The following is a 208,791-nucleotide window of genomic DNA, read 5'->3' on the forward strand; positions in this document are numbered from 1 at the left end:
ACGGCGCCTGCCCGGCCGCGCGGACCGCCTCGGCGTAGACCCGCCGCACCCCGGCCGCGACCAGCTCGGCGATCGGGTACGCCCGCGCGCCGAGCAGCAGTTCACCCGCGTCGACCATCCGCTTCGGATTCGGTTCGTAGCGGGCCGGGTCGACCCGCGCGCTGCGCTCGGCGTCCCGCCCGACGAGTATCCGGCCGTCGGGTGTGGCGAAGACGGCGGAGGAGAGCAGCGGCGAGCCGTCGAACACCAACGGCCGGACCCGGCCGTCCGGCCACCGCAGCATCCCGACCGTGTGTGAGGTCCCGTAGTCGACCGAAAGCGCGAAGCGGAGGCCCGTCACGGCACCGGAGTCTACGAGACGCGGCAGGCTCAGGGCCGGCGCAGCACGCCACCGTACTCGTAGAACCGGGTCTCCTCCGCGCCCCTGCCCAGGTACGGCCGGAGCGCCTCGTCGACCGGCGCGAGCGGCGGCTGGGTCGGGTCGGGACGCCAGGTCTTGACGTCGACCAGCCCCGGCTCGACCGGCTCGAAGTCGCGGACGAACTCCGCCACCTCCTCGACCATGCGGTTCTTCCAGGTGATGCCCATCTTCTTCACCATCGCGTTGCCGGCGTCCACTCCGGCCCGGTCGGTGCCGGCGAGCTGCGAGTAGCCCAGGTAGCTGTCCGGGGCCATCGCCTCGCGCATCACCGCGAGCAGATGGCGGACCTTGTCGTCATCGACGATGGAGTGGGTGACCGAGAGCAGCAGCACCGCGACCGGCCGGGAAAAGTCGATCATCTTGCGGACGTCGGAGTCGGCGAGGATCCGCTCCGGCTCGGTGACGTCGGCGGCGATCACCCGGGTCGTCTCGTCGTCGGCCAGCAGGGCGCGCCCGTGCGCCAGCACGATCGGGTCGACGTCGACGTAGACCACCCGGGCCCCGGGCTGGAACTGCTGCGCCACCTGGTGCACGTTCGCCTGGGTCGGCAGCCCGCTGCCCAGGTCGAGGAACTGCCTGATGCCCAGGTCCCGGACGAGGAACCGGACCGCCCGGTAGAGGAAGAGCCGGTTCTCCCGGGTCACGTCCAGGCTGGACGGGTACTGCGAGTTGACGAACTGCACGGCTGCCCGGTCCGCCGGGAAGTTGTCCTTGCCGCCGAGGGAATAGTCGTACATCCGGGCCGAGGTCGGGACGTCGATCGGAAAGGCGGGGTAGCCTCCGTCGTTTGGCGCGGTCACGAGATCAGCTCCGTACGGATCGAGGGGGACGGATTACCAGCGTAGCGGCTCCGTCGACCCTCCCTTTGCGAGCGTTGGCCCGAGCGCGTGTCGCGCTCAGCGGCCGCAGCCCACCCGGTGCCCGGCGAGGGCGATGTCGTCGATCCAGAGGTCGAAGTGGTCCGGGGTGGGGCCGCCCTGGTAGAGCTGCCAGCCGATCTTCACCGTGTCGGCGCGGGGCAGGACGAAGTCGACCGGGTTGCCGCCGTGCTCGGTGGTGCTGACCGTCATCTCGGGCTGGGCGACGCCGTCGATCCAGACCGCGACCCGGTTGTCGGTGGCGTCCCACTGCCACTCGAAGCACTGCCACCGGTCCTCCACGGTGGGCGCGGACTCCCGCCAGTTCGTCCAGTCACCGGTCGGGCCGCCGTCGGCGCCGACGCCCCAGTACGACCCGCCCAGCGGTGGCGCCCACTGGCCACCGATCGGCCGGACCACCTCGGCGCTGCCCGGGCCGGTCGCCTCGACCAGGGTGAAGTGGGCCCAGTCGGGGGCGGTCGGGAAGGCGTCCACCTTCAACCGGATCCGGCCGTAGAAGCTGTTGCCCGGCGCGGCGAAGTCGTCCACCTTGAGGAAGGCCCGGCCGTTGCCCTCGGTGTGCACCCGCAGCACCTTGTCGTGCCGCTGCCGCTCGACCGTCAGGATCCCGTCCTTGGTGTCGATGCCCCAGGCCAGCGAGGCGGCACCGCCGGTGGGCAGCCGTTCGAAGTCCTCGCAGAACAGCAGCGTGCGGGGACCGCAGCCACCGGGCCGGCCACCGGGTCCGGCCTGCCCGCCGCCGGCCTGTGCGGCGCCGCCGCTGGCGAGTACCGCGGCGGCGGTGAGGAGGATGAGGGGAAACCGTTTCGTCAGCCCGACCATGGCGCAAGAGCATGACAGATATCGATGGATGGCGCCACCCGGGTACACCCGGCGTCCTGCCGACTCCATCGACATTGACGATCATCTTTGGTTTACTGGAGGGCCCCGGCCGTGGTCCGGTGCCCCACCGCACCGCGCGTACGCGTACGTGTACGCGCCCCGCACCGGCCGGCGGCACGTCCGGAGGTGTGTTATGAGCAGTGGGTCCGGATCGGACTCGCCCCCCGTCGACGTCCTATCCTCCGGGGTGTCCCGGCGCGGTGTGCTGCACCGGACGGCGGTCGCCTCGGCCGGGCTGGCCGTCGGCGCGGCAGCCGGGCCGGCGGTCGACACCGGGCTGGCGGAGCCGGCCGGCGCGGCACCGGCACCGGAGACGGGCGGCGCGGCGACCGTCGAGATAACGGTGGCGGTCAACGGCCGCACCGAGCGGCTGCGGATCGACTCCCGGGTCACCCTGCTGGACGCGCTGCGCGAGCGGCTCGGGCTGACCGGTTCCAAGAAGGGCTGTGACCGGGGCCAGTGCGGCGCCTGCACGGTGCACGTCGACGGTCGACGGGTGCTCTCCTGCCTGACCCTGGCGGCGGCCACCGCCGGGCGCCGGGTCACCACCGTGGAAGGACTGGCCGACGGCGACCGGCTGCACCCGGTGCAGCAGGCGTTCATCGACTGCGACGCCTTCCAGTGCGGGTTCTGCACCTCCGGGCAGATCATGTCGGCGGTGGCCCTGCTCGACGAGGGGCACACCGGCTCGGACGACGAGATCCGCGAGCAGATGTCCGGCAACATCTGCCGCTGCGGGGCGTACGAGAACATCGTGGCCGCCGTCCGGACGGCCCGGCGGAGCGGGGCGGACCGATGAGGCCCTTCGACTACCGCACCGCGCAGAGCGTGTCGCAGGCCGTCGCCGGCGGCGGAGCCGGCACGGCCTACCTGGCCGGCGGGACCACGCTGGTGGACCTGATGAAGCTGGAGGTGATGACCCCCCGCCAGGTGGTGGACATCAACCGGCTGCCGCTGCGCGGCGTCTCGGCCGACCACGAGGGGCTGCACGTCGGTGCGTTGGAACGGATGGGCGACGTCGCCGGGCACCCACTGGTGGCCGGCGGATATCCGGTGATCGCCCAGGCCCTGCTGCACAGCGCCTCGCCGCAGTTGCGCAACATGGCGAGCATCGGCGGCAACCTGTTGCAACGGGTCCGCTGCGGCTACTTCCGGGACACCACCACCGGCTGCAACAAGCGCCGGCCCGGCTCCGGCTGCCCGGCGGTCGACGGCGAGAACCGCGGCCACGCCATCCTCGGCACCAGCGACTCCTGCGTCGCCACCCACCCCAGCGACCTGGCCGTCGCCCTGGTCGCGCTGGACGCGCGGATCCGGCTGGTCGGCCGGGGCGGGACCCGGGACGTCCGGCTCGCCGACTTCTACCTGCTGCCCGGGGACACCCCGGACCGGGAGCACGACCTGCGCCCGGGCGAACTGGTCACCCGGGTCACCGTGCCGCCGCTGCCCTGGGCCACCCGGTCGGCGTACCTGAAGATCCGGGACCGGCAGTCGTACGAGTTCGCCCTCGCCTCGGCGGCGGTGGCGCTGGACCTGCGCGGTGGCCTGATCCGGGACGCACGGGTGGCGGTGGGCGGGGTCGGTACCCGGCCCTGGCGGCTGCCGGCGGTGGAGGACGCGCTGCGCGGCAAGGCTCCCCGGCCGGAGGTGTTCGAGGCAGCCGCCGCCCTGGCGGTCGAGGCGGCCCGACCGCTGGCGCACAACCGGTTCAAGACAACGCTGGTCCGGCGCACCATCGTGCGCGCCCTGACGAACCTGGTGGGTTGAGATGAGCGGCGCTGCACGAACGGTCTCGGTCAACCGGGTCGACGGCCGGCTCAAGGTCACCGGTGCGGCCCGGTACGCCGCCGACCAGCCCGTCGAGCGGCTCGCGCACGGCTACCTGCTGCTCAGTACGGTCGCCCGGGGCACCATCCGGGCGATGGACGTCGCCGCCGCCGAAGCCTCCCCCGGCGTACTGGCGGTCTACACGCCGTTCCGCTCGCTGGCGCTGCTCGGCAGCGGCACGCCGTTCAGCGTCGGACACAGTTGGCTGCCGTTGCAGGACACCGAGGTGCGCTATCACGGCCAGGCGATCGGGCTGGTGCTGGCGGAGACGTTCGAACAGGCCCGGGACGCCGCCGCGCTGGTCCGGGCCGACTACGAGGTCCGGCCGGCGGCGGTCTCCTTCACCGACGGCATCCCGGGGGCCACCGATCCCGGCCCGATGATGGGCGAGCCCGCCCGGCTGGAGTTCCTGGCCGACGGGGTCGGCTCGATCGACGACGCGCTGGCGGCCAGCGAGGTGACCGTCTCCGGCACCTACCAGCAGCCGGGCAAGCACCACAGCGCGATGGAGCCGCATGCCTGCGTCGCCGCCTGGCAGGACGGGGCGCTGACCCTCTACACCGGCACCCAGAGCGCCTCGCTGACCGTCGGCGCGATGGCGGCGGCGCTCGGCGTCGAGGCGGCGAAGGTGCGGGTGGTCAGCCCGCACGTCGGGGGCGGCTTCGGCAACAAGATCGCCACCTGGGCGCATCCGCTGCTCGCCGCCGCTGCCGCGCGTACGCTGGGCCGGCCGGTCAAGGTGGTGCTGACCCGGGAGCAGACCTTCACCATCACCGGAAACCGTTCCGCCGTACGCCAGACGGTGCGGCTGGGCGCCCGCCGGGACGGCACCCTGGTCGCGGTCAAGCACCAGGTCTGGGCCAGCCAGTCCGCCTCGGGCGGCATCTTCGAGAGTTCGGCGCACACCACCTCGCGCTACCTCTACAAGACCGAGAACCTGCACCTGGAGCAGAAGATCGTCACGCTGGACGTGCCGCCGCCGACCTGGATGCGGGCGCCCGGCCAGGAGTCCGGCTCGTTCGCCCTGGAGAGCGCGCTGGACGAACTCGCCGCCGAACTGCGGCTGGACCCGGTCGAGCTGCGGCTGCGCAACTACGCCACGGTCTATCCGGGGCGGAACGTACCGTGGTCCAGCAAGCACCTGGACGAGTGCTACCGGGTCGGCGCCCAGCGGTTCGGCTGGGCCCGCCGCAACCCGACCCCCGGTGCCGTGGTGCAGGGCGACTGGCTGGTCGGGATGGGGATGGCCACCGCCAACTATCCCGGCGAGCGGTTCCCGGCCTCGGTGAAGGTGCGCTTCCTGCCGGACGGCGACGTGTCGGTCTCCAGCGCCACCGCCGACCTCGGCACCGGGATGTGGACGGTGCTGGCCGTACTCGGCGCGGAGGCGCTCGGCCTGCCGGTCGCCCGGATCCGCAGCGACCTCGGCGACTCCACCCTGGCCGCCAACATCGGCGCGTTCGGCTCGGGCGCCACCGCGAGTACCGGTCCGGCGGTGGCCGCCGCAGCCGAGGCCGCGATCACCGCCCTGATCACACTGGCGGTGACCGACGAGCGGTCGCCGCTTGCCGGGGTGCCCGCCGCCGACGTCCGGTACGACCGGGGCGACCTCGTGTCCCCGGACCGGCGGATCGGCTTTCCGGAGCTGCTGCGGGCGGTCTCCTCGGCCGGCGTCGAGGCGACCGGCACCGCGGCACCCGGCCCGGAGCACGGGCAGCACGCCTTCACCTCGTTCGGCGCGCACTTCTGTGAGGTCCGGGTCAACCGCTGGACCGGCGAGCCCCGGCTGAGCCGGATGACCACGGTGATCGACGGCGGGGCGATCATCAACGCCAAGACCGCCCGCAGCCAGATCATCGGCGGTGTCGTCTTCGGCATCGGCCAGGCGCTGCTGGAGGGCGCCGCCGTCGAGCCGGAGACCGGCCGGATCGCCAACGGCAACTTCGCCGACTACCTGCTGCCGGTGAACGCCGACATCCCCCCGATCGACGTGCACTTTCTCGACCACCCGGACCTGCTGTTCAACCCGCTGGGCGCGCGCGGCATCGGCGAACTCGGCACGGTCGGGGTCGCCGCCGCGATCGGCAACGCCGTCCACAACGCCACCGGGCGGCGGATCCGCGAGCTACCGATCACCCTGGACAAGCTGCTCGACTGAGGACGGCGCCTCGACCGAGGGCGGCCTGCCGTCCGGCGACGGTGCCGGTCGGCGCCGCCGCCGGACGAGCAGCACCGGCAGCCAGGGAGCGGCGCCGAGCAGCACCAGCAGGGTGAGCAGCGGCAGCCGCCACCAGCCGGAGGTCTGCGCCGGCAGCCCGGCGGGCGGCTCCGCCACCCACGGCCGGGCCGTCTTGGACCAGGCCAGGAAGGCGTCGCCGATCGGCATCGCGCCGAAGGCGTACCGCTTGGACCACGGGGTCTCCAGGGGTACCCCGGCCAGCTCGCCGTAGTTCGCCAGCGCGCCGGCCAGCGCGGTGTCGCCCTGGACCTGCGCCGCGCCCAGCGCCACCACGGTCGCCGAGAGGCTGACCCCGAGCAGCAGCGGGCCGGAGTCGACGTCACCCGGGCCGGAGGTGCCGGCCGGATATTCCCGGACGGCCGGGCCGAGCCCGAGCGGCGTGGCCACGAACCGGTCCCGGAAGCCGAGGTACTGCTCGCGGGCGAAGCCCGGGTCCACGTCGACCAGGAAGCGCAGGATCATGCTCTGCGAGGTGGCCCGGGCACCCTCGGCCGGTGTCCCGGTCGCCGGGTCGACCCGGTGCGGCAGCAGCCCGGTGGCCGGGTCGAGCCGTTGGCGTGCCCCGGCCAGCCACCGGTCGACGGTACCGCCGAACCGGGCGGGCAGCAGGGTGTCGTGCAGCCGCAGCGAGGCGACCGCCACGGTGGAGTCGACCGGCCAGGCCTGCTCCGGGTACGCCGGCAGGTAGGGCGACGCCGACGCGTCGAAGGCCGCACCGAGCGCGACGGAGTCGTCGGTGAACCGGGCCAGCTCGGCCGCATCCCGTGACGTGCCGGGTTGCAGGCTCAGCACCCCGCCGCGCAGCCAGTTGGACCAGCCCCGGTAGAAGACGCCGTACGACGGGGTGAGGTCGGGGCTGAACGGCGCGCGGCCGGCCGGTGAGTCGAGGCGGTCCAGTGCCCAGCGGGCCTCCCGCAGGGCGGTGCCCCGCTCGGCCTCGGGCTGGCGCAGGCCGAGTTCGACCCAGCTCAGCCCGTAGAGGGTGTGCAGGAAGAAGTAGCCCTCGGGGAAGAGTTGCTGTGCCGCCTCCCCGGCGCCGCCGGTCAGCTCGGCGCGGAGGAAGGCGAGCTGGTGGCGTACTCCGGGCGGGTCGGCGGTGGGACCGGCGGTGGCCGGCACGACCAGCCGGGCCGCCCCGGTCGCCGCGCCGGCCGTGACCACGACGGCGAGCAGGAGGTACGACCAGCGCAGCACCCGGCGCGCTGTCGTCGATCTTCCGAACACCCCGCCGAGGGTAGGTCGTCTGTCAAGATGGGACGACCGATCCGCAGGGAGGACGCTGGTGACCTGGGCCGAGATGCTCGCCTACTGCCTGGCCAAGCCGGGCGCCTGGCAGGACGAGCCATGGGAGGGCGACGTGGTGGTCAAGGTGGGGCCGAAGATCTTCGCCTTCCTCGGCCAGGAGTCGCGGTCCAGCGTCGGCGTGAAATGCGGCCCGAACCGGGACGTGGCCGACGAGTGGCTGCACCGGTTTCCGGAGGACGCCTCGGTGATGGCCTACATCGGACGGTCCGGCTGGAACACCCTGCGGCTCGGCGCCGGAATCCCCGACGACGAGCTGCGGGAGGCGGTCGACGCCTCCTATTCCGCGGTCGTCGCCAAGCTGCCGAAACGCGACCGCCCGACGTCCTGACGACCCGACGACCCGACGTCCTGATGTCCTGATGTCCGTCCCACGGACCTGACGACCGTCCCACGGGCCTGACGACCGCCCGACGGCCCCGACCGCCAGCGGGAGACCGTCGGGCGGGCCGATCCGGGTCAGCCGGTGGCGGGCGCGGGCAGTGCCGGCCCGGCGACCCCGGCGGGCACCGGGTCAGCCGTTCGCGGGCGCCGGCAGCGCCGGCCCGGCTATCCCAGCGGGGACCGAGCTGTCGGCCCGGACCGGCTGGTCGGGTTCGGGCCGACGGAGTTCGCGCACCGCCCGGCGCCCCGAGGGCACCAGCAGCGCCGCCACCATCGCGGCCAGGGAGAGCACGGTCAGCATCGCGAAGCCGTGCGTGAAGCCGGCCTCCCGGGGCAGCCCGCTCGGCTGCGGGTTGGCGGTGACGACGCTGCTCATCACCGCCGCACCGATCGCGCCGCCGATGGTGCGGATGTTGGCGTTCATCCCGGTCGCGGCCCCGGTCTGGCTGGCCGGGACGTTCCGGACCACCAGGTTGGTCATCGAGGAGAAGGCCAGGCCGATGCCGAGGCCGAAGAGCCCGGCGGCGAACCCGATCTGCCAGCGCGCGTCGTGGGCGAACACCAGGCAGGCGCCGGAGAGCGTACTGAGCGCGGTGCCGGTGGCGAGCTGGGCCCTGGCACTGAACCTCGGCTCCAGCCGCCCGCTGACCAGCCCGGCCACGAACATGGTGACCAGCATCGGCAGCATCAGCAGGCCGGCGGTGGTGATGCTGGCGCCGAAGCCGTAGCCGGCGCTCGTCGGCGCCTGCACGAACTGCGGCAGGAAGGCGTAGATGGCGAACATGGCCGCGCCGTAGAGCAGCGCCACGAGGTTGGTCGTCCAGACGCCGGGGTGGCGCATCATCCGCATGTCGATCAGCGGGTTGGCCGAGCGGCTCTCCACCACGATCCAGCCGACCAGGCCGGCGAGGCCCAGGGCCAGCAGGCCGAGTACCCGGCCGGAGCCCCAGCCCCAGGCAGGGGCCTTGCTCACCCCGAGCAGCAGCGCGACCAGCCAGCCTGCCAGGAGTACGGTGCCGGGCCAGTTGATCTGCCCGGCGGTCCGGACCGGAGACCGGGGCACGAACAGGTACGCCGCCAGCGCGGTCGCCGAGACGACGATCAGCGGAATCCAGAACAGCCAGCGGTAGTCGAGCGCGCTGACGATCGGTCCGGCCGTCACCACGCCGAGTCCGCCGCCGACGGCGATGATCGCCGACATCGCGCCGATCGCCGAGGACATCCGGCTGGCCGGGAACTCGTCCCGGATGATCCCGAACGAGAGCGGGAAGACGGCGCCGCCGACGCCCTGCACGACCCGGGCCAGCAGCAGTACGCCGATGTTCGGGGCGAGCGCGGCCACCAGCGAGCCGGCGGCGATGGCGACCAGCGAGGCGACCAGCATGCGTTCCTTGCCGACCATGTCGCCGATCCGGCCCAGGATCGGCGTGAAGATCGACGCCGACAGCAGGTACGCGGTCAGTACCCAGGTGACAGTGTTCGGCGAGGTGTGCAGGTCGTGCTGGATCGTCGGCAGTACCGGACTGATCAGCGACTGCAACATCGCGAAGGAGCCGGCACCGGCGGCGAGGACGGCGAAGGTCGCCCGCCGGGAGGTGGGACGGATGAACCGGGTCACGGATGGATCTCCAAAGTGTTGGTGCTGCGGGGTCCGGGCGGGGCCTCGCCGGCCGGGCTTGGCCGATCGGGGGCACTCCGGCCGGTACTCGTTGCGGTCGGCCCGGATGGTCCGGTCCCGGCCGTCCGCGTCGGGCGAACGGGCCGGAGGAGTGTCCACGGCGGTCACTGTTGCCTCGGTTCGGCCCGGGCTGCGCACGTCGTTCCGGTCGATCGCGCTGCTGGGCCCACCCGAGGTACGGTATGCGGAGGCACGACTCCGGTATTCCGAGTTCCGGAGGGGTGCCTCCGCATAAACGTAGCGGAGGGATGCCTCCGCTTGCAACCGGAACGGGGTGACGCGTGCCATGACCAGCTCCGGTTCGGCGTCCGCAAACCTCGCCCGCCGTCCCAAGCGCGCGGATGCGCGGCGGAACTACGAGGCTCTGGTCTCGGCCGCCCAGGAGGTGTTCGCCGAGCACGGCGCGGCCGGCTCGCTGGAGGAGGTGGCCCGGCGGGCGGGAGTCGGCATCGGCACCCTCTACCGGCACTTCCCCACCCGGCGCGACCTCTTCGAGAGCCTCTACCTGGACGAGGTCGAAGCACTCGGCCGCACCGCCGCCGAACTGGCCGACCAGCCTCCCTGGGAGGCACTCGCCGGCTGGCTGCGCCGGTTCGTCGAATACACGGTGACAAAACGGGCGCTCGCCGAGGAACTGTCCCACGACTCGGAGTTCTTCCGGAACTGCCGGGTCGAGATCTACACCGCCGGCGAGCCGCTACTGGCCCGGGCCCAAGCCGCCGGGGTCGCCCGGGCGGACGTGAGCTTCGACGACACGGTGCGGCTGCTCAGCGGAATCACCAAGGTCCAGTACGCCGACCCGGGGCAGTTGGACCGGGTACTCGGGATCGCCCTCGACGGCCTGCGCGCCCCCGGACCCAGCACCCCGGGCCAATAGCCGGCTGCCGGGCCGTCCCGGACTGCGTGCGCGGGCCGCCCAAGATCCTTGGCAAGTTAAGGTGCGCAGCGAACAGTGCGCAGCGAACCACAGTTCGCCAAGAATCTTGACAGGCCGGGTGCCGGGGCGGGGCCGGGGGACGGCGTCCGCACAGCCGGGCGGGTGTGAACGAATCGGAGGCAGCCTGCGACCGCCGGTCGCAGGCGGTCCGGCCGACAGCCGGCCGACCGGCTCTGGACAACAGGTCAGGATCGCGAGTTGGCGAGGCGGCGGATCGCGGTGGTCAGGGCCGGGCTGTCGAGGTCGATGCCGGTGACCAGGGCCTGGAGCATCGCCCCGTCGAGCAGCGCGACGACCGCCCGAGCCGCCTCCGGGCCGAGCCTCGGTTCGAGCAGGTCACGGAAGCCGTGCAGCCATGCCTCGGCGAGCGGGCGAAGCGTGGGATCGCGGGCGGCCGCGAGGTAGAGGTCGTACTCCAGCCGGACCCGCCGCCGGTCGGTCAGGTACTCCTCGACCAGCCGGACCAGTGCGCTCGGAAGATCCTCGGCGGTGTCGAGCCGGCCGGCCCAGGAGCGCAGCTCCGCGCGGAGCGCCTCGGTGGCCAGGGCCAGACCGGCCGCGACCAGGTCGTCCAGGGTCGGGAAGTAGTAGGTGGTGGCGCCCAGCGGCAAGCCGGCCCGGGCCGCGACGGCCCGATGGGTGGTCCGCGCGATGCCCAGCTCGGCGATCACCTCGATAGCGGCGGCGGCCAGCGCCGCCCGGCGCGCCTCCGGGTCGCGGCTGCGCTGAGGGCGACGGCCGGGCGATGCGCCACTCCCACCCACGCCGGACCCGGAAGTGGCCGTCGGGTCCTGCGACCTCGACCGCCGGCCGGTCAATGTGCCACTCCGACCCACGCCCGACCCGGAAGTGGCCTCGGGTCCGGCGACCTCGACCGCCGGCCGGTCAATGTGCCACTCCCCCACCCACGTTGAGCACCACGACTCCGGCGACGATGAGGCCGATCCCGGCGATCTTGGTCAGAGTGACCGGCTCGCCGAGGAAGGTGGCGCCGATCGCGACGATCGCCGCCGTGCCCAGCCCGGACCAGATGGCGTAGGCGACGCCGACCGGCACCTGCCAGACCGCCTGGGAGAGCGCCGCGAACGAGACGAGGTAGCCGGCGAGGCAGGCAACCGTCGGCCAGAGCCGGGTGAACCCATGGGTGGCCTTGAGCGTACTGGTGGCGAAGACCTCGGCACCGATCGCCGCGAACAGGAACAGGTACGCCACCACGACACCCTCCGATCGGTCTTGTACAGAAGTACTAGTACGACTGTACAAGACCGATCGGAGGCGTGCGGATCAGCCCGGCTCCTCCTCGGCGTAGAGCCGGGTGACGGTCTCGGCGACGCAGCACGGCTTGCCGCCCCTCTCCGGCTCGACGGTGACCCGGGTGACCACCTGCACCCCACCACCGGGCACCGGATCGACCTGGAGCAGCTCGGCGCTGACCCGGACCGCCTCACCGGTACGCAGCGGCGCGGGGAAGCGCACCCGGTTCAGCCCGTAGTTGATCCCCATCCGGATCCCCTCGACCCGGTAGAGGTCGCGTACCAGCACCGGCAGCAGGGAGAGGGTGAGGAAGCCGTGCGCGACCGTGCTGCCGTACGGGCCGGCGGCCGCGCGCTCCGGGTCGACGTGGATCCACTGGTGGTCGCCGGTCGCGTCGGCGAACGCGTTCACCCGGTCCTGCTCGATCCGGTGCCACGGGCCGGGTCCGAGCTGCTCACCGACCGCTCCGGCGAGTTCCGTCAGCGAGGCGAAAGTCCTCATCCCAGGTGCCCTCCGAGCTTGGTGTAACCGCGGAGCAGGTCCCGCGAGATGATCAGTCGTTGCATCTCGTCCGTGCCCTCGAAGATGCGCAGCAGCCGGACCTGCCGGTACCAGCGCTCGATCGGCAGCTCCCGGGTGTAGCCCATGCCGCCGTGGATCTGCATCACCCGGTCGACCACCCGGTTGACCATGCCCGCGCCGTAGAGCTTCGCCATCGAGGCGGCGTGCCGGGGATCGCGTCCGGTGTCGACCGTCCAGGCGGCCCGGAGCACCAGCCAGCGGGCCGCCTCCAGCTCGGTCTCCGAGTCCGCGATCATCCACTGGATCGCCTGGTTGGCGCCGATCGGCCTGCCGAAGGTCTGCCGGGTGTTGGCGTACTCGATCGCCATCCCCAGCGCGCGTTCGGCGATGCCCAGCGCGTGCGACGGGATGATGTAGCGCCCCTTGCCGATCCACCGCATGCCGAGGGTGAAGCCCTGGCCCAGTTCGCCGAGGATGTTGCGGTGCGGCACGCGTACGTCGTCGAAGACCAGCGACGCCGGCCCGCCCTCCCCCATCGTCTGGATGGGTTCGGACCTCCAGCCCATCGCCCGGTCCACCAGGAACGCGGTCGCACCGCCGTCGTGCACCCCGCGGTCCGGGTCGGTCACCGCGACGACGATGGCGAAGTCCGCATCGTTGCCGTTGGTGATGAAGGTCTTCTCCCCGTTCAGCACCCAGTCGTCGCCGTCGCGCCGGGCCCGCAGCCGGATGTTGGCCACGTCCGAACCGGCGCCCGGTTCGGTAATGGCGAAGCAGGAGATCCGGTCACCCTCGATGGTCGGGATCAGGAACTCCTCGCGCTGCGCCGCGTCGGCCTCGAAGAGGATGTTGTCCGCCTCGCCACCGAACCGGAACGGTACGAAGCTGCGCCCGATCTCGGTCCAGATCAGCGACTGGGTGACGGCGGGCAGGGCCATCCCGCCGTACTCCTGGAGGGTGTCCAGCCCCCAGAAGCCGAACGCCTTCGCCTTGAGCTGGAGTTCCCGCAACTCGTCACGGCGCAGCCCGGGCTGGTGGGCCCGTTCCCGGCGCAGCACCTCCGGCTCCAGCGGCGTCACCTCGTTGCGGATGAAGGCCCGGGCGGTGTCCCGGATCGCCCGCTCCTCGTCACCGAGCGAGAAGTCCATGGTGTCGTCCTCCCCTCGGGTTAGCGCGCACCACCGTTGACGTAGAGCGTCTGGCCGCTGACATAGGAGGCGTCGTCGCTGGCCAGGAACGCGATCACCGCCGCGACCTCCTCGGGCTGGCCGACCCGGCGCAGCGGCGTCTGCTCCGCCGCGTACTTCTGGTGCTCGGCCGGGGTGGCACCGACCCGCTCCGCGGTGGCCGCGGTCATCGCGGTGGCGATGTACCCCGGCGCGACGGCGTTGACGTTGATGTTGAAAGGGCCGAGTTCGATCGCGAGGGTGGCGGTGAGCCCCTGCACCCCGGCCTTGGCCGCCGCGTAGTTGACCTGGCCCCGGTTGCCGAGCGCGGAGCGGCTGCTGAGGTTGACGATCCTGCCGTACGACGCCTTCACCATGTGCCGCTGTGCCGCCTGACAGCAGTGGAACATGCTGGTCAGGTTGGTGGTGATCACCGCGTCCCACTCGTCGACCGGCATCTTGAACAGCAGGTTGTCCCGGGTGATCCCGGCGTTGTTCACCAGCACGTCGAGCCGGCCGTACGCCGCGACGACCTCGTCGAAGGTGGCCGACACCGCCGCGCCGTCGGTGACGTCACAGCCGTACCCGGTGGCCTTTCCGCCGGCCTGGACGATCTCGTCGGCGGTCTGCCGCGCCCGCTCGACGGCCAGGTCGACGACGGCCACGGTGGCTCCCTCGGCGGCCAACCGCCGCGCGGTGGCCGCCCCGATCCCCTGGGCGGCACCGGTGACGACGGCGACCCGGTCGGCGAATCTGCCCACGTTGCACTCCTCGCTGGTGGATTCGGGTGACCTGGAGGGGCGTCTTCGCGCGAAGCGCCGCCCTTCCGGCACCGGGCCGGCGGTGTCCCGGCCGTTGCCCGCTAAACTAGCGCTGGAAGTTTTTCCGCGCCAGTCCCCGACCGTCCGGGCCGGACCGCGCCAGTCCCCGACCGTCCACGCCAGTCCCGACCGGCCCGGACGCCGGGCCGGACCAGTCCGGCCCGCCAGCAGACCGGAGACACCGGCCGGTCCGGCCCGCCAGCAGACCAGAGACACCGACCCGGCCCGGCAGCAGACCAGAAACACCGGACGGGTCCGGCCCGCGAAACGGATCCGGGCATCGAGAAGGAGGGCGAACCGAGGATGCCGCGACCCCGCCAGGCCCTGTTGAGCCGGCAGCGGATCGTCGACGCCGCCGCCGCGCTCATCGACGCCGAGGGGCTGGAGGCACTCTCCACCCGCCGCCTGGCGACCGAACTCGGCGTACGCGGACCCTCGCTCTACAACCACTTCGCCACCAAGGACGAGATCCTCGACGCGGTAGCCGATTCGATCACGGCGAAGGTGGACGTCTCCTACTTCGCCACGCACGACTGGCGGGACGCACTGCGGCTGTGGGGGCACTCCTACCGGCAGGCGCTGGCCGCGCACAGCAACATCGTGCCTTACCTCGCCCAGGGGCCGGGGCGGCGTCCGGCGGCGCTGGCCATGGCGGACGCGGTCTACGGCGGGCTGGTCAGGGCGGGCTGGCCGCCGGCCCGGGCCACCCACGTCGGCGCGCTGATGCGCTATTTCGTCGCCGGTTCGGCGCTCGGCTCGTTCGCCCGGGGCTTCGTCGAGGACCCGCAGCTCTACGCCGCGCGCTATCCGCATCTCGGCCAGGCACACCGGCTCGCGGAGCACCAGCAGAGCGTGGACGAGGGCGCCTTCGCGCTCGGCCTGGACGCGCTGATCGACGGGCTGGCCCGGACCTACGAGCGGATCGTCGGCCCGCTGCCACCACTGCCGGAGAGCTGACCGGTGCCCCGCCGCCGCAGAGCTGACCGGTGGTCCCCGGCGCGGCCGGGGGTGTGCCGCGCCGGGGACACCGATCCGGTACGCCTCAGGCGGTGTTGTTGGCCAGAGCCAGCAGCCGGTCCCGGGCGCCGTTGAACCAGTCCCGGTCCACCGCGCCGGAGATCCCCGGCACGCTGCCGGTCGAGGTGTACTGCCACATGGTGTAGAAGCCCCAGCCGGCCGGCAGGGCGCCCGGCGCGCTCGCCCAGCGGGCGATCCACAGCGGACTGGTGCTGGCGAAGCCGGAGTAGTTGCCGGTGCAGCTGCTCCACCAGCTCGTGGTGGTGTAGATGACGGCGTGCCGGCCGGTACGCGCCCGGTAGGTGTTCAGGAAGTCGCGGATCCAGGCCACCATCCCGCTCTGGGACAGGCCGTGGCAGCCCGCCTCCAGGTCGAGTGCCCCGGGCAGGGTGAGGTTGTCGCGCGACCAGGCTCCGCCGTTGCTGGCGAAGTAGTTCGCCTGGGCGGCGCCGCTGGACGCGGCCGGGCGGGCGAAGTGGTAGGCCCCCCGGATCACTCCGGCGCCGTGCGCGGCCGGGTAGTTGGTGTTGAACCGCGAGTCCTTGAAGGTCGTGCCCTCGGTGGCCTTGATGTAGGCCCACTGGATGCCGGCGTTGCGCACGCTGGTCCAGTTGATCGCACCCTGGTAGTGCGACACGTCGATGCCGGGCGTGGTCGCCGCCTGGGCGGGGGCGGCGGTGACCGCGAGCGTGGCGGCGACCAGCGCGGCCACGGTGAACACGGAGCTGAGCAGGTGTCTCGGGCGGGTGGCCCGGCTTCCGGAGTTGCTCATCGATCCTCCCGATGGGGGTGTGGAGGGTATCGACGCCCATGTTTGGAGATATCTGTCTATGATCACAAGTGGTTACGAAGTTAATTTTCGCCATCAGTCCGGAGACTCTTCGGCACAGCGTCCGTCGTGGCCGGCCCGCAGCGCGCAGCGCCGGCCACCGGGCACCAGGAGGTCGCAGCAGACCCGATGGCGTACGTGCGGCGCGTCCTCCGCGCAGACCGTGGCCTCCCCCGCGTCGATCTGCGGCAGGAAGCCGAGCGACCGGGCGAGCGCGTACGCCAGGTCGACCGCCCCGGCCAGGTCGGCGCTGGTCGCGGGGAGGTGGATGAGATAGCGGGGTGCGGTTGCGTCCGGCCCGCCGGGCGCCGGTACCCCGTCCCGGGACAGCGACTCGAAGACCCGGTCGGCGATCTGGTTCGGTGGCCTCCGGCGCTTCCCCGGAACCGGGCCGCCGATCGTTCTCAATAGGCGTACTGGACTCACGCTGATTCCTCTCCGGAGAACTGTTCGGGCATTGGAAGGGGCGACCCGGTCCGATTGCCGAGCGGGCCGGGTCGCCCCACCCTGACACCGCAGCCTTTCCGGCGGGTACGGCACCAGGGCTGCCGAGGCGTGGGACGGTCGATTGAGTAATGCACGGGGTCGCGCCCCGCCACCTTTCCGTGATAGGTATTCGACAAGTCGGTTCGGAGCCGGGATCGAGACCCGATCCCGACGCTCTAGTGGAGACCCGACGAGGTCCGGTAGTGCGGCTGCCACCCGCGACGCCCGCCCTCGTCACCTTCTCGGCTGTTGGCCCAGCCGCGGTTGCCGTGCTTGCACCGGGTTTCCCGGGGGTCGGTGATCACCCTTCACCCGGAGACCACGTTTCCAGCGGCTCCGGGCTTGGTGCAAGAGACACCAATTCCCTGGCTGCGGCCAATCGCGTCCGAAAGGTGGATCATGCCGGCGAGAAACGAATCCTTCGTGCAGACGTTGCGCGCCCAGTGGCTCGGGCAGCAGATGCGCCAGTTGCGGGAGCAGCGCGGTTACACGTTGAAACGGGCCGCCGAGTTCCTGGAGCGCGAGTTCTCTTCGGTCGCCCGCTGGGAACGGGCCGAGTGGCCCTTCCGGCGCGGCGTCGTCGTCTCACTGCTCGACCTCTACGGTGAGCACGATCCGCGTACCCGGGCGCACTTCATCCAGCTCGCCGAGGATGCCTGGCGGACCGACCGGTGGGACGACGACTACGACGAGATCGTCGACTCGTCCTTCATCGACTTCCCCTGGCTGGAGACCCGGGCGGAGCAGATCTGCTCGTTCGACGCGATGCTGATGCCGGGACTGATGCAGACCCCGGAGTACGCCGAGGCGGTGATCCGCAACGCCGAGGGGAAGCGGGCGACGCCGTTCTCGGTGGCCAAGTGGATGCAGTTGCGGCTGGACCGGCAGCGGGTGCTGGAGCCCGACTTCGGGGTCACCGTCTCGGCGGTACTCGACGAGAGCGTGCTACGCCGCCCGGTCGGCGGCCCGGCGCTGATGCGCGGCCAACTGAAGCACCTCGGCGAGTTGTTGCGCCGGCCCAATGTGGACGTCCGGGTCCTCCGCGCCACCGTCGGCCTACACCCCGGCCTCGACGGCTCGTTCGTCCTGTTCAGAATGCCGAAGCCCTACCCCGAGGTGGCCTACGCCGAGACGCTCGGTGGCCGGCTCTTCATGGAAGCGCCGAAGTCCAAGCGCTACGCGGAGGCGTACGCTCAATTGCAGCAGATGGCGCTCGACCCGAGCGGGTCGGCGAGGCTGATCGCGACGATCGCGGAGGAGTTGTGATGAGCGAGTCCCTGCCGGCGGTTGCCTGGCACATCAGCACGAAGAGCAACAGCAACGGCGGAAGCTGTGTCGAGGCCGGCCCGCTGCTGGACGGCTCCGGCCGGGTCGCCGTACGGCACAGCAAGGCACCGGACGCGGCCGTGATCGTCTACACCCGCGAGGAATGGGACGCCTTCCTGGCCGGCGCCAAGGACGGCGAATTCGACTTCCCACCCGGCTGATCCCGATCCCGCACGGGCATGCAGCGGTCAAGCCCGGGATCGCGACTGCGCTGAGCCGGTGCCCGCGCTCGGCGCCACGGCACCGGCCAGGTGTGGGTTCCGTGAAGATATGTTGTGGGCGTGACCCAGGAGCGGCTGGAGCGGTTCGAGGCCAACCGCCGGCGCCTGTTCGGGGTGGCCTACCGGCTGCTCGGTGAGGCGTCCGAGGCCGAGGACGTGGTGCAGGACGCCTACCTGCGCTGGGAGCGTAGCGACGCCGTGGTCTCGCCCGAGGCGTGGCTGACCAAGGTGGTCACCAACCTGTGTCTGGACCGGCTCACCTCGGCGCGGGCGCAGCGGGAGCGTTACGTCGGGCCGTGGCTGCCCGAGCCGGTCGGCACCGGCGGCGCGCTCGACCCGCTGGAGACTGTCGAGCAGCGGGAGTCGCTGTCGCTGGGCATGCTGGTGCTGCTGGAGCGGCTCACCCCGCCGGAGCGGGCGGTGTTCGTACTGCGTGAGGCGTTCGGTCACAGCCACCGCGAAATCGCGGAGATCCTGGAGGCGAACGAGCCGCACGTACGGCAGTTGTACCGGCGGGCACAGCAGCATGTCGCCGAAGCGCGCAAGCGGTTCACCGTCCCGCCCGCGCAGGCCCGGAAGCTCCTGGAGCAGTTCCTCGCGGCCGCCCTGGGCGGCGACGTGCCGGCGTTGGAGCGGATGCTGGCCGAGGACGTGGTCGCCTGGGCCGACGGCGGCGGCAAGGCGCCGGCGATGCGGCGCCCGCTGGCCGGCCGGGCGGAGGTCCTGCGCTACCTGCTGATCCTGGGCGGTTACGCGCAGCGGATCCGCATGACGCCGGACGTGGTGAACGGGGAACCCGCCCTCGTGCTGTACCTGGACGGCCAACTGGCCGGGGTCACCGTCCCCGAGTTCGACGGCGACCGCATCGTCGCCCTCCGCACCATCACCAACCCGGACAAGCTGGCCTTCTTCGCGAGGCAGAACATCTGATCGTCCCTCTGGGCGCGTTGTCACGGATCGCCACCGTCTCCCGTTCAACCCGTGTCGAACGACCGAGGGAGAACGTTTCATGACAACGACACCGCGCATCGCGGTCCTGGGTGCCGGCTACACCGGCGTGATGGCCGCCAAGCTGCTCGCCAAGCGCACCGGCGCGACCGTCACGGTGGTCAACAACCGCGACCGGTTCGTGGAGCGGATGCGCAACCACCAGCTCGCCACGGGCCAGCAGGTGCGCCACATACCACTGCACGAGCTGTTCAAGGGCACCGGCATCCGGCTGATCGTCGACCGGGTCACCCGCATCGACACCGAGGGGCGGCAGGTGGAGCTGGCCGGCGGCACCGAACCGGTCGGCTACGACCTGCTGGTGTACGCGCTGGGCAGCCACGCCGACCTGGACGCCGTACCCGGCGCGGCCGAGCACGCCGTCGCGGTCGCCGTCGCCGAGCAGGCCGAGCGGCTGCGCGACCAGATGCGTACCGCCGGCACGGTCGCCGTGGTCGGCGCCGGGCCGACCGGTCTGGAGACGGCCACCGAGCTTTCCGAGACCTACCCGGACCGGACGGTGCGGCTGGTCACCGGCGGAGCGCTCGGCGAGGCGCTGTCCGCGCGCGGCCGGGAGTACCTGCACCGCGCCCTCGACCGGCTCGGCATCCAGGTGTCGGAGCACGCCAGTGTCGCCAAGGTCGGCGCGGAGGGCCTGCTGCTGGAGGACGGCCGGCAGGTCGCCGCCGACACGGTGGCGTGGACCGCCGGCTTCACGGTGCCGGAGCTGGCCCGCAAGGCCGGATTGGCCGTGGACGACCACGGACGCATGCTGGTGGACGGTACCCTGCGCTCGCAGTCGCACCCGGAGGTCTACGGCATCGGGGACGCCGCCGCCGCGCACACCCGGGACGGGCAGGTGCTGCGGATGGGCTGCGGGCCCGGTGGGCTGGCGGCGGCCTGCGCGGTCCACGCGATCACCGGCCGCCTGGCCGGGCGTACTCCCGAGCCGCTGCGGGTCAAGGCCGACGCCCTGTGCATCAGCCTCGGCCGGCGGGACGGCCTCCTCCAGCCCACCGACCTCGACGGCAGTCCGCGCGGGAAGGTGCGCACCGGCCGCCCGGTGGCGCTGCTCAAGAGGGCCGTCCTGCACACCACCGGGTCCTACAACCTCCGCTACCCTTCCCTGGCCCTGGCCGCTGCCAGGCAGGGCTGACGCTCCCGCCCCGGATCCGTCGACCGCTCGACGGATCCGGGGCAGGACGTGATTCCCGCAGCCGCGTAGGGAGCCGCCGCAGCAAATGCGTCAGGCGCCGGGCCCCTGTCGGAAGGCCGTGCGGGATTGCGCGTATGGCTCCGGACACGGAGAAAGGCGTCCTACGCTCTGGACAGATGAGGCCGGGTACCCCCGGCTGGCCTAGCACAAGCCCGGGCGGCGCCTCACCGAAGATGGCCCTCGGACGGCAGGAACCGGGGCGTGCCATTTGTCTGCGGTAGGCGGGCACAGACCACCCGCTCGCCCTCAAGGGCGTGCAAGGCAGAAGGGAGGCCCGCATGGCCGTCAAGACGGACGCGCGAACGGGCGTCGCAGAAGTGCGGCCATTCAAGATCGAGGTCTCCGAGGCGGACCTTGAGGATCTGCGCGCGCGCATCAGAGCCACGCGCTGGCCGAACAGGGAGACCGTCGACGATGACTCACAGGGCGTGCCGCTCGCGCTCATGCAGGACCTCGCTCGCTACTGGGCGAACGACTACGACTGGCGAAAATGCGAGGCGCGGCTGAAGGCCCTCCCCCACTTCGTCACCGAGATCGACGGTCTGGGCATCCACTTCATCCACGTTCGCTCGAAGCACGAGGACGCGCTCCCGCTGGTCGTCTGCCACGGCTGGCCCGGGTCGATTGTCGAACAGCTGAAGATCATCGGCCCGCTCACGGATCCGACGGCGCACGGCGCGAGCGCGTCGGATGCCTTCCACGTCGTGATCCCGTCGATGCCCGGATACGGGTTCTCCGGCCAGCCGACCACGACCGGCTGGGATCCAGTGCACATCGGGAAGGCCTACGTCGAGCTGATGAGGCGTCTCGGGTACACACGGTTCGTCGCGCAGGGCGGCGACTGGGGAGCGATCGTCGTCGACGCGATGGCCGGCGGCCGAGCCGACCCGGCGGCCGCCGAGCCGGCGCCACCGGAGCTGATCGGCATTCACACCAACATGCCCGGCGCGGTTCCGCCGGACCTCTTCCTTTCGGCCTTTGCCGGCAGCCCGGCACCGGACGGTCTCTCCGACGAGGAGCGGAGCACGTACGAGCAACTGCTCACGTTCTTCGGGGCGCACGTGGCGTACGGGCTGATCATGGGGACGCGTCCGCAGACGCTCTACGGCCTGGCGGACTCACCCATCGATCTCGCAGCGTTCATGCTCGACCACGGCGACGGGAGCAGTCAGCCCGGCCTGGTTCAGCAGGTACTCGAAGGACGTCTGCAGAAGCCGAGCGACCTCACGCGCGACGACATCCTGGACAACATCACGCTCTTCTGGCTGACCAACACCGGGGTGTCCTCGGCGCGGCTGTACTGGGAGAACAAACTCCCCTTCTTCGCTACCAAGGGCGTGACGATCCCGGTCGGCGTGAGCATCTTCCCCGACGAGATCTACCGGGTTCCGCGAAGCTGGGCGGAGCGGGCCTACCCCAACCTCGTCCACTACCAGCGGCACGACCGGGGAGGGCACTTCGCGGCCTGGGAGCAGCCGCAGCTGCTCTCGGAAGACATCCGCGCGACGTTCCGATCGCTGCGCTAGTCTAGGCTGGGTCGCGGTCGGCGTAACCCTGTCCGGGCCGGCCGGCACGGTAGATTTCGCAGGTCAGGTTGACCAGTTCGGTGAGGTGTGCCGGCGGGTCGTCCTTCCACCAGGCGAGCCAGACCGGGATCGGTTGCGCGTCGCGTACGGCACGGTAGGCCACCCCGGGCCTGGGGTTCTGGTTGGCGGTGGCCTCCGAGGTGATGCCGACGGCCTGCCCAGCGGCGATCAGGGTGAGCCATTCGTCCACGCCGTGCGTGGTACGGATGGTCGGCGGCGCCGCGCCCGGCTGCCACAGCGCAGGCGTGGTCGTGCCGGTACGGCTGTCGATCGCCACGGTGTACCTGACGATGTCGGCTATCCGCACTGATCGCCGCCGCGCCAGTGGGTTGTCGGTGGCCACGGCGGCGTACCGGGCCTCCACCCCGACCAGGGCGGTGTCGAAGCGGGGGTCGGTCAGGGGCCGGCGGATCACGGTGACGTCGGCGGTCCCCTCGCTGAGCCCGCCGGTCGGGGTGTTGGACTGCACGAACACCAGCGGCATCCCGGGGTGGGCGGCAAGCCAGGTCTTCTGTAGCCGCCGGGTGTGCTTGCCCAGCGCCGCCCAGGCGTAGCCGACGCGCAGCTCGGTACGGGACTCCTCGACGATGCGTTGCAGGTGGGCGACCTCGTCGAGCACCCGGCGCGCCCCGGCCAGGACGCGGCTGCCGGTGACGGTGAGTGAGACGCTGCGGGTGGTCCGTTGCAGCAGGCGGGTACCGAGCGCGGCCTCCAGCGCGGTGACGGAGCGGGAGACGGCCGCCTGGGAGACCCCCAGGGCGGCCGCCGCGTCGGTGAAGGTACCGGTGTCGACCACCGCGACGAGGGCGCGAAGTTGACGCACCTGGACATCCATACGCCAAGCGTATAGGTGCGACGGCTGATGCATTTCTCGTATCGATCCGACCCGTCGACACTGAAGCCATGACGACCGAGAGCACGGACCGACCTGCCGACCGCTCCGGCTCCGCACCGGCCGGCGAGGGCCGCTCGATGCTGCGCGGGATCGCCACGATGATCGGCAGCGGTACCAGCAACCAGGTCGGGGCCGCCGTTGGTGCGCACGCGTTCGGCACGCTCGGCCCGGCCGGTGTCGTCGCGGTGCGGCAGTTCGTCGCGGCGGCGGTGCTGTGGCCGGCGGCCCGCCCGGACCTGCGCCGCTTCACCTGGGCGCAGTGGTGGCCGACGCTGCTGCTCGGGCTGGTCTTCGCCACCATGAACCTCAGCCTCTACACCGCGATCGACCGGATCGGGCTCGGCCTGGCCGTCACCCTGGAGTTCCTCGGGCCGCTCGCCGTCGCGCTGGCCGGCTCGCGGACCCGGCTCGACCTGCTCTGCGCGGCGGGCGCCTGCGTCGGCGTGTACGTGCTGGTCCTGCCCGGCCCGGCCAGCGACTACCCGGGGGTGGCGCTCGGCCTGCTCGCGGCGGCATGCTGGGCGGCGTACATCTTGCTCAACCGGCTGCTCGGCACCCGCCTGCCGGGTCTGGAGGCACCGGCGGCGGCGACCCTGGTGTCGGCGACGCTCTACCTGCCGGTCGCGGCGACCCTGCTCGTCCGGGGACACCTGCACGGCACCGCGCTCCTCTACGCGGTCGCGGCGGGCGTACTCAGCTCGGTCGTGCCGTACGCCGCCGACCTGGTCGCCCTGCGTACCGTTCCGGCCCGCCTCTTCGGGGTGTTCATGAGCGTGCACCCGGTGCTCGCCGCGCTGGCCGGCACCGTGATCCTCGGACAGCTCCTCGACCTGCACGAGTGGGCGGGAATCGCCGTCATCGTGACGGTCAACGCCGTGGCGGTGTACTCGGCGTCGGCGAGCCGGGACCCCGTGACGAGCCGGGGCGCCAGGCTCGGGAAGCGGTCGACGGTGCGGCGTCGGCTACGGTCAACGCCGCCGCATGGCGTACCAGGCCGCGCCGGCCACCACGACGGCCAGCGGCACGAGGCAGCAGACGAGGGTCAGGAGATGCCACGGCTTGATAGCGCCCATGCCGGGTGACCCTAGTCGACAGCGCCGCGTCGGGCCCGGCCGGCCACCGCCGACCGGACCCGATGTGCACAGTGGACGACCGAGTCAGCGGGCGCCGGCCGCCGAGTCCTGGTGTGCGGTGCGCAGCGCGGAGAGGAACGCCTCGGTCGGCTGCGCGCCGGAGATGCCGTACCTGCGGTCCAGCACGAAGAACGGCACGCCGTTCGCGCCGAACGCCCGAGCCTGCGCGATGTCGGCCTCGACGTCGGTGGCGTACTCGTCGCCGGCCAGTACCCGGCGGGCCGCCTCGGCTGGTACGCCGACCTCGGTGGCGAGCCGGACCAGGGTCTCGGGGTCGTCGACGTTCTCCGCCTCGATCAGGTTGGCCCGCATCAGCCGCTCGTGCAGCTCGGCGCCGAGCCCGTACTCCCGGGCCAGGTGGGTCAGCCGGTGCGCGTCGAAGGTGTTGGCCATGATCGACTGGTCGAGGTGGTAGTCCAACCCCTCCTCGGCGGCGAGCGAGGTCACGTGCCCCTGCATCGCGGCGACCTGGGCGGCCGAGGCGCCGAGCTTGGACCGCAGGGCCTCCGGCACCGGCCGGGGCTCCCCCTTCGGGTACGACGGGTCGAGCTGGAAGCTGCGCCAGACGACCTCGACCTCGTCGGCGTACTCGAACTGCCCGAGTGCCGTCTCCAGCCGCCGCTTCCCGAGGTAGCACCACGGGCAGACGATGTCGGACCACACTTCGAGTTGCACTGATCTTCTCCTCGTTCTACCGGCAGATTCCGTCCGAGCACACCGGGGCGTCCTCGTCGGCGGCGAGCATCACCAGACCCGGGACCGCCGGAAGCGGTGCGGGCTTTGTCGGCTCGTCACCTGGTACGTCCGGTTCGGCGGCCGGTCGGGCAGCCGGCCCGGCTGCCGCCAATTCCGCCTCCGACCTGGTCAGACTCATCCGGGCTCCCTAGTTACTCCTTGTTAGTAACCTAATTGTGCGTCAGTATCATGCCAGCGGTAAGGAGGCACTTCCATGTCGGCTACGCACACCCGTGTGCCCTTCACCCCCGACGCCGACGGCGACTGCCCGGTCCGGGAGGTGCTGGACCGGGTGGGCGACAAGTGGAGCGTGCTGATCGTGGTGCTGCTCGGCCGGGGTACCCACCGGTTCACCGAGCTGCACCGGGCCGTCGACGGCATCAGCCAGCGCATGCTCACCCTGACCCTGCGCGCGCTGGTCCGGGACGGCCTGGTCAGCCGTACGGTGTACGCCAGCGTCCCGCCCCGGGTCGACTACGCGCTGACCGAACTCGGCCGTACCCTGCTGGTGCCGCTGGTCGCGCTCGACGAGTGGGCCAGCGCACACCGCGACGACATCCGCGCCGCCCGGCGGCGCCACGACGAGGCCGCCGGCACGCCGGCCTGAGCGCCCCGGGCGGTCACCCCGACGCGGCCGGCACTTCACGCCGAGCCCGCCGAGCGGCTTTCGCGGCACCTGGTCCGGCCGGCGCTTCAGCGCACGGACGCGCCCGTGGTCCCGGTCGGGAACTCCTCGATGCCGAGTACCCGCAGCAGCTCCAGCCGTTCGCGGGCCTCGGCGTCGGCCGGGGTGAGCACCAGCAACTGCTGGCCCTGGTCGGGAGTGACCAGGGTCTCGCAGTCCATCAGCAGCCGGCCCACCCGGGGATGCACGATGGTCTTGCGGTCGACGCGCCGGACCGCCACCTCGTGCTCGGCCCAGAGCCGGCCGAAGTCGGCGCTCGCGGCCTGGAGCCGCTCGACGAGCCCGGTGACCGTGGGGTCACCGGAGCGGCGGCCGGCGGCCGCACGCAGGTCGGCCACGATCTGACGGCCGTGGTATTCGCGCTCCTCCGGCGGGTGGACGGTGCGGGTCGCCGGGTCGGTGAACCAGCGGTACACGGCGTAGCGCCGGTCGCCGGAGAAGCTGGTGTGGTCTCCGGTCAGCAGGACGGCGGCCGGGTTCTGGGCCAGCACCTCCCCCAGGTCGGAGAGGACCAGGGCCGGGGTGTCGCCGAGCAGGTCGAGCATGCGCAGCAGGCCGGCACGGGCCAGCCGGGCCACCCCGTCGCCGGGCGGGGGTCGGTGACCGGCCAGGTGGAACAGGTGGTCGCGCTCGTCGTCGGAGAAACGCAGGGCCCGGGCCAGCGCGCCGAGCAGTTGGGGCGAGGGCTGGCTGCTGCGGCCCTGCTCCAGGCGTACGACGTAGTCGACCGACATGCCGGCGAGCATCGCCACCTCTTCCCGGCGCAGCCCGGCGGTGCGGCGGCGGGGGCCGTCGGCGAGGCCGACCTCGGCCGGGCGGATGGCCTCGCGGCGGCGGCGCAGGAAGTCGGCGAGCTGGTCACGCTGCATCACCCCATGCTCCCTCGCGGCCGGCGATCCGATCCAGGGAGCCGCGCTCCCACGATGAACGCTCCGCTCCCGCGCGGCCGGCTCCGGGCGCAGGGTGGGTGAGGACATCGACGACGAAGGAGAACGCGATGCAGACACGAACCCTGGGCAGCACCGGACCGGCCGTCTCCGCGCTGGGTCTGGGCGCGATGGGCATGTCGGGCGGGGCATACGGTCCGGCCGACCGCGCGGAGAGCATCGCCACGGTGCACGCCGCGCTGGAGGCGGGCGTCACGTTGATCGACACCGGCGACTTCTACGCCATGGGCCACAACGAGTTGCTGCTCGCCGAGGCGCTGCGCGGCCGGGACCGGGACAGCTACCGGCTGAGCGTCAAGTTCGGCCAGTTGCGGGGGCCGGGCCACGTGTTCGGCGGGCAGGACAACCGGCCCGAGGCGGTGAAGAACTTCCTGGCCTACTCGCTGACCCGGCTGGGCACGGACCACGTCGACATCTACCGCCCGGCCCGGCTGGACCCGGCGGTGCCGATCGAGGAGACGGTCGGCGCGATCAAGGAGATGATCGACGCCGGTTACGTGCGGCACGTCGGGCTCTCCGAGGTGGACGCCGCGACGATCCGCCGGGCGCACGCCGTGCACCCGATCGCCGACCTCCAGATCGAGTACTCGCTGCTGTCCCGCGCGGTGGAGGCGGACGTACTACCGACGCTGCGGGAACTGGGCATCGGCCTGACCGCGTATGGCGTCCTCGGCCGCGGCCTCCTCTCCGGGCACTGGAGCCCCGGCCACGTCGCCGGTCCCGGTGACCTGCGCGGCCTCGGCCCGCGCTTCTCCAGCGGGAACGTGGAACACAACCTCGCCCTGGTCGAGGCGCTGCGGCGGGTCGCCGAGGCGTTGGGCTGCACCGTCGCCCAGTTGGCCATCGCCTGGGTGGCCGCACAGGGCGAGGACATCGTGCCGCTGGCCGGTGCCCGTACCCGCGAACGGCTGGCCGAGGCGCTGCCCGGGATGGAGCTGAGCCTCAGCGCGGACGACCTGGCCGAGATCGAGAAGGCGGTGCCGCCGGGCGCGGCACGCGGCGACCGGTACCCGCCCGCGTTCATGTCCAGCCTCGGCGTGGGTAACTGAGCCGGGCTCCGGCGGGCCCGCTCCGGTGCGGGTCCGCCGGGCGGCCGGCGGCCTCGGCCGCTCTCGCAGCGCAGCGGACCGGCCTGAGTCACCGGTCAGCTCCGCCGGACTCGGAGCCGGTCGTCGTGATGTCGAGTTCGCACAACTGCTCCGGGTCGGCTACCACGTCGATGCCGATGATCCGGCCCTCGCGGACGATGAAGCTGAGCGCGAGCCGGAGCTGGCCGTGCAGCACCACCACGGCGCCCGGGGCGCCGTCGACGACAGCCGTCCGCGCGCCCCCGGCCCGGCCGGCGAAGAAGTCGGCAACGCTCTGCGCGCCGCGCAGTTGCGCGCGACCGGCGAGCCGGGCGGCGACGCCGTCGGGCCGGATCACCACGTCCGGGTCGAGCAGGGTGAGCAGTGTGCTGACCTCACCGCCGCGCGCGGCGGTGAGGAAGGCGTCGACGATCCCCCGCTGGCGCGGCAGATCCGCCTCCGGGGTGGCGGCATCCGCCTGGACCCGTCGGCGGGCCCGGCTGGCGAGCTGCCGGGACGCGGCAGGACTGCGCCCGACGATCGGGGCGATCTCGTCGTAGGAGACCGCGAACAGGTCGTGCAGGACGAAGGCGAGCCGTTCGGCCGGGGTGAGGGTTTCCAGCACGACCAGCAGCGCGAGGCCGACCGAGTCGGCCAGCATCGCCTCCCGCTCCGGGTCGGCCTGGTCGGAGGTGGCGACCGGTTCGACGGTACGGGCGTCGAACGGCTCCTCGCGGCGGGAGCCACGGGACCGGAGCATGTCCAGGCAGATCCGGCCGACCACGGTGGTCAGCCAGGCGCCGAGGTTGTCGACCTCGGTGGTGTCGGTCCGGCTCAGCCGCAGCCACGCCTCCTGGACCGCGTCGTCCGCCTCGGCCGACGACCCGAGCATCCGGTACGCCACGGCGCGCAACTGCGGCCGGTTCGCCTCGAACCGCTCGGCCAGCAGGTCCTTCTCAGTCACGGTAGAGCCCTCACTTCGCCGTTCCCTGCCCGCATTGTGAGCTATGCCATGTTTGTCACAGCTCGCTCCCCGGGTTCGTCAACACAGCGACGGATCGGAACGGGTCGGTGTGACAGCAGCACCGGCCAGCATCGGGATCGTAGGGAGACAGTCATGCAGGCACGGATCAACAACCCCGCCGCGCTCCTGCCGGAGGCGGTCAAGGCGGTCAACCTGCTCTACAAGGAGAGCCACTCGGTCGGCCTGCCGGCGTCGACGCTGGAGTTGGTACACCTGCGGGCCAGCCAGATCAACGGGTGCGGGCCATGCGTGGACGGCGGCGCCCGGGCGGCGAAGAAGAACGGCGAGACCGACGAACGGCTCTTCGCGGTGGCGGCCTGGCGGGAGACGCCGTACTTCACCGACGCCGAACGCGCGGCGTTGGCCCTCGCCGAGGCGGCCACCCGGATGGCCGACCGGGCCGACGCCGTGCCGGACGAGATCTGGGACGAGGCGGCCAAGCACTTCGACGAGCGGGAACTCGCCGCCCTCGTGCTCTGGATCGCCACCACCAACTTCTTCAACCGGATCAACGTCACCACCCGGCAGCCGGCACCGCAGAACTGGGGCTGAGCGCGCACGTCGTCCGATCAGGACCAGCACTCGCGGGTGGCGGCCGGGCCGCCACCCGCGAGTTCCTTCCCCGAGTCCGCTCCCGGCCTCATCCGACCGCGACATGGTCCGGAAGTTCTCCGTAACTTTCGGTCACGCCCCTCCGGATCTCGGGTACCCGACTGTCATTCCGGCCGACGAGCCGCTGCCCCGACCGGTCAGCCGGCACACTGACCTGCTGAAACAACCTCGGAGCGAATCGCTACCAGCAGAGGGTTTCCGCAATATTTCCGGGAAGCGTTGACATGTGACCGGAACCCGACCAATACTGTCGCCATCGGCAGACCTCCATAACTGTCGATGGCTTACCACCACGTACCGCTCCTCCGGTTGTCGACCGCGCGACGACCGGTCCACCACCACCGCGCCGTACGACGCTGGCGCCCGGTGCCCGTTGCCGGGGGCTGACAGCCCTGCCGGGTCGTACCGCGCCGCTGGCCCCCGCCAGCCACCACGAGGAGGAAGCAGCTAGATGAACGACACGCACCACACCCCCACCAGACCGAGAAGGCGCCGCATCCGGCTGCTCTTCGGTGCCGCCTGCGCCCTGGCGCTGGCGGTCAGCGGCACGGCGCTGGCCCCCAGCGCGCACGCCGAGGCCGACCGGCAGGTCTGCTCGAACAGCACCGGCACGCACAACGGGTTCTACTTCTCGTTCTGGAAGGACAGCGGCGACGCCTGCATGGTGCTGCGCGAGAACGGCCGGTACTCCAGCTCGTGGAGCAGGAGCACCAACAACTGGGTCGGCGGCAAGGGCTGGTCCAGCGGCAGCCGGCGGACTGTCAGCTACTCGGGCACCTACAACCCGGGCAACAACAACACCTACCTCGCCCTGTACGGATGGACGCGGAACCCGCTCATCGAGTACTACGTGGTGGAGAACTTCGGCAGCTACAACCCGAGCAGCGGCGCCACCCGGATGGGCACGGTAACCACCGATGGTGGCACCTACGACATCCTCCGCAGCCAGCGGGTCAACCAGCCGTCGATCGACGGCACCGCCACGTTCTACCAGTTCTGGAGCGTCCGGCAGCAGAAGCGCAGCAGCGGTACGATCACCTTCGGCAACCACATGGACGCCTGGGCCCGCGCCGGCCTGAACCTCGGCACCAGCTGGGCCTACCAGGTCATGGCCACCGAGGGCTACCAGAGCCAGGGAAGCTCCGACATCACCGTCCGGGAAGGCGGTGGAGGCAACCCGGGTCCCAACCCCACCACCCCGCCGCCGGGCGGCGGTAACTGCTCGGTCAGCGTGAGCCGGGCCGACGAGTGGAGCGACCGGTTCAACACGACCTTCTCGGTCAGTGGCGCCAGCAACTGGGTCGTCAGCATCCGCACGAACGGCAGCCAGAGCTTGCAGAACAGCTGGAACGCCTCGATCAGCGGCACCAGCGGCACCCTCACGGCGCGTCCGAACGGCAACGGCAACAACTTCGGTATCACGCTCTACAAGAACGGCAACAACACCACACCAACCGCGAGCTGCTCGACCGGCTGACCCTGGGTGTGGGTTGGGTACGGTGCCGCCGGTGTTCGGGAGCGCGGACTGACCCGAACACCGGAGCACCGCCCCTGTGGCGGGGGGGGCGGCCCGCCCCCCCCCCCCCCCCGGGCGCCCCCCCCCCCGCCCCCCCCGCCGCCCCCCGGGGGCCGCCCCCCCCCCCCCCCCCCCCCCCCCCCACACTGCTGTCTCCGGTTAGGCTCCCCGGCATGACGAGGATCAGCCAGATCTCGCTGGGGGTGATCGGCGGGTCGACTGGCCGTACTACCCCACCGACGATGGCCCGGAGCCACCGGGGACCCGCCTCCGGTACGTCGTACTTGCCGACACCGAGGGAAACGTCTTCTGCGTCGAAGAGCGCGCCGGCTGACCCCCGCGGCACCGCCTCAGCTCGTCGACCTGGCGGTCCCGGCGGACATCCGTACGGCGGCGACCACCAGCAGCACCAGGCTGGGCAGGTAGAAGAGCCCAAGCGAGGCGAGGCTCACCAGGACACCCAGCCCGAGCAGCAGCACGGCGGCGACCGTCAGCGGGAACCTGGCAGCCCCGGTGCCGAGCAGCGGCATCGCGCAGAGCAGCACCGGGACCAGCAACAGCAGCACCACACCCCACCCCTCGGCCTGCACGAGGGGCTGCCGCACCTCGCGAACCCCGATCATCGGATGGGCGGCCCCGCTGTCGCGGGTGGCCTCCAGGACGGTCGTGACCGGCAGGAACAGCAGTAGGACGCCGGCCGCCACCGCCAGCAGGAACGCGGCCAGCAACCATCGGATGCCGGGCCGGGCCGGCGAGGGCAGCGACGTTGCCTGGTCCATCGTCATCCTCCGGGCTAGGTCGGACGGATGCGTCGGGCGGCGTTCCCGGCACTGTCCGTCAGACTACCGCCGGCCATCGATCCCTCCTGCCGCGAGTGGCCGCTCGGCGAGCTTCTCCGGGCAGGGCGTGGTCACCCCGGGGGCCGGGTCAGTCGGGTGGGCAGAGCAGCACGCAGCCGCCGCTGGGCAGCAGCGGCAGCCCGGACGGCAGCAGCGACGGCAGCACGGGTACCGGCAGCGGCAGTACCTCCCGGCGCGACGGGCTCGCCGGTGGCGGCGGCGCCGGAGCGGACCGCACCGTCGGCGGTGCCCCATCTCCAGGGGAACGCGCCGGAGCCGGGGTACGCCCGGCACCCGGTGTCGGTGGCACCGGTCGGACCGGAGGAGCCTCACCGGTAGGCGCCTCCGACCGGTCCGCCGACCCGGGCAGTCCGAGCCGGACCCGCTCGATCTCGGTACGCAGTCGCCCGGCCTCCGCCGAGTCGCGGATCTCGGTCACCTGCACGGCCGCGCGGTCCAGTTCCGCACGCGCCTCGGCGTAGCGGCGCTCCGCCACCGCCTCCCGGGCGAGTTGGATGGTGTGCTCGGCAGCGCGGACCGCGGACCGGTCCGGATAGACCGCCGACGCGACCGGCCAGAGCGGGCTGGTCGGCCCCGCGTGGTTGACGCCGAGCCCGAGCAGGGCGGTCACGACGACACCGACCACGCTGGACAGGACGAGTCGGCGGACGAGCAAGCCGGGGCGCACCGGTGGGCGGGACGGACCCGGTCGCCCGGCGGCTTTCCGTGCGGAGCCCGCCGGACCGGCGCCGGGGCGACGTCCGGCCGGCAGCCGGCTCGCGGAAGCACCGGGGCGGGGTCGGCGGACGGGGACCGCGGTACGGGGCGGGCGGATGCCGTCCGGGCCCTGTCCGACCTGCTGAGGCCTGGTCAGGACGAACGCGGCGTCGAGGTCGAACGCCGGCAGATCGGTGTCGAGTTCCGCGCGCCAGGCGGTGAGCAGCCCGGCCAGCGGGTCGTCGCCGACCGCCGACGCTCCCCGTCCCCACGTGTCGAGCAGCAGGTCGTCCGCCGCGACCACCGCCGGATCGGGAACGGTCGTCGGATCGGAATCCGCCGCCGGATCGGGAACGGCCGACGGATGGAGGTGAAGATCGAGGTCCGGGCCGGTGGGCTGGTGCGGCTGGGCCGAGGACCGGCGCGCCGCTGCCCGCTCGGCACTCCATCCAGACTCGCCGTCCCGGCCGGTCAACGTCCCATCCCGCCCCGGCACGGCGCCGCCGCGCTCGTCCGTACCGTCGTCTCGCTCTGCACCGCTTCGTAGCGTACTCATGCGGCGACCTCGTCCAGGGCGGTGCCGGCCAGCGCGCGGAGCCGGGCCAGGGCGCGGGACTGGGTCACCCGGACGGCGGCGGCCGACATTCCCACGATGAGGCCGACCTCGTCGGCGGTGAGACCGACCGCCACTCGAAGCAGGACGATCTCCCGGTGCAGCTCGGGCAGCCGAGCGAGCAGTGCGGAGAGCCGCCGGGCGAGGTCGGTGGCGACGGCCCGCTGTTCGGGGCCGGGTTCGGCGTCCGGCTCGTCCGGCAACGGACCGTCCGTGGTGACGGCCGAGTCGCGGATGGCGGCCCGCTGCGCGTCGGCGACCTTGTGCGCGGCGATGGTGTAGAGGAAGGCGGAGAACGGCCTGCCCTGGTCCCGGTAGCGGGGCAGCGCCCGGAGTACCGCCAGGCAGACCTCCTGGGCCACGTCGTCGGCGGTGGCGTACGCGCCGCCGATCCGGCCGAGCCGGGCCCGGCAGTACCGGACCAGGCCGGGGCGGACCTCGGTGAGCAGTGCCGCCGTCGCCTCGGGGTCGCGTCGAGCCGCGCGCGCGACAAGATCTGTCTCGGGTGCTGCGGTCATGTATGCGGTCGCACCTTCGTCGGGGCCACACCTTCGTCCGGTACCACGCCTGGAGTTACCGGCGGGTTAACCGCACCGTAGCGGGAGCCGCCCGATAGCACCACCGGCGGGGGCGGTTCTCCGACGTCGAGCCGGCGGCTCACCGGCGTACCCACGGAAAGTGGTCGAAGAATTACCGGCCACCGCTGTTACGCACGGCGCGCCCCGCGCGATGTCCACCAGAGACGGCGGTGGACGGACGGTCCGCCGGAAGCTGCGGCGGGCGGGTGTGCGGATGGGCGTCGAGGTACGGGTCGAGGGGCTGACGAAGTCCTTCGGCGGGCAACCGGTCTGGTCCGACGTCAGTCTGACCCTGCCGGCGGGCGAGATCTCGGTGCTGCTCGGCCCCTCCGGCACCGGCAAGTCCGTCTTCCTCAAGACGCTGGTCGGGCTGCTGAAGCCGGACCGTGGGGCGATCTGGATCGAGGGTCAGGACCTCCCCCGGCTCTCCGAACGCGCCCTCTGCGAGGTCCGCAAGCTCTTCGGCGTGCTGTTCCAGGACGGCGCGCTGTTCGGCTCGATGAACATCTACGACAACGTCGCCTTTCCGCTGCGCGAGCACACCCGCAAGTCGGAGTCGCAGATCCGGGCGGTGGTGCACGAGAAGCTGGAGATGGTCGGGCTGCTCGGCGCGGAGCGGAAGCTGCCGGGCGAGATCTCCGGCGGCATGCGCAAGCGCGCCGGGCTGGCCCGGGCGCTGGTGCTCGACCCGCAGATCATCCTCTTCGACGAGCCGGACTCCGGGCTCGACCCGGTCCGCACCGCGTACCTGAACCAGCTCATCATCGACCTCAACCAGCAGACCGGTGCGACGTTCCTGATCGTCACGCACGACATCAACACCGCCCGCACGGTGCCGGACAACATCGGGCTGATCTACCACGGTCACCTGGCCATGTTCGGGCCGCGCGAGATGCTGCTCTCCAGCACCGAGCCGGTGGTCCGGCAGTTCCTCAACGCGCAGCGGATCGGCCCGATCGGGATGGCCGAGGAGAAGGACTCCGACGAGCTGCGTGCCGAGGCCGAGGCCGGGGTGGAGCTGCCGCCGCTGCCGCCGATCCCGCTGCAACTCGCCCCCTCGGACGGGCGGCCCCGGGCCGCCGAGCAGCCGCCGGGCCGATGGTGCGAGGAGCACGGCGTCACACCCCCGGCCGGCTCGTTCCGGGGCGTACAGGGCAGCGTGTGGCAGCCGACCGAGGCGCTGCGATGAGCCAGCCGACCCGGGTGGCGGCCGGGCTGCGCGGCCCCGGCTACTTCTTCGCGTTCTGTCTCGACGCGCTGCGCGGGCTGTTCCGGCGGCCGTTCCAGGTCCGCGAGTTCGTGCAGCAGGCCTGGTTCATCAGCTCGGTGTCGATCCTGCCGGCCGCGCTGGTGGCGATCCCGTTCGGTGCGGTGATCGCACTACAGCTCGGTTCCCTGGTACGCCAGCTCGGCGCCCAGTCGTTCACCGGCGCCACCTCGGTACTGGCCGTGGTACGCGAGGCGAGCCCCATCGTGACCGCGTTGATCATCGCCGGGGCGGGCGGCTCGGCGATCTGCGCCGACCTCGGTGCCCGGAAGATCCGCGAGGAGCTGGACGCGATGGAGGTGCTCGGGATCGACCCGGTGCACCGGCTCGTGGCGCCCCGGATCGTCGCCGCCGCACTCGTCGCGGCGCTGCTCAACGGGCTGGTCAGCGTCGTCGGGGTGGCCGGCGGCTACTTCTTCAACGTGGTGATGCAGGGCGGCACCCCGGGGGCGTACCTGGCGAGTTTCCAGGCGCTGGGGCAACTCTCCGACCTGGCCGTCGGCGAGGTGAAGGCGGTGCTGTTCGGCGCGGTGGCCGCGCTGGTGGCGTCGTACCACGGGATGACGGCGAGAGGCGGGCCCAAGGGGGTCGGCGACGCGGTCAACCAGAGCGTCGTACTCACCTTCATGCTGCTCTTCGCGCTGAACTTCGTGATCACCGCGGTCTACTTCCAGCTCGTGCCGCAGCGGGGGATGTGAGATGCCGATGCTGCGTACCCTGGACAACCTCGGCGGCCAGCTCGCGTTCTACCTGCGGGCGTTCGCCTGGACCCCCCGGGCCCTGCACCGCTACCGCCGGGAGGTGGTGCGGCTGCTCGCCGAGATCAGCTTCGGTCGCGGCGCGCTCGCGGTCGCCGGTGGCACCGTCGGGGTGATCTGCTTCCTGACCTTCTTCACCGGCACCGAGGTGGGGCTCCAGGGCTACCAGGCGCTGGACCAGCTCGGCAGCAGCGCGTTCACCGGCTTCATCTCGGCCTACTTCAACACCCGGGAGATCGCCCCGCTGGTCGCCGGGTTGGCGCTGTCGGCGACGGTCGGCTCCGGCTTCACCGCCCAGCTCGGCGCGATGCGGATCTCCGAGGAGGTCGACGCCCTCGAGGTGATGGGCGTGTCCTCGCTGCCGTTCCTGGTCACCACCCGGATGATCGCCGGCTTCGTCGCCGTCATCCCGCTGTACGTGATCGGCCTGCTCTCCAGCTACCTGGCCACCAGAGGCATCGCGGTCTTCTACTTCGGACAGTCGGCGGGCACCTACGACTACTACTTCCACCTCTTCCTGCCTCCGGTGGACGTGCTCTGGTCGTTCGGCAAGGTGCTGGTGTTCAGCGTGATCGTCGTGCTGGTGCACTGCCACTACGGCTACCACGCCAGCGGCGGGCCGGCCGGGGTCGGGATGGCGGTCGGCCGCGCCGTGCGTACCGCCATCGTGGCGATCAACATCGTCGACTTCTTCCTGTCGCTGGCCATCTGGGGCGCGACCACGACCGTACGGATCGCGGGGTGAACAGGTGAGCATGGAGCATCGCGGGTCGCCGCTGGGCCGGCGCGTCCTCGGTCTCGTCTTCGTCGTGCTGCTCGGCGCGGCGCTGTCGCTGGCCGTCCTGCAATACCGCAAGGTCTTCACCCCGGTCGCCTGGGTGACCCTCTACACCGCCCAGACCGGGATGCAGCTCAACCCCGGTGCAGAGGTGAAGCTGCGCGGCGTACCGATCGGCGAGGTACGCGAGGTCGGCAGCGACGGGGCACAGGCCCGGCTGCGGCTCGCGCTCGACCCGGACCGGATCGGGCAGGTACCGGCCGACGTCACCGCCCGGCTGCTGCCGAAGACCCTCTTCGGCGAGCGGTACGTGGCGCTGGTCGCCCCGGCCGGCTCCACCGCCGCTCCGCTGCGGGCCGGTGCGGTGATCAGCCAGGACCGCAGCCGCAACGGGGTCGAGCTGGAACGGGTACTCGACGAGGCGCTGCCGCTGCTCCAGTCGATCCGGCCGGACAAGCTGGCCAGCACGCTCGCCGCGCTGGCCACCGCGCTGGACGGTCGCGGCGAGCAGCTCGGGCGGACCCTGGAGACCCTCGACACCTACCTCAGCGAACTCAACCGCGAGCTGCCGGCGCTCACCGAGGACGTCCGGCGGCTCGCGGTGGTGCTGGACTCCTACGACGCGGCCCTGCCGGACCTGCTGGCCATCCTCCGGGACGTCACCCCGACCGCGCGGACCGTCGCCGACCAGCGGACCCAGCTCGCGGCCTTCCTCGCCGAGTCCACCGACGCCGCCGACGTGGGCCGGCTTTTCCTGGACCGGCACGGTGACCAGGTGATCCGGCTCGGCGAGCTGGGCCGGCCGGTGCTGGAACTGCTGGCCGCGTACGCCCCGGAATATCCGTGCCTGATGGAGGGGCTGGTAGGGGCGCAGCCGCTGGCCGAGGAGGTGTTCCGGAACGGCCGGATGCACGTGACCCTCGAGGTCACCCGGGACAACGGCGCCTACCAGCCCGGTCGGGACGCCCCGGCGTACGGCGCCTCGACCGGCCCGCAGTGCCGGGAACTGCCGAACCCGACGCCACCGGCCCCGGAGGTGCGGGTCGAGGACGGCTACGACCACGGCGGCTCCCGCCCCGGCCCGGTCAAGCTGCCGGTCGGCAAACCGCAGCCCGGCACGGCCACCGCCACCGGTGGCAACCCGTCGGCCGGCAACCCACCGGCGATGGGATCCGCCGGCACCGAGGAGGAACAGAACCTGCTCAAGCCGATCATCGGAGCCGCCACCGACACCCTGCCGGTGCAGGTACCCGACATCGCCGTGCTGCTCTGGGGTCCGCTGCTGCGCGGAGCGGTGGTGAACGTCAGATGAGACGGATACCGGTCGGACCGCTGATCAAGCTGGTCGCGTTCGCCACGGTGACGCTGCTGCTCACCGGGCTGCTCGGGCAGGCGCTCGGCTCCTTCTCCTTCGGCGGCACCAGCTACCGGGCCCGGTTCACCGACGTCACCGGCCTGCTCCCCGGCGACGACGTCCGGATCGCCGGGGTCCGGGTGGGCCAGGTCGACGGGATCCGGGTGGTGGACAACAGCGTCGCCGAGGTGACCCTGACGCTGACCGAGGAGGTGCCGCTCCGCACCACCGTGCGAGCGAAGATCCGGTACCGCAACCTGATCGGCCAGCGGTACGTCGCGCTCGCCGAGGGCCCGGGCGGCGGAGCGCCGCTGCGCCCGGACGGGCTGATCCCGATCGGCCAGACCACTCCGGCCCTCGACCTGACCACGCTCTTCAACGGGTTCCGGCCGCTGTTCACCGCGCTGACCCCGGAGGACGTCAACAAGCTGGCGTACGAGATCATCCAGGTGCTACAGGGCGAGGGCGGGACCGTCTCCAGCCTGCTCGCGCACACCGCCTCGCTGACCAACACCCTCGCCGACCGGGACGCGGTGATCGGCCGGGTGGTCACCAACCTCAACTCGGTGCTGGCGACCCTGGAGGACCGGGACGCCGAACTCGATCAGACGATCCGCTCGTTGCAGCAGTTCGTCACCGGACTGGCCGGCGACCGGGAGGCGATCGGCGCGGCGCTGGTCAACCTCGGCAAGCTCACCGGCAGCACCGCCGCGCTGCTCGCCGACGCCCGGCCGGCGCTCGCCGCCGACGTGACCGAACTCGGCGAACTGGCCGGCACCCTCAACCGGAACGCGGCGGTCATCGACGGCACCCTCGGCCGGCTGCCCGACCGGTACGAGGCGCTGACCCGGGTCGCCTCGCACGGCTCCTGGCTCAACCTCTTCGTCTGCGACTTCGACGGCCGGCTGACGCTCGGCGGGCAGGGCGTCAACCCGGCCACGTTCAGTTCCCAGGCCGCCCGCTGCGCCGGATCAGGAGGTGCCCGGTGAAACCGTTCCGGGAGCGCAATCTCGTCGCCGTCGGCGCGGTCGGGCTGGTGGTGCTGACCGGCCTGCTGCTGACGGCGTTCCGGCTGGACGACCTCTCCTCGCTCGGCAACCCGGCGTACGCGGCGGCGTTCCGGGACGCCAGCGGGCTGGCCGAGGGGAACGAGGTCCGGGTCGCCGGGGTACGCGTCGGCGAGGTGACCGAGGTCGACCTGGCCCGGAACGGCACCGGCCCGTACGTCCGGGTGCGGTTCCGGATAGACGACGGTGAGCTGCGGCTCGGCCGGGACACCGGCGCGACCATCCGGATCAAGACGGTGCTCGGCCAGAAGTATCTGGCGCTGACCCCGGCCGGGCCGGGCCGGCTGGCCGAGGACGCGGAGATCCCGCTTTCCCGCACGGCGTCGCCGTTCGACGTGATGCAGGCGGTCACCGGGCTGGCCGGCACGCTCGACGAGATCGACGCCGCCCAGTTGGCGACCGCGTTCACCACCCTCGCGGAGACCTTCGCCGACACGCCGGGCAGTGTGCGCGCCTCGCTGGACGGGCTCTCCCGGCTCTCCCGCACGGTCGCCAGCCGGGACGCCGAGCTGCGCGAGCTGCTGGAGCGGGCCCGTGGCGTCACCGACGTACTGGCGAACCGGGACGAGGAGTTCCGCCGGCTGGTCGCCGACGGGACGCTGCTGCTCGACGAGGTGCACCGACGGCGGGACGCGATCCACGAGCTGCTGGTCGGCACCCGGGACCTCTCGACCCAGCTCTCCGGGCTGGTCGCTGACAACCGCGCCACGCTGGAGCCGACGCTGCGCCAGTTGCGCGGGGTGGTGGCCACCCTGCAACGCAACCGCGACGACCTGGAGCGGACGTTGCAGACGATGGGACCGTTCCTCGACGCGTTCACCAACGTGCTGGGCAACGGCCGGTGGTTCGACTCGTACCTTCGCGGGCTGCTCCAGCCGTACGTGCCGACGGGAGGTCGCTGATGCGCCGGTTCCTCGCTCCACCGAACCGTCGGCGGGCGCTGCTCGCCGCCGGGGTGACCGTGGTGGTGGCCGCCGCGACCGCGTTCGTGGTGCTGCACCAGGGCACCCCGCAGCGTCGCCTCGTCGCGCACTTCGCCCGGGCGGTCGGCATCCACCCCGGCTCCGACGTACGGGTGCTCGGGGTGCGGATCGGTGAGGTCGTCTCGATCTCCCCGGCCGGTCGTACCGTCCGGCTGGAGCTGCGCTACGACGCCCGGCACGACATCCCGGCCGACGCGTCGGCGGTGATCGTGCCGCCGAGCCTGGTCAGCGACAGGTACGTCCAGCTCACCCCGGCCTTCTCCGGCGGCGCCCGGCTGCCCGACGGCGCGGAGCTGCCGGTGGACCGGACGATGGCGCCGATGGAGATCGACGACATCTACCGGGCGCTCGACGAGTTCAACCGGGCGCTCGGGCCGGACGGTGCCAACGCCGACGGCGCGCTGGACGACCTGCTCGGCACCGCCCGGGCCAACCTGGCCGGCAACGGCGACAACCTGCACGACACCCTGGACGGGCTCTCCCGGGCCCTGGACACCCTCGCCGACGGGCGGCAGGACCTGTTCGGCACGGTGGCGAACCTGCAACGGTTCACCACCGCGCTGGCCCGCAGCGACCAGCAGGTGCGGGCGTTCAACTCCCGGCTCGCCGACGTGGCCACCCAGCTCGCCGCCGAACGGGGCGACCTGGCCGCCGCGCTGCGCAACCTGGCTACCGCGCTCGGCGAGGTCACCCGGTTCGTCCGGGACAACCGGGCGGTCCTGAAATCCAACGTGGACGCGCTGGCGGACGTGACGAACGTGCTGGTCCGGCAGCAGAAGGCGCTCATCAAGATCCTGGACGTGGCACCGCTGACGCTCTCCAACCTGAACCTGGCCTACAACGCCCGGTCCGGCACCCTGGACACCCGGGACAACCTGCTCGGCCCGTACGACCCGGCCGCGTACGTCTGCGCCACCCTGGCCGACGCGCTGCCGGCGCCGAAGGTGCCCAAGCGCTGCTTCGAGCTGGCCGAGACCCTCAACCTGAAGCGACTCCCGCTGCCGGAGGAGCTGCGCAAGCTGCTCAACCTGCCGCCCTCCGGCAAGCCCGCACCGGCGGTGCCGCAGCCGCCGGCCACCGGCGACGGTACGGCGGCGCCCGCACCGGGAGCGCCGGGGCCGGAGGTGTCGCTCGACCGCACGCTGGGCGGCATCCTGCGAGGTCTCCGATGAGCCGGCCGGTCTTTTCCGAGGCTCGTCCGACGCCCCGGCTCGGGGGCGGGCGGACGGTGACGCGGCTCGGAAGCGGGCGGACGGTGACCCGCTTCCGGGGCGGGCGGACGGTGACGCGGGCGGTCGCGGCGCTGCTGGCGGCGACCGTCGGGGCGACCGGCTGCACCACCCCGGACCTGGCCGACCTGCCGCTGCCCGGCGGGGCGCCGGACGGGCCGGCGTACCAGGTGACGGCCGAGTTCACCGACGTGCTCGACCTGGTGCCGCAGGCGTCCGTCAAGGTCAACGACGTCACCGTCGGCAGCGTGCGGGAGATATCGCTGCGCGGCTGGACCGCCCTGGTCCGGCTCGACATCGACCGCACCGTGACGCTGCCCGGCAACGCCACCGCCGCGGTCCGGCAGACCAGCCTGCTCGGCGAGAAGTACGTCGCGCTGGCCGCCCCGGTCACCGAGCCACCCGCCGGGCAGCTCGCCGATGACGCGGTGATCCCGCTGGCCCGGACGAAGCGGTCGGCCGAGGTCGAGGAGGTGCTCGCCGCGCTCGGGCTGCTGCTCAACGGCGGCGGGCTCGCCCAGGTCAAGACGATCAACCAGGAACTCGCCGCCGCGTTGCAGGGTCGGGAGCCGGCTGCCCGGGACGCGCTGCGCCAGTTGGACACCTTCGTGACCGGGCTGGACCGGCAGAAGGCGGATCTGGTCCGCGCGGTGGACGCGCTGGACCGGTTGACGGATCGGCTGGCCCGGCAGCGGGTCGTGATCGGTGACGCGCTCTTTGCGCTCGACCCCGGCCTGACGGTGCTGGCCGAGCAGCGGGAGCAGCTCAGCGAGGCGGTGACCGCCCTCGGCGAACTGGGTCGGGTGGGCGCCCGGGTGGTCACCGAGAGCCGGGAGGACCTGGTGGCGAGCGTGCGGGCCCTGCAACCGACGCTCGAACAACTCGTCCGGGCCGGCGACGCGCTGCCGAAGTCGCTCGACTTCATGCTGTCGTACCCGTTCCCGCCGAACGTCACCGGGGCGATCGTCGGCGACTACATCAACCTGTCGCTCACCGCCGACCTGGACGCCGCGACCATCCTGTCGAACCTCTTCTCGGCCAAGCCGGTGGCGAAGCCGCCGTCGAAGGGCGGGACCCGGCCCGGTGGCACCACCAGCGGCAACCGCCCCGGTGCGACCGGCGGCGGGCAGCGCCCCGGCGGCAGCGGCGACGGGCGGCCGGGCGGGGTCGGTCCGCTGCTGCCCGGCGTACTGCCACCGATCTGTCTGCCGGTCGGCGGGCTGCTGCCGATCGACTGGCTGCCGCCGCTGCTGCCCGAGTGCGAGCTGCCGCCCGGCTGTGAACTGCTCCGTCCCGGGTCGCTGCTGCCGCCGGGCGGGCTGCTGCCACCTGGTGGTGTGGTGCCGCCGGGCACCATCTTCCCGCCCGGCACCAAACTGCCGCTGGGCGCCGTCCTCTCCCCCGGCTGCCTACTGCCGCCGCCGGACGGGGCGACGAACGGGCGGACCGGCGGGCTGCTCGACGTACTCGGCGGGGGGTTGCTGCGGTGATCGGACGTACCGCCCGGCTCCAGGTACTGGCGTTCCTGGTGGTCAGCGTGCTCGGGATCAGCTACGTCGCGGTCCGCTACGTCGGGCTCGGCGACCGGCTGCTCGGCCACGGCTATCTGGTGCACGCCGACTTCGCCGACTCCGGGGGCATCTTCCCGAACGCGTCGGTCAGCTACCGGGGTTTCCCGGTCGGCCGGGTCGAGGCGGTCGACCTGCACGACGGGGCGGTCCGGGTCACCCTCCGGCTGGACGAGGAAATCCGGGTACCCGACGCGCTGCGCGCGGTGGTCTCGCAACGTTCCGCCGTCGGCGAGCAGTACGTCGACCTGCGCCCCGAACGCGACACCGGCCCCTACCTGCGGGACGGTTCGGTGATCCCCCGGGACCGCACCGGCACCCCGCTGGCCCCGGAGACCCTGCTGGCCAACCTGGACGCGCTGGTCCGCTCCATCGACCCTGACGACCTGGCGGTGGTGATCGACGAGCTGGGCGTCGCCTTCGAGGGCAACGAGGCGGCACTGCGCCGGATCCTCGACGCGAGCGGCGCGCTGCTGGCCGAGGCGACCGTACGGCTGCCGGAGACCGTGACGTTGATCCGGGACGGGCGCACGGTGCTGCGTACCCAGCAGGAGTCCGCGGCCGCGCTGCGTCGCTGGGCGGACGGGCTGGCCCGGCTCGCCGAGACGGTCAGGGCGGCGGACCCGGACCTGCGGCGGATCCTCGCCGACGGGCCGGCCGCCGCCACCGAACTGGTCGGCCTGCTGCGCGACCTGGACCCGTCGATCGGCACCCTGCTCGGCAACCTGGTCGCGGTGAACGGGGTGGCCGCCCGGCGGCTGCCCGGCATCGAGCAACTGCTGGTGGTCTATCCGCTGGTGGTCGACGGCGCGTTCACCGTCACCCCCGGCGACGGCACCGTGCACTTCGGGCTCGTGCTGAACGTCGCCGACCCGCCCGCCTGCGTCTACGACGGGTCCACCCGCTGCACCTCGGCCGAGGCGGCCCGCGGCTCCAGCGTCCGAGGCAGCGCGGCGGCCCCCCGCCCGGGCGGCACGGACCCGCCGCCGCCCCGGCCCGGCGGGCCGGCGCTGCCGGAGTCGGACGAACCGGCCGGGGACGCCCCGCCGGTCTCCCCCGCCACGGTCGCCGGCTACGACCCCGCGACCGGGGTCGCGCTGGGCCCGGCCGGCAGCCCACTCTCCTTCGGCTCGACCGGCGGGCAGTACCAGCTCGCTGGCGACCAGTCCTGGAAGCAACTCCTACTCGCCGGCCTCGCGCCGTGACCGATCCGAGGAGCCGACCGATGCGCAGCGGTGAGGAACGCAGGTTGAAACTGGTCAAGGGCACAGCAGCGGCCGATCCGGCGACTCCGGCCGTACCCGCGCAGGCACCCGCCGAGGGGCGGGGCCCGGCCGGCGGGGCACGCCGGTCGGGCGAGGGGACGAAACAGCCGGCCCGGGGCGGGCGGCCGGCGACCCGGCGTACGGTGACCCGGCGGCTGCCGGCCGCCAAGGACCCCGTGCGGGAGATCCTGGAACGGCTCGACCAGGAACCGGTCGACAGGCCGGGCACCGGGGAGCCGGCCGCGACGGGCGGGACGGCCACGACCGACGAGCCGATCTCCACGGACGAGCCGGACCCGACCGACGAGCCGACCGCGACGAACGGGGCGACCCCGACCGACGGGCCGGACACGACCGACCAGCCGGACACGACCGATGGGGCGGACACGACCGGCACGACGACGAGCACCAGCAGGGCGGTCCGCATCGGCAGGGTAACCAGGACCCGCAGGGCGGTCCGCATCGGCAGGGCGACCAGGACCGGCAGGGCGACCAGGACTGACGAGGCGGGCTCGACCGGCGAGACGGCGGCGGGACGGAACGGGCCCGGGCGGCGGCTCGGGACGACGGTCGCGCTCGTCGCCGCGCTCTCTGCGGCACTCGCCCTGGCCGGTGTCTTCGGCTACCAGTGGTGGCAGGACCGGGCGGTCGAGCGGGCCCACGCGCAGGCCCTGGCCGCCGCGCGGCAGACCACCGTCAACTTCGTCTCGGTCAGCGCATCCAGTGTGGACAGCGACCTCCAGCGGATCACGGCCGGTGCCACCGGCGAGTTCAAGGAGGAGTTCGTCCGGGGCCAGGCCAAGGTGCGGGAAGCGGTGCTGGAGAACAAGGTCGAGTCGAAGGGTACGGTGCTGCGCGCCGGCCTGCTCTCCGGTGACCGCCGCCACGCGGTGGTACTGGTGGCGATGGACGCGACCGTCAAGAACGTGAACGCCCCGGACGGGCGGCCCGCGCACTACCGGATCCAGGTCGACCTGACCAGGGAAGGCGACTCCGACACCTGGCTGGTCGCCCGGCTCCAGTTCGTCGGCTGAGAGGAGTTCTCCGATGCGATCGTCCATCGCCACGCTCGCCCGGCGGCTGCGCCCCGGGCGTCGTACCGGCGAAGAGCCGGCGGCCGACGGCGCGCAACGCGGCCCCGAGCCTGCCCCGGCACGGCGCCGCCGGTACGCCGGCAGCCGCCTGCACCTCGCCCTCGCGGTCGCCACCGTGCTCGCCGCCGCCACGGCCGGCACCGCCTGGTACGCCCACCACCGGGCCGAAGAACGCGACTCCGCGGTACGCCAGGCGCTGGCCACCGCCGGTCCCGCCGCGAAAGCGATCTTCTCCTACGACTACCGCAGCTTCGACGCCAGCGTGGCGAACGGACGCGCCTTCGTGACCGGCGCGTTCGCCGACGAGTACGCCGAGACGACCTCGGCGCTGAAGTCGACGGCCGTCTCCGAGCAGGCGGTGGTGCTCGCGGAGGTCTCCGCCAGCGGGGTGATCCGGGCCGAGTCGGCCGAGGTGGAGCTGCTGGTCTACCTGAACCAGTACCGGCGCAACGCCAACACCGACGGCGAGAAGGTCGACCAGAACCGCGTGGTCCTCGAACTGCGCCGCGTCGGCGGGGAGTGGAAGGTGGCCCGGGCCACCGCCATCTGATCCGCGCCGGGGACACCGCAAAGGCGTGCCTCCGGCAGCGCGAGTCGGGGCGAGCAGAATGTCGGTGCGGTGGTGCACCATCTCGGGCGTGTATTTCGTCTACCGCTCCCACTACGAGGGGCCGCTGAGCAAGCACGTCCACCATCTGCCGGGGGTGTCGGTCCTGGACTGGTTCCGCCGGGGCTGGACCGTCGACGATCCGGCGCGGTGGATCGAGGACCAGCTCGGCGTCCACGTCTACGGGCTGGACTCGATCTTTGAGAAGGCGGTAGAGCGGCAGCTCGCTCCGCCCCGCGACTGGCAGGAGCTCCGCGACCTGCTGCGCGAGCACCTCTATCTCGAAGGTGACCCGGAGACCCACCTGCGGGTCACCGAGCACTCCGTGCGGGCGTACACCGACGACGACGAGGTCGAGTTGGCGTACTTCTTCTTCGACGACGAGGTGCCGGCCGCCGCGCCGGACCGGCTGGCCTACCTGTTCCAGTCGTGGCCGCTGCCCGCCGAGGTCACCGGGGCGGACGGGCCCGCCACGGCCTTCGTACCGGCGGTGCCGACCCGGCCGGCGATGCCGCCCACCGGAGGAGCCGGCGCCAGCTACGCGGTGCTGCTGACCTTCTACGACGGCGCGTCGATCGCGACCACTCCAGCACAGGTGTTTCCCGGGGTACGGCTGCCGGGGCTCGCCGCCCGGCTCCGGGACGGGTTCGTCGCACCGGGGCAGCCCGAACCGGACTGGCCGCCGGAGTTGAAGGTGCTGGCGGCCCTGCTCGAACCGGCGGACGAGTCGATCGAGCCGGCGCTGCGCCGGGCCAACGAGTGGCCGGGCTTCTACCGGACGATCTGGCAGCCCTGGCCCGAGCTGCCCGACGGCGCCGATGACGCGGACCCGGTGGCTGCCCGTCGGGCGGCGCTGCCGCCGATCCCCGCCGACCGGCACCCGGACCGGTCGCTGCTGGCCGTCTCGGCGCACCTCGCCCAACTGGCGATGTACACCGACGAGGCGTTCGGCTTCCAGCAGTGGTTCTTCTTCGACGACCTGTGGGCCGCCAGCCATCACGACCTCGCCCAGTCCCTGCTCCGCTACGCGAGCCACTGGGACCCGTTCGCCTGAGTCCACCGGTTCCGGCGGGCCCGGGTGGCGGGCCGGCGCCGGTTCGGCCGGACCGGGCGGGGTCACCTCGTCGTCTCGTCGCCGGGCGGGCCCGGCCGGAGGCGGACCTTCACCGGCCGGGGAACGGATGGTTGACTGTCCGGCGATGACGGAAGATCACGCGTGATGACGGAATACTCGGCACCGCTGCTCTGCGAGCCGTACCTGCTCGATCCGGGCCCGGACGGTGTCTGGGTCGCCTGGCACACCGAGGAGCCCGGCACCGGCGGGTTCGTGCTGATCGGCCCGGGGGCGGCCGGGATGTCGCCCCGGCATGCCCAGGACGCCGCATCCGGTGACCAGCCGTCCGGCCCGGGGTGGCGGCGGTTCGTGGCGGAGACCCGCCCGCTGTCGCGTACCCGCGAGGACGCCGAGTCCCGGGTGCCGGGCCGGAGCTATCCGACGGTGACCCGCCGACCGGTGTACCGGCACCTGGCCCGGGTCACCGGGCTGCCGCCCGGCCGCACGCCGTACCGGGTGGTGGCGCTGCACGGTCCGGGGCGGGTCAGTGTCACGGCGACGTACTCGCTCGCTCCGGCGGCGCCGGCCGGTGCCGGGGTACGGCTGCTGCTGACCAGTGACCACCAGCTCAAGGCGATGACGGCGGCCAACCTGGAGAAGGTGGCCGAGACCGTCGGCGTACGGCTGGACGGGGTGCTGATGGCCGGCGACATGGTCAACGTCGGTGACCGGGCCAGCGACTGGTTCGACGCGGCCACCGGTCCGGCCTTCTTCGCCAGCATGACCGGGCGGGCGGAGGCACCGATCGCCGGCCGAACCTACCGGGGTGCGCCACTGTTGCAGCACACCCCGATCTTCCCGGCGATCGGCAACCACGAGGTGATGGGCCGGTGGTCCGAGATCGCCAGCCTGGACAGCCAGTTCAACGACCCGCAGCCCAGGGACGTGGCCCGGGAGCGGTACCGGACGGACGGGTCAGGCGGCTCGGACGGGTCGGAGAGGTCGAACGGGTCGGAGAGGTCAGACGGCTCGAACGGCTCCGACGAGGACGAGGCGGAGGGCGGCAAGGCGGAGGGCGGCAAGGCGGAGGGCGGCAAGGCGGAGGGCGGCAAGGCGGAGGGCGGCAAGGCGGAACTTGGCCGGCGGTCCTGGGACGTCACGACGTACGAGGAACTCTTCCCCTACCCGCGCAGTGCGGCGGGTGGTCCGCGCTGGTGGTCGCGGACGATCGGCGACGTGCACCTGGTGACGCTCTTCGTCACGTCGATCTGGCGACCGCACGTGCCGGTCGGGCGGGGCAAGTTCCAGGAGGACGTGGCCGACCTGGCCCACCCCGAGCGGTGGGGGCACGGCCAGTTCATCTTCGAGCCGGTGCACCGGGGCTCCGCGCAGTACCGCTGGCTGGAGCAGGAATTGACCTCGGCCGAGGCCCGTGCGGCACGTTTCCGGGTGGTGATGTTTCACCATCCCAGCCACGGGCTCGGCGGCAACTCGGCACCGCCGTACACCGATCCGGTGCGGACCGTCGAGCGCGCCCCGGCCACCGGGGCGGTCACCGCGGTCCGGTACGCGTATCCGCTGGCCGAGGACCACATCCTGCGCGACCTCGAACCGCTCTTCTCCGCCACCGGAGTGCACCTGGTGCACAACGGTCACGCGCACCTGTGGAACCGGTTCCGGAATCCGGCCGGGGTCAACTGGCTGGAGACCTCGAACGTCGGCAACAACTACGGTGCGTACGACGTGTCGTCCGGTGCCGCCCGGCACCTGCCGGCGGGGCCGGACTACGTCCGGCAGGGCGATCCGGGCGGGCTGGCGCCGGTCGTCCCGACGATCGCGCCGCTGACCGGGCCGACCGGTACTCCGCTGCCGTACGTGGCGAGCGACGACATCACGGTCTTCTCGGTCCTCGACTCGGCCGCCGGAGTGGTCCGGTCCTACCGGTTCGACACCCGGGACCCGGACGCCCCGGTACTGCTCTTCGACGAGTTTCCGCTGGCCTGATCCGGCAACAGCGTCTCGGCCAGGACATCGACGGCGGACCGCCGTCAGTCCGGCGGCTCCGGGGTCGCCGCCTGCCCTGAACCGGCCGTCTGCTCCGGGGCCACCGTCTGCTCCGACGTGCGCCGTTCCAGGAACGAGTCCGGCGCAGCAGCCGCCTCGGCGATCCGGCGATCCGACTCCGTCGTCCGCGGGTCGGACTCGGCCAGCGCCGCCGCGCCCGCCTCGCGCCCATCGGACTCGGCCAGCACCGCTGCGGCCTGCGCCTCCGGGTCGTCGCTGCCCACGGACTCTTCCTCCGGGAGCAGGTGGGCGCGGTTCTCGACCCGGTCACTCGTCTCTTCACTCATGTCGCGCTCCATACCCGGACCGTTCCACCGCTACTCGCCGGGACAGTCCCGGGTCACCGGCCGGGCCTCACCGGAACCAGGCCCTGCCGCGTTTAACCCCATATGTCACAAATAATCGGCTCCGGGTGTGCTGTGACTACTGTGCTTGCTGTCGGGCTCGGACAAAGACCGTGGTTATGATCGCCCCGGCATTCTCCGGAGGGGCAGGAGCGCGGATGAGGGTCGGGATCTCCGGGACACACGGGACCGGGAAGACGACGCTGGTCGAGGCACTGTGTGCGCACCTGCCGGGCCACGTGGCGGCGGACGAGCCGTACTACCTGCTCGAAGAGGAGGGGTACGAATTCCAGTTTCCGCCGTCGGTGGAGGACTATCGGGCGCTGCTGGCCTGCTCGGTACGGAGCCTGTGCTCGCCGCCGTCGCCGTCGGGGACCATCTTCGACCGGACGCCGTTGGACTACCTCGCGTACATGGCCGCGACCGGCGCGGACCCGTCCGAGGAGGCCCGCGGCGCAGCACTCCGCCCGGCCTTCGACAGCCTCGATCTGCTGGTCATCACGGTGGTCACGCCTGAGACGGAGCGGGTTCTGCCGGCAGCGGAGTTGCCTGGGCTTCGTTCCCGGATGAATGACGCACTGCTGGAGTTGGCCTACGACGACCCGCTGGACGCCTGGGAGGACATCCCGGTGCTGGAGCTGAGCGGACCGCTCGACGATCGGCTGGGCACGGTGCTCGCCGCCCTGACGCAGACCGGTGACGGAGCCCAGACCGGGTTTGCCGAACGGGTGAGGCGAGCGTGACGGTGGATACCTCGGCGGAGGATCGGCTCGGGGCCGAGTGGCGGGCCGAATGCGACGCCTGGATCGCGGACCGGCTGGCCGAGCGCGGCATCGCCGCGGCCGGTCCGGTGCACACCGTCCGGGTTCGTGCCTGGTCGATCGTGCGGCGGCTGGAGACCAGCGCCGGCCGGATGTGGTTCAAGGCGAACGTACCGACCAACGGCTTCGAGGTAGCGGTGGTCGAGGCCCTGGCGGACTGGGTGCCGGACCTCGTCGTACCGCCGCTGGCGGTGGACCGGGACCGGGGTTGGCTGCTCGGACCGGACGGCGGGCCGATCCTCCGGGAGCTGACGGCCGAGCGGCCCGATCCGGTCCGCTGGGCGGAGCTGCTGCGGACGTACGCCGGTCTCCAGCGTGCGGTGGCCCGGCACGCCGACCGGGTGGTCGGGCTCGGCGTGCCGGATCTGCGCCCGGCGCGGATGCCGGCTGTGCTGGCCGGGCTGCTGGCCGATCCGACGGTCCGACTCGCGGACCCGCACCGGTCCGCCCTGGTCACGCTCCTGCCGGAGTACGACCGCTGGTGCGCCGACCTGGCCGCCGACGGGCTGCCGGCGTCGATCCAGCACGACGACCTGCACGACGGAAACGTCTTCGTCGGCCCCGCCGGGATGCGCTTCTTCGACTGGGGCGACGCCTGCCTGGCCCACCCGTTCGGCAGCCTGCTCGTCGCGCTGAACGTCGCCGCCGACCAGCTCGGCGTCGACCCGGCCGGTCCGGAGCTGTCCCGGCTCCGGGACGCGTACCTGGAACCCTGGACCGACCTGCGGGACCGCGCCGACCTGCGCCACTCGGTCCGGCTGGCGCTCCGGGTGGCGAGGGTCGGCCGGGCGGTCTCCTGGCAGCGGGCGCTACGAGGCGCGGCCGCGCCCGACTGGCAGCGGGCCCTCGGCGGGCCGGCGCTGATCGCCCCCGAGCACACCACGGCACCGGCCGCCTGGCTCGAGACTCTCACCGAACCCGACCCGGATCAGCCGGCGAACTGAACGATCCGGGTCACTGCCGGAAGAGGCGGGTCGGGACGGCGTCGGCGAGCATCCGGTAGCCGACCGGGTTGAGATGCAGGTGGTCGCCGGTGTCGGCGACCGGCAGCAGTCGACGGGGGTCGGCCGGATCCCGGACGGCGCGGTCGAAGTCGATCACCGAGTCGAACCGGCCGCTGCCGCGGATCCACCAGTTGACCGCCTGGCGGGTGGCTTCCCGGATGCGGGCCGGGTCGTCGTATTCGGGGTTGCCGCCGAACGGGGTCAGGGTCGCGCCGTACACCCGGATGCCCTGCGCGTGCGCCCGGGTGACGATCTGGTCGTACGCGGTGATCAGGTCGTCGGTGACCGCCCGCTGGGCCGCCTCGGTGGCATCGGCGGTGCCGATGTCGTTGACCCCCTCGAACACCACCAGCCAGGTGACGCCGCTCTGCGCCAGTACGTCCCGGTCCAGCCGGGCCAGCGCGTTCGGCCCGAGCCCGTCGTTGAGTACCCGGTTGCCCCCGGCCGCCTGGTTCGCCAGCGCGACGTCCCGGGTCGGCCGGTACGCGTGCAGCCGGTCCACGAGTCGGTCCGGCCAGCGGTCGTTTCCGTTGGTGGTGGAGCCGCGCCCGTCGGTCAACGAGTCACCGAGCAGCACCGCGACCCTGGTGCCGGGCCCGGCCGGCACCTCCAGCCCGCTGAGGAGGTACCAGTGGTCGACCGGGGTGGCGCCGGGCAGCGTCGGTTCCGCGACGTGGTTGCCGCGCAGCAGGTAGGAGGTGGTCCGGGAGCCGGGGTGCGAGGTGATCCGGTCCGATGCCTGCCCGTGCGCGAGATAGAGCGTCACGGTGAGGTTGGCGCGGGCCGGCACGGGGATGTCGACCGGGTCGGAGACGATCTGCGCGCCAACCGGGACGGTCACCGACGCGCGCCCGCTGAAGGTGACCGGCCGCGCGCTGCCCGGCCGGATCGCGCTGACCCCGGCCCGGCCGCCCTCCGGCAGCGCCACGGTGGCGGCGGTGACCGGTAGCGGCGCCCCGCCGAAGGCGTTGGAGAGGCGCAACCGGATCCGTGACCCGGCCGCCGACACCCGGATGGTCTGCCGGAGCGTGCTGTCGGCCAGCACCCGGTCGTGCTCGGTGAACGGTGCCGGCGGCATGTTGTCCGGCTCGGCGAGCTGCGGCATGGACGCCCAGCTCGTCGCCCAGCGCTGCACGGCCGGGCCGGAGTGGGAATGGCCGGTCGGCTGCGGCGTGACGTCCTCGCCGGGACCGGCCGGCTCCGGCTGGTCGGCACCGTCGGAGGAGTCGCTCGCCGGCCGGGGTGTGGCCACGGCCGCGCTCCGGGACGGGCCGGCGACGACCAGGGCGGTGCGGATTCCCACCGTCACCAGGCTGAGCAAGGCCACCTCCGGCTCGTGTCGGGTCCTCCCGGCGCCCGCCGCCGAAGGCCGGGAATGGGCGGGTTCGACTGCGGACCAATATAGGGTCCGGCCGGGCGCGTGCCCTCGGGTGCCGGCAGGGCAACTCCGTCGGCGCCTATCTCTGCACCGACCTGGCCTGCTCGCTCTACTGTGCGGAAAGAAGGACGCCGGACGGCGCCTCGACGAGACCATCACACTGGCGGAGAAGATCGAACGCACCACCGCCAGCCTCGCCGCCTTCCTGGACCGGGTCGCCGGCTGTCCCCGGCCGGCGGCCGGTCGGCCGACCCGCCGCGATCAGGAGCCGCGGGCCGCCCGGGACCGCTGGGAGATGCCCTTGAGGTGCCGCCCCAACTCCCGGGCGATCTCCCGGTTGGCGTCCCGTTCGGCCAGGGCCTGGCGCTTGTCGTACGACCGCTTGCCGCGCGCGACGCCCAACTCGACCTTGGCCCAGCCGTTCGAGAAGTACAGCGACAGCGGCACCAGGGTCAGGCCGGGATCGTGGATCCGGTCCAGGATCTTGTTGATCTCCACTCGGCGCAGCAGCAGCTTCCGCATCCGCTTGGGCTGGTGGTTCGTCCAGGTCCCGTAGGCGTATTCCGCGATGTGCAGCCCGTAGAGCCACAGCTCGCCGTCGCGCTCCTGGGCGAACGCGTCGACCAGCGAAGCCTGCCCAGCCCGCAGCGACTTGACCTCGGTGCCCCGCAACACGATCCCCGCCTCGTACGTCTTCAGGACCGCGTACTCGTGCCGGGCCTTCTTGTTCGAGGCGATGAGCCTGCGCTCGCCTTCCCTGGACGCGACGACCTCCCCAGCGTCTCGACCCGGCATCCCGGGCGCCCGGCCCACCGAGCAGCCAGACTATACGCAGAGGTCAGTACCGGATCGACCGATTTTCCCCGCCGCCGCCCAGGACCGGCGCCCGGAACCGGATGGGACAATGGCGCGATGCCAGCCGCCGGCCGTACCCACATCCTCTTCGACTTCTTCGGCACCCTGGTCGACTACTCGGCCAGCCGCACCGAACAGGGCTACCCGGGCTCACACGCACTGCTCCGGCGACTCGGCGCCGACCTGGGCTACTCCGACTTCCTGACCGCCTGTTCGCGCACCTTCGCGGAGTTCGACCGGCGCAGCGACGAGGACGAGTCCGAGTTCTCGATGACCGAGGTCGGCACGGCGTTCCTGACCGACCTCCTCGACCGGCCACCGGCACCGGACGACGTCGACGCGTTCGTCCGCGAGTACGTCCGCGAGTGGAACACCGGCGTGCACTACTCCGCCGCCGTCTCCGACCTGGTGCGCGACCTGCACCGCGACCACCGGCTCGCGGTCGTCTCCAACACGCACCAGCCGGGTCTGGTCCCCGGCCACCTCGCGGCGATGGGGCTGGCGCAGTACTTCGACGCCGTCGTCACCTCGGTCGAGCTGGGCTGGCGCAAACCCCACCCCCTGATCTACGCCATCGCGCTCGACACCCTCGGCATCGACGCCGGCTCGGCGGTCTTCGTCGGCGACAGCTACGGGCCCGATTTCGTCGGACCCGAGCGGGCCGGGATTCCGGCGTACCTGATCGACCCGGACCGCCGGGCACCGGTGCCGGAGGCACGCCGGCTCGGCTCGATCCTCGACCTGCCCGGCCGGCTGCGGACCCGGCAGGCCGACGACGACCGGCTCGCCGGCTCCGCCCGCTGACCACGCGGGCACCGGCCCCGGGTCAGGGCCCGTCCTCTGGTACGCAGACGGTCAGCGCGCCGGGCGCGACCCGGGCCTTCAACCGGGTGACCTCGTCGCGGGCGCCGCCGTCCAGCTCGTAGGTCATCGGCTCGGCGAACCGGACGTTGATCTTCCGACCCCGGGTGATCCGGACGAACGGCGAGGAGTCGGACCGGCCGACCGCCATCCGGCCGAGCGTGCGGGCCCAGTCCAGCACGCCGCTGGCGGTCGCCACCCCCACCTCCAGGCAGCCGTCGTCGGGACGGGCGTCGTCGAAGGCCGGGATGCCGCCGGTGATCGTGCCGACGTTGCCGAAGAGTACGCAGCTCGCCTCCCCCTCGAACCAGTCCGCGCCGTCCACCCGGATCCGCATCCCGGTGGTCTCGCTCCGGACGTGCCGCAGCCCGGTCCAGACGTACGCCAGCCGGCCGAGCCGGTCCTTGAGGTCGCGGTCGGCGTCCCGGATCAGCTCCCCGTCGAAACCCGCGCCGGCCATCACCGCGAAGTGCTCACCGCCGAGCCGCCCGAGGTCGATCCGCCGGCGCGGCCCGGTCAGCCCGATCCGGACCGCCTCGGCGAGATCCTGCGGGATGCCGAGGTTGGTGGCGAGCAGGTTCGCGGTGCCGGCGGGCAGGATCGCCAGGGCGGCGTCCGAGCCGGCCAGCGCGTCGGAGCAGCGCTGCACCATGCCGTCCCCACCCCAGACGAAGATCAGCTCGGCTCCCTTGCCGAGCGCCTTGCGTACCTTCTTCGGCGCCCTGCGGCTTTTCGGCACCTCGTACCAGAGCAGGTCCTCGATCCCGGCGCCGCGCAGCCGGGAGCGGAGTTCGTCGAGCCCGCCGTCGAGGGACTTCTTCCGGTGCGCGACGACCGCGACCCGGGCCACCTGAGCCGGGGTCACGGCCGGTCCGGGCGTCGGGGCGGCGGCCGGCTCGGCAGTTGTCGTGCTCATGGCGCTGCTCTTACCCAGCGGCCCGGGCCGCCAAGCGGTGCATGGCGTCCCGGGCCGTCCGTGCCGCGGCCGGGATCAGAGGGTACGGGCGAGCCGCTCGGCGAGCAGCCGGGTGAACCGGGCCGGGTCGCCCAGTTCGCCGCCCTCGGCGAGCAGCGCCATCCCGTACAGCAGCTCGGCGGTCTCGGCGACCGTCGGGTCCTCCTTGCGCTGCCCGTACGCCTCCCGCAACCCGGTCACCAGCGGGTGCGTCGGGTTGAGTTCCAGGATCCGCTTCACCGCCGGCATGTCCTGGCCCATCGCCCGGTACATCTTCTCCAGGGTCGGGGTCATGTCCTGGGCGTCACCGACGATGCAGGCCGGTGAGGTGGTCAGCCGGGACGACAGCCGCACCTCCTTGACGTTCTCCGCGAGTTGGGTGGTCAGCCAGCCCAGCAGGTCGGCGAAGTCCTTCTCCTGCTGCTCGCGCTCCGCGCCGGTGCTCTCCTTCTCCTCGTCGGTGTCGAGGTCGACCTGCCCCTTGGCGATCGACTGGAACTTCTTGCCGTCGAACTCCGGCACCGAGGAGACCCACATCTCGTCGATCGGGTCGGTCAGCAGCAGCACCTCGTAGCCCTTGGCCCGGAACGCCTCCATGTGCGGCGAGTTCTCGATCATGGTTCGGGACTCGCCGGTGGAATAGTAGATGTCGGTCTGCCCCTCCTTCATCCGCTCGACGTACCCGGCGAGGGTGGTGAGTTTCTCCGGGTCGTGGGTGGAGGCGAACGAGGAGATCTCCAGGATCGTCTTCTGGTTGTCGAAGTCGTCGAGCAGGCCCTCCTTGACCGCCTTGCCGAACTCCGACCAGAAGGTCTGGTAGCGCTCGGCGTCGCCTGCCTGCATCTCCTTGACCGTGGAGAGCACCTTCTTGACCAGCCGGCGGCGCATCAACTGGATGTGCCGGTCCTTCTGGAGGATCTCCCGGGAGATGTTCAGCGACAGGTCCTGCGCGTCCACCACACCCTTGACGAAGCGCAGGTATTCGGGCATGAGTTCCTGGCAGTCGTCCATGATGAAGACCCGCTTGACGTACAACTGCACGCCGCGCTTGGCGCCCCGCATGTAGAGGTCGAACGGTGCGCGGGACGGGATGAAGAGCAGCGTCTCGTACTCGAAGGTCCCCTCGGCCCGCATGTGGATCGTCTCCAGCGGGTCGGTCCAGTCGTGGCTGAGGTGCCGGTAGAACTCCTTGTACTCGTCGTCCTTGACGTCGTCCTTCGAGCGCGCCCAGAGCGCCTTCATCGAGTTGAGCGTCTCGATCTCGGTGGTCGTCTTGCCGTCGTTGTCGGTCCGCTCGACCGAAATCCGGATCGGCCAGGCGATGAAGTCCGAGTAACGCTTGACGATTTCCCGGATCTTCCACTCGGCGGTGTAGTCGAAGAGCTGGTCCTCGGCGTCCTCCGGCCGGAGGTGGAGGGTCACCGAGGTGCCCTGCGGGGCGTCGTCGACCGTCTCGACCGCGTAGCTGGCCCCGCCGTCGGATTCCCAGCGGGTCGCGGTGGACTCGCCCGCGCGTCGGGTCAGCAGGGTGACCTTGTCGGCGACCATGAAGCTGGAGTAGAAACCGACCCCGAACTGTCCGATGAGATCCTGCGAGCCGGCCGCGTCCTTGGACTCCTTGATCTTTTCCAGGAGTTCCGCCGTGCCGGACTTGGCGATGGTGCCGATGAGGATGATGACCTCGTCCCGGGACATCCCGACGCCGTTGTCCCGGACGGTGAGCGTACGCGCCCCCCGGTCGACCTCGAGCCAGATGTGCAGGTCGGACGTGTCGACCGCCAGCTCCTTGTCGGCGAAGGCCGCCAGCCGCAGTTTGTCGAGCGCGTCGGAGGCGTTGGAGATGAGTTCCCGCAGGAAGATGTCCTTGTTCGAATAGATCGAATGAACCATCAGCTGGAGTAGCTGACGCGCCTCGGCCTGGAACTCGAAGGTCTCGGTTCCGGTGCTCATGTGACCCTCCACGAAAATGCCCAGTGCGCCGACAGGGAGCGACGCCGGTGATCCTGGCCCACACCGGGGATACGTTCCGGATAGCCGGCGCCATACTAAATGACCCCGGCCCGGCGACAACCTGGACCCGGTGCTACCTGCCGGTCGGGTTCTGCTCGTCGCGCCCGCCGCCGCCGTCGGTTCCACTGCGATGTGGGACACCCGGGCCGTCGAATCCACGACCGCAGGCCGCTGTGTGATCCTTGAACCGGTCGTCCAACCCGACCACCGGGCAGGGTTGCCCCGACCAGGCGGAGGTTCGCGGACGGTGCTGGAGTTTCGGCTGCTCGGCGACATCGACGTCCGCGTCGACGGGCACCGGACCGAGGTGGGCCCGGCACGACAGCGTTGCGTCCTGGTCGCGCTCCTGGTCGAGGCGAACGAAGTGGTCTCCGTCGACCAACTCCTGGACCGGGTCTGGGGCGACCGCCGCCCGCAGCGGGCCCGCGAAACGCTCTACAGCTACCTCTCCCGGCTTCGCAACCACCTCTCCCCCGCCGGAGACGTCACGGTGCTGCGCCGGTCGGCCGGCTACCAGTTGACCGTCGAGCCGAACGCCGTCGATCTGCACCGGTTCCGGGGGCTGGTCCGGCAGGCCCGGAGCACCCTGGACGACGCCCGGGCGCTCGGGCTGTTCGACGAGGCGCTCGGGCTGTGGCGGGGCGAGGCGTTCGCCCACCTGGAGACGCCGTGGCTCAGCGCCCTGCGTACGACGCTGGGGCAGGAGCGGTTCGCGGCCGAACTCGACCGCTGCGACATCGCGCTGCGCCAGGGCCGGCACGCGGCGCTGCTGCCGGAGCTGAGCCGGCGGGCCGGTGAGCATCCGCTGGACGAGCGCCTCGCCGGGCAGCTCATGCTCGCGCTGTACCGCAGTGGACGGCAGGCGGACGCCCTGGAGCACTACAGCCGGCTCCGGCACCGGCTGGCCGACACCCTGGGCGTCGACCCCGGCCCGGAGCTGCGCCAGCTGCATCTGCGGATGCTGCACACGGACCCGGAGTTGGCCAGCCCGTCCGGCGGCGTCATCGAGGCCGCCCCGCCGGTGTCGAGTCCGCCCCGCCCGCACCAACTGCCGCCGACCGTCGCCGACTTCACCGGTCGCGGCGACGCCGTCGGCTGGCTGGAGACCAGCCTCACCGGTCCGGCCGACCGGCTGCGGGTCGTCGCGCTCTCCGGGCCGGCCGGCGTCGGCAAGTCCAGCCTGGCCTGGTACGTGGCGCACCGGCTGCGCCGGGAGTACCCGGACGGGCAGCTCTACGCGGACCTGCGGGGAAGCTGGCCGGACGCGGCCGACGCGTTCGCGGTACTCAGGCGCTTCCTTCGGGTACTCGGCATCCCCGACAGCCTGCACAGCGACAGCCTGGAGGAACGCGCCGGCCAGTTCCGGGACGCGGTGCACGAGCGGCGGCTGCTGGTCGTACTCGACGACGCCCGGTCCGCCGCGCAGGTCCGGCCGCTGCTGCCCGGTGGCGCCCCGGGCGCGGTCATCGTCACCAGCCGGGCCCGGCTGACCGGGCTGGAGGGGGCCGCCCACCTGGGGCTGGCGACCTTCGCGCCGGACGAGGCGATCCAGTTGCTGGAGCGGATCGTCGGGCCGGACCGGGCCCGGACCGAACCCGCGGCAGTCGCGGAGATCGTCCGGCTCTGCGGGTACCTGCCGCTGGCGGTACGCATCGCCGCAGCCCGGCTCGCGGCCCGGCCGCACTGGCGGCTCGGGCAGCTCGCCGAGCGTCTCCGCGACGAACTCGGCCGGCTCGACGAACTCGCCACCGACGATCTGGAGGTGCGGGCGAGCCTCGGACTCAGCTACCGGGCCCTGGCCGAACCAGCCCGCCGGATGCTCCGGCTGCTGAGCCTTCTCGACGCGCCCGACGTGCCGGCCTGGATCGGTGCCGCGATGCTCGACGTGCCGCCGGCCCAGGCGGAGAGCCTGCTGGAGTCGCTGGTCGACGCCTGCCTGCTGGAGCTGCTCGACCCGTCCGGCGGTGAGCCTCGGTACGGAATGCACGACCTAGTCCGGCTCTTCGCCCGGGAGCGGGCCGCCACCGAGGAGTCCGACGGGGTCCGGCGGGCCGCGCTGGAGCGGGCGTTCGGCGCCTGGCTGACCCGGGCGGAGGCGGCGGACGAGCGGCTGCCGGCCCGGACGCTGGCTCGGATCTCCGGTCCGGCCCGACGCTGGCCGTCGGCCGCCCCGGCGGAACCGGTGGAGGACCCGGTCGGCTGGTTCGACCGCGAGCGTCCGGCGCTGGTCGCCTCGATCCGGCAGGCGGCCGGGCTCGACCTGGCCGAGCTGGCCTGGAACCTCGCCGCGACGACGCAGCCCTGCTACGAGTTGCGCGGCATGCACGACGAGGCGCGGCAGCTGCACCAGGCGGCACTGCGGGCCTGCCGGCGGGCGGGGGAACGACGCGGCGAGGCGGTGCTGCTGCGCAACCTCGCCGACCTGTGGACCTCGCGGCCCGGCGCCGAACTGCGGGACAAGCTCGACGCGGCCGAGGCGGCGCTGCGGATCTTCCGGCTGGTGGACGAGCCGCGCGGGGTGGCGGACGCGCTCTGGCTCTGCGCGGACGTCTACCGGGTGACCGGCCGGCACCAGGAGGCCGCGCCGCTGCTCGCCGAGGCGCTGTCGATCTCGGCCGCCGCCGGTTACCAACTCGGCGAGTGCCACGCGCTGGCGCAGCGCGCCATCATCAGCCGGGAGCAGGGGCACGACGAGGCCGCCCGGGGACTCGGTCACCGATACCTGGACCTCGCCCGGCGGATGGGAGCGAGCCGGGACGAGAGCACCGCGCTGACCCTGCTCGGCCTGACGTACGGGGACCTGGACCGGCCCGAGCCGGGCCAGGAGTACCTACGGCAGGCCGTGGCGGTCGCCCGGGAGACCGGCGACCAGGTGCAGGAGACGTACGCGCTGGCCCGGCTGGGTCAGCTCTACGCCGTGATCGGTCACAGGTCCGCCCGGCACACCCTGGCGGTGGCGTTGGCCCGCAGTCAGGCCGACGGGCTGGCGTTCGGCGAGGCGATCTCGTTGATCGGGCTCGGCGAACTGGAGCTGATCGACGGCCGGCCGCGCCGGGCGGTGGCGTTGCTGCGCCGGGTGCTCCAACTGCTCGGGGAGGCGCGGTTCCACTTCATCCGGGCACGGACGCTGACCGTGCTCGGACACGCGTACGCCAGTGTCGACGACAACCCTGCCGCCGCGTCGGCATGGTCCGCCGCGTACACGCTGTTCCAGCAGATCGACAACGAGCCGGCGGCGAGTCGGGTGGCCGCGCTGCTACCCGGGATACCGGTCCAGCGGACCCTGCGCTGACCGGCGGCCGGCCGGACCGCTCCCGGCCGGCCGCTACCAGGTCGACGGGGCGGGCGCGAATCAGCCGGGGCGGGTGGCCGTGGCGGCGGCATGCGCGAATCAGCCGGGGCGTCCTGCTGCCAGGTCGACGGGGCGGGCGCGGATCAACTGGGGCGGGCGGCCGTGGCGGCGGCGTGCGCGGCGAGGCCCGCCGCGACCTGGCCGATGAACCGGCCGAGTGCCCGGCGGTAGAGCCAGCCGGTGCCCGGCACCTTGGCGGCGAAGGTGGAGTGCCAGCGGATCGCGGTGCCGCCGCCCTCCGGAGTGAGGTCGACGTCGGCCCGGTAGTCGCGCAGCGGCAGACCGGAGAGGAGTTCGTAGCTGAACCGGCGGTCCGGCACCCGCTCGACCACCCGTTCCCGGCTGGTCATCCGACCGGTCCGGAAGACCCGGATCGCGCCGACCCCCTCCGGCTCGTCCCCGCCGGGACGTTCCAGCGCGAAGGAGCCCAGTGGTGACCAGCCGGGCCAACCAGCTCCGTCGACGAGCAACGCGTAGACCACCGCCGGGCTGGCCGTGGTGTGCACCCGTACGTCGATCTCTTTCCGCACCACGTCGTACCCTCCTCCACCCCATGTACCAAGTGGTACATGTACCGTACGGTACATGCCTGGTGAAGTCCGAGGGGAACTGCTGTCCCGGGTCGTGGACCGGATGGCCGAACAGGGCGTCAGCGCGCTGAGCCTGCGCCGGTTGGCGGCGGACCTCGGCACCAGCCACCGGATGCTGATCTACCACTTCGGATCCAAGGAGGGGCTGCTCGTCGAGGTGGTCCGAGAGATCGAGAGCCGGCAGAGGGCCGCGCTGGCCAGTCTGGACTTCGACCCGGCCGACTCACCGGCCGACGTCATCCGGAGCATGTGGCGCCGGGTCTCCGATCCGGCACTGTGGCCGTACGAACGGCTCTTCTTTGAGCTGTACGGCCAAGCGGTGCAGGACCGTCCGGGCACCGGCACCCTGCTCGAAGGGATCGTGCAGAGCTGGCTGGACCTCAACGTCGAGCTGGCCGCCCGGCGCGGCGTACCGGCCGAGCTGGCTCGCACGCACGCCCGGCTCGGCTTGGCAGTGATCCGGGGACTGCTGCTCGACCTGCTCGCCACCGGCGACCGGGCCGGCACCGACGCGGCGTTGGATGCCTTCGCCGCGGGATACCAGGCGGGACTGCCGGTGCCATCGGCGACGGCGCCTGGTTCGCCGTAACGCTGATCGTCTGATCCGTTTGTTCTCGGTGCCCTTCGAGCGGGCCGGATGCCGGACCAGCCACTGGCGAGGTACCCGTGGAAATCGACGACGACCCGGCGGAACTGGTGGTGCCGGCCGCGTTGCGCGGCACCTGGACAGGCACCGCCTACCACGCGGACAAGAGGACCGACCGGTACGCCCCGAAGATCACGCGCTGTAGCGTGGGATGTCTGGTATGGGAAGAGATTCTGTCTAGATTCGCTGCGAACCTGTGACGTGCTGAAATGCGTCGCTGGGAAGGACATTAAGCTGCGTCCTTCCGCACATATTCGAGATCTTGATAGTTCGTGGTTAGCTGTCGAGGTGTACGGGCACCGGAGCCTGCCTGTTCGTCAGCTCATGCCGTTAGGGAGGCGATGTGTAATGAGTTGTCCGAGGTGAACCCAACCGAGCGGGTACGCAACTTCTACCAGCAGTACGCGCCGCGCTACGACCACGAGACCGGCTACTACGACCGGTTCCTGCTGGGCGACGGCCGGACCTGGGTGTGCTCTCAGGCCCGTGGCGCGGTGTTGGAGGTAGCCGTCGGCACGGGCCGGAACCTGGGGTTCTACCCGCGCGGGATCCGGCATGTCGGGGTCGACCTCACTCCCGCCATGCTCGCTATCGCCCACGACCGAGCTCACGACCTCGGCATAGACGTGGATCTGCTGGTAGGTGACGCACAGGCGCTGCCATTCGTCGACGCGAGCTTCGACACCGCCGTGTGCACCCTGGCGCTGAACGCCATCCCCGACCACCGGGCGGCGATCGCCGAGATGTACCGGATTCTGCGGCCGGGTGGCAGGTTGCTGTTGCTGGGCCACGTTGCCAGCCACCATCGCGTCGTGCGGGCAGTGCAGCGGCTCCTGGAGAAGAAGTCGGTACCGATCGCTGGGGATTATCAGACCCGCCAGCCGCTGCCAATCCTCGTCGCCGTCGGGTTCACGGTCGAACGGCAGGCGCGGTCGAAGGCGGGCATCATTCAACGCATCGCCGCGGTCAAACCGGCCAAGCGGTAGCCGGGATCGAAACAATCAAGCTGCATCTACCAATGTCGGAACCTGCTGGTTTCCGCTGCCTGGTAAGCATGCCGGAGATGGCCACCTACGACCGCAGCGCAGCCAGGATCGACTGCGACGCGTACGGCTACCAGGCATGCCTGGTACCAGCGGTCGGCGCTGCTGACCGACTGCGCCGATTGCGCGCGTCAGTCCGACCGCGGCGATCGAGTCGATCATCGCATGGCTCGACGCCGGGCAACCCGACCCCGACCTGGCTGCCGACCGGATACGGCAGGTCATCGCCGGAGTCATCACCGCCGCAGCCGCCGACAACACCTTCGACTGCCGCCCACTCACCACCTAACCAGCGCCCACCACTCACTGGCTGGAGGACACCATGACCTCTCCACCCGACCAGACCGCCAAGGTCCGACGCGTGTGGGAGAAGGCCGCGTCGACCTACGACAAGCAGATCGCCTTCTTCGAGAAGATCCAGTTCGGCGGCGGACGGGAATGGCTCGGCGCTCGCGCACGCGGTCGGATCCTCGAAGTGGCGATCGGTACCGGCCTCAATCTGCCGCACTACCCGGCCGATGCGACCGTGACGGGGATCGAGTTGAGCCCTGCGATGCTCGCGATCGCCCGGCAACGGGCCGCCGACCTCGGACGTGCTGTCAACCTTCGGGAAGGCGACGCGCAACAGCTGCCCTTCGACAACGAGTTGTTCGATACGGCAATCTGCGCGCTGTCGCTGTGTACGATCCCCGACCCCGCTGCGGCCCTCGGCGAGATGAAGCGCGTCCTCGTGCCCGGCGGAAGGCTGTTGCTACTCGACCACGTCGGCAGCACCTGGGCACCGTTCTACGCCGCCCAGTGGCTACTGGAGCGCCTCACCATCCGTGCCGCCGGAGAGCACTTCACCCGCCGCCAGCTACCACTGGTGAAAGCCGCCGGATTCGACATCATCGAGACGGAGCGTCTTAAGGCGGGCAGCGTCGAGCGTATCCACGCGATCAAACCCTCATGAACCACCGCCAGACCCCCTCAGCTGTCTGACCCCAAAGAAGAGTCGAGGCCGGAAGCTGGAAAGGAACCCGTCGAAGGCCACGACCCCGTCCCGAGCGGTAGGTAAGTGCGCCCGCAGGCACCAGATGGTCACCTATCTGTCCAACGGCGGCCACTGGCCTCGCGGACATCGGCCGGTCCACCCGGCGGGGCAAGCGCGGCGCCCCACAGCCGATCCGAAGAGCGGTAGTCGCGTCGAGGACGATGATGTAACTCCGGAACAGCCTGGCTGTTCCCCGGCAAGCTCGCAAGAGAGTCCATCTCCTACACCACCATCTACCGCGACTACGCACCTCGGGCTCGCCACGAGGGACTGCCCGGTCACCCGGCTGCACCGGGCGGTCGCCAATCGGTACGTCGCCGGCCCGGCCGCCGCGCTCGCCGATGTCGACACCCTCGCCGAGGTCCTGGGCGGCTACCACCCGTTCCACGCCACCCGTGCCGAACTCCTCCGCGACCTGCACCGCCTCGACGAAGCTCGTGCCGCCGATGAGAAGGCGCTCGCCTTGACCGCCGACCCGGCCGAACAATCTCTGCTACGCCAGCGCCTGAACTGGACTTACGCGGGCCAGGTCTCATAAGACATTGACAGTCTGGAGAACGACGGGATCCAATCGAAGGACCTCGAACTCGAGCTGGAAAGGACCGGCGGCACCGCACGAGGGCTCGGCGGGCCCTCCTGTGCGGTGCACACCGAGGTACATCTGCGGATGCTGCCGGACGGGAAGGCCGCCCACACCTACGGCACCCACCTCGGCGTCGATTTCACGGCCACGCTCTCCAAGACGTAGGAGGCTAGGGGCGCACGAAGGTGATGTCGGGGTGCCGGGGCGACGGGTTCCACAGCAGCGGCTGCGGCTGCCCGCGCAGGTGCTGGTCGAAGAAGGCGGTGAGGTAAGCCTGAGGGCGTCGTTCGACCCGGTCGGGTCGGGATTCAACGGTCTCCGGCTCAGCATGATCGCCTTGGTCGTCTTCGGTGTGCTGCTGACCAGCGGCGAGTACGCCACCGGGACGATCAGCTCCTCGCTGGCGGCGGTGCCCCGGCGCGGTGTGTTCTACACCGCGAAGGTCATCACCGGGACGTTGATCGCGTTCGTCGTCGCCGCCGTCGTCACCCTGGCCACGTTCTTCACCGCGCAGGCGGCCATCGGCGGTCCGCACAACGCGGCCGTCACCGACGACGGCGTACCCCGGGCGATCATCGGTGCCGTCCTCTACCTGACGTTGGCGTGCGCGTTCTCGATGGGGCTGGCGACCATGCTGCGCAGCTCAGCCCTGACGCTGGGTATCCTGGTGCCGATCTTCTTCATGGGTTCGGAGATCCTGAACAACCTGCCGAAGGTGCGTACCGTGGCCCAGTTCCTGCCCGACGCGGCCGGCAGCATCATCCTGCGCCGGGAACCGCCCGACGACACCGTCCTCGGCCCGTGGACCGGGATCGGCGTGCTGCTGCTGTGGACGCTCGCGGCCGTACTGGGCGGCTATCTGAGCATGCGGCGCCGGGACCTGTGAACTCGGTCGCCCGGCCGGGTCACCGACGACTGGTCGCGCTGGACTGCCTCGGCGCGGCGGGTTACGTCGGGGTGCTCCTGCTGCTGCGGCACACCCAGGGGTCCGCACCGGCGGAACTGCCCGGCTGGGCGGCCGACGCGCTCACCGCCGCGATCGGGCTGCCGCTGGCCGTACGACGGCTGTGGCCGTTGCCGGTGCTGGCCGTGGTCCTGAGCGCGTCGGTGCTGGCGCTGCCGCTCGGGGTGCTGACGGACCCCGTTCCTCGGCACGGCGGTGGCGCTCTACACCGTCGCGGTCGCCGCAACGGGGCGGCGGTGGGCGCTGGCCGCCGCCCTGACGGCGCTCGGGATCGCCGGAACGGTACCGTCACGCCCGGCCGGCGGCGTGCACGCGTACTGGTGGCAGGAGGGGCCGGGCCTGATCATCATCGGTTGGCTGCTCGTCGGCGGCTCGTGGCTGCTGGGCAGCGCCGTCCAGCAGCAGCGGACCACCGCGGCACGGGCGGCCGAGCAGTTGGCCCGGTCGGCGGTGACCACGGAACGGTTGCGGATCGCCCGGGAGTTGCACGACATCGTCGCGCACAGCGTCGGCATCATCGCGGTCAAGGCCGCGGTCGCCAACCACGTGGTCCGGACCCGACCTGCCGAGGTGGCCGACGCGCTGCGGGTCATCGAGGAGACCAGTCGGAACGCCCTCGTCGAGATGCGGCAGACGCTCGGGGTGCTGCGCTCGGAGGCGTACCACGACGGGTCGACGACGCAACAGCCGGCGGACGGGGCAGCGCCGGACCTGGCACCGGCGCCGGGGCCGACGGGACTCTCCGCGCTTGCCGAGCGGGCGGCGGCCTCCGGGGTACGGGTGGAGTTGACGATCGACGGTGTGGAGCAGGTCTCCGAGGCGATGGGGTTGACGATCTACCGGATCGTGCAGGAGTCGTTGACGAACGCCGCCAGGCATGCGGCGCCGACCCGGTGCCGGGTGGCGGTCGAGGCGGTCGGAGCCGAGGTACGGATCCAGGTCACCGACGACGGGTGCGATGGCGGTACGCGTGAGGCCGGTGGGCAGACCGATGCCGGGCTCACCGATGCCGGGCACGGTCTGACCGGTATGCGGGAGCGGGTCCTGATGTACGGCGGGCACTTCGCCGCCGGACCACGGCCGGAGGGTGGTTATCGGGTCACCGCCCGTGATCCCCTTTCGTCGGGTCGGCGATCGGTCCAGGGACGGCCATGAGTGAGCGCAGCGAGCGAATCAGCCAGCCCCGTCCCAGGACTCGTGCCGCCGACGAGCGAACCGAGGAGAGGGCATGGGTGCTGCCGTCCGGGTGCTGGTTGCCGACGATCAGGCACTGCTGAGGGGCAGCTTCCGGGTCCTGATCGAGGACGAGCCGGGCTTCGTGGTGGTCGGCGACGCGAACACCGGTCACCGGGCGGTGGAGCTTGCCCGGTTGACCGCTCCCGACGTCGTACTGATGGACGTCCGGATGCCCGAGCTGGACGGAATCGAAGCCACCCGAAGAATCTGCGGTTCGCCGGAGACGGCGAAGGTCCGGGTGTTGATGCTCACCATGTTCGATCTCGACTCGTACGTCTACGCCGCGTTGCGGGCCGGGGCGAGCGGCTTTCTGCTCAAGGACACCCCGCCGAGTGACCTGTTGTCAGCCATCCGGGTGGTCGCCGCCGGTGATGGTCTGCTGGCTCCGTCGGTCACCCGGCGGCTGATCGCGGAGTTCGCCCGCAGCCACGAGCCGGTCGGCCCGTTCGGTGGGCGGATGGCGGACGTCACCGGACGGGAACGGGAGGTCCTCGTCCTCGTCGCCCGGGGGCTCTCCAACGCCGAGATCGCGCAGCGGCTGCGGGTCAGCCTCGCCACCGTGAAGACCCATGTCAGCCACCTGCTGACCAAACTCGACGCCCGCGACCGTACCCAACTGGTGATCGCCGCGTACGAGTCGGGACTGGTCTCCCGACGGACAGGGTCGACAAGTTGATCTCACACTACCTTGCTGATCGAGCTGCCCGAGCCGTCGCATCGGGTGCTCTTGATCCACACAGCGCCGGTCACATCCACTTCTCTGCCACCTCCTTTATCAACTCGGCGGACTGCTGCCACGGAAGGGCCTCGCTCCGAACGGCCTCCCATGCCCGCTGTAGTACCGCCAGGTCCTCCGGGTCTTCGATCACCTGCCAACTCAACTGGTTGTCGAGGTAGCCAGTCTCGGTCCGGTCCCGCGCTGTGGCGATCGCGAATGGTCCGTTCAGCCCCGGATACGCGCCGGCCGACATCGGAACGACGTGTAGCCGCACATGCGGCAGGGCGCATGCGGCGAGCAGCGCGTCCAACTGTTCACGCGTGACAGCCGGCCCACCGACAGGGCGGTGTAACAGCTCCTCGTCGAGTACCGCCGTGAGATCCACCGGATTGTCCCGAGTCAGCAGCGCCTTGCGGGCGAGGCGCATGGCGAGCCGGCGCTCCGCCTCCTCAAGGTTGGTCAAGCCCGCCTCGGTCAGCACCGCTCGGGCGTAGGCCTCGGTCTGCAACAGGCCGGGCACGACCAGAGCCTGGAACGACCGCAGCGACACCGCCCCCTCCTCGACGGTCCACCAATCAACGAACCACGACGACGAGCCGAGGCGGGTGGCGAGGCGGTTGAGTGCACCGCCGGTCTGTAGGGCACCGTCTACGGCAACCCAGAAACCGGGCGGTGGTTTGCGACGGCCACTCTCGATCATTCCGATGGTGGAGGCGGCCCACGGAATATGCCGGGCCAGATCCTCCTGCGTCATTCCGCGCGCGTCCCGGGTCAGTCGCAGCTCGTCGAGCAGACAACGAATTCGATCATCCATAATCACACCGTCCTCACAGGTCCGACCGGCGCGCCACACACCGAACACGATGTGCCGTGACCAGACACAATGCGGCGCGATGCCTTCCGAGGATAGGGCCCGTCGGGCCACTGTGGAAGGGAAGCGCCCTCGCTCGAAACCAATTCCGGGAAGGTGACTGAAGGCCGGGCGGGGGCTGCCGCGGGGGTGGTGCCGGAAGGGAACAGGGGATCCTGGCACCGCCCCCGCTTCCATTTCCGAGAAGGGAGGCGACAATGATTCCGGTAGGTCGAACAAAGCCGCGCCATCGCCGAGACTGGCGGCGGCTCTGGCGGTACTGCCGATGTGGGTTTCGCTGGCGCTGCCCGGACTCCGTCGCACTCGTCCCGAGGCCGTATCCGCCGCCACCGCCGCCGCGCGTCCGTGCCGCGAACAGCCGGTTCCCGTTCCGGACCTCGCCGACCGGCTCGCCCGAGATCGGCCGCGTGGGTGCGACCCCGGCCCAGACCCGCCGGGCGGACCGGGGCGGCCGGGCGGGACGCCGGCTGCGATGAGCCGGTACGAGTCCGGCGGCACACCGTGACCCGGCCGATCTTCGCCCGCCGCCGCCCGCACACCCACACCCGCCCGCTCTTCCTCTGCCGCGCCTGTGGGGCGAAATGGCCCTGTCAGCCGGCCCGGCTCGTCCTGCTGCACATGTACCGGGACGACCGGCAAGGACTGCGGCTACATCTCGCCCGCACGATGCTGACCGCCCTGGCCGACCAGCCGGACAGCGACGCCCTCACGCTGGCCGTGCATTTCCTCGGCTGGCTACCCCCGAAGAACTGACGCCTCATCACCCGACCGGCCCCCCCGGGTCGCCGCCTTCCCCCATGGCGGCCCGGGGCGGGCCCGTCCCACTCGTCGTCGGGCGCCCGCCGAGGGCGAACCGACCTTCGGCTCCTTTTCGGTCCTGCCTGATGTCATGGCTCCCATCGGGCGCCCGGTTCTCCACTCTCCCCTGATCCGGGCGCCCGCCCTGAGCACCAACTTCGACGGAAGGAACAGGAACCATGCGGATCAAGCGGATCGCCGGGCTTACCCTCGCCGGTGCCGCGGCCGTCACGGCCGTCGGCATCGCCACGGCGGCGTACGCGAACGAACCGTCCGGCTCGGAGAAGACCGTACGGATTGTAACCGAGAACAACGGCAATGTCTTCGGCACCTCGACCGACGTGGCCGAGGACTGCCCCGAGAAGAACGGCGGCGCGGCCACGCCCGCCGAAGCCGGCCTGTGAGGTACCGCCGATGAGCATCACCGCTGCCGGGCCGGAGGCGGCACGCGTCCTGCCGGAGGCGCCGCACATCGCGCTCGAACAGGCGATGTTCGAGGTCAAGCGGGTGATCGTCGGGCAGGACAGGTTGGTGGAGCGGCTCTTCACCGCGTTGCTGGCCGACGGGCACTGCCTGCTGGAGGGCGTACCAGGGGTGGCGAAGACACTCGCCGCGCAGACCCTGGCCGTCGCGGTGGGCGGGAACTTCTCCCGGATCCAGTTCACTCCGGACCTGGTGCCGTCGGACATCGTCGGTACCCGGATCTACCGGGCCTCCTCGGAGAGCTTCGACGTGGAACTGGGTCCGGTGATGGCGAACCTGGTACTGGCCGACGAGATCAACCGGGCGCCGGCCAAGGTGCAGTCGGCGCTGCTGGAGGCGATGGCCGAACGACAGGTCTCGATCGGCGGCCGGAGTTACCCGGTGCCGGAGCCGTTCCTGGTGCTGGCGACCCAGAACCCGATCGAGTCGGAGGGGGTCTACCAGCTACCGGAGGCGCAACGCGACCGGTTCCTGCTGAAGATCCTCGTCGACTATCCCACCGACGACGAGGAGCTGGGCATCCTCTACCGGATGGGCACCACCCGGCCGGAGCCGCGCACCGTGCTGGACCCGGCTCGGCTGCGCGCCCTCCAGGAGCAGGCGCGTGGGGTGTTCGTGCACCACGCCATCGCCGAGTACGTGGTGCGGCTGGTGGTGGCCACCCGGCACCCGGACCGGTTCGGCGCGGGCGACCTCTCGGCCCGGCTGGCGTACGGGGCGAGTCCCCGGGCCACCCTCGGGCTGGTCGCGGGCGCCCGGGCACTGGCCCTGCTGCGGGGCCGGGAGTACGTGCTGCCGGCCGACGTGACCGAGCTGGCGGTCGACGTACTGGCGCACCGGCTGGTGCTGTCCTTCGACGCGGTCGCCGACGGGATCTCGGCGGAGTCCGTGGTACGCCGGCTGGTCGCCGCGGTACCGCCACCGCAGATCGCCCCGCAGCAGGCGGAGCAGCCGCATCAGGCGGAGCGGGCGGCGTGAGTCGCAGCCGACCGGGCGGGTGTGGCGGGCGACGGTGGTCCCGCCGCCCGCCCCGCCGGACGGACCGAAGGAACAGGAGACGCGCGCGATGAACGAGGGATACGCCACGGTGCACCAGCTCGCGCCGCACCGCCGGCTGCGCCGGCTGGAACTGGCGATCACCCGGCGGCTCGACGGGCTGCTGCACGGGCAGCACCTGGGCCTGCTGCCGGGGGCCGGAAGCGAGCTGACCGGCAGCCGGGAGTACCGGCCCGGCGAGGACGAGGTGCGCCGGATGGACTGGGCGGTGACCGCGCGTACCGGGGTGCCGCACGTCCGGGAGGTGGACGCCGACCGGGAACTGACCACCTGGCTGCTGGTCGACTCCACCCCGAGCATGGACTTCGGCACCGCCGAGCTGGAGAAGCGGGAGTTGGCGGTAGCCGCCACGGCGGCGATCGGCTACCTGACGGCCAACTTCGGCAACCGGCTCGGCGGGCACCTGCTCGGCGCGGACGGGATCCGGCGCTTTCCGGCGCGTACCGGTCGGGAGCACCTGCTCGGCCTGCTGCACACGCTGCTTGCCGCGCCGCGTGGCCCGGCCGGGTCCCGACCACCGGCGCTCGCGGAGGCGCTGGCCGGGCTGCACCGCGCGGCGCCGCGCCGGGGGCTGGTGGTGGTCGTCTCCGACTGGCTCGACGGGCTGCCGGACGGTGTGCCGGGTCGAGACCCGGCCGAGGAGCGGCCCGGGTGGGAGACGCAGCGGCCGGAGTGGGAGGCCGAGCTGCGCCGGCTCGCCGTCCGGCACCAGGTGCTGGCCGTCGAGGTGACCGACCCGCGCGAGCTGGAGTTGCCGGACGTCGGGCTGATCACGTTGGTCGACCCGGAGAGCGGGCGGCGCCGCGAGGTCTCCACCGGCAGCCGGCGGCTGCGCGAGCGGTACGCCGAGGCGGCGCGTCAGCAGCGCGCACTGGTCCGGGCGGCACTGCGCCGGGCCGGTGCGGCACACCTGGCACTGCGTACCGACCGGGACTGGGTGACCGACATCGTCCGGCACGTGTACGCGCAGCGCCGCCTCGCGGCGGCGGCCCGTACGCCCGGCCCGGCCGGCGGTCCGAGCGGCGGCGCGGCGTGAAGGAGGAGGAACGATGACGCTGGAGAGTCCGGGCCGGCTGTGGCTGCTGGCCGGGGTGGTGGCGCTGGCCGTGGCGTACCTGGTGATGCAGCGCCGCCGCAGCCGGTACGCCGTCCGCTTCACCAACCTGCGCCTGCTGGACCGGGTGGCGCCGAGCCGGCCCGGCTGGCGACGGCACGTGCCGGCGAGCCTCTTCCTGGCCATGCTGGGGCTGCTGGTGGTCGGCTTCGCCCGCCCCACCGACGAGGTACGGGTGCCGCGCGAGCGGGCCACCGTGGTGATCGCGGTGGACGTGTCGCTGTCGATGCTCGCCGAGGACGTACCGCCGGACCGGCTCAGCTCGGCCAAGGCGGCGGCCCGGGAGTTCGTCGACGGGCTGCCCGAGGAGTTCAACGTCGGGCTGGTCGCCTTCGCCGGCAACGCGTCGGTCTTCGTCGCGCCGGGTACCGACCGGCAGATGCTGGACGCCGGCATCGACCGGCTGGCCGAGGGCGGCACCGGGCAGCAGGGCACGGCGATCGGGGACGCGATCGCCACCGCGCTGGAGACGATCGCCACCCTGGACGGGCAGGCCGCCGAGGATCCGCCGCCGGCCCGGGTGGTGGTGCTCTCCGACGGCGCCAACACCTCCGGCAGCGATCCGGAGGATGCGGCGGCCGAGGCGGCGAGTGCCGGGGTGCCGGTGGACGCCATCGCGTTCGGCACCTCGGACGGGGTGATCGAGCAGGGCAACCGGCCGATGACCGTACCGGTGGACGGCGAGACGCTGCGGATGGTCGCCGAGCGGACCGGTGGCGGCTACCACGAGGCGGGCAGCAGCGACGAACTGCGGGCCGTGTACGCCGACATCGGCAGCTCGGTCGGCTACACCCTGGAGCGGCAGGACGTCTCCGCCCGGTTCATCGGGATCGGCCTGATCCTGGCGCTGCTCGCCGCCGCCGCGTCGATGTTCTGGTTCGCCCGGATCCCCTGACCGGGCAGTATTTCCACAGTGGAGGGAGTGGCGGAGAGATGGAGCACGCAGAGATGACGGCGGCGCCACCGGGACTGGGCCGCCCCCGGGGACCGGGCTTCGTCTCCCCGGCGCTGGACGCCTGGCCGGGGCCGGTCGCCCCGGTCGGCGTACCCGAGCGGGAGCCGGCGGCCGGCGCGGCGCGGTGGCGGCGGATGTTGCTGGCCGGGCTCGCCGTGGTGGCGCTCTCGGCGGCCTCCGGCGCGCTGGCCGGCGGATACGTGGCGGCGGACGAGCCGCCACCGGCGGCGGAGCTGGCCGGTCCCCCGCCGGCCACTCCGTTGTCGCCGGCGCCCGCGCCGAGCGGCGGAGCGGTGCCGAACGACCTGGTCGGGGCCGCCGCCACCGCGCTGCCGGGGGTGCTGTCGGTGCGGGCCGGCCGGGCCGGCGGCTCCGGCTTCGCCGTCGACGAGGGGCACGTCATCACCAACAGCCACGTGGTGGCCGGCGCCACCACGGTGAGCGTGGTCGGCCAGGACGGCCGGCGGCTGGCGGCCGAGGTGGTCGGCCGGGACCCGGGCAGCGACATCGCGGTACTGCGGGTCAGCTCGGCCGGGGCGCTGCGGCCGCTGCGGCTCGCCGCCGCCGACGTCCGGGTCGGCGAACCGGTGCTCGCGGTCGGCTCCCCGCTGGGGCTCTCCGGCACCGTCACCGCCGGCATCGTCAGTGCGCTGGACCGGCAGGTGCGGCTCGGCAACAGCGGTGCCCGGCAGAGCGCGATCCAGACCGACGCCTCGATCAACCCCGGCAACTCCGGCGGACCGCTGGTGAACGCCCGGGGCGAGGTGGTCGGGGTGAACACCGCGATCGCCACCCTGGACGGCAGCGGCAACATCGGCATCGGCTTCGCCATCCCGATCGACCGGGCCCAGCGGGCGGCCGAGCGGATCATCAGGAACGGCGGATAGCGTCGGATCATGCGGTTACTGGTGGTAGAGGACGAGGAGGACCTGGCCGACGCGGTGCGGCTCGGCCTGGTCCGCGCGGGGTACGCGGTGGACGTCGCCGCCGACGTGGCCGGAGCGTACGAGCGGTTGGCGGTCAACGCGTACGACCTGATGCTGCTCGACCTGAACCTGCCCGACGGCGACGGGTTCGCGGTCTGCCACGCGATCCGCCGGGGCGAGGTACCCGTCGAGGGCGGCAGCGACCTGCGGGTACTGATGCTCACCGCCCGGGGCGCGCTGCACGACCGGGTACGCGGGCTGGACGAGGGCGCCGACGACTACCTGGTGAAGCCGTTCGCCCTGGCCGAACTGCTGGCCCGGGTACGCGCGCTGCTGCGCCGGGACTCCGGCGGCGGGTCGGCGGTGTTGCGGGTCGGTCCGCTCCATCTCGACGTGGCCCGGCAGGAGGCGAGCCGGGACGGCACCCGGCTGCACCTGACCCGCAAGGAGTTCGGGGTGCTGGAATACCTGATGACCCGCCCCGGTCACGTGGTCTCGGCGGAGGAGCTGCTGGAGCACGTCTGGGACGCCAACGCCGACCCGTTCACCCAGACCGTCCGGGTCACCGTCGGCACGCTGCGCCGCAAGCTCGGCGGCGAGGCGATCGAGACCGTCGTCGGGCGCGGCTACCGGCTGCGGGAGACGGCGTGATGTCCGAGCCGGAGGTCCTGGTTGCGGGAGACGGCGTGACGTCCGGCCCGGGGACACCGGCTGCGGGAGGTGGCGTGATGTCCGCGCCGGGCCGGCGATTGCGCCGCTGGCTGCCGTTCGTGCAGTCGATCCGGTTCCGGCTCACGGTGCTCTATTCCACGCTGCTCTTCGCGCTGGCCGGGGCCGGGCTCGCCGTCACCTACCTGGCGGTGGAATACAGCACCAACCCGAAGCCGATCACCAACCAGTACGAGGCGGACGTGGTGAAGCACGGCCGGACGGTCGGGACGCTGACCGTGGCCGAGGTGGACGAGATCGAGTCGGAGGTCAACTTCCGCACCCTGGAGACGTTGCGCAACTACTCGCTGATCGCGCTGGCCGGGCTCTTCGTAGCCAGCCTCGGCATCGGCTGGGTGCTCTCCGGGCGGGCGCTGCGGCCGGTGGGCGCGATCGCGCGTACCGCCCGGGAGATCCAGGCCACCGACCTGTCCCGGCGGATCCGGCTGGCCGGCGCCCGGGACGAGCTGCGCGAACTCGGCGACACCATCGACTCGATGCTGGACCGGCTGGAGGAGGCGTTCCGGACCCAGCGCCAGCTCATCGACGACGCCTCGCACGAACTGCGCAGCCCGCTGGCGATCATCCGGGCCAACCTGGACGCCTCGCTGCTCGACGCACCGGACGCCACCGACGCGGAGCGGGTCCGGGCGGTCGCGGTCATCGACCGGGCCACCAATCGGATGTCCCGGCTGGTCGAGGACCTGCTCGCCACGGCACGCCGCCGGGCGGACGCGCTCGCCGACACCGACGTACTGCTCGGCGAGATCGCCCGGGAGGCGGGCGAGGAGTTTGCCGCGGTCGCCGCCGCCCGTCAGGTTTTCGTCCGGTACGACGTCATGCCGGATCTGCTGCTGATCGGCGACCACGACGCGCTGCGCCGGGCGGTCGGCAACCTGCTCTCCAACGCGGTACGGCTCTCCCCGGCCGGCGGTACGGTCACGGTGGCGGCGGGGCGGATCGGCGGCTGGCTCTGGGTCGGCGTCGCGGACGAGGGACCGGGGATCGCCACCGCCGACCAGTCCCGGGTGTTCGACCGGTTCTGGCGCGGGCGGGCCGATCCGGCGGCCGGGTCCGAGCGGCGTACCGGGCTGGGGTTGGCGATCGTCCGGCAGATCACCGAGTCGCACGGCGGGCAGGTGGCGCTCTTCTCCTCGGTCGGCCGGGGCAGCACCTTCGTACTGTGGCTGCCGGCGGCGGACCGCACCGACGACGCCGAGCCGCCGTCGTCGGATCCGCTGACCTGATTCCCCTGAGGCGGGGGCGGGGCCCTTCCGGGTCGGAAGGGCCCCGCTGTCAACGCTGGGCCGGCACTGCCCGTCGCGCGGACGGGCGTCCGGCGGCGCGGTCAGGAGACGCCGCAGGAACTCGCCGACCAGGTACGGATCGGATCGTGCGCCACGTGGGTGTGGTCGCTGTGTCCGGGGTAGCCGGGGCCGAGAATCTCCCGCCAGCCGTGGTTGCGGGCCTGCTGGGCGAGCCGGCACAGGCTGTGCGGCGAGACGCCGAGATCGACCGCGTCACCGTAGAGGTGCCGGCTGCTGGGCGACCCGCCGACGGCGTTGTTGCAGGCGTGGCTGCGGAACGCGCTGGTGACCCGGATCCGCTGGTCGCCGAGGGCGTGCCGCATGGCCTGGAGTTTCCACATGTTGACCAGGGCGTTGAATCGGGCGGTCGCGGCCGGGACCGCGCCGCCGGACCAGTCCGAGTTGCAGTTGTTCAACTCGGCGTAGGTGAAGTTGACCGGGGTGCAGTCGTTGTCCTGGAGCGCGTAGATCCGGCTGAACGTCTGCTGGCCGGCGATGCCGTCCGCGCCGAGCCCGTACGCCTGCTGGAAGCGGACCACCGCGGCCCGGGTGGCCGGCCCGAAGACGCCGTCGAGGGCGAGTACCGAATTGTAGCCGGGGTAGCCGGCGACCCGGATCTGCAACTGCCGTACGTCCTCACCGGACATTCCCTCGGAGAGGGTCCGGCCCCAGGTGTAGCAGCCGTCGGCCTGTGCGGGGGCGGCGGTCGTCACGGTGGTGACGAGAGTGGCCGCGGCCGCCATGGTGAGCGCCGCGAGGATTCTGACGGTACGTCTGAACAAGGGGTCCTCCATACCGAGCGGGGGTTGAATATCGACGAGGATGGCTGCTTGTCGATCACAAGTCAATATCTTCCGGTGACCTTTTGCGATACGGCGGTTTCCTTCACGCGTCGGAGGCACCCCGTTCACCGCCCCGCCGCCACCGGACCCTGGTGACGGCGGGGCGGTGCCGGACCGGAGCCCGGGCGGCTACCGGAGCAGGGCCGGCGCGGGTTCCGGCGGTGCCGGCTCGGCCTCCCGCACCTCGATCCGGGCGTGCAGCCGGCGCAACGGCCCCGGAGCCGACCAGTTGTACCGGCCGAGCAGGGTCATGGTGGCCGGCACCAGCAGCATCCGGACCACGGTGGCGTCCAGGGCGATCGCCAGCACCAGGCCCAGCCCGATCGCCTTGATCGGGGCGAAGCCGCCGACCAGGAACCCGGCGAAGACCACCACCAGCAGCAGCGCCGCCGAGGTGACGATCGCACCGGTCCGCTGCAACCCCTCGGCCACCGCCCGCTGCGGATCGGCACCGGCAAGCCAGCGCTCCCGGATCCGGGACAGCAGGAACACCTCGTAGTCCACCGAGAGCCCGAAGGCGATCGCGCCGACCAGCACCGGCACGGTGAGGTGGGTCGAATCGAGCCGTACCGTGCCGAACAGGCCGGCCAGGTGGCCCTGCTGGAAGACCCAGACCACCACCCCGAGCGCGGCACCGAGGCTGAGCACGTTGGTCAGGACGGCCTTGACCGGCAGCAGTACCGAGCCGGTGAGCGCGAAGAGCAGCGCCAGGGTGGCGAGTACGACCACCAGGACCGCCCAGGGCAGCCGGTCGGCGAGCATCTGCCGGTAGTCCACCAGCCGGGCGGCGTCGCCGGTGACCACCACCTCGAACGGCGCGGGCAGCGCCCGGATCGCGGCGACCGCCTCCCGGGCCGCCGGCTCCGCCGACGGTGCGGCGGGCGCCGCGCGCAGCACGGTCAGCCCCGGACCCGCCGGCGTCGCCTCGACCCGGTTGACTCCGGGTACCGCGGCGACCCGGTCCTGCCACCGGGCCAGTTCCGGATCGCTGGACGGCGCCGAGGCCAGCACCACGATGTCGCTCGGGGCGGTACGGTCCGGGAAGTGCGTGCCGAACGCGTCCCACATCTGCCGGGTCTGGGTGCTGGTCGGCAGCAGTCGGGGGTCCCCGGTGGACAGCCGCAGATCCAGCACCGGCACGGCGAGCGTGCCCATCACCCCGACCGTGGCGACCAGGGTCAGCACCGGCCGGCGCTGGACCAGCCCGGCCACCCGGGCGAACACCCCGGCCTTGGTACGCGGCTTCGCCGCCGGGATCCGCCGGCCCACCAGCACCAGCAGCGCGGGTAGCAGGGTGAGCGCCGCCAGCATGTCCACCGCGACCACGGCGGCACCGGCCAGCCCCATCGAGCGGAGGAACGGGTCCGGGAAGACCAGCAGGCCGGTGAGCGCCACCGCCACGGTCAGCCCGGCGAACAGCACGGTACGGCCGGCGGTGGCCACCGTCCGGGCGACCGCGGTCGGCACGTCCGGCGCGGTGACCCGCTCCTCGCGGAACCGGCTCACCATCAGCAGCGCGTAGTCGACCGCGAGCCCGACCGCGAGCATCGTGGTGACCTGCACGGCGTAGACCGAGACGTCGGAGACGAGGCTGAAGGCGTAGAGCAGGCCGAAGCTCCCGCCGATGCCGACCACGGCCACCAGCAGTGGCAGCCCGGCCGCGACCAGGCCACCGAAGATCAGCAGCAGCAGTACGAGCACCACCGGCATGCTCAGGGCCTCCGCCCGGGCCACGTCCCGCTGGGCCTGCGAGTTGAACTCCTGGTCGGTGATGGGTCCACCGCCGACCACCACCGACGGCGCCTCGATCCGGTGCAGCCGGGCCGCCGCCGCCTCGGCCGCCTCGGTCTCGTCGTCCCCGGGAGCCAGGGTGACCGAGATCAGCAGTGCCTGCCCGGTTGTCGTCGACGGGATCGGGTCGGAGACCGCGGCGATGCCCGGCATGGTGCGTACCTCGGCGATCGCGGCGGCGGCGCTGGCTCGGACGGCCGGATCGGTGCCGGGTCTGCCGGTGACGACGGCGGTGATCCGGACCGGCTCGGGCGGGGCGTCGGCCAACCGCTGCTGGGCGACGTCGGACTCGCTGCCCGGCACGCCGCCGACGTCGGAGACCAGGCGGTCGAACACTCCCACTCCCACCCCGAACCCGCCGACCAGGACGGCCAGCCAGAGCAGGAGTACGGCGACGGGCCGCCGGATGGCGTACCCGGTGATCAGACGTGACATGGCGCTCTCCAATATGGACCTCCCGCCTCCGGGAGCTGCCATGATGGTGGTCCGGGAGGCGGTCGCGCCGGATCGCCGTACGGAGTGGATCTCCGGTCCGCCGCGCGGGTGGGGTCGCCGCCGGGCGGCTCACTCCACGGAGCGAGCGGCCGCCGGACCGGCCTCCCCCGGTACACCGAGATCGCCGGGCAGCACCAGACCCGACTCGTACGCCAGCACCACCGCCTGCACCCGGTCCCGCAGCCCCAGCTTGGCCAGCAGGTTGCTGACGTGCGTCTTCACGGTGTGCTCGCTGACGAAGAGCGCGGCGGCGATCTCGGCGTTGGAGAGTCCCCGGGCGACCTGGCGCAGCGTCTCCGTCTCCCGGGCGGTCAGCACCGCCAGCCGGTCCGGGGCGGGATCGGGCCGGGCCGGACGGCCCCGGGACACCACGTCGGCGATCAGCCGCCGGGTCACCGTCGGCGCCAGCAGTGCCTCACCGGCGGCCACCACCCGGACGGCGTTGACCAGCTCCTCCCGGCGCATGTCCTTGAGCAGGAAGCCGCTCGCCCCGGCCCGCAGCGCGTCGTAGACGTACTCGTCGAGGTCGAAGGTGGTCAGCACCAGTACCCGGGCCGACGTCTCGGCGCAGATCCGGGCGGTCGCCGCGATACCGTCCATGTTGGGCATCCGGATGTCCATCAGCACCACGTCCGGGCCGAGTTCGCGGGTCCGGCGCAGCGCCTCGGCACCGTCGGCGGCCTCGCCGACCACCGTGATGTCCGGCTGGGCGGCCAGGATCATGCCGAAGCCGTCCCGCACCAGTGCCTGGTCGTCGGCGATGAGCACCCGCAGTGTGGATCCCTCGGACATCGGCCCTCCCCCGTGCTGACCGGCCCGCCGGCACCGCACCGACGCGGGCCGTCCGTCGTATCGCCACCGTCACCACGGCCGGTCCGTCGGTCCGGCGGTGGCCGGTCGGCCGGCAGTGCTCCGGTGGCGGTGCGTGCCTACCGTAGCGGCAGCGTCGCCGCGACGCGGAACCCCGTGCCGTCCGGCCCCGGTCCGGTGCTGAGGGTGCCGCCGACCGCCGAGACCCGCTCCCGCATGCCGACCAGCCCGAGCCCGCCCGGCCGGCCGTCGCCGGACGGCCCGCGACCGTCGTCGCTCACCTCCAGCCGGAGCGCGGCGTCGGCCCAGTCCATCCGGACCAGGACCGCGCCGGCCCGGGCGTGCCGCAGCGTGTTGGTCAGCGACTCCTGCACGATCCGGTACGCCGTCACGCCCAGGTCCGCCGGCACCGGTCGCCGCTGCCCGTACTCCTCCAGGGTGGCGAGCAGGCCGGCCCGCCGGGCGCTCTCGACCAGCGGCCGTACCGCATCCAGGTCCGGCACCGGCGCCCGGGCGGGCCCGTCCGAGCGGAGCACCCCGAGCGCCCGGCGGAGTTGCACCAGCGCCTCCCGGGCGGTGTCGGAAATGGTGTCGAAGACCTCCTCGGCCTTGCCCGGATCCGACCGGACCACCACCGGCCCGGCCTCGGCCTGCACCACCACCAGGCTCATCGAGTGCGCCAGGATGTCGTGCACCTCCCGGGCGATCCGCTCCCGCTCCCGGGCGGCGGCGGCGTCCTGCTCCTCGGTCAGCCGGTGGGCCCGCTCCTCCAGCATCGAGATCCGGTCCCGGCGTGCCCGGGCACTGGTGCCCATCGCGTACGCGACCAGGAACGCGATCGCGGTCGGACCGAACGAGAGCACCTCGTCCTTCGGCACCACCGAGATGGCCACCCCGACGAGGGTGCCGACGACCAGGACGACCCGGTGCACCGGCGGGCAGATCGAAGCGAACGTGTAGGTGGCGACCAACTGTGCGGTCGGCACGTTGCCGAGCGCGCCCGCCAGGGCCAGCCAGGTGGTGCCGACCCCGGTCACGGCGGTGACCCAGAACGGATAGCGTCGACGCCAGACCAGCGGGGTCGCGTTCAACCCGGCGAGCAGGAACACCCACCACTCGGTGCGCTGGTGGGTGAACGCGTTGATGATGATGATCAGATAGCAGGCGATCGCCACCAGCGCGTCCACCACCAGCGGCGGCCTGGACCGTCCCCACTCGGTCAGCCGGTCCCAGCACGCGCGCATCGCCCCAGTATCCGGGCACGGTCCGCCGAGCACCTCCCTCCCCGGAGCGAGTTCCGGCCACCCGCGGACCACCCGCTGTGAGCTGCGGCACCGGCACCGTCCCGGCCCGGTGCACCGCCGGGCCGGCCCCGGGCGGCCGGCATAGTCTGGGGACATGCCGAAAGCCATCTGGAACGACCTGGTCATCGCGGAGAGCGCGGACACCGTCGTGGTCGAGGGCAACCACTACTTCCCGCGTACGGCCCTCCGCGACGACCTGGTGCGGGAGTCCGACACGCACACCGTCTGCCCCTGGAAGGGCACCGCGTCGTACTACACGCTGGAGCACGAGGGCCGGCGCAGTGTCGACGCCGTCTGGTACTACCCCGAGCCGAAGCCGGACGCCGAGATGGTCCGGGACCGGGTCGCCTTCTGGAAGGACGTCGAGGTCGTCGACTGATCCCCGCCGTCCCGGCCGCACCCCCGTCCGTGGTGCCGGACACCGGCACCGAAAGGCGCTACTTGCGGCAATAGCCTGCGAAGTCGCCGCACCGGGCCCGATCCTGAAGCCGTGGCGACGTACGAGTACCGGTGTCCCCGGGACGGGATCTTCCCGGCCCGGTTTCCGATCGGGCAGGCCCCCGCGGCGATCCGCTGTGTGACCTGCGCGGCGGAGGCCGTCCGGGTCTTCTCGGCGCCGTCGCTGCGCGCCATGCCGCGGCCGCTGGTCGCGGCCCTCGACCGGGCCGGCCGCAGCGCCGAAGCGCCGGAGGTGGTGACCCGGGTTCCCGGCCGACGCGGCGCGGTGGCCCGGCCGGTCCATCCCGGGCACGCCCGTCTGCCACGACCCTGACGGGTGAAGGGAAGCCGCGATGCCCGAGCTGTTGTTTCCGCTGGACTCGACGAAGAAGTTCACCGAGCAGGAGTTGCTCGGCCACAACCGGTGGCATCCGGAGATCCCGCCGGTCGTCACCGTCCGGCCCGGCCAGTCGTTCCGGGTGCACTGCCGGGAGTGGTTCGACGGCGCGATCCACAACGACGACTCGGCCGACGACGTCCGGGACGCGCCGCTGCCGATCGTGCACGCGCTCAGCGGCCCGTTCTCGGTCAGCGGCGCGGAGCCCGGCGACCTGCTGGTGGTCGACATCCTCGACGTGGGGCCGATCCCGCAGGAGGACTCGGGTCCGCTCGCCGGGCAGGGCTGGGGCTACACCGGCATCTTCCCGAAGCAGAACGGCGGCGGCTTCCTGACCGACTACTTCCCGGACGCGTACAAGGCGATCTGGGATTTCAGCGGGCAGCAGGCCACCTCCCGGCACGTTCCCGGGGTGACCTTCACCGGGATGATCCACCCCGGGCTGATGGGCACCGCGCCGTCGGCGGCGCTGCTGGCGAAGTGGAACGAGCGGGAGGGGGCGCTGCGGGCCACCGACCCGGACCGGGTACCGCCGCTGTCGCTGCCGCCGCTGCCGGACGGTGCGATCCTCGGCTCGCTGACCGGCGGCGACTTCGACCGGGTCGCGGCGGAGGCGGCCCGGACCGCGCCGCCCCGGGAGAACGGCGGCAACCAGGACATCAAGAACATGACCAAGGGGACTCGGATCTTCTATCCGGTCTACGTCCCCGGCGCCAATCTCTCGGTGGGAGACCTGCACTTCTCCCAGGGCGACGGTGAGATCACCTTCTGCGGCGCGATCGAGATGGGCGGCTTCGTCGACCTGCACGTGGACGTGATCAAGGGCGGGATGACCACGTACGGGGTATCGGAGAACGCGATCTTCCTGCCCGGGATCGTGGCTCCGCAGTACAGCCAGTGGCTGGCCTTCTCCGGCATCTCGGTGACCATGGACGGGGAGCAGCGCTACCTCGACGCACAGCTCGCGTTCCAGCGGGCCTGCCTGCACGCGATCGACTACCTGACCCGGTTCGGCTACAGCCCCGAGCAGGCGTACCTGATCCTCGGCGCCGCCCCGATCGAGGGGCGCTTCTCCGCAGTGGTGGACATCCCGAACTCCTGCGCGACGGTCTACCTGCCGACCGCGATCTTCGACGTCGACGTACGTCCCTCGGCTGCCGGGCCGACCCGGGTCAGCCCGGGCCAGGGCGCCCCGAAGTCGACCTTCTGACTCCGCCGGGGACGCGCGCTGTCAGCGACGGCGACGGCGACGTTGCGTCGGGTGCCGCGAGGAGTCGGTCGGCACGGACGCCGGCTCGACCAGGCGCAGCCGCCGGGTGGCCCGGCCGACGGTCAGCCGCTGCCCCCAGGCCATCGTCAGGTGGTCGGTCTCCAGCCCGTCGGCGAAGACCACCAGGCGCTCCCGTTCCGCGACGATCTCCAGTGTCTCGTCGGGGCCGAGTCGCCCGGCGGTCAGCGACGCGCCGGTCGCCGGGGACGGCCACGCCTCCCGGACGAACCAGCACAGTGCCGGTTCGTCCGGCGCCGGCAGCGGCGGTGCGGCGGTGCGTTCCCGGGCGATCGAGGCGCACCAGCCGGTGGCGCCGGTCCCGGTGCCGACCACCAGCCCGGAGGAGGACTGCCGTTCCCGTCGGCCGTCGGCCGTGGAGAGCAGGTACCGCGCGGACTGGTGGCCCGGGTGCCCCGCGTAGACCTCGTTGAGCCCGATCAGCTCCTGGCCGTCGTCGAGCGCGGCCCGGACCATGGTCCGCTCGCGGACCGGAGCCCGCCCGGCGACCACAGCGGGCAGCAGCCGGCTGACCGCCTCGGGCCCGAACCGGACGAGTACGCCGGCGTTCTGCCCCGGCTCCGGATCCACCCCGATCACCGGCTGCCCGTCGAGGTACTTGGCGACGTTGGCGACCAGCCCGTCCTGGCCGACCGCCACCACGATGTCCTCGGCCGCGAACGGGAACCGGGTCAGGTCGTCCCGATCCACCTGGCCGCGCCGCCAGTCCGCCGGGATGGCCGCCCCGACGGTGGTCAGCGCCGCCTGGAGCGCCTCGTGCCGGGTCACCACCTCGGACAGGTCGCGCCCGCGCCGGCGCAGGTAGTAGCCGGCGGCCGCCCGGGTGCCGTGGTGGGCCAGCAGCTCGTCCAGTTCGCTGCGCCGGCTCACCACGACGACCCTCGGCGCGAGGGTGGCGCTCACCCGGCCCACCCCACCGCTCTCGGCGCACGACTGTCCGGCCTCGACGCACTGTCCGGCCCTGGGCGGCGGCGGCCCGGCGTCGACGCACGGCTGCCCGTCCTCGATCGGCAGCCGTCCAGCGCCGACGGGCGGCTGCCCGGCCTCATCGTGGCCGGAGCGGTGCCGGTCACCGGGACAGCCGGCCCAGCAGGCCGGTCAGCACGTCGGGGGTGACGGTGAGCTGGCCGATCTCGGGAAGGTGCCCGGCCACCTCGCGGAGTGCGAGCGCGTGCAGCACCTCCAGTGGCAGGTCCCGGTACGCCGCCAGCCGGGCCGCCTCCGCCTCGGCCTCGGCGAGCCCGACCACGCGTACCCCGTCGGCCTTGGCCCCGGCGAGGATGCGCTGCTTCTCCGCCTCGGCGGCGGCCAGCACCCGGGCCCGCTCGGCGGCCGCCGCGTTCGCCACCTTCTCCCGCTCGGCCTTGCCGTGGGCGACCGCGAGTTCGGCGGCGGCCTCCAGCTCGACCTTGCGCCGCGAGTTGGCGCCGTGCTGCTCCACCAGTTGCTGCTCCCGGCGGGCCAGCTCGATCTTGTTCTGCAACTCGTTCTCGGCGATCGCCCGCTCCTGCTCGACCGCCTGCGCCCGCCGGGCGTAGGTGGCCCGGTCGGCCTCGACCTGCACCGTCTCCCGGGTCGGCGTCTGGAGCGCCCGCTCCATCTCCGGTTCGGGCCGCACCGCCACCACCCGGGCGCTGACCACCGAGACACCGACGTCGGTCAGCCGGGCCTCGTCGCGCAGTGCTGCCGTGACCGCCTCGCGGATCGCGGCGATGTCGGTGAGCGCCCCGGCCAGCGGCACCCGGGCCAGCAGGTCGAGCGCCGGCTGCTGGGCCAGCTCGGCCAGCAGCGTGGCGACCTGGTCGAGCGGGCGGGCCCGGGCGACGCCCTTGTGCGGGTCGACCGAGAAGTCCAGCCGGCTCGCCGCCAGCGCCGGGTCGCCGATCCGGTACGTCACCGTCGCCTGCACGGTGACGTCGGCGAAGTCGCTGGTCCGGGCGTGGAACAGCAGCGGCAGCTCGCGGTCGTCGACCGGCACCTCGCTCAGTACGCCGACCAGCGGCCGGTACCAGAAGGACTGTCCGACTCCCTCGTGCCGCACCCGACCCCGCACGGAGTGCCGGACCCACGTGGTCGGCGCCCCGCGCAGGTGTCGCAGGAACAGCCGCCTGGTCACGTCGGCCATGACGCGCCACCTCCCCTGTTTTCGTCGCCACGACGATAAAGGGGAGATCTATTTCGCGTCAAGTCGCCGATAAATAGGCGTCACTGCGACCCGCCGACCTGGCACAACGGTTCGGCGGAGGCCGCGGAGGCGTTGCCGCAGGACGTGACCGGGACGGCCGGGACCGGCTCAGGCGCCGGCGAGTTGCGGATAGAGCGCGGTCAGGTCGGCCGAGAGTCCGGCCTTCACCCGCCGGGTGACGTCGTCGGCGAGCACCTCGAAGGCGCCGGCCTCGACGCCGTCGAGCGCCTGCCGGGCCACGTCGTCCGGTGCGACCTTCGGCGCGTCGACGTGCGCGGCCATGTCCGTGTCGACGTACCCGACATGCACCCCGGTCACCCCGACCCCCCTGCCGAGCAGTTCCAGCCGCAGCGAGTTGCTCATCGACCAGAGCGCCGCCTTGGAGGCGGCGTACGAGCCGGACATCGCCACCCAGGAGAGCACCGAGTGGATATTGAGGATGTGACCGCCACCGGCGGCGACCAGGGCCGGCACGAAGGCCCGGGTCACGGCGAGCGGACCGAAGAAGTTCGTCTCGAACTCGCGCCGGACGTCCTGCACCGGCGAGTCGAGGAAGTTCGCGGCGACCAGGCCGGCCGCGTTGTTCACCAGGATGGTGACGTCGGACGCCTGCCGGGCGGCCTCGGTGACGGACTCGGGATCGGTCACCTCCAGGGCCAGCGGGACGACGTCCGGGTTGGTGACCGTACGGGGATCCCGGGCGGTGGCGTAGACCTTGCGGGCGCCCCGGGCCAGGGCCTCGGCGGCGATGGCCCGGCCGAGCCCCCGGTTGCCACCGGTGACGAGGACGACGGCGTCTTTGACCTGCATGGTGAGACCTCCGAGGAGTAGAAAACCGATCGGTTTCCACCACCGTAAACCGATCGGTTTCCAGTCGCAAGTCACCGGAGTACGCTGCGAACATGACCTCGACCACCAACCAGGCGACGCCCCGGGACCGGCTGCTGCGGGCGGCGGCGGAACTGTTCCACCGGGAGGGCATCGCGACCACCGGGGTGGAGCGGCTCTGCCAGGTCGCCGGGGTCTCCAAGCGGACCATGTACCAGCTCTTCGAGACCAAGGACGCCCTGGTGGCGGAGAGCCTTGCCGCGTGCGGCCCGGCGGTCGTCGCGGCACACCTGCCGGACGAGACCTCCGGACTCGGCCCCCGCGACCGGATCCTCGCCGTCTTCGCCTACCTGGACGAGCTGTCCGGATCACCGGAGTTCCGGGGCTGCCCGTTCCTGAACACGGCGGTCGAACTCCGGGACCCCCAGCACCCGGCCAGCGTGGTCGCCCGGGACTACAAGCAGCGGCTGACCGACTTCTTCGCCGGCCAGGCCCGGCTCGCCGGTGCCCGCGACCCGGAGACGCTGGCCAGGCAGCTCACCATCGTCTACGACGGGTCGGCCAGCCGGGCCGTGACCCAGGGCGCCGGACTGGACGGGCTGGCCGCGCTCACCGCCTCGGCCCTGCTCGACGCCCACCTCGGCCACTCCTGAGCCGCCACCCGCCCGCGCCACCATCTCCCCGCCCGCACGCCTCCAGCTCCCCAGCGGCGGCGACCGGGGCCCGCCGCCCGCGCGCGCGCTCCGGCCCGTACCCGCAGACGTGCGGATACGGGCCGGATCCCCCCGTGCGACCCCCGCGCGCTATCCCCCGGCTCGCGGCGGTACGCGGTCCGCGGTCAGCGGCTCAGCCGCTGGTAGCGCCGGACGGCCAGCGGCGCGAAGATGGCGATCAGGAGCAGCGGAAAGCCGACCGCCAGGATTATCGGGTGCTGCGCCGCCCAGGAGTCCCCACCGGTCCCGGGATTGCCGAACAGCTCCCGGCTGGCCGCCACCGTCGCCGACAGCGGGTTCCACGACGAGATCGCACCCAGCCAGTCCGGCATCAGGTCCGGTGCGACGAAGACGTTGGAGAGCGCGGTCAACGGAAATGCCAGCGGAAAGACGATCACCCCGACCGTGTCCGGGTTCGGCACCATCAGGCCGAAGAAGATGCCGACCCAGGTGAGCGCGAGCCGCAGCAGCAGGATCAGCCCCACCGCGGCGAGGGCGTCGAGCAGGCCGTTGCGCCACTGCCAGCCGACCAGCAGGCCGCAGGTCACCAGGATCGTCATCTCCAGCAGCGCACGGAGCAGGTCGGCACCGGTACGCCCGGTGACCAGCGCGGTCCGGGCCATCGGGATGGACCGGAACCGGTCCACCACACCCCGGCTGACGTCCATGGCAATGCCGCTGGCGGTGGCGCCGAGGCCGTACAGCATCGTCATCACGAAGACCCCCGGCAGGAGGTACTCCCGGTAGTTTCCCGCGCCGGATGCCATTCCGCTGCCGAAGACGTAACCGAAGACCAGCACGAACATGATCGGCAGGCTGAAGTAGATCACGATCTCCTCGGGCGACCTGATCACGTGTGCCATGTTCCGGCCGGTCATCACCCAGCCGTCGGCCACCGCCCAACGGAACCGGGCCAGCGGCCCGGCTGCCCGCCCGGCGGTCCGCCCGGCCGGAGACACCTCCGGCGTGCGGTGCTGCGCCTGCAATGTGCTGGTCATGCCGTCACCTCGAACCGATAGTCGTCGTACCCGCCCGGCCGGTCCGTCCGGCCCGCGCCCCGCCCGGTCACGCCGGCACCCCCGCCGAGGTCGGCCGCGCCGCCGCAGCCTGGTGCCCGGTCAGGTGCAGAAATGCCTCGTCGAGGGTGGGCCGGCGCAACCCGATGTCCTCGACCGCAATCCCGGCGTCCCGCAGCGCCCGCATCACATCGCCGAGCGCCGCCACCCGGTCCACGACCGGGGCGCTGAGCTGGCGAATCTCCGCGTCGAGCGTCACCGGCCCGGCGGAGGAACGTTCGACGATCCCGGCGGCGGTGCCGAGCTCCGCCGCGTGCCGGACCACCACCTCGATCCGGTCCGCCCCGATCCGCGCCTTCAGTTCGGCCGAGGTGCCCTCCGCGACCACCCGCCCGGTGTCGACCACGAGGATCCGGTCGGCGAGCTGGTCCGCCTCGTCGAGGTACTGGGTGGTGAGCAGCACCGTGGTGCCGTCGGCGACCAGGCTCCGCACCGCGGACCAGAGCTGGTTGCGGCTGCGCGGGTCGAGCCCGGTGGTCGGCTCGTCGAGGAAGAGCACCCGGGGCGTCATGATCAGGCTGGCCGCCAGGTCCAGCCGGCGGCGCATCCCGCCGGAGTACTCCGCCGCCGACCGGCCCGCCGAGCCGGTCAGCCCGAACTGCTCCAGCAGCTCGTCCGCGCGGCGCCGGGCCGCCCGCGCTGGCAGATGATGCAGCCGACCGAAAAGGATCAGGTTCTGCCGCCCGCTGAGCACCTCGTCGACCGCCGCGTACTGCCCGGTCAACCCGATCACCCCACGGACCAGGTCGGGCTGGCGAACCACGTCGTACCCGGCCACCCAGGCCCGGCCGGCGTCGAAGCGCAGCAGCGTGGAGAGGATCCGGACCGCCGTGGTCTTGCCGGCGCCGTTCGGTCCGAGCAGCCCGCACACCGTGCCGGCCGGCACACTGAGGTCGAACCCGTCGAGGGCCCGGGTCGCGCCGTACCGCTTGTGCAGTCCCTCGGCCACGACCGCTGATGTCTGCGTTGTCATGCCCCGACGGTCCCCGGCCGCGCTGACCGGCCACGCACCGATCGCTGACGACCCCGCTGACCGGCCACGCACCGATCGCTGGACCCCGCTGACCGGCCATGCAGTGATCGCTGACGGTCCCGCTGACCGGTCACTCGCCGCCGCCCGGCGCCCCGCCGCCGCTGGCGTCTCGTCCGCCGCTGGCGCCGTCGCCTCCGGTCAGGCTCCGTCGAGCGTCGCCAGCGCCTCTTCCCGGGTCAGGGCCGCGCCCCGGGCCAGCACGTGCTGGTACGCCGGGTCGCCGAGCCGGGCCCGGGTGGCGACGGCGACCGGCGCGCCGTCGATCGCCCCGGCGCTGCCGACACCGCCCTGCAACACCGAAACGGCGCCGAGCAGCAGGCCGGCACGCTCGGCGTCGCCGCTGCGGAGCACCGGTCCGACCAGGCCGTCGACCGCGATCGTGAGGGTACTCAGTTCCCAGACCCCCACGGTGGCGCGCAGCACCTGGCGGAAGCTGGCCTGAGCCCCGACCGTGTCACCGATCGCCGCCAGGATCTGCCCCAGGGCGACGAGCGCGGCGAGCCGGACCCCCTCCGCCCCGAACCAGCCGGTCGGGCACTCCGCCAGCGCCTGCTCGCACAGCCGGCGTGCCCGGTCCAGGTCGCCGCGCCGCCGGGCGATCTCGCCGAGCCCCAGGTGAGCCGCGGCGAGCAGCTCCGGCGCCCCGGCCGGCGGGGCCAGCTCCACCACCCGCTGGTAGTCACCATCCGCCCCTTCCAGGTCGTCGACGCTGAGCCGACCGTCCCCCCGGGTACGCAACAGCTCGGCCATGTCGAGCGTCGAGCCGAGTTCGTCGGCCAGCCGTAGCGCCTCGTCGACCAGTTCCGTGTGGGTGTGGTCGCGGCGCCGGTAGGCCAGCTCGGTCAGGATCGTCAGCACCAGGATTGTCCCCCAGCGCTCTCCGATGGCCCGGAAGTCGGCCAGCGCCTCGCCGAGCTTGGCGTGCGCCGCCTCGTACCGGCCCTCGATCATCCAGACCATCCCCAGGCCGAGCGCCCCGAGCGCCCGGCTCCACGGGTCCGTGCCGAGCAGTCCGGCCCAGCCTTCGGGGGTGGCGAGCAGGCTGTCCACCAGGTCCGGTGGTGGACCGTTGGCCACTCCGGACAGGTAGAGCAGGAACGGTTGCCGGGGCGGGCGGCCCAGGCTCCACAGGATGGTGGCGGCCGGCTCGACGCCCTGCGGGCCCGAACCGTACCCGCCGAGCGAGGCGTGTAGCAGGCAGAGCGCGTACTCCTCGGCGAGGTCGGGTGGCGGGGTGCCGTCGAGCTGCTCGACGAGCTGGGCCGCCAGCGCCGCCCCCTCACCCCGCAGCCCGCGCAGCCACCAGTAGAACGACAGCGCGGAGACCAGCTTCAGCGCGGTCGCGACGTCCGCGGCGGCCATCGTCCGGCGCAACGCGGCGTGCAGGTCGTCGCGATAGCCGTCCAACCGGCGCAGCCAGTCCAGTTGATCCGCGCCCCGCAGCCGCAGGTCGCCGGCACGGGCCAGTTCGAGGAAGTACGCCGCGTGCGCCCGGCGCAGGTCGTCCGCCTCGCCGGCCTCGGCCAACCGTTCGGCACCGAACGCGCGCACCGTCTCCAGCATCCGGAAACGCCCGCCCCCCGCCTCCACCAGGGATTTGTCGACCAGGCTGGAGAGCAGGTCGAGCACGTCCGCGTCGAGCGGCCCGCAGACCCGCTCGACGGCGTCCAGGTCGGCACCACCGGCGAAGACCGTCAACCGGCGCGCCAGCCGTTGTTCGGACTCGTCCAGCAGGTCCCAGCTCCACCGCACCACCGCGCGCAACGTCTGGTGCCGGGGCTGGGCGACCCGGCTGCCCCGGGTCAGCAGCCGGAACCGGTCGTCGAGCCGGGCCGCGACCTCGGAGACCGGCAGGGCCCGCAGCCGGGCCGCGGCCAGCTCGATGGCGAGCGGCAGGCCGTCGAGGGTACGGCAGATCCGCAGTACCGCGGGGAGGTTGTCGGGACCGACGGCGAATCCCGGCGACACGTCGGCGGCCCGATCGGCGAAGAGCCGGACCGCCGCGTACGCCGGGGCCGCCTCGGTGGTCGTCTCGGCCGGTGGCAGGGCCAGTCCGGAGACCGGGCACAGTGCCTCGCCGGTGAGCCCGAGCGGCTCCCGGCTGGTCGCCAGGACCCGCACCTTCGGGCAGGCACCGAGCAACCGGGCGACGAGCCGGGCGGCGTCGGCGACCAGGTGCTCGCAGTTGTCCAGCACAAGCAGCAGGTTCCGCTCGGCGAGCGCCGTGATCAGCCGGTCGGCGGCGTCCCGGGGGCCACCCTGGCCGCGCAGCGCGGCGTCCCGCAGGTTCAGCGCGGCCAGTACCGCCGAGGCGACGTCCGCGCCCGCGGTCACCGCCGCGAGTTCGACCAGGTAGACGTCGCCGGGTTGCTGACCGGCCGCCTCGATCGCCAACCGGGTCTTGCCGGCGCCACCGGGACCGTGCAGGGTGACCAACCGCGCCTCACCGAGCAGCTTGCCGACCCGGCCCAGCTCCTCCTCCCGCCCGACGAAGCTGCTGAGCTGTCCGGGCAGCCCGGCGGCCGGTCCGGGCACCTCGGCGTCGGCCGCGGGCGCCCCGGCGCCCGGACGGGACACCTCGGCGACCGGACCGGGCGGCCCGCCGGCGGGGGCCGCAGCGCCGACCGGCACCGGACCGGTGACCGTCTCGGCGGGCGCCGGACCGGCGGCCGTCGTGGCAGACATCGGACCGGCGGGCACCCGCCGGGACTGGTCGGGGCGGCGCCCGGCCGGGAGCAGGTCGGGATCGTCCCGCAACACGGCCACGTGCAGCGCGGCCAGCTCCGGCGACGGGTCGGTGCCGAGTTCCGCGGCGAGCAGCCGGCGGGCCTCCTCGAAGGAGGCCAACGCCTCGGCCCGCCGGCCACCGGCGTGCAGAGCGCGGATGAGCTGGCCGCGCAGTCGCTCCCGCAGCGGGTACGCCGTCACCAGCTCGCGCAGCTCGGCCACGGAGGGTCCGGGCCCGGCAAGGTCGAGTTCCGCCGCCACCCGGTCCTCGACTGCTGCCAGCCGCAGCTCGTCGAGGCGGACCGCCTGTGCCCGGGCGAACGGCGCCTCCCGGACGTCGACCAGCGGCTCCCCGCGCCACAGCCGCAACGCCGCGCGCAGCAGCTCGACGGCGTGCCGCCGGTCACCACCGGCCAGCACGCGCTGACCGTCGGTCACCAGCCGGATGAACCGGTGCAGGTCGACGTCCTCCGGATCCACCGCGATCCGGTATCCCGCCGGGTGGAACTCCACCAGTGGCTCCGCCCCATCGACGCCGGAGAGCACCTGGCGCAGCCGGGAGACCTGGGACTGCAACGCGTTCGCCGCCCGGGCCGGCGGGCCGTCGCCGTACAGCCCCTGGATCAGCCGGTCCGCCGAGACCACCCGGCCGGCGTCGAGCAGCAGCAACACCAGCAGGGCGCGCAGGCGCGGTCCACCGACGACGAGTCGCCGGCCGTCGCCCGCGTACACCTCGGTCGCGCCCAGGATGCCGAACCGCATGGCGTCGATTGTCGCCCACCCCCACCCGGCGACCGCCACACGCTCGGCCGGGCGGCGGGGCGAGCGGTCGCGCACCGTACCGCCGTTGGGGTACGAAGGGATACGGAGTGGTGCGAGTTGCTTTGCGTATTTCGACCCTTTGCCGCCCTGGTATAGCTAGTTTGGGGTTGTTCATCCGCGACTCGATCCCACCGAGGAGGCCGGAAGGATGGATGCCGAGGTCAACCTCCGGGTGGACGGGGCCGATCACCGGCTGACCGTCGACACCCGGACCACCCTGCTGGACACCCTGCGGGAGCGGCTGGGCAACACCAGCCCGAAGAAGGGCTGCGACCACGGGCAGTGCGGCGCCTGCACGATCCTGCTGGACGGGCGGCGGGTGAACAGTTGCCTCGCCCTCGCGGTGGCACACGACGGGGCCGAGATCGTCACCGCCGCCGGCCTGGCACCCGACGGCGCACTGCACCCGATGCAGCGCTGCTTCATCCAGTACGACGCCTTCCAGTGCGGCTACTGCACGCCGGGGCAGATCGTCTCCGCCGTGGCGATGATCCGGGAAGCCGAGGCGGGCTGGCCGAGCGCGGTGACCGTGGACGGTGCAGCGGCCGGCGACGGGGCGCGGACGAGGCTGGACGCCGACGAGATCCGGGAACGGATGAGCGGCAACCTCTGCCGCTGCGCCGCGTACGCGAACATGGTGCCGGCGATCCAGGAACTGGCCCGGCGGTGAGGCCATTCCGGTACGCCCGCGCCGACGACGTGACCACTGCCGTCGCGCTGCTCGCCGACTCGCCGAACGCCGCCTTCCTCGGCGGCGGGACCAACCTGGTCGACCTGATGAAGCTCGACGTGGCCACGCCGGACCTGCTGGTGGACGTACGCCGGCTCACCTCCGACCGGGTCGAGGAGCTGCCCGGCGGCGCAATCCTGATCGGCGCCGCCACCCCGAACAGCGAGCTGGCCGCGCATCCGCTGGTCCGGGGGCGCTATCCGGTGCTCTCCCAGTCGCTGCTCTCCGGCGCCTCCGGCCAACTGCGCAACCTGGCGACCGCCGGCGGAAATTTGCTGCAACGCACCCGGTGCGTGTACTTCCAGAACGTCACCACCCCGTGCAACAAGCGGGACCCCGGCACCGGCTGCTCGGCGATCGACGGATACCACCGCGAACTCGCGATCCTCGGCACCTCGCCGGAGTGCATCGCCACGCATCCGTCCGACTTCGCGGTCGCACTGGCCGCGCTGGACGCCACGGTGCACACCGAGGGTCCGGCCGGCACACGGCGCATTCCCATGGCCGAGCTGCACCGGCTGCCCGGCGGTGAACCGCACCGGGACACCATGCTGGCACACGGTGAACTGATCACCGCGATCGAGGTGCCGCCGCTCTCCTTCGGCACCCGGTCCCGCTACCGCAAGGTACGCGACCGGGCGTCGTACGCGTTCGCGCTGGTCGCGGTGGCGGCGGCGGTCGACGTGGCGGACGGGACGGTCCGGGACGTCCGGATCGCGCTCGGCGGGGTGGCGCACAAGCCGTGGCGGGCCACCCGGGCCGAGGAACTGCTGCGCGGCGGCCCGGCCCGGGAGGACCGGTTCCGGGCGGCCGCCGAGGCGGAACTCACCGAGGCCCGGCCGCTGCCGGGCAACGCCTTCAAGGTGCCGCTGGCCCGCAACACCCTGACCCGTATCCTGCTCGACCTGGTCGACGGGCCCGCCTGACCTCGGCTCCCCGGCGCCGCCACCTCGACGGCCGGCACGCCGGCGCGAGTAGGTTGATCTGGAGGAACACCGCACCGCACCGGTCCGCACCCCGGGCCGGACTGGACCGCAGGAGATCAACCAGATGAACGCAGAGCCGACCGTGCCGACCCTTCCGCTGGCGAACGGTGCCCGGATACCGCAGCTCGGTTTCGGAACCTGGCCGCTGTCCGACGCCGAAGCCGAGCGGGCCGTCGCCGAGGCGATCGGGGTCGGCTACCGGCTGATCGACACCGCCTACAAGTACGGCAACGAGGTGGGCGTCGGCCGTGGCCTGCGCGCCTCCGGGGTGCCGCGGGAGGAACTCTTCGTCACCAGCAAGCTGAACGGCGAGTGGCACGGTCGGGACAGGGTGCGGGAGGCGTTCCAGGACAGCATCGGCAAGCTCGGCGTCGACTACCTCGACCTCTATCTGATCCACTGGCCGATGCCCTGGCAGGACCGGTACGTCGACGCCTTCCTGGGCCTGTCCGACCTGCTCCGGGACGGCCGGGTACGGGCCGTCGGGCTGTCCAACTTCAAGCCGGCGCACATCGACCGGATCCGCGCCGCGACCGACGTGACGCCGGACGTCAACCAGATCCAGTTGGACCCGACGCTGACCCGGGACGCCGCCCGGGCGTACCACCGGGAGCACGGCATCGCCACCCAGTCCTGGGGGCCGATCGGGCACGGCGGCGAACTCCTCGCCAACCCGGTGGTGACCGGGCTCGCCGACCGGTACGGCCGGACGCCCGCGCAGGTCGTGCTGCGCTGGCACCTCGACCTGGGGCTCGTCCCGATCCCGAAGACCGCCTCGGCGGACCGGATGAAGAGCAACATCGACGTCTTCGACTTCACGCTCGCCCCGGAGGACGTCGCCGCGCTCTCCGCGCTCGACCGGGGCGAGCAGGCCGCCACCGACTCGGACACCGTCGGGCACTGAGCCACCCGGTCAGGCCGGACCGTGGCGCGGCGCGGCCCGGTGTCGAGGCAGCGTATCGGCACCGGGCCACCCGGGTTACGGTAGTTCCATCGTCTGCGCGACGGCGATCTCGGACAGGGCGGCGGCCAGGTAGTCGTCGACCGCTCCACCGGTGACGGCGAGCAGGTCGGCGACGAGCAGCGGGGCGTGCCGGGCCACCGCCGCCGGACCGGGCGGCGGCGCCTCGTCCGCCATCTGGTGTACGCCGAGCGCGCCGGTCAGCAGCAGTGCCAGCACTCCGACGTCCAGCTCCGGCAGCCAGCCGGCGTTGCTCCGGGCACACCGGACGAGTACGGCCTGCACGTCCTCCCCGGCCAGCCCGTCCGGGTGCGCCTGCTCCAGCAGCAGTCGCAGCACCGCGCCGAGCACCAGCCCGACCTGTTCGGCGGGGAGCAGGGCGAGGTCGCCGGTCGCCGCGTCGAGCGCGTCCGGGTCCTGCGCCCGGACCGCCTCGACGGCACGGACGGTGGCCTGCGTGATGGCCCGGGGCACCGGTGGGGTCATCAGGACATTCAACCGGACGTACCCGCACCGGCCGGGTCCCGGGCACCCCCGCCAGCCGGGCCGGCGGGCCTCAGTGCCGGTCAGCAACCGGAGCCGGGCCGGCGGGACCTCAGTCGCCGGTCAGCAGTTGGTCGAAGGTGGTGGTGAGCCGGAACGGGTCGGCGGCCTCGGCCGGTTCGCGGCGGGCGACCTGCTCGGCGAGTTCCCGGGCGGCCCGGTCGATCCGGCCGCGCAGCGTGCCCTGGGCGCTGCCGCCGGCCCAGTCCTCCGGCGCGGCGAAGACCGAGGTCGGCACGACGACCGCGCGCAGATAGCTGAACATCGGCCGCAGCGCGTGTTCGAGCGCCAGCGAGTGCCGGGCGGTGCCGCCGGTCGCACCGATCAGCACCGGCCGGTCGACCAGGGCGTCGTCGCCGAGCACGTCGAAGAACGCCTTGAACAGCCCGCTGTAGGAGGCGTTGAAGATCGGGGTCACCACGATCAGCCCGTCGGCGGCGGCGACGGTGTCCAGCGCCCGCTTGAGCGCCTCCGGCGGAAAGCCGGCGAGCAGGTGGTTCACCACGTCGTGGCCGAGGTCGCGCAGCTCGACCACCTCGGTCCGGACCGGCACACCCCGGCGGTCGAGTTCGCCGCCGGTGGCCGAGGCGAGCTGGTCGGCGAGCAGCCGGGTGGAGGACGGCACCCGCAGACCGGCCGAGACGACCACGAGGGTCCGGGCCGTCATCGGACCGCCTCCGCCGCGGCCGCCGCGGCCCGCTCGGCCTTCATCGACGCGTGCGTCGGTGCCTCGGGTACGTGCGCGGGGCGGAGCGCGGCGAACTCCCGCCGCAGCACCGGTACGACCTCCTCGCCGAGGATGTCCAACTGCTCCAGTACGGTCTTCAGCGGCAGTCCGGCGTGGTCGACCAGGAAGAGCTGCCGCTGGTAGTCGCCGACGTAGTCCCGGAAGGTGAGGGTGCGGTCGATCACCTGCTGCGGGCTGCCGACGGTCAGCGGGGTCTCCCGGGTGAAGTCCTCCAACGACGGGCCGTGCCCGTAGACCGGCGCGTTGTCGAAGTACGGCCGGAACTCGCGTACCGCGTCCTGGGAGTTGCGCCGCATGAACACCTGGCCGCCGAGGCCGACGATGGCCCGGTCGGCGTCACCGTGGCCGTAGTGCGCGAACCGCTGCCGGTAGAGGCCCACCATCCGCTGGGTGTGCTCCTTGGGCCAGAAGATGTGGTTGGCGAAGAACCCGTCGCCGTAGTACGCGGCCTGCTCGGCGATCTCCGGGCTGCGGATCGAGCCGTGCCAGACGAACGGCGGGATCCCGTCCAGCGGCCGGGGCGTCGAGGTGAACGACTGCAACGGGGTGCGGAACTTGCCCTCCCAGTCGACGACGTCCTCCCGCCACAGCCGCCGCAGCAGGTCGTAGTTGTTGATCGCCAATGGGATGCCGTTGCGGATGTCCTGCCCGAACCACGGGTATACCGGTCCGGTGTTGCCCCGACCCATCATCAGGTCGACCCGGCCGTCGGCCAGGTGCTGGAGCATGGCGTAGTCCTCGGCGATCTTCACCGGGTCGTTGGTGGTGATCAGGGTGGTCGCGGTGGAGAGCAGCAGCCGGCTGGTCCGGGCCGCGACGAACCCGAGCATGGTGGTGGGTGAGGAGGGCACGAACGGCGGGTTGTGGTGCTCACCGGTGGCGAAGACGTCGAGACCGACCTCCTCCGCCTTCAACGCGATGGCGACCATGGCCTTGATCCGCTCTGCCTCGGACGGCTCCCGTCCGTTCGTCGGATCGGTGGTCACGTCACCCACGCTGAAGATCCCGAACTGCATCGCCAGCTCCTCACTCGGTCCCGGGCGCCAGTCCCCGGATCGTCCCGCACAACATACTTGCCGAGTCAACTATTCCGGCGTCCAGCGGGACCGGGCGGCGGAGATCGCCCGGGACAGCGGTCCGCGGCGGATACCAAACCACTACCCTCCGTGATATCCACCATGTCGGCAGGTCGAAGATGCACGCGACGCGGCCGATACGTTATTCATGTCGGGTGGAGGCTGGCAGCGAACGACGAGACGACCCGGCACCGACCGGCGGGCCGGAGAACGAGCCGGCGCGCCCGTGGGCCCGCCCCGGGCCGACCCGGCAGCAGCGCCAACGGGACCTCTACCTGGGCCTGTCGATGGCGGCGCTCGGCCTGCTCAGCGTAGTGCTGTCGAACAGCATGGGCAGCTTCCCGCTCGGCACCCCGCCGGCCTGGCCCGAGCAGCTCGGCTGGGCGGTCGCGGGCGGCCTGCCGCTGATCTGGCGACGCAGCCATCCGGAGATCAGCACCAGCGTGCTCGCCGCGATCTTCATTGCCGCCCAGGTCCGGCACGTTCCGGAGGTATGGGTCGCGTCCACGACGCTCTTCGTCGCCGTCTACAGCCTCGGCGCCTGGGGGCGGGACCGCCGGCTCTCGGTCTGGATCAGGATCGGCGTCATCGTCGCGATGTTCGTCTGGCTGGTGATCGCGGCGGGATTGAGCATCGCGTCGGCGGAGTCGAACTTCCCGGGCGCGGCCGGCCCGATCTCCCCGCTCGTCGCCGTCGCGATCACCACCGTGCTGTTCAACAGCGCCTTCTTCCTGCTCGCCTACCTGCTCGGCAACCGCACCTGGACCTCCGCGCTGCGGCAGCACGAGCTGGAGATGCAGGCCGAGGAGCTGCGCCGGTCCCGGGCCGAGAACGCCGAGCGGGCGGTCACCCAGGAACGGGTACGCATCGCCCGCGAGCTGCACGACGTCGTCGCCCATCACGTCTCGGTGATGGGCGTGCAGGCCAGCGCGAGCCGGCGGGTCATGGACAAGGACCCGGACAAGGCCAAGACCGCGCTCGCCGCGGTGGAGCAGAGCGCGCGTACCGCCGTCGACGAGTTGCGCCGGATGCTCGGGGTGCTCCGCGACGCGGGCGCCGCCGACGGGGCCCTCGGCTACGGGCTGGAGCAGGTCGACAGCCTGCTCCAGGGGGCCAGGGACGCCGGACTCGCCGTCGAGTACAAGATCTACGGTACGCCGGTGCCGGTGCCGGAGTCGGTCTCCCTGGCCGGTTACCGGGTGGTCCAGGAGGCGATGACGAACACCATCAAGCACGCCCGGGCCAGCGCGGTCGACGTACGGATCCGGTACCTGCGCCGGGAGGTCGAGGTGGAGGTGACCGACGACGGCCGTACCGGGCTGGCCGCCGTACCGGGCCGGTCCCCCACCGGGGGCGGTGGGCTCGGCCTGATCGGCATGCGGGAACGGGTCGCCGCGCACGACGGCAGCCTGGAGGTGGGTGCCCGGGCCGGCGGCGGTTTCCGGGTACGGGCCCGCTTCCCGATCGCCCCGGCCGGTGCCGCCGGCGCCTCCCCCGTGACGGCGACGGCGTGACCCGGCGCAGCGCCGGCCCCGGCCGGCCCGGCGGCTCGGCGGGACGACGAGCGAGCGGAGCAGTAGTCATGACGGAGCCGTACATCCCGATCCGGGTCCTCCTCGCCGACGACCAGCACCTGGTCCGGGCCGGCCTGCGGATCATCCTGGAGACGGAGGAGGACCTCGAGGTGGTCGGCGAGGCGGCGGACGGCCGCCGGGCGGTCGAACTCGCCCTGGCGCAGCGGCCCGACGTCGTCCTGCTGGACGTGGAGATGCCGCACCTGGACGGGTTGGCGGCGACCCGGCAGATCGTGGCGGCCACCGGGGCGGACGGGCCGGCGGTGCTGATCCTGACCACGTTCGACCGGGACGACTACCTGTTCGCCGCGCTCCAGGCCGGGGCCAGCGGATTCCTGCTGAAGAACGGCTCACCGGAGGAGCTGGTCGAGGCGGTGCGGATCCTCGCCCGGGGCGACGCGCTGCTCGCCCCGCAGATCACCCGCCGGGTGATCGCGACCTTCGCCACCCCGCCCGGAGCGGTCGCACCGAACACCGGCCAGCCCGGCGCGGGCGGCGGGCCGGCCGAGCCGGACCGGCGCCGGCTGGCCGAGCTGACCGAGCGGGAACGGGAGGTGCTGGTGCAGCTCGCCGGGGGCGCCTCCAACGCCGAGATCGCCGAGCGGCTGCTGCTCGGCGAGGCGACCGTGAAGACGCACGTCTCCCGGGTACTGATGAAGCTCGGGCTGCGCGACCGCACCCAGGCCGTGGTCTTCGCGTACGAGCACGGGGTGGTGACCCCGGGCGATGCCGGCGGCTGACCGGCCCGGCCGCCGGGCGGGGTGCCGGCTCGTCCCGGCGGCGCACCGCGCGGTAAGTGGATCATCCTTGCGGTTCCGCCGCGCGACGGACGTCAGCGGGGTCCGGCCGGACTAACGTCGTCCCCGCCGGTGCGGGGTGTGCCGGCGGAGGACTGGTGAAGGAGGCCGGATGCTGCGCGTGGCGTCCGTCGATCGGTCGTTCGGCGGCCGGAGAGTGCTCGACGACATCTCGTTCGAGGTGGTCCCGGGCCGGATGACCGGGTTCGTCGGGGCCAACGGTGCCGGCAAGACCACCTCGATGCGGATCATCCTCGGCCTGCTCGCCGCCGACTCCGGCACGGTGACCTGGCACGGCGAGCCGGTCAGCCGGGCCGTCCGGCAGCGCTTCGGCTACATGCCCGAGGAGCGCGGCCTGTACCCGAAGATGAAGGTCCGGGAGCAGCTCGTCTACCTCGGCCGGCTCTACGGGCTGACCGCGCCGGCCGCCCGGCGCAGCGTCGACGACCTGCTCGACCGGATCGGTCTGGCCGAGCGGGCCGACGATCCGCTGGAGAAGCTCTCCCTCGGCAACCAGCAGCGGGCCCAGATCGCGGCGGCGCTGGTGCACGACCCCGAGGTGCTGATCCTGGACGAGCCCTTCTCCGGGCTCGACCCGATCGCCGTCGAGGTGATCGCCGGGGTGCTGCGGGAGCGGGCCGGCCGAGGGGTACCGGTGCTCTTCTCCAGCCACCAGCTCGACGTGGTGGAGCGGCTCTGCGACGACCTGGTGATCATCGCCGCCGGGGCGGTACGCGCCGCCGGCAGCCGCACCGACCTCCGCACCAGATTCGCGACCCCGCGCTACCAGCTCGTGCTCGACACCGACGCCGGCTGGATCCGCGACCTGCCCGGAATCTCCATCGTGGACCTCGACGGCGCACGGGTCGTGATCGAACTCGCCGATCCCGCCGACGACCAGGCGGTGCTGCGGGCGGCCCTCGCCCGGGGCCCGGTACGCGCCTTCGGCCCCATCGTCCCCTCGCTCGCCGAGATCTTCCGGGAGGTAACCCAGTGACCGCGATCGCCCCGTCCCCGACCCGGCAGCAGACCGGACCGGCCGCCACCGGTACCTCGCTGTGGAGCGCGACAAAGCTGGTCGCCGGCCGGGAGATCGCGGTCAAGCTCCGGGACCGGACGTTCCTGATCAGTACCGTCCTCTTCCTGGTGATCGCGGCGGGCGCCACGGTACTGCCGGCGCTCTTCGCCAACGGCAGCTCGACGGTGGCTGTGGTCGGCACCGGCGACGCCGGCAGCCTGCTGGACCGGGCCGGTATGGAGGTGGTGGCCGCCACCGACGTCGCGCAGGCGGAGCAACTCGTCCGGGACGGTGAGGTGGACGCCGCGGTGGTGCCGGGGGACGGGGCCGGCGGCATCCGGGTGCTGGCGATGGACCGTACGCCGGACTCGGTGGTCCGGGCGCTGAGCAGCGCTCCCCCGGTACAGCTCCTCGACCCGGACGCGGTCGACCCGGTGCTGGCGTTCCTGGTACCGATGTCCTTCTCGATGGTCTTCTTCTTCCTCTCCATCACCTTCGGCGTGCAGATCGCGCAGAGCGTCACCGAGGAGAAGCAGACCCGCATCGTGGAGATCCTGGTGGCGGCGGTGCCGGTCCGGGCCCTGCTCGCCGGCAAGGTACTCGGCAACGGCGCGCTCGCGTTCGGCCAGGTGGTGCTGATCGCGCTGGTCGCGGTGGTCTCCATGCAGGCCGTCGGCGGCGACACCGGACTGCTGGGGCAGCTCGGCCCGGCGATCGCCTGGTTCATCCCGTTCTTCCTGGTCGGCTTCGTGCTGCTGGCCTCGCTCTGGGCGGTCACCGGCGCGCTGGTCAGCCGGCAGGAGGACATCAGCGGGGCGTCCGGACCGGCCCAGTTGGTGATCATGGTGCCGTTCTTCCTGGTGATCTTCCTCAACAGCAACCCGACGGCGATGACGATCCTCTCCTACGTGCCGTTCTCCGCGCCGACCGCGATGCCGCTGCGGCTATTCTTCGGCGACGCCGCCGCCTGGGAGCCGGTGCTGGCGCTGCTGCTCCTGCTCGGCGCCGCCGCGCTCTGCATCATGCTCGCCGCCCGGCTCTACGAGGGGTCGCTGCTGCGCACCAACGGCAGGACCTCGGTGCGGGCCGCGTGGCGGGAGCGGGAGACCCGGGTCTCCTGAACACTCCGTCGGTCGGGATCAGGATCGTTTCGCGGCGAGGCCGGAACAGCGCCTCGCCGCGGCGATCCGGTCCTCGATCCGCTCCCGGGCCGCGCCGGAGACGAGTACCGGCTGACCGGTCCGGGAGACCGTGGCGGGCAGGAACTCGTTGCGGATCACCGTACGGCCCCGGACGGTCAGCCGGAGCACTCCGGAGTCGGTGCTCTTCGAGTCGCCGTACCAGAGGAAGTTGCCGAGCCCGTAGTGCACGTACGTCCGGCCGAGCCAGCCGTCGGCGAGCAGGGTGTGCGCGTGCGTACCGAGCACGATGTCGGCCCCGGCCCGGGCCATCCGGCCGGCGAAGGTCTTCATCTCGCCGCTCGGACACCGGTTCCCCTCGATCCCCCAGTGCATGAAGACGACCACCAGATCGGCCTGCTCCCGGGCCGCCCGGACGGCGGCGGTGGCTCGGGCGGTGTCGAACGCCATCGCCACCCCGGGCCGGGTCGCGGTCGGCTTCCACTGCCCGGCCAGCTCGTGCACCTGCGACATGCCGAGTACGGCGATCCGCACCCCGCGCACCGTGGTCAGCCAGGGCGCGTACGCCGCGTCGGCGTCGCGGCCCGCACCGAAGACCGGGAAGTCCGCCTCCGCCGCCGCGTCGAGGGTGTCCGCCAGGCCCACCTGCCCGTAGTCCAGCACGTGGTTGTTGGCGACCGAGGCGGCGTCCACCCCGGCGGCCCGCAGCGCCGCGTAGGCGCCCTTCGGTGCCCGGAAGTGGAAACGCTTCGGCTGCGGGGTGCCCCGACCGGTCACCGCCGTCTCCAGGTTCAGCAGGGTCAGGTCGGCGTCCCGCAGGGTCGACGCGATCCGGCCGAACGCCGTCTCCGGCTCGTCGAGCAGCCGCAGCGTACGCCCGGTGAAGTGGACGTCACCGGCGAACGCCAGCCGCAGTTCGACCGGCCCGGCCGGGGTCGGTGCCGCCGCCGGGCCGGTCGGCGCCGGAGCGGGTGTGCTCGCCGAGGACCCGGGTGTCGCCGGACCGGTGTCCGGCTCCGCAGAGCATCCGGCCAGGACGGCCCCGGCCGTGACCGCCGCCAGCATCGCCCGCCACGCCCGCACCGCGCCGCCGCCCATCCGGCGAGGGTACGCGGCGACGCGCCGGCACGCCGCCCGGCGACCGGTCACGGACGGCGTGTCGACCTTCCCCCGCCCGGTCGACGCCCTCGCCCGGGGTTACCGGCGGACGAGCCGGCCGAGCAGGTCGAGTTGGCGGGAGTCCTGCAACGCGGAACCGACCGCCACCACCCGGGCACCGGCCGCGAGGAAGTCGTCGGCATTGTCGGCGTCCACGCCGCCGGTGGCGACGAACTTCACCGCCGGGAACGGGCCACGCTGGGCCCGCAGCCAACCGGTGCCGAGTTCGCTGGCCGGAAACGCCTTGAGCCAGGTGTGCCCGGTGCGCAGCGCCTGGCCGATCTCCGAGGAGGTGGCGACTCCGGGCAGGTGGGCGAGGCCGAGCCGGGAGCTCTCGGCGGCGATCTCCGGGTCGTACCCGGGGGCCACGGTGAAGGCCGCGCCGGCCTCGTACACCGTGTGCACCTGTTCCGGGGTGAGCACCGTGCCGGCGCCGACCGGCCGCTCCCGCTCCCGGCCGGCGGCGACGGCGGCGTGCAGCGAGGGCAACGCGTCCGGGCTCTGCACCGGTACCTCGACCACGTCGATGCCGGCGTCCCAGGCCCGCTGGCAGAGTTCGACGGTCCGGTCCGGGTCGAAGCCACGGAGGATCGCCATCACCGGCTGGCTGGCGAAGAGGCTGTCGAAGAAGGTCGTCGAGGGGTTGGGCACGGTCGCTCCGTTCATGATCGGTGTTCTCCGGTCCAGCCGAGGTCCCGGGAGATCGCGGCGCAGGTTCCGGTCAGCTCCGGCAGGTGTTCGCGGAGCCGCTCCAGCGGGGCCAGGGCGCGCAACGCGGTGATCGACACCGCGCCGGCCACCCGGCCCCGGGCGTCCCGGACCGGTACGGCGACGCAGCTCACGAAGTCCTCGAACTCGCCGTCGTCCTCGGCCCAGCCGCGCTCGGCGATCCGGGCCAGCTCGGCCCGGAACTCGGCCGGGTCGGTGATCGAGGTGTCGGTGTGCCGGGGGTACGTCAGCCGGGCCAGGAAACGTTCCCGGGCCGGCTCGTCGAGGTGGGCCAGGATCGCCTTGCCGACTCCCGAGGTGTGTGGGTCGACCGGCTGGCCGACCCGGGACCGCATCCGCAGCGCCCCGCGGCCATCCACCTTGGCCACGTAGACGATCTCGTCGTCGACGAGCTGGGCGAGGTGCACGGTGTGGCCGTACCGGTCGCCGAGCCGGACCAGGTGCGGGTGGGCGACCGGGTGCAGGTCGAGCTGTTCCACCGCGTGCTGCGCGATCGCCACCATCCGGAACCCGATCGTGTAGCGGCCGTCGACCGGGCGGGCGAACCCGCCCCGTTCGAGGGTCTGCACCAGCCGCAGCGCGGTCGACTTGTGCACACCGAGGTCGTCGGCGATCTCGCCGAGCGAGCGGGGCCGCTCGGCGAAGAGTTCGATGATGCGCAGTGCGCGCTCGACGGTCTGGGACATCGTCGTACTCCCCGGCTCAGGCCGGGCCGGTGGGCCGGTGCCAGTCGTCCGGCGTGATGCCCAGCACCGCGCAGATCATCGGCACCGGTGGCAGTTCGGCGAAGTCCGAGACGGAGCCGAGCGCGGCACCGGCGACCAGGTGCCCGAGCCTCAGCCGGGCGGCGGGGTCGAGGCCGCGCAGCGCACCGGAGAGCCAACCGGCGGCGAACGCGTCGCCGGCACCGACCGGCTCCACCACCTCGACCGGCCGGGCCGGCTCGCCGGTCACCCCGTCGGCGGAGAACGCGACCGCCTCCACCGCACCGTTCTTCACCACCAGGGTGCCGGGCCGGTCGACCAGGGCGCGGACGTCCTCCGGCTCCTTGACGTCCCAGAGCCGCGCCGCCTCGTCCAGCCCGACGAAGACCACGTCGGCGGCCTGGGCCAGCCGGAGCAGCTCGGTGGCGGCGGTGGAGAGGTCGGGCCAGAGCGCGGGCCGGTGGTTGACGTCGAAGGAGACCAGCCGCCGTCCCGCCGGTCGGGTGCTCATCAGCCGCTCGACCAGCCCGCGGCAGCTCTCCGAGAGCGCCGGGGTCACGCCGCTGAGGTGCAGTACGGCGGCCGGCACCGCGTCGACCCGGGCCGCGTACCCCGGATCCATACTGGCAGCGGCGGAACCGCGCCGGTAGTAGTAGACCTTCGTGCCGTCCGGGCCGGGGTCCTTGAGGTAGACGGCGGTCGGCCGGGCCGGGTCGACCTCGACCAGCGAGGTGTCCACCCCGGTCGCCCGGACCTGCCCGACGACCAGCTCGCCGAGCGGGCCGGCGCCGACCCGGCTGGCCCAGCCGGCCCGGTGGCCCAGCGCGGCGAGGAACATCGCGACGTTGGACTCGGCACCGCCGGCCCGGAGCACGAAGGTCGACTCGGCGTCCAGCCGCCCGCCGGGGGTCGGGGTCACCATCACCATCGTCTCGCCGACGCACACCGCGTCGAGCGCCGTCGCCGGCTCGGCGTCGGTCGTCGTTACCGGGCTCACCGCGCTCCCCTCCGTTGCATATGTTGCAACTGCCGCCTCATCATCTGCACCGACTGCTGAACCCAGGCTAGATCAGCGGCCGCGGCACCGCGACAGCCGGAGCGGGTGGAACGCCGCCGAGTGGCGAGTAACACTGCCCGGCTGGGCGCCCTGGTCGAGGAGATCCGCGGGGGTCGGGTGCTCGGCGGCACGGGTTCAGTCGTGGTCCGGTGCGCCGGTGAGGTGGTGGTCGGCGGCGTACAGCACCTCGGCGACGAGCCGCCGGACGTGGCCGCCCCGCGCCCGGTAGACCGCCCGCCGGCCGTCCCGCCGTACGCCGACCAGGCCGGCGAGCAGCAGCTTCGCCAGGTGCTGGGAGACCGCCGGCCGGGCCGCCCCGACGGCCAGGGCCAGGCTGCCCACGTCGTACTCGCCGTCGCGGAGCAGCCACAGCAGGCGGAGCCGGGTCGGCTCGGCCAGCATCCGCAGCGCGGTCACCGCCGTCTCGATCTGGGCGTCGGTGGGCAACTCCTGCCCGTTGCCGGCGGCCGGTGCCTCGTCGGGTGCGTACACGAGCACCTAGTCTGCTGTCGGCACACCGGCCGCGTCCACTTCGCCGCAGCCCCCGGGTCAGTCCGGCCGGCCCAGGGGGCCCAGCCAGCGCAGGTGACCGTCGACCCGGAGCAGCGGTACGACCACGCCGTCCGGACCGTGCATCGCCAGCTCGCCGCGCGGATCGGCGACGTGCCCGCCGTGCGGCGCGGACGGCGGCTCCTGCCAGACGTGGTAGAGCGGGCCGCCCTCCCCGATCGAGTCGATCGCGCGGTCGAAGGCCGCCCGCCGGCCGGCCGGAACGTGCATCCGGGTCGCCGCGTGGAACACCACCCGCGGCTCACCGGGCGGCAGGCCGCGGCCCAGTGCCGGGCAGACCTGCACCGCGTCACCGGCGACGACGGCGGGCGGCTCGGTCGCCACCACGTCGAGGGCGGCGTCGAGCAGCGTCGCCGCGTCCTGGTTCTCCGGCCAGACCAGCGCCCGCAGCCAACGCCGCGCGTGCGCGTCGGTGACGTCCACCGGATTCAGGTCCACCCCGGTCCGGCTGGCGATCGGCGGTACGTCGTCCAGGTCCGGCAGCGGCGTACGGCCCAGCCACCGGCTGTCCAGCGTGACCGTGGCGTCGACGGCTCCGAACACCCGGTCGCCGACGAGGTAGCGGTAGCGGTCGACGTAGAGGTGGATGCCGGCGCTCGACCCGACCTCGACCAGGTGCACCGGGCCGGCGCAGCGCTGCCCGATCGCCCAGAGCGCGTACCGCAGCGCGACCGCCCGGCGTACGACGTTGGTCTGCACCAGGCGGGTGCGGACGAGTTCGCCGAGTTCGGTCCGGTACCGGCGGCAGAAGTCGCGCAGCACCGGTCCGGCGTCCGCCGGCTCGGCGGCTGACGGGCCGACCAGCGACGGGTAGAAGTCGCGTAGCGGATGCCGTGCCCCGGCCAGCAGCAGGTAGTGTGCCGCCCCGAAGAACAGGTACGACGCCTGCTGTCCCGGCCGCCGGCCGGTCAGCAGTTCGAGAGTCGACCGGTCCCCCGCCACCACGGGGCAGAGCGCCCGGTAGAGCGGGGAGGTGGTGAAGGTCGCCGGCGCGGCGGCGAAGTGTTGCTCAAGTTCGTCGATTTCCCGCGCCGTCGCCATGTCCCTCGTTCCGCGATTCTGCCGGGTCCCGGACGTCGTACCAGTATCCGGCCCGTGACGGGCCGGCGGATGTGAGCTGAGGCACCGTTTGATCAAGCGGGAATGTGCCGGAGCGCCAGCGGTTGGAGGCAGGTGTGATCTTCGCTGTCCGCGTCCAGACCCACGACCACCCGCTGGGAAGGCTCTCATGACCGCCACCGCCACGCACGTCGAGGCGTCCGGGCCGCCCGCCACACCCGGCGACCTGATGACCGGGCGGGAACGGCTGCGGCTCGTCCTCGTACTCGGGTCGTTGATCGCGATCGGACCGTTGACGATCGACATGTACCTGCCGGCGCTGCCGGCGATCACCGCCGACTTCCGCACCGCCGAGGCAGCGGTGCAGCTGACCCTCACCGGCACCCTTGCCGGGCTCGCCGTCGGCCAACTGCTGATCGGCCCGTTCTCGGACGCGGTCGGCCGGCGGGTCCCGCTGCTCGCCGGCCTGGTGCTGCACGTCATCGCCTCCGTGCTCTGCGTCGTCGCCCCGAACATCGGGACGTTGGGCGTGCTGCGGGTGTTGCAGGGGCTCGGCACCGCCGCCGCCTCGGTGGTGGCGATGGCCGTGGTACGCGACCTGTTCAGCGGTACCGCCTTCGCCAAGATCTTCTCCCGGCTGATGCTGGTGATGGGCGCCGCCCCGGTGCTGGCACCCACCCTGGGCAGCGCGGTGCTGGGTTGGACCGACTGGCGCGGGGTCTTCGTCGCGCTGGCCGTGTTCGGGATCGTCCTGGTCGCCCTCGCGCTGTTCAAGCTGCCCGAGACGCTGCCGGTGCACCGGCGGCGCAGTGGCGGCGTACGCGGCACCGCCCGGGTCTACCGCTCACTGCTGCGGGACCGTACGTTCGTCGGGCTCGTCCTGGTCGCCGGGCTGGCGATGGCGGCGCTGTTCGCGTACGTCTCGGGCTCGTCCTTCGTCTTCCAGGAGGAGTACGGCCTCGACGAGCAGCAGTTCGGGATCGTCTTCGGCGCCGGCGCGGTGGGCCTGATCTCCGCCTCCCAGCTCAACGTCCGGCTGCTGCGCCGGTACGCCCCGCAGCGGATCCTGGTCACCGCGCTGACCGTCGGCGCGCTGGCCGGGTTCGCACTGCTCGCCTTCGCCGCGACCGGATTCGGTGGGCTTCCCACCGTGCTGGTGTCGCTCTGGGTGGTGCTCGCCGCGTCGGGCCTGGCCATGCCGAACGCACCGGCGCTGGCGTTGAGCCGGCACGGTGAGGCGGCCGGCACCGCGGCGGCGCTGCTCGGCGCGGTGCAGTTCGGCATCGGCGCGCTGCTGGCGCCGCTGGTCGGCGTGCTCGGCAACGGCAGCGTCGGGATGGGCCTGGTGATCGCCGGCGGCATGGTCGCCGCGCTGACCGTGCTCTTCCTGGTGGTCCGCCCGGCCCGCCTGGCCCCCGCCCCCGAGGTCGCCACCGCCCACTGACCCCTACCCCACCCCGCCCGCCAACCAGCGGATGTCGGTAGACCTTGACGACTTGTGGCAGCTCCCGCAACAACAAGTCGTCAAGATCGGTCGCGACCACGACCACGACCGCGACCGGCGTCGCGAGAGTCGGGGCGGGGGCGATGGTGGTGGGAGGGGGCGATGGTCAGGCGCCAGTGCGCCGGGTGACGCAGGGCCGGCGGCAGGCCGGTCCGGACGTCCCCGGCCGCCGCGTCGACCTGGGCCTGGGTGAGGAAGAGGCTGCCGGTCAGGTCGGCACCGCGCAGGTTGGCGCCGCGCAGGTCCGCCCCGGTCAGGTCGGCCAGGGTCAGGTCCACGCCGCGCAGGTCGGCCCCGATCAGGTACGCCCCGCGCAGGTTGGCGCCGGCCAGGTCGGCACGGCGCAGGTCGGCGCCGATCAGCTCGGCGCCCCGCCGGTCGGTCCCCTTCCGTCCGCCGCGGGACCGGATCTGCTCGCTGGCCCGCAGCAGCACCTCGTTGACGGTCCGGCGGTGGGTCGCGACGTCCAGGGCGACGAGCGAGGACGGCTCGCCGTCGGCCACCCGTTCGGTCGCGGCGAGGGCGGCGGCCAGCTCGGCGTGCAGCGGTTCGGCCGGGCGCAGCGCCAGGGCCTCGGTCAGATACCAGAGCAGTTCGTGGAGCTGCCGCATCACCGGGAACACCTCGAACATCCCCGCCGCGATCTCCGGGTCGACCCGCCAGTCCCGTCCCTGGTAGGTGACCTGGGCGACCTGCTGGCCGGCGCCGAAGCAGTCGAAGACCGTACATCCGGCGAAGCCGCGCTCCCGCAGGTCACGGTGGATGCCGCAGCGGTGGTCGGGCCGGAGGTTGGGGCAGGCCCGGCCGGCGGGCTTGTCGATGGCGAAGTCCGACGAGGCCGCGAAGGCCGGCACCACGCAGCACAGCCCGAAGCAGCGCTCGCAGTCGGCGCGCAGCTCACGCCGCCGCCCGGCCCCCGCGCCCGGCCGGGCGGCCGGACTGGTCGGGGCTGATGCGGGCTCGGAGGTGCCGGACACGATAGTTGATCTCCAATAAGCGGGCGGGTCGGCGGGCCCGTACGCCGTCCGGGCGGTCCCACCTCGTCGTTGAGCCGGGTAAAGGGTACCTACCGGGCAGCCGGGAGCGAGGACGTCGGGCGGCCGCCGGAGCGTTTCGGTAATGAGTGCCTGGTGGACAGCCCGCATTAACCGGCTGCACCTAGCCTCCCCAGCGAGTTCCGCTACGAAAGAAGGACCGATGGGAACAATGAAGCGGGTCGGCATGGGTGCCGTGGTGGCCGCCCTGGCGATCACCGTGCCCGGGGTGGCCTTCGCCACCGACCGGAGCACCTGGGACCGCGCCGAGTTGCTGAAGTTCGCCGCGCTGCCGGCCGAGACCTTCGTGCCGGGCAGTGAGCCGTCCGGATCCCTGCTCGGCGGTACGCCCAGCAACGGCGTCGTCCCACCCTTCGCCGACCAGCCGGTGCAGGGCTTCAGCGGCGTACTGCGCAACAGCGACGGCAGCTTCGACGTGCTCTCGGACAACGGGTTCGGCAACAGGGGCAACAGCGCGGACTTCCTGCTCCGGATCCAGCGGGTCGGCCCGGACTTCGGCTCCGGCACCGTCGACGTGCTCGGCGGGATCACCCTGACCGACCCGGACGGCAAGGTGCCGTTTCCGCTGACCCGCCCCGACCGGGTACTCACCGGCGCCGACTTCGACGTCGAGTCGATCAGCCGGACCGCCGACGGGACGTACTGGATCGGCGACGAGTTCGGGCCGTGGCTGCTGCACTTCGACCGGGCCGGCCGGCTGCTCTCGGCTCCGGTGGCGCTGCCCGGGGTCTTCGCGCCGGAGAACCCGACCCGGGGCGAGACCCCGGCCAACCTGAACAGCAGCAAGGGTTTCGAGGGCATGGCACAGTCCCCGGACGGGCGTACCCTCTATCCGCTGCTGGAGGGCACCGTCGCCGGTGACCCGGCCGGCACGCTGCGGCTGCACGAGTTCGACATCGCCGCGAACGCGTACACCGGGCGGCGCTGGACCTACCTGCTGGATGCGCCGGGCAACGCGATCGGCGACGCGATCGCGGTCGACAAGGACCGGTTCCTGATCATCGAGCGGGACAACGGCGAGGGGGCGACGGCCAAGGTCAAGAAGATCTACCTGGCCGACCGGCGGGACCGTAACCGCGACGGCCAGCTCGACAAGACGCTGGTCGCCGACCTGATGGACATCGCCAACCCGAAGCGGGTGGGTGGCTTCGGCCGGACCTTCACGTTCCCGTTCCAGACCATCGAGGATGTGGTGATCCTCGACGACCGCACCATCGCGGTGCTCAACGACAACAACTTCCCGTTCTCCAACGGCCGGGTGCCGGGGCAGCCGGACGACAACGAGTTCATCGTGCTCAAGCTCGACCACGAGCTGGACGCCGACAAGCGGGCGCTGCGCCGGCACTGAGACCGCGCCGGTCCGCCGCCGTCCGGTGGCGCGGGCGGGTGCCGTGCGTGGACCGCGTACGGCACCTCGCGCCGCCCGGCGGCGGGCCGGGCCACCGGCCGGGCGGGCTCAGCCGGCGGCCGGGGTGGCGGGCTCGGGCTCGCCCTGCGGCAGCGGCTCGCCGGTCTCCAGCAGTGTCTTGAGGCTGGAGAGCAGCTCCGGCCAGCCCTCGCTGACGCTGTCGAGCACCGAACTGCCCGGCGGGAAACCCTCGTGTAAGACGGTCAGCCGCACCGCCCCGCCCCAAGGCTCGATCTCGAAGGTCACCCTGCTGCGCGGCTCCTCGGCCAGCTTGGCCACCTCGGCCGGATCCATCTCGTACGCCGTGGCGAACTCCGGGCCGAAGTCGTGCCAGGCGTACGACAGCCGGCGGTAGGGCTCGGCCTCCAGCACCACCTGCTCCGGGCCGGTGATCCGTACGCCGTTGTGCACCCAGACCATCTCCGAGCCGACCTGCCAGTCGGTCTCGAAGGTGATCCCCCAGTACCGGCTGGTGAAGGCGGGATCGGTCAGCGCCTGCCAGAGTCGTTCCGGGGTCGTGTCGATGTGGCTCGTGTAGACGAATTCGCGCTCGCCCATGGGTTCCTGCTCCAATGCCCTCTTGAGGTCGGCGAGTGCGTGCACCCGCCCCCGGTCGTACCGGTTGATCCAGCGGTCCGCGATGGCGTTGATCGGCTCGGCGTTGAGGTAGTGCAACTTCTCCCGGCCACGCCAGAGCGTGGTGACCAGGTTGGCCGCCTCCAGCACCGCGAGGTGCTTGCTGACCGACTGCCGGGTCATCGCAAGCCCCGCGCACAGTTCCCGGAGGCTCTGCCCGTTACGGGTGTTCAAGCTGTCCAGCAGCCGTCGGCGGCTGCCGTCGGCGAGTGCCTTGAACACCTCGTCCATCTTCGCCATCCCGTGGAACACGCAGCCAACTGGTTGCCTGGAACAATAGGCAGCCATTCGGCTGCATGTCAACTTGCCCGGCCGGTTCGCGCGTCAGGCAATGTCGCGGCCCAGCAGACTTCGCGGGTCAGGCGACCGCTTTGCGGGCCCGCTCCGGGTCGTCGGCATCCAGCGCAAGCCGGGCCAGCCGGGCACAGTCGGCGTGGCTACGCCCGGCGAGTGCGGCCCGCACCGGGGCCAGCGAGCGTCCCGACATCGACAGGCTGGTCATCCCGAGGCCCACCAGAACCGGGGCGAGCAGCGGATCGGCCGCCGCCTCGCCGCAGACCCCGACCGGCTTGCCGACGGCACGCCCGGCGGCACCCACCTCGGAGATCAACCGCAGCAGGGCCGGCTGCCACGGATCCAGCAACTCGGCCAGCAGACCGGACTGCCGGTCGGCGGCGAAGGTGTACTGGCTCAGGTCGTTGGTGCCGATGCTCAGGAAGTCGACGACCTCCAGCAGCTGACCGGCGCGCAGAGCCGCCGCCGGTACCTCGACCATCACCCCGGCCTTCGGCAGTCCGGCCGCGTGCACCGCGTCGGCGAACTCGGCCGCCTCGGCCCGGGTGGCCACCATCGGCGCCATCACCCAGACCTCCGCCCCCGTCTGCTCGGCCGCCCGGGCGATCGCCGCCAACTGGGTCCGCAGCAGCTCCGGGCGCTGCCGGACCAGCCGCAGCCCGCGTACCCCGAGCGCCGGGTTCGGCTCCTCGGCCTGGTGCAGGAACGGCAGCGGCTTGTCGGCACCGGCGTCCAGGGTGCGGATCACCACCCGGCGCCCGGCCAGTGCCGCGAAGACCTCCCGGTACGCCTCGGCCTGCTCGTCCAAGGACGGTTCCCGGCTCCGGTCGAGGAAGAGCAGTTCGGTGCGGAACAGCCCGACCCCCTCGGCGCCGCCCGCCGCCGCCAGGTCCCGGGCCGAGCCGATGTTGGCCAGCAGGGCGACCGGGTGCCCGTCCGAGGTACGCCCCGGGCCGGAGACCGCCGCCACGGCCGTCCGGTGCTCCCGGTCGGCCGTCTCGGCGGCGACCACCTCCGCCGGGTCCACGTCCACCCGGACCAGCCCGGTCGCACCGTCGACCAGCACCGTCGTGCCGTCGGCGAGGTCCCGGGCGCCAGGGCAGGCGACCACGGCCGGCAGCCCGAGCGCGCGGGCCAGGATCGCGGTGTGGCTGGTCGGGCCGCCGGACTCGGTGACCAGCGCGACCACCTGTTCCGGGTCCAGGTCGACGGTGTCGGCCGGGGCCAGGTCCCAGGCGGTGAGCACGTACCGGTGCCCCGGCGAGGGCACCCCGGGCATCGGCCGGCCGAGGCAGACCGCCACCGCCCGGTCGCGCAGGTCGTCCAGGTCGGCGACCCGCTCGGCCAGGTATCCGCCGGCCGCCTCGAACGCGGCGCGGTGGGTGGCGAAGGCCGCGTCGATGGCGTGCGGCCCGTCCGACCCGGCCAGCACCTTCTCGCGTACGGCGTCGAGCAGCACCGGATCCTCGGCCATCATCGCCTGCGCCCGGAGTACGTCGACCAGGGTCTTCTCCCCGGACCGCTCGGCCCGACGGTTCAGCTCGGCAACCACCTCGCGCAGTGCCGCCACCGCCCGGTCGGCCTCGGCCGCCGGATCGGTCACCGGGGCGGGTGCGGGCAGCGCCGGCACCCCGGCGACCCGGAGCACCGGCCCACCGGCGACCCCCGGGCTGACCCCGATGCCATGCAGTGAACCCGCCGGCTCAGGCATCGGCCGGCTCCTCCGCGTCCAGGTCCCGGGCGAGCAGCTCGGCGAGACCGTCCAGGGCCGCCTCGGCGCCCTCGCCGTCGGCCTCCAACACCACCTCGGTGCCCTGCTTGGCGCCGAGCGAGAGCACCGAGAGCATGCTGTTCGCCGGCACCGCCCGCTTCTCGCCCGTCCGGATGGTCACCGGGACCGGTGCGGCCCCGGCCGCCGCGACGAAGAGTGCCGCCGGGCGGGCGTGCAGGCCGCTGGCGGAGCCGACCGTCACCGTACGCGTAGCCATGATGGCCTCCCTCTCTCAGGGTTCGATCGTGACCTTGATGGCCTCGCCCCGGGCGACCACGCCGAAGGCGTCGATGGCCCGCTCCAGCGGAAGCCGGTGGGTGATCAGGTCGGAGACCGGCACCGAACCGGTGGCGATCAGACGCAGCGCCTCGGCATTGTGCGCCGGGCTGGAGCCGTTGGCGCCGACGATGGTCAACTCGCGGTAGTGCACCAGGTTGGAGTCGAGCGAGATGATCGGGTTGTCCTTGGGCAGGCCGCCGAAGAAGCTGATCCGGCCCTGCCGGGCAGCCATCTGCACCGCCTGCTCCTGGGCCGCGCCCGAGGCCGCCGCCGTGATGACCACGTCGGCGCCGCGTCCGTCGGTCAGCTTCAGCACCTCGTCCACGGGGTCGACCTCGGCGCCGCAGATCGCCGCGTCCGGACGCACCAGTGCGGCCGCCAGCTCCAGGCGCTCCCGGTTCAGCTCGACCAGGAAGACCCGGGCGGCGCCCCGGGCCCGGGCCAGCCGGACGTGCAGGCAGCCGATCGGCCCCGAGCCGACCACCACCACGTCGTCGCCGGGGCCGACCCGCGCCAGCTCCTGCCCGTTGAGTACGCAGGCCAGCGGCTCGGCCACCGACGCCTCGGCGAACCCGACCCCGTCCGAAATCCGGTTCAGCCCCTCCACCGCCAGCACCTTCGCCGGGACGACCAGGTATTGCGCGAAGCCGCCCTCGTAGTGGTAGCCCATCGACTCCTGGTTGGGGCAGACGGTCATCCGGCCCCGCCGGCACTCGGCGCAGGTGCCGCACGGGATCGCCGCGATCACCTGTACCCGGTCTCCGGCCGCCCAGCCGGTGACCTCGGATCCGGTCTGCACCACCTCGCCGGCGATCTCGTGCCCCATCACGCGGGGCGGGTGGATGTGGTGGTGCCCGAACTTCGAGATCTTCACGTCGGTGCCGCAGGTGGAGCAGTTGCGTACCCGGATCTTGACGTCGCCCGGGCCCGGGGTGGGCTCGGGGACGTCTTCGATGCGTACGTCACCGGGGGCGTGGAATCGAACGGACTTCATGGGTTGCTGTCCTCCCGTGCCGGCGTGAGCAGGGCCAGCACGTCTTCGGGGTCGGTGGCCTCGCGCAGCGCGCGGGCCCGGTCGGGGTCGAGCAGGATCTCGGCGAGGCTGGCCAGCAGCTCGACGTGGCCGTTGCCGCGGGCGGCTATCGCCACGCAGACGGTGACCGGCTGGCCGCCCCAGTCGACTCCGGCCGGAAACCGGAGCACCGCCAGCGCGTCCCGGTGCACCAGGTCCTTGCCGGCGAGCGTGCCGTGCGGGATCGCCACCTCCTCGCCGACGTAGGTGGAGACGGAGCGTTCCCGGGCAAGCATGGTCTGCACGTACTCCGGGTGGACCGCGTCGATGTCGACCAGGGCCTCGCCGCAGCGGCGGATCGCCTCGTCACGGTCGGCGGCCACCTCGGTCAGCCGGATCGCCCGCCGGTCGAGCAGGTCTCCGGTCAGCTCAGCCACTGACCTCACCACCGGACTCGATCGCCTTGACCACGGCGGTCACCGCCGGGTCGCCGAGGAAGACCTGGAACGGCACGACGATCTTGTCAGGGGCGGCGGCCCGGGCCCGGGCGGCCAGCCCGTTGTGCGTGATCACCACGTCGGCGTCGCCCGGGATCGAGTTGACCGGGGTGTGCTCCACCGTGACCGAGTACTTCTTGAGCTGCTTGCGAAGTTGGCTGGCGAGCATGACGCTGCTGCCCATCCCTGCGTCGCAGGCGACCACGACCTTGTGGATGTCCTTACCGTTGATGCTGCCCATGGCGGTGCCCCTCTCGTTCGTACGGTGGTCCGGTCAGCTCTCGGCGGTGGCGGACCGGGCCACGGCCGGGCTGGTCTCGCGGTCCCGGCCCTCGGTGGTGGGTTGGGCCGGCGTCGGGTCCTCGGTCTCGCCGCCGCTGACCTCGTCGGCCTTCGGCTCACCGTTGAGCTTGCCGAAGCCGAGCAGCGCCGAGGCGACCACGAAGGAGACTGCGGTGGCGACCAGCACGCCGAGCACCATGCCGAACCAGCCGCCGCGCGGGGTGACCGCCGCGTAGGCGAAGATGCTGCCCGGCGAGGGGGTGGCGACCAGACCGGCGCCGGTGATCATGAAGGTGCCGACTCCGGCGGCGCCACCGGCGATGGTGGCGAGGATCAGGCGCGGCTTCATCAGCACGTACGGGAAGTAGATCTCGTGGATGCCGCCGAGGAAGTGGATGATGCCGGCCGCCGGCACGCTCGGCCGCAGCGAGCGCGGCCCGAAGAGGAAGAACGCGAGCAGCAGGCCGAGGCCCGGGCCGGGGTTCGACTCGATCATGAACAGGATCGACTTGCCGGTCTCCTGTGCCTGCGCCACCGCCAGCGGCGACAGTACGCCGTGGTTGATCGCGTTGTTCAGGAAGAGCACCTTGGCCGGCTCCACCAGTACGGACGCGGCCGGCAGCAGGTTCTGCCCGATCAGCCAGTCCACTCCGCTACCGGCCCAGTCGCTGAGCCGGCCCACCACCGGGCCGGCCAGCCAGACGCCGAACAACGCCATGCCGCCACCGACGATGCCGGCGGAGAAGTTGTCGACCAGCATCTCGAAGCCGGGCCGGATCCGGTCCTCGACCAGTCGGTCGAAGAGCTTGATCAGGTAGGCGGCGGCCGGCCCGATGATCATCGCGCCGAGGAACATCGGGATGTCGGCGCCGACGATCATGCCGACGGTGGCCACCGCGCCGACCACCGCGCCGCGCTGGCCGTGCACGATCCGGCCGCCGGTGTAACCGATCAGGATCGGCAGCAGGCTGAAGATCATCGGATCGACCAGTTTGGCCAGGTCCTCGTTGGGCAGCCAGCCGGTCGGGATGAAAAGCGCCGTGATCAGGCCCCAGGCGATGAACGCACCGATGTTGGGCATGACCATTCCGGCCAGGTGACCGCCGATCCGCTGGACCTGGGCTTTGAAGCCGCTGCCCTGGACCTCCGGGGTGTACGACACGGCCATGAGGGGGACTCCTTCGCAGAGGTTGGCCCGCGTTACCGAACGCGGCCCGGTTCGGATGTCATGCCGTCGGCTCCGGGGGTCGGCCGACGTCCGGGATGCTGTCGCTGTGTTGCTGGCATGACCGGCTCACCCCTGCGGCAGCAGCGGCCGGACCAGGTCCGGTCGGGGGTGGAGTCGGACGGTGTTCCGGACCAGGTCGCCGGGGCCGGGCATCCGGCTGCCGGGCAGGATGACCGCGGCGGCGCCCCAGGCGAGCCCTTCGGCGAGGGCGTCCGGGCCGCGCGCGCCGGCCGCCAGGAACCCGGCCAGCAGCGCGTCGCCGGCCCCGACCGTGCTCTTCGGCTGCACCACCGGCGACTCCCCGGTGACCACGCCCGCCGCGTCGACCAGCACCGCGCCGTCGGCGCCGAGGCTGGCCAGCACGGCGCCGGCGCCCCAGCTCCGGAGCCGGGCGGCGGCGTCGACCACGTCGCCGAGGGACCGCAGCGGGGCGCCGACCGCCTCGGCCAACTCCTCCCGGTTCGGCTTGACCAGCGCCACGCCGGCCTCGGCGGCAGCCCGCAGCGCCGGCCCGCTGGTGTCGACCGCCAGCCGCACCCCGGCATCGACCAGCCGGGCACAGAGGTCGCCGAAGGCCGCCACCGGCAGCCCCGGCGGCATGCTGCCGCAGGCCACCACCCAGTCGGCCGAGCCGGCCGCCGCCAGCACCGCCCTGGTGACCTCGGCGAACTCCGGCCCGGTCAGGACCGGGCCGGACTCGTTGATTTTGGTTACCGTGCCGTCCGGCTCGGCGAGGGTGATGTTCGACCGGGTACGGCCGGCGATCGGCACCACCAGCAGTTCGACGCCCTCGCCCTCCAGCAGCCGGACGAGCTGGGCCCCCTCCTCGCCACCGACCGGCAGCACGGCGCGGGACGGCACCCCGTTGGCCAGCAGGGCCCGGGAGACGTTGACACCCTTGCCGCCCGGGTCGAGGTGTGCGGAGGAGGCCCGGATCACCTCGCCCCGGACCAGCAGGTCGATCTCCATCGCCCGGTCCAGGCTGGGGTTGAGCGTGACGGTGAGGATCATGCCCGCACCACCCGTACGCCGGCCGCCTCGACGTCGTCGGCCAGTTCCTCGTCGACTCCGTTGTCCGTGATCAGCAGGTCGAGGTCGGCCAGGGTGCCGAACCGGGCCAGGTAGTCGTTGCCGATCTTGGTGTGGTCGGCGAGCAGTACCACCCGGCGGGCGGCACCGATCATCGCCCGCTTCACCGCCGCCTCGGCCGGATCCGGGGTGGTCATCCCCCGCTCGACCGAGCAGCCGTTGGTACCCATGAAGGCGACGTCGACGTAGAGCTCGGCGAGCGGGCGCAGCGCCCAGTCATCCACTGTGGCCAATGTCTTGCCGCGCAACCGGCCGCCGAGCAGCAGCACCGTGAGGTTGGGCTTAATTCCGAGTGCAGAGGCCAGCACCGGAGAGTTGACCACCACGGTCAGTTCCCGGTCGGAGGGCAGCAGGTGCGCCAGCCGGGCGGTGGTGGTGCCGGCGTCGAGGATGACGGCACCCTCGTCAGGCAGCTCGGCCAGCGCCGCCTTGGCGATCCGCTCCTTCTCGGTGATGAGTACGGCGTCCCGGGCGGCGAGTGCGGGCTCGAAGCCGATCCGCTCGACCGGGATCGCCCCGCCGTGCACCCGGCGAAGCACGCCGGCCCGCTCCAGCACGGTCAGGTCCCGGCGGATCGTCTCCGCGGTCACGTTCATGCCCTCGGCCAGCGCCATCACGTCGACCCGGCCCGCCTCGCGGGCCAGACGCAGGATCTCCTGCTGACGTTCCTCGGCGTACATCTGTTGGATCTCCCGCCCGGTTGCTTTTGCTTACCTTCTGTTTACGCCCGTTCCTGTGGGGAGTCAACATCCGGTCGTAACAGTTTGGTCATCTGCTCGCCGCACCAGAGCTTCATCCAGGACATTCCGCCCGCGCCGGCATCGGCTTCCTTCCGTGCCGCTGCCCAGTTGACTGCGTTGCGGGCTGCCTGAGCAACGCCGGAACCAAACCGACAGGGATCTCCGTTTGTGTGGTTTCGCTGAGCCATGTCCGGGCCGGAACCGGCCACCGCCCGGTCCGGTGGCCGGAGCGCACCGGACCGTCCCCGACCCGATCCCGACGGGAGGCGCAGTGATCGTCGGCAGGGAGCGCAGTGATCGTCGGTGGGAACAGCCGGTGGCGCATCGATTAACTTCACCGCCGGCCCCTACCGGCGGGGACCTCGGCTGTCGAGGATGGAGCTGACCCGCACACCCCGCGGGCTCCGTCCGAACTGGAGGACACCTTGGCCGTATCCGCCGCTCCCCGCTGGACCGTCCGTCCCGTCCCGGCCACCCCGGCCCGGGCCCACCGGTTCCTGACCAGCTTCGCCGTGCTGGTCACCCTGGTCGCCGGCCTGCTGGTCGGACCGGCCGTGGTCGCACCGACCCAGACCGGCTCCGCGTCGGCCGCCGTCTACAGCTCGTGCACCATGGCGCGCTGTGCGGACGCCCGGACCGCCCGCAGCGGCTGGGCGAGCCGGGGCTTCCCCACCACCCGCAACTGGTACTCGTGGAGCGGCGGGCTCTACAACTACGCCGGTGGCCAGCACTTCAACCGCGAGGGCCAGTTGCCGGCCAACGCCACCTACTACGAGTACGACGTCTACCCGCGCAACCGCGGTGCGGCCCGGGACGCGTACCGGATCGTGGTGAACAAGGCGACCGGGGCGACCTGGTTCACCCCGAACCACTACACGGACTTCTACCGGCTCTGACGACCGCACCGGACGCCCGGCCTCGGCGTACCGTCGCCCTGGCAGCAGCAGCCATCCGGTCGGGAGGCCGGACCGACCGAGGGACCACCATGCCCGACCAGTCCGACCCGGTAGTTCCGTCCTGGCTGAGGGTGTCGGCCGACCCACCGGCCCGGGACTCCGCCGTGCTCGCCGGGGCCGGAAGCCGTACCCGGGCCGCCCTGTTCACCGAGTGGGCGGCCCGGCTGGACTTTCCGGACTACTTCGGTCGGAACTGGGACGCCTTCGAGGAGTGCCTCACCGACCTCGTCGCGGAGCGGCCCCGGACGCTGGTGGTGACGGACGCGGCGGAACTGCTCGCCGACGAGCCACCGGAGCAGTTCGGCATCCTGCTCGGCGTACTCGGCACGGTCGCGGCCGGTGCGGCCGACCCGACCGCCGGGCCGGCGTTGCGGGTGCTCCTGCACCCCGGTCCGGCCGGTCCCGACGCGCTCCGCCGCCGGATCGGCGCCGCGCTCAGCTGATCGGGCGGGCGTGGGTGGGGGGCGACTTCCCACGATTCCGGTCCGCCGACTATCCGTGACTCCGGTCCGGCGACGACGGGGTCGTGTCACACCCGGCGCCTAGCATCCGGACCATGCGCGACGACCGTTTCCAGCTCCCGGCCGACGCCGACGAGCGGACCGTCCTGACCTGCTTCCTCGACTGGCACCGGGAGGCGCTGGTCCGCACCTGCGCCGGGCTCTCCGACGAACAGCTCCGGCGGCGCGCGGTCCCCTCCTCCAATCTGACCCTGCTCGGCCTGGTGCGGCACCTGGCCGGCGTCGAGCGATGGTATTTCCAGGCGGTGGTCGCCGGGAACTTCCCGGGCAGTCTCTACACGGCGACCGATGACGACGACGAGGACTTCAACGACCTCGACTCCGCCACCGGCGAGACCGCGTTCGCGATCTGGCGGGCCGAGGTCGCGCAGTCCCGCCAGATCGCCGCCGAGCGTCCGCTGGAGGCGCTGGGCACCCACCCGGTCACCGCTCAGGCACTCTCGCTCCGCTGGGTGCTCAACCACATGATCGACGAGTACGCCCGGCACAACGGCCACGCCGACCTGATCCGGGAGGCCATCGACGGGCAGGTCGGCGAGTAGCGGCATGGCCGGGCAGTGTCTTCCGGGCGGTTGCGCCGCGGCCGGCTCGGTCAGCGCGATCCCGGGTCGGCCAGCAGCGCGGCGACGGTGCGGGCCATCACCGCCCGGGCCTGGTGCACGCCCAGCCCGAGCCCGTCGCGCAGCATCGACCAGCTCGGCCACATGCTGCTGGCCACCAGCGCGTGCACGAGTTGCTCCCGGCCGGCGCCGGCCCGGTCGAGTTCGTCGGCGAACAACTCCTCGACCTCGGCGCGGACCCGGTCGACGTGCCTGAGGCGGTTGCGGCGCAACGCGGCGGAGACCGGCTCCCGCAGCTGCGCGGCCCGGGCGGCAGGCGCGATCAACTGGAGCAGTCGGGCCCGCTGCCGGCAGTACGCCTCGACCCGCTCGGCCAGCGGCAGCGCCCGGGAGATCGGCCGGTGGGCCGCGTCCTGCTGCCGGAGTACCTGCTCGCCGCTGGCCTCGAAAAGGGTCTCCATGTCCTTGAAATTGGTCCAGAGTGTCCGCAGCGACACCCCGGCCCGCTCGGCGATCCGCTCACCCGTCGGCCGGAGGTCGCCCTCGCCGATCAGCGCAAGGTGCGCCTCGACGATCGCCGCCCGGGAGCGTTCCGCCCGCGCGTTGCGCCCGTCGCCCCGATCCGCCGCCGGTGAAGCCCGGTCAGTCATCGGCCAGCCGTTCGAGGTCGCGCTGCACCCGGTTCATCCCGTGCAGCCAGCGGTCCGGGTCGGCGGCCCGCCGGGTGTAGTAGGTCGCCACCTCCGGATGCGGCAGCACCAGGAACCGGTCGTCGGCGAGTGCCGCCACCACCAGCTCGGCGACCTGCTCGGGGGTGACCGCCCCGGCGGCGAGCATTGCGGCGCCGGGCCCTTCGCCCCGCTCCAGCATCGGAGTGCGGACCCCTTGCGGGCAGAGCGCCTGCACGACGATGCCCCGGTGGGCGTAGCTCGCCCGCAGCCACTCGGCGAAGGCCACCGCCGCGTGCTTGGTGACCGAGTACGGGGCGGCGCCGAGCAGGGTGAGCAGACCCGCCGCCGAGGCGGTGACGAGGAGCCGGCCACGCCCGGCCGCCAGCCAGTCGGGCAGCAGTTCGCGGGCGGCGTACACCTGGGACATGGTGTTGACCCGCCAGGCGTGCTCCCAGGTCTGGTCGGCGGCGTCCAGCCCGCCGGTGCCGGGCACTCCGGCGTTGGCGCAGAACAGGTCGATCCGGCCGAACCGGTTCCGGGCGTACCGGACCAGCGCGGCCACCGCGGCGGGGTCGGCCATGTCGGCGGGAAATACCCCGCCGCCGATCCGGGCCGCGACCGCCCGGGCAGCGTCGGCGTCGAGGTCGTTGACCAGCACCCGAGCGCCCTCCGCGGCGAACCGGGTGGCCAGCGCCGCGCCGATGCCGGAACCCGCCCCGGTCACCACCACGGCCGCGCCGGGCAGGACGAAGCCGGGACTTTCTGCATTCACGATGCAGATACTACCCCGACCCCGCCGCGCCGCGGCAGTTCCCGGCGCTGAACGGCTGCCCCGAAGCCGGTCGCTGCGCTGAAGGCTGGGCCCGGCAGGAAGGCTGCCGGTCGCTGCGCTGAACGGTCGGCCCGGGAGCCGATCGGTGCGCCGGCCACCGGGCGGACCGTTCCGCCGCCGGTCGGTTCGGCGCCGCGGCGCCGCCGCACGATGGCGCCACCGGGCAACGAGAAAGACCGCCCGGCGGGCGGTGGCCGGCCGGGATCCGCCGGTCGCCGCATCGCCCGGTTCGGCGTGGTGAAAAGCTGGTGGGTATGAGTTCCGACAGCGCACCACCCGCTCCGCCGGTCAGCACCAGCCCGAACGACCCCGACGACGACTCCGGCACCTTCGCGGACCTCGGGCTGCGGACCGAACTCCTGGACGCGCTCGGCACGCTGGGTTACGAGGAGCCGACCGCCATCCAGCGGACCGCCATCCCGCCCCTGCTGGCCGGTCGGGACCTGCTCGGCCAGGCCGCCACCGGGACCGGCAAGACCGCCGCCTTCGCGCTGCCACTGCTGCACCGGCTGCCGGACGGGCCGCGCTCCGGGGCGCCGGCGGCGCTGATCCTGGTGCCGACCCGGGAACTGGCCGTGCAGGTCTCCGAGGCCATCCACCGGTACGGCCGGAATCTCGGCGTACGGGTGTTGCCGATATACGGGGGCCAGCCGATCGCCCGGCAACTGCGGGTGCTGGACGGCGGGGTGGACGTGGTGGTGGCAACTCCGGGGCGGGCGCTGGACCACATCGCCCGGGACACCCTGCGGCTGGAGGGCCTCGGCACGGTGGTGCTGGACGAGGCGGACGAGATGCTCGACATGGGTTTCGCCGAGGACATCGAGGCGATCCTGCAACACGTACCCGAGCAGCGGCAGACGGTGCTCTTCTCCGCCACCATGCCGGCTCGGATCGACGGGATGGCCCGGCAGTACCTGCGGGACCCGGCCCGGATCGAGATCGGCCGGCAGCCCGCGCCGACCGGCACCGCCCCGCTGGTCCGGCAGACCGCGTACGTGGTCGCCCGGGCGCACAAGCCGGCCGCCCTCGGCCGGGTACTCGACGTCGAGGCGCCGACCGCGGCGATCGTCTTCTGCCGCAGCCGGGAGGAGGTCGACCGGCTGACCGAGACCATGAACGGTCGCGGCTACCGGGCCGAGGCGCTGCACGGCGGGATGACCCAGGAGCAGCGGGACCGGGTGATGGGCCGGCTCCGGGCCGGTACCGCCGACCTGCTGGTGGCGACCGACGTGGCCGCCCGGGGGCTGGACATCGAACAGCTCACCCACGTGGTGAACTACGACGTGCCGTCGGCTCCGGAGTCGTACGTGCACCGGATCGGCCGGGTTGGCCGGGCTGGCCGGCAGGGGGTGGCGATCACCCTGGCCGAGCCCCGGGAGCACCGGATGCTCAAGACCATCGAGCGGACCACCGGGCAGCGGATCTCGATCGACAAGATCCCCACCGTCGCCGACCTGCGGACCCGGCGGCTGGAGATGACCCGGGCGGCGCTGCACGAGAGCCTGCTGGAGGACGACCTCGAACCGTTCCGGGTGATCGTGGAGACCCTCACCGACGAGTTCGACGTGATGGAGGTGGCGCTGGCGGCGGTGAAACTGGCGCACGAGTCGGCGGGCGGCGGCCCGGTTGACGAGGAGGAGGACATCCCGCAGGTGGCGTTCCGGACCGACCGGGACGGCCGAACCCGGCGCGACGGCGGCGGCGGCCGGGACGGTGGCCGGGACGACCGGCGCGGCGGCCGGCCCCGCTCCGGCGACATGGCCTGCCTGTTCATCGGGGTCGGTCGGCGGGCCGGCATCCGGCCGCAGGACCTGGTCGGTGCGATCACCGGCGAGACCGAGGTCAGCGGCCGGGAGATCGGCTCGATCGAGATCGCCGACCGGTTCTCGCTGGTCGAGGTGCCGAGGTCGGCAGCGAACGAGGTGATCACGCGGCTGCGGCAGAGCACCATCAAGGGCCGCAGGGCGACGGTACGCCGGGACCGCGAGGTCGGCCGCGACCAGCGCGACGACTGAACCGAGGTGGTAGCGAGATCCCCGCCGGTGCGCGGGAACGCGCCCGTCGGCACCGGCCGGCTGGACGGACCTCATCGGAGGAGGGGTGGGTGGACGGGGCAGATCCGGACCGCTGGTCGGCCGTCGCGGCCGGCTGGGCCGAACTGTGGGGCGGCTTCGCCGAGCCGGTCTGGCGGGCCGTCGTGGCGGCGAGTGGGATCGGGCCGGGTTCCCGGGTGCTCGACGTCGGCTGCGGCGGTGGTGACCTGCTCGGATATCTCGACCGGCTCGGCGCGGTGACCGCCGGCGTCGACCCGGCGCCCGGCATGGTGGCGTTGGCCCGGTCCCGGGTGCCCGCCGCCGACCTCCGGGTCGGCGACGCCGAGCGGCTGCCCTGGCCGGACCACACGTTCGAGCTGGTGACCTCGGTCAACGCCGTGCAGTTCGCCGAGGACACCCTGGAGGCGCTGGCCGAGTGCGTCCGGGTCACCCGGCCCGGTGGCCTGGTCGCGATCGCCAACTGGGCGGAGGGGCGGCACAACGACCTGGACACCGTCGAGCGGGCCGTCGCGGACGCCGCCGGCGAGGAGCCGCTGCCGGACGGCGAGTTGCGGCAGCCCGGTGGCCTTGAGCGGCTGCTCGCCGACGGTGGGCTCGACGTGGTGGCGGCGGGGCTGGTCCCGGTTCCCTGGTACGCGCCCGACGACGACGCGCTGGTGCGTGGCGTGCTGCTCGGCGAGGACCCGGAGACGATGGCCGCCACCGCAGCGACGGTGCGCGACGCCGCCCGCCCGTTCCGGAAGCCGGACGGCGGCTACCGCCTGGACAACGCGTTCCGGTACGCCGTCGGCCGTACCCCCGGCTGACCGTCCGGCCGCCCTGTCGTCGCCGGGCGGCCGCCGGTCCGACCTGCTCAGGGCAGGGCGCCTTCCGTGCGGGTACCGGAGGGCTGCCGACCGTCCGGGGCGGACCCTCCGGTTTCCCGATCGTCCTGCGTCCGGCGCGTTCCGAAGCGGTGACCGGCCGACAGCGGCGCCCCGCCGACCGGGCGGACCAGACAGTACTATCAATTCACAGTCATCAATAGCCGTCTCCCCGGACGGCTGGATCTCGCGGGGTGAGCGAAACCATGACGCTGCCGCTACCCGTACCCGCGTCGGCGGGACCGCGTCGGGCCCTGACCATGCTGACCGCGCTGGCCCTGGTGGCCGGCTCCGTCCCCTCCCCGGCCCGCGCCGCGAAGGTCGAGAGAGGTCCGGTGGACAACCCGTATGTCGGTGCGACGGCGTACCTGAACCCGGAGTGGTCCGTTCGGGCCCACGCCGAACCGGGCGGGGCGGCCGTCGCCGACCAGCCGACCGCGGTGTGGCTGGACCGGATCGCCGCCATCGACGGCACGCCCGGACGGATGGGGCTGCGCGGCCACCTGAACACGGCACTGGCGCAGGGCGCCGACCTGGTGCAGCTGACCCTCTACAACCTGCCCGGGCGGGACTGCGACCGCCGGGTCAGCTACGGTGAGCTGGCCATCGACGAACTCGACCGGTACCGGAGCGAGTTCGTCGACCCGATCGTGGCGATCCTCGCCGACCCGAGCTACGCGGGGCTGCGGATCGTCACCGTCGTGGAGCCGAACTCGCTGCCCAACCTGGTCACCCACACCTCGCCCCGCCCCGCCGCGACCGCCGGCTGCGACCGGGTCAAGGCCCAGGGCAGCCACCTCGCCGGCATCGGCTACGCCCTGGCCCGACTGGCCACCGTGCCCAACGTCTACGCCTATCTGGATGCCAGCCACCACGGCCAACTCGGCTGGTCGACGGACGGGGCCGCGACGGCGGCGCTGCTGCACCAGGCGGCCAGCACCGCCGGCAGCACTCCCTCGGCCGTGCACGGTTTCACCGTCAACGTCGCCAACTACTCGGTACTGCGCGAGCCGTACCTCGACGCCGACGACGTGGTGAACGGCCAGCCGGTGCGGGACACAGCCTGGATCGCCGGCAACGCCTACGTCGACGAGTTGCCGTACGCCCAACAACTGCGCCAACTGCTGGTCGCCAGCGGCTTCTCCGTCCGCGTCGGCATGCTGGTCGACACCTCGCGGAACGGGTGGGGCGGCCCGGCCCGGCCCACCGGCCCCGGACCGTCGACCAGCGCCGAGGAGTACGTCGAGGCGGGCCGGACCGACCGGCGCGGCTACCTCGGCAACTGGTGCAACCAGGTCGGCGCCGGACTCGGCGTACGGCCGGTCGCGGCGCCGGAGGCCGGCATCGACGCGTACGCCTGGATCAAGCCGCCCGGCGAGTCCGACGGTGCCAGTGACGTGCTCGGGGCGAACCGGCCGTACGAGCCGATGTGCGACCCGACGTACCGCCCGCACCTGTTCCCCACGGTGACCAGCGGTGCGATGCAGAACGCCCCACCGGTCGGCGAGTGGTTCCCGGCGCACTTCCGGCAGCTGCTGGCCAACGCGTGGCCGCCGCTCTGACCGGCGGGGCACCGGACGCCGGCGCCGCCGTACGCCCTGCGCGGCGGTGCCGCCGTCGCACTGGGTAATCCAGGCTGGTTCCAGAAATTGCGGTACGCCGATTGCTACCGTTTACCGGCCCGCCGGAAAAAAGGGGGTGACCAGGCGCATTGTCTCCACTCGACCACACCGTCGACCCGCGATTCGCGCGGGTGTCGGTCATCGTCCCGAACTACAACAAGGAAAAGACTCTCCGGGCCTGTCTCGCGGCGATCTACGCGCAGACCCGGCCGGCGGCCGAGGTGATCGTCGTCGACGACGCGAGCACCGACCGGTCCCGGCAGATCGCGGCCGAGTTTCCCTGCACCCTGCTGGCGTTTCCGGTGAACCGGGGCGTCTCCGCGGCCCGGAATGCCGGGGCCGCCCGAGCCGGCGGGGACCTGCTGTTCTTCGTCGACTCGGACATCGCGCTGGCGCCCGACGCGCTGGCCGGGGCGGTGGCCGAGTTGCGGACCCATCCCGGCTGCGGCGTCGTACAGGGGATCTACGACCTGACCCCCCTGTTCGCGGACGGGCCGGTCGAGTCCTACAAGACGCTCTTCGAGCACTTCTGGCGGCGCCGCGACGTCGGGGTCACCGCGATCACCATGTTCGCGCTCACCGCCGTCCCCCGGGCGGTGTTCGAGCTGGTGGGCGGCTTCGACGAGCGGCTGCGTGATGCCGAGGACATCGAGTTCGGCACCCGCCTGCCAACGTCGTACGAGATCCGCACCAGCGACCGGGTACTGGGCCGGCACGACGACGTGGACCGGTTGGGGCCGTACCTGTCGGAGCACTTCCGCCGGGCCCGGACGTACGCCGGGGCGGTCGTCGCGGCGCGCTGGGCGCCCGGGCCGGCGCCGTCCACGGTCGAGTCCGCCGACCGGCGTGCGCCGCACCGGATCGACCTCGGCTCGGTGGTCGGGCTGCTGGGCAGCGCCCTCGCGGTGGCCGGGCTGGCGCTGGCCGCCTGGTCGCCGTGGCTGCTGCTGGTGCCGCTGGGCGGACTGGCCGCCTTCCTCGGCGCAGACCGGGCACTGCTCGGGTTCGCGCTCCGGCAGCGTGGGGCGGGCTTCCTGCTCTTCGCCACCGCGATGCGGTTCCTGACCCACCTGACCGAGTTCGCCGGGCTGGCGCTCGGGCTGGGTCGGGCGCTGCTCCGGCGCCCCCGGTCCGGCCGGGTCGCCCCGCTGGCCCCGGAGTCGACCCGGTGACCGGCTCGACCGGACCCGTCGACCCATCGGGCTCGACCGGCTCGGTGGTCGAGGCGGTGCGGCGCGCGGTCGAGCGGCGGTCCGGTTGGTGGCGGCGGGTCAACCAACTGCTGGTCGTGGTCTTCGGGCTGGCCCTGACGGTCGGGCTGGTGCTGTTCCTGCGGGACCAGGACTGGACGCCGGTGCGCACACTGGCGCAGCGGCTCGATCCGGTCCAGGTCGGACTGGTACTCGGCGGCGCGCTGCTGATCAACTCGGTCGGGCTGCTGCTCGGGTACCACTCCTGGCAGGCGCTCTTCGCCGACCTCGGCGCGGCGGTGGACCGGTGGACCGCCGCCCGGCTGTTCTTCGTCGGGTTCCTCGCCAAGTTCGTCCCAGGCCGGTTCGTCGCGCTGCCGGTGCTGCTCCGGCTCGGCAAGGAGATCAACGTCGGGGCGGTTCGGCTGGCCGGCGTCTTCCTGCTGAGCTGGGTGGTGGTGGCGCTCACCGGGATGACCGTCGGCCTCGCGGCCGGACCGGCGGTGTTCGACCGGGCGGCCGGGTGGATGCTGCTCGCCGTACTCCCGCTGGTGGCGCTCTTCGTCCGCCCGGACCTGCTCAACCGGGGACTCGCCAGGACGGCGCGGCTGCTGCGGCGGCCACCGCCGCAGGTCAGCGCGTCCCGGGCCGGCATCCGGCGGGCGATCACCACACAGTCGCTCTCCTGGGTGATCTCCGGGCACCACCTCTGGCTGCTGGCCCTGACCGCCGGCGCCCCACCGCTGCGCTCCTACCTTGTCTGTGTGGCCGGCTTCGCCGCCGCGACCGTGGCCGGGCTGCTGGTGATGGTCGTCCCGGACGGGCTCGGCGTCCGGGAGGCGGTGCTGATGGTGGGGCTGGCCACCGTGATGCCGGTGTCGGTCGCCGCCCCGGTGGTGTTGACCAGCCGGCTGGTCTGCGCGGTCAGCGAGGTGGCGGTCGGCGCGGGTGGGCTGCTGCTCGCCCAGTACGTCCACCGGCGCCGGCTCGGCCTCCGCAGGGCCGTCGACCCCGCGCTGACCGGCTGACCCGACCTCCCGTCCGGCCGGTCTGCCAGCCAGGAACATCGATAGCGTCATTCCCGGAGCGTCCGGGATCCGTCCCACGTCGAGAAATGTCGGTGACACCATGTCGAATGCCTTGGTCCGTGCGGTGGCGCGGCTGATCCGAGTCCCGGTACGGGTGCTGATCCGATCCAATCCAAGAATGAACAGGGCATGGTGGAACGCGCAGTACGCGTTGGGGTTCTGGCGCTATCTCGACGACATGTCCGACGGGAACATGCCGCTGTCGCTGATCGAGACCTGGGCGCCCCGGCCGACGATCCTGGACCTGGGCTGCGGCACCAGTGCGAACCTGCCGCTGGCGCCGGGTCGCTACCGGCACTATCACGGCGTGGACCTCAGTTCCCGGGCGATCGAGGCGGCTCGGGCGCTGGACCGGCCGGACACGTCGTTCGAGGTGGCCGACATCCGCACCTTCGACACCGCGCGGCGGTACGACGCGATCCTGCTCCGGGAGGTCGTCTACTACCTGACCGAGGCCGAGGCCGCCGACCTGCTGCGCCGGCTGCCCGCGATGCTGACGCCCCGAGGCCGGATCGTCGTGCAGATCTACCACGAAGCCCCTGCCGAGGAGTTCGCCCGGGTCGTCCGGGCCTGCGGCCTCTCCGTCGCCGAGGAGGTCCCCGCGCGCCTCGGGGACAGTCCTGCCGGTGCCTTCTTCGTCCTCACCGGCCAGGAGGCGACCGGACGGGCCGGTGGCCCCAGGCGCGGCGGATCCGCCGGGTTGGATCCCGCCGAGCCGGCCATCGAGCCGGGTCACGCCCAGCCGGGCCACGCCGAACCGGGTCACGCTCCATCGAGCCGCGCCCCGTCGGACCGTGCCGAGCCGGTCTCCGGGGTCAGACCGGGACCCGCCGCTCCCACCACGGCCGCACCGTGACCGGTTCGCTGCGCAGCAGCCGCCGGTGCAGGTCCTGGAGCCGGTGCCCCGGCTCCACCCCGAGCCGGTCGGCCAGGGTGACCCGGGCGTCTTCGAAGGCGGTCAGCGCCTCGGCCCGCCGCGAGGTCTGGCCGAGGACGACCAGCAGCAGTTCCCAGAGCCGCTCCCGCATCGGCTGCTCGGCAAGCATGCAGCGCAGCTCGGAGACGAGGTTCTCCACGTCCCCGAGGAGCAGCCGTACCCCGGTGGCCTCCTCCACCGCATCCTGACGCAGCTCGGTGAGGCGGATCCGCTCCGCCTCGGCCAGCGGCCCGGTCGCCTCCTGCAGCGCCAGGCCGGACCAGCGGGCCAGCGCCTGCTGGAAAGAGCCGAGCGCCCGGGACAACTCGCCCTGGGCCCGGGCCGCCCGGGCCACCCTGACGTCGTGCTCGAACCGGGTGACGTCGACCGCGACCGCCGGGATGTCGAGGGTGTATCCCGGACGGGTGGAGCGGAGCACCCGGGCCAGTGCCGGCGGCCGGCCGGGAAGCTCCAGCACCCGGCGCAGCCGACCGATGTAGGTGTGCACCATGTTCTCCACCGAGTCCGGCCGGCGCCCGTTCCAGACCGCGTCGACGATCTGCGGCACCGACATCACCATCCCGCAGCGCAGCGCCAGTACGGCGAGCACCTCCCGCTGCCGGGGAGTGCCCAGGTAGAGGTTGGCACCGCCCCGTTCGGCCCGGATCGGGCCGAGCAGCAGGATCTTCAGGTCGTCTTCCGACATCTTCGTTTCCCCCTAGACAGGCATCGCTGCTTCCCCCCGCACGGCCGGGCGGCACTGCCCGGCGTCGTCGTACGACAGAACGGCACGTCGTCACCTACCGGTCGGCACCCGGTACGACGAACCGCAGTCCCCGGTCGATCAGCCGGGGCAGTACGGCCTCCAGGGCCGCGACGGTCTGTGACCGGTCGCCGCCGCCGTCGTGGCAGAGCAGGACGTGCCCGGGTCGGCTCCGGGACAGCCGCCGGACGATCCGGTCCACTCCCGGGCTGCGCCAGTCGCTCGGGTTGACCGTCCAGTCCACCGGCACCAGGCCGAGATCGGCGGTGGTCCGCAGTACCGTCGGCGACCAGTTGCCGCCGGGCGCGCGGAACAGCCGGGGCGTGATCCCGACGGCGTCCTCGATCCGCCGCTGCGCCGCCACGATTTCGGTACGCAGCCGCTGCACCGGCAGCGCCGCGAACGGCTGCGGATGGGACATCGAGTGGTTGCCGACCAGGTGGCCGGCATCGCGGATCCGACGGGCCAGCTCGGGGTGTTCGGCGACCCGGTCGCCGATCAGGAAGAACGTGGCCCGGACCCGGTGCCGGTCGAGCAGGTCCAACATCCGGGGCGTCCACTCGGGATGTGGCCCGTCGTCGATGGTCAGCGCCACGCTGTGCCCGGCCACCCCGAAGACCGGCCGGTGCCGGTCACCGAGCATCGGCCGGCGGCACCGGAACTGCTGGGCCCGGAGCGCGAACAACAGGTAGTGCAGCGCCTGGGCCGAGAGGTAGGGCCAGGAGATCCGCCCGGTGCCCGGCTCCGCGGTCATCGCCGCCCCGCCTCGTCCGGGCCGAGGTTCCGCCGGACCGGGAGCCGCGCGCAGCGAAGGCTCGCGCCTGCCGCCGCGGACCTGCGCCGATCCCGCCCGGCGATCGACGACCCGTTCATCGCGGCGATTTCGCGTCGGCCACCCGGGCCGGGCCGAAGTCCCGGTCCACCAGGTGCCGGAGCCCTCCGACGACGGCACCGGCGACGACGGCCAACTGGACGAGCAGGTGCACCCCGTAGAAAAAGGTCGCGAAGCCGGGGCCGCGCCGGCGTACCACGAAGCGCAGCAGTCCCGGGTCGGCGACGACGAAGAGCGCCAGCAGGGCGAATGGGACCGCCAGCAGTACCGGGGTGTAGAGGCCGAGCGGAAGGGTCAGCGGCACGAGAGCGGCACCGAGCAGCCCGGCCGGGGTGTTGGCCCGGATCCCGGCCGGCCCGCGCTCGGCCCGGGCGACCGGGACGAGGAGCTGGGAGCGGCCGAACTGCTTGCGCAGCAGCCGGCCCAGGTGGCTGTCGTCGTCGTGCCGGCAGACCACCGTGTCGGTCAGCACGATGCCGTACCGGTCCCCCATCCGGTCGCCGATCTCGACGTCCTCGGAGGCGCGCAGCCGCTCGTCGAATCCGCCGACGTCGGTGAAGACCGCCCGGCGGATCAGGCAGACCGCGAAGAGTGTGGTGCGGACCCGGCCGACGTGGCGCAGCCGCCAGTAGTGGCCGTGCAGCAGCCGGTACGCCTCGACCGGGCCGTCGTCGAACAGTGGCCGCAGCGCGTAGATGCCGTGTACGCAGGCGACGTCGGGCTGCTCGTTGAGGATCGCCAGGGCGTTGCCGAGGGCGTCGGGCTCGGGCGCGCAGTCGGAGTCGACGAAGAACAGCAGCTCACCGGTGCTGGCCCGGATGCCCCGGTTCCGGGCGGCCGCCGGTCCGGTGTTGCGGTCGGTGACCAGCAGCCGGCACGGGAACTCGGCGGCGATCTCCCGGGTGTCGTCGGTGCTGGCGTCGTCGACGACGACGACCTCGGTGACCGGGTGCCGTTGGGCGTAGACGGCCGCCAGGCACGCGCGGAGAGTCTTCGAGCCGTTGTGTACGGGGATGATGACCGACACCGTCGGCGACATGTTCGCCCACCTCAGCGGTATTGCGGGACAACTGTCCGGGACATTGACATTCCGAGATCTACTCCGTCGCGACCAAGCTATCCAGTCGGTTGTCGACTGGCAAGCGTTGCCTTACGTAGTCAAGGTTGCGTACAGCACCGGTCCAGAGAAGATCCCGTACCAATCGATAGCGTCACGACATGCCCAATCTGGTCAGCCTGTCCGATTGCGATCGACTCACCGTTCGCGAGGTGCACGACCTCTATCGTCGTTACGTCAACGCGAGCCAGGTCAGCCTGATGACCTCGTTCGGGTTCGGCCGGGAATTGGTCGACCACGCCGAAGGCGCACACCTGGTGCTCCGCGACGGCCGCCGCGTCCTCGACCTCACCGGAGGCGTGGGCGTACTCAACCACGGTCACAACCATCCGCGCATCCTGGCCGCCCGGCAACGGTTCGCGCAGCAGCGGCGGATGGAGGTGCACAAGACGTACTTCTCGCCGTACCTGGCGGCGCTCGGCCACAACCTGGCCCAACTCCTCCCCGGTGACCTGCGGATGTCGTTCCTGCCCAACTCGGGTGCGGAGGCGGTCGAGGGGGCGGTGAAGCTGGCGTACAAGTACCACGGCGGCCGGCGCGGCACCATCCTGCGGGCCGACTGCGGGTTTCACGGAAAGCTGCTCGGATCGGGCGGGCTGACCGGACAACCGTCGTTCAACTTTCCCACCATTCCCGGCATAGTTCCATTTACCTATGGGAATCTGGACTCGGTCCGGGAGGCGGTCGAGGCGCATCCCGGCGATGTGTACGCTCTCATCGTCGAGCCGTTCAGCGCCTCCACCGTGACATGGTGCGACGAAGACTTCCTCCGCGGCATTCGGGAGCTGTGCGACCGGCACGACATCGTGCTCATCTTCGACGAGATCTACACCGGTTGGGGTAAGACCGGCAGCCTCTTCTACTTCATGCGGTATCCGGGGCTGGTGCCGGACGTCCTTACCACATCCAAGTCATTCGGCGGTGGAAAGTCATCGATTTCTGCATTCGTCGCGCGGGAAAGGGTGTTCCGGAAGGCGTACGACAACCTCACCGACGCCCTACTCCAGAGCACCAGCACCACCTACTACGGGATGGGCGAGGAGTGCGTCACCGCGCTGGAGGCGATCAACATCGTGGTGGAGGACGACTACCCTGCCCGGGCCCGCGAGCTGGAACGGGTGCTGGAACCGGCGCTGAAGCGGCTGGCCAAGGAGTTCCCGGACGCGGTGGGCCGGGTCGCCGGGGCGGGCGCGCTCTGGGGCGTGCAGATCGACGGCGGCCCGAAGATCCTCGACCTGGTCGCCCGGCTCGCCCCCGCCGGGATGGCCCGGGACCCGAGGTTCAAGGCGAAGCTGGTCACCTGCGCGGTGATACAGGCGCTCTACCGGGACCACGACATTTTCACCTACTACACCCTCAACGGCCGCAACCCGCTGATCCTCGGGCCGTCCCTGGTCACCGACCCGGCCGACGTGCAGCGCGCCACCGACGCGCTCGGCGAGGTGCTGGAGCAGGGTCTGGCCAAACTGGTCACCCGGTTCGTCGCCCAGAAGGTGGGGTCCACGCTGAACCCTTTTCAACCTGAACCACGCGGCGCTCACGCACAGCATTCGACCCTGCGGTCCGACGGACCGCAAGGAGAGGTTGAAAAGGGTTCACTGTGGTGATCACCGTGACCGGGGCGGCCGGGATGCTCGGCTCCCGGCTGGTCGAACGGCTGACCGCCGACGGGCACCAGGTGTGCGGGGTGGACCTGCGCGCCGACCCCGGCGTCACCCTGGTCGGGGACATCCGGGATCCCCGGGTGATGGACCGGGCCACCGACGGCGCCACGGCGGTACTGCACTGCGCGGCGGCGCTGCCCAGCTATCCGGCCGCCGAGATCCGCTCGATCATCGTGGACGGCACCGGGAACGTGCTGCGGGCCGCCCGGAAGGCCGGGGTGAACCGGGTCCTGCACGTCTCGTCGACCGCCGTGTACGGGCTGCCCCGCCAGGTGCCGACGCCGGAGGAGCACCCCCGGGAGCCGGTCGACACGTACAGCGCGGCGAAGGTGGCCGCCGAGGAGATCGCCGAACGGTACCGGGCCGGTGGCCTGCCGGTCGCGATCCTGCGGCCGAAGACCTTTCTCGGGCCGGGCCGGATGGGGCTGTTCGCGATGCTCTTCGAGTGGGCCGAGGAGGGCCGGAACTTCCCGGTGCTCGGCCGGGGCGACGTGCGGATCCAGATGTTCGCCGTCGACGACCTGGTCGACGCGGTGCTCACGGTGCTGGCCGCGCCGGACGAGGTGGCCGACGACACCTACAACCTCGCCGCGGAGCGGTTCCGCACCCTGCGCGAGGACTTCCAGGCGGTGCTGGACGCGGCCGGGCACGGCAAGCGGGTGATCGGGGTGCCCGCCCGGCCGGCGCTGTTCACCCTGGATCTGCTGGAACGCAGCCGGCTCTCCCCGGTATACGGGCGGCTGCTGCACAAGCTCCGGCACGACTCCTACGTGAGCATCGACAAGGCCGCCGAGCGGCTCGGCTTCGCCCCGAAGCTGTCCAACGAGGACGCGATCCTGCGCACGTACGAGTGGTGGCGCGCCGAACGCCACCTGGCGCGGCCGTCGCGGGACGGGCGGACCAGCCGCGACCCGTGGCGGCAGGGCGCGCTCTCCCTCGCGAAGATCTTCTTCTGATCGGAGTCGAAGGTGTCTCCTGCTGATCGGGGTCGAGGGTGACCGCCGTCGAGACCGCCGTACCGGCCAGCCCGGGGCGCAGCCTCCGGGTCCCCCGGCTCGCCCGGCAACTCCTGGTGCTGACCCGACCCGGCCACGCGGTCAAGAACCTGCTGGCCGTACCGCTGGCGCTGCTCGACACGCCACTCTGGACCGGGTCGGCGGTGCTGCGTACCGGCTGGGCGGTGCTGGTGTTCACGGTGGCCGCATCGACGATCTACGTCGTCAACGACATCGTCGACCGCCGGCTGGACCGTACCCATCCGGTCAAGCGGAACCGCCCGGTCGCCGCCGGCCTGGTCCCGGTCCCGCTGGCCTGGCTGCTCGCGGTCGGGCTGGCCGGGCTGCTGCTGGGGCTGGTGCTGGTCGGCCCCGAACTGCCGTGGTGGCCGCTGGTCGGCTACCTCTGCCTCAGCGTCGCCTACAGCCGGTGGCTCAAGCACCTGCCGATGCTGGACATCTGCGTGGTCGCCGCCGGCTTCGTGCTGCGGGTCCTCCAGGGGTACGCGGCCACCGGGGCGCCGCCGTCCGGGCTGCTGCTCACCGCCGTCTTCGCCGGCTGCCTGGTGTTGATCCTCGGCAAGCGGCGGCACGAACTGGCCGCCGCCGGTTCGGCGCACCGGCCGGCACTGGCCGGCTACAACGTGCTGCTCGCCGACCACCTGCTCGGGCTGAACACCGCGCTGGCCAGCACCACCTTCCTGCTCTACCTGAACACCGACGCGCCACTCGGGCACTGGCGCCCGGTCACCCTCGCCGTAGTGGTGCCGCTCGGTCTGCTCGCCGCGTTTCGCTACCTCCAGGCCGTACTGGTCCGGCAGGCCGGCGGTGACCCGATCCAGGCCCTGCTGCGGGACCGGATGATCGTGGCCAGCGCCGTCCTGATCGGCGCCACGCTGACCCTGGCGGAACTCGGTGCCCGCTATCCCAACCTGGTGAACTGGATGGACTCATGAACAGACCGCTCGTCTCGGTCATCGTGCCGAACTACAACTACGCCAGGGCACTCGGGCTGTGCCTCGGCGCGCTCCGGGCCCAGACCTATCCGAACCTGGAGCTGATCGTGGTCGACGACTGCTCCACCGACGACTCGGTCGCGGTCGCCGAGTCCTACGGGGCGCGTGTGCTGCGTACCCCGACGAACTCCGGACCGGCGGCAGCCCGCAACCTCGGCGCGGCGAACGCGCGCGGCGAGATCCTGTTCTTCGTCGACTCGGACGTGGCCGCCAAACCGGACGCGGTCGCCAACGCGGTCGAGCTGCTCACCGCCGACCCGCAGATCGGGGCGATCTGCGGCAACTACGACCCGGTGCCGCTGGTCCGGGACAGCCTGCTGGAGGAGTACCGCTGCCTCCAGCAGTCGTACTGGCTGATCGCCGACGAGGGGCGGATCATGACCCTCTACACGGCGCTGCTGGCGATCCCGGCCCGGGTCTTCGCCGAGATCGGGCCGTTCAACCCGAGGCTGCGGGAGACCGAGAACGCGGACTACGGAATGCGGCTCGCCCAGCGGTACCAGATCTGGCTCTCCCCCCGGGTGCGCGGCGTGCACGACCACGACGCCGACCTGGGCGTGCTGATCCGCAAGGTCTTCACCCGCACCGCGCTGCACATCCCGATGTACGCCCGCAAGCCGGAGTTCCCGGGCGGGCTGAGCAGCGGGCCACGCGCCTGGGTCAGTGTCGCCGCCCTGCTGACCGTGCTGACGTGCGCGCTGCCGGTGCTGTTCGGCCCGGCGTTCCTGGCGGTGCCGCTGGCGACCCTCGCCGCCTGCCTCGCCGGTGACCTGCCGATGTACCGGTTCGTCCGCCGGGAGCGCGGCGTGCTGTTCCTCGGCTACTTCGTCGCGATGCACTTCTTCCTGAACCTGGTGATCGCGGTCGCCGCGATCTCCGGGGTGGCCGCCTGGCTCGCCTCGGGCCGGTTCCGTGGACTCTACGACCGGCCGGAGGTGGCCACCCGATGACGGTGAACGGTACCCGGCCGGACGACGGCCCGCTCGTCTCGGTGATCGTGCCGAACTACAACTACGCCGAGTCGCTGGACCTCTGCCTGCGGTCGATCCTGGACCAGACGTATCCGAACGTCGAGATCCTGATGGTCGACGACTGCTCGACGGACCAGTCGGTGGCGGTGGCCGAGGCGCTCGGCGTACGGGTGGTGAGCACCGGCCGCAACGGCGGCTGCGGCCGGGCCCGCAACATCGGCGCCGCGCACACCAGTGGCGAGCTGATCTGCTACGTCGACTCCGACCTGGTGCTGGCCCCGGACGCGGTGACGAACGCGGTACGGCTGATCCTCGGCGACCGGCGGATCGGCGCGGTCTGCGGGATCGAGGACCCCGAACCGCTGCTGCACGACACGGCGGTGGCCCGGTACCGTGGCCTGCAATATCACTACTGGTCGATCAGTTCGGAAGGTGACGTGTCGTTCCTCTTTCCGGCCGTCTGCATGCTGCGCCGGCACGTCTTCGAGGAGATCGGCCCGTTCAACCCGGGGCTGCGGCACACCGAGGAGGTCGACTACGGCTACCGGTTGAGCCGCCGCTACCGGCTGGTACTCACCTCGCTGGTCCGGGGCCGGCACGACCACGACCACGAGCTGCGCGGGCTGCTGCGCAAGCTGTTCCACCGGGGACGGCTGCGGATCCCGCTGTACGCCCGGGCCCGCCGGTTCGGGCAGGGCTTCGAGACCGCCGCCCGGGCCTGGGGCAGCCTGGCCGCGTTCGGCGTACTGCCCGCGCTGGTGGTGCCGCTGCTGCTCGGCCCGTGGGGGCTGGTCGTCCCGGCCGGGCTGCTCGCCGCCTCGCTGGCCTGCGACGCCGGCATGTACGCCTTTGTCCGCCGCCGGCACGGCATACCCTTCCTGGTCTTCTTCGCCGGGCTGCACTTCCTGGTCAACGTCACCATCACCGCCGGGGTCGCCACCGGCGCGGTGCAGTGGCTCGCCTCCGGCACGTTCCGCCGGCTCTACGACGCCTCGTTCCCGGTCGACCCGACCCCGCTGCGGGGTCCGGCGTGACGATCGCCGCTCCCGGCAGCGACGGGCTGCTGTCCGGAGGGCCGACCACCGGCACTCCGGGCGCCGCCGACGCACCGGAGACCGGCGCCACCCCGGCGTCCAGCGCCACGGTGTCGGCCGGCAGCACTGCGGCGGTTGGCGGCACCGAATCGGTGGGCAGCACACCGTCGGCCGGTGCGGAGCCGGCGGCCGACGGTGCCCGGCGCGGCTGGCGGTGGTGGCTCTACACCGGACTGGTCGCCGCCGGGGCGCTCTGGCTGGCCTTCACCGTGGCGCACCTGGTGCTCAGCGGTCGGTGGTGGCTGTGGCTGGCGGTCGACGCGGTGCCGCCGCCGGCCTTCCTCGGCGTACCGCTGCTGTTGGCCGGGGCCGCCGCGCCGTGCCGCCGGTCACGCCGGCCGGTGGCACTGCTGGCCGCCGCCGCGCTGCTGCTCGGCGGGCCGCTGTCCGGGCTGAACCTGCGCGGGCTCTCCGGCGGTGACGGGCCGGCCCCGGCCGACGCGGTCCGGGTCTTCGGTTGGAACACCGGATACTGGGACGAGGGCGGCCAGACCGCCGGGATGTACGCACTGCTCCGGGCCGCCGATGCCGACGTCTACCTGCTCCAGGAGTACTGGTACGAGCACTCCGCCGGGCCGGGCGAGGCAGAGTTGGCCCGGCTGCGTGCCGAGTTCCCGGGCTTCCACGTCGCCGTCGCCGGCGAGTTGGTGACGCTGTCCCGCCATCCGATCCTGCGCCGGCTACCGCTGGACGCCCCGGACATGCCGCCGCCGCTGTGGGGCACGACGGAGCAGTGGCGGTACAAGGTGCTGCGTACCGATCTCGACCTCGGGGCGGGGCGGGTGCTGTCGGTCTACAACCTGCACATGCCGGTGCAGTTGGTGCCGGACCACAGCCCGCTGGGCGGGGAGTTCTACCGGGTGATCCGGCAGCAGCACGCGCAGCGCGAGCCGCAGTGGCGGGCGCTGGCCCGGGACGTGGCGGTCAATCCGCATCCGATGCTGCTCGCCGGTGACCTCAACACCAGTCCGGCAATGGGCGACCTGACCAAGCTGCCCGACCGGCTGCGAGACGCCAGCTACGCGTCCTCGGCGCGCTATCCGGCGACCTGGTCGGACGGGTCCGGCTGGCCGCGCTGGTGGCGGTTGGACTGGGCTTTCGTCTCGGCGGCGGTCCGGGTGCACTCCTACCGCTTCGGCGGGTCGACGAACGGCGCCTCCGACCACCGCGCGCAGCAACTGGTGATCTCGCTGCGGTAGTGCGCCGACCCCGTGGTTCTACTGAGCCTTTTCAACCTGGACAGCGCGGTGCGTCGCCCCGACTCCCACCTGCGGCCACGACGAACCGCGGGGGAGGTTGAAAAGGGTTCACTGTTTGGCGACGGAGTCGTGCCAGGGAATGACGAGTCGTTTCGCGGTAGTGACCGCCCTGTCCCGTCGGGTAGAGAGACCTGTCAGGTAGAAAACAGGGACGTTGCGCTCTCCCGCGGGTGCACCGCCAGCGGTTGGATCTCGATCTCCAGCCACCGGAACATCGGCAGCGACGACAGCGCGTCGTGCAACACCGTGGCGTCCTCGGCCCCGTACAGCCCGATCGCGTGCTGGGTGCCTGGCACCCGCCACAGCCGGCGCAGGATGCCCGCGTCCCGCAGCTGCTGCGCGACCTGGCGCTCGGGTGGGCGCAGTTCCTCGCGGAGCCGGCGGGACTCCTCGTCGGCCGGCATCCGGTTGAGCTGCCGTACCAGAAACTCCATTCGGCGGTGGCCCCCGGTGCGGCTCGCCGCCCGGCGGTCGCGGGAGTCCGCGGCCGGCCGGGCGGGGCGAGCATGAGCTGGTCGGGGCGAGCATGAGCTGGTCGGGGCGAGCATGGGCTGGTCGGGGCGAGCGGTCCGGTACCGGTCAGGCCGGGCCGGTGGACCCGGCGCCGGTCGCGGCCGGGTCGGCACTGTTGGTCGCCGTGCCGCCCTGCTCGGTGGCGTCGACGTACCGGACGCCCAGCCGGTCCAGCAGTGGGCGGAGGTTGTACATGTCCAGCCCCAGCACGCCGTCGGCGAGTTGCCGGCGCTTCTCCTCCTCCTTGGCCTCGCGCTCGGCCCCGGCCGCAGCGACCTCCCGGGCCCGTTCGCGGGGCACCACCACGATCCCGTCGTCGTCGGCCACGATCACGTCGCCGGGGCGCACGTAGGCGCCGCCGAGCACGATCGGGACGTTCACCGAGCCCGGGCTCGCCTTCACGGTGCCCTGTGCGGAGACCGCCCGGGACCACACCGGGAAACCCAGCTCGGTGAGCGCAGCCACGTCGCGGCAGCCGGCGTCGATGACGAGGCCGAGGACGCCCCGGGCCCGTAGCGAGGTGGCCAGCAGTTCGCCGAAGGCACCGTCCGTGTTGGGCGAGGTGAAGGCGACCACGAGCACGTCGCCGGGCCGGGTCTGTTCGACCGCCGCGTGGATCATCAGGTTGTCGCCCGGTTGGGCCGAGACGGTGACCGCCCGGCCGGCGATCCGGGCGCCGGGGTAGATCGGCCGGAGCAGGTGCCCGAGCAGCCCGGTCCGGCCCTGGGCCTCGTGCACCGTCGACACGCCCTGCCGGGCGAGCTGGGCCACGGCGTCGGCCGGCGGTGCGGCGTCGGTACGGACGATGACGTGGCCGGTCACAGCAGCTCGCCTCCGACCACCGGGAAGACCCGCTGGTACGCCTCGGCGTGCGTGATCGACCGGTCGCCGCCGTTGCGGACCGCCTGCACCCCGCGCCGTACGCCGAGATCGGTGTAGTACGCGACCAGGTGCCCCTGGGCGCCCATGATCCGCATCGCCTCGACCTTGCGCTCGAAGACCGGGCTGATGTCCAGCAGCAGGTTCGGCACGAAGCCGCACTGCTCGGGCTGGTGCGGCTCGAACTGCAACACGTTCGGTGCGCCGATCGGCCGGCTGTCCCGGTCGTGCCCGGCGGCCTGGGCCACCATCCGGGCCCGGAGCACGATCTCGTGGGTCAGCGCGTGGTCCAGGTTGTACGGATCCTTGGTCGGATGGGTAATGATCACGGCCGGGTTGACCCGGCGGATGGTCGCAACGACGCTGTCGTAGAGGGCGTCCGTGGCCCGCAGCGGGTAGTCCCCGGCGTCGAGGAACTCGATCTCGGCGCCGAGCACCTTCGCCGCCCGGCCCGCCTCGTCGCGTCTCGCCTCCTTGACCCGCTCCAGGGTCATCCCGGGCTGCTTCCACAACCCCTGGGATTCACCCTTCTCACCGAAGGTGAGGCACAGCACGTGGACCTGCTGGCCCCGGGACGCGCCGAGCGCGATGGCGCCACCCGCGCGCCAGACAAAGTCGGCGGCGTGTGCGCTTACCACGAGGATCGGACCCCGCCCGATCGGAGACGCTGTCATCGACAATCCTTTCCGAGCGGTTCCGCGAGTACGTCGGTACGTCCCCGAGCGGAAGCCGCAATGCTTGTCGGAGGCAGACCGATCATAGGTGCGGGCAACACTATTGCCAACAACATTGTGAACAATCGCGGCCGGCGGGGCGTACCCGAAGTCGCCGGAGTGCCGACGGGGACGGACGATGCCCGGATAGGCGACGGAACGGTTTTCCGAAACGGTGGCACAGGCGCCGGGAACGTCACGGCCGCTATCCGGCGACCACCCGGCACCCTCCCCCGGCACACCACGACGAGCGGAAACCCGGCCGCCGGCGACCCCGCCGATCACCCGCCGGACGGCGTGCACGCGGCGGACACTGCCGGCCCGCTCATCCACCGGCATGCGCCCGCCGCCGGTCGTGGGGGGGGCCCCCCGCGCGGGCCCCCCGGGGGGGGGGGGGGGGCCGGGGGGCCCCCCCCCCCCCCCCCCACACCCCCCCGGCCGGCCCCCGCCGGGGGGGGGCCCGGGCGCCGGCCGCGGCCCCCGAGGCGGGGTCGGCCGGACTACGGGCGACCAGCGATCGCTCACCGGCCGGCGCCGCTCGGGGTGCCGGCGGTGCCGTTCGACGTCGAGGCCGCGACCGGCACCTCGGCAACCGGTGCCTACGCGTCACCGGCCGGATGCTGCCACAGCCCGCGCCGGCGCAGGATCGGCAGCACATCCTCGCCGACCCGGTACGCCTCCTCCAGGTCCGGATGTCCGGAGAGGATGAACTCGGTGATGCCGAGGGCGTGGTACTCGGCGATCCGGTCGGCCACCTCCTGGTGGCTGCCGACCAGTGCCGTACCCGCACCCCCGCACACCAGCTCGAACCCGGCCCAGAGGTTGGGCGACACCTCCAGCCGGTCCGGGGGACCGCCGTGCAGCGCGAGCAGTGGCCGTCTCACCCGGCACGCCGGGCCCCGGAGTACGGCAGCGGGTCGCCGCCGCGCTCGCCAAAGGCCGGGCTCGCCGAGCGCGGCCGGGCGTGGCCGGCCGGACTCTCCGGCGGCCCGGCCCGGCGGGCCGCCTTCGCGAGGGCGCTGGTCCGCGAGCCGGTACTGATGCTGCTCGACGAGCCGTTCGGCGCGCTGGACGCGCTCACCCGGCTGAAGATGCAGACCCTGTTCGGTCGACTGCACGCCGAGCACCGCTTCGCCGCGCTGCTCGTCACGCACGATGTGGACGAGGCACTGCTGCTGGCCGACCGCATCCTCATAGTCGACGACGGACGCATCGTGGAGGACGCACCAGTACCGCTGAGCCGGCCCCGTGCCCCCGGCCCATCCCGGCTTCGGTCCGCTGCGCCGGCACCTGCTCGACCGGCTCGGCGTACGCCCGGACCAGGACGGCGGCGCGGGGACCTGACCGGCCGGTGCCCACCCTGCCGGCCGGTGATCGTATCCAGGACGGCGGCCCGGTCCGGCATGCCGGACCGGCCACCGCGACCGCGACGCGCCCGGGCATGCCCGGACCGGTGACGGCGACGCGCCCCGGCATGCCCGGACCGGTGACGGCGACCGGCGTGCCCGGACAAGTAGGGCGGTGATCGGGCGGCCTCGTAGACGTCGGATCGGAGCCGGCCCGGCGGCGAACCGATGCGTCAGGCTCGGACGGGCAGCGTGGCGGCATAGCCGGCGGCCAGGTCCGGGTCGTCGAGGCTGGACTCCGGCACCGCCAGGCCGGGTCGCACCTCGGCGCCGAGCTCGGCGAGCAGGCCGCGCAGGTGCCGCTCCGACTGGGCGGCCTGGGCCGGGGTGGCGCCGACGGTGACCGGCACCGCAACCACTCCGGCCAGCCCCTGGTACGGCAGATGGTCGAGGATGACCTTCAGCACTCCGGTGTAGCTGCCCTTGTAGGTCGGGGTCGCCACCACCAGGACCCGGGCCGCCCGCGCCGTGGCCACGCCGTCCGCCAGCCCGGAATCGCCGGGTACCAGCAGGGCCGGCCCGTACTCCGCCAGGTCGAGAACGACCGGCGGCGTGGCGCTCTCCCGCCGGACCATCTCCTCGGCCACCGAGATGGCGAGCCGTCGGGTACGCGACCCAGGTCGCGGGTTGCCGGAGATGACGACGACCACGTGTTCCTCCGTCCGGCGCCGGGTCCAGCGCCTCCCGGTGGCCGGTGTCGCCCGGCCGTGCACAGCGGTCACCCTGACGCCGGATACGGCCACCCGGGTCGATCGGGGTGTTGGTGCGCAGACGTTCAGTGACCCTATCTATCCGATAGGTACTCGGGATGCCCACCAACAGAACCACGGACATGATCAGGAACCGTCCGCCGGCCTCCTCCCGGCCAGGCCGGTGGCCGTCGAGCTGCCGGCGGTCGAGGTGGCCGCACACGTCGCCGCCCCCCACCCCTCGGCCGGACCGGGCAGAGCCGGTGGGCATCTTCGCCACCGGTGGGGGCCGGCCGACTCACGGCACCAGCCCCGGTGGCCGGACCGTCCGGGACGCCGCACTCGACGGCGGCTGACCTGGCTGCCTGGCGGATGTTGAGCGGATCGTGCCCGGCGCCCGCACGATCACGCTCGTCGAGCCGGCGGCCAGCAGGCACGTGAGACATCCCATGATCGTCGCCATTGACGCACCCCTCAGCACCGAGGGTTACCCCGTCGGCGTGGTCGCGTCGCCGCCCAGGCGGTCACACCGACAGGGCGGCGGTAACGTCGAGTTCGACCAACTGGCCGGGATAACCGAGTTGAGCCACCCGAGCAGGGTGCTGGCGGCGGTGAACGCCGGGGCGAGCGGGGATGCCTGGAAGCGTCGCCAGACCTCGGCAAGCACGTGCCGGTCCGCGCTGACGACATAGATCACGGTGCGGAGCACGTGTGCCGGGCCCGCACCCATCGAGCCAAGCGCGGTCATGGTGTTCACGGCGACCTGATCCGCCTGTGCGCCGACCTCGCCCGGACGACCAGGTCACCTCCGGCGTCCAGCGGGCACTGCCCCGCCAGATAGGCGGTACTCCCGCCGGGACGACCGTGACATGGCGGTGACCCGGAGTCACATGCAGGCCGTCCGGGTTGCTGCGGGAGATCGTCATGTCGCCGATTCTGCGGATAGCCGAGTCCAGGACGGCTAGGGGTATGCCGCCGTGCGTGATCCACCGGTGCCGTGTACAGTTGTCCCCCGTGCGGCGCCGCAAGCGACCAACGGGCGAGATCATTCGCCTCGGCCGTCTTTAGGCGACGCAGTGCAGGTCCGGGTGGCGGAATGGCAGACGCGCTAGCTTGAGGTGCTAGTGCCCGTATAGGGCGTGGGGGTTCAAGTCCCCCCTCGGACACAGATTTTACGCATCGGTGCGCAATCCCCGTGTGGGTGTTCAAGTCCCCTTGAACACCCAGTTCATTGTGTTTCATCACTGTCGGTAACCGGCGCGCTGGGGCGCAGGTGGTCGCGATGACCACGTCCGTGCCGCCGGTGGTTCCCAAGTCGATTCCCCGAGGTGCTGCTGCCGACCCGGAGACACCGGGCCGCACTCGACAGCCACTTCCCGTGCCGGCCTCGGATGCCCAGTTCGCGCGAGCGACCGACACCGTCTACGCCTTGAGTGCGGTCGACAAGCGCGGTCGGATCGGTGATCGCAGCATCGTCCAGGTACTTGGTTGGGCGCCGGGAACCCGCCTGGACATTCGCGAGCGGGCCGGGATCATCATGGTCCGCGCGGCCCTCGACGGCGTCCACCGCATCGACAGTCGCGGCTACCTGGTCCTGCCGTTGGCGGTGCGTCGGTGGTGCCGGCTCGCGGCCGGGGACCGGGTTCTGCTTGCCGCCGACCCCATCAACGGTGTGTTGGCGGCGCATCCCCTGGCGACGCTTGACCGGCTGCTGGCGGGCGCACACGAAGTCGTGGCAGGGGGTGAGGTGGCGTGAGTCAGAGCATCGCCATCCGGCCCGAGTTGGAGGCCGCCCGGCTGCTGCTGGAGCGGATGGGCATCTCCCCCGCCGACCTGCTGGAGGTCCGGCCGGCCCGTCCGCCGGCTCCGACGTTCGCCGAGTACGTGCCGGTCGTCGCCGCCGCGGTGTCGCCCGGCACCCGCAGGGCGTACGGCACGTACTGGAACCGGGTGGTGCAGGCATGGGGTGATCGTCGCATCGACGAACCCCGTCCTTCCGAGATCGAGCAGCTACGTGCCCAGATACAGGCCAACGTGGTGGCGCGACGCAACAACCGGGGCGGCCGGTCCGCGGCCGAGCATGTGGTGGCCGCGCTGCGCTGCCTGTACCGGCGGGCGGTGGCGGACGGGTACCTGGACGCGGCCGACAACCCGGCGTTGAAGGTGAACAAGCCACGCCGTCTGCCCAGCACCCGGCGGGCGATCGGCGATGCCCGCCTGGCGGAGATCAACGAGGTGGCGGTCAGCACGGGCGACGACCCGGGTCTGGACAGTTTGTTGATCCGGCTGCACATCGAGACTGCCTGCCGCCGCGCCGGGGCGCTGGCGCTGCGGCCACGGGATCTGGACACCGACGAGTGTCTGATCTTTCTGCGGGAGAAGGGCGGCACGTCCCGGTGGCAGCCGGTCTCCCCGACACTGATGCGGCACCTGGTGGCGCACCATGCGGAACGGGGTGACGGCGACCGGGACGGTAGCCTGCTGCGCTACCGCGATGGTCGGCCACTGACCTACCGGCGTTACGACCATCTGTGGGCGCGAATCGGGCAGCATCTGCGGTGGGTGCACACCCAGCAGATCAGTACGCACTGGCTGCGGCACACCACGCTGACGTGGGTGGAGCGCACCTACGGTCATGCCGTGGCCCGCGCCTACGCCGGCCACACCGACGGCGGAAGTGGCGCGACGGCCACGTATGTGCGGGCGACTCTGCAGGAGGTCGCCATAGCCTTAGCTGCCTTGACGGGTGAGGATCATCCGCTCGCCACGGAAACCTAGATCATCCGGTGGCCTCCCCCCATCCCGCGAGGGAGGCCACCGGTTCCTTTGCGGAACCGGCACCGCTGCGAGCCATCAGCGGTCCACGGCGGTGATGGTCATGCGGAAGCGGAATCGTCCGTGGCTGGACGATCGTGTGTGCTGCCCTGGGTTCCGGCCAGGGGGTGCAACTCGCCGGTGAGTGCGGCCAGGGCGGCGGCGACTTCCTGGACTTCGGCGCGCACGTAGGTCATGGTCGTGCCGACGTCGTTCCTGCCGCTGTGGCCGGCGTAGGCGCGGGCCACCGCGTAGCTGTAGGCGCGTTCGACCCAGGTCAGGGTGGTGTGCCGCAGCCAGTGGGTGCTGACCTGCTGCGCCGCTACCCAGGGCAGGTGGGTACCGATGCGGTGCCATAGGTGGTCGTAGCGACGGTAGGTCAACGGCCGACCGTCGCGGTAGCGCAGCAAGCTACCGTTGCGGTCGCCGTCACCCCGCTCCGCGTGGTGGGCCAACAGGTGCCGCATCAAAGTCGGAGAGACCGGCTGCCACCGCGATGTGCCACCCTTCTCCCGCAGATAGATCAGGCATTGCTCCGGATCCAAATCTCGTGGACGCAGCGCCAGCGCCCCACCTCGGCGGCAGGCGGTCTCCAGGTGCAGCCGGATCAGCAAGCTGTCCAGGTGCGGGTCGTTGCCGGTGGTTGCCGCGGTGTGGCTGATCGCGGCCAGTTGCGCCTCTGGGATGGCGCGTCGGGTGCTGGCCAGCCGTCGGGGCTTGGCAACCCTGGCTGCGGAGTTGTCGGCCTCTCGAATCAGACCATCCATGACCGCGTGCCGATAGATGCAGCGCATAGCGGCTATCAGATGTTCGGCGGCGGTACGACCACCGCGGGCGTTGCGGCGCACGACCACCTCGCTGCGGATCTCCTCGGCCAGCCGCTTAATCTCCAGCGGTGTCGGCTCAGTGATCCGCCGGGTGCCCCAATGCTGACAGATCCGTTGCCAGTACGAGTTGTATACCCGGCGGGTGCCGGGTGAGACCGCCTCGGCAACCTGCCATACGTACTCGTCGAACGTCGGCGCCGCCACCGGCGCTGCCGTCGCGTCGGCGAGCAGTTGGTCAGGGGTGATACCGAGCTGCTTCAGCAGGCTCCGTAGCGTCTCCAGCTGAGCAGCGCGCCGATCTGTTGGCCCGGTCATCGGCTGGCCCGGCTGTCGTCTGGCTGGCGGTAGCGAGCGATTATCTCGTCCACGGTGGCCACCGGGATCACCAGCAGTTCGTTCCGTCGCCGGTTCGCGACGACCAGCACTCGATCTTTGGCAGCGATGCGACACGCGCGGCGTACCGTCAGAGGCAGCCGCAGATGGCCACCGGGGTTCATCCGGACCGTACGCCCGGTGCGGGCCACCACGATCGGGCCAAGCGGGCCAGGCTCAATCGCCAACTCGACCGCATGCCCGGCAGCCCAACCCATGAACCTCACCGCTGACCGATCGGCCAGCCGCCCATCGCGGTCAACGGGCGTGACCACGCAGCGGATCCCAGTACCATCCGCAACGTTTGGCGGCTCCGGGATCGGCAGCCCCACCATGGGCCGCATCTCCGCGCCCATGCCCGTGTGCCGCGGCGATTCCAGCTTCATGTTCTCAAACGGTGCGTCGTCGACATCGCACCAAGCGGAGGAGCGGTCTCCTTCCGGTGCGGTAGCACCATAGCCTCCGACCTGTGTTAAATCGCAGCCGTGACCGCGGCGGGGTGTGGCGCACCGCGACGCGCCACACCCGACCTGTCGTGAGTCCCGGTCAGTCATGGCAGCCTCCTGGGATCGACGAGCGGGTCGACGTGGCAGGGCGTTCGCATGTCAGCCGGCGGCGACGTTCGGGGCCTGCGGCACCGAGCGCGGCGTGTGGCGTGTCGCAGTCAGTCGTCACGACTCCCGCTGGTGTAGACTAGAAGGTCGACGCTGTAGCTCGGACCGTTGTCGCCAGTGGACCAGTCCTGCCGCGCCGCCTCGGCCTCAGACGGGTGGCGTAGCAGAGGAGTTGTTCGCCGTCGACGGGTGCGGTGACCGCGACGATCTGCAGGACGTGGGTCAGGCCCGCGGCGCGGGCAGCCGGCAGGAGTTCGTCGAGGTACTCGGCATACGTCGTGCCGGGCTGACCCGGTGCCGCGGGACTGACGGTGGCGATGGCGCAGATGTCGCCGGTCATGATGAGCCGGAAGGCGGCAAACAGATCAGTGACCCTGGCGGACGTCCGGGTGGTGTGCGACGGTGGCCATCGCAGGACGACGAGGCTGACCGGGTCGGTGATCGTGTCGAGCTCGGCGATCATGCTGGGATCGGCGATGGCCAGGTACGAGCGGTACGTGCGCGCGGTGGCGTGTTCCAGGTACGGGTCGCTGTCGAAGTCGACGACCGCGTCGCCGCGCCCGGTGTACATGAGGATGAGTCGCTGTGCCAAGCGCGACGCGAGTCGGCTGCCGGCAGTGGCGGGTGCCGTGTCGTCGCGGTTGTCGAGCCGCCAGACGGCGATCGGGACATCGCCACCTCCGAGAACGGTGACGTGTTCTCGTGCCTCCTGGTCGGACAGGTTGGGACGGACCACGCCGCTGGGCGTGGAGTGAGGCTTTGCAATCATGTGCGGGTGGCCCCCGCGCTGACTGGCCGTGTTCGCACCTACAAATGGCCCTGCCAGACCGGCACAGACCATCCGCTCATGTCGTCGGTTACCCAACAGAATCCCAACAGGTCGGGGCTTGTCGGGGCGGCACCCGCCCAACAGGTCGCGCCGCGACGCCCAACAGGTCGTCGGCGTCGACCCAACAGCCGTGACTGTTGGCAAGCATCCGCTGTTAGCCAACAGCGAAAGCCGCTCCTGCTGTTGGCTACCCAACAGCAGGCATCGTGCGGCGGGCGACCAGACAGCAATAGCAGGGGGCAGCCATGCGGAGCCGGGGTTAACTGGTCGAGGCGGCAGGCGTTGACTCGGCAACGCATCGCCACGACCCAACAGGGATGACTGCAGTCCAACAGCGTATGGCCGCGCGAGCCCGTCGCTCCTGCCGACGGCGCGACTCAACATCTGGTCGCGGCGACCCAACAACGAGTGGCGCCGACCCAACAGCAAGTCGCTGCTACGGATACGACCCAACAGCGACGCACTGTTGGGTCGCCGTTGGGTCGCTGTTGGGTCGCTGTTGGGTCGTGGGTCCACGCCGGACGTTGTGTTGGCCACCCAACAGCGGACGTTCGTGGGCAAGACACCGGACCGAGAAACGGCCGGTGTCGGCGCCCCGGGGATCAGGGCGCGGCCGGCCTGAGTGGCCGTGTTCGCCCCCGATCACAGATGGTGGAAGGAGCGACCCCTGCCCCGATCCCTGGTGGGCCACCTCAACCCCATTCCGAGCCCCGCACGCGGGGCGGGAGGTGCCCGCCATGTTCCGCCGCAACGTCTACCGCATCCTCACCATCACGGTCACGGTCCTGTAACCGTGACCGGCTCGGCCCCGGCGTACGCGGCCGACCCGCGAATCCTGGCCGCGTATCCGCTGCCAGTGATCATCGGCAACATCACGTCCTGGATCGTCGGGCTGCTGGTCAGGGTCGCGACTCTGTTCCTGACCATCGGTGGCCTGCGCCGGCTGGCCGCCGGCGGCGACCCGACCGAGATCGAGATGTCAACTCCGCCCTAAGAACGCCCTCCTCGGTTACGTGCTAGCGGACCTCGCGCCGGTTCTGTTCGCGATCGTGCAGGGCCGGATCGGGGGCTGACATGGACGACTGGTTCGTCAAGCAGCTGATCAGCTCCATCCTCCAGTGGTTCGCCGAACCGGAGGTCGGCGTACTGAACGCCTGTGGGAACTGCTGTCGGCCACCGCGTTCGTCAGCCCTGACGTGACCACCCCGCCACAGGTCACCGCATTCGCCAGCACGTCGCTGGGCCAGTGCGGTTCGGCGGGCAGTCGCCGGTGCGGTGGCGGGCACCGCCAGAAATCGATCGGCGATCCCCAGCTCGTCCGCGGAGCCGACAACCCCCCGCGGCGATCCGGACTCGGTCGACCCAACAGCAACCCAACAAGACCCCGCGTAATCCAACAGACGCATTCGGCAACACTCGGATTCGAGGCCGCTCGTTCTCCAGACCGCTGTAGGCAGTACTCATACACCGTCGGCGGTAGGCAGCGAGGTTCCTCAGCGGCCCCCAGGGGAAGCCGCCGAGGTACCGCATCGCGTACGCTCAGCCACCATCCGGTCACCAAAGTGGAATCCCAGGCGACACCGGTCCGGTCCCGCTCTGCCGCCCCGGCCAGGATGTGGTCCTCGCATCGGCCACCGACCCGGCCAGTGCCCGGGCACCGTACTGCCGGGGCCAGGCCGACCACCCTCACCCAACAGCCCAGCTAGGAGCCGTCCTCTCCGCGAACAGCAAATCCCGACAGTTCCCTGAGGGGAACTCGCGGGGGGGTGTCCCTATGGGTTTGGTCAAGTCCCAGAAGGGGCCGACGTCAACTGATGGGTGAGTTCGTCGAGGCAGGTGGTGAGGTCGGCGGCGGTGGACATGTCGTAGTGGGTGCTTGTGACGGTGCCTGTGGAGATCTGGGCGATGTCGAGTTCGGCCTCGCCGCTGGTCCAGACGGTGAGTTGGGCCTCGCGGTCGGCGGTGGTGCAGATGATCCAGGCCGCTGACTTGTCACGGGTGGGCCCGCGATGGAGCTCCCATCGCACGCCTGCGTTTGCCCATTGCGCGGTGCGGGCGGTGACGGCGTCCGTGAAGTCGCCGAGGTCCAGGTCCATCACGTCGCTGATGCTAGAGCCGGCAGCGGCCGGGGCTGGTAAGGGATCTTGTCGCGGAGCATCGCGTGTAGGACGTCGACGCGGCGTCGGGCGAGGCAGATGAGGGCGGCGTTGTGTTTCTTGCCTTCAGCGCGTTTGCGGTCGTAGTAGGTGCGGGATGCGGGGTCGGCCAGGGCTGCGAACGCGGCGAGGAAGAAGGCGCGTTTCAACTGCTTGTTGCCGCCCTTGGGTGGGTGCTCGCCGCGGATCGAGCTGCCGGAGCGTCGGGTGACGGGGGCGAGGCCGGCGTAGGCGGCCAGGTGCCCGGAGCTGGCAAAGGCGGAGCCGTCGCCGACTTCGAGCAGGATCCGGGCGCCGGTCCTGACCCCGATGCCGGGCATCGAGGTCAGGACCTCGGCGAGAGGGTGCGCATCAAGCATCCTCTCGACCTCGCTGGCGACCTGGTCGCGTTGGCGCGACACGTCGCGCAGGGAGTCGGCGAGGCGGGGCAGGATCGTCTCGGCGGCCTGGCTGCCGGGGACGGTGACGGTCTGCTGGTCGAGGGCGGTCAGGATCGCCTCGACCAGCTTCGTACCCATGCGGGGCGCGTTCTTGACCGCGATCGAGGTGAGTTTGCGTCGGCCGGCCTTGCGCAGCCCGACCGGACCGCCGCAGCGGGAGAGCAGTTCCAGTACTGCCGGGTGCTGGATTTTGGGGCCGAGGACGCGTTCGAGGGCGGGGTGGATCTGGGTGAGCAGTCCTCGGATGCGGTTGGAGACTCGGGTGGCTTCGCCGGCGAGGTCGTCGTCGTAGCCGACCAGCATCTCCAGCTCGGCCAGGGTGTCGTCGCCGGTGTCGACCCGCCGCAGGGTGTGGGGCAGGGTGCGGGCCGCGTCCGCGATGACGTAGGCGTCGCGGGCGTCGGTCTTCGCGTTTCCGGGGTGTAGGTCAGCGATCCGCCGCATCGCCAGACCTGGCAGGTAGGCCACCTGATGCCCGCAGGCACGGGCGACCGCGACGGGCAGGGCGCCGATCGACGCGGGCTGGTCAACCACCACCAGGACCCGGCCGTGACGGCCGAGTTTGTCGAACAGAGCCCGCAGCCGGGCCTCGGTGTTGGGCAATGGCGCGTCGTGCAGCCGCTTGCCATCCGCAGCCAAACCGACCGCATGATGATCACCTTTACCGACGTCCAAGCCCAGGAAGACCTGGTAGTCGCCGTGCACCTCTGTCGCCTCCACAATCCGTTACGCGCCTCGGCCGGTCTGGGCGTCGGACTGCCGGCAGCCACGTTACGAAGAGACCTACCCCGAAAAGGGGCGGCCTGGTCCCTATCAGCGGTCCGCCGACGCCACCCGACCCGGCGACAACACCCCCCGGATCATGCGTACGACAGGGGCAGTAAGTCATACCGGGCCAGGCGACCGAGGGTCCCCGGCTGGGGACGATCAAAAAGGTAACGGGGGGGGAACGGAGGTCGGTGATCTTCGTGGTGCCCCGGACGAACGCGAGGGGTCGTGCTCTCTACGACCACCCCTCGCCGTACGCCCACTCACACCTGCATCGACATCTCGCACCGGCCACTGCCTCAACGCCCGATGGCCGTCGTCTCTTGGCCGCGGCTATCGGGGTGCTGGCCATCACCGGGCATACTTGCGAGCCGAGGCGCCGACGCGCGGTTGCCCATGTCGGACAGCCGAGGCCGCCGTCGCTCACTGGCGTTGGGCGGGCGCATTTGTAGGAATGGGTCCGGCGTGTGGACCGGCGCGTTGGACGATCACCTCGGCTAGCGTGCGGGGATGACTGTGCGGTCGTCCCGTCGTGGTGGTGTCGCTCGTTGGCGGGCGCCAGCGAAGCCCAGGCCGCCGTCGTCGCTGGACCTCGCAACTATGGATGACCACGCTCTGGACGACGAGGCGACGTTCCGACGACTCGGCTTTTTTGATCTGGACATGTCGGCGCAGTCCGCGGATGGCGTCGAGTTCGCACAGTGTCGCTTCAGGGGCTCGGACCTGAGCGGTGGCCATCTTGACGGTGGGACGTTCACTGATTGCCTGTTCGAGCGTACGAACCTGGCGAACCTGCGGGCGGAGAAGTCGTCCATGCTCCGGGCGCGGTTGTCTGCCAGCCGGATGACGGGGTTGCACTGGATCAATGGGGCTGTGCGAGACGTGACGATCACGGAGTGTCGGCTCGACCTGTCCTCGTGGCGGTTCACGGACTTCGCCAGCGTCGTGTTCGAGGGCTGCAACCTGACGCAGGCGGATTTTCAGAATGCGGATCTGAGTGGGGTGCGGTTCACGAACTGCGACCTGACGGCGGCCCAGTTCTCGCAGGCCACGATGGCGGGTACGCGGTTCGCCAACTGCAACCTGGCTGGGATCGGGGGCGTGACGAGCATGAGCGGGGCCGTCATCGCCCATCAGGATCTCATTGCTTTGTCGTACGCCCTGGCTGCGGCGCTGGATATCCATATCGAGGATGTCGGCGGCGAGTAGCGACGGTCACGTATCCTGCGGACGCAGGTCGGGGGCGTCTCTGCTGGCGAGGTAGGGGCCGACCTGCATGTGTCGCAGATCGGAACGGTCCAGAACGGCGAGCGCCTCGCCTGCGGTACGGACGATCGGGTGTCCGTGCAGGTTCAGCGAGGTGTTGAGCAGGACTGCGCGGCCGGTGCGGTGTTGGTAGGCGGTGAGGATGCGGGCGAGGCCGGTGTCGGCGTTGTCGGGGACGATCTGTGGTCGGCAGGTGAGGTCGGCCGGGTGCAGGGCGGCGATCATCTGCGGCACCGCTGCCGGCTGGGCGGGGAAGGCCATCATCATGTACGGGCTGTCGATCCGTTTGGGGTTGTCGAGGTAGTCGTGCTGGCGGCTGGCGAGGATCGCGGGGGCGAACGGCATCCAGAAGTCGCGTTGCTTGACGAGGCGGTTGAGTACGCGGGGCAGGTCGGCGTTGCCGGGGTCGGCGAGGATGGACCGGTTGCCGAGGGCGCGGGCGCCGAACTCCATGGGTCCTGCGCACCGGCCGACGATCTCTCCGCTGGCGAGGAGGTCGGCGACGGTCCCATCGATGTCGGACGGTCGTCGAACATTCCACTTGATGCCGCTGAGCGCCGCAGTGGCTTGTGCGTCGGTGACATCGTCGCCGAGGTAGCAATCGCCCAGCGGCTCAACTACGTCGTGACCGCCGACGTTCCTGCTAGTGAGGTAGAAGGCGCCGATGGGCAGGCTTTCGTCTCCGCAGGACGGGAACGCGGCGAACGTGCGGACCTCCGGTAGGGCGGCGATGCGCTGGTTGGCCTTGACGTTCATGAAGACGCCACCGCTGGCGAGGACGTCGGGGATGCTGGTGTGCTTGATGGCGGCGGCGGTCCAGGCGCAGAGCAGGTCTTCGGTGAAGCGTTGGAGGCCGGCGAACACATCGTCGAACCGGTGCCGGTGGAGCTGACGGCGGATGGCCGGCCAGGACTGTTCCAGACTGGCGCCCGTGTTGCGGACGAACCGGAGGCCGCTGGCGTCGAGAGTGAGGTAGCGGGCGTAGATGGCGGCGACTGCGGCGGCCCGGTCGGGGTTGGCGTAGGGCGCCATCCCCATGAGCTTGTATTCATCCTCGTGCGGGGTGAAGCCGTATGCGTGGGTGGTCCAGAAGTAGAGCAGGCCGACGGAGTTTCGTAGGTCGGTGCGGGCGATCTCGCGGTGTTGGCCGTTGTGCCAGAGGGAGACGGTGGCGCAGGCGCCGTCTCCGAACCCGTCGCAGGTCAGTACGAGGTACCGCTTACGGGGGTTGGCGCGAAGGCCGTAGTAGGCGGTGGCGGCGTGGGTGAGGTGGTGGTCGGTGAAGGTGACGGGCGCGGTGATTCCCAAGTCGGCCAGGTGTGCTCGGATCCGGTTCTGCATGGCTGGGGATTCGTCGGCGAGCAGCGCCATCTCCTGCTCTGCGCGGTCAGGGCGGTCGTGGAAGGCGGCAAGCCGGCGAAGGAACTCCTCGCGGGGGCAGTGCTCGGTGGAGCCTGATCGGGATCCGTAGGCGACGTGGGTGATGTCTTCGGGCTTGGCACCGAGCTGGTCGAGGCAGGCGGTGACGGCCTGGGTCGGGAAGCCCATGTAGCCCTTGATGCCGGTCAGACGCTCTTCTTGGACGCAGTACAGCAGCCGTCCCGCGCTGCCGATAGCCGCGGCCGAGTTCGCGCCGGCGTGAAGACCGAGAACGAGGTTCGTCATCGGGCGGCTCCGGTGGCGGTCGTGGTGGGGATGCCGAGGGCGGCGGTCAGCCATCGCCACTCCGCGATTTTCAGCTCGGCGAGGACCTTGATGTCGTCTGCCCGGTTCTCTGACAGCCGTGGCAGGACGGGTGTCACGTTCTGGACGAACCAGGCGGCGAGCGCATCGTAGAGGTCGGCGACGTCCGGTCTGGCGAAGCGGAAGGCACGACGAAACGGGGCGGCGTCAAGCAGGCCCGCGCCACGGATGTGCCGTTCGGCGACAGTACCGGGGATGACCAGGAGCCGGCTGCGGGCCATGAACTGCGGTATCCGGTGGCGGCCGAAACGTTCGATGGCGGCGAGTTCCAGTCGCAATCCTTCGATGCTCTGCCAGGGGTGCCAGAGGATGTAGCTGGCGACGGTGGTGATGCCAGCAACGTCCGCCGCCGCCACCACTTCATGGAGGTGACCGACATCTTGGCGTTTGCCGTACAGGCGGTGCAGCGTGTCCGGGTTGAAGGATTCGGCGCCGATCAGGATGACGTCGACGCCGGCCGCCGCGAGCACGGTCAAGATGTCCGGGTCCAGGGTTTCGCTGCGGATGTTGAGGCTGATCCTCAGCCGCCCGGTCAGGCCACGCTGGTGCAGCTCGTCGAGCAGCTCGGCCGCGCGTTGCGCACAGACGGCGCGGGTACTGCCAAAGTCGGAATCGGCGAACGCGAACCGGGTCGCGCCGGTCAGGTGATGCAGGTGTGCGATGTCGGCGACCGCCGCCGCCATCGGCAGCCGGGTCCAGCCGCCGCCGAGGTCGGCGTTGTAGGCGCAGAAGGTGCACCGGCTACGGCAGCCCCGGCTGGCGCTGACCGACACCACCGCGTCGGGCTGGTAGGGCACGTCCGCGTCGGTGAATGCGGTCAGCGGGGTGTGGCCGGTCAGATGGGCTGCGGCGTCGGCCATCACGGCGGACACTGTGGCGTTCTTGATCGCCGCCGGGTGCTGGCCGAGGCTGATGGTGTGGTCGACGGCCTGGTGGTGGCGCAGCTCGGTGGCGGCGCTGGTGGCCAGAGGACCGAAGCCGACGACCGGGATCTGGTGTCGGGCCCGGGTCGCGGCCAGCTCGTCGGCGATGCTGCGTAGTCGTGGCCCGTAGGCGTCGGAGGTCCACAGGTGGACCAGCAGCACGTCGAACGGCCCCTGCTTCGCGATCACGTCATCGAGGGCGGTGGCACGGCGGGCGCGGTAGTAGGCGTCGAGCAGCGTGCTGTGGTGACCGGCGGCTCGCAGATGGGCGTGCAGGGCGAGGGCTTCCCCGTCGACGTGGCGCTGTTTAAAGTGCAGCTCGGACAGGGCGGGCGCGTACAGCAACACCCGCGCCCGGGTACTCGGGGTCGGCTGGGTCAGCATTCGCAGCGCCGGCACGGGGTCGGCACCTCCCCCCGGAAGGCGGCGAGGATCGGCGAGGCGAACCAGACCTGATCCAGGTCGTCGGTGAGCAGGTTGCCGCACCGCTGTGCAGGATTCTCGACACCGAAGATGCAGGGGTAGATGTCGGCGCGTTGGTCGACGGCGAAGCCGACCGACCCGTTGCCACAGGGTTGCCCGGGGTTGACGGTCTCGATCTCGACCCGGTGCGCCTCGGCCAGGCGGACACACTCGGCGCGCAGTTCGTCCATGATCTCGGAGTCGGAGAGTGTCAGGTCACGGCTGGAGCGTCCGACGGGCTTCTGCGGAAAGAACTTGAACCGGCGGCACCCGTGCGCGATGCCGACCTGGACGACCTGCTCCAGCTCACCGATGTTGATCTTGTTGACGACGGTGTTGATGACCACGTCGCAGAACTCGCTGATCCGGTCGATCCCCGTCAGGGTGCGGGCGAAGGAGCCGGGGGCGCCGCGGATCAGCTCGTGGGTGGCCGGCGTGCCGCCGTCGAGGGAGACCTGCACGCTGCCGATGCGCAACCGGCGTAGCCGGGCGATGACGCGTTCGGACAGGACGGTCGCGTTGGTGCTGACCCCGAACCCCATCCCCCGGCCCAGGATCTCGTCGGCGATGGCGAAGAACCCGTCACGCAGGAGGCTTTCGCCGCCGGTGACGTAGATGTCGAGCACGCCGTAGTCGTCGAGCTTGCCTACCAGTGACAGCCACGTTGGAACGTCGAGGAGGAAATCGTCTGCTTGCGGGCCGCCGGAGCAGTAGCAGTGCAGGCAGCGCTGGTTGCAGCGGATAAACGGCTGTAGGTGGACCCACAGCGGTTTCAGCACCGGCACGGTGGGGGTCTGGGCGGCGATCCGCGACACGACCGCGTCGATGGCGTCCGTGTCGACCGGCATGGCCGGGCCGTCGACCGGCACGAGGATGCCTTGGGCGAGCAGTTCGGTGGCGAGGTGCGCCCATGCGGTCAGGTCGATACCCAGGCGGGACTGGGCGTGTGCCGCCTCGGCTTCACCGAGTTGAGGCGGGCGCGGGGTCTGGTGGAGCAGGGTGAGCGCCGTTGCGGTGGGCGGCAGTCGGTGGATGCGACGTGGGTTGGTGTTCCAGGCAAGGGCGCCGAAGTGTTCGTGACGCAGCCGAAGACCGGGCCGAAGGCCGGTGGCGGTGCTCACTGCGAGTGGGACCTGCGGTGGCGCTGGCATGGGCGACCTCCGGAAATCGGGTGCTGGGCGCCAGGGCGCCGGACGCGTCAGGGGGGATGCGCGTCCGGCGCCCTGGCTGTCAGGAACGTTGTGTGTCAGCCCGGCTCCGGGACCAAGCCGGGCGGGTGGTCAGGGCAGCCGCTCGGTCGTGGCGACCGTGCCCGAGTAGGTGCGGTGGCCCAGCGACAGGGACGCGTCCGCCACCGTGGCGAAGCTCGTCACCGCGTCCGAAGGCCCATCGGTTGCGCTCGTCGCGGCCGGGACGGTTCCGCGCCCGAACGGTGACGCCGTCTCGGTCACGCCCGCGTGGGCCGGGTAACCTGGTGCCATGTCATCCTCCTCCGGTTCTTGAAATCTGACGGGGCGGTCGCCCCGCCATATCCATTAACACGTCTTTGCGGCCTCGGCGCTAGGGATGCGATTCGCACAAATACACAGGATGATTGTTGTGCGATTGGATTTGCCGGGCGCGTTCCGACGAAAGACAGCGACTCCCCACGCAAGGCAAGCTGGCGCCTCACGGACAACTATTGACTGCGGGCACGCCGGACTCGTCGACGCCTGCCGTCGCTTGCCTCCCGCATTTTGTCAACCACAGGCCACAGGATCAGTAACTCACCCCCCGCCCCCAACACCTCGTCGCACCGTTGAGCAAGTTCCCGGGTTGGCCATCGCTGGGCGCGCTCCACCGCTCCGACGATTCCCGGGCTGTGGCGGATCAACCGCGCTAGAGCGTTCTGCGACAGCCCCTCGCGCAACCGAAGACCACGCAGACGAGCGCCGAAACGGTCGCGCGGCGATCGTTCCGGTGTCAATACCTTCATCGGTCGCGCCATCGTCATCTTTCCTGCCGAAACGGCCACAAAGGTACGGCCACTTGATTTGTTTTCTGCTCGGCAATCCTCACCACCCTCCACCGCCGGCACCGGTCGCCACATCAGGCAGACTCGGCTTCCGTTGGGGACCGTGACGGCACAGGTCGGGCTGTAGCCGAGTGCCCGGTAGAACTCACGGGCGGAGTTCGTCGCAGCATCCGCGTACGTCGGGACCTCGGCCCTGTCGAGCCTCGCCAGATGGTGCTGCACCAGCATCCGACCGATTCCCCGTCCTCTTAGCCCAGGAGTCACTGCGACGAACGCCAAGTGCTCGTAGCCGGCAGGCTCCCGGTACATATCTAGTTGCTTGCCCAGCACCACGAACCGGTGACTGCTGCTGCCGGCGACAGCGAGAAGCCTTGACTCGTAATCCGGCGGAGGAGGCAGGGGTCGATGACGGTCGAACCAGACAGCGACGGCGGTGCCATCACGTAAGACCTCGACCGTGCCATAGAACAAGGCGTGCTCGACGTGTATGCGGGCGACCTCTCCGAGGATCGTTCGTCGTTCCCTGCGGTTAGGAACGAGCCACGCCGCCTGATCAAGATCACACCACGCGTCGGCGATGATCCGGGCAACGGCGTCCACATCCGCCGCCTCAGCACGCACGAATCCTGGGGGATCGCTCACCGCCACCGTGCCTCCATACCTTTCACTCCGACCAGACACCCGCCAGATCGGTCCCGGTACATGCGTTAAGCCGATTACTTGCCAGGTAGCGATCGGCGCCCGTGCTCGAAGAGCTGATATTGAAAGAGTGCGGGTGGTTGAGTGTTCAAAGACTCCTGATGCGCAAGCAGTGCCCCTGTTGTGCGATCGAAGACGAGCGTGGTGGTCGATGGGCCGCCATTCAGGCTGACAGCGATACCGGCCCGACCGGCAACATCGGTGACCTCGCCCTCGTAACGCAAGGATGGAATCGGCGCCAGCACACGAAGAACCGCTGCCCGCTGGCGGTGGTCGAGGTAGTGCGTCCGATGGATGTTGGCAACTGCGGTGACCAGCGCCCCGGGTCCACTCTGCGGTGGCACGAGGGCATGGAGTTGGATGACCAGCGTGCCCGGGTCCGCAGATATTGGCTCGGCCAGCTCGGGTGCGAGACGTCCTGGACCGTACTGCTCTCGTTTTGCCCTGGCTCGCCGGAACACCGCCAGCTCTTCCTTGGCAGGCAGGCCGGTGAGGATGCTCCGGTCCGGCGGACGCCGCTCGATTATGACGCCCGACCCGTTCGGATGCCGCCACTGCTCAACCTCGAACCGGGCAAGCGCTTGGCCGTTCCGCGCCCATTGCCGGGTGTGCACATACGTATAGGGGCCGGCGTGCGAGTCATCGGACTTGGGATCGATTCGCGCGGCGAGTGCGAACAGCCGATCGCTTACGCTCGGGCGGACGGGTAGTGACGGCGCGACCGGAGGTGGCGTCGATGCTGCCCGGTGCAGGGCCGATGTTTCCCCTTCCGGTGGCTGCACGATCACAGTCGTTGAGGCAATGAGGGCGAGGGTAGTCCCGGCGGCTAGCGCGAGAACGCCGAGGCGCCCTGGAGGGCTCAACGTTGACCTGCTGCTCATGATCTCACGCCCTTCTCTGGGTGATGAGTCGACACCGCTTAAGGGTTTGGTCCTTGGAAGTGGCGCATCGATTCAGGACCGGCGCCTGTGGCCGTCAGCAGCGGCGAGGGCAGATCGATGTCGGCGGTGACGAGTCGGTGGTCCGACGGAACCACGCCGCCGGGATCGGGGACGTGGACCTTGTAGCTATCGGCAATCACGTAGGGCGCCATGACATCGTTGACCAACAGCCAGTCGATGAGGAGACCGCCACCAGCATCGACGCCAGCGTTGACCGTCGGCAGGATCGGTCGATTGGGGTTCCTCTGCCAAGCCATCTCGGCAATGGCGTAGAGGCCGCAACCATCTTGTCGAGTTTGGGTCTCCGTATTCCAGGTACCGAGGAGGTAGTCCATTGCGCGGGTGTCTGGCCCCCACTTGCCGTCGGGCCCGAGGATGCCTTTGTGGGATCGGTGACTGAAACCCGCAGCCATCCAGTCCCTCTGTGGCAGGTGGTCGCCCGACGCCGTGGCGTTCAAATCGCCACCTCCAATTACAGGAAGCGGCTGCCGGTCGCCGTATCGGCTCAGTCGTCTGGCTTCCTCCAAGCGGACATCGCCGGAGAGCGGTTCCCAGTGGTTAACGAAGGCCAGAAACTCTGTCCGCTCCTCAGCGATCCGACCGCTTTCACGTACTGCGAATCTCGCGACGTTGCGCTGATCCTCGTATGCCCCTGGATCGTCCTGATTCCACCAACGCCGAAGTACTAGAACGTCCGGGTTGTAAAAGATGGCAGGCGGGAGTGGGCCGCGGTGCATCGATCCCAGCTCGACCGAGTACGGCACTCCCAGCTCGTCCGACAGCGCTTCCGCTGCCGCGTACTTGGCCTCGCCCGCCTGGTCGCGATAGTTCTTCGCCTCACAGAAGAGAATCAGGCTCGGCGGCTCGTTGACATCGGCGAAGGCGGCCTGAAGCTTGGTGAAGTTGTATGTCCCATCGGCGGCGCGCCCGCCATTTTCATAGTTGAACAGCGCGACGGATATACGCATGGTGACCTCTCTACGGACCGGTGGGTGGGCAGGCTGGCTGCGCCGGGCGTCCGGGTGCGCAGTGCCCGGGGCGCCGGCGGCCGGGGCCGGTGGGAAACTCGCCGGCCCCGGCTTTTGGTTACAGCGCTATGAGCATCAGCGCGAGCAGCCGCCGCTTGAGCGTGCGCTTGGCCAGCCAGCGCTTCAGAGCACCACCTCGACGCGTCGCTGGCGCGTCGGGGTGGCCTTCAATCTGGTGGACTGCCACAGTCATGGATCTCACCTCCTCTCCCGGCTTCTGGCTCAGTTCGGTGGGCCGGGGCCTGACCTACGGACGCCGGGTATCCGCTGCCGGCGGCAGCGAAGTCTGTGATGGATCGGCTGGCCTGACGCCGGCCCGTCTCGTCGCCGGGGGACGCCGAGACGGGCCGGCTGCCTGGGCCGACTAGTGGAAGTCGCCCCAGGCGAAGGCACGGCCAGCGGCCGATGGCGTAACGCCACCGGCGCGAGCCGGCGCCGGCGGCACCGTCCAGGCCGGAGTGACCTCGGAGATCCACAAGCGGTAGTGCGTCATACACCAAAGCGGAAGAGCGTTCCCGTCGGCGAGTGCATTACCCCGAGTCATTAGCCCTCGCTGGGGAGCGGAAGTTGCGGATTCGATCGGATGGGTTCTTGGCAGTCGCGCCACATAGGGACGATTTGGCCTTCCTCTGCCGGTAGCGTGATGGGTTCTCGCTTGACATAGCCGTGGGCACTCAGCAGGCGCCGTCCGGCAGTGGTGATGACATGGCCGCAGGTGGGTTCCCCAAGACGCCTGGGGTGTTCGGAGCGGTAGCGCAGCAAAGCGTCGGCATGTCCCTGCCGCTGATGGCCGGGATGGGTGGCGAGGAAGACGAGTTGGGTGTGCGCTTGAGTGGGATGGTGATTGGCGAGCTGCTCGTCCAGGTGCTGGAATTGGTGGAGGTACTCGCCGCAGGCGGCGGTGAGTCGCCTCCGGTAGTCGACCGGGCCGGGTGTCTCGCGGTCGTGGGGAAGCCAGACAGCGACGGCGGTGCGGTTGTCGAGGAGGTGGATGTCTCCCCAGAGGAATGCGTGCTCGGTCCATATCCGAGCCCATGCGGCCAGCACCGGCCCGCGACGGCCCGGGTCCGGAACGGGCCAGGCGCCGAGCGGCTGCGGGGCGATGGCGGCGGCGATCAGCGCCGAGACATCGGGTATCTCGACGGCGGTGGCCCGACCGATGCGCAGGAGCTTGTTCACGGTGTGCCCCCGTCCGCTTTCGCCGCAGCCGTTTGCGGTCGGTGCATCGGCCAGATTTGTGGCCCGTTGTCCGGCAGCTGAACGGGTCCGTCATTCCGGTATCCGTGGCGCAGATACAGTGCGCGGTTGCGGTGGTTGCTCGCTTCCAGGTAGGCCGGTAGCCAGAGCGTGGCGAGTTGAGCGTGGTGGTGGTGCAGCAGGGCTGCACCGATCCCCTGTTGCTGTCGGTCGGGAGCGACGGCGAGGAAGGCCAGGTAGTGATGAGGCCAGGTTGGGTGATGCTCGGCGAACACGTCGGCCAGCAGGTCCAAGCGCCGCCACCAGCGACCGCATCCGGCGATGAGGCGCCAGTCGGCATTGGGATCCGGCATCGGATCGGTCATCGAGTACCAGATGGCGACGCCGGAGAGGTCGCCAGTGACGTGGACCATGCCGTGCTGGAGTGCGTGCTCCACCCAGATCCCGAAGTAGTCGCGGTAGATGGCAGGGCGGGCAGTGTCATCAGGCACGAGCCAGTCCGCGAGCGGGCCGTCATGGAAAGCCACGGCCAGCAGGCTGACGAGATGCTGCTGATCGCCGGCCCTTGCGTGGCGGATCACCGCCGGAGGTGCAACACGGGTCATCAGGATCGGTCCATTTCCTCGGCTCCGGCGGGGATCGAGCGGGCGAGCGGGGCGAGGGCCCTGGCGGTGACGCTGCGCGCGCCCAGGCCGATCCCCTCGTACACGGCGGGTCTAAGCACACGCAGGAGCAGCGCCCAGCCGATTCCGATCAGGGCAGCGACCGCATAAGCGACGGGGAAGATCCACCGCAGCGGCGAGGACGGCTCGACGCCAAGGAGCGTGGCGAAGTCGTCGATGGTCGCCCACAGCACGAGGCCCAGGAGGCCGGTCGCGAGGCCCGGAGCGACCAACCATCGCCACCGGGTCTCGCCCCGCCGCTGGAAGATGAAGAAGCCGACCACGGCGGCCGAGGTGCTGGCCATGAGGATCAGCACACCGAGGCCACCGGTCACGGTCACCCAGAAGAACAGGTGCTTGATCGGGTCGGCCTCGGCTACTACGTAGCCGACCAACACCGCCAGCGCAAGCACGGTCTGGGTGAGCGATCCTGCGGCGGGGGCCCCGCTACGACGGCTCGTCCGCCCCAGCCACGCCGGGACGACCCCTTCCCGGCCGAGGGCGAAGGTGTAACGGGCCACTGTGTGGTGAAAGCTGAGTACAGCAGCGAACAGACTGCTGATGAAGAGCACCTGTCCGACGGTGACGGCAAAGCGCCCCACGTGTGGTTGGACGAGGTTGAAGATGAGGTTTGTGCTGTCTTCGGTCGCTGCGGCGACAATGCGGTCGGGCCCGGTGGCGACCGACATGGCCCACGCGCTGAGTCCGTACAGCAGGCCGGTGATGGCAACCGCGATGTAGGTGGCACGCGCGACCGTGCGCTTCGGGTCCCGGGTCTCTTCGGCGAAGACTGTGGTGTTCTCGAAGCCCACGAACCCGGTGAGCGTCGTGACTAGGGCGGCGCCGATTCCGGGGGCGACCAGATGTGCTGGAGATAGCGTGGCTAGGCTCAGGCCCGTAGCGGGTGCGGGATGCGCGAGCATCACGACGTCGAACAGCACCGCGATGAAGATCTCGGCGCTGAGCACCACCGCCAGGACTCGACCGTTGAGGTCGACCCGCATCACGCCTAGGACAGCCACGGCCGCCCAGGCGGCGAGCGCGTAGGCCCACCAGGCGACATCAACGCCGAGTCGCGGATTGACAAAGTCGGCGGTCACGGCACCGAAGCCGCCGTAGAGCCCGATCTGCATGGCGTTGTACGCCAGCAGTGCCACCATCGCGCCACCGACGCCAGCGGGTCGGCCGAGCCCATTGGCGATGTAGGTGTAGAAGGCCCCGGCATTGACAACGCGCCGGGACATGGCGACGTAGCCGACAGCGAACAGCGCAAGGATCGTCGCCGTCGCGAAGTACGCGACAGGGATACCGGGAACACCGGTGATCGCATAGCCGGTCGTAGCGCCGCCAGCGACCACGGTCAGTGGCGCGGCAGCGCTGATCACGAAGAACACCACCGCCGGCACGCCGAGGCGGTTGGCGGCGAGGGTGGCGGCGATGTTGCTGGCGGGTGTTGGTGGGCTGTTCAAGAGCAACTCCGGGAATCGAGGGGTATGCGGACGGAGGGAGTGGCGCTCAGGTGCGGTGGGCCAGAACCGCATCGCCGATCGTGGCCTCGGTATGCACGAGCAGCTCTCGCATTGGTTTCCACGTGTGAGTGACGACTTCCCGCAGGTAGGCCACGCTCGCCGAACTGGCGCCCGCGAGCAGCCACCTGTCCAGGCCCGTCGCCAGGGCCAGCCCTGCCAGGCATGTCATCTCGTACGAGAGCTGCTGGCCGTCTCGCAGCCGCATCGACAACGACAACCACGGCCAGGCTGCCTGGTTCATGTCGGTGGGAAGGTATGTGGTAGTCGGCGGTCCGAACAGCCTTCGTGAGGTCTCCGCCCGCAGGTGCCCGTGACGAATCAGGCGGCTGGCCACCTGTGTCCGAGCCGCTTGCGACAGGAACAGCAACCAGGTCCGCACCGTCTGTCGATGCGACTCCGCCAGCAGACTATCGAGCACGGTGTGAGACAGCGCGTCGACCGGTGGCGTCCTGTTGACCACCACGAGGTGACCGTCGTGAACCTCGATATGGCGAGTCGACAGCAACTCACCCAAAAGCGCGGCTGCCAACCCGATCTCGACGGCGCGGTGGTGCAGACGAGGCCGCCCGTCAACGTCGTGATGCGCCAGTCGAAAGTAGTCATCAGCGAGCACGACCAATGTGCCCTTCAACGGGATGGAAACGATGGACAGGTCTCCTGACATCGGCGGGCGGTCGCATCAGGCCCGCCAGACGAGCGACAACTCGCTTGGTACCGCGCCGATCCGAACGGCCATCAGCGCTCCCGCGAACAGCACTCCCCAACCGGGTTCGGGCACGCCCTCGACGGGTACGGCACCTCGCGACACCAAGGCGTCGTACGTACGTCGCTCGACAGCCGCAGCGTCGACCGGGCTCATCCGGCAACCACACGGTGAGCGGTAGCAACGACCGTTAAGAGATCGCAGCGGACACAGAGGAAGGTCGCAGCCGCTGCAGACCAGCAAGCCCCACAGCGGGTAGAGCTGGTCCGCAGAATCCGGACCGTCCAGCATCGCGGCGAGGAGCCTCGTCGCGTGGAACCGGGATCGGCAACCAGGACGATGACAAGCGCAACCGGTCGCCGTCGGCTCGTGCGTCCTGAAGACGTCAACCACCAGGTTGGCCATGTGCGAACCGTTCTTCATGACGAGAGCGCCCATGGCGCAACACCCCTTCCGGCCTGCTCTTTCTCGATCGCTGGCGTATGTCGCTCGTCGTGCGAACCCACGCTCGCCCGCATGTATGCGAGGTCGACTAGGGCTAGTCGGCTAGGCGTACCTAGTCTTACAGCTCCGACTAGATCGAGACAAGTTGCCTTGGGCAGTCTGTTTGGACATGGCATGCTGTCCCGATGCCGAACTGGCCCACTCTCCGACGCAGGCGGCTCGCTCGTGAGTTGAGCGTCCTGCGCGAGTCCATCCACATGACCATCGAGGAAGCTGCAGCTAACGCCGGAATCTCACCGTCACACCTGTCTCGGGTTGAGCGCGCGCTCGTCGGCGTCAGGGTGCCTGTCGTACGGGCGTTGCTGATGACGTACGGCGCCGACGCTCCAACGGTGGCCAACCTCGTGGAGGTCGCCCAGACGGCCACACAGCGTGGCTGGTGGCACCGATACGCAGGCAGCATCCCTGACGACTACGCGACGTACATCGGGTTCGAGTCGGACGCGTCGCGGATATGGAACTTCGAGTTGATCTCGATTCCAGGGCTGATGCAGACCGAGGGGTATACCCGTGCGATCCTGCAGGGTGGCGTGGCTCGCCTCACGGAGGAGGAGATCGAACGGCGGGTCGAGGTTCGGATGCGTCGGCAGTCTCTTCTGCATCGGGACGATCCACCAGCCCTGTGGGTCGTTCTCGATGAGGCCGCTATTCGTCGGCAGGTCGGCGGCCCACAGACCATGGCAGAGCAGATGCAGCGTCTTGCCACGATCGCAAACCTGCCGCATGTGGACGTTCAAGTGATTCCGTTCGGGACGGGCGCCCATCCCGGGACCCCTGGCTCGTTCGTCGTCCTCGGGTTCGCCGATCCCGCAGATCGGGATGTCGTCTACATCGAGACCATGGCCGGTGATCTCTATCCTGAAGGAGACGCGGACGTCCAGGCGGCAGTTCAAGCGTTCGACCGCCTGCGGGCGATGGCGCTGAGCCCGAACGACTCGGCGTCGCTGATTCAGGACGCAGTGAAGGAGCTTGCATGATCGACTTTAGCTACGCTACCTGGCGGAAGAGCACGAAGACCCAACAGAGCGGTCAATGCGTCGAGGTAGCGAGGGTAGGCGAGGTAGTCGGCGTACGGGACTCCAAAGACCCTGATGGTCCAGTGCTGGTGTTCAGGAAGGGAGACTTCGCTTCGTTCCTGAACGGCGCGGCGAAGGGCGAGTTCGGCGATCTCCTCTAGCGCTGGGGATGCGCGCTTGGGTTGATTGGTCCGCTCGGCGCAGTGACGCCTGGCTCGGGCGGCAGCCACCGAGCCAGGCGCACACCTGCTCGCCCTCGAGGCTGATCACAGATACACAGACTCGCCTCGACCGGGTCCCTGGAGGAACGCCCGCCACTGCGAACGCGTGAACCGGAGCACCCCACCGTCGGGGTTCTTCGAGTCGCGCACCCCGACGCCATCAGGCAATGACGCCACCTCCACGCAGTCACCGTTGAGGCTCGCCGAGCTCTTGCGCCAGACCGGGCGCCCGGACCCATCTGTCATGTCGACTCCCTTCGTTGCGTAGGATCGAGACTGCCACAAGGCGACTCGTTCGACTAGTCGTCATGCTCGACTAGACTTGATCGACAGGTGGCGGCAGAACGGACAATCCGATGCAGATGGATGAGCTGATCGACCTGTTGCGCAACACGCGGCAGTCGGTGTTCCGGCTCGAAACATTGAGTTCCTACACCGCGGCCGGCGAGGCGGAGCTGCTCCGTGCCTTCGAGGCAGGGCTGCCGCTCCCACCCCGCGGCCCTGACACTGATCCGTGGCTACGGATGGTCGCGGACAGCGTGCGAGACGGCACGTCCTGGAGCCGGGTTCACGTCCTGGACCGTCCGCTGTCGGACTACCTCCGGTTCGAGCTACTGGGCTATCAGGGCAACGTTGCCGCTGGCGAGGATGTCCGCATCGCGGAGCGCGCCACGCACCCCGAGGCATTGAACGCGATGACGCGCGATTTCTGGCTACTGGACGAGGCTCTTGCGGTGATCATCGAGTACGACCACGACGGCCGACGGTTGACCATGGAACCAACCAAGAAGGTGAGCAGCTTCGTCGGGCAGCGCGATATCGCGACGCGCTACTCCGTCCCGTTACTGGACTACTTGCCGTTAGTCCAGCACGAGATACGTAGATCCTGGTGAGCGCCGCGACCGACGACCGGGCCCGGCTTGCCGCCCAGTTGCGCGAGCTGCGCGAGGACGCAGGCCTTTCGACCACACGGCTCGCCGGGTTGCTCGGTTGGTCGCAGTCGAAGGTCTCCAAGATCGAGAACCGCCGAACAAAGCCCTCTGTCGCCGACGTCCGAGCATGGGTGGCCGCCACAGACGCACCAACCGAGATCGCGTCCGAGCTGGTGAACATCGCAGAGTCCATCCAGGTAGCCGCGATCATCTGGGACAGCACGCTGGCTGGTGGACGCGCAGAACATCAGCGGACCATCGCCCGGCTCCTTGCCGACGCAACGCAGATGCGGGTCTTCCAGAACTCTGCCGTGCCAGGCCTGCTCCAAACCGCCGAGTACGCGCGGAGTGTCCTCGCCCTCGCCGACGTCTTCGAAATCGGCGACACGGCGAGAGCAGCCGCGGCGCGAATCGAACGGCAGGCGGCACTCTACGAAACTGGAAGACGCTACGAATTCCTCATCTCTGAGGCCGCACTGCGGTTCTCCCCAGTAACGTCCGACTCACTTGCCGCGCAGTACGACAAAATCCTGTCCGTCTCGACGCTCTCCAGCGTGAACGTCGCAATCCTCCGAACCGGCGCCCGACCCTCGGCGGTCCACGCACACCCGTTCGTCGTCTACACCATGCCCGACGACACCACCTTCGCGACCATCGAGACCTACACCCGCGAACTGACACTTACTGACCCCGAAGAAATCACCGTCTATCAGCGGGTCTACGACAACCTCCTCGCTGACGCCGTGACCGGCGACCAAGCTCGTAGCTTCTTGACCGACCTACGGTCGGAGGCCGTGGGCTCAATGTGATGTCTCGGCACACCGCCGCTCGCCCCGGGCGCCGACAGCGCTGCGACAACGGACGTAGTAGCCGTCTCCGCGCCTCGCGCCACTTCGTACAACTGCATCACCGACCACGTGGACCGCTGTCGGACCCGTAGCGCCGCGACCAGCGCGGCCAGTTCTCGACCGCCGCGCTCGATACCGACGACGAGCTGGGGCCGGTGAGGTTCCTCCGCCTCAACGATGAGTTCAGCCGCCGTGTCGAACACCGGCCGGGACATGCGCCAGGTCCGCTGTCCCTCGAACCTGCGCGCTACTACCATCCCCACTCCTTCAAGACGCTTTCCGTCACCGACCACTCAGCCACCGGGTCGGTGATCCACCGGATACGGACGCCGAGTACGGCGAGCAGGACCAGGTACAGCGGTTCGACGGCGACGAGGACCTCCTCATGATCATCATCATGACCCGCCGCCTCGCCCGCCACCAAGCTACCTGAAACCCTTATTTACCAGGCTCTAAGCGAGTGCCTGCTGTCGTAGTGGGAAGATTGGTAGCGTGAACGACCTTGTCGGCGTTGGCCTCCGACCGCATCAAGTGGCCGCCGTAAACGCCATCGAGCAGGCCGTCGCAGCTGGAAGGAAGACGATGCGGGTCGTCATGGCTACCGGCTCGGGCAAATCAGCGGTGATGGGACACGCCCTTGCGGCGCTGTTGGCGTCTGGTCATGCCCGCCAGCCGCTGTACCTCACTCCTCACCGCGCCATCGCCGAGCAGATGGTGGCGCGGCTGCGCAGCCTCGACCTCGGAGAAGAGGGCCTGCTGGGCGACACGCACCAAGTGCACCTGCTTCGGCCAGGATCCGAGGCGGAGATCCGAGGCGGCACCGTAACGGTAGCCACTTCCTCCCAGTTTCGCAGGATGCACCGAACACGGCGTCTTCCCGAGTTCGACGTAGTTGTCCTCGACGAACTGGACAGCGACCTCGACTGGCCCACGACCACGGTGGCGGCTGCAATCGGGAGAGATGCGACGGTCATCGCCTTCAGCTCCCACCTCCCTCGCGGGGACTCGATCGGTCAGCCCGTCTTCACCTACGACATCGGCGCGGCGCTCGCCGACGGGGTACTGGTCGACACGTTCAGGCAAGGACGCACCGATCAGAGTGGCAGGTGGCCGTCATTCAATCCCCGGGACCCCAGCCACAGTCAACGCCGCGTCTTCCTCGGAGGTGCCGAACAGGATCGCAACACGGTCCAGATGCTTGCAGTGGATTTACGTCGAGCCGGGATACGGGTTGCCGAGGCGTCTGAGGGCATACCCTCAGACGCTGCTCCGGGAGACGTCTTCGTCTCCGTTCTGTCACCCAGCAGCCTTCAGACACCACTGGTCGATGACGAGGTCGGCCGTTCGTTGGAGCGGCGCGGGGTCGATGTGGTACCGGTCGTCACGGAGTATTCCGCTGTGCCCGCGCAGCTGGCCGCCCGCCTCCCTGTCGATATCACCAATGGGACCGAGGGCCTGCTGCGCCGGCTGCAGGCGGGCGCGATGCTGGACCTGGAGACGCTCGACCCAATGCGGTTCGAGCGTCTAGTCTCTGTCTTGCTTGATCGGTTGGGCTTTAGGTCCAGCCCATCAATCGCTGCCAGCGTCGGCGATAGCGGGGTCGACATAATTGCGACCTTCCAAGACCCTGACGGGTTCGGCATCGCTACGCAGTATCTGATCCAGGCGCGAGTCGGCCGATCGTCCTTCCGAGATGTCGACAAGCTTGTGCAACTGGTGGCCGATGCAGGGCAGCCGTGGCGTGGGATGGTCGTCACCAACGGGCAACTCACGAGCGTTTCCGGGAGGCGCTTGGCAAGGGCGCGAGTCGGCGGTGTAGTGGTTGACGTCGTCGACGGTCCTCGGCTGCGCTCCTTACTGCTGCGTCACCCCGACCTGATCGTCGACCACTTCGTCGGCAGGTAGACGATGACCAGCGACGATACGCTCAGCCGATCGCGTCTGCTTCGCGACCGCCTCGACGCCTGCCCGCCCGGCCAGAACGGGTGGCGAGAGTTCGAGGACGCCGCGCTCGAAACTCTTTGCCATCTGCTCGTGCCACCGCTGACGAGACCGCTCATCCAACCTCGGTCGTTATCTGGGATCGACCGCCGCGACGCGGTATTTCCGAATCGCATAGGCGATACAAGCCAGGCGTGGGGGCTCCTCCGTATGGACCACGACGCCCGCTACGTCCTCGTGGAGTTCAAGAACTACGAGCGCGATGAGATTGGTAAGGAGGAAATTGACCAGACTAGGAACTACATGAACAAGTCGCTGGGTCGACTCGCGATCGTGGTATGCAACAAGTCGCCGCACGAGTCGGCGCGACGACGGCGCAACATCGTGTACTCCGAGGAGAACAAGGTCATCCTCTTCCTCACCACCGTCCATCTACACGAGATGTTGGATATGAAGGATCGCGGCGACGACCCAACAGACCTGATCCTCGACTCGATCGACGAATTCCTTCTGCAACACGAGTGAGGCGCACCTGGCCTCGACGGGACACCGCTGTAGTGGACGATTGAAGGTTCCGATCGCGGAAAATCTATGGCACGGTGGCGTCAGTGGTGGACCATCGCGTAGCGTGCCGTGGCAGCGCGTAACAGCGCCAGGCGGGTCATCTGCCACAGCGCGCACCAGGCCCGGGTCTCCTCCGCTGTCCCCTCGCGAAGTTCCTGAGGCGGGACTGTTGTCATGACCGCGGCTGCTGTCTGGTGGTCGCCGCTAGCCAGGTGCCGCACCACCCTAAGCAGACGGAGTCGGGCACGCCAACCTGGGGCGGGATCGGCCAATGTGTTGGCGAGGACCGGCCAGTCCAACATCGTTTCCAGCAAGGCGATGGCTTGCGGGGTGCGTGCGATCAGCGCCGGGGCTGCGCAGAGGTGACCAACGTTGTGCACGAGTTGGACAATGATCGATAGGTAGAATCCGGTCGATCCGAACAGTTGCCGGAACTCGTCCCATGCGTGCTGGGCCGGCGTCCACTTGTGCTGGCGCACGAGTGCCTCGACGAGAATCCGCCGGGCGGTCAGCTCAGCGACACCAGTAAGCAGTTCGGTATCGAGCGCATGACGGCATAGCCGCTCGGCATCGCCAGGTTGGTCACTGCTCGACAGTTGGTTGGCTTGGGTGACGGCGTGCATCACCTCCGAGTACGGGGTGGGGCCGAGCCGGTCTTCGAGCCGGTTAAACTCCCCTTCGATGCGCGTGAGGTCGGGGCAGTTAGCAGCTTTGGCTTCCGGACGTTCCAGTAGCGCTGCCACCGTCGCAGCGAGTCGAACAGCCGCGTCGGGATAGTCGGCGCTGATGTCGAGCGCGTACTGGTACACGTAGTCCAGGTAGGCGACGGCCTGCGAGACGCTGATGGACATCGGCCCTGGTGTGTCGAGCATGATGTCGATGAGGACCAGCTTGGCCTGGACTGCGAGCAGCTCGTTGGGTTCGGCCAGTTGGGCGACCAGGTCGAGTTCGGCGCGGAGGAACTCCTCCGCGCGGCTGGGCTCGCCTCTGGCTCGGAAGGCGCCCGCCAGGTTCCCATACAGCAGCGGAACGCGTTCGCCGCCCACTTCGAGACGACGAAGATGGCTAGCCAGCGCCTCCGCGTGGTTGACGATGGCGGCTGCCCGTGGCATGAGGTTGAGCTCGATGGCGGCCATCAACCACCGCTCGACGTGGTTGGCGAGCCGGTTCAGTGCGGCGGGAGTCGACTCGTCGTGCTCGACGTCGAATCGGATGAGTTCCTGCACGATCGAGTTTGTGGTGATGGTGCGGTTGGCGTCGGCGAAACGCTCGCCACCGGTGGCCAGCAGGTCCTCATCGAAGCTGACGAGCGAGAACCGGCGCAGCTCCCGTACGACCTCACCGAGGTTGATCTCGGTCGGGTCCAGCAGGAACGGGCCAAGTGGCGCCTCCGGCGGAGGATCGGAGACGACCGCCGCGGCCAAGAGATGAACCGGCAGCTGCCGTGCGGCGAGGAACGCCGCGTAGGTGATCATCCCGAGGGCGAAGTAGGGACGGTCGTCGCTGCCGCTGTCACGGACTATGCGGCGCTGCAGTTGCTCCAGACACATCGACAGAGCCGCCGCCAGCGTGCGCGGGTAGTCCGGGGGCAGCGCGTCGACGTCGGCGAGCGACCGGACCTTGAGCTGGTCGATGTAGCCGTCAACGTCGTCGAGCCGGACGCCGCACGTGTCGAGGTAGCCACTGGCCAGTTCGAGCGCCAGCGGCCAGCAGCCTAGTGCATCCGTCAGTCGACGGAGCTCACTAGCGTATCGAAGCTGATCAGCGTAGCTGACTCGAAGACGCCGCTGGAGAAGCTGCACCGCCTCGGACGGGGCCATCGCAGTCACCTCGACGCGGGTCGCGGCGCCGTGGCGGGCGGTGCTGTCGATCGACGTGGTGATGACGTCGCCGCGACCCGCGCGGGGAATCCATGGATCGGTCCGGCGCTGGTCGCCGACGTTGTCGAAAATCATGGCCCAGCGGCCAGGGATCCGGCCGAGTTCGGTGTGTACATCGTGGCGGACCTGGTTGGCCGGAGCGTGGTAAGCCTCGACAGCGTGGTCGGGCCGCAGGAGCGCCGCGATGTGCTGGAACGACGTCAGCAGGGAGGCGTCTGTCTCCCCGTCGATCCAGAAAATCCAGTCGTAGGAATCGGCACGGTCTGCGACGTATGCAGCGGCCAGACTTGACTTGCCGATGCCGGAGAGGCCCACCAACGCCACGCGTCGCACGCCATTGCCCGTTGGGCCATCGAACGCCGCCACGATCTGGTCGAGCAGGGCCGGGCGGGCAATGTCGGGAATCGAGGGCATTGAACCGACAGACACCCCCCAGTCCCGCACACCGCCGACACGGACGAGATCATCAGAATCGATGAGGAGATGGACGCGTAACTCCTCCACGCTGTAAGCCGCATCGCCGCCGTCAGCGGCCCGGCGCAGGATCTCCGCCACGAGGTAACCGGTCAGCAGCCCGGCCGACTGTTGGCCTAGGCCGGCCCGCGTCCGGTTGCGATAGGTCCGCAGCTTTTCCCGCAGTGAATCCCGGATTTCGAGTTCGTCACGGCTGTCGAACTGCACGCGGCAGCGCGCCAGTCGGCTGACCTGGGCAGGTTGCAACGCGCGGAGTTGGGCCACGCGTGCCGGCGCGTTCGTCAGGATTCCGACGAGGGCGTCCCGCAGCTGTTCCGGCGATCCGTCTGCCAGGAGCTTGGCGGCGACTTGCGCGGCGCCGGGGGTCGGCGTTCCGTTAGTCAAGACCTGGTAGCGGGCCGCGTCGGCACCGGCGATGAGCTGAAGCAGGACGCCGACGGTCTCTGCGGCGCCGACGGTTCCGCCAGGGGCCTTGCTCTTGACTTGTACGGCCAACCGGCAGGTGCCGTCCACGTCAAGTACGTCGAAGTCCACGGCATCGACGGCGCCGTCCTGGCTCGACGGGCCTTCGACTCGCACCGATGCGACCGCCGGATCGTCGACGAGCGTCAGCATCATCTCCAAGGTGCGCAGGTACTGGTACTGAAATCCGCGTGCGGCCACACGCCCACCGTCGACCGCCACGTCTACCTCCTCTCCTTCTGTTCATCGCATCTTGATCCGCCAAGGCCGAGACCACATCTGCCCACGGCAGCACGGGTGCCCGTCGGATCGTGGCTCCGCGTCTTCGACGGTGCAGGGCCCTATCAGTCGGATGCCGATGGGTCGCACTTCTCAGGGGACCCATCCTCGGCGCGGGTGGGTAGCGACTGTCGACCCGAGAGCAAGTCGCCCAGCCTCGGATACCACTCGTCGAGCTGGCTGAGGTCGCGGACCACCGCGACAGCGGCCAGAAGGTCCACCGCAGCGTGCGCCATCGCCAGCCCACCCTGCTCGATCGCGGCCGAATGACGGTCTAGCAGGGGATCAAACAACGGTGCCCAATCGGGGAAGAACGTCCAATGCAGCGCGAACGGTGGACGTGGGGCCATTATCTGTCGCTGGCGATCCAGCAACTGCCGCCGCCCGCCGACGACTGGTAGTACCACAGGGTGATCGAAGGCCTCTTCAGGGGTTGAGGCTCCTCGCAGCATCCGATCCTGGCAGGGCGCAAGGTCGATACACCGGTTCAGCGAGTCGCACCACACCACAACGTGCCCGTCGGTGCTCCCGTCCGCGCGGACCACGGGCGCCTCTTTCCAGACTCCGACATCCCTAAACCTCGTCTTCCCGTGATCCGAGTAGCAGACGACGGTGCAAGCGGGTATAAGCTCCGTGTCGAACCCCAAGAGGCTCAGGCCTCGTGCCAGTTGGCCAGCCGCCAGAACCCCTGGGTAGGCAGACCGGCCCCCGATCGCCTGGTGCGCGGCCGCCACGATGGCCTGCACCGGCGTCGCCTCCACTGGCACCACAAGCAGCGTCCCGGCGATGAACACCTCGTAGCCGGGTAGCAGTAGATCATCGGCAAACGCCGATGCCCCTCCACGGAGGTTGTAGGCCCTGGCGCGGGGACAGGCTTCCGGAGCGGTTCTCGGCGGCGCCGTTTGGTGCTACGCCGTTGACCGCCCATCGAGCCTCCCCACGATCGCAGTGGTCCACCAGCGGTTACCGTAGCGGCACGGTACGACAATGAGCCTTTTCATCCCGAGTAGCGGTCGGTCTTGTTTTCTTCAAGGACGAAAAGGTCCTTACGAGCGCAGTGGCACGGCCGTGGGCAGCAGCGCTGCTTGATCAGGATCTCCCAGGTCTTTGAAGGTGTCTACGGCGCGTTCGCCAAACACCGGGTGCGGGCCGGGGATCCCCATCAGAAAATGAGCCGAGCCCATTGGATCTATTGGCGCCTACCACATCCAACCCGGCGCGGCTACAGGGACCCCAGCGGACCCGGCTCAAAGACCGAAATGCTGGCCACGACCCTCAGCCGGCCGAAACTGGATGCAGGCCGCCGCAACGCGGACGGCGACACTTCGTCCACGCCTTGATCCGGGCTGCCAGTGCCGCGGTCCTCGCGTCCCCAACGCCTTGCTACGCCAGCGTTGCCTGTTCGCGGGTCTGCCTCGCTACGGGCCGACGCGTCGCTTCCGCCTAGCGTCGTTGCGCAGCTGCCGCTCGCTCCCGAGCAATGCTCAAGACCTGTGGATCGGCCGGGAAGGGGCGTACCTTCCCGGTGATCGATTGGTATAGGTCTCGAGCAAGGCCGACGTTGGCGCGTCGGCCGGGAAGGCACGCCCGTGCTGACTGTAGTCGCCGAGGACGGGCAGCGACGCGATGGCGTCTCGCTGCTGGACGAGGTCGTTCGTGAGGGGGCGCGGCGGATGCTGGCCGCCGCGTTGGAGGCCGAGGTCGACGCCTATCTGGCCGAGCTGGCGTCCGAGCGTGACGAGCGGGGCCGGCGTCTGGTGGTGCGTAATGGTCACGCCCAACCGCGGCAGGTGATCACGTCGGCGCGGACGATCGAGGTGGTCGCGCCCCGGGTCAACGACAAGCGGACCGACCCGGTCACCGGGCAACGTCGGCGGTTCCGTTCGGCGATTCCGCCGCCGTGGTGCCGCAAGAGCCCGAAGGTTGCCGAGGTGCTGCCGCTGCTGTACCTGCACGGCCTGTCGTCCGGGGACTTCGTGCCCGCGTTGGAGCAGTTTCTCGGCTCGGCAGCCGGGCTGTCCGCAGCGGCGATCACCCGACTGTCGGCGTACGGGTTGATGTGCACAGCCAGGTACGAATGAACATGCACAGGGCTGGTCCTGTTGGGTAGGCAGCTCTGATGGTCAGGCAGGGCTGGAGGGAAGTGTCTTGAGGAGGTGCCGCGCGCCTTGGCGTGCGGCTTCGTTGGGGTCGTCGCGCAGGGCTGCAATTGTGGTTTGGAGCCGCTGCTGATCTTCCGGGTTGTAGCGGGCGTGGCGATAGAGGGCGCTCGACCATGCGCTGTTGAGGTGCTCTCCGGTCTCGGGCTGGGCCAGATGCCAGGCGGCGGCGAATAGCCGAAGCCCGGCGGTGTCCTGACGGGCGAGTAGCGTCTCGGCGGTGGCGTCGGTGACAGCGGTGTCCGTGGAGTCGAGCAACAGCTTCAGGAGGACGTTGTCGGTGCGTGGTTCGCCAGCGAACCGGCTCAGGAGTTGTCCAGCACGGACACGCTCGGCGTACCTGTCAGACATGGCGAGGTGCAGAAGCTGCTCGTGGGTGTCCACGACGAGATCATCCGCCCGTGCGGGGTGTCGCGCTACCCTCAGCGCGATCTGACGTTAGGCGACGTTGGTCGTTGCGGCGCCTTCGACAGCGGTAAGGCGGTTCTTCAGCCGGTAGCTGGGGCCGTTGATGGCGATGACGTCGCAGTGGTGCAGGAGCCGGTCGAGGATGGCGGTAGCGAGGACTTCGTCGCCGAAGACCTGGCCCCATTCGCCGAAGCTCTTGTTCGATGTTAGAAGGGTCGAACCCTTTTCGTATCTTTTCGAGATGACCTGGAAGACAAGGTTGGCCTCGGCGCGTTCGAGGGGCTGGTAGCCAACCTCGTCGATGATCAGGACGTTGGGGCGTAGGTAGGTGTGTAGCTTGCCGAGCAGGCGTCCGATGTCGTCAGCGGCTTTGAGTTGGCGGACCATGTCGTCGAGGGTGGTGAAGTAGACCGTGAATCCGGCTCGGCAGGCCGCGACCGCGAGGGCGACGGCGATGTGGGTCTTGCCGACGCCGGGTGGACCGAGCAGTGCAACGTTGGCTTTGGCCTGCACGAACGCGAGGCTGGCCAGGTCGCGGACCTTGCGTGGATCCAGGTCGGGCTGGAACGCGAAGTCGTACTCGTCGAGGGTCTTGTGGTGCGGCAGCTTCGACAGGCGCAGCCCGCTGCGGAAGCGTCGCTCGTCGCGCACGGCAAGTTCTTCTTCGAGGATCAAGTCGAGGAAGTCGAGGTAGCCCATCATTTCGCTGTCTGCGCGGGCGGTGAACTGTTCCAGGCAGCCGGCCAGATGAGGCAGGCCGAGCTTGGTGGCGGTGGCACGGATACGGGTGCTGACCAGTTCGCTCACGAATCAGGCATCCTTCGAGGCGGAGCGTGCGGTGAAGGGGGCGGTACCGGTGAGTTGGTCATAGACCGACAGCGGACGGCGGTCCACGGTGACTTGGGCGGCGGCGGCCCGGTTCAGCAGCGCCTGCAACGGGCCGCCAGCCGTGGCGGGCGGCCGAGGCCGGGCCGGTGGGGCCGGTGGGTCGCCGGTGGTGACCGCGCGAGTGTGTCCGTCGGGCAGGCCGTCCCAATGGGCGGGGTCAACGATGCGGGCACCGCGGCCCACCGCCCGGGGATGGGAGGCCAGCAACGTCTCGCCGCCCGGGCCCGGCATGGTCGTATGCAGCGTGACGGTGCCTGCGGTGGCGCGGATCTCGACCAATTGCCGGTGCCGGACACGGCGGGCTGGCACTGAGTACAGGTTGCCAGCGAAGGCGACCAGACAGTCCTTGCCGACATGGCGCAGATGCCGCTCGGCGACCCGGTACGGCCGGGGCGGGATCGGGCGCAGGGCAGCGTGATCCCGCGCGGCACGAACGCCGATCACCTCACCATGCGTGCGGTGGGTACGCGCCCGCCGCAGCGGCACCCACGCGGCGAACGCCGCATCGAGTTCCTCGATCGAGGCGAAGCCCCGCCCAGCCAGCACGTGGTCGCGCACGATGGTGACCTGCCGTTCGACGCGGCCCTTGCCAGTCGGACGGTAGGCGGCCAGCACGTCGACGTCGAAGTCGTAGTGCCCGGCGAATGCCACCGCTTCCGGGTGCAGTGGCACGGCAACCCCCGGCGCGACGTGCCGGCGCACGACTGTTTTGGTCCGGTCGTAGACGATCGACTTGGGGACCCCGCCGAAGTGGGCGAACGCCCGCCGGTGACACCTCCAGAACGTCGCCAGGTCCTGGCTGGTCGTGAAGCAGCAGAACGGGTCCCGCGAGTACGACAAAACCATGTGGAACGAGTAGACCTTCGGGATCCCGACGTGCGCAAGGATGCCGCCCTCGTCGCCCCAGTCCACCTGCGCCTGTGCGCCGGGTACCACCTCAAACCGACGGTGCAGCCCCGCCAACTCGTCCGGACCGATCCCCATCTCCGCGGCGATCCGCGGCCGGGCTTCCTGCAGGTAGAGCTTCACCCGCTGGTAGTGGCCGGTGAACCCGTACTGCGCGACCAGCCGCTCGTGGATCACCGTCCCTTTCAACAACAACTCTGCCCGCAGCCACGCATCGATCACATGCCCGAACGGTCCCAACACCGGCGTGCGGTGACCCGCCGGCACCACCCGGCGCGGCACGGACATCGGTGCCTCCTGGGACAGGTACTTCTTCACCGTCCGACGGTTCAGCCCGGTCTGCCGCGCGATCTCCGCAACGCTAACGCCAGCGTCGAGCAGTGCCCGCAACGGCCGCAGCTCCAACCACCGTTCAGCGTCCAGAACCACCGCCGCGCTACCATCCTCGCCCATCGGATATAACGGGCGAAGTCTGACTCATTGGACCGACGCAGCCACTCCGACACGCCGTCACGCTGTGCACGTTCATTCGTACCTCACCGTGCACGTTCGTCCGTACGCCGACACCGACTGACCCGGCAGTGGACCGACGACTACCACACCTGGCGCAAGCGGGATCTCTCGCAGGTCGACTACGTGTACGTGTGGGCCGACGGCATCCACGTCAACGTCCGCCTCGACGAGGACAAACTCTGCCTGCTGGTCATCGTCGGGGTCCGCGCCGACGGCACCAAGGAACTGGTCGCCTTGGCCGACGGCTACCGCGAGTCGACCGGCTCCTGGGCCGATGTGCTGCGTGACTGCGCCCGCCGGGGCATGCGCGCCCCGGTTTTGGCCGTCGGGGACGGCGCGCTGGGGTTCTGGGCCGCGCTGCGCGAGGTGTTCCCCGACACCCGCGAGCAGCGCGACTGGGTGCACAAGACCGCCAACGTGCTCGCGGCGCTACCGAAGTCCGCGCATCCGGGCGCCAAGGCTGCGCTGGCCGAGATCTGGGGAGCCGAAGACAAGACCCACGCCCAGCTCGCCGCGAGGCGGTTCGCTGATCTGTACGGCGCCAAGTTCGGCAAGGCCGTCGCCAAGGTCACCGACGACCTCGACGAGCTGCTGACATTCTACGAGTACCCGGCCGAGCACTGGGTGCACCTACGCACCTCCAACCCGATCGAGTCCACCTTCGCCACCGTCCGGCACCGCACCCGTGTCACCAAAGGGCCGGGCAGCCGGGCCGCCGGCCTCGCGATGGCGTTCAAACTCATCGAGGCAGCCCAGGATCGGTGGCGAGCCGTCAACGCACCCCACCTCGTCGCGCTGGTCCGCACCGGAGCCACGTTCATCGGCGGTCGCCTCGTCGAGCGCCCCACCGAGCAGGTCGCAGCATGACCACGGGCGAGAGCCGACCGCAGTGGCCCACCGACAAGCTGACCGCGCTGCGCCTCGGCCGGCGTCTGGTGACCGAGGTAACCGCCTCCCGACCAGGCCGGCGAGCGTTCGTCGACATCCGACCCCTCACGACCGCCGCCGACGCCGACGCCCGACGGCACGGCTGGAACCGATCCGACCGTGAACGCACCTTCAAGCTGGAGCACTGGGACTACGACGCCGACCAGATCGCCGGCTTCGACCACGACATCAACGCGAGCCTCGTGCACGCCACCACCGTCATCGGCGAGGCCCAACTCGTCGCGGCCCTCGAAGCATGGAACCTGCGGCCCGAGCAGTTCCTCCACCCATGGCAGACCGACGACCCGAAGTAGCACCCAACCCCACTGCGAACTCACCGATCCACAGGTCATGACGATTCCTCCTCGCTCCCAGTCCGACCCCTGTCCCCGGCCTCGCTGCGCCATCGCCACGGCTCCCGTCCCATCACAGAAACCAGCCACATCGATCACTATATGTACATTAAGGATGCGTTGACGAGGCCGACAAAGCGGTCAACTCGGCCGGTGCCTCCGTGGCTCGAAGCAGGGATCAGCGAGCGTGTCCGCGCCCCATCTGCCCCAAGGCATCTCCGCCCACCGGCTCGGCGGCCAGATCAGCCTTCAGAAGATCCACACAGGTTGTACCCGTATGACGCCAGCAACTTCCCACCAGGGCGAACGGCTCATCAGCCCGCTCGTACCCACCGCAACCCGCACCGTCGCCTCGGCCCGTAGGACCTGCGCACGAGCTCGTTAGTGCACGGGTCTTCCCCTTTGGGACTGTTGGAGGCGCTGACGGCCCGCGCCCACCAGACTTCAAGGCGTGTATTGCGACAGGTCGAGCAGGTCTTTCGGCAGCGCGCCCACAAGTTCCGGCTCGCCCGTTCCCGAGTACATGAAGGTCAGGCATCGCCGTGCCCTTGTGACGAGCACGTACAGGCTCATCCGCATGTTGTCACTGTTGATGTCGCCGGGCACAGTCTGAAGTTCGGGAACGATCACCGAGTCGAATTCGAGGCCCTTCACGCTCTGCCAGGTGATCAGCTTGAGGCCGGGTCCGCTGAAGGCAGGGTCTGAGAGGGCCCCGGCACGCCGTCCGCTGACATAGCCCTGCAACGGGTTGACGGTGCGGTGGTCGAGCTGGTGGTGGTAGTAGAACAGGTCCCTGCTGCGGTGAAGGATCACTCCGATCGTTTCGTTCGGGTGCTGCTTCTCGTGTAGAAGCAGGTGCTCGGCCACGTCAGCCTTGTGCTGCACTTTGATCAGGCGGGGTATGGGACCGTCCGGCAGTACGTCCGTGCTGCTGCCGCCGGGGCGGAAGTGGTCGGCGAGGTCGCGGATCGGTCGGCTGTTGCGCACGGTGCCTGGGAGTGCCACGGGTTGGTTGGTCCTTGCCGCGGCGGCGATCTCCCGGACGGTGCTCTGACGGAGTCCGATGCGTTGGTTCTCGTCGGCGAACACGGTCACGGACGAGGACAGGGCACCAATGGCGAGGTAGAAGTCGGCCGGCATGTCTTGGCCCTCATCGACGACGAAGTACGGCCGTGGCTCCATGGTCGGTGGGTCGCTGGTGATTGTTGTCAGGCAGGCCATCCAATCGATGTCGTACCGATCAAGCGTCGGCGGGTTCCGCCGGTAGTGCTTCTGCCAGAAGGCGTGCAGCCATTTGTGGTAGGTCGTAGCGACATCAGCCGCTCCGATCTGCGCCACTGCGGCTCGCGTGTAGGCGGACAGCACTTTGCTGTACATGAGCATCACGGTCGGTCTGCCCGACCGGTGCAGGGCAGCTGCCCGGTAGATCGCCGTGATCGTCTTGCCCGCCCCGGGACTACCGGTGACGAGGTGCGATTCCTCGAACGGTAGGGCGAGGACCTCCCGTTGGACGGGGCTGAGGTCGAGCAGCGGTGGCAGTAGCAGTGTCACGTCGCACCGGCCTGCACGGCGATGAGTTCGGCGAGGGCGTCACGCATGAAGCCGTACTCGTCGTCGATCACTAGAGTCCGGTCCAGCAGGACGTTGCCCATCGTGCAGCTCGTCTCGGGGACCAACGCGCAGGCGTGGCAGGCGGCCATCGACAGGCCGGAAGGGCCCTGGGCTGTCGACTCCCTGCACACCGGGTCGAGAGAGCACCATCGGGCGGCGGCGAGAGTGGCGGCGATGGTCGTGACGAGCCGTCCCGCCTCGCCGGAGCGGGCGAGGCCACCGAGGGTGCCTTCGGCATCGCCGGCAGCGGTATAGATCAGTACCCCGGCCATCGGGGTGTCGGAGTCCGGTGTGCTCGCATAGATGCGTTCGCGCAGCGACGAGGAGGGGTAGCCGGCGTCGAAGGCCAGCTGGCGCATCAGGAGGTGGGCGATGGTGTGTAGCAGAACCAGACGCGGCGTGGGGCTTCTCTCGATCCATCTGGCGTGCATGCTGCCGGCAAAACGCTTGTGGAGCGTGGCCGCACGTCGCACCACCGGAGTCTGCAGATCCCACCGTCGAAGGTTCTCCTCGTCGAAGACGATGAAGATGCCCTCGCCGTATACCTCTACGGCCGGTAGGGAGGCGCTGCGCGTTCCCAGGTCGGCGGGGATGTGGTTGTCCATCGTGTGGCGACGGAAGCCACGCAGGACCCGGACCTCGCGTAACCGGTCGACCAGGACAATGTCGGAGATGGCCGTTTTCATCCGGTCGACGACCGGATTCAACCGGCCGTGGCCCGTGGATGCCGGGAAGGGCGTGTGCCGGGTAATGAACCGGTCGTCCGGATGGTGTCCGCCGCGCGGATTGATCAGTGCCTGCCATTCGCGCTCCGCCAGGTCCTCGGAGCTTTCCGAACCGGCGTCGGCGCCCGTGGCACCGAGACGGTCGTTCAGAATGGCGATGACCTGGCTCTCGTTGACATTTTCCTGCTCGGCGATGAAGCCGATCAACTGCTCACGCAGCGGGCCCTCGGGGTCCTTATGGAGTAGGGCGAAGTACGCGTTCTGCTCGACCCGGGCAGCCGTACCACCCCAGGTGACCCAGTCGGAGTCGGGGGGAAGGTCGATCGCGGACCCTGTGTCGGGGAAGTAGACGCTCGATGCACCCCGTTGCAGGACCACGGGTGCCTGATCGCAGCTCACCGCCTCGGTGTCACGCTGCCAGGGCTGCCTCCCCCTGCAGCGGATGTTGATGCGGCCGAGCGCGCGGGGCGACGTCAGGTCAGCGAGGTTCCTGCCGGCTCGGCAGGTCCGGCACCGGACCCGGAGTGATTCCAGGCCACCACCCACGGTCGTCAGGTGCTCGAACTGCAGCTCGGCTCGTCCGCACTGGCGTTGCTCACGTCCCTGCCCGCCCCCGGAGTGGGCCCACTGGACCCAGGGCACGTCGTCGAGGTGGCCGTTGCCGCAGACCGCGACGAACCTCATCGGCACGAGCTGAGGGCTGCGGCCGCAGTGTTGGCAGCGGGGAATCTTTCCTGGCTGTTCCTGGCGGACGCTCCAGTGTGTCATCGTGCGGCAGGTGCCGCAGAACAACCATTGCGGGAACCGGTAGTAGGGCAGCCTGCCGTCGCGCGGCGCCGGGGGTAGGCGTAGTTCCTCCGCACCAAAGTGGGCCGCAATGCGCGGAGCGGCCAGGGTCATCCGCCGTCCCTTCCACCGGGTGACGTCCTCCGCGACGAAGGATTCACCGAGCATGTCCACGATAGCGCCGACGCCGAACGGGGAAAGGGCCTGCATGCGTCGCAGCCGACGGTCCGTCACTGTCCCTCACCCCGCACCAGCACGCGAGCATCCGTGTCGACGTTGCGCATCGAGTCGAGTGTCGGCCATCCCAGTCCCGGCATGTCGAACTTCCTCAGTAGCTGGATGCGCTCGCGCCCTCCCCCGGTATAGGTGAGCCCTCCGAGCGGATGGGCGCGGTCGACGAGCCCGGCCCAGTGCTCCTCGAGCTGCTCCACGTGCCGGGCGACATCGGCGGCCTCGTCCGGATCCGCTGCCCGCGCGCGGGCGATGAACTCCGCAACCAGGGTCCGCCAGGCGGGATCCTTCGGGTCGAACGCGGCGGCGGAGCGGTCGTCCCGCCAGGTGTGCACGTGACGGGCGAGGATGACCAGTCCCGCGTGCAGCGCGCGGGTGCGGGCCGGCACCGAGAACGGTGTCACGGAGGTGGGTTCGACGACCCGGTAGAGAGAGGTGTGGTACGGGATGAACGACTCGTAGTGCGAGCGGTCACGCGGTTTGGACGGCGAGTAGAGGCTTACTACCAACCCGGGTTGGCGACGCCCGACCCGGCTTGTGGCCTGGATGTACTCGGCGGTGGTTTTCGGCTGCCCGACGACCAGCATGAGGCCCAGTCGGGGGACGTCGACACCTACGGAGATCATGTTCGTGCTCGGCACGAACGACACCGCACCGGGCTGCCCACGCTCGATGAACAGCCGTTGGAGATGCCGGGGGATGTCCGCCGGCGGGATGTTGCTGGTCAGTTCCATGATTTCGGCGTCGTCAAGGTCGCGTCGGTCGTCCTCGGCGGGCGCGATGACGCCCAGACGGGCGGGGATGTCGTCGTGCGCCAGGGTGACGGTCTTACCGAGTTCCCGCAGACTGTTGTGGTAGGCGATCAGGGTCCAGTAGGCATCGGCGGCCTGCGGTCCGAGCGGCAGCTCGACGGGGGCGTTGAGCATTGCCGCGGAGAGGTGGACCATCGCGGTGAGAGGTGTATGTCCCTGCGGCATGACTCCGGCGTAGAGCCGGCCGGGCCGGCCCGGGTCCGATCGGACGAAATAGGAGTCCTCGGCGTCGAGGCCGGAGGGCGGAAAAAGGGCGATGGGACGCCCGAAGACGCCGCGGGACTGGGCATCGGCGCGACGGATGGTGGCAGTGGAGGCGACGATCTTCGGGCGGGTGCCGTGGCGCGCCATCGCCACGTCGAAGGCAGCCTCGTAGAGCCCGACGACGGTGCCGAGCGGCCCGGAGATGAGGTGGAACTCGTCCTGGATGATCAGCGCGGGACCAGGGTCGACGCCGGTGCCGATGAACACCCCCGCCCGCGGTTCGCGGGTGAACCGGGCGAACTTGTCCACGGTGGCGACCAGCAGCGTCGGAGGGTCCGTGTAGAGCGCGTCGTCGACCGACGAGACCGGCAGAGAAATGTGGAAGTCGCAGTCGACGTTGGGGCAGTTGATCCGGAAACTGTTGTTGTCCGCGTGCACTCCCCAGGCGTCGTCCGGTGCGTTGCCGGTCGGAAGGATGTGGGTGCCGCACCAGGGACAGCGTTCGACCTGAAAGCTCTTGGTCGTCGGTTCGTGGTTCCTGATCGTCTGTAGCAGGTCGACGGCGTCGGCGAAGTTGTTGGGGCTGTTGTTGCCGCCGACCCAGATTCCGATGGAGACCGCCCGCGTTCCCAGTTCCTCCGGGCGCGCCCGTCGGATGAGTTCGCATGCGCAGATCAAGGTGGCCGCCCGCTGGAACTGTTGGGCGGTCAGCAGCCGCAGGGTGTAACGGGTGATGACGGTGGTCCCGGCGCCGGCGTCGCCGAGCGTCAGGCGTCGGTGGAAGACCGTGAAGGCAACCAGACCGAGGTACGCCTCGGTTTTCCCGCCGCCGGTGGGGAACCAGATCAGGTCGACGAGATCACGGTCGTCGTGCTCTGTGTCGACGATGGAGGGCAGGGACAAGAGGACGAACGCGAGTTGGAAGGGCCGCCAGCGACGGTCCGGGTCGTCGTAGTCGGGCGCGGCCGGCAGGCGGTCGGTCCAGGCACGACCGGTGCCGGCGAACCGGGGCCCGCTTCGGACCATCTGCATCAGCATGGCCCTGTTCGCCAGGACGAAGGCGCGTCGGGCGGTGGGGTCCTGTTCGAGCAGATGCACACCTTCACGCATCCGGGCCCGGGCGCGATCCACGCGTTCCAGGAGCCGGTCGGCGGCCTCCATGAGAGGGCGGGCGATGTTGTCCCGGCCGGTGCGGGTTCTCTCCGCCCAGCGGTCGTAGCTTTCGACGAAGGCGTACAGCCTGCTGATGACCCCTTCCGGGTCCTGTTCGAGCCCGGCAAGGTAGTTCAGGCTCAGTGCCTCCTGATCGCCCGGCAGTTCAAATGCAACGTCGGGGACGACGTGGCTGGGTAGGAAGGTCGTCTGCACCGACGTGACACAGTCACCCTGCGCCTCCCAGCTCGCGGCGGCGCCGTGACCCAGAGCAAAGACGGGAACCTTCCGATAGAGGAGCGCAATTTCCTCTTCCTCGCGGTCCGAATGGAGTCGCAGCGTCGACGGGTACGGAGCGATGCCGCCCTCGACCGGGCTGCACCGTAGCGTCACCTGCAACAGGCAGTCGGACGGGTCCAGCCTCCCCTGGTCCGACAGTTTCCGTTCGTTGACGAGCGAGACCGTGACCAGTATGCCGTCGCCGAACTCACGCCAGACGACGGCAACGGAGGCGTCACGATTGAACAGGTAGTGGTCGGTCCGGCGGCCCACTGACGGAGGCTCGGCGTACAGGGCGGCAGTGCCGGTGGCAGCCAATGGCTGACGCCGCCACTTCTGCCGGTCCTCTCGGAGGTAGCGCGCAGCTGTCACCTCGATCCGGAGGGCCGACCGCTTGGTGACGACGAAACTCAGCCCGACCGAACTCGGCATCAGTTGGCCGGCCAGGGCCACCGGATCCTCGTCGCTCTCTGTCTCTTCGGTGGATCCGGCTGCCGGAGCATCGTCGACGATGTCGTCGTCGTGCGCGTCGAGGGATGTCTCGCCAGGGAACAGGATGCCGGCCAGGTACCGGCGGTCGGGTCGCTCGGTGAGTACCTCGTCCTCCCCGTACCACGGCCCGACAAGCTGCCGGCGCAGGTAGTCCAGGACGAGAATCCGGTCGTCGGATTCACTGGGAGCGGGTGTGGTGGTCACCGGTCCTCCTTCTGCTGGTGCATTTGCCCTCCGGTGGCCATCCAGAGTCCGACCCTCGCGCGTGTCATTCCCACGTAAAGGTTGCGGATGCGGCCAGGATCAGCTGGGCCGACGTCGCCCAGGAGGATGAATCGGCTCTCGAGGCCCTTGAAGTCCTCGACCTTCGCGAAGGCGATCCGACCCCTGGCGGGTCGTCGTAGCGTGTGCAGATCCAGTACGTCGATGCGGTGCCGCCAGCGGGCCGGCAGATCCGCGAACAGAGACTCCTGCAGGGGCAGCGGGGACAGCAGGATGATGTCCGTGTTCGGAATTCCGTTGTCGTGAAGGCGGTCGAGCTCGGCGGCGGCCGCCGCGGCCCGGCGGGAGGGGTCGGGCTCGTCGACCACCATCACGTCGGGCCCTTCGCCGGCCGATGAGACACCGGTGTCCGCCCCGGTCATCTGCTGTGTCGACGTCACGATCTGTCGGGTGTTGCGGCAGTTGTCCTGCAGCAGCAGTTGGGCCGGCCGTAAGGACCTCAGATAGTCCAAGGCCTCGTCGTCGCAGGAGCCGACCAGTCCACGTTGGTTGTTGCTGTCGAGCAGCAGGTACCAACTGCCGTCACCGAGGCCGCCTACGAGTCGGTTGTCCAGGCACGACAGGTCGGTGAAATTGACCATGTCCTGCGCCTCGTCGACCACGACGACGTCGAAGTGTGTGTCGTTGTCGGCAATGAGATTGGCGAAGGGGACGACATGGACGTCCTGCATTCCGGGTTGATGCCGGACGAACCCGGCGACCACCTGGCTGCGGCAGGTGAACAGGGTCCGCTTGCCGCTCGCGGCAGATCTGCGGGCCAGTTCGGCCGCGAGCATCGTCTTGCCGGTGCCCGCCCCGCCCTCCACGAGGAGCCGGGGGTTTGTTGCCCAGTGATCGAGGGTGCGGTACTGGCTCGCGGTGAGGGCAACGAGGTCGGCTTCCGCATCGGTGACAATCTGGCGCAGGGTGGGGACGGCGTCGAAGTCGGGCCGCAGGGCCTGCAGGATCTCCCGCAGGAGTGGTTCGTCGAGCATGGCCGAACGCCCTCCGGGCTTGGCCCGCCAGTAGTCCGCCATTCGGCCCAGGCTGCGTTGCAGACCATCGGTGCGGTCGAGTTGCCTGCGGTCGATCAGGGTCTCCTCGTCCCACTCGACCGAGGTCTGTTCGGGTAGCTGGCAGTCCGGGAAGATGACGGCGAAGCCAATGGGGATGTTGCGCAACGTTTCGCGGCCGAGGCGCTCCTCGAGGCGGCGCTGCAGGGTGAACATGGCGCTGGTCGCCTGCGCGAATGGACTTTCCTTGCGCCGGCGTTCCTGGCCGGTGCGGTCGCGGTAGGTCCAGACGCCATTGGTGCAGCCGACATAGCCGCCCTTGACCTCGATCACGTACACGCCGCGCCGTCCGGCCAGGACGAAGTCGATCTCGCTGACGCGCTTCCAGACGTGTGCAGGCAGATTGAGGCTGTGCAGAGCGAAGCTCCAACCAGCATCCACGAGTTTGAGGCGTCGGTAGATCTCGGCCTCGGCGGCGCTCTTCATCAACGGGGAGATCGGGTCAGGAACCATCTGCACCCGCAGGATTGTGCACGATGACAGGGCTCAACGTCATTCCTCTCTTTGGTCGCCAGGTTCACAATGGTGGCCGTGACGTCTTCAGCCGACCAAGAGGTTGTCCAGATGTGTGTGCAGCTGCTAATGGCGCATGTGCGGGACGGTACGGTCGGGGACTGGGAGATCGACAGCGTTCTCGAGTTGGCCGGGGACACCCGCGCGGCGGTACGGGAGCAGGTCATCGAGGGGATGGTCGGGCGGGGTGTGGTCGTCATCGCCGCGCCGGATGGCGATGGGCGTGACGGTCGTGGGCCGTCCGGCGTCATCGACCCGGCCCAGGCTGCACGTTCAATCGCCGACGCCCGGCGGCTACTGCGTAGGGACAGGGTCTCGTCGCGGCCCTGGGACCGACTGCTGACGGCGTCCGAGGAGGTCGGCTTGGCGCTCCTGCTACGCGGGGAACAGTACCGGCCACACGAGGGGGTCCCGCACGGCTTTCGCGCAGGTCTCGACGTCTCTGATGAGCGGGCGCGGGCCTTCGACGCGATGGTGCTGCACAACCGGCGGCTCGTGATGTCCGTTGCCGGCAGTCACCTGGGACATGGGCTGGAGAGTGAGGATCTGGACCAGCATGGCGTTGTCGGACTGATGCGGGCGGTCGAGCGGTTCGATCCCACCCGTGGTCTGAAGTTCTCCACCTACGCGGTCTGGTGGATCCGTCAGGCTGTGACGAGGGCGGTCGCCAATGAGAGCCGGTTGATCCGTCTCCCGGTGCACAAGTCGGATCAGGTGCGTCGGGTGGTGGCGAGCCGGAACCGGCTGTTGACCCGGTCCGGCACGGCGACCGTGTCGGAAATCTGTCACGAACTCGGCTTGGACCCGGGGACGGTACTCGAATGCCTGAGACTGCATGCCGGGGTAGTGTCGTTGGATCTGCTCATCGGGGACGGCAACGCGTCGCTGGCCGATTTTGTGACCGCGTCCCATGACACTCTGAGACCCGATGTGGTGACACAGCGTCAGGAGACGTTGACGATTCTCCGCGCCTCACTGGCTGATCTCCCCGGGCGCTCGGCGGCGATCCTGGCCTGGCGGGCCGGCGTCGGCACCGGCGTGCCCATGACTCTCGAGGAAATCGGACAGCGGCTCGGGATCACCCGCGAACGCGTCCGTCAGTTGGAGAAGAAGGCACTGCCGCAGCTACGCGAGCGCATGACGGCACGTCTGGGCGGCGCAGCGCCGAGGGGCGATGATCTCGTGCACTGATGTCGGATTGCGCGAACGTCGGGGCGGCACACGGTCCACGACACCGGCTCGTGCGGGCCGAACAGCACCGACGTGCGACCCGTCCGACGATCTGTCGGAGGCCCGACGGAGCGGCATCGTCCACCGCAACCGTCCTCCCCGCCTGATGAGACCGGACAGAACCGACGAAATCTCGCAATTGGGGCGGAATTAACCACCGGGGTCGACGACATGGTCCTGAAGGCCCTCCTTCCCGGGAACTGCCGTCGCCCAGCGGCGCGGGTTGGGGTACGTTGTCGGCGATGACGCGACGCCCCACCGCTCTCAACGCCGCCGTGTCGGCGCAGATGAGCCGGATGCCGCGGACGCGGACGAAACCTGAGATGTCGGTGCGACGGGAACTGCACCGACGAGGGTTACGGTTCAGGGTGAACCATCCCGGCCTCCCCGGCCGACCGGACATCGCATTCACACGGGCACGACTGGCAGTGTTCGTCGACGGCTGTTTCTGGCACCTGTGCCCACAGCACGCGGTGCTGCCGAAGAACAACGCCACGTGGTGGCGGGAGAAACTGCAACGTAACGTGCAGCGTGACCGTGAAAAGGACGAGGCATTGGCAGCGCTCGGCTGGACAGCGCTGCACGTCTGGGAACACGAGGACCCCGTGGCCGTGGCGGAAATCGTCGAACAACTCTGGCGGGCACGGTGCCGATCGGACGCCACGGCATGGCCGGTCACGCGAGGCAGGGTGGGTGTGGCATCCTGGTCCTCACGGACGACGTGAGCGGAGGTGCCCATGCCGGTTAGAGCGTGGTACGACGTGGCGCCCTCAGCCGCACGGCTGACCGGGTCGCTGCGGGACATCGGGTACGAGTTCCCGACCGCGGTGGCAGACATCGTCGACAACAGCGTCGCGGCAGGGGCCACCCGCATCGACGTGACCGTCGAGTTCGACGGGGAGGACTCCCGCGTCGTGATCGCCGACGACGGTCACGGCATGTCAGCCGGCCAGCTGATAGAGGCTCTGCGGTTCGGCACGAGGCGTTCGTACCGGCGCGGCGAACTGGGTCGCTACGGTCTGGGCCTCAAGACCGCGTCACTGTCCCAATGCCGGACGCTCACCGTGATCAGCCGCAGCAGCCGATCGGTGGCACGGACGAGCGCGCGGCAGCTGGACCTCGACCTTGTGGAGGAATGGGACCAGTGGGTCGTGGTGGACCCGTCCCCGCAGGATCCGGTGGTCCGCAGCGCCCGGCAGGGGCTGGCCGAAGGGACCGGCACCGTGGTCGTCTGGCAGGCGCTCGATCGCGTACTGCCCGAGAAGCGCCCGTCGGGCGGCTGGGCCCGACGGCGTCTGGAGACCCTGGCGGCGCGGACATCGGACCATCTCAGCATGGTTTTCCACCGCTTTCTGGAAGGATCCGATGGACTCACGCCACTGGTGATGTCGGTGAACGGGCAGAAGCTGCGCCCGTGGAACCCGTTTGCTCCGCAGGAGCCGCACACCTCTGAGCTGCCCCGACAGCAGTTCGAAATCGAAATGGCAGGCGTCGTGGGACTGGTTCAACTCAGAAGGTTCGTGCTGCCGCCGCGTGACCGCTTCACCTCAGCCGCAGAATTCGATCGGCACTCGGGCCCCCTGAACTGGAACCGGCAGCAGGGTCTGTACGTGTACCGGGCCAACCGGCTGGTGCAGTGGGGCGGATGGGGTGGGATCCGCGGTATCGACGAGCACACGAAGCTGGCCAGGGCAGCGTTGGATTTCGACAACGACCTCGACACCGCATTCAACATCAACGTCGCCAAGATGCGCGTCAGCCTGCCGGCCCAACTGCGCCAGATCCTGGAGGCGCCGGTCAACGAACTGTGTGTCCTGGCCAACGACGCCTACCGCAGGACCTCACGGAGTTCGGCACGGCCCGTACCGGCGGACGTCACCGCATCACCTGAAGTGCGTGCCGCTACCCACGCGGCCGCCACCGCCGGCCTCGCCCTACGGATGGCCGCCATGCAGGCGGATCAGTGGGCGGCATGGGAACGCATCGAGGAGACTCTGCGCGCCCAGTCGCCGGAGGTGGCGCAGCTACTCGGACTGGACCGCTGACCAGGACCGACGCGGTCAGAACAGCTGAGGCCCGTCGATACGCGCCCCGACGCACTTCTTGACCAGCGGACATTCCTGGCACAACGGCTCCACCGGCCGGCACAGCGTGTTCGCAAGTTCGATCAGGCCCAAGTGGGCGGCGCGAGCGTCGCTGTCGATACCGATCATCCGGGCGACCTCCAGCCGGCCGTCGGTGAGGCGGTTACGCCGGTCGACGGGATGACCGCTGAAGCGGGCGGCCACCCGCAACACACCCTTGGTGACGAGAACGGGCTCTTCCGACTCGTCCTCGGTGCCCGCGGGAACGACCAGCACAGCCAGGTCGGCGATGGACTCGTGGAGACCGGGCACCCGCCGCAACGCGTCGTCGTCGCGCAGTACCCGAGGATCATCAGCGAGTTGCCGGGCGAGCTCCACCACCGTCCCGGCCCGGTTCGCCCGGGAGATGAACCCGCCGGTGCGGCGCAGGTTCTCCTCCGCCGCCACCGTGTCCTGCGGCTGGCGCCACGTCCGCAGCAGGACCCAGACCTGGCGCATCACATCCGGGTGGGCGCGATCGAGAAGTATCTCCGCCTGCAGGACCTGCCACCGTGTCTCCGCGCGCAGCCATGGAATACCGCTGACCTGACCGGAGGCGAACCAGCCCGCGAGCGTCGAGGCGACCTCCCGCGTCGACACGTGGGCCGGACGAGGATTGTCGAGCGCCCGTCGCGCAGCTCGCGACAGGTGTTCACCGAGCAACGGGGGTACCGCGTTGCCGATCTGTTTGAATGCCGCCGACGGCGGCCCGGCGAAACGGAACCAGTCGGGGAAGGTCTGCAACCGGGCTGCCTCGCGCACGGTGATCGTGCGGTTCTGCCGCGGGTGGATGTACCAGTAGCCGTCCTTAGCGATGTGCGCCGTGATGGTGCGCGACAGGTCGTTCTCGTCCAGACGTTTGTACTTGTCGTCGAAGATGTCGTCGCGGTACCGCTTGACGTCGTCCGGTAGGTCCGAATACCGGGTCGTCGGGCCCATCATCTCAAACGCCCGCAGGTCGTCCTCCCGCACCGGGCGGGTGATGTGGTCGAAAACCCGGTGCGCATCCGGATCCGGCACCCCCTCGCGCATACGCCGCTGGAAACCTGTCACGGGAGCGTCGTAGGGAGCCCAACCCTCCGCACCCCCTTCCGGGCGCCAGCCGCCCTCCACCTCCGGCAGGTCGCCGATCGCGTTCCACACCGTGACCCGCTCGGGCTGTTCCTTCGGCCAGTCGAAGGCGAGGCCGTCCCGTAGGCCGACCAGGATGAGCCGTTGACGGAACTGTGGGACGCCGTACCGGAAGGTGTCGACTGCCTTCTCCTCCACCGCGTAGCCGAGGGATTCCAGCTCGTGCACCATCGTCCGGAGGATGAACATCTCCTTGTCCAGAGCCATGTCCGTCACGTTCTCCATCAGCACCGCCGGCGGCCGGGCCAGCCGAATGACCTCAAGGAACGACCGCCAGAGGTCACGTCGTTCGTCATACGGATCACGCAGACCATGGCGCACTTTGTGGCGAATCATCGACCGGCCGGCCTTGGAGAACGGCTGACACGGGGGCCCGCCGGCGAGCAACTCGACGCCTGCGAGGCGCACGAGGTCGGCGACCTCCCGGATGCGGGCCGGGTCACCCAGGTCCCAGTCCACGCTCAGACCACCGTGGTGGTGCCGGTGGGTCTCGACCGCTTCCGGGTAGTGGTCCACCGCGAGGATGACCCGGTAGCCGGCGTTCTGCATACCGAGACTCAGACCGCCCGCCCCGCTGAACAGATCGGCCGCCAACCGGAACCCGTCCTTGCGGGCTTCCTGGGCGTACCGCAACAGGTGCTCGCCGTCGGTAACGGCGTCGGGATGGGGCGCCAGCTGCACGAAGGGTCCACGCACCAGTCTGACCTTGTACTTGCCGCGACGGGCGGTGGGATCAGGTGCGGTGGGTTCGGCATCGGCGCGGTCGGTCACGTGCACGAACGTTACCGGTGACGGCGGCCGCAGCCCAGCATGCCCCGGCGGGGACGTCAGCGCCGCAGCGCGGTCCGTCACCGGATCGAAGGGCCCGGTACCCAAGTCCGGCGTGATGTCCCATCGCTTCGGTGTCATCGACCCGGCCGACCGGACAACCGGACGGTCTTGACGGAGGGTGACTTGCGCCATCCATGCTGTATACGTGGATACCGAACATCGCTCTGATGGCTGTCTCACTGAGACCCACCCATCGGCGCCATGACGGAAGGGCACGGATGCACCGGATCAGCGACGAGGACCTCAACGACCTGGTCGAACAGATCGCTAGTGCCGTGTACGGCAACAGCACGATCACGGCGATCCGTCGTCAGCTGGGCAGGTTCGTTCCGGCCGACATCCTCGACGCCGCGATCACGGAGTACCAGGCCCGGGCCGGCCGTCCCCGGGACCTGCACGAGCCCCGTTCTCTGACAGACCCCTCGGCACAACTGGAGCCGTGGTACATCCCCCGGTCCGACGACGTTTTCTGGCCGTCGGTGCGGCGCCGTTTGGAGGGCACGGGTCTCGACGACGAGCCCATCGGACGGATCAACGACGCCTCAAGTAAGATCGTCTCCTTGATCCCGCCGCCCGGGACGGAGCGGTTCAGCAGCCGTGGACTGGTTCTCGGACATGTCCAGAGCGGCAAGACGACCAACTTCATGTCTGTGGCGGCGAAGCTGTGTGACGCCCGCTACCGGTTCGTCGTGGTGTTGTCCGGCATTACCGACAACCTGCGGTCACAGACGCAGCAGCGACTGGAACAGATCCTCGTCGGCGAGGACCGCGGCCGTTGGCACCTGCTGACCGACGGTGAGACCGACTTTGACGACAGACAATCCCGCAATGCGGCGAACCTGCTGAGCAACCCCGACCAGCGGCTCCTCGCCGTGGTCAAGAAGAACCCGTACCGGCTGCGGAAGCTGGCCCGTTTCCTCGAGGCCGCCGGCACCATCCTGCAGGACTGCCCCATCCTCGTCATCGACGACGAGGCCGACCAGGCGAGCATCGACGTGGGCAACAGGGGACGGCAGTCGACCATCAACTCCCTTATCCGTCGCATCCTGAGCAAACCGAAGGTCGCCTACGTCGCCTACACGGCGACGCCGTTCGCGAACCTGCTCATCGATCCGACAGTGCCCGACGATCTCTACCCCGCCGACTTCATCGTCGACCTGCCCCGTCCCGACGACTACTTCGGCGCCGAACGGATCTTCGGACGCGACCTGCTCACCTACGAGACCGGGCCGGTCGATCGGGGCCTGGATGTCGTACGGACGGTCCCTGACGACGAGGTCCCCCAGGTGCGGCCACCCGGTGCCCGCACCGGCTTCGGCGACTGGAGACCCACCGTCACCGACAGCCTCGGCGACGCCATCCGCTGGTTCATCCTGGCCACCGCCGCCCGCCGCTGCCGCGACGGCGCGCCGGCCGACTCGACCATGTTGATCCACACATCCATGCGCGCCACGGCGCACCAGCGGACCGCCGAGATCGTGCAGGCGTACCTGGGGACTCTGCGCAGCGGCTGGTCGACCCCTGCCGTGCGGGACCGGTTCCGGCAACAGTGGGAGCAGGAGACGACCCGGGTGCCCGCCACCGACCTCGGACTCCCACCCGTGCCGTGGCCGCAGGTCTGCGACCAGATCCCCGGCGTCATGGCCGACGTGGGCGTGGTGGTCGACAACTACCAGTCCGACGTCCGACTCAGCTACGGCGAGGACCCGGTCACCGCCATCGCCATCGGGGGTAACACCCTCTCCCGCGGGTTGACTCTCGCCGGCCTGGTGTGCAGTTACTTCGTCCGGGCCGCCTCCGCCTACGACACCTTGCTGCAGATGGGTCGCTGGTTCGGCTACCGCCACGGCTATGAGGACCTGCCCCGGATCTGGATGACGGGCGATCTTGCCGCGTGGTTCGTGGACCTGGCGACCGTCGAGGCCGAGATCCGGCAGCAGATCCGCCGCTACGAGACCGAGCACAAGACGCCACGGCAGTTGGCGGTGATGATCCGCAAACACCCGGCCATGGCAGTGACCTCGGCCGCCAAGATGCGCGGGGGCGTCACGGTGCGCTACAGCTACGGCTCCCAGGTCATGCAAACCATCAAATTCCACCACCGCGACCAGGATTGGCTACGGCACAACATCGACGCAGCCGACCGCCTCCTCACCGCCGCCCGCAGCCTGCCCGGGGTCCGGGAAACGTCCGTGCGGGCCGGACGCACCGCACTGACCGGCGTGCCGGCCGCACGAGTGATGGCCTTCCTACGCGACTACCGTTTCCATGAGCGCAGCCCCAGCCTCCGCCCGGAGGCCCTGTGCGAGTACATCGCCAAGCAGAACGACTACGACGCGCTGCGCACCTGGAACGTCGTCGTCATCGAACAGGGCAGCGACCGCCTCGGGACCATGGAACTGGCGGGCCGCAAGTACCATCGGATCAACCGCAGCCGGCTCACGGTGCCGGCGGACTATGCCGACATCAAGGCACTGGTGTCCACCATGGACCGCGTCGCCGACCTGTCCGGCTCCATCAGAATCAGCGACATGATCGACGGTGATCCAACCGACCGCAGGTTGCGGGAGCTGCGCGACGGGCAGTTGGGAGGCACCGGACTCCTGTGTCTCTATCCGGTCAGCGGGAACTCCACCGTCGAGCGCAGCAGCGGCACCCGCGGCTACCCGAGAACCGACCTCGCGGCGGTGGAGGACATCCTCGGGATCGGCCTGTTCTTTCCCGAGGCCCGCGGACCCGAGGACCGTGACTACGTCGCGGTCGACCTGTCCGGCCTCGCCCCGGTCGACGAGGAGCTCGAGTTCGTCGACATCGACGAGATCGACGCCGCCGACGAACGCGCAGGCGAAGCCATGACCGATGGCGCCGCATCATGACAGGCGGCGCCGAGGAGATGTTCCGCCGTCTGGAAGCGACCGACCCGCCACGGCAGATGCGTGTGCTGGACAGCCCGGTCGAAGTGGCCGCCGGGCCGGTCGCCGTCGGCATCGACGCCGCAGGACGCCGGCATCTGCTCATCCCGCTGACCGACCGTCACCCTACCGTGCAGGACACCACCAGCCGCGGCGTCACCGTCACCACCCGGGGCCTGGAGGACGACTCCCGTCACTCGCGACGATACGCCGACGTGGTGTGCGAACTGCCTGAGCTCAACGACATCTTCGCGGCATTCACCGATGACCTGCGCCAACAGTTGCAGCGCCGCCCCGGCGATCCGGGGCGGGTCTGCCTGGAGGTCCTGCACCGGTGGCGTGAACTGCTCTATCCGGCACCGGGCCCGACACTCGGACCGGAGGTGCTGATCGGCCTGCTCGCCGAGCTGCACTTCCTCGAACTGATCAGCGGACAGGGGGGCGTGCAGCCCGTGGACCTGTGGACAGGGCACCAGAAAGCGCGTACGGACTTCACCTCGGCCAGCGCTGCCGTCGAAGTCAAGGCCACCACACACCGCGACCGCCTGGTCGTCGCGGTGCACGGGGCCGGTCAGTTGGAGGAGCGCCCCGGCACCGATCTCTACCTGTACGTCGAACAGTTCGAACGCGACAGTGCCGGTGACAGCGTGCCCGACGCCGTCGACAGGCTCCTCGGCACCGGGATCGACCGGCGTGTCCTGCTGGGCGCGCTGGATGCGGTCGGTTACCGCAGCGACGACGCCGATACCTATCGCCGGGACAGACACCGGGTGAAACGCGTCGCCGCGTACCACGTCAACACCCCCGGATTTCCGCGGGTGACGTCAGGGCAGCTCGATGCCTCACTGCAGCAACACCTGGTCCGACTGACCTACAGCATCGACCTGTCAGCTTTCGACAATCACCTCATCGACCCCTCCGCGGCAGCCGCCGCGCTGCTGGAACAGCCATGACGCGCATCGCCAGGTACGCCGAGCCTCTCCCCGCCTCCGGGGGGATAGACGCGCGGTCGGTGCGTCGGACCCTCGGCACCTACTCCATGGACTTCTGGGAGCTGTTCCTGCGTGAGACGCTGCAGAACAGCTGGGACGCCGCCACCGGGGACCGCCCCGTCCAGTTCTGCGTGGACGGTTGGCGCCTGACCGCACCGCAACTGCAGAGCCTGCGTCTTTTTCTTCCCGGGGCCGGCCTGGACGCACCGGACCTCCGGGTCCTGACGGTCACCGACACCGGGACACGCGGACTCGGCGGGCCCACCCGGGCCGACCGGGTGGGTGAGGACGACCCCCGGGATTTCGTCGACCTCATCCGGAACGTCGGACGACACCCCGACAAGGGATTCGCGGGAGGAACCTACGGCTACGGCAAAGCCGTACTGTTCGAGGCGAGCAGCATCGGCACAGTGGTGATATTCACCCGCGTCAGAACCACCACGGGCGTCCATTGCCGACTGATTGGCATGTCCCTTACCGACCCCTACCGGGCCGAGCGACGTCAGTACACCGGACGCCACTGGTGGGGGGTCCCCCACCAGGACGTCGGTGTGGAGCCCGTTACCGGCCCGACGGCGGAGCGGATGGCCCGGGCAATCGGACTGACACGCCTGCCCGAGGACGGCACCGGCACCTCCATCATGGTCATCGCTCCCCGCACAGAACAGGAGCGCCTGGCCGAGGTGATCGCCGTGATGGCCGACACCGCGACGAGGTATGCGTGGGCCAACGTCGTGGAGCAAGGGGATCCAGGTCCCGGCCTCAGGTTGCAGTTCACATCCGACGGGTCCCGGATCGATCTTGCGGACCCGGCCACCGATGCGCGACTGCGGTACTTCGTCGAGGCGCACCGGTACTGCCTCGCCGTGTTCCAGGGTGCGGCAGAAGACCACCCCTGGCCCTGGGCGGTCCAGGAGATCGTCGGCAGCCGTCCGGAGCAACGTCTCGGCGTCCTGGCATGGCGGACGTACAGGGCAGGCGCCTCAGGTAACCACGCCCGACCACCCGCAGAGATCGCTCTCATGCGCAGACCCGGTCTCGTCGTCGAATACCGCACCGTCACCCCGGACCCGTTCGGGTACGCCATCAGCGGCGTGTTCATCGCCGACCCCGAACTCGATGAGGATTTCGCCCGCGCCGAACCACCGACACACGACAGGTGGCAGCCGCGGCTGGCACAACGGCAGCGCTACGCCCGTAACCCGGTCAGCCAGGCGCTCCAGCGCATCGACCGGATCTTCCGGGAGCGTCGGGCGGGAAACGCGACCGCACCGACCACCGAGGCCGTGACAGGGGTTTCACGACTGGCGAACGTCCTCGGCGTACTGCTCGACACCCAGGCCGGTGGCACCGACTCCCGCATCCCGGTCGGGTCGGCCAACGCGGTGCCTCACCCGCCGCCGAGCACATCGGGAGCACCGGCAAAACCCGCCGACACACCGACACCCGGCGCCGGAGACAACGGGCAGCAGCAGGGGCACCACGGCCAAGGCCAGGGGGCGCGCTCCACACGTGGTCTGACCGTGAGTTTCCATCCCCGGCCCCGGCCGGCCCTGCTAACCGACGGCGGCCGCGCGGTCGAGTTCGACATCGACCTCACCGGAAATCCCGGCGCACCGCTGACCCTCACCGCCCATCCCCTGGTCGCGGTTGCGGACGGCGCACCGGAGCCGGCCGACGAGACCACCCCCGTCGAAGTCCTGCACTGGCGTGACCGGGACAGCGGAGTCCTCACGCCTGGTCCACGCCTGACCCTGACCGCCGTGACGTCGGAACGCTGGACTGTCACTCTCACACAACCGGCTGATGCCGCCGTTACCGTCCGGGTGAGCAAGGAGGAGGTGGGACCGCGGTGAGCGCCCCCATCAGCGCGGGTTACCTGACCCCGGCCGAGGAGCGGATCCAGTCCGGAACCGTGACAGTCACCTCCCCGCAGGGCACATCCGTTGCTGAGGGTCAGCCGGTACCGGACTGGGACTACTTCACCGACCTCACGGCGACCTGGCCTCTGCACGTCGACCTGCCCGGCGTGCTGCAGGACTGCGGCCTGTCATCCGACGCCGCCGTGACCTGTTTCGTCACCTGGCACAGCAGCAGCACCAATCGCCGCGGCAACTCCCCTCCGGCCAGACTCGCCGACGGCGGGAACCAGCTGATCGTCGTGATCCCGGGAACCGAGATCGGCGGGAATCTCACCGTCACCGCCCGGATGGTCCTTGCCGTCCCTGATCCTGCACCGTTCTCGCCGCTCGCAGCCAGCCTGCCCGGCGCCATCCTCTGGCAGGCCCGACGGCGCTTCACCCTGGAAGGCAGCGGCAGCCGATTCCCCGTCGTGGCCACGAGCTTCGCCGACAGCGGGCTGGCCGAGGGACGGCGCTCGCTGTGGTACCTGTCCTGCACCCCGGATCTCGACGGCTCTGACACCGGCAGCATCCGGCTGTACCTCAACACCGACCACCCCGCAATCACCACGATGCTCAACCATCCGGACGCGGAGAACTCCCGGACCCTCGCTGACATGCTCCGGCACGATGTCGTCCGTCAGCTCATCCAGACAGCGCTACGGTGCGAGGACCTCCAGGACGACCACGACCACGGCGAAGGCACACTGGGAGAGCTGTTCATCAACCTGACACGCCGGTACTTCCCCGACCGGTCGCTTGCCGACCTACGCAGCCAACACCGCAATGACCCGAGTGAACTGGAGGCGGTCATCCAAGGTCTGGACCGGGTCCTCGCATGAGCCGGCTACACGTCTACCCGCGGTTGCCTGCACACATCGCGGAGCAACTGCTGACGCTCCACACCGGCCGCGACCTTGTCGAACTGCGACGACTGTCGGCCACCGCCGACCCACGCACCACCTGGTACCCGACTGCCCCGTACCGTGTAGCGGAGGACGACCTGCGAGCCCTGCAACAGACCGTCCGCGCCATCGCCACCGAGGCAAACTGGCCGGCACCTCTGAGCAAGACGAGCGGCACGGCCTTCGACCGGCTGCTGGCACCGGCCCTGTACCGGCAGATGACCATTGTGCCCGCCGATGCGGCGAGCGAGGAGGTCTGGTCATTCCTCAGCCTGGTCCTACTGCCGGATGTCGCGCTCTGGCGATGGCCCAACCCGCTACGTCGGCCAGGATACGAACGCATTATCGGCCGCCCCCGTAACGTGTTCCGACGCCTGTGGGCCCGCATCCACAGCCTCGGCGAGGACATCGGAGCCCAAATCTACGAAGACGAGGCCGTCGCGATCCTCGAACGCCCCACGCTCGGCGCGCATCCACGCGTCGCCCGCGCCATCACCCACGCCCACCTGACCACCGCCGGGGAAGCCGGCACCGCACGGACCGACATCCTGCGGATCACCGCCCGCAGACTCCGGCGACTCGCGGTCGTGGTCAGCCTCGAATCGCTCGACGACGCTCAACTGGCAGAGCTGGTGAGCAGATACACGAAGGAAGCCATCGACCAGTTGCAGTCCGAGCCAACCATGAGCACGTGCACCCCCGTTCCTACGCAAGTGCAAGCGAGGTCAGGAGCAAGTCCCTAACAGCATGCCCAATGGTGCTGCCCACGATGGAGCGGAGAGCCAAGGGTCGCCGCCTTCCAACGCGGGCTCCTCGTTGGGGTCGCACCGGAGCCGAGCCCCGCCGTCGGTGTCGCCCAGGCCATCCGTCGTCACGCGCGGTCAGTCGGCGACCGAAGTTGGCCCACGCATTTCCCCGAATTCTCATGGCCTCAGCCTAACGAAGGCCGCTCTCCTATCTCATTCCAAGACAGCAGCGCAGTGGGCCGACGGCCGTCAAGCCTCCTCTTTGAAAGCATGTCATTGGTCGTCAAAACCCCTTTGTTACCATCCGAAACACCCCGGCTTTGTCATTGACTGCCAGAAATAGGCGCCGAACTGCACAGACACGATCAAAGCAGTGATCGCTTCTTGTCACTGGATGTCAACGGCTTTTCGGGGGGTAAACGGGGGCAGGCCGACCGGGCAGCGCGGGGTTCGCAGAATCTCGGTGCCTCCGACGATGAAGACCTCGTCGAACGCGGCGATGTACTGCTGTCACGATCCCGGATCAGAAACCTGAATTGTGCGACCGGGTCGCCGAAGTCCAATCAGCAGGTTTCGGGCCTGCTGAGTGACCCAGTCCCCCGTCGGATACTCGGTGGCATCGAGGACGTGTACCCGCCGGGTCTCGACTTCCATCAGGAACAGGACGTAGATGCGGGTCAGACCAATCGTGTCGACGTGCAGGACATCGCAGGCGAGAACGCCCCTGTCCTGGGCGGTCAGGAACTGAGTCCAGGTCCGCCCACCACGGCGCGGAGCCGGGTCGGTACCAGCCTTGGTCAAGATGGTCCACACGGTGCTGGCCGCGACCGGTACCCCAGTCTGAGTAGTTCGCCCCTGCACCCGACGGTGGCCCCAGGTCGGGTTCTCTCGGGCCACGCGCACTACCAGGGCACGGACCTCCGCCGGTATCGGAGGGCGCCCGGGTCGTCATCCGGGCGTGCGACCTGGCGCGTAGCACCGCGACCTGATGACGTAGCACGAGAATCTCGACGTCCTTGGACCGCTCGCCCCGCATTCCTCGGACCACCTGCCGCAGCATCCGACACAAGATCAGGTACCCGAAGGACAGGAAGATGCTCGCCACCATGCCCTGCGGCCGACTGGCCGAGCCGGACAGAACCGCACCTCAGAAGCCGAACCGGGTTTCCGAGCGGTACATGATTCGGCTGGTCGGCGGCACCCTCCTCAGCAGGCACAACGCCTAACAGGTCAGCACTTCACAGGCCATGACCGAGTCCGTCCGATCGGTACAGGCTCCCGTACCGCCGCACGTGAGCAGGCTCGGTAGGTGCGGTTGGGGCAGCCCTCGGCGATTGGCTCGAGGCCTACTCGGCGTCGGAGGTCGTAGCCTCGGATCCAGTCGGTTCCGTGAATCCCGTGCCAGTCCTCTCACCCTTCTTGCCCACCTCGATAGAGGCGTAGCGCCGCCGTTGAAGCTCATTGCGTTCAACGTCCGGGATCGTCATTGACTCGGCAAGCACGGCGGCGAGCGCGTCCACTTGAGCGTTGTCGATGTCAGCATGGAAGAGCCAGCGGATGTTTTCGTCGCGCGTAATGAGGTCGATCGCCAAGCGCGGACTTCTGTCCTGCGTGGTCGCTGCTCGGACGTATCGTACGTGGTCAATCGGAATGTCCTTACGGATCTCGCCTTGCTCAAGAAATGCGATCGCCTTGGCCGTGATGATGCGGTGATCCGTGACGGCAACCAGCGTCTTTGCCACCACCTTGTCCCTCGCTGCCGCAAACTTCTCCTTCGCTCCGCTGAAGATCGCAGAAACGGGACCGAGTGCATCGAGCTGATCGGGGAAGCCGAGGACACGCAGGGCCTCACCGTCCTTGAGGAACCATTGCAGGATGCGAAGGTACGGCTCGAGAGCCAGCGATTCGGGTGCGCAAACGACGTCCGGAGCCTCGAGGGGAGGGGCTGGCGGATGGAGAGCATCGGCAAGAGGCTCGATCGCCGCTAGAAGAAGGGCAGAGGTTTGGCGGGCCGCATTCGCGTCCCTCCGCTTCCCCGGCAGTGGCAGCGTGCCGCGTCCCGGGAGTTCTACGATGATTCGTAGCTCCCGCGTCAACGAGTCGACGAGGCTCGTCGTCTCGGCGAGGGCGGACTCGAGCTCCTTGCCAGTGCGGCGCGCAATATCCTCGACGAGCCGGGCCTCGCCAACGTCTTCGGGCCCGGCGGCTCTCGCCCGCGCGGCGTGAAGCGCCTGATATCCGATCCATCCCTTGACGGAAGACAGGAGGGCGTTTGCGTCGAAGAGGATTGCCTCGGCATTCGTCTCGAGATACTCGCGGCGGCCACGTGTGTCGAGCCGATGGATCTGCCGGATGTGCGTGCCGACGTGCAATCGGTACAGGTTGAGCTGCGTACGCAGGTCCGCCCTCTTACCCGCGACGGTGTCCCACAGGGACGTCGGGACCGATTCGACCGCTCGCGCCTGGTCGACTACGTGTTCGACGGTGGCGACGAGCGCCGTCAGTTCGGCCCACTGCCCGTGGCGGATAGTCGTGAGTACCTGGTGTGTCAGCGCGATGTTGGTCCTGACAAGGCCCGTGATCTGACTCAGCTGCATCTGAAGGGCGACCAAGGCCAGCGCCGGCCCGATCGCAGCCGCAGTCTGCGCCGCGCTCACCGCAGTCAAGGGGATAAGGCGGGCCTGAGCGATGACGCGACCGGAGGACATCACTGCTCCGAGGTTCGCGCCGTCCTTGACAGCGAGCGTTCCACCAGCCATCAGTAGGGCCCGTGTCGCGTCGCTGATCCTGTAAATCCCCTGCACACTGGCGAATGCATTTCCGAGGCTGCCGGCCACGGTCGCCGTGTTTCCGATCGAGGCGAGGACTGTGGCGATCTGTCTACGGTCGGCAGCCGGCACGAGCCCAAAGTCGATCAAATCGAGCTTGAGTTCCGCCGGGATCTCCCCAAAGACGACAGCAACCCCTGGAAGCACCTCCGCCATGACCGTCGATTCCGTCGTTGAGTCGATATCCGAGTCGGGTGTCGGATCGTATACAGCAGACGACTCGGCGGTGTCGCTCTGGCCGTGCTCCTCAGGCTCGGCGATCTCCATCGAGTCCGAAGGGTCCTGCATACGATCTCCTCCCCGTGAGGACGCGCGACGGCCAGATGTCCTCGGCGTTCACCGCCGGAGTCTACGGCTCGACACCCTGCGGTCCGGCAACCCGCGTCCCATCGCTCTGCGAACGTCAGGATTCACCGCGCCACGACTGGGGCGTTTGGTGCCGGCTAGCAGAGAAACTGTTTCCCCGGCCGGCTCGTTGGACGGACGGAGGACAGGCAACAAAGGATCATTCGTACGACTACCTGCAGCGTGACGGCACTGCTCGCAGTTGGGGCGGCGCCGAGCCGAACGCAGCGGCAACCAGGACCGTCACGTAGGAGGCAGTGGCCCTGTGCCTGACAGATCGATCTTCAAACGCTGCGGCTGCCGCGAGACCCATAGCGGCAAGCTGATCGGCACCCACTGCCTCCAGCTACGACGCGCCAACGGCTCCTGGAGTTCCGAGCACGGCCACTGGCACTACCGGATCGAACTTCCCCGAGCCATCGACGGGCGCCGCCGGCAACTGCGCAGGGGAGGCTTCGACACCCGCGCCGCCGCCGCGACGGAACGCGACCACGCCCGCGCCCTGCTCACTCTCGTGGGCCGCGATCGCACCCGGGGCATCGAGATCGGCGACATGCTCCAGCACGCCGTCCACACCCGCGGACCCCTGCCTGACGGCGACAACATCCGACAACGACTACGCGCTCGTGGCTCGCACGCAGACATCCCCACCGTCGCCGACTACCTGACCACCTAGCTCACCGGCTTAAAAGTCGATGAGAACACGATCCGCGGCTATGAATCCATAGTCCGCATCCACCTCATCCCCCACCTCGGCAGCATCCCTCTCGACACACTCCGCCCCCACCATCTCAAAGCCATGTTCGCCGCCATCGAACAACGCGGAGCCGAGATACGAACCGCCAAGTCGAGCCCCGACGCGGACGTCAGGGCTAGTGCCCGCCGGATCCGACCCTGTGGCCCGTCAACCCGCCAACGAATCCGCGCGGCCCTCCGCAAGGCAATCAACGACGCCCTCGCCGAAGAGCTCATCGTCGGCGTCACCAACCCGGCCACGCTCGTCAGGACACCAGCTGACCGTCCGCTGCCCATCGTCTGGGAACCCGAACGCGTCGAGCGCTGGAAGACGACCGGCGAGATCCCCGGCCCGATCATGGTCTGGACCGAAGAACTTCTTGTCCGCTTCCTCGACCACGCCGCCGAGCACGACCCAGACCTGTATCCCCTCTTCCACTTCATGGCCTACCGCGGCCCCCGCCGCGGCGAGGCCTGCGGCCTGCGCGACGCCGACGTCCGACTCGGCAGACGGGAGGTCACGATCAACAACCAGATCGCCGTCCATGGCCACACCATCAGGCAGAAACCGCCCAAGAGCAGAGCCGGCAACCGCGACGTCACCTTCGACGCCGACACCGCCGCCGTCCTGACCGCCTATCGCGCCCGCCGCGCGGCCCAACGCCTCGCCGCCGGACCCGCCTGGCCCGACACCGGACTCTTCTTCGTCCGCCCGAACGGACACCCCTGGCATCCCAACCTTGTCACTCAACGATTCCTCAAACTCGTACGCCGAGCCGGACTACCACCCATCCGCCTCCACGACCTCCGCCACGGCGCCGCCACCATCGCCCTCGCCGCCGGCATCGACATCAAAGTCGTCTCGGACCAACTCGGCCACACCACCACCACACTCACCCGCGACACCTACCAGAGCGTCACCAAAGACCTCCACCGGAAGGCAGCCGACGCCGTAGCGGAGAGAATCAGGAGTAGGCGCGGTGAGGCTCTCTGATCCCCCACTTCGCTGGTTCGGATGATGGACCTCTCGCGGAAGCCGTAAGGGGTCTGTTGCGTTGGATGGAGAATGATCGATCACCTCCATGATTGGTGTGGTCAGCTAGTACTCCAGCAGGAGATCTGTTTCAGGGTTCGGTGAAGGCTTGTCTGGCGTAGTGACTGGTCTTGGCGGCGTCTTGGTGTCTGCGGCGGTAGATGGACCAGGCGATTGCATCGGCGGTGCGTCGGGCGGGTTCGATGACCAGGGCGTGGAACAGGCGGCGTAGCTCGTTGACGGTGATCGCGATCAGGCCGTGTGGGCTCGGGGTGCACAGGGCGGTCGCGGCTGCGAGGAAGGCGTGTGCGGCGATGACCAGGGTTGTCCAGCGGTGCCAGGCTTTCCAGCGGCGGTGCTGATGCTGGTCGAGGCCGAGTCCGGTCTTGGCGGCCTGGAATGATTCCTCGATGCTCCACCTGCGGCCGGCGACGGTGACCAGGTGGTGCAGCGGCACGAGGTGCGGTGACCAGCAGCGGTAGAACGCCAGCTCACCGTTGGTGCGGTTGCGGCGGATCAGCAGCCAGTGATGGCCGGCGTGCTGGTCGGCGGCCGCGGGCAGGGTGACGAATGCCCAGTCGTAATAGCGGTGCCCTTTCGCGCCCTCGCCTGCCGATATCCGTTGCCAGGCATGTGCGGGCAGGCCGGCGGCGATCTGGTCGGCGCGTTGAATACCGAGGCCGGTCGGTGCCCGGTGCGAGCAGGCGACGGCCAGGACGTAGCCGAACCGATGCCCTCGTAGCGCCGTGGCCAAAGCAGGGTCGCCGCCGTAGGCCTCGTCGCCGGTGACCCACCGGCAGAGCAGCCCGCCGGTCACCGCCGACTCGATCAGACGGCGGGCCAGCTGCGGTTTCGTGGCGAACCCGACATGCTCGGGCACGCCCGCTTCCGCCCGCCGCTGCGGGTCGTCGGACCACGATTTCGGCAAATAGAGCGCGACGTCGACCAGGGTGTGCCCGAGCGGTGAGGCATAGGTCAGATGCACCGCGAGCTGGCAGTTCTCGATCTTTCCGGCGGTGCCGGAATACTGCCGTTGCACCCCGACAGTGTGGACGCCCTTCTTGAGGTCGCCCGTCTCGTCGATCACCAGCACCGCGTCCGGGTGACCCAGCCGGCGGGTCACGAAGTCTCGGACGTCGGCACGCACCAGCGCGTCGTCCCAGCTGGCCCTGCCGATCAGATCCTGCATCCCGCCCGGGTTGTCGTCGCCTGCGTGCTCGGCGATCGTCCAACAGTTCTTCGTCGGCAACGGCGCCAACAGGCCGGCCACGAAGTCCCGGACCCGTCTGCGCGGCTCCGGCCGGCTGAAACGTGCTTCGATCGGGTCCATCAACTCGCCGAACAGCTGCGACCATCGCCGAGCATCTACCCTGTAGGCGGCAGCCACCGCCGCATCCTGATTGGTCCTCACAAACCTCAGGCTCGACGGTGGCTGCTCGCCGTCCACGGACAAAACCACACCGTCACCGCAGGCCAGGTTCTGTCCGTGGGCTGCTCGACGAGGAGTAACCGCCGATCAGGCGGGCCCAGTGAAGATGTCATAGTCCCGGCCGTCGGTCGACGCCGCGAACCGGCCGACCGCCTCGAACCCGAGGGATCGCACCGCCTTCTGCGCGCGGACGTTGAACGCGGCGATCGTCATCCGGAACACCTGCGGCGCGAACTGCCGTGCGCCGAACGCCAGCCCGGTTCTGATGGCCTCCCGGCCCAGGCCGCGTCCGGTGAGCTCCGGCCGCAGCCCTCCGCCGGTGTCGAGCGCCGCCGCGTCGTAGACACCGCCCGGCACCCGGCCATCCGGACCGAACGAACGAAAACCGATCAGCCCGCCGTCGTCGACCAAGGCGTGGAAACCGCTGGCGGGATCGACGAGGAAGTCCGGGGCGACCCCGGTCATGTCGTAGCAGTCGTAGGGCGCCGGGTACTGCCAGGTGACGATGTCGGCCGCGTACTCCGCCGTCATGGGCACGATTCGCACGGACACAGTCAATGCACCGGCCGGACGGGAGTCAAGCCGACCACCGGTTCCCGACGGCCGCGACGGATCTCCTGCTGGAGTACTAGA

198 protein-coding genes, 1 tRNA gene and 5 pseudogenes (1 of these 204 cut by a window edge) are annotated in these 208,791 nt (G+C 70.9%); 103 read left to right on the plus strand and 101 right to left on the minus strand.

Features of this window, described 5'->3' with window-relative positions:
* The 3 genes from R6Y94_RS15235 to R6Y94_RS15245 all read right to left on the minus strand — a co-directional run.
* Positions 1-340: the 5' portion of an Hsp70 family protein gene (locus R6Y94_RS15235; RefSeq protein WP_318396503.1), read on the minus strand. It extends 1,493 nt beyond the left edge of the window; the window shows 340 of its 1,833 coding nt (coding positions 1-340); it begins with the start codon at positions 338-340; the stop codon falls past the left edge of the window.
* A gap of 29 nt (positions 341-369) precedes the next feature.
* Complete coding sequence (locus R6Y94_RS15240; RefSeq protein ID WP_318396504.1) at positions 370-1,221, minus strand: SAM-dependent methyltransferase; 852 nt, start codon at positions 1,219-1,221, stop codon at positions 370-372.
* Positions 1,222-1,317: 96 nt separating this feature from the next.
* Positions 1,318-2,121 (minus strand): hypothetical protein, encoded by an 804-nt coding sequence (locus tag R6Y94_RS15245; protein ID WP_318396505.1) that lies wholly within the window; start codon positions 2,119-2,121, stop codon positions 1,318-1,320.
* Positions 2,122-2,518: 397 nt separating this feature from the next.
* Here R6Y94_RS15245 and R6Y94_RS15250 point away from each other — a divergent pair, with 397 nt between their 5' ends.
* From R6Y94_RS15250 to R6Y94_RS15260, 3 genes are read left to right on the plus strand one after another with little or no spacing between them, the layout of a single operon-like run.
* Positions 2,519-2,980: a (2Fe-2S)-binding protein gene (locus R6Y94_RS15250; RefSeq protein WP_318396685.1), complete on the plus strand. Its 462-nt coding sequence runs from the start codon at positions 2,519-2,521 to the stop codon at positions 2,978-2,980.
* Positions 2,977-3,948, plus strand: a complete 972-nt coding sequence (locus tag R6Y94_RS15255) for a xanthine dehydrogenase family protein subunit M (RefSeq protein WP_318396506.1) — start codon at positions 2,977-2,979, stop codon at positions 3,946-3,948. The genes R6Y94_RS15250 and R6Y94_RS15255 overlap by 4 nt, the downstream gene beginning before the upstream one ends.
* 1 nt (position 3,949) lies before the next feature.
* Complete coding sequence (locus tag R6Y94_RS15260; RefSeq protein WP_318396507.1) at positions 3,950-6,166, plus strand: xanthine dehydrogenase family protein molybdopterin-binding subunit; 2,217 nt, start codon at positions 3,950-3,952, stop codon at positions 6,164-6,166.
* Here the strand turns inward: R6Y94_RS15260 and R6Y94_RS15265 are convergent.
* Complete coding sequence (locus tag R6Y94_RS15265) at positions 6,134-7,471, minus strand: hypothetical protein (RefSeq protein WP_318396508.1); 1,338 nt, start codon at positions 7,469-7,471, stop codon at positions 6,134-6,136. The two genes, R6Y94_RS15260 and R6Y94_RS15265, sit on opposite strands and share 33 nt — an antisense overlap.
* Before the next feature lie 58 nt (positions 7,472-7,529).
* On the opposite strand from R6Y94_RS15265, the gene R6Y94_RS15270 reads away from it, so the two are divergent.
* Positions 7,530-7,880, plus strand: a complete 351-nt coding sequence (locus tag R6Y94_RS15270; protein WP_318396509.1) for an MmcQ/YjbR family DNA-binding protein — start codon at positions 7,530-7,532, stop codon at positions 7,878-7,880.
* A gap of 183 nt (positions 7,881-8,063) precedes the next feature.
* Here the strand turns inward: R6Y94_RS15270 and R6Y94_RS15275 are convergent, their stop codons facing one another.
* The gene (locus tag R6Y94_RS15275) at positions 8,064-9,551 is read right to left on the minus strand and encodes an MFS transporter (RefSeq protein ID WP_318396510.1); all 1,488 of its coding nucleotides are present in this window, start codon (positions 9,549-9,551) and stop codon (positions 8,064-8,066) included.
* A 346-nt stretch (positions 9,552-9,897) separates the two neighbouring features.
* On the opposite strand from R6Y94_RS15275, the gene R6Y94_RS15280 reads away from it, so the two are divergent.
* Complete coding sequence (locus R6Y94_RS15280) at positions 9,898-10,488, plus strand: helix-turn-helix domain-containing protein (RefSeq protein WP_318396511.1); 591 nt, start codon at positions 9,898-9,900, stop codon at positions 10,486-10,488.
* Positions 10,489-10,733: 245 nt separating this feature from the next.
* Here R6Y94_RS15280 and R6Y94_RS15285 read toward each other — a convergent pair whose 3' ends face one another.
* From R6Y94_RS15285 to fabG, 5 genes are all read right to left on the minus strand, one after another.
* A complete protein-coding gene (locus R6Y94_RS15285; RefSeq protein WP_318396512.1) occupies positions 10,734-11,312 on the minus strand; it encodes a TetR/AcrR family transcriptional regulator in 579 nt (192 codons plus the stop codon).
* Positions 11,313-11,433: 121 nt separating this feature from the next.
* A complete protein-coding gene (locus R6Y94_RS15290; RefSeq protein ID WP_318396513.1) occupies positions 11,434-11,760 on the minus strand; it encodes a multidrug efflux SMR transporter in 327 nt (108 codons plus the stop codon).
* A gap of 72 nt (positions 11,761-11,832) precedes the next feature.
* Complete coding sequence (locus R6Y94_RS15295; RefSeq protein WP_318396514.1) at positions 11,833-12,303, minus strand: MaoC family dehydratase; 471 nt, start codon at positions 12,301-12,303, stop codon at positions 11,833-11,835.
* Positions 12,300-13,472 (minus strand): acyl-CoA dehydrogenase family protein, encoded by a 1,173-nt coding sequence (locus R6Y94_RS15300; protein WP_318396515.1) that lies wholly within the window; start codon positions 13,470-13,472, stop codon positions 12,300-12,302. The genes R6Y94_RS15295 and R6Y94_RS15300 overlap by 4 nt, the downstream gene beginning before the upstream one ends.
* Positions 13,473-13,492: 20 nt before the next feature.
* Complete coding sequence (gene fabG / locus R6Y94_RS15305; RefSeq protein ID WP_318396516.1) at positions 13,493-14,251, minus strand: 3-oxoacyl-ACP reductase FabG; 759 nt, start codon at positions 14,249-14,251, stop codon at positions 13,493-13,495.
* 363 nt (positions 14,252-14,614) lie between these two features.
* Here fabG and R6Y94_RS15310 point away from each other — a divergent pair, with 363 nt between their 5' ends.
* Positions 14,615-15,268, plus strand: coding sequence for a TetR/AcrR family transcriptional regulator C-terminal domain-containing protein (locus R6Y94_RS15310; protein WP_318396517.1), 654 nt, complete (start codon positions 14,615-14,617; stop codon positions 15,266-15,268).
* Positions 15,269-15,353: 85 nt separating this feature from the next.
* Here the strand turns inward: R6Y94_RS15310 and R6Y94_RS15315 are convergent, their stop codons facing one another.
* Together R6Y94_RS15315 and R6Y94_RS15320 are read right to left on the minus strand one after the other, a co-directional pair.
* Entirely contained in the window at positions 15,354-16,100 is a 747-nt protein-coding gene (locus tag R6Y94_RS15315; protein WP_318396518.1) for a GH25 family lysozyme, read from the minus strand.
* A gap of 93 nt (positions 16,101-16,193) precedes the next feature.
* A complete protein-coding gene (locus R6Y94_RS15320; RefSeq protein ID WP_412102768.1) occupies positions 16,194-16,583 on the minus strand; it encodes a hypothetical protein in 390 nt (129 codons plus the stop codon).
* 459 nt (positions 16,584-17,042) lie between these two features.
* Between R6Y94_RS15320 and R6Y94_RS15325 the strand changes: the two genes are divergently transcribed.
* The 5 genes from R6Y94_RS15325 to R6Y94_RS15345 all read left to right on the plus strand — a co-directional run bounded on the left by R6Y94_RS15325 (position 17,043) and on the right by R6Y94_RS15345 (position 21,919).
* Positions 17,043-17,909: a helix-turn-helix transcriptional regulator gene (locus R6Y94_RS15325; protein ID WP_318396519.1), complete on the plus strand. Its 867-nt coding sequence runs from the start codon at positions 17,043-17,045 to the stop codon at positions 17,907-17,909.
* Positions 17,909-18,130, plus strand: coding sequence for a DUF397 domain-containing protein (locus R6Y94_RS15330; protein WP_318396520.1), 222 nt, complete (start codon positions 17,909-17,911; stop codon positions 18,128-18,130). The genes R6Y94_RS15325 and R6Y94_RS15330 overlap by 1 nt, the downstream gene beginning before the upstream one ends.
* A 120-nt stretch (positions 18,131-18,250) precedes the next feature.
* Positions 18,251-19,120 carry an RNA polymerase sigma-70 factor gene (locus tag R6Y94_RS15335; protein WP_318396521.1) on the plus strand — a complete coding sequence of 290 codons (870 nt, stop codon included), beginning with the start codon at positions 18,251-18,253 and terminating at the stop codon, positions 19,118-19,120.
* 79 nt (positions 19,121-19,199) lie between these two features.
* A complete protein-coding gene (locus tag R6Y94_RS15340) occupies positions 19,200-20,333 on the plus strand; it encodes an NAD(P)/FAD-dependent oxidoreductase (protein ID WP_318396522.1) in 1,134 nt (377 codons plus the stop codon).
* A 338-nt stretch (positions 20,334-20,671) separates the two neighbouring features.
* Positions 20,672-21,919: an epoxide hydrolase family protein gene (locus tag R6Y94_RS15345; RefSeq protein ID WP_318396523.1), complete on the plus strand. Its 1,248-nt coding sequence runs from the start codon at positions 20,672-20,674 to the stop codon at positions 21,917-21,919.
* A 1-nt stretch (position 21,920) separates the two neighbouring features.
* On the opposite strand, the gene R6Y94_RS15350 is transcribed toward R6Y94_RS15345, so the two are convergent.
* The gene (locus tag R6Y94_RS15350) at positions 21,921-22,802 is read right to left on the minus strand and encodes a LysR family transcriptional regulator (protein WP_318396524.1); all 882 of its coding nucleotides are present in this window, start codon (positions 22,800-22,802) and stop codon (positions 21,921-21,923) included.
* An 80-nt stretch (positions 22,803-22,882) separates the two neighbouring features.
* Here R6Y94_RS15350 and R6Y94_RS15355 point away from each other — a divergent pair, with 80 nt between their 5' ends.
* Positions 22,883-23,956, plus strand: a complete 1,074-nt coding sequence (locus tag R6Y94_RS15355) for an EamA family transporter (RefSeq protein WP_318396525.1) — start codon at positions 22,883-22,885, stop codon at positions 23,954-23,956.
* 75 nt (positions 23,957-24,031) lie between these two features.
* Here the strand turns inward: R6Y94_RS15355 and R6Y94_RS15360 are convergent, their stop codons facing one another.
* Positions 24,032-24,682, minus strand: a complete 651-nt coding sequence (locus R6Y94_RS15360; protein WP_318396526.1) for a DsbA family oxidoreductase — start codon at positions 24,680-24,682, stop codon at positions 24,032-24,034.
* A gap of 16 nt (positions 24,683-24,698) precedes the next feature.
* A complete protein-coding gene (locus R6Y94_RS15365) occupies positions 24,699-24,881 on the minus strand; it encodes a hypothetical protein (protein WP_318396527.1) in 183 nt (60 codons plus the stop codon).
* Between the two features lie 75 nt (positions 24,882-24,956).
* On the opposite strand from R6Y94_RS15365, the gene R6Y94_RS15370 reads away from it, so the two are divergent.
* Positions 24,957-25,349, plus strand: a complete 393-nt coding sequence (locus R6Y94_RS15370; RefSeq protein ID WP_318396528.1) for a helix-turn-helix domain-containing protein — start codon at positions 24,957-24,959, stop codon at positions 25,347-25,349.
* A gap of 86 nt (positions 25,350-25,435) precedes the next feature.
* Here R6Y94_RS15370 and R6Y94_RS15375 read toward each other — a convergent pair whose 3' ends face one another.
* The gene (locus R6Y94_RS15375) at positions 25,436-26,296 is read right to left on the minus strand and encodes a helix-turn-helix transcriptional regulator (protein WP_318396687.1); all 861 of its coding nucleotides are present in this window, start codon (positions 26,294-26,296) and stop codon (positions 25,436-25,438) included.
* A gap of 128 nt (positions 26,297-26,424) precedes the next feature.
* Here R6Y94_RS15375 and R6Y94_RS15380 point away from each other — a divergent pair, with 128 nt between their 5' ends.
* Positions 26,425-27,423 carry an aldo/keto reductase gene (locus R6Y94_RS15380; protein WP_318396529.1) on the plus strand — a complete coding sequence of 333 codons (999 nt, stop codon included), beginning with the start codon at positions 26,425-26,427 and terminating at the stop codon, positions 27,421-27,423.
* A gap of 88 nt (positions 27,424-27,511) precedes the next feature.
* Here the strand turns inward: R6Y94_RS15380 and R6Y94_RS15385 are convergent, their stop codons facing one another.
* Entirely contained in the window at positions 27,512-28,405 is an 894-nt protein-coding gene (locus tag R6Y94_RS15385) for a sigma-70 family RNA polymerase sigma factor (RefSeq protein ID WP_318396530.1), read from the minus strand.
* Positions 28,406-28,558: 153 nt separating this feature from the next.
* Here R6Y94_RS15385 and R6Y94_RS15390 point away from each other — a divergent pair, with 153 nt between their 5' ends.
* Both R6Y94_RS15390 and R6Y94_RS15395 read left to right on the plus strand, forming a co-directional pair.
* A complete protein-coding gene (locus R6Y94_RS15390; protein WP_318396531.1) occupies positions 28,559-29,017 on the plus strand; it encodes a carboxymuconolactone decarboxylase family protein in 459 nt (152 codons plus the stop codon).
* Positions 29,018-29,528: 511 nt separating this feature from the next.
* Positions 29,529-30,554, plus strand: coding sequence for a glycoside hydrolase family 11 protein (locus tag R6Y94_RS15395; protein WP_318396532.1), 1,026 nt, complete (start codon positions 29,529-29,531; stop codon positions 30,552-30,554).
* 389 nt (positions 30,555-30,943) lie between these two features.
* Here R6Y94_RS15395 and R6Y94_RS15400 read toward each other — a convergent pair whose 3' ends face one another.
* The 3 genes from R6Y94_RS15400 to shbA form a co-directional block, all read right to left on the minus strand.
* Positions 30,944-31,372: a hypothetical protein gene (locus R6Y94_RS15400; RefSeq protein WP_318396533.1), complete on the minus strand. Its 429-nt coding sequence runs from the start codon at positions 31,370-31,372 to the stop codon at positions 30,944-30,946.
* Between the two features lie 148 nt (positions 31,373-31,520).
* Positions 31,521-32,705, minus strand: coding sequence for a hypothetical protein (locus R6Y94_RS15405; protein ID WP_318396534.1), 1,185 nt, complete (start codon positions 32,703-32,705; stop codon positions 31,521-31,523).
* Positions 32,702-33,280 carry an RNA polymerase sigma factor ShbA gene (gene shbA / locus R6Y94_RS15410; protein WP_318396535.1) on the minus strand — a complete coding sequence of 193 codons (579 nt, stop codon included), beginning with the start codon at positions 33,278-33,280 and terminating at the stop codon, positions 32,702-32,704. Before shbA ends, R6Y94_RS15405 begins: the two co-directional genes overlap by 4 nt.
* Positions 33,281-33,491: 211 nt before the next feature.
* On the opposite strand from shbA, the gene R6Y94_RS15415 reads away from it, so the two are divergent.
* The 13 genes from R6Y94_RS15415 (at position 33,492) to R6Y94_RS15475 (ending at position 48,368) form a co-directional block, all read left to right on the plus strand.
* Positions 33,492-34,529, plus strand: coding sequence for an ABC transporter ATP-binding protein (locus R6Y94_RS15415; RefSeq protein WP_318396536.1), 1,038 nt, complete (start codon positions 33,492-33,494; stop codon positions 34,527-34,529).
* Entirely contained in the window at positions 34,526-35,305 is a 780-nt protein-coding gene (locus R6Y94_RS15420; protein ID WP_318396537.1) for an ABC transporter permease, read from the plus strand. Before R6Y94_RS15415 ends, R6Y94_RS15420 begins: the two co-directional genes overlap by 4 nt.
* A gap of 1 nt (position 35,306) precedes the next feature.
* Positions 35,307-36,110 (plus strand): ABC transporter permease, encoded by an 804-nt coding sequence (locus R6Y94_RS15425; RefSeq protein ID WP_318396538.1) that lies wholly within the window; start codon positions 35,307-35,309, stop codon positions 36,108-36,110.
* A 10-nt stretch (positions 36,111-36,120) separates the two neighbouring features.
* Positions 36,121-37,455, plus strand: coding sequence for an MCE family protein (locus R6Y94_RS15430; protein WP_318396688.1), 1,335 nt, complete (start codon positions 36,121-36,123; stop codon positions 37,453-37,455).
* On the plus strand, positions 37,452-38,486 hold the full coding sequence (locus R6Y94_RS15435) for an MCE family protein (RefSeq protein ID WP_318396539.1): 1,035 nt from the start codon (positions 37,452-37,454) through the stop codon (positions 38,484-38,486). The genes R6Y94_RS15430 and R6Y94_RS15435 overlap by 4 nt, the downstream gene beginning before the upstream one ends.
* Positions 38,483-39,466 carry an MCE family protein gene (locus R6Y94_RS15440; RefSeq protein ID WP_318396540.1) on the plus strand — a complete coding sequence of 328 codons (984 nt, stop codon included), beginning with the start codon at positions 38,483-38,485 and terminating at the stop codon, positions 39,464-39,466. The genes R6Y94_RS15435 and R6Y94_RS15440 overlap by 4 nt, the downstream gene beginning before the upstream one ends.
* Positions 39,466-40,719: an MCE family protein gene (locus tag R6Y94_RS15445; protein WP_318396541.1), complete on the plus strand. Its 1,254-nt coding sequence runs from the start codon at positions 39,466-39,468 to the stop codon at positions 40,717-40,719. Before R6Y94_RS15440 ends, R6Y94_RS15445 begins: the two co-directional genes overlap by 1 nt.
* Positions 40,720-40,775: 56 nt before the next feature.
* Entirely contained in the window at positions 40,776-42,266 is a 1,491-nt protein-coding gene (locus R6Y94_RS15450; RefSeq protein WP_318396542.1) for an MCE family protein, read from the plus strand.
* Positions 42,263-43,549 carry an MCE family protein gene (locus R6Y94_RS15455; protein WP_318396543.1) on the plus strand — a complete coding sequence of 429 codons (1,287 nt, stop codon included), beginning with the start codon at positions 42,263-42,265 and terminating at the stop codon, positions 43,547-43,549. The genes R6Y94_RS15450 and R6Y94_RS15455 overlap by 4 nt, the downstream gene beginning before the upstream one ends.
* A 20-nt stretch (positions 43,550-43,569) precedes the next feature.
* Positions 43,570-44,643 (plus strand): hypothetical protein, encoded by a 1,074-nt coding sequence (locus R6Y94_RS15460; RefSeq protein WP_318396544.1) that lies wholly within the window; start codon positions 43,570-43,572, stop codon positions 44,641-44,643.
* 13 nt (positions 44,644-44,656) lie between these two features.
* A complete protein-coding gene (locus R6Y94_RS15465) occupies positions 44,657-45,253 on the plus strand; it encodes a hypothetical protein (RefSeq protein WP_318396545.1) in 597 nt (198 codons plus the stop codon).
* 88 nt (positions 45,254-45,341) lie between these two features.
* Positions 45,342-46,364, plus strand: coding sequence for a hypothetical protein (locus R6Y94_RS15470; RefSeq protein WP_318396546.1), 1,023 nt, complete (start codon positions 45,342-45,344; stop codon positions 46,362-46,364).
* A gap of 165 nt (positions 46,365-46,529) precedes the next feature.
* Positions 46,530-48,368 (plus strand): metallophosphoesterase, encoded by a 1,839-nt coding sequence (locus R6Y94_RS15475; protein WP_318396547.1) that lies wholly within the window; start codon positions 46,530-46,532, stop codon positions 48,366-48,368.
* 44 nt (positions 48,369-48,412) lie between these two features.
* On the opposite strand, the gene R6Y94_RS15480 is transcribed toward R6Y94_RS15475, so the two are convergent.
* On the minus strand, positions 48,413-48,715 hold the full coding sequence (locus R6Y94_RS15480; protein ID WP_318396548.1) for a hypothetical protein: 303 nt from the start codon (positions 48,713-48,715) through the stop codon (positions 48,413-48,415).
* A 215-nt stretch (positions 48,716-48,930) separates the two neighbouring features.
* On the opposite strand from R6Y94_RS15480, the gene R6Y94_RS15485 reads away from it, so the two are divergent.
* Complete coding sequence (locus tag R6Y94_RS15485) at positions 48,931-49,515, plus strand: ATP-binding protein (RefSeq protein ID WP_318396549.1); 585 nt, start codon at positions 48,931-48,933, stop codon at positions 49,513-49,515.
* Positions 49,512-50,537, plus strand: a complete 1,026-nt coding sequence (locus R6Y94_RS15490) for a phosphotransferase family protein (RefSeq protein WP_318396550.1) — start codon at positions 49,512-49,514, stop codon at positions 50,535-50,537. The genes R6Y94_RS15485 and R6Y94_RS15490 overlap by 4 nt, the downstream gene beginning before the upstream one ends.
* 10 nt (positions 50,538-50,547) lie before the next feature.
* Here R6Y94_RS15490 and R6Y94_RS15495 read toward each other — a convergent pair whose 3' ends face one another.
* The gene (locus R6Y94_RS15495; protein WP_318396551.1) at positions 50,548-51,924 is read right to left on the minus strand and encodes an SGNH/GDSL hydrolase family protein; all 1,377 of its coding nucleotides are present in this window, start codon (positions 51,922-51,924) and stop codon (positions 50,548-50,550) included.
* Between the two features lie 146 nt (positions 51,925-52,070).
* On the opposite strand from R6Y94_RS15495, the gene R6Y94_RS15500 reads away from it, so the two are divergent.
* Positions 52,071-52,280, plus strand: a complete 210-nt coding sequence (locus R6Y94_RS15500) for a hypothetical protein (protein WP_318396689.1) — start codon at positions 52,071-52,073, stop codon at positions 52,278-52,280.
* On the opposite strand, the gene smpB is transcribed toward R6Y94_RS15500, so the two are convergent.
* Positions 52,237-52,770, minus strand: a complete 534-nt coding sequence (gene smpB, locus R6Y94_RS15505; RefSeq protein ID WP_318396552.1) for an SsrA-binding protein SmpB — start codon at positions 52,768-52,770, stop codon at positions 52,237-52,239. The two genes, R6Y94_RS15500 and smpB, sit on opposite strands and share 44 nt — an antisense overlap.
* Before the next feature lie 117 nt (positions 52,771-52,887).
* Between smpB and R6Y94_RS15510 the strand changes: the two genes are divergently transcribed.
* Complete coding sequence (locus tag R6Y94_RS15510) at positions 52,888-53,634, plus strand: HAD family hydrolase (RefSeq protein ID WP_318396553.1); 747 nt, start codon at positions 52,888-52,890, stop codon at positions 53,632-53,634.
* A 22-nt stretch (positions 53,635-53,656) separates the two neighbouring features.
* On the opposite strand, the gene R6Y94_RS15515 is transcribed toward R6Y94_RS15510, so the two are convergent.
* Together R6Y94_RS15515 and htpG are read right to left on the minus strand one after the other, a co-directional pair.
* A complete protein-coding gene (locus R6Y94_RS15515; RefSeq protein WP_318396554.1) occupies positions 53,657-54,607 on the minus strand; it encodes a diacylglycerol/lipid kinase family protein in 951 nt (316 codons plus the stop codon).
* Between the two features lie 75 nt (positions 54,608-54,682).
* A complete protein-coding gene (gene htpG / locus R6Y94_RS15520) occupies positions 54,683-56,596 on the minus strand; it encodes a molecular chaperone HtpG (RefSeq protein WP_318396555.1) in 1,914 nt (637 codons plus the stop codon).
* 307 nt (positions 56,597-56,903) lie between these two features.
* Here htpG and R6Y94_RS15525 point away from each other — a divergent pair, with 307 nt between their 5' ends.
* Entirely contained in the window at positions 56,904-59,948 is a 3,045-nt protein-coding gene (locus tag R6Y94_RS15525; protein ID WP_318396556.1) for an AfsR/SARP family transcriptional regulator, read from the plus strand.
* A gap of 143 nt (positions 59,949-60,091) precedes the next feature.
* Here the strand turns inward: R6Y94_RS15525 and R6Y94_RS15530 are convergent, their stop codons facing one another.
* Positions 60,092-60,541, minus strand: coding sequence for an SRPBCC family protein (locus tag R6Y94_RS15530; RefSeq protein WP_318396557.1), 450 nt, complete (start codon positions 60,539-60,541; stop codon positions 60,092-60,094).
* A gap of 52 nt (positions 60,542-60,593) precedes the next feature.
* Between R6Y94_RS15530 and R6Y94_RS15535 the strand changes: the two genes are divergently transcribed.
* The 7 genes from R6Y94_RS15535 to R6Y94_RS15565 all read left to right on the plus strand — a co-directional run bounded on the left by R6Y94_RS15535 (position 60,594) and on the right by R6Y94_RS15565 (position 66,779).
* The gene (locus tag R6Y94_RS15535) at positions 60,594-61,187 is read left to right on the plus strand and encodes a TetR/AcrR family transcriptional regulator (protein WP_318396558.1); all 594 of its coding nucleotides are present in this window, start codon (positions 60,594-60,596) and stop codon (positions 61,185-61,187) included.
* Positions 61,188-61,264: 77 nt separating this feature from the next.
* The gene (locus R6Y94_RS15540; protein ID WP_318396559.1) at positions 61,265-61,444 is read left to right on the plus strand and encodes a hypothetical protein; all 180 of its coding nucleotides are present in this window, start codon (positions 61,265-61,267) and stop codon (positions 61,442-61,444) included.
* 162 nt (positions 61,445-61,606) lie between these two features.
* A complete protein-coding gene (locus R6Y94_RS15545; protein WP_318396690.1) occupies positions 61,607-62,230 on the plus strand; it encodes a class I SAM-dependent methyltransferase in 624 nt (207 codons plus the stop codon).
* A 379-nt stretch (positions 62,231-62,609) separates the two neighbouring features.
* Entirely contained in the window at positions 62,610-63,239 is a 630-nt protein-coding gene (locus R6Y94_RS15550; RefSeq protein ID WP_318396560.1) for a class I SAM-dependent methyltransferase, read from the plus strand.
* 860 nt (positions 63,240-64,099) lie between these two features.
* Positions 64,100-64,789: an ABC transporter permease subunit gene (locus R6Y94_RS15555; RefSeq protein ID WP_318396561.1), complete on the plus strand. Its 690-nt coding sequence runs from the start codon at positions 64,100-64,102 to the stop codon at positions 64,787-64,789.
* 273 nt (positions 64,790-65,062) lie between these two features.
* Positions 65,063-66,022: a sensor histidine kinase gene (locus R6Y94_RS15560; protein ID WP_318396562.1), complete on the plus strand. Its 960-nt coding sequence runs from the start codon at positions 65,063-65,065 to the stop codon at positions 66,020-66,022.
* A 73-nt stretch (positions 66,023-66,095) separates the two neighbouring features.
* Complete coding sequence (locus R6Y94_RS15565; protein WP_318396563.1) at positions 66,096-66,779, plus strand: response regulator transcription factor; 684 nt, start codon at positions 66,096-66,098, stop codon at positions 66,777-66,779.
* Positions 66,780-66,849: 70 nt separating this feature from the next.
* Here R6Y94_RS15565 and R6Y94_RS15570 read toward each other — a convergent pair whose 3' ends face one another.
* On the minus strand, positions 66,850-67,674 hold the full coding sequence (locus R6Y94_RS15570) for a helix-turn-helix transcriptional regulator (protein WP_318396564.1): 825 nt from the start codon (positions 67,672-67,674) through the stop codon (positions 66,850-66,852).
* A 519-nt stretch (positions 67,675-68,193) separates the two neighbouring features.
* Between R6Y94_RS15570 and R6Y94_RS15575 the strand changes: the two genes are divergently transcribed.
* The 8 genes from R6Y94_RS15575 (at position 68,194) to R6Y94_RS15610 (ending at position 74,979) form a co-directional block, all read left to right on the plus strand.
* Complete coding sequence (locus tag R6Y94_RS15575) at positions 68,194-68,445, plus strand: flavin reductase (protein WP_318396565.1); 252 nt, start codon at positions 68,194-68,196, stop codon at positions 68,443-68,445.
* Between the two features lie 224 nt (positions 68,446-68,669).
* Positions 68,670-68,894: a hypothetical protein gene (locus R6Y94_RS15580; RefSeq protein ID WP_318396566.1), complete on the plus strand. Its 225-nt coding sequence runs from the start codon at positions 68,670-68,672 to the stop codon at positions 68,892-68,894.
* Between the two features lie 10 nt (positions 68,895-68,904).
* Entirely contained in the window at positions 68,905-69,951 is a 1,047-nt protein-coding gene (locus R6Y94_RS15585; RefSeq protein ID WP_318396567.1) for a MoxR family ATPase, read from the plus strand.
* 88 nt (positions 69,952-70,039) lie between these two features.
* Positions 70,040-71,065 (plus strand): DUF58 domain-containing protein, encoded by a 1,026-nt coding sequence (locus tag R6Y94_RS15590; RefSeq protein ID WP_318396568.1) that lies wholly within the window; start codon positions 70,040-70,042, stop codon positions 71,063-71,065.
* A 13-nt stretch (positions 71,066-71,078) separates the two neighbouring features.
* Positions 71,079-72,038 (plus strand): VWA domain-containing protein, encoded by a 960-nt coding sequence (locus tag R6Y94_RS15595; protein WP_318396569.1) that lies wholly within the window; start codon positions 71,079-71,081, stop codon positions 72,036-72,038.
* Positions 72,039-72,091: 53 nt separating this feature from the next.
* The gene (locus R6Y94_RS15600; protein WP_412102770.1) at positions 72,092-72,985 is read left to right on the plus strand and encodes a S1C family serine protease; all 894 of its coding nucleotides are present in this window, start codon (positions 72,092-72,094) and stop codon (positions 72,983-72,985) included.
* Positions 72,986-72,994: 9 nt separating this feature from the next.
* Positions 72,995-73,675, plus strand: a complete 681-nt coding sequence (locus R6Y94_RS15605; RefSeq protein ID WP_318396571.1) for a response regulator transcription factor — start codon at positions 72,995-72,997, stop codon at positions 73,673-73,675.
* 77 nt (positions 73,676-73,752) lie between these two features.
* A complete protein-coding gene (locus R6Y94_RS15610) occupies positions 73,753-74,979 on the plus strand; it encodes a HAMP domain-containing sensor histidine kinase (protein WP_318396572.1) in 1,227 nt (408 codons plus the stop codon).
* Positions 74,980-75,080: 101 nt separating this feature from the next.
* Here the strand turns inward: R6Y94_RS15610 and R6Y94_RS15615 are convergent, their stop codons facing one another.
* From R6Y94_RS15615 to R6Y94_RS15630, 4 genes are all read right to left on the minus strand, one after another.
* On the minus strand, positions 75,081-75,821 hold the full coding sequence (locus tag R6Y94_RS15615) for a D-Ala-D-Ala carboxypeptidase family metallohydrolase (RefSeq protein ID WP_318396573.1): 741 nt from the start codon (positions 75,819-75,821) through the stop codon (positions 75,081-75,083).
* A gap of 189 nt (positions 75,822-76,010) precedes the next feature.
* A complete protein-coding gene (locus tag R6Y94_RS15620) occupies positions 76,011-78,107 on the minus strand; it encodes an MMPL family transporter (protein WP_318396574.1) in 2,097 nt (698 codons plus the stop codon).
* Between the two features lie 129 nt (positions 78,108-78,236).
* Complete coding sequence (locus tag R6Y94_RS15625; protein ID WP_318396575.1) at positions 78,237-78,959, minus strand: response regulator transcription factor; 723 nt, start codon at positions 78,957-78,959, stop codon at positions 78,237-78,239.
* Between the two features lie 137 nt (positions 78,960-79,096).
* Positions 79,097-80,221 (minus strand): sensor histidine kinase, encoded by a 1,125-nt coding sequence (locus R6Y94_RS15630; RefSeq protein WP_318396576.1) that lies wholly within the window; start codon positions 80,219-80,221, stop codon positions 79,097-79,099.
* Positions 80,222-80,375: 154 nt separating this feature from the next.
* Between R6Y94_RS15630 and R6Y94_RS15635 the strand changes: the two genes are divergently transcribed.
* The 3 genes from R6Y94_RS15635 (at position 80,376) to fmdA (ending at position 82,326) form a co-directional block, all read left to right on the plus strand.
* A complete protein-coding gene (locus R6Y94_RS15635; RefSeq protein WP_318396577.1) occupies positions 80,376-80,660 on the plus strand; it encodes a DUF427 domain-containing protein in 285 nt (94 codons plus the stop codon).
* 111 nt (positions 80,661-80,771) lie between these two features.
* Positions 80,772-81,053: a zinc ribbon domain-containing protein gene (locus R6Y94_RS15640; RefSeq protein WP_318396578.1), complete on the plus strand. Its 282-nt coding sequence runs from the start codon at positions 80,772-80,774 to the stop codon at positions 81,051-81,053.
* Between the two features lie 19 nt (positions 81,054-81,072).
* Positions 81,073-82,326: a formamidase gene (gene fmdA, locus R6Y94_RS15645; RefSeq protein WP_318396579.1), complete on the plus strand. Its 1,254-nt coding sequence runs from the start codon at positions 81,073-81,075 to the stop codon at positions 82,324-82,326.
* 21 nt (positions 82,327-82,347) lie between these two features.
* Here the strand turns inward: fmdA and R6Y94_RS15650 are convergent, their stop codons facing one another.
* From R6Y94_RS15650 to R6Y94_RS15660, 3 genes are all read right to left on the minus strand, one after another.
* Positions 82,348-83,307: a hypothetical protein gene (locus R6Y94_RS15650; protein WP_318396580.1), complete on the minus strand. Its 960-nt coding sequence runs from the start codon at positions 83,305-83,307 to the stop codon at positions 82,348-82,350.
* A gap of 166 nt (positions 83,308-83,473) precedes the next feature.
* Entirely contained in the window at positions 83,474-84,529 is a 1,056-nt protein-coding gene (locus R6Y94_RS15655) for an SPFH domain-containing protein (RefSeq protein ID WP_318396581.1), read from the minus strand.
* Between the two features lie 168 nt (positions 84,530-84,697).
* Complete coding sequence (locus R6Y94_RS15660) at positions 84,698-85,399, minus strand: SDR family oxidoreductase (protein ID WP_318396582.1); 702 nt, start codon at positions 85,397-85,399, stop codon at positions 84,698-84,700.
* Between the two features lie 92 nt (positions 85,400-85,491).
* Here R6Y94_RS15660 and R6Y94_RS15665 point away from each other — a divergent pair, with 92 nt between their 5' ends.
* Complete coding sequence (locus R6Y94_RS15665; protein WP_318396583.1) at positions 85,492-86,070, plus strand: TetR/AcrR family transcriptional regulator; 579 nt, start codon at positions 85,492-85,494, stop codon at positions 86,068-86,070.
* A gap of 185 nt (positions 86,071-86,255) precedes the next feature.
* Here R6Y94_RS15665 and R6Y94_RS15670 read toward each other — a convergent pair whose 3' ends face one another.
* The 3 genes from R6Y94_RS15670 to R6Y94_RS15680 form a co-directional block, all read right to left on the minus strand.
* Entirely contained in the window at positions 86,256-87,128 is an 873-nt protein-coding gene (locus R6Y94_RS15670) for an ABC transporter permease (RefSeq protein ID WP_318396584.1), read from the minus strand.
* A 67-nt stretch (positions 87,129-87,195) separates the two neighbouring features.
* A complete protein-coding gene (locus tag R6Y94_RS15675) occupies positions 87,196-88,179 on the minus strand; it encodes an ATP-binding cassette domain-containing protein (protein ID WP_318396585.1) in 984 nt (327 codons plus the stop codon).
* 198 nt (positions 88,180-88,377) lie between these two features.
* Positions 88,378-91,728, minus strand: a complete 3,351-nt coding sequence (locus R6Y94_RS15680; protein ID WP_318396586.1) for an AfsR/SARP family transcriptional regulator — start codon at positions 91,726-91,728, stop codon at positions 88,378-88,380.
* Positions 91,729-91,936: 208 nt separating this feature from the next.
* Here R6Y94_RS15680 and R6Y94_RS15685 point away from each other — a divergent pair, with 208 nt between their 5' ends.
* The 3 genes from R6Y94_RS15685 (at position 91,937) to R6Y94_RS15695 (ending at position 94,408) form a co-directional block, all read left to right on the plus strand.
* Complete coding sequence (locus tag R6Y94_RS15685) at positions 91,937-92,458, plus strand: 2Fe-2S iron-sulfur cluster-binding protein (protein WP_318396587.1); 522 nt, start codon at positions 91,937-91,939, stop codon at positions 92,456-92,458.
* A complete protein-coding gene (locus tag R6Y94_RS15690) occupies positions 92,455-93,444 on the plus strand; it encodes a xanthine dehydrogenase family protein subunit M (RefSeq protein WP_318396588.1) in 990 nt (329 codons plus the stop codon). The genes R6Y94_RS15685 and R6Y94_RS15690 overlap by 4 nt, the downstream gene beginning before the upstream one ends.
* 124 nt (positions 93,445-93,568) lie before the next feature.
* Positions 93,569-94,408: an aldo/keto reductase gene (locus tag R6Y94_RS15695; RefSeq protein WP_318396589.1), complete on the plus strand. Its 840-nt coding sequence runs from the start codon at positions 93,569-93,571 to the stop codon at positions 94,406-94,408.
* Positions 94,409-94,483: 75 nt separating this feature from the next.
* Here R6Y94_RS15695 and R6Y94_RS15700 read toward each other — a convergent pair whose 3' ends face one another.
* The 3 genes from R6Y94_RS15700 to R6Y94_RS15710 all read right to left on the minus strand — a co-directional run bounded on the left by R6Y94_RS15700 (position 94,484) and on the right by R6Y94_RS15710 (position 96,772).
* Entirely contained in the window at positions 94,484-94,951 is a 468-nt protein-coding gene (locus tag R6Y94_RS15700; protein WP_318396590.1) for a hypothetical protein, read from the minus strand.
* A 109-nt stretch (positions 94,952-95,060) separates the two neighbouring features.
* Positions 95,061-95,675, minus strand: a complete 615-nt coding sequence (locus R6Y94_RS15705; RefSeq protein WP_318396591.1) for an FMN reductase — start codon at positions 95,673-95,675, stop codon at positions 95,061-95,063.
* A complete protein-coding gene (locus tag R6Y94_RS15710) occupies positions 95,672-96,772 on the minus strand; it encodes an LLM class flavin-dependent oxidoreductase (RefSeq protein ID WP_318396592.1) in 1,101 nt (366 codons plus the stop codon). Before R6Y94_RS15710 ends, R6Y94_RS15705 begins: the two co-directional genes overlap by 4 nt.
* A 347-nt stretch (positions 96,773-97,119) precedes the next feature.
* Between R6Y94_RS15710 and R6Y94_RS15715 the strand changes: the two genes are divergently transcribed.
* The 4 genes from R6Y94_RS15715 (at position 97,120) to R6Y94_RS15730 (ending at position 101,342) form a co-directional block, all read left to right on the plus strand.
* A complete protein-coding gene (locus tag R6Y94_RS15715; RefSeq protein ID WP_318396691.1) occupies positions 97,120-98,346 on the plus strand; it encodes a sensor histidine kinase in 1,227 nt (408 codons plus the stop codon).
* Positions 98,347-98,414: 68 nt separating this feature from the next.
* Complete coding sequence (locus tag R6Y94_RS15720) at positions 98,415-99,146, plus strand: response regulator transcription factor (protein ID WP_318396593.1); 732 nt, start codon at positions 98,415-98,417, stop codon at positions 99,144-99,146.
* Between the two features lie 169 nt (positions 99,147-99,315).
* On the plus strand, positions 99,316-100,200 hold the full coding sequence (locus tag R6Y94_RS15725; RefSeq protein ID WP_318396594.1) for an ATP-binding cassette domain-containing protein: 885 nt from the start codon (positions 99,316-99,318) through the stop codon (positions 100,198-100,200).
* Between the two features lie 59 nt (positions 100,201-100,259).
* Positions 100,260-101,342 carry an ABC transporter permease gene (locus tag R6Y94_RS15730; protein WP_318396692.1) on the plus strand — a complete coding sequence of 361 codons (1,083 nt, stop codon included), beginning with the start codon at positions 100,260-100,262 and terminating at the stop codon, positions 101,340-101,342.
* Positions 101,343-101,360: 18 nt separating this feature from the next.
* On the opposite strand, the gene R6Y94_RS15735 is transcribed toward R6Y94_RS15730, so the two are convergent.
* The 6 genes from R6Y94_RS15735 to R6Y94_RS15760 form a co-directional block, all read right to left on the minus strand.
* Positions 101,361-102,458 (minus strand): CapA family protein, encoded by a 1,098-nt coding sequence (locus R6Y94_RS15735; protein ID WP_318396595.1) that lies wholly within the window; start codon positions 102,456-102,458, stop codon positions 101,361-101,363.
* A 99-nt stretch (positions 102,459-102,557) separates the two neighbouring features.
* Complete coding sequence (locus tag R6Y94_RS15740; protein ID WP_318396596.1) at positions 102,558-103,184, minus strand: bifunctional 4-hydroxy-2-oxoglutarate aldolase/2-dehydro-3-deoxy-phosphogluconate aldolase; 627 nt, start codon at positions 103,182-103,184, stop codon at positions 102,558-102,560.
* The gene (locus R6Y94_RS15745) at positions 103,181-103,933 is read right to left on the minus strand and encodes an IclR family transcriptional regulator (RefSeq protein WP_318396597.1); all 753 of its coding nucleotides are present in this window, start codon (positions 103,931-103,933) and stop codon (positions 103,181-103,183) included. The genes R6Y94_RS15740 and R6Y94_RS15745 overlap by 4 nt, the downstream gene beginning before the upstream one ends.
* A gap of 16 nt (positions 103,934-103,949) precedes the next feature.
* Positions 103,950-104,948 (minus strand): sugar kinase, encoded by a 999-nt coding sequence (locus tag R6Y94_RS15750; protein ID WP_318396598.1) that lies wholly within the window; start codon positions 104,946-104,948, stop codon positions 103,950-103,952.
* Positions 104,949-105,143: 195 nt separating this feature from the next.
* Positions 105,144-105,506, minus strand: coding sequence for a metalloregulator ArsR/SmtB family transcription factor (locus R6Y94_RS15755; RefSeq protein WP_318396599.1), 363 nt, complete (start codon positions 105,504-105,506; stop codon positions 105,144-105,146).
* A gap of 51 nt (positions 105,507-105,557) precedes the next feature.
* Positions 105,558-106,619: a DUF2332 domain-containing protein gene (locus tag R6Y94_RS15760; protein ID WP_318396600.1), complete on the minus strand. Its 1,062-nt coding sequence runs from the start codon at positions 106,617-106,619 to the stop codon at positions 105,558-105,560.
* A gap of 187 nt (positions 106,620-106,806) precedes the next feature.
* On the opposite strand from R6Y94_RS15760, the gene R6Y94_RS15765 reads away from it, so the two are divergent.
* Entirely contained in the window at positions 106,807-108,081 is a 1,275-nt protein-coding gene (locus R6Y94_RS15765) for a multidrug effflux MFS transporter (protein WP_318396601.1), read from the plus strand.
* Positions 108,082-108,161: 80 nt separating this feature from the next.
* Here the strand turns inward: R6Y94_RS15765 and R6Y94_RS15770 are convergent, their stop codons facing one another.
* Positions 108,162-109,037 carry a pentapeptide repeat-containing protein gene (locus R6Y94_RS15770; protein WP_318396693.1) on the minus strand — a complete coding sequence of 292 codons (876 nt, stop codon included), beginning with the start codon at positions 109,035-109,037 and terminating at the stop codon, positions 108,162-108,164.
* Positions 109,038-109,338: 301 nt separating this feature from the next.
* Between R6Y94_RS15770 and R6Y94_RS15775 the strand changes: the two genes are divergently transcribed.
* A complete protein-coding gene (locus R6Y94_RS15775; protein ID WP_318396602.1) occupies positions 109,339-110,544 on the plus strand; it encodes an esterase-like activity of phytase family protein in 1,206 nt (401 codons plus the stop codon).
* Between the two features lie 108 nt (positions 110,545-110,652).
* On the opposite strand, the gene R6Y94_RS15780 is transcribed toward R6Y94_RS15775, so the two are convergent.
* From R6Y94_RS15780 to R6Y94_RS15820, 9 genes are all read right to left on the minus strand, one after another.
* The gene (locus tag R6Y94_RS15780; protein WP_318396603.1) at positions 110,653-111,480 is read right to left on the minus strand and encodes an ArsR/SmtB family transcription factor; all 828 of its coding nucleotides are present in this window, start codon (positions 111,478-111,480) and stop codon (positions 110,653-110,655) included.
* Positions 111,481-111,598: 118 nt separating this feature from the next.
* Positions 111,599-113,245 (minus strand): phosphoenolpyruvate--protein phosphotransferase, encoded by a 1,647-nt coding sequence (ptsP, locus tag R6Y94_RS15785; RefSeq protein ID WP_318396604.1) that lies wholly within the window; start codon positions 113,243-113,245, stop codon positions 111,599-111,601.
* Positions 113,238-113,522, minus strand: coding sequence for an HPr family phosphocarrier protein (locus tag R6Y94_RS15790; RefSeq protein ID WP_107256135.1), 285 nt, complete (start codon positions 113,520-113,522; stop codon positions 113,238-113,240). The genes ptsP and R6Y94_RS15790 overlap by 8 nt, the downstream gene beginning before the upstream one ends.
* A 15-nt stretch (positions 113,523-113,537) precedes the next feature.
* Positions 113,538-114,578 (minus strand): zinc-dependent dehydrogenase, encoded by a 1,041-nt coding sequence (locus tag R6Y94_RS15795; RefSeq protein ID WP_318396605.1) that lies wholly within the window; start codon positions 114,576-114,578, stop codon positions 113,538-113,540.
* Positions 114,575-115,024 carry a PTS sugar transporter subunit IIA gene (locus R6Y94_RS15800; protein ID WP_318396694.1) on the minus strand — a complete coding sequence of 150 codons (450 nt, stop codon included), beginning with the start codon at positions 115,022-115,024 and terminating at the stop codon, positions 114,575-114,577. Before R6Y94_RS15800 ends, R6Y94_RS15795 begins: the two co-directional genes overlap by 4 nt.
* A 1-nt stretch (position 115,025) precedes the next feature.
* Positions 115,026-115,334 (minus strand): PTS lactose transporter subunit IIB, encoded by a 309-nt coding sequence (locus tag R6Y94_RS15805; protein WP_203856323.1) that lies wholly within the window; start codon positions 115,332-115,334, stop codon positions 115,026-115,028.
* A gap of 33 nt (positions 115,335-115,367) precedes the next feature.
* On the minus strand, positions 115,368-116,543 hold the full coding sequence (locus R6Y94_RS15810; protein WP_318396606.1) for a PTS mannitol transporter subunit IICB: 1,176 nt from the start codon (positions 116,541-116,543) through the stop codon (positions 115,368-115,370).
* Positions 116,544-116,669: 126 nt separating this feature from the next.
* Positions 116,670-117,614 carry a 1-phosphofructokinase gene (gene pfkB / locus R6Y94_RS15815; RefSeq protein ID WP_318396607.1) on the minus strand — a complete coding sequence of 315 codons (945 nt, stop codon included), beginning with the start codon at positions 117,612-117,614 and terminating at the stop codon, positions 116,670-116,672.
* Positions 117,611-118,372 (minus strand): DeoR/GlpR family DNA-binding transcription regulator, encoded by a 762-nt coding sequence (locus tag R6Y94_RS15820; protein WP_318396608.1) that lies wholly within the window; start codon positions 118,370-118,372, stop codon positions 117,611-117,613. The genes pfkB and R6Y94_RS15820 overlap by 4 nt, the downstream gene beginning before the upstream one ends.
* Before the next feature lie 485 nt (positions 118,373-118,857).
* Between R6Y94_RS15820 and R6Y94_RS15825 the strand changes: the two genes are divergently transcribed.
* From R6Y94_RS15825 to R6Y94_RS15835, 3 genes are all read left to right on the plus strand, one after another.
* Positions 118,858-119,328 (plus strand): ribonuclease domain-containing protein, encoded by a 471-nt coding sequence (locus R6Y94_RS15825; RefSeq protein ID WP_318396609.1) that lies wholly within the window; start codon positions 118,858-118,860, stop codon positions 119,326-119,328.
* Between the two features lie 89 nt (positions 119,329-119,417).
* A complete protein-coding gene (locus R6Y94_RS15830) occupies positions 119,418-119,831 on the plus strand; it encodes a barstar family protein (protein WP_318396610.1) in 414 nt (137 codons plus the stop codon).
* Positions 119,832-119,944: 113 nt separating this feature from the next.
* Positions 119,945-120,451: a DinB family protein gene (locus tag R6Y94_RS15835; RefSeq protein WP_318396611.1), complete on the plus strand. Its 507-nt coding sequence runs from the start codon at positions 119,945-119,947 to the stop codon at positions 120,449-120,451.
* Between the two features lie 50 nt (positions 120,452-120,501).
* Here R6Y94_RS15835 and R6Y94_RS15840 read toward each other — a convergent pair whose 3' ends face one another.
* Together R6Y94_RS15840 and R6Y94_RS15845 are read right to left on the minus strand one after the other, a co-directional pair.
* On the minus strand, positions 120,502-121,119 hold the full coding sequence (locus R6Y94_RS15840; protein WP_318396612.1) for a TetR/AcrR family transcriptional regulator: 618 nt from the start codon (positions 121,117-121,119) through the stop codon (positions 120,502-120,504).
* On the minus strand, positions 121,112-121,912 hold the full coding sequence (locus R6Y94_RS15845) for an SDR family oxidoreductase (RefSeq protein ID WP_318396613.1): 801 nt from the start codon (positions 121,910-121,912) through the stop codon (positions 121,112-121,114). Before R6Y94_RS15845 ends, R6Y94_RS15840 begins: the two co-directional genes overlap by 8 nt.
* A gap of 314 nt (positions 121,913-122,226) precedes the next feature.
* On the opposite strand from R6Y94_RS15845, the gene R6Y94_RS15850 reads away from it, so the two are divergent.
* The 6 genes from R6Y94_RS15850 (at position 122,227) to R6Y94_RS15875 (ending at position 129,645) form a co-directional block, all read left to right on the plus strand.
* Entirely contained in the window at positions 122,227-123,987 is a 1,761-nt protein-coding gene (locus R6Y94_RS15850) for a DEAD/DEAH box helicase (protein ID WP_318396614.1), read from the plus strand.
* A gap of 89 nt (positions 123,988-124,076) precedes the next feature.
* Positions 124,077-124,832: a class I SAM-dependent methyltransferase gene (locus tag R6Y94_RS15855; RefSeq protein ID WP_318396615.1), complete on the plus strand. Its 756-nt coding sequence runs from the start codon at positions 124,077-124,079 to the stop codon at positions 124,830-124,832.
* 251 nt (positions 124,833-125,083) lie between these two features.
* Positions 125,084-126,451: a glycoside hydrolase family 6 protein gene (locus R6Y94_RS15860; protein ID WP_318396616.1), complete on the plus strand. Its 1,368-nt coding sequence runs from the start codon at positions 125,084-125,086 to the stop codon at positions 126,449-126,451.
* A 191-nt stretch (positions 126,452-126,642) separates the two neighbouring features.
* Positions 126,643-127,683: a glycosyltransferase family 2 protein gene (locus R6Y94_RS15865; RefSeq protein WP_318396617.1), complete on the plus strand. Its 1,041-nt coding sequence runs from the start codon at positions 126,643-126,645 to the stop codon at positions 127,681-127,683.
* Positions 127,680-128,729, plus strand: a complete 1,050-nt coding sequence (locus R6Y94_RS15870; RefSeq protein WP_318396618.1) for a lysylphosphatidylglycerol synthase domain-containing protein — start codon at positions 127,680-127,682, stop codon at positions 128,727-128,729. Before R6Y94_RS15865 ends, R6Y94_RS15870 begins: the two co-directional genes overlap by 4 nt.
* 178 nt (positions 128,730-128,907) lie before the next feature.
* A complete protein-coding gene (locus R6Y94_RS15875; RefSeq protein WP_318396619.1) occupies positions 128,908-129,645 on the plus strand; it encodes a class I SAM-dependent methyltransferase in 738 nt (245 codons plus the stop codon).
* Here the strand turns inward: R6Y94_RS15875 and R6Y94_RS15880 are convergent.
* The 3 genes from R6Y94_RS15880 to R6Y94_RS15890 form a co-directional block, all read right to left on the minus strand.
* The gene (locus R6Y94_RS15880; RefSeq protein ID WP_318396620.1) at positions 129,605-130,411 is read right to left on the minus strand and encodes an AfsR/SARP family transcriptional regulator; all 807 of its coding nucleotides are present in this window, start codon (positions 130,409-130,411) and stop codon (positions 129,605-129,607) included. The two genes, R6Y94_RS15875 and R6Y94_RS15880, sit on opposite strands and share 41 nt — an antisense overlap.
* A gap of 94 nt (positions 130,412-130,505) precedes the next feature.
* Positions 130,506-131,222, minus strand: coding sequence for a polysaccharide deacetylase family protein (locus R6Y94_RS15885; protein ID WP_318396621.1), 717 nt, complete (start codon positions 131,220-131,222; stop codon positions 130,506-130,508).
* 115 nt (positions 131,223-131,337) lie between these two features.
* Positions 131,338-132,339, minus strand: a complete 1,002-nt coding sequence (locus R6Y94_RS15890; RefSeq protein ID WP_318396622.1) for a glycosyltransferase family 2 protein — start codon at positions 132,337-132,339, stop codon at positions 131,338-131,340.
* A gap of 278 nt (positions 132,340-132,617) precedes the next feature.
* Between R6Y94_RS15890 and R6Y94_RS15895 the strand changes: the two genes are divergently transcribed.
* The 6 genes from R6Y94_RS15895 to R6Y94_RS15920 are packed head-to-tail and all read left to right on the plus strand — an operon-like array spanning position 132,618 to position 139,356.
* Positions 132,618-134,024, plus strand: a complete 1,407-nt coding sequence (locus R6Y94_RS15895; protein ID WP_318396695.1) for an aspartate aminotransferase family protein — start codon at positions 132,618-132,620, stop codon at positions 134,022-134,024.
* Positions 134,018-135,037 carry an NAD-dependent epimerase/dehydratase family protein gene (locus R6Y94_RS15900; protein ID WP_318396623.1) on the plus strand — a complete coding sequence of 340 codons (1,020 nt, stop codon included), beginning with the start codon at positions 134,018-134,020 and terminating at the stop codon, positions 135,035-135,037. Before R6Y94_RS15895 ends, R6Y94_RS15900 begins: the two co-directional genes overlap by 7 nt.
* A gap of 38 nt (positions 135,038-135,075) precedes the next feature.
* On the plus strand, positions 135,076-136,032 hold the full coding sequence (locus R6Y94_RS15905; protein WP_318396624.1) for a UbiA prenyltransferase family protein: 957 nt from the start codon (positions 135,076-135,078) through the stop codon (positions 136,030-136,032).
* Positions 136,029-137,042, plus strand: a complete 1,014-nt coding sequence (locus R6Y94_RS15910) for a glycosyltransferase family 2 protein (RefSeq protein ID WP_318396625.1) — start codon at positions 136,029-136,031, stop codon at positions 137,040-137,042. The genes R6Y94_RS15905 and R6Y94_RS15910 overlap by 4 nt, the downstream gene beginning before the upstream one ends.
* Positions 137,039-138,097, plus strand: a complete 1,059-nt coding sequence (locus R6Y94_RS15915; protein WP_318396626.1) for a glycosyltransferase family 2 protein — start codon at positions 137,039-137,041, stop codon at positions 138,095-138,097. Before R6Y94_RS15910 ends, R6Y94_RS15915 begins: the two co-directional genes overlap by 4 nt.
* On the plus strand, positions 138,094-139,356 hold the full coding sequence (locus tag R6Y94_RS15920) for an endonuclease/exonuclease/phosphatase family protein (RefSeq protein WP_318396627.1): 1,263 nt from the start codon (positions 138,094-138,096) through the stop codon (positions 139,354-139,356). The genes R6Y94_RS15915 and R6Y94_RS15920 overlap by 4 nt, the downstream gene beginning before the upstream one ends.
* Before the next feature lie 194 nt (positions 139,357-139,550).
* On the opposite strand, the gene R6Y94_RS15925 is transcribed toward R6Y94_RS15920, so the two are convergent.
* The 4 genes and pseudogenes from R6Y94_RS15925 to R6Y94_RS15940 form a co-directional block, all read right to left on the minus strand.
* On the minus strand, positions 139,551-139,850 hold the full coding sequence (locus tag R6Y94_RS15925; RefSeq protein WP_318396628.1) for a muconolactone Delta-isomerase family protein: 300 nt from the start codon (positions 139,848-139,850) through the stop codon (positions 139,551-139,553).
* Between the two features lie 145 nt (positions 139,851-139,995).
* Positions 139,996-140,751, minus strand: a complete 756-nt coding sequence (locus R6Y94_RS15930; protein ID WP_318396629.1) for a 4-carboxy-4-hydroxy-2-oxoadipate aldolase/oxaloacetate decarboxylase — start codon at positions 140,749-140,751, stop codon at positions 139,996-139,998.
* Entirely contained in the window at positions 140,748-141,482 is a 735-nt protein-coding gene (locus R6Y94_RS15935) for a PIG-L deacetylase family protein (RefSeq protein WP_318396630.1), read from the minus strand. The genes R6Y94_RS15930 and R6Y94_RS15935 overlap by 4 nt, the downstream gene beginning before the upstream one ends.
* 638 nt (positions 141,483-142,120) lie before the next feature.
* Positions 142,121-142,393: pseudogene (locus R6Y94_RS15940) on the minus strand (alkanesulfonate monooxygenase); the annotation flags it as partial.
* On the opposite strand from R6Y94_RS15940, the gene R6Y94_RS15945 reads away from it, so the two are divergent.
* Entirely contained in the window at positions 142,379-142,978 is a 600-nt protein-coding gene (locus R6Y94_RS15945) for an ATP-binding cassette domain-containing protein (protein ID WP_318396631.1), read from the plus strand. The pseudogene R6Y94_RS15940 and the gene R6Y94_RS15945 sit on opposite strands and share 15 nt — an antisense overlap.
* 122 nt (positions 142,979-143,100) lie before the next feature.
* Here R6Y94_RS15945 and R6Y94_RS15950 read toward each other — a convergent pair whose 3' ends face one another.
* Positions 143,101-143,649: an NAD(P)H-dependent oxidoreductase gene (locus R6Y94_RS15950; protein WP_318396632.1), complete on the minus strand. Its 549-nt coding sequence runs from the start codon at positions 143,647-143,649 to the stop codon at positions 143,101-143,103.
* 454 nt (positions 143,650-144,103) lie between these two features.
* Positions 144,104-144,364, minus strand: coding sequence for a hypothetical protein (locus tag R6Y94_RS15955; protein ID WP_318396633.1), 261 nt, complete (start codon positions 144,362-144,364; stop codon positions 144,104-144,106).
* A gap of 334 nt (positions 144,365-144,698) precedes the next feature.
* Between R6Y94_RS15955 and R6Y94_RS15960 the strand changes: the two genes are divergently transcribed.
* The 3 genes from R6Y94_RS15960 to R6Y94_RS15970 all read left to right on the plus strand — a co-directional run bounded on the left by R6Y94_RS15960 (position 144,699) and on the right by R6Y94_RS15970 (position 146,394).
* A tRNA-Leu gene (locus R6Y94_RS15960) sits at positions 144,699-144,782 on the plus strand.
* Between the two features lie 116 nt (positions 144,783-144,898).
* A complete protein-coding gene (locus tag R6Y94_RS15965) occupies positions 144,899-145,372 on the plus strand; it encodes a hypothetical protein (protein WP_318396634.1) in 474 nt (157 codons plus the stop codon).
* A complete protein-coding gene (locus R6Y94_RS15970) occupies positions 145,369-146,394 on the plus strand; it encodes a site-specific integrase (RefSeq protein ID WP_318396635.1) in 1,026 nt (341 codons plus the stop codon). The genes R6Y94_RS15965 and R6Y94_RS15970 overlap by 4 nt, the downstream gene beginning before the upstream one ends.
* A 98-nt stretch (positions 146,395-146,492) precedes the next feature.
* Here R6Y94_RS15970 and R6Y94_RS15975 read toward each other — a convergent pair whose 3' ends face one another.
* From R6Y94_RS15975 to R6Y94_RS15985, 3 genes are all read right to left on the minus strand, one after another.
* Positions 146,493-147,461, minus strand: coding sequence for a site-specific integrase (locus tag R6Y94_RS15975; protein ID WP_318396636.1), 969 nt, complete (start codon positions 147,459-147,461; stop codon positions 146,493-146,495).
* Positions 147,462-147,568: 107 nt separating this feature from the next.
* Positions 147,569-148,015 carry a hypothetical protein gene (locus R6Y94_RS15980; RefSeq protein WP_318396637.1) on the minus strand — a complete coding sequence of 149 codons (447 nt, stop codon included), beginning with the start codon at positions 148,013-148,015 and terminating at the stop codon, positions 147,569-147,571.
* A gap of 307 nt (positions 148,016-148,322) precedes the next feature.
* Positions 148,323-148,979 carry a hypothetical protein gene (locus R6Y94_RS15985; protein ID WP_318396638.1) on the minus strand — a complete coding sequence of 219 codons (657 nt, stop codon included), beginning with the start codon at positions 148,977-148,979 and terminating at the stop codon, positions 148,323-148,325.
* Positions 148,980-149,865: 886 nt separating this feature from the next.
* Between R6Y94_RS15985 and R6Y94_RS15990 the strand changes: the two genes are divergently transcribed.
* Positions 149,866-150,066 carry a hypothetical protein gene (locus R6Y94_RS15990; protein WP_318396639.1) on the plus strand — a complete coding sequence of 67 codons (201 nt, stop codon included), beginning with the start codon at positions 149,866-149,868 and terminating at the stop codon, positions 150,064-150,066.
* 790 nt (positions 150,067-150,856) lie between these two features.
* Here the strand turns inward: R6Y94_RS15990 and R6Y94_RS15995 are convergent.
* On the minus strand, positions 150,857-151,168 hold the full coding sequence (locus R6Y94_RS15995) for a hypothetical protein (protein ID WP_318396696.1): 312 nt from the start codon (positions 151,166-151,168) through the stop codon (positions 150,857-150,859).
* Entirely contained in the window at positions 151,168-152,373 is a 1,206-nt protein-coding gene (locus R6Y94_RS16000) for an IS110 family transposase (protein WP_318396697.1), read from the minus strand. Before R6Y94_RS16000 ends, R6Y94_RS15995 begins: the two co-directional genes overlap by 1 nt.
* A 663-nt stretch (positions 152,374-153,036) precedes the next feature.
* Between R6Y94_RS16000 and R6Y94_RS16005 the strand changes: the two genes are divergently transcribed.
* A complete protein-coding gene (locus tag R6Y94_RS16005) occupies positions 153,037-153,645 on the plus strand; it encodes a pentapeptide repeat-containing protein (protein WP_318396640.1) in 609 nt (202 codons plus the stop codon).
* A gap of 6 nt (positions 153,646-153,651) precedes the next feature.
* Here R6Y94_RS16005 and R6Y94_RS16010 read toward each other — a convergent pair whose 3' ends face one another.
* The 12 genes from R6Y94_RS16010 to R6Y94_RS16065 form a co-directional block, all read right to left on the minus strand.
* Positions 153,652-155,367 (minus strand): carbamoyltransferase C-terminal domain-containing protein, encoded by a 1,716-nt coding sequence (locus R6Y94_RS16010; protein WP_318396641.1) that lies wholly within the window; start codon positions 155,365-155,367, stop codon positions 153,652-153,654.
* The gene (locus tag R6Y94_RS16015; protein ID WP_318396642.1) at positions 155,364-156,767 is read right to left on the minus strand and encodes a radical SAM protein; all 1,404 of its coding nucleotides are present in this window, start codon (positions 156,765-156,767) and stop codon (positions 155,364-155,366) included. The genes R6Y94_RS16010 and R6Y94_RS16015 overlap by 4 nt, the downstream gene beginning before the upstream one ends.
* Positions 156,746-157,951, minus strand: a complete 1,206-nt coding sequence (locus R6Y94_RS16020) for a radical SAM/SPASM domain-containing protein (protein WP_318396643.1) — start codon at positions 157,949-157,951, stop codon at positions 156,746-156,748. Before R6Y94_RS16020 ends, R6Y94_RS16015 begins: the two co-directional genes overlap by 22 nt.
* A 159-nt stretch (positions 157,952-158,110) precedes the next feature.
* Positions 158,111-158,311, minus strand: coding sequence for a hypothetical protein (locus R6Y94_RS16025; RefSeq protein ID WP_318396644.1), 201 nt, complete (start codon positions 158,309-158,311; stop codon positions 158,111-158,113).
* Positions 158,312-158,508: 197 nt separating this feature from the next.
* Positions 158,509-159,492 carry a GNAT family N-acetyltransferase gene (locus R6Y94_RS16030; RefSeq protein WP_318396645.1) on the minus strand — a complete coding sequence of 328 codons (984 nt, stop codon included), beginning with the start codon at positions 159,490-159,492 and terminating at the stop codon, positions 158,509-158,511.
* Between the two features lie 68 nt (positions 159,493-159,560).
* Positions 159,561-160,424 (minus strand): CU044_5270 family protein, encoded by an 864-nt coding sequence (locus R6Y94_RS16035; protein ID WP_318396646.1) that lies wholly within the window; start codon positions 160,422-160,424, stop codon positions 159,561-159,563.
* A 38-nt stretch (positions 160,425-160,462) separates the two neighbouring features.
* On the minus strand, positions 160,463-161,452 hold the full coding sequence (locus tag R6Y94_RS16040) for a hypothetical protein (RefSeq protein ID WP_318396647.1): 990 nt from the start codon (positions 161,450-161,452) through the stop codon (positions 160,463-160,465).
* 118 nt (positions 161,453-161,570) lie between these two features.
* Entirely contained in the window at positions 161,571-161,705 is a 135-nt protein-coding gene (locus R6Y94_RS16045) for a hypothetical protein (RefSeq protein ID WP_318396648.1), read from the minus strand.
* A 350-nt stretch (positions 161,706-162,055) separates the two neighbouring features.
* On the minus strand, positions 162,056-162,691 hold the full coding sequence (locus R6Y94_RS16050; RefSeq protein ID WP_318396649.1) for a GNAT family N-acetyltransferase: 636 nt from the start codon (positions 162,689-162,691) through the stop codon (positions 162,056-162,058).
* Positions 162,688-163,314, minus strand: a complete 627-nt coding sequence (locus R6Y94_RS16055; protein WP_318396650.1) for a GNAT family N-acetyltransferase — start codon at positions 163,312-163,314, stop codon at positions 162,688-162,690. Before R6Y94_RS16055 ends, R6Y94_RS16050 begins: the two co-directional genes overlap by 4 nt.
* Positions 163,314-164,846 carry an APC family permease gene (locus tag R6Y94_RS16060; RefSeq protein WP_318396651.1) on the minus strand — a complete coding sequence of 511 codons (1,533 nt, stop codon included), beginning with the start codon at positions 164,844-164,846 and terminating at the stop codon, positions 163,314-163,316. Before R6Y94_RS16060 ends, R6Y94_RS16055 begins: the two co-directional genes overlap by 1 nt.
* 40 nt (positions 164,847-164,886) lie before the next feature.
* Positions 164,887-165,564: a GOLPH3/VPS74 family protein gene (locus tag R6Y94_RS16065; RefSeq protein WP_318396652.1), complete on the minus strand. Its 678-nt coding sequence runs from the start codon at positions 165,562-165,564 to the stop codon at positions 164,887-164,889.
* 668 nt (positions 165,565-166,232) lie between these two features.
* Here R6Y94_RS16065 and R6Y94_RS16070 point away from each other — a divergent pair.
* On the plus strand, positions 166,233-167,084 hold the full coding sequence (locus tag R6Y94_RS16070) for a helix-turn-helix transcriptional regulator (RefSeq protein ID WP_318396653.1): 852 nt from the start codon (positions 166,233-166,235) through the stop codon (positions 167,082-167,084).
* On the plus strand, positions 167,081-167,284 hold the full coding sequence (locus R6Y94_RS16075) for a DUF397 domain-containing protein (protein ID WP_318396654.1): 204 nt from the start codon (positions 167,081-167,083) through the stop codon (positions 167,282-167,284). Before R6Y94_RS16070 ends, R6Y94_RS16075 begins: the two co-directional genes overlap by 4 nt.
* A gap of 105 nt (positions 167,285-167,389) precedes the next feature.
* Here the strand turns inward: R6Y94_RS16075 and R6Y94_RS16080 are convergent, their stop codons facing one another.
* Positions 167,390-167,590, minus strand: coding sequence for a DUF397 domain-containing protein (locus tag R6Y94_RS16080; RefSeq protein ID WP_318396655.1), 201 nt, complete (start codon positions 167,588-167,590; stop codon positions 167,390-167,392).
* A gap of 116 nt (positions 167,591-167,706) precedes the next feature.
* On the opposite strand from R6Y94_RS16080, the gene R6Y94_RS16085 reads away from it, so the two are divergent.
* Both R6Y94_RS16085 and R6Y94_RS16090 read left to right on the plus strand, forming a co-directional pair.
* Entirely contained in the window at positions 167,707-168,237 is a 531-nt protein-coding gene (locus R6Y94_RS16085; protein WP_318396656.1) for a DUF6879 family protein, read from the plus strand.
* Positions 168,234-169,085 (plus strand): helix-turn-helix transcriptional regulator, encoded by an 852-nt coding sequence (locus R6Y94_RS16090; protein ID WP_318396657.1) that lies wholly within the window; start codon positions 168,234-168,236, stop codon positions 169,083-169,085. Before R6Y94_RS16085 ends, R6Y94_RS16090 begins: the two co-directional genes overlap by 4 nt.
* A 289-nt stretch (positions 169,086-169,374) precedes the next feature.
* Here the strand turns inward: R6Y94_RS16090 and R6Y94_RS16095 are convergent, their stop codons facing one another.
* Positions 169,375-169,545 carry a hypothetical protein gene (locus tag R6Y94_RS16095; protein WP_318396658.1) on the minus strand — a complete coding sequence of 57 codons (171 nt, stop codon included), beginning with the start codon at positions 169,543-169,545 and terminating at the stop codon, positions 169,375-169,377.
* A gap of 71 nt (positions 169,546-169,616) precedes the next feature.
* Here R6Y94_RS16095 and R6Y94_RS16100 point away from each other — a divergent pair, with 71 nt between their 5' ends.
* Together R6Y94_RS16100 and R6Y94_RS16105 are read left to right on the plus strand one after the other, a co-directional pair.
* Positions 169,617-171,029 (plus strand): DEAD/DEAH box helicase family protein, encoded by a 1,413-nt coding sequence (locus tag R6Y94_RS16100; RefSeq protein ID WP_318396659.1) that lies wholly within the window; start codon positions 169,617-169,619, stop codon positions 171,027-171,029.
* A 3-nt stretch (positions 171,030-171,032) separates the two neighbouring features.
* A complete protein-coding gene (locus R6Y94_RS16105; RefSeq protein WP_318396660.1) occupies positions 171,033-171,590 on the plus strand; it encodes a hypothetical protein in 558 nt (185 codons plus the stop codon).
* A gap of 80 nt (positions 171,591-171,670) precedes the next feature.
* Here the strand turns inward: R6Y94_RS16105 and R6Y94_RS16110 are convergent, their stop codons facing one another.
* On the minus strand, positions 171,671-174,667 hold the full coding sequence (locus R6Y94_RS16110) for a hypothetical protein (RefSeq protein WP_318396661.1): 2,997 nt from the start codon (positions 174,665-174,667) through the stop codon (positions 171,671-171,673).
* A gap of 122 nt (positions 174,668-174,789) precedes the next feature.
* On the minus strand, positions 174,790-175,518 hold the full coding sequence (locus tag R6Y94_RS16115) for a hypothetical protein (protein WP_318396662.1): 729 nt from the start codon (positions 175,516-175,518) through the stop codon (positions 174,790-174,792).
* Positions 175,519-176,313: 795 nt separating this feature from the next.
* Here R6Y94_RS16115 and R6Y94_RS16120 point away from each other — a divergent pair.
* A pseudogene (locus tag R6Y94_RS16120) lies at positions 176,314-176,772 on the plus strand (transposase); the annotation flags it as partial.
* 75 nt (positions 176,773-176,847) lie between these two features.
* Here the strand turns inward: R6Y94_RS16120 and R6Y94_RS16125 are convergent.
* Genes R6Y94_RS16125 through istA form a run of 3 tightly spaced genes read right to left on the minus strand, consistent with a single transcriptional unit; the run spans position 176,848 to position 179,538 of the window.
* Positions 176,848-177,267 (minus strand): hypothetical protein, encoded by a 420-nt coding sequence (locus tag R6Y94_RS16125; RefSeq protein WP_318396663.1) that lies wholly within the window; start codon positions 177,265-177,267, stop codon positions 176,848-176,850.
* A 54-nt stretch (positions 177,268-177,321) separates the two neighbouring features.
* The gene (gene istB / locus R6Y94_RS16130; RefSeq protein ID WP_318396664.1) at positions 177,322-178,098 is read right to left on the minus strand and encodes an IS21-like element helper ATPase IstB; all 777 of its coding nucleotides are present in this window, start codon (positions 178,096-178,098) and stop codon (positions 177,322-177,324) included.
* A gap of 3 nt (positions 178,099-178,101) precedes the next feature.
* Positions 178,102-179,538, minus strand: coding sequence for an IS21 family transposase (gene istA, locus R6Y94_RS16135; RefSeq protein ID WP_318396665.1), 1,437 nt, complete (start codon positions 179,536-179,538; stop codon positions 178,102-178,104).
* Between the two features lie 114 nt (positions 179,539-179,652).
* Here istA and R6Y94_RS16140 point away from each other — a divergent pair.
* Together R6Y94_RS16140 and R6Y94_RS16145 are read left to right on the plus strand one after the other, a co-directional pair.
* Positions 179,653-180,465 (plus strand): annotated as a pseudogene (locus R6Y94_RS16140) (IS256 family transposase); the annotation flags it as partial.
* Positions 180,462-180,839: a hypothetical protein gene (locus R6Y94_RS16145; protein WP_318396666.1), complete on the plus strand. Its 378-nt coding sequence runs from the start codon at positions 180,462-180,464 to the stop codon at positions 180,837-180,839. The pseudogene R6Y94_RS16140 and the gene R6Y94_RS16145, both read left to right, overlap by 4 nt.
* A gap of 483 nt (positions 180,840-181,322) precedes the next feature.
* Here R6Y94_RS16145 and R6Y94_RS16150 read toward each other — a convergent pair whose 3' ends face one another.
* From R6Y94_RS16150 to R6Y94_RS16165, 4 genes are all read right to left on the minus strand, one after another.
* Positions 181,323-182,429 (minus strand): AAA family ATPase, encoded by a 1,107-nt coding sequence (locus tag R6Y94_RS16150; RefSeq protein WP_318396667.1) that lies wholly within the window; start codon positions 182,427-182,429, stop codon positions 181,323-181,325.
* Positions 182,426-184,210: a DUF1998 domain-containing protein gene (locus R6Y94_RS16155; RefSeq protein ID WP_318396668.1), complete on the minus strand. Its 1,785-nt coding sequence runs from the start codon at positions 184,208-184,210 to the stop codon at positions 182,426-182,428. Before R6Y94_RS16155 ends, R6Y94_RS16150 begins: the two co-directional genes overlap by 4 nt.
* A gap of 20 nt (positions 184,211-184,230) precedes the next feature.
* The gene (locus tag R6Y94_RS16160; RefSeq protein ID WP_318396669.1) at positions 184,231-187,131 is read right to left on the minus strand and encodes a helicase-related protein; all 2,901 of its coding nucleotides are present in this window, start codon (positions 187,129-187,131) and stop codon (positions 184,231-184,233) included.
* Between the two features lie 239 nt (positions 187,132-187,370).
* Positions 187,371-188,957, minus strand: coding sequence for an NERD domain-containing protein/DEAD/DEAH box helicase (locus R6Y94_RS16165; RefSeq protein ID WP_318396698.1), 1,587 nt, complete (start codon positions 188,955-188,957; stop codon positions 187,371-187,373).
* A 111-nt stretch (positions 188,958-189,068) separates the two neighbouring features.
* Between R6Y94_RS16165 and R6Y94_RS16170 the strand changes: the two genes are divergently transcribed.
* The 3 genes from R6Y94_RS16170 to R6Y94_RS16180 all read left to right on the plus strand — a co-directional run bounded on the left by R6Y94_RS16170 (position 189,069) and on the right by R6Y94_RS16180 (position 192,292).
* Positions 189,069-190,208, plus strand: a complete 1,140-nt coding sequence (locus tag R6Y94_RS16170) for an RNA polymerase sigma factor RpoD/SigA (RefSeq protein WP_318396670.1) — start codon at positions 189,069-189,071, stop codon at positions 190,206-190,208.
* 281 nt (positions 190,209-190,489) lie between these two features.
* Positions 190,490-190,972, plus strand: coding sequence for a very short patch repair endonuclease (locus tag R6Y94_RS16175; RefSeq protein ID WP_318396671.1), 483 nt, complete (start codon positions 190,490-190,492; stop codon positions 190,970-190,972).
* 12 nt (positions 190,973-190,984) lie between these two features.
* On the plus strand, positions 190,985-192,292 hold the full coding sequence (locus R6Y94_RS16180; RefSeq protein ID WP_318396672.1) for an ATP-binding protein: 1,308 nt from the start codon (positions 190,985-190,987) through the stop codon (positions 192,290-192,292).
* A 15-nt stretch (positions 192,293-192,307) separates the two neighbouring features.
* On the opposite strand, the gene R6Y94_RS16185 is transcribed toward R6Y94_RS16180, so the two are convergent.
* On the minus strand, positions 192,308-194,272 hold the full coding sequence (locus R6Y94_RS16185; RefSeq protein WP_318396673.1) for a DNA (cytosine-5-)-methyltransferase: 1,965 nt from the start codon (positions 194,270-194,272) through the stop codon (positions 192,308-192,310).
* A gap of 335 nt (positions 194,273-194,607) precedes the next feature.
* On the opposite strand from R6Y94_RS16185, the gene R6Y94_RS16190 reads away from it, so the two are divergent.
* The 5 genes from R6Y94_RS16190 to R6Y94_RS16210 all read left to right on the plus strand — a co-directional run bounded on the left by R6Y94_RS16190 (position 194,608) and on the right by R6Y94_RS16210 (position 201,785).
* Positions 194,608-197,208, plus strand: a complete 2,601-nt coding sequence (locus R6Y94_RS16190) for a Z1 domain-containing protein (protein ID WP_318396674.1) — start codon at positions 194,608-194,610, stop codon at positions 197,206-197,208.
* A complete protein-coding gene (locus tag R6Y94_RS16195; RefSeq protein WP_318396675.1) occupies positions 197,205-198,197 on the plus strand; it encodes a PD-(D/E)XK motif protein in 993 nt (330 codons plus the stop codon). The genes R6Y94_RS16190 and R6Y94_RS16195 overlap by 4 nt, the downstream gene beginning before the upstream one ends.
* A 59-nt stretch (positions 198,198-198,256) precedes the next feature.
* Positions 198,257-200,092, plus strand: a complete 1,836-nt coding sequence (locus R6Y94_RS16200) for a hypothetical protein (protein ID WP_318396676.1) — start codon at positions 198,257-198,259, stop codon at positions 200,090-200,092.
* Between the two features lie 173 nt (positions 200,093-200,265).
* Positions 200,266-200,979, plus strand: coding sequence for a hypothetical protein (locus R6Y94_RS16205; protein ID WP_318396677.1), 714 nt, complete (start codon positions 200,266-200,268; stop codon positions 200,977-200,979).
* A complete protein-coding gene (locus tag R6Y94_RS16210; protein ID WP_318396678.1) occupies positions 200,976-201,785 on the plus strand; it encodes a hypothetical protein in 810 nt (269 codons plus the stop codon). The genes R6Y94_RS16205 and R6Y94_RS16210 overlap by 4 nt, the downstream gene beginning before the upstream one ends.
* Before the next feature lie 513 nt (positions 201,786-202,298).
* Here R6Y94_RS16210 and R6Y94_RS16215 read toward each other — a convergent pair.
* The 3 genes and pseudogenes from R6Y94_RS16215 to R6Y94_RS16220 form a co-directional block, all read right to left on the minus strand.
* Positions 202,299-202,589, minus strand: coding sequence for a hypothetical protein (locus R6Y94_RS16215; RefSeq protein WP_318396679.1), 291 nt, complete (start codon positions 202,587-202,589; stop codon positions 202,299-202,301).
* A gap of 9 nt (positions 202,590-202,598) precedes the next feature.
* Positions 202,599-202,724 (minus strand): annotated as a pseudogene (locus R6Y94_RS45135) (hypothetical protein); the annotation flags it as partial.
* Between the two features lie 410 nt (positions 202,725-203,134).
* On the minus strand, positions 203,135-204,883 hold the full coding sequence (locus R6Y94_RS16220; RefSeq protein ID WP_318396680.1) for a hypothetical protein: 1,749 nt from the start codon (positions 204,881-204,883) through the stop codon (positions 203,135-203,137).
* Positions 204,884-205,226: 343 nt separating this feature from the next.
* Between R6Y94_RS16220 and R6Y94_RS16225 the strand changes: the two genes are divergently transcribed.
* The 3 genes and pseudogenes from R6Y94_RS16225 (at position 205,227) to R6Y94_RS16235 (ending at position 206,690) form a co-directional block, all read left to right on the plus strand.
* Entirely contained in the window at positions 205,227-205,637 is a 411-nt protein-coding gene (locus tag R6Y94_RS16225) for a hypothetical protein (RefSeq protein WP_318396681.1), read from the plus strand.
* Positions 205,638-205,661: 24 nt separating this feature from the next.
* Positions 205,662-205,745 (plus strand): annotated as a pseudogene (locus R6Y94_RS16230) (hypothetical protein); the annotation flags it as partial.
* A gap of 15 nt (positions 205,746-205,760) precedes the next feature.
* Positions 205,761-206,690, plus strand: coding sequence for a site-specific integrase (locus R6Y94_RS16235; RefSeq protein WP_318396682.1), 930 nt, complete (start codon positions 205,761-205,763; stop codon positions 206,688-206,690).
* A gap of 130 nt (positions 206,691-206,820) precedes the next feature.
* Here the strand turns inward: R6Y94_RS16235 and R6Y94_RS16240 are convergent, their stop codons facing one another.
* Positions 206,821-208,059, minus strand: a complete 1,239-nt coding sequence (locus R6Y94_RS16240; RefSeq protein WP_318396683.1) for an IS701 family transposase — start codon at positions 208,057-208,059, stop codon at positions 206,821-206,823.
* A gap of 186 nt (positions 208,060-208,245) precedes the next feature.
* Positions 208,246-208,704, minus strand: a complete 459-nt coding sequence (locus R6Y94_RS16245; protein WP_318396684.1) for a GNAT family protein — start codon at positions 208,702-208,704, stop codon at positions 208,246-208,248.
* Between the last annotated feature and the right edge of the window lie 87 nt (positions 208,705-208,791).

Source organism: Plantactinospora sp. KLBMP9567 (assembly GCF_033446045.1).
GTDB lineage: Bacteria > Actinomycetota > Actinomycetes > Mycobacteriales > Micromonosporaceae > Plantactinospora.

Excerpts from the sequence above, each read along its gene's own strand:
- R6Y94_RS15735 (WP_318396595.1), bottom strand. The coding sequence starts at position 102,458 with ATGGGCGGCGGCGCGGTGCGGGCGTGGCGGGCGATGCTGGCGGCGGTC.
- R6Y94_RS15625 (WP_318396575.1), bottom strand. The coding sequence starts at position 78,959 with ATGTCCGAGGGATCCACACTGCGGGTGCTCATCGCCGACGACCAGGCA.
- R6Y94_RS15885 (WP_318396621.1), bottom strand. The coding sequence starts at position 131,222 with ATGACCGCGGAGCCGGGCACCGGGCGGATCTCCTGGCCCTACCTCTCG.
- R6Y94_RS15835 (WP_318396611.1), top strand. The coding sequence starts at position 119,945 with ATGCGCGACGACCGTTTCCAGCTCCCGGCCGACGCCGACGAGCGGACC.
- R6Y94_RS16005 (WP_318396640.1), top strand. The coding sequence starts at position 153,037 with ATGGATGACCACGCTCTGGACGACGAGGCGACGTTCCGACGACTCGGC.
- R6Y94_RS15915 (WP_318396626.1), top strand. The coding sequence starts at position 137,039 with ATGACGGTGAACGGTACCCGGCCGGACGACGGCCCGCTCGTCTCGGTG.
- R6Y94_RS15595 (WP_318396569.1), top strand. The coding sequence starts at position 71,079 with ATGACGCTGGAGAGTCCGGGCCGGCTGTGGCTGCTGGCCGGGGTGGTG.
- R6Y94_RS15420 (WP_318396537.1), top strand. The coding sequence starts at position 34,526 with ATGAGCCAGCCGACCCGGGTGGCGGCCGGGCTGCGCGGCCCCGGCTAC.
- R6Y94_RS15300 (WP_318396515.1), bottom strand. The coding sequence starts at position 13,472 with ATGGACTTCTCGCTCGGTGACGAGGAGCGGGCGATCCGGGACACCGCC.
- R6Y94_RS15280 (WP_318396511.1), top strand. The coding sequence starts at position 9,898 with ATGACCAGCTCCGGTTCGGCGTCCGCAAACCTCGCCCGCCGTCCCAAG.
- R6Y94_RS16010 (WP_318396641.1), bottom strand. The coding sequence starts at position 155,367 with ATGACGAACCTCGTTCTCGGTCTTCACGCCGGCGCGAACTCGGCCGCG.
- R6Y94_RS15375 (WP_318396687.1), bottom strand. The coding sequence starts at position 26,296 with ATGCAGCGTGACCAGCTCGCCGACTTCCTGCGCCGCCGCCGCGAGGCC.
- R6Y94_RS15245 (WP_318396505.1), bottom strand. The coding sequence starts at position 2,121 with ATGGTCGGGCTGACGAAACGGTTTCCCCTCATCCTCCTCACCGCCGCC.
- R6Y94_RS15925 (WP_318396628.1), bottom strand. The coding sequence starts at position 139,850 with ATGGAGTTTCTGGTACGGCAGCTCAACCGGATGCCGGCCGACGAGGAG.
- R6Y94_RS15465 (WP_318396545.1), top strand. The coding sequence starts at position 44,657 with ATGCGATCGTCCATCGCCACGCTCGCCCGGCGGCTGCGCCCCGGGCGT.
- pfkB (WP_318396607.1), bottom strand. The coding sequence starts at position 117,614 with ATGATCCTCACCGTCACGCTCAACCCCAGCCTGGACCGGGCGATGGAG.
- R6Y94_RS15325 (WP_318396519.1), top strand. The coding sequence starts at position 17,043 with ATGCCGGCGAGAAACGAATCCTTCGTGCAGACGTTGCGCGCCCAGTGG.
- R6Y94_RS15840 (WP_318396612.1), bottom strand. The coding sequence starts at position 121,119 with ATGACTGACCGGGCTTCACCGGCGGCGGATCGGGGCGACGGGCGCAAC.
- R6Y94_RS15370 (WP_318396528.1), top strand. The coding sequence starts at position 24,957 with ATGTCGGCTACGCACACCCGTGTGCCCTTCACCCCCGACGCCGACGGC.
- R6Y94_RS15590 (WP_318396568.1), top strand. The coding sequence starts at position 70,040 with ATGAACGAGGGATACGCCACGGTGCACCAGCTCGCGCCGCACCGCCGG.
- R6Y94_RS15760 (WP_318396600.1), bottom strand. The coding sequence starts at position 106,619 with ATGGCGACGGCGCGGGAAATCGACGAACTTGAGCAACACTTCGCCGCC.
- R6Y94_RS16070 (WP_318396653.1), top strand. The coding sequence starts at position 166,233 with ATGCCGAACTGGCCCACTCTCCGACGCAGGCGGCTCGCTCGTGAGTTG.
- R6Y94_RS15295 (WP_318396514.1), bottom strand. The coding sequence starts at position 12,303 with ATGAGGACTTTCGCCTCGCTGACGGAACTCGCCGGAGCGGTCGGTGAG.
- R6Y94_RS15935 (WP_318396630.1), bottom strand. The coding sequence starts at position 141,482 with ATGACAGCGTCTCCGATCGGGCGGGGTCCGATCCTCGTGGTAAGCGCA.
- R6Y94_RS15965 (WP_318396634.1), top strand. The coding sequence starts at position 144,899 with ATGACCACGTCCGTGCCGCCGGTGGTTCCCAAGTCGATTCCCCGAGGT.
- R6Y94_RS15665 (WP_318396583.1), top strand. The coding sequence starts at position 85,492 with ATGACCTCGACCACCAACCAGGCGACGCCCCGGGACCGGCTGCTGCGG.
- R6Y94_RS15475 (WP_318396547.1), top strand. The coding sequence starts at position 46,530 with ATGACGGAATACTCGGCACCGCTGCTCTGCGAGCCGTACCTGCTCGAT.
- R6Y94_RS15355 (WP_318396525.1), top strand. The coding sequence starts at position 22,883 with ATGACGACCGAGAGCACGGACCGACCTGCCGACCGCTCCGGCTCCGCA.
- R6Y94_RS15445 (WP_318396541.1), top strand. The coding sequence starts at position 39,466 with ATGCGCCGGTTCCTCGCTCCACCGAACCGTCGGCGGGCGCTGCTCGCC.
- R6Y94_RS15780 (WP_318396603.1), bottom strand. The coding sequence starts at position 111,480 with ATGGCGAAGATGGACGAGGTGTTCAAGGCACTCGCCGACGGCAGCCGC.
- R6Y94_RS15550 (WP_318396560.1), top strand. The coding sequence starts at position 62,610 with ATGACCTCTCCACCCGACCAGACCGCCAAGGTCCGACGCGTGTGGGAG.
- R6Y94_RS15405 (WP_318396534.1), bottom strand. The coding sequence starts at position 32,705 with ATGAGTACGCTACGAAGCGGTGCAGAGCGAGACGACGGTACGGACGAG.
- R6Y94_RS16155 (WP_318396668.1), bottom strand. The coding sequence starts at position 184,210 with ATGCAGGCCCTTTCCCCGTTCGGCGTCGGCGCTATCGTGGACATGCTC.
- R6Y94_RS15515 (WP_318396554.1), bottom strand. The coding sequence starts at position 54,607 with ATGAGCACGACAACTGCCGAGCCGGCCGCCGCCCCGACGCCCGGACCG.
- R6Y94_RS15795 (WP_318396605.1), bottom strand. The coding sequence starts at position 114,578 with ATGAAGTCCGTTCGATTCCACGCCCCCGGTGACGTACGCATCGAAGAC.
- R6Y94_RS15395 (WP_318396532.1), top strand. The coding sequence starts at position 29,529 with ATGAACGACACGCACCACACCCCCACCAGACCGAGAAGGCGCCGCATC.
- R6Y94_RS15875 (WP_318396619.1), top strand. The coding sequence starts at position 128,908 with ATGAACAGGGCATGGTGGAACGCGCAGTACGCGTTGGGGTTCTGGCGC.
- R6Y94_RS15685 (WP_318396587.1), top strand. The coding sequence starts at position 91,937 with ATGGATGCCGAGGTCAACCTCCGGGTGGACGGGGCCGATCACCGGCTG.
- R6Y94_RS15585 (WP_318396567.1), top strand. The coding sequence starts at position 68,905 with ATGAGCATCACCGCTGCCGGGCCGGAGGCGGCACGCGTCCTGCCGGAG.
- fmdA (WP_318396579.1), top strand. The coding sequence starts at position 81,073 with ATGCCCGAGCTGTTGTTTCCGCTGGACTCGACGAAGAAGTTCACCGAG.
- R6Y94_RS15675 (WP_318396585.1), bottom strand. The coding sequence starts at position 88,179 with ATGACAACGCAGACATCAGCGGTCGTGGCCGAGGGACTGCACAAGCGG.
- R6Y94_RS16065 (WP_318396652.1), bottom strand. The coding sequence starts at position 165,564 with ATGTCAGGAGACCTGTCCATCGTTTCCATCCCGTTGAAGGGCACATTG.
- htpG (WP_318396555.1), bottom strand. The coding sequence starts at position 56,596 with ATGAGCACCGGAACCGAGACCTTCGAGTTCCAGGCCGAGGCGCGTCAG.
- R6Y94_RS15485 (WP_318396549.1), top strand. The coding sequence starts at position 48,931 with ATGAGGGTCGGGATCTCCGGGACACACGGGACCGGGAAGACGACGCTG.
- R6Y94_RS16055 (WP_318396650.1), bottom strand. The coding sequence starts at position 163,314 with ATGACCCGTGTTGCACCTCCGGCGGTGATCCGCCACGCAAGGGCCGGC.
- R6Y94_RS16145 (WP_318396666.1), top strand. The coding sequence starts at position 180,462 with ATGACCACGGGCGAGAGCCGACCGCAGTGGCCCACCGACAAGCTGACC.
- R6Y94_RS15635 (WP_318396577.1), top strand. The coding sequence starts at position 80,376 with ATGCCGAAAGCCATCTGGAACGACCTGGTCATCGCGGAGAGCGCGGAC.
- R6Y94_RS15630 (WP_318396576.1), bottom strand. The coding sequence starts at position 80,221 with ATGCGCGCGTGCTGGGACCGGCTGACCGAGTGGGGACGGTCCAGGCCG.
- R6Y94_RS16220 (WP_318396680.1), bottom strand. The coding sequence starts at position 204,883 with ATGGAGATCGCCGAGCCTGAGGAGCACGGCCAGAGCGACACCGCCGAG.
- R6Y94_RS15415 (WP_318396536.1), top strand. The coding sequence starts at position 33,492 with ATGTCCACCAGAGACGGCGGTGGACGGACGGTCCGCCGGAAGCTGCGG.
- R6Y94_RS15740 (WP_318396596.1), bottom strand. The coding sequence starts at position 103,184 with ATGAACGGAGCGACCGTGCCCAACCCCTCGACGACCTTCTTCGACAGC.
- R6Y94_RS15460 (WP_318396544.1), top strand. The coding sequence starts at position 43,570 with ATGCGCAGCGGTGAGGAACGCAGGTTGAAACTGGTCAAGGGCACAGCA.
- R6Y94_RS16210 (WP_318396678.1), top strand. The coding sequence starts at position 200,976 with ATGAGCCGGCTACACGTCTACCCGCGGTTGCCTGCACACATCGCGGAG.
- R6Y94_RS15910 (WP_318396625.1), top strand. The coding sequence starts at position 136,029 with ATGAACAGACCGCTCGTCTCGGTCATCGTGCCGAACTACAACTACGCC.
- R6Y94_RS15980 (WP_318396637.1), bottom strand. The coding sequence starts at position 148,015 with ATGAAGCTGGAATCGCCGCGGCACACGGGCATGGGCGCGGAGATGCGG.
- R6Y94_RS15315 (WP_318396518.1), bottom strand. The coding sequence starts at position 16,100 with ATGAGCAACTCCGGAAGCCGGGCCACCCGCCCGAGACACCTGCTCAGC.
- R6Y94_RS15435 (WP_318396539.1), top strand. The coding sequence starts at position 37,452 with ATGAGACGGATACCGGTCGGACCGCTGATCAAGCTGGTCGCGTTCGCC.
- R6Y94_RS16165 (WP_318396698.1), bottom strand. The coding sequence starts at position 188,957 with ATGGTTCCTGACCCGATCTCCCCGTTGATGAAGAGCGCCGCCGAGGCC.
- R6Y94_RS15710 (WP_318396592.1), bottom strand. The coding sequence starts at position 96,772 with ATGCAGTTCGGGATCTTCAGCGTGGGTGACGTGACCACCGATCCGACG.
- R6Y94_RS16035 (WP_318396646.1), bottom strand. The coding sequence starts at position 160,424 with ATGAGCAGCAGGTCAACGTTGAGCCCTCCAGGGCGCCTCGGCGTTCTC.
- R6Y94_RS15705 (WP_318396591.1), bottom strand. The coding sequence starts at position 95,675 with ATGACGGCCCGGACCCTCGTGGTCGTCTCGGCCGGTCTGCGGGTGCCG.
- R6Y94_RS15765 (WP_318396601.1), top strand. The coding sequence starts at position 106,807 with ATGACCGCCACCGCCACGCACGTCGAGGCGTCCGGGCCGCCCGCCACA.
- R6Y94_RS16240 (WP_318396683.1), bottom strand. The coding sequence starts at position 208,059 with ATGGACCCGATCGAAGCACGTTTCAGCCGGCCGGAGCCGCGCAGACGG.
- R6Y94_RS16195 (WP_318396675.1), top strand. The coding sequence starts at position 197,205 with ATGACAGGCGGCGCCGAGGAGATGTTCCGCCGTCTGGAAGCGACCGAC.
- shbA (WP_318396535.1), bottom strand. The coding sequence starts at position 33,280 with ATGACCGCAGCACCCGAGACAGATCTTGTCGCGCGCGCGGCTCGACGC.
- R6Y94_RS15700 (WP_318396590.1), bottom strand. The coding sequence starts at position 94,951 with ATGACCCCACCGGTGCCCCGGGCCATCACGCAGGCCACCGTCCGTGCC.
- R6Y94_RS16175 (WP_318396671.1), top strand. The coding sequence starts at position 190,490 with ATGACGCGACGCCCCACCGCTCTCAACGCCGCCGTGTCGGCGCAGATG.
- smpB (WP_318396552.1), bottom strand. The coding sequence starts at position 52,770 with ATGCCGGGTCGAGACGCTGGGGAGGTCGTCGCGTCCAGGGAAGGCGAG.
- R6Y94_RS15660 (WP_318396582.1), bottom strand. The coding sequence starts at position 85,399 with ATGCAGGTCAAAGACGCCGTCGTCCTCGTCACCGGTGGCAACCGGGGG.
- R6Y94_RS15260 (WP_318396507.1), top strand. The coding sequence starts at position 3,950 with ATGAGCGGCGCTGCACGAACGGTCTCGGTCAACCGGGTCGACGGCCGG.
- R6Y94_RS15830 (WP_318396610.1), top strand. The coding sequence starts at position 119,418 with ATGCCCGACCAGTCCGACCCGGTAGTTCCGTCCTGGCTGAGGGTGTCG.
- R6Y94_RS15330 (WP_318396520.1), top strand. The coding sequence starts at position 17,909 with ATGAGCGAGTCCCTGCCGGCGGTTGCCTGGCACATCAGCACGAAGAGC.
- R6Y94_RS15400 (WP_318396533.1), bottom strand. The coding sequence starts at position 31,372 with ATGGACCAGGCAACGTCGCTGCCCTCGCCGGCCCGGCCCGGCATCCGA.
- R6Y94_RS16235 (WP_318396682.1), top strand. The coding sequence starts at position 205,761 with ATGTTCGCCGCCATCGAACAACGCGGAGCCGAGATACGAACCGCCAAG.
- R6Y94_RS15890 (WP_318396622.1), bottom strand. The coding sequence starts at position 132,339 with ATGTCGCCGACGGTGTCGGTCATCATCCCCGTACACAACGGCTCGAAG.
- R6Y94_RS15365 (WP_318396527.1), bottom strand. The coding sequence starts at position 24,881 with ATGAGTCTGACCAGGTCGGAGGCGGAATTGGCGGCAGCCGGGCCGGCT.
- R6Y94_RS15680 (WP_318396586.1), bottom strand. The coding sequence starts at position 91,728 with ATGCGGTTCGGCATCCTGGGCGCGACCGAGGTGTACGCGGGCGACGGC.
- R6Y94_RS16080 (WP_318396655.1), bottom strand. The coding sequence starts at position 167,590 with ATGACAGATGGGTCCGGGCGCCCGGTCTGGCGCAAGAGCTCGGCGAGC.
- R6Y94_RS15255 (WP_318396506.1), top strand. The coding sequence starts at position 2,977 with ATGAGGCCCTTCGACTACCGCACCGCGCAGAGCGTGTCGCAGGCCGTC.
- istA (WP_318396665.1), bottom strand. The coding sequence starts at position 179,538 with ATGGGCGAGGATGGTAGCGCGGCGGTGGTTCTGGACGCTGAACGGTGG.
- R6Y94_RS15655 (WP_318396581.1), bottom strand. The coding sequence starts at position 84,529 with ATGGCCGACGTGACCAGGCGGCTGTTCCTGCGACACCTGCGCGGGGCG.
- R6Y94_RS15670 (WP_318396584.1), bottom strand. The coding sequence starts at position 87,128 with ATGACCAGCACATTGCAGGCGCAGCACCGCACGCCGGAGGTGTCTCCG.
- R6Y94_RS15580 (WP_318396566.1), top strand. The coding sequence starts at position 68,670 with ATGCGGATCAAGCGGATCGCCGGGCTTACCCTCGCCGGTGCCGCGGCC.
- R6Y94_RS15720 (WP_318396593.1), top strand. The coding sequence starts at position 98,415 with ATGACGGAGCCGTACATCCCGATCCGGGTCCTCCTCGCCGACGACCAG.
- R6Y94_RS15310 (WP_318396517.1), top strand. The coding sequence starts at position 14,615 with ATGCCGCGACCCCGCCAGGCCCTGTTGAGCCGGCAGCGGATCGTCGAC.
- R6Y94_RS15745 (WP_318396597.1), bottom strand. The coding sequence starts at position 103,933 with ATGTCCCAGACCGTCGAGCGCGCACTGCGCATCATCGAACTCTTCGCC.
- R6Y94_RS15715 (WP_318396691.1), top strand. The coding sequence starts at position 97,120 with ATGGCGGCGCTCGGCCTGCTCAGCGTAGTGCTGTCGAACAGCATGGGC.
- R6Y94_RS16040 (WP_318396647.1), bottom strand. The coding sequence starts at position 161,452 with ATGCGTATATCCGTCGCGCTGTTCAACTATGAAAATGGCGGGCGCGCC.
- R6Y94_RS15565 (WP_318396563.1), top strand. The coding sequence starts at position 66,096 with ATGGGTGCTGCCGTCCGGGTGCTGGTTGCCGACGATCAGGCACTGCTG.
- R6Y94_RS15620 (WP_318396574.1), bottom strand. The coding sequence starts at position 78,107 with ATGTCACGTCTGATCACCGGGTACGCCATCCGGCGGCCCGTCGCCGTA.
- R6Y94_RS15995 (WP_318396696.1), bottom strand. The coding sequence starts at position 151,168 with ATGGACCTGGACCTCGGCGACTTCACGGACGCCGTCACCGCCCGCACC.
- R6Y94_RS15725 (WP_318396594.1), top strand. The coding sequence starts at position 99,316 with ATGCTGCGCGTGGCGTCCGTCGATCGGTCGTTCGGCGGCCGGAGAGTG.
- R6Y94_RS15510 (WP_318396553.1), top strand. The coding sequence starts at position 52,888 with ATGCCAGCCGCCGGCCGTACCCACATCCTCTTCGACTTCTTCGGCACC.
- R6Y94_RS16105 (WP_318396660.1), top strand. The coding sequence starts at position 171,033 with ATGACCAGCGACGATACGCTCAGCCGATCGCGTCTGCTTCGCGACCGC.
- R6Y94_RS15895 (WP_318396695.1), top strand. The coding sequence starts at position 132,618 with ATGACCTCGTTCGGGTTCGGCCGGGAATTGGTCGACCACGCCGAAGGC.
- R6Y94_RS16075 (WP_318396654.1), top strand. The coding sequence starts at position 167,081 with ATGATCGACTTTAGCTACGCTACCTGGCGGAAGAGCACGAAGACCCAA.
- R6Y94_RS15695 (WP_318396589.1), top strand. The coding sequence starts at position 93,569 with ATGAACGCAGAGCCGACCGTGCCGACCCTTCCGCTGGCGAACGGTGCC.
- R6Y94_RS15600 (WP_412102770.1), top strand. The coding sequence starts at position 72,092 with ATGACGGCGGCGCCACCGGGACTGGGCCGCCCCCGGGGACCGGGCTTC.
- R6Y94_RS15955 (WP_318396633.1), bottom strand. The coding sequence starts at position 144,364 with ATGACCGCGCTTGGCTCGATGGGTGCGGGCCCGGCACACGTGCTCCGC.
- R6Y94_RS16085 (WP_318396656.1), top strand. The coding sequence starts at position 167,707 with ATGGATGAGCTGATCGACCTGTTGCGCAACACGCGGCAGTCGGTGTTC.
- R6Y94_RS16045 (WP_318396648.1), bottom strand. The coding sequence starts at position 161,705 with ATGACTGTGGCAGTCCACCAGATTGAAGGCCACCCCGACGCGCCAGCG.
- R6Y94_RS15430 (WP_318396688.1), top strand. The coding sequence starts at position 36,121 with ATGGAGCATCGCGGGTCGCCGCTGGGCCGGCGCGTCCTCGGTCTCGTC.
- R6Y94_RS15480 (WP_318396548.1), bottom strand. The coding sequence starts at position 48,715 with ATGAGTGAAGAGACGAGTGACCGGGTCGAGAACCGCGCCCACCTGCTC.
- R6Y94_RS15610 (WP_318396572.1), top strand. The coding sequence starts at position 73,753 with ATGTCCGCGCCGGGCCGGCGATTGCGCCGCTGGCTGCCGTTCGTGCAG.
- R6Y94_RS15605 (WP_318396571.1), top strand. The coding sequence starts at position 72,995 with ATGCGGTTACTGGTGGTAGAGGACGAGGAGGACCTGGCCGACGCGGTG.
- R6Y94_RS15880 (WP_318396620.1), bottom strand. The coding sequence starts at position 130,411 with ATGTCGGAAGACGACCTGAAGATCCTGCTGCTCGGCCCGATCCGGGCC.
- R6Y94_RS15345 (WP_318396523.1), top strand. The coding sequence starts at position 20,672 with ATGGCCGTCAAGACGGACGCGCGAACGGGCGTCGCAGAAGTGCGGCCA.
- R6Y94_RS16170 (WP_318396670.1), top strand. The coding sequence starts at position 189,069 with ATGTGTGTGCAGCTGCTAATGGCGCATGTGCGGGACGGTACGGTCGGG.
- R6Y94_RS15390 (WP_318396531.1), top strand. The coding sequence starts at position 28,559 with ATGCAGGCACGGATCAACAACCCCGCCGCGCTCCTGCCGGAGGCGGTC.
- R6Y94_RS15535 (WP_318396558.1), top strand. The coding sequence starts at position 60,594 with ATGCCTGGTGAAGTCCGAGGGGAACTGCTGTCCCGGGTCGTGGACCGG.
- R6Y94_RS15775 (WP_318396602.1), top strand. The coding sequence starts at position 109,339 with ATGGGAACAATGAAGCGGGTCGGCATGGGTGCCGTGGTGGCCGCCCTG.
- R6Y94_RS16025 (WP_318396644.1), bottom strand. The coding sequence starts at position 158,311 with ATGGCACCAGGTTACCCGGCCCACGCGGGCGTGACCGAGACGGCGTCA.
- R6Y94_RS15810 (WP_318396606.1), bottom strand. The coding sequence starts at position 116,543 with ATGGCCGTGTCGTACACCCCGGAGGTCCAGGGCAGCGGCTTCAAAGCC.
- R6Y94_RS15850 (WP_318396614.1), top strand. The coding sequence starts at position 122,227 with ATGAGTTCCGACAGCGCACCACCCGCTCCGCCGGTCAGCACCAGCCCG.
- R6Y94_RS15380 (WP_318396529.1), top strand. The coding sequence starts at position 26,425 with ATGCAGACACGAACCCTGGGCAGCACCGGACCGGCCGTCTCCGCGCTG.
- ptsP (WP_318396604.1), bottom strand. The coding sequence starts at position 113,245 with ATGCCTGAGCCGGCGGGTTCACTGCATGGCATCGGGGTCAGCCCGGGG.
- R6Y94_RS15790 (WP_107256135.1), bottom strand. The coding sequence starts at position 113,522 with ATGGCTACGCGTACGGTGACGGTCGGCTCCGCCAGCGGCCTGCACGCC.
- R6Y94_RS15820 (WP_318396608.1), bottom strand. The coding sequence starts at position 118,372 with ATGTACGCCGAGGAACGTCAGCAGGAGATCCTGCGTCTGGCCCGCGAG.
- R6Y94_RS15340 (WP_318396522.1), top strand. The coding sequence starts at position 19,200 with ATGACAACGACACCGCGCATCGCGGTCCTGGGTGCCGGCTACACCGGC.
- R6Y94_RS16180 (WP_318396672.1), top strand. The coding sequence starts at position 190,985 with ATGCCGGTTAGAGCGTGGTACGACGTGGCGCCCTCAGCCGCACGGCTG.
- R6Y94_RS15425 (WP_318396538.1), top strand. The coding sequence starts at position 35,307 with ATGCCGATGCTGCGTACCCTGGACAACCTCGGCGGCCAGCTCGCGTTC.
- R6Y94_RS15805 (WP_203856323.1), bottom strand. The coding sequence starts at position 115,334 with ATGGGCAGCATCAACGGTAAGGACATCCACAAGGTCGTGGTCGCCTGC.